General features: G+C 39.0%; 197 protein-coding genes, 1 tRNA gene, 3 pseudogenes and 1 riboswitch (2 of these 202 cut by a window edge). Of the genes and pseudogenes, 93 read left to right on the top strand and 108 right to left on the bottom strand.

The genetic code is table 11. The features are described from left to right. Positions 1–508, top strand: the 3' portion of a protein-coding gene (locus PL9214_RS13090; RefSeq protein ID WP_072719253.1) for a lysophospholipid acyltransferase family protein. The gene continues 350 nt to the left of window position 1, outside the view; 508 of the gene's 858 nt are visible here — the last part of the coding sequence; the start codon falls outside the window, past its left edge; its stop codon occupies positions 506–508. Positions 509–635: 127 nt separating this feature from the next. On the opposite strand, the gene PL9214_RS13095 is transcribed toward PL9214_RS13090, so the two are convergent. Together PL9214_RS13095 and PL9214_RS13100 are read right to left on the bottom strand one after the other, a co-directional pair. Next, entirely contained in the window at positions 636–878 is a 243-nt protein-coding gene (locus tag PL9214_RS13095) for a hypothetical protein (RefSeq protein WP_072719254.1), read from the bottom strand. 87 nt (positions 879–965) lie between these two features. After that, a complete protein-coding gene (locus tag PL9214_RS13100) occupies positions 966–1478 on the bottom strand; it encodes a DUF2887 domain-containing protein (protein ID WP_072719255.1) in 513 nt (170 codons plus the stop codon). 572 nt (positions 1479–2050) lie between these two features. On the opposite strand from PL9214_RS13100, the gene PL9214_RS31260 reads away from it, so the two are divergent. After that, a complete protein-coding gene (locus PL9214_RS31260) occupies positions 2051–2224 on the top strand; it encodes a hypothetical protein (protein ID WP_186440356.1) in 174 nt (57 codons plus the stop codon). A 101-nt stretch (positions 2225–2325) separates the two neighbouring features. Here PL9214_RS31260 and PL9214_RS13110 read toward each other — a convergent pair whose 3' ends face one another. Together PL9214_RS13110 and radA are read right to left on the bottom strand one after the other, a co-directional pair. Then, the gene (locus PL9214_RS13110; RefSeq protein WP_072719257.1) at positions 2326–4977 is read right to left on the bottom strand and encodes a sensor histidine kinase; all 2652 of its coding nucleotides are present in this window, start codon (positions 4975–4977) and stop codon (positions 2326–2328) included. Positions 4978–5319: 342 nt separating this feature from the next. Further along, the gene (gene radA, locus PL9214_RS13115; RefSeq protein WP_072719258.1) at positions 5320–6933 is read right to left on the bottom strand and encodes a DNA repair protein RadA; all 1614 of its coding nucleotides are present in this window, start codon (positions 6931–6933) and stop codon (positions 5320–5322) included. 424 nt (positions 6934–7357) lie between these two features. Here radA and rpaB point away from each other — a divergent pair, with 424 nt between their 5' ends. From rpaB to PL9214_RS13135, 4 genes are all read left to right on the top strand, one after another. After that, complete coding sequence (rpaB, locus tag PL9214_RS13120) at positions 7358–8089, top strand: response regulator transcription factor RpaB (RefSeq protein WP_072719259.1); 732 nt, start codon at positions 7358–7360, stop codon at positions 8087–8089. 151 nt (positions 8090–8240) lie between these two features. Continuing rightward, the gene (locus PL9214_RS13125) at positions 8241–8906 is read left to right on the top strand and encodes a cofactor assembly of complex C subunit B (RefSeq protein ID WP_072719260.1); all 666 of its coding nucleotides are present in this window, start codon (positions 8241–8243) and stop codon (positions 8904–8906) included. Positions 8907–9303: 397 nt separating this feature from the next. After that, the gene (locus PL9214_RS13130) at positions 9304–9717 is read left to right on the top strand and encodes a hypothetical protein (RefSeq protein ID WP_072719261.1); all 414 of its coding nucleotides are present in this window, start codon (positions 9304–9306) and stop codon (positions 9715–9717) included. Then, positions 9689–10024 carry a hypothetical protein gene (locus PL9214_RS13135; RefSeq protein ID WP_072719262.1) on the top strand — a complete coding sequence of 112 codons (336 nt, stop codon included), beginning with the start codon at positions 9689–9691 and terminating at the stop codon, positions 10022–10024. The genes PL9214_RS13130 and PL9214_RS13135 overlap by 29 nt, the downstream gene beginning before the upstream one ends. A gap of 63 nt (positions 10025–10087) precedes the next feature. Here the strand turns inward: PL9214_RS13135 and rfbB are convergent, their stop codons facing one another. Continuing rightward, complete coding sequence (rfbB, locus tag PL9214_RS13140) at positions 10088–11197, bottom strand: dTDP-glucose 4,6-dehydratase (protein ID WP_072719263.1); 1110 nt, start codon at positions 11195–11197, stop codon at positions 10088–10090. 145 nt (positions 11198–11342) lie between these two features. On the opposite strand from rfbB, the gene PL9214_RS13145 reads away from it, so the two are divergent. The 8 genes from PL9214_RS13145 (at position 11343) to PL9214_RS13180 (ending at position 20622) form a co-directional block, all read left to right on the top strand. After that, positions 11343–13037, top strand: a complete 1695-nt coding sequence (locus PL9214_RS13145; RefSeq protein WP_072719264.1) for a CapA family protein — start codon at positions 11343–11345, stop codon at positions 13035–13037. A 122-nt stretch (positions 13038–13159) separates the two neighbouring features. Beyond that, positions 13160–14626, top strand: coding sequence for a rhamnogalacturonan lyase family protein (locus PL9214_RS13150; protein ID WP_222425236.1), 1467 nt, complete (start codon positions 13160–13162; stop codon positions 14624–14626). Between the two features lie 75 nt (positions 14627–14701). Then, positions 14702–15130, top strand: coding sequence for a hypothetical protein (locus tag PL9214_RS13155; RefSeq protein ID WP_072719266.1), 429 nt, complete (start codon positions 14702–14704; stop codon positions 15128–15130). Between the two features lie 246 nt (positions 15131–15376). After that, positions 15377–15754 (top strand): 50S ribosomal protein L21, encoded by a 378-nt coding sequence (gene rplU / locus PL9214_RS13160; protein ID WP_072719267.1) that lies wholly within the window; start codon positions 15377–15379, stop codon positions 15752–15754. Between the two features lie 54 nt (positions 15755–15808). Next, complete coding sequence (rpmA, locus tag PL9214_RS13165) at positions 15809–16093, top strand: 50S ribosomal protein L27 (RefSeq protein WP_072719268.1); 285 nt, start codon at positions 15809–15811, stop codon at positions 16091–16093. Between the two features lie 508 nt (positions 16094–16601). Beyond that, positions 16602–17081: a GNAT family N-acetyltransferase gene (locus tag PL9214_RS13170; protein ID WP_072719269.1), complete on the top strand. Its 480-nt coding sequence runs from the start codon at positions 16602–16604 to the stop codon at positions 17079–17081. Positions 17082–17353: 272 nt separating this feature from the next. Continuing rightward, the gene (locus PL9214_RS13175; RefSeq protein WP_072719270.1) at positions 17354–18286 is read left to right on the top strand and encodes a class I SAM-dependent methyltransferase; all 933 of its coding nucleotides are present in this window, start codon (positions 17354–17356) and stop codon (positions 18284–18286) included. Between the two features lie 137 nt (positions 18287–18423). Further along, entirely contained in the window at positions 18424–20622 is a 2199-nt protein-coding gene (locus tag PL9214_RS13180) for an alkaline phosphatase D family protein (protein ID WP_072719271.1), read from the top strand. Here the strand turns inward: PL9214_RS13180 and PL9214_RS13185 are convergent. Continuing rightward, a complete protein-coding gene (locus tag PL9214_RS13185) occupies positions 20595–21647 on the bottom strand; it encodes a GGDEF domain-containing protein (protein WP_186440357.1) in 1053 nt (350 codons plus the stop codon). The two genes, PL9214_RS13180 and PL9214_RS13185, sit on opposite strands and share 28 nt — an antisense overlap. A gap of 631 nt (positions 21648–22278) precedes the next feature. Here PL9214_RS13185 and ltrA point away from each other — a divergent pair. Next, positions 22279–24018: pseudogene (ltrA, locus tag PL9214_RS13190) on the top strand (group II intron reverse transcriptase/maturase). Positions 24019–24516: 498 nt separating this feature from the next. Here the strand turns inward: ltrA and PL9214_RS13195 are convergent. Together PL9214_RS13195 and tnpA are read right to left on the bottom strand one after the other, a co-directional pair. After that, positions 24517–25596, bottom strand: a complete 1080-nt coding sequence (locus tag PL9214_RS13195) for a PIN/TRAM domain-containing protein (protein WP_072719273.1) — start codon at positions 25594–25596, stop codon at positions 24517–24519. A 282-nt stretch (positions 25597–25878) separates the two neighbouring features. Next, positions 25879–26277, bottom strand: coding sequence for an IS200/IS605 family transposase (gene tnpA / locus PL9214_RS13200; protein WP_072717176.1), 399 nt, complete (start codon positions 26275–26277; stop codon positions 25879–25881). 35 nt (positions 26278–26312) lie between these two features. Here tnpA and PL9214_RS13205 point away from each other — a divergent pair, with 35 nt between their 5' ends. The 3 genes from PL9214_RS13205 to PL9214_RS13215 all read left to right on the top strand — a co-directional run bounded on the left by PL9214_RS13205 (position 26313) and on the right by PL9214_RS13215 (position 30289). Then, entirely contained in the window at positions 26313–27539 is a 1227-nt protein-coding gene (locus PL9214_RS13205; protein ID WP_222425192.1) for an RNA-guided endonuclease InsQ/TnpB family protein, read from the top strand. 96 nt (positions 27540–27635) lie between these two features. Beyond that, positions 27636–28904: a radical SAM family heme chaperone HemW gene (gene hemW / locus PL9214_RS13210; RefSeq protein WP_072719274.1), complete on the top strand. Its 1269-nt coding sequence runs from the start codon at positions 27636–27638 to the stop codon at positions 28902–28904. A 62-nt stretch (positions 28905–28966) separates the two neighbouring features. Then, a complete protein-coding gene (locus tag PL9214_RS13215) occupies positions 28967–30289 on the top strand; it encodes an aromatic ring-hydroxylating dioxygenase subunit alpha (RefSeq protein ID WP_072719275.1) in 1323 nt (440 codons plus the stop codon). Positions 30290–30382: 93 nt separating this feature from the next. Here PL9214_RS13215 and purF read toward each other — a convergent pair whose 3' ends face one another. Further along, positions 30383–31864: an amidophosphoribosyltransferase gene (gene purF, locus PL9214_RS13220; protein ID WP_072719276.1), complete on the bottom strand. Its 1482-nt coding sequence runs from the start codon at positions 31862–31864 to the stop codon at positions 30383–30385. Between the two features lie 299 nt (positions 31865–32163). Beyond that, on the bottom strand, positions 32164–34509 hold the full coding sequence (purL, locus tag PL9214_RS13225) for a phosphoribosylformylglycinamidine synthase subunit PurL (protein ID WP_072719277.1): 2346 nt from the start codon (positions 34507–34509) through the stop codon (positions 32164–32166). Positions 34510–34850: 341 nt separating this feature from the next. Between purL and tadA the strand changes: the two genes are divergently transcribed. From tadA to PL9214_RS13245, 3 genes are all read left to right on the top strand, one after another. Next, positions 34851–35330: a tRNA adenosine(34) deaminase TadA gene (gene tadA / locus PL9214_RS13235; protein ID WP_072719278.1), complete on the top strand. Its 480-nt coding sequence runs from the start codon at positions 34851–34853 to the stop codon at positions 35328–35330. Positions 35331–35438: 108 nt separating this feature from the next. Further along, positions 35439–36149: a lysophospholipid acyltransferase family protein gene (locus PL9214_RS13240; RefSeq protein WP_072719279.1), complete on the top strand. Its 711-nt coding sequence runs from the start codon at positions 35439–35441 to the stop codon at positions 36147–36149. A 56-nt stretch (positions 36150–36205) separates the two neighbouring features. Then, on the top strand, positions 36206–36646 hold the full coding sequence (locus PL9214_RS13245) for a hypothetical protein (protein WP_072719280.1): 441 nt from the start codon (positions 36206–36208) through the stop codon (positions 36644–36646). Between the two features lie 87 nt (positions 36647–36733). On the opposite strand, the gene PL9214_RS13250 is transcribed toward PL9214_RS13245, so the two are convergent. Next, positions 36734–36928 (bottom strand): hypothetical protein, encoded by a 195-nt coding sequence (locus tag PL9214_RS13250; protein WP_072719281.1) that lies wholly within the window; start codon positions 36926–36928, stop codon positions 36734–36736. A 484-nt stretch (positions 36929–37412) separates the two neighbouring features. On the opposite strand from PL9214_RS13250, the gene PL9214_RS13255 reads away from it, so the two are divergent. Together PL9214_RS13255 and rne are read left to right on the top strand one after the other, a co-directional pair. Then, on the top strand, positions 37413–40073 hold the full coding sequence (locus PL9214_RS13255; RefSeq protein WP_072719282.1) for a TIGR03960 family B12-binding radical SAM protein: 2661 nt from the start codon (positions 37413–37415) through the stop codon (positions 40071–40073). A 1239-nt stretch (positions 40074–41312) separates the two neighbouring features. Beyond that, a complete protein-coding gene (gene rne, locus PL9214_RS13260) occupies positions 41313–43574 on the top strand; it encodes a ribonuclease E (RefSeq protein ID WP_072719283.1) in 2262 nt (753 codons plus the stop codon). Between the two features lie 129 nt (positions 43575–43703). Here the strand turns inward: rne and PL9214_RS13265 are convergent, their stop codons facing one another. The 10 genes from PL9214_RS13265 to PL9214_RS13310 form a co-directional block, all read right to left on the bottom strand. Then, entirely contained in the window at positions 43704–44192 is a 489-nt protein-coding gene (locus PL9214_RS13265; RefSeq protein WP_072719284.1) for a hypothetical protein, read from the bottom strand. A gap of 218 nt (positions 44193–44410) precedes the next feature. Further along, complete coding sequence (locus tag PL9214_RS13270; protein WP_072719285.1) at positions 44411–45256, bottom strand: M56 family metallopeptidase; 846 nt, start codon at positions 45254–45256, stop codon at positions 44411–44413. Continuing rightward, the gene (locus tag PL9214_RS13275; protein WP_072719286.1) at positions 45256–45678 is read right to left on the bottom strand and encodes a BlaI/MecI/CopY family transcriptional regulator; all 423 of its coding nucleotides are present in this window, start codon (positions 45676–45678) and stop codon (positions 45256–45258) included. Before PL9214_RS13275 ends, PL9214_RS13270 begins: the two co-directional genes overlap by 1 nt. A gap of 171 nt (positions 45679–45849) precedes the next feature. Further along, on the bottom strand, positions 45850–46188 hold the full coding sequence (petJ, locus tag PL9214_RS13280; protein ID WP_072719287.1) for a cytochrome c6 PetJ: 339 nt from the start codon (positions 46186–46188) through the stop codon (positions 45850–45852). Between the two features lie 168 nt (positions 46189–46356). After that, complete coding sequence (locus tag PL9214_RS13285; protein WP_072719288.1) at positions 46357–48240, bottom strand: hypothetical protein; 1884 nt, start codon at positions 48238–48240, stop codon at positions 46357–46359. Positions 48241–48258: 18 nt separating this feature from the next. Then, positions 48259–49221 carry a lysylphosphatidylglycerol synthase domain-containing protein gene (locus PL9214_RS13290; RefSeq protein ID WP_222425237.1) on the bottom strand — a complete coding sequence of 321 codons (963 nt, stop codon included), beginning with the start codon at positions 49219–49221 and terminating at the stop codon, positions 48259–48261. A 262-nt stretch (positions 49222–49483) separates the two neighbouring features. Next, positions 49484–49894, bottom strand: a complete 411-nt coding sequence (locus tag PL9214_RS13295; RefSeq protein ID WP_072719289.1) for a lysozyme inhibitor LprI family protein — start codon at positions 49892–49894, stop codon at positions 49484–49486. 74 nt (positions 49895–49968) lie between these two features. Next, positions 49969–51222 carry a rod shape-determining protein RodA gene (rodA, locus tag PL9214_RS13300; RefSeq protein ID WP_072719290.1) on the bottom strand — a complete coding sequence of 418 codons (1254 nt, stop codon included), beginning with the start codon at positions 51220–51222 and terminating at the stop codon, positions 49969–49971. A gap of 26 nt (positions 51223–51248) precedes the next feature. Continuing rightward, the gene (locus PL9214_RS13305; protein WP_072719291.1) at positions 51249–51599 is read right to left on the bottom strand and encodes a VOC family protein; all 351 of its coding nucleotides are present in this window, start codon (positions 51597–51599) and stop codon (positions 51249–51251) included. Between the two features lie 43 nt (positions 51600–51642). Then, entirely contained in the window at positions 51643–52584 is a 942-nt protein-coding gene (locus PL9214_RS13310; protein ID WP_072719292.1) for a tetratricopeptide repeat protein, read from the bottom strand. Between the two features lie 485 nt (positions 52585–53069). Here PL9214_RS13310 and patR point away from each other — a divergent pair, with 485 nt between their 5' ends. Further along, the gene (gene patR / locus PL9214_RS13315; protein ID WP_072719293.1) at positions 53070–54182 is read left to right on the top strand and encodes a heterocyst master regulator PatR; all 1113 of its coding nucleotides are present in this window, start codon (positions 53070–53072) and stop codon (positions 54180–54182) included. Between the two features lie 190 nt (positions 54183–54372). Here the strand turns inward: patR and PL9214_RS13320 are convergent, their stop codons facing one another. Further along, on the bottom strand, positions 54373–55749 hold the full coding sequence (locus tag PL9214_RS13320) for a helix-turn-helix domain-containing protein (protein ID WP_072719294.1): 1377 nt from the start codon (positions 55747–55749) through the stop codon (positions 54373–54375). Between the two features lie 298 nt (positions 55750–56047). On the opposite strand from PL9214_RS13320, the gene PL9214_RS13325 reads away from it, so the two are divergent. From PL9214_RS13325 to PL9214_RS13335, 3 genes are all read left to right on the top strand, one after another. Further along, a complete protein-coding gene (locus PL9214_RS13325; RefSeq protein WP_072719295.1) occupies positions 56048–56242 on the top strand; it encodes a hypothetical protein in 195 nt (64 codons plus the stop codon). 111 nt (positions 56243–56353) lie between these two features. After that, entirely contained in the window at positions 56354–57319 is a 966-nt protein-coding gene (locus tag PL9214_RS13330) for a hypothetical protein (protein ID WP_072719296.1), read from the top strand. 19 nt (positions 57320–57338) lie between these two features. Then, a complete protein-coding gene (locus PL9214_RS13335; protein WP_072719297.1) occupies positions 57339–58538 on the top strand; it encodes a zinc metalloprotease in 1200 nt (399 codons plus the stop codon). A 170-nt stretch (positions 58539–58708) separates the two neighbouring features. On the opposite strand, the gene PL9214_RS13340 is transcribed toward PL9214_RS13335, so the two are convergent. From PL9214_RS13340 to PL9214_RS13360, 5 genes are all read right to left on the bottom strand, one after another. Beyond that, a complete protein-coding gene (locus PL9214_RS13340; protein ID WP_072719298.1) occupies positions 58709–59818 on the bottom strand; it encodes a patatin-like phospholipase family protein in 1110 nt (369 codons plus the stop codon). Positions 59819–59903: 85 nt separating this feature from the next. Beyond that, the gene (locus tag PL9214_RS13345) at positions 59904–60197 is read right to left on the bottom strand and encodes a zinc ribbon domain-containing protein (protein ID WP_072719299.1); all 294 of its coding nucleotides are present in this window, start codon (positions 60195–60197) and stop codon (positions 59904–59906) included. A gap of 522 nt (positions 60198–60719) precedes the next feature. Next, positions 60720–61895 (bottom strand): homocysteine biosynthesis protein, encoded by a 1176-nt coding sequence (locus tag PL9214_RS13350; protein WP_072719300.1) that lies wholly within the window; start codon positions 61893–61895, stop codon positions 60720–60722. 60 nt (positions 61896–61955) lie between these two features. Further along, positions 61956–63002 (bottom strand): AI-2E family transporter, encoded by a 1047-nt coding sequence (locus PL9214_RS13355; RefSeq protein ID WP_072719301.1) that lies wholly within the window; start codon positions 63000–63002, stop codon positions 61956–61958. A gap of 162 nt (positions 63003–63164) precedes the next feature. Then, complete coding sequence (locus tag PL9214_RS13360) at positions 63165–63362, bottom strand: hypothetical protein (RefSeq protein WP_072719456.1); 198 nt, start codon at positions 63360–63362, stop codon at positions 63165–63167. Positions 63363–63543: 181 nt separating this feature from the next. Between PL9214_RS13360 and PL9214_RS13365 the strand changes: the two genes are divergently transcribed. The 3 genes from PL9214_RS13365 (at position 63544) to PL9214_RS13375 (ending at position 67851) form a co-directional block, all read left to right on the top strand. Continuing rightward, positions 63544–64866 (top strand): class I SAM-dependent methyltransferase, encoded by a 1323-nt coding sequence (locus PL9214_RS13365; protein WP_072719302.1) that lies wholly within the window; start codon positions 63544–63546, stop codon positions 64864–64866. 43 nt (positions 64867–64909) lie between these two features. After that, entirely contained in the window at positions 64910–65497 is a 588-nt protein-coding gene (locus tag PL9214_RS13370; RefSeq protein WP_437126715.1) for a type IV pilin-like G/H family protein, read from the top strand. Positions 65498–65610: 113 nt separating this feature from the next. Further along, entirely contained in the window at positions 65611–67851 is a 2241-nt protein-coding gene (locus PL9214_RS13375; protein WP_072719303.1) for an O-linked N-acetylglucosamine transferase, SPINDLY family protein, read from the top strand. Positions 67852–67984: 133 nt separating this feature from the next. On the opposite strand, the gene PL9214_RS13380 is transcribed toward PL9214_RS13375, so the two are convergent. The 3 genes from PL9214_RS13380 to PL9214_RS31265 are packed head-to-tail and all read right to left on the bottom strand — an operon-like array spanning position 67985 to position 75796. Then, positions 67985–70378, bottom strand: coding sequence for a glycosyltransferase family 4 protein (locus tag PL9214_RS13380; protein WP_072719304.1), 2394 nt, complete (start codon positions 70376–70378; stop codon positions 67985–67987). A 16-nt stretch (positions 70379–70394) separates the two neighbouring features. Beyond that, positions 70395–74546 (bottom strand): CmcI family methyltransferase, encoded by a 4152-nt coding sequence (locus PL9214_RS13385; protein WP_072719305.1) that lies wholly within the window; start codon positions 74544–74546, stop codon positions 70395–70397. A 47-nt stretch (positions 74547–74593) separates the two neighbouring features. After that, positions 74594–75796: an O-methyltransferase gene (locus PL9214_RS31265; protein ID WP_186440358.1), complete on the bottom strand. Its 1203-nt coding sequence runs from the start codon at positions 75794–75796 to the stop codon at positions 74594–74596. A 304-nt stretch (positions 75797–76100) separates the two neighbouring features. Here PL9214_RS31265 and PL9214_RS13395 point away from each other — a divergent pair, with 304 nt between their 5' ends. Then, positions 76101–79106: an O-linked N-acetylglucosamine transferase, SPINDLY family protein gene (locus tag PL9214_RS13395; protein WP_072719306.1), complete on the top strand. Its 3006-nt coding sequence runs from the start codon at positions 76101–76103 to the stop codon at positions 79104–79106. Here the strand turns inward: PL9214_RS13395 and PL9214_RS32705 are convergent. The 6 genes from PL9214_RS32705 to PL9214_RS13420 form a co-directional block, all read right to left on the bottom strand. Further along, positions 79076–79210 (bottom strand): hypothetical protein, encoded by a 135-nt coding sequence (locus PL9214_RS32705; RefSeq protein ID WP_281250330.1) that lies wholly within the window; start codon positions 79208–79210, stop codon positions 79076–79078. The two genes, PL9214_RS13395 and PL9214_RS32705, sit on opposite strands and share 31 nt — an antisense overlap. Positions 79211–79241: 31 nt before the next feature. Then, positions 79242–79667 carry a tetratricopeptide repeat protein gene (locus PL9214_RS13400; RefSeq protein WP_072719307.1) on the bottom strand — a complete coding sequence of 142 codons (426 nt, stop codon included), beginning with the start codon at positions 79665–79667 and terminating at the stop codon, positions 79242–79244. Between the two features lie 72 nt (positions 79668–79739). Then, positions 79740–80516: a Uma2 family endonuclease gene (locus PL9214_RS13405; RefSeq protein WP_072719308.1), complete on the bottom strand. Its 777-nt coding sequence runs from the start codon at positions 80514–80516 to the stop codon at positions 79740–79742. A gap of 99 nt (positions 80517–80615) precedes the next feature. Next, positions 80616–81695, bottom strand: a complete 1080-nt coding sequence (locus PL9214_RS13410; protein ID WP_072719309.1) for an acyl-CoA dehydrogenase family protein — start codon at positions 81693–81695, stop codon at positions 80616–80618. Positions 81696–82141: 446 nt separating this feature from the next. Further along, positions 82142–83260 carry an AbrB family transcriptional regulator gene (locus tag PL9214_RS13415; RefSeq protein WP_083580004.1) on the bottom strand — a complete coding sequence of 373 codons (1119 nt, stop codon included), beginning with the start codon at positions 83258–83260 and terminating at the stop codon, positions 82142–82144. Positions 83261–83294: 34 nt separating this feature from the next. Further along, entirely contained in the window at positions 83295–83756 is a 462-nt protein-coding gene (locus PL9214_RS13420) for a peroxiredoxin (protein WP_072719310.1), read from the bottom strand. Positions 83757–83910: 154 nt separating this feature from the next. Here PL9214_RS13420 and PL9214_RS13425 point away from each other — a divergent pair, with 154 nt between their 5' ends. Then, positions 83911–85473: a B12-binding domain-containing radical SAM protein gene (locus tag PL9214_RS13425; RefSeq protein WP_072719311.1), complete on the top strand. Its 1563-nt coding sequence runs from the start codon at positions 83911–83913 to the stop codon at positions 85471–85473. A gap of 291 nt (positions 85474–85764) precedes the next feature. Then, positions 85765–86511 (top strand): aquaporin Z, encoded by a 747-nt coding sequence (aqpZ, locus tag PL9214_RS13430; RefSeq protein ID WP_186440359.1) that lies wholly within the window; start codon positions 85765–85767, stop codon positions 86509–86511. 163 nt (positions 86512–86674) lie between these two features. Here aqpZ and PL9214_RS13435 read toward each other — a convergent pair whose 3' ends face one another. Beyond that, positions 86675–87373, bottom strand: a complete 699-nt coding sequence (locus PL9214_RS13435; RefSeq protein WP_072719313.1) for a phosphatase PAP2 family protein — start codon at positions 87371–87373, stop codon at positions 86675–86677. Positions 87374–87429: 56 nt separating this feature from the next. Here PL9214_RS13435 and PL9214_RS13440 point away from each other — a divergent pair, with 56 nt between their 5' ends. Beyond that, positions 87430–88338, top strand: a complete 909-nt coding sequence (locus PL9214_RS13440; protein WP_072719314.1) for a cation diffusion facilitator family transporter — start codon at positions 87430–87432, stop codon at positions 88336–88338. Between the two features lie 61 nt (positions 88339–88399). Here the strand turns inward: PL9214_RS13440 and prfC are convergent, their stop codons facing one another. Next, positions 88400–90037 carry a peptide chain release factor 3 gene (gene prfC / locus PL9214_RS13445; protein WP_072719315.1) on the bottom strand — a complete coding sequence of 546 codons (1638 nt, stop codon included), beginning with the start codon at positions 90035–90037 and terminating at the stop codon, positions 88400–88402. Positions 90038–90262: 225 nt separating this feature from the next. On the opposite strand from prfC, the gene PL9214_RS13450 reads away from it, so the two are divergent. Next, positions 90263–92956 carry a PAS domain-containing protein gene (locus tag PL9214_RS13450; RefSeq protein ID WP_072719316.1) on the top strand — a complete coding sequence of 898 codons (2694 nt, stop codon included), beginning with the start codon at positions 90263–90265 and terminating at the stop codon, positions 92954–92956. Positions 92957–93174: 218 nt separating this feature from the next. On the opposite strand, the gene PL9214_RS13455 is transcribed toward PL9214_RS13450, so the two are convergent. Together PL9214_RS13455 and PL9214_RS13460 are read right to left on the bottom strand one after the other, a co-directional pair. Further along, positions 93175–93909 (bottom strand): 4'-phosphopantetheinyl transferase family protein, encoded by a 735-nt coding sequence (locus PL9214_RS13455; RefSeq protein ID WP_072719317.1) that lies wholly within the window; start codon positions 93907–93909, stop codon positions 93175–93177. Next, entirely contained in the window at positions 93902–96271 is a 2370-nt protein-coding gene (locus PL9214_RS13460; RefSeq protein WP_072719318.1) for a response regulator, read from the bottom strand. The genes PL9214_RS13455 and PL9214_RS13460 overlap by 8 nt, the downstream gene beginning before the upstream one ends. A gap of 340 nt (positions 96272–96611) precedes the next feature. Between PL9214_RS13460 and PL9214_RS13465 the strand changes: the two genes are divergently transcribed. Together PL9214_RS13465 and PL9214_RS13470 are read left to right on the top strand one after the other, a co-directional pair. After that, positions 96612–96989, top strand: a complete 378-nt coding sequence (locus tag PL9214_RS13465; RefSeq protein ID WP_083580006.1) for a hypothetical protein — start codon at positions 96612–96614, stop codon at positions 96987–96989. A gap of 56 nt (positions 96990–97045) precedes the next feature. Beyond that, the gene (locus PL9214_RS13470) at positions 97046–97525 is read left to right on the top strand and encodes a hypothetical protein (protein WP_072719319.1); all 480 of its coding nucleotides are present in this window, start codon (positions 97046–97048) and stop codon (positions 97523–97525) included. 75 nt (positions 97526–97600) lie between these two features. Here PL9214_RS13470 and PL9214_RS13475 read toward each other — a convergent pair whose 3' ends face one another. Then, positions 97601–98359, bottom strand: coding sequence for a CorA family divalent cation transporter (locus PL9214_RS13475; RefSeq protein WP_072719461.1), 759 nt, complete (start codon positions 98357–98359; stop codon positions 97601–97603). Positions 98360–98543: 184 nt separating this feature from the next. Beyond that, positions 98544–99065 carry a hypothetical protein gene (locus PL9214_RS13480; protein ID WP_072719320.1) on the bottom strand — a complete coding sequence of 174 codons (522 nt, stop codon included), beginning with the start codon at positions 99063–99065 and terminating at the stop codon, positions 98544–98546. A gap of 358 nt (positions 99066–99423) precedes the next feature. Between PL9214_RS13480 and PL9214_RS13485 the strand changes: the two genes are divergently transcribed. After that, entirely contained in the window at positions 99424–99681 is a 258-nt protein-coding gene (locus PL9214_RS13485; protein ID WP_072719321.1) for a DUF8620 family protein, read from the top strand. 228 nt (positions 99682–99909) lie between these two features. Here PL9214_RS13485 and gatB read toward each other — a convergent pair whose 3' ends face one another. Then, complete coding sequence (gatB, locus tag PL9214_RS13490; RefSeq protein WP_072719322.1) at positions 99910–101394, bottom strand: Asp-tRNA(Asn)/Glu-tRNA(Gln) amidotransferase subunit GatB; 1485 nt, start codon at positions 101392–101394, stop codon at positions 99910–99912. 164 nt (positions 101395–101558) lie between these two features. On the opposite strand from gatB, the gene egtD reads away from it, so the two are divergent. Then, complete coding sequence (egtD, locus tag PL9214_RS13495; RefSeq protein ID WP_072719323.1) at positions 101559–102581, top strand: L-histidine N(alpha)-methyltransferase; 1023 nt, start codon at positions 101559–101561, stop codon at positions 102579–102581. A gap of 99 nt (positions 102582–102680) precedes the next feature. Here the strand turns inward: egtD and PL9214_RS13500 are convergent, their stop codons facing one another. From PL9214_RS13500 to PL9214_RS13510, 3 genes are all read right to left on the bottom strand, one after another. After that, on the bottom strand, positions 102681–103991 hold the full coding sequence (locus PL9214_RS13500) for an LCP family protein (protein ID WP_072719324.1): 1311 nt from the start codon (positions 103989–103991) through the stop codon (positions 102681–102683). A gap of 126 nt (positions 103992–104117) precedes the next feature. Continuing rightward, on the bottom strand, positions 104118–104801 hold the full coding sequence (locus PL9214_RS13505) for a HEAT repeat domain-containing protein (RefSeq protein WP_072719325.1): 684 nt from the start codon (positions 104799–104801) through the stop codon (positions 104118–104120). Between the two features lie 153 nt (positions 104802–104954). Next, positions 104955–105605, bottom strand: a complete 651-nt coding sequence (locus tag PL9214_RS13510; protein WP_186440360.1) for a methyltransferase domain-containing protein — start codon at positions 105603–105605, stop codon at positions 104955–104957. A gap of 131 nt (positions 105606–105736) precedes the next feature. Here PL9214_RS13510 and PL9214_RS13515 point away from each other — a divergent pair, with 131 nt between their 5' ends. Further along, positions 105737–108145 carry a CBS domain-containing protein gene (locus PL9214_RS13515; protein WP_072719326.1) on the top strand — a complete coding sequence of 803 codons (2409 nt, stop codon included), beginning with the start codon at positions 105737–105739 and terminating at the stop codon, positions 108143–108145. 39 nt (positions 108146–108184) lie between these two features. Here the strand turns inward: PL9214_RS13515 and PL9214_RS13520 are convergent, their stop codons facing one another. Then, positions 108185–108952 (bottom strand): class I SAM-dependent methyltransferase, encoded by a 768-nt coding sequence (locus PL9214_RS13520; RefSeq protein WP_072719327.1) that lies wholly within the window; start codon positions 108950–108952, stop codon positions 108185–108187. Between the two features lie 523 nt (positions 108953–109475). Here PL9214_RS13520 and PL9214_RS13525 point away from each other — a divergent pair. The 4 genes from PL9214_RS13525 to PL9214_RS13540 all read left to right on the top strand — a co-directional run bounded on the left by PL9214_RS13525 (position 109476) and on the right by PL9214_RS13540 (position 113268). Continuing rightward, positions 109476–109877, top strand: coding sequence for a 6-pyruvoyl trahydropterin synthase family protein (locus tag PL9214_RS13525; RefSeq protein ID WP_072719328.1), 402 nt, complete (start codon positions 109476–109478; stop codon positions 109875–109877). 79 nt (positions 109878–109956) lie between these two features. Next, positions 109957–110685, top strand: coding sequence for an HAD family hydrolase (locus tag PL9214_RS13530; RefSeq protein WP_072719463.1), 729 nt, complete (start codon positions 109957–109959; stop codon positions 110683–110685). Positions 110686–110737: 52 nt separating this feature from the next. Beyond that, a complete protein-coding gene (locus PL9214_RS13535; protein ID WP_072719329.1) occupies positions 110738–111745 on the top strand; it encodes a S66 peptidase family protein in 1008 nt (335 codons plus the stop codon). Between the two features lie 482 nt (positions 111746–112227). After that, the gene (locus PL9214_RS13540; RefSeq protein ID WP_072719330.1) at positions 112228–113268 is read left to right on the top strand and encodes a hypothetical protein; all 1041 of its coding nucleotides are present in this window, start codon (positions 112228–112230) and stop codon (positions 113266–113268) included. Positions 113269–113329: 61 nt separating this feature from the next. Here the strand turns inward: PL9214_RS13540 and PL9214_RS13545 are convergent, their stop codons facing one another. Continuing rightward, entirely contained in the window at positions 113330–114718 is a 1389-nt protein-coding gene (locus tag PL9214_RS13545; protein WP_072719331.1) for a hypothetical protein, read from the bottom strand. A 122-nt stretch (positions 114719–114840) separates the two neighbouring features. After that, the gene (gene pheA, locus PL9214_RS13550) at positions 114841–115683 is read right to left on the bottom strand and encodes a prephenate dehydratase (protein ID WP_072719332.1); all 843 of its coding nucleotides are present in this window, start codon (positions 115681–115683) and stop codon (positions 114841–114843) included. A gap of 327 nt (positions 115684–116010) precedes the next feature. On the opposite strand from pheA, the gene PL9214_RS13555 reads away from it, so the two are divergent. From PL9214_RS13555 to PL9214_RS13565, 3 genes are all read left to right on the top strand, one after another. Continuing rightward, on the top strand, positions 116011–116598 hold the full coding sequence (locus tag PL9214_RS13555) for a DUF1997 domain-containing protein (RefSeq protein WP_072719333.1): 588 nt from the start codon (positions 116011–116013) through the stop codon (positions 116596–116598). Between the two features lie 177 nt (positions 116599–116775). Beyond that, positions 116776–116988 carry a hypothetical protein gene (locus tag PL9214_RS13560; RefSeq protein WP_072719334.1) on the top strand — a complete coding sequence of 71 codons (213 nt, stop codon included), beginning with the start codon at positions 116776–116778 and terminating at the stop codon, positions 116986–116988. Positions 116989–117329: 341 nt separating this feature from the next. Further along, positions 117330–117845, top strand: a complete 516-nt coding sequence (locus PL9214_RS13565) for a hypothetical protein (RefSeq protein ID WP_245824244.1) — start codon at positions 117330–117332, stop codon at positions 117843–117845. A 17-nt stretch (positions 117846–117862) separates the two neighbouring features. On the opposite strand, the gene PL9214_RS13570 is transcribed toward PL9214_RS13565, so the two are convergent. Beyond that, positions 117863–118666, bottom strand: a complete 804-nt coding sequence (locus PL9214_RS13570; RefSeq protein WP_083580007.1) for a DUF928 domain-containing protein — start codon at positions 118664–118666, stop codon at positions 117863–117865. Between the two features lie 175 nt (positions 118667–118841). Here PL9214_RS13570 and PL9214_RS13575 point away from each other — a divergent pair, with 175 nt between their 5' ends. The 10 genes from PL9214_RS13575 to PL9214_RS13620 all read left to right on the top strand — a co-directional run bounded on the left by PL9214_RS13575 (position 118842) and on the right by PL9214_RS13620 (position 127895). Beyond that, positions 118842–119393: a PAS domain S-box protein gene (locus PL9214_RS13575; protein ID WP_072719336.1), complete on the top strand. Its 552-nt coding sequence runs from the start codon at positions 118842–118844 to the stop codon at positions 119391–119393. Positions 119394–119413: 20 nt separating this feature from the next. Continuing rightward, positions 119414–119656, top strand: coding sequence for an EAL domain-containing protein (locus PL9214_RS30085; RefSeq protein WP_245824250.1), 243 nt, complete (start codon positions 119414–119416; stop codon positions 119654–119656). 80 nt (positions 119657–119736) lie between these two features. Then, a complete protein-coding gene (locus PL9214_RS13585; RefSeq protein ID WP_072719338.1) occupies positions 119737–120261 on the top strand; it encodes a DUF937 domain-containing protein in 525 nt (174 codons plus the stop codon). A 54-nt stretch (positions 120262–120315) separates the two neighbouring features. Further along, positions 120316–120609, top strand: coding sequence for a TIGR03792 family protein (locus PL9214_RS13590; protein ID WP_072719339.1), 294 nt, complete (start codon positions 120316–120318; stop codon positions 120607–120609). A gap of 439 nt (positions 120610–121048) precedes the next feature. Beyond that, positions 121049–121951, top strand: coding sequence for a hypothetical protein (locus tag PL9214_RS13595; RefSeq protein ID WP_139295051.1), 903 nt, complete (start codon positions 121049–121051; stop codon positions 121949–121951). A 107-nt stretch (positions 121952–122058) separates the two neighbouring features. Then, positions 122059–122502, top strand: a complete 444-nt coding sequence (gene cynS / locus PL9214_RS13600) for a cyanase (RefSeq protein WP_072719341.1) — start codon at positions 122059–122061, stop codon at positions 122500–122502. Between the two features lie 78 nt (positions 122503–122580). Further along, positions 122581–122722: riboswitch (cobalamin riboswitch) on the top strand. A gap of 30 nt (positions 122723–122752) precedes the next feature. After that, complete coding sequence (locus tag PL9214_RS13605; protein WP_186440361.1) at positions 122753–123424, top strand: HupE/UreJ family protein; 672 nt, start codon at positions 122753–122755, stop codon at positions 123422–123424. A gap of 88 nt (positions 123425–123512) precedes the next feature. Continuing rightward, positions 123513–124550, top strand: a complete 1038-nt coding sequence (cobW, locus tag PL9214_RS13610; RefSeq protein WP_072719343.1) for a cobalamin biosynthesis protein CobW — start codon at positions 123513–123515, stop codon at positions 124548–124550. Between the two features lie 248 nt (positions 124551–124798). After that, positions 124799–126826, top strand: a complete 2028-nt coding sequence (dnaK, locus tag PL9214_RS13615) for a molecular chaperone DnaK (protein WP_072719344.1) — start codon at positions 124799–124801, stop codon at positions 126824–126826. Positions 126827–126902: 76 nt separating this feature from the next. Continuing rightward, positions 126903–127895 (top strand): DnaJ C-terminal domain-containing protein, encoded by a 993-nt coding sequence (locus PL9214_RS13620; protein ID WP_072719345.1) that lies wholly within the window; start codon positions 126903–126905, stop codon positions 127893–127895. Between the two features lie 62 nt (positions 127896–127957). Here PL9214_RS13620 and PL9214_RS13625 read toward each other — a convergent pair whose 3' ends face one another. The 10 genes from PL9214_RS13625 to PL9214_RS13670 all read right to left on the bottom strand — a co-directional run bounded on the left by PL9214_RS13625 (position 127958) and on the right by PL9214_RS13670 (position 142020). Continuing rightward, positions 127958–128701, bottom strand: coding sequence for a class I SAM-dependent methyltransferase (locus tag PL9214_RS13625; RefSeq protein ID WP_072719346.1), 744 nt, complete (start codon positions 128699–128701; stop codon positions 127958–127960). Positions 128702–128749: 48 nt separating this feature from the next. Beyond that, positions 128750–129871 carry an iron-containing redox enzyme family protein gene (locus PL9214_RS13630; RefSeq protein ID WP_072719347.1) on the bottom strand — a complete coding sequence of 374 codons (1122 nt, stop codon included), beginning with the start codon at positions 129869–129871 and terminating at the stop codon, positions 128750–128752. A 439-nt stretch (positions 129872–130310) separates the two neighbouring features. Then, the gene (locus tag PL9214_RS13635) at positions 130311–131633 is read right to left on the bottom strand and encodes a four-carbon acid sugar kinase family protein (RefSeq protein ID WP_072719348.1); all 1323 of its coding nucleotides are present in this window, start codon (positions 131631–131633) and stop codon (positions 130311–130313) included. Positions 131634–131900: 267 nt separating this feature from the next. Then, entirely contained in the window at positions 131901–132623 is a 723-nt protein-coding gene (locus tag PL9214_RS13640) for a hypothetical protein (protein WP_072719349.1), read from the bottom strand. Positions 132624–132757: 134 nt separating this feature from the next. Continuing rightward, complete coding sequence (locus PL9214_RS13645; RefSeq protein ID WP_072719350.1) at positions 132758–134329, bottom strand: MotA/TolQ/ExbB proton channel family protein; 1572 nt, start codon at positions 134327–134329, stop codon at positions 132758–132760. 62 nt (positions 134330–134391) lie between these two features. Beyond that, entirely contained in the window at positions 134392–137619 is a 3228-nt protein-coding gene (locus PL9214_RS13650) for a tubulin-like doman-containing protein (protein WP_139295052.1), read from the bottom strand. 21 nt (positions 137620–137640) lie between these two features. Next, positions 137641–138726 (bottom strand): vWA domain-containing protein, encoded by a 1086-nt coding sequence (locus tag PL9214_RS13655; RefSeq protein WP_245824245.1) that lies wholly within the window; start codon positions 138724–138726, stop codon positions 137641–137643. A 315-nt stretch (positions 138727–139041) separates the two neighbouring features. Then, the gene (locus PL9214_RS13660) at positions 139042–139734 is read right to left on the bottom strand and encodes a hypothetical protein (protein ID WP_072719353.1); all 693 of its coding nucleotides are present in this window, start codon (positions 139732–139734) and stop codon (positions 139042–139044) included. A 121-nt stretch (positions 139735–139855) separates the two neighbouring features. Beyond that, complete coding sequence (locus PL9214_RS13665; RefSeq protein ID WP_072719354.1) at positions 139856–140494, bottom strand: SLATT domain-containing protein; 639 nt, start codon at positions 140492–140494, stop codon at positions 139856–139858. A 122-nt stretch (positions 140495–140616) separates the two neighbouring features. Then, entirely contained in the window at positions 140617–142020 is a 1404-nt protein-coding gene (locus PL9214_RS13670) for a sensor histidine kinase (RefSeq protein WP_072719355.1), read from the bottom strand. 143 nt (positions 142021–142163) lie between these two features. Here PL9214_RS13670 and PL9214_RS13675 point away from each other — a divergent pair, with 143 nt between their 5' ends. Continuing rightward, positions 142164–142487 (top strand): DUF3155 domain-containing protein, encoded by a 324-nt coding sequence (locus tag PL9214_RS13675; RefSeq protein ID WP_072719356.1) that lies wholly within the window; start codon positions 142164–142166, stop codon positions 142485–142487. A 279-nt stretch (positions 142488–142766) separates the two neighbouring features. On the opposite strand, the gene PL9214_RS13680 is transcribed toward PL9214_RS13675, so the two are convergent. From PL9214_RS13680 to PL9214_RS13700, 5 genes are all read right to left on the bottom strand, one after another. After that, a complete protein-coding gene (locus PL9214_RS13680) occupies positions 142767–143300 on the bottom strand; it encodes a cofactor assembly of complex C subunit B (RefSeq protein WP_072719357.1) in 534 nt (177 codons plus the stop codon). 46 nt (positions 143301–143346) lie between these two features. Next, positions 143347–143700, bottom strand: coding sequence for a PadR family transcriptional regulator (locus PL9214_RS13685; protein WP_072719358.1), 354 nt, complete (start codon positions 143698–143700; stop codon positions 143347–143349). A 187-nt stretch (positions 143701–143887) separates the two neighbouring features. After that, entirely contained in the window at positions 143888–144994 is a 1107-nt protein-coding gene (locus PL9214_RS13690; RefSeq protein ID WP_083580021.1) for a leucine-rich repeat domain-containing protein, read from the bottom strand. A gap of 67 nt (positions 144995–145061) precedes the next feature. After that, entirely contained in the window at positions 145062–145739 is a 678-nt protein-coding gene (locus PL9214_RS13695) for an ATP-dependent Zn protease (protein WP_072719359.1), read from the bottom strand. Continuing rightward, positions 145739–146602 carry a M15 family metallopeptidase gene (locus PL9214_RS13700; protein WP_072719360.1) on the bottom strand — a complete coding sequence of 288 codons (864 nt, stop codon included), beginning with the start codon at positions 146600–146602 and terminating at the stop codon, positions 145739–145741. Before PL9214_RS13700 ends, PL9214_RS13695 begins: the two co-directional genes overlap by 1 nt. A 102-nt stretch (positions 146603–146704) precedes the next feature. Between PL9214_RS13700 and PL9214_RS13705 the strand changes: the two genes are divergently transcribed. From PL9214_RS13705 to PL9214_RS13715, 3 genes are all read left to right on the top strand, one after another. After that, the gene (locus PL9214_RS13705) at positions 146705–147646 is read left to right on the top strand and encodes an AEC family transporter (protein WP_072719466.1); all 942 of its coding nucleotides are present in this window, start codon (positions 146705–146707) and stop codon (positions 147644–147646) included. A 324-nt stretch (positions 147647–147970) separates the two neighbouring features. Then, positions 147971–149080 (top strand): DegT/DnrJ/EryC1/StrS family aminotransferase, encoded by a 1110-nt coding sequence (locus tag PL9214_RS13710; protein WP_083580010.1) that lies wholly within the window; start codon positions 147971–147973, stop codon positions 149078–149080. Then, entirely contained in the window at positions 149077–150024 is a 948-nt protein-coding gene (locus PL9214_RS13715; protein WP_072719361.1) for an NUDIX hydrolase, read from the top strand. Before PL9214_RS13710 ends, PL9214_RS13715 begins: the two co-directional genes overlap by 4 nt. On the opposite strand, the gene PL9214_RS13720 is transcribed toward PL9214_RS13715, so the two are convergent. Further along, entirely contained in the window at positions 150021–150287 is a 267-nt protein-coding gene (locus PL9214_RS13720) for an EamA family transporter (protein ID WP_072719362.1), read from the bottom strand. The genes PL9214_RS13715 and PL9214_RS13720 overlap by 4 nt on opposite strands. Positions 150288–150491: 204 nt before the next feature. Between PL9214_RS13720 and PL9214_RS13725 the strand changes: the two genes are divergently transcribed. Further along, positions 150492–151085, top strand: coding sequence for a hypothetical protein (locus tag PL9214_RS13725; RefSeq protein ID WP_083580011.1), 594 nt, complete (start codon positions 150492–150494; stop codon positions 151083–151085). Between the two features lie 46 nt (positions 151086–151131). Here PL9214_RS13725 and PL9214_RS13730 read toward each other — a convergent pair whose 3' ends face one another. Beyond that, complete coding sequence (locus tag PL9214_RS13730; RefSeq protein ID WP_072719363.1) at positions 151132–151881, bottom strand: class I SAM-dependent methyltransferase; 750 nt, start codon at positions 151879–151881, stop codon at positions 151132–151134. Between the two features lie 33 nt (positions 151882–151914). Next, positions 151915–153738: an ABC transporter ATP-binding protein gene (locus PL9214_RS13735; protein WP_072719364.1), complete on the bottom strand. Its 1824-nt coding sequence runs from the start codon at positions 153736–153738 to the stop codon at positions 151915–151917. Between the two features lie 105 nt (positions 153739–153843). On the opposite strand from PL9214_RS13735, the gene PL9214_RS13740 reads away from it, so the two are divergent. Then, a complete protein-coding gene (locus PL9214_RS13740; protein WP_139295053.1) occupies positions 153844–155067 on the top strand; it encodes an acyltransferase family protein in 1224 nt (407 codons plus the stop codon). A gap of 77 nt (positions 155068–155144) precedes the next feature. On the opposite strand, the gene PL9214_RS13745 is transcribed toward PL9214_RS13740, so the two are convergent. Further along, positions 155145–156356, bottom strand: a complete 1212-nt coding sequence (locus PL9214_RS13745; protein ID WP_072719366.1) for a glycosyltransferase family 4 protein — start codon at positions 156354–156356, stop codon at positions 155145–155147. A 295-nt stretch (positions 156357–156651) separates the two neighbouring features. Between PL9214_RS13745 and PL9214_RS13750 the strand changes: the two genes are divergently transcribed. After that, on the top strand, positions 156652–157302 hold the full coding sequence (locus PL9214_RS13750) for a sulfotransferase family protein (RefSeq protein WP_139295054.1): 651 nt from the start codon (positions 156652–156654) through the stop codon (positions 157300–157302). 17 nt (positions 157303–157319) lie between these two features. On the opposite strand, the gene PL9214_RS13755 is transcribed toward PL9214_RS13750, so the two are convergent. Further along, complete coding sequence (locus tag PL9214_RS13755; protein ID WP_072719368.1) at positions 157320–158648, bottom strand: folate/biopterin family MFS transporter; 1329 nt, start codon at positions 158646–158648, stop codon at positions 157320–157322. Between the two features lie 50 nt (positions 158649–158698). Continuing rightward, positions 158699–159115: an ester cyclase gene (locus PL9214_RS13760; protein ID WP_083580013.1), complete on the bottom strand. Its 417-nt coding sequence runs from the start codon at positions 159113–159115 to the stop codon at positions 158699–158701. Between the two features lie 217 nt (positions 159116–159332). Between PL9214_RS13760 and PL9214_RS13765 the strand changes: the two genes are divergently transcribed. Then, positions 159333–160940, top strand: coding sequence for a hypothetical protein (locus PL9214_RS13765; RefSeq protein ID WP_072719369.1), 1608 nt, complete (start codon positions 159333–159335; stop codon positions 160938–160940). A 65-nt stretch (positions 160941–161005) separates the two neighbouring features. After that, complete coding sequence (locus PL9214_RS13770) at positions 161006–161458, top strand: GtrA family protein (protein WP_072719370.1); 453 nt, start codon at positions 161006–161008, stop codon at positions 161456–161458. A gap of 58 nt (positions 161459–161516) precedes the next feature. Here PL9214_RS13770 and PL9214_RS13775 read toward each other — a convergent pair whose 3' ends face one another. Next, positions 161517–162674, bottom strand: coding sequence for a glycosyltransferase family 2 protein (locus PL9214_RS13775; protein WP_437126748.1), 1158 nt, complete (start codon positions 162672–162674; stop codon positions 161517–161519). Positions 162675–162808: 134 nt separating this feature from the next. On the opposite strand from PL9214_RS13775, the gene PL9214_RS13780 reads away from it, so the two are divergent. Then, entirely contained in the window at positions 162809–164581 is a 1773-nt protein-coding gene (locus tag PL9214_RS13780) for a hypothetical protein (RefSeq protein WP_072719371.1), read from the top strand. 42 nt (positions 164582–164623) lie between these two features. On the opposite strand, the gene PL9214_RS13785 is transcribed toward PL9214_RS13780, so the two are convergent. Then, positions 164624–165658 (bottom strand): aldo/keto reductase, encoded by a 1035-nt coding sequence (locus PL9214_RS13785; RefSeq protein WP_072719372.1) that lies wholly within the window; start codon positions 165656–165658, stop codon positions 164624–164626. Positions 165659–165690: 32 nt separating this feature from the next. After that, positions 165691–166380: a class I SAM-dependent methyltransferase gene (locus PL9214_RS13790; RefSeq protein ID WP_072719373.1), complete on the bottom strand. Its 690-nt coding sequence runs from the start codon at positions 166378–166380 to the stop codon at positions 165691–165693. A gap of 454 nt (positions 166381–166834) precedes the next feature. Here PL9214_RS13790 and PL9214_RS13795 point away from each other — a divergent pair, with 454 nt between their 5' ends. The 3 genes from PL9214_RS13795 to trxB all read left to right on the top strand — a co-directional run bounded on the left by PL9214_RS13795 (position 166835) and on the right by trxB (position 168895). Continuing rightward, positions 166835–167086, top strand: coding sequence for a type II toxin-antitoxin system RelN family antitoxin (locus tag PL9214_RS13795; RefSeq protein WP_437126716.1), 252 nt, complete (start codon positions 166835–166837; stop codon positions 167084–167086). Then, entirely contained in the window at positions 167076–167435 is a 360-nt protein-coding gene (locus PL9214_RS13800) for a type II toxin-antitoxin system RelE family toxin (protein WP_072719374.1), read from the top strand. Before PL9214_RS13795 ends, PL9214_RS13800 begins: the two co-directional genes overlap by 11 nt. 92 nt (positions 167436–167527) lie before the next feature. After that, positions 167528–168895: a thioredoxin-disulfide reductase gene (trxB, locus tag PL9214_RS13805; protein ID WP_072719375.1), complete on the top strand. Its 1368-nt coding sequence runs from the start codon at positions 167528–167530 to the stop codon at positions 168893–168895. Between the two features lie 112 nt (positions 168896–169007). Here trxB and PL9214_RS13810 read toward each other — a convergent pair whose 3' ends face one another. The 3 genes from PL9214_RS13810 to upp all read right to left on the bottom strand — a co-directional run bounded on the left by PL9214_RS13810 (position 169008) and on the right by upp (position 170493). Continuing rightward, on the bottom strand, positions 169008–169298 hold the full coding sequence (locus PL9214_RS13810) for a YggT family protein (protein ID WP_072719376.1): 291 nt from the start codon (positions 169296–169298) through the stop codon (positions 169008–169010). Between the two features lie 111 nt (positions 169299–169409). Beyond that, a complete protein-coding gene (locus PL9214_RS13815; protein WP_072719377.1) occupies positions 169410–169706 on the bottom strand; it encodes a ssl2009 family thylakoid membrane protein in 297 nt (98 codons plus the stop codon). A 115-nt stretch (positions 169707–169821) separates the two neighbouring features. After that, complete coding sequence (gene upp, locus PL9214_RS13820; protein WP_072719378.1) at positions 169822–170493, bottom strand: uracil phosphoribosyltransferase; 672 nt, start codon at positions 170491–170493, stop codon at positions 169822–169824. 112 nt (positions 170494–170605) lie between these two features. Here upp and cobQ point away from each other — a divergent pair, with 112 nt between their 5' ends. Together cobQ and PL9214_RS13830 are read left to right on the top strand one after the other, a co-directional pair. Then, positions 170606–172069: a cobyric acid synthase CobQ gene (gene cobQ, locus PL9214_RS13825; protein ID WP_072719379.1), complete on the top strand. Its 1464-nt coding sequence runs from the start codon at positions 170606–170608 to the stop codon at positions 172067–172069. A gap of 24 nt (positions 172070–172093) precedes the next feature. Continuing rightward, positions 172094–172327: a 2Fe-2S iron-sulfur cluster-binding protein gene (locus PL9214_RS13830; RefSeq protein ID WP_072719380.1), complete on the top strand. Its 234-nt coding sequence runs from the start codon at positions 172094–172096 to the stop codon at positions 172325–172327. Between the two features lie 177 nt (positions 172328–172504). On the opposite strand, the gene PL9214_RS13835 is transcribed toward PL9214_RS13830, so the two are convergent. The 3 genes from PL9214_RS13835 to murA form a co-directional block, all read right to left on the bottom strand. Then, a tRNA-Leu gene (locus PL9214_RS13835) sits at positions 172505–172586 on the bottom strand. Further along, complete coding sequence (locus tag PL9214_RS13840) at positions 172565–173443, bottom strand: M48 family metallopeptidase (protein ID WP_072719381.1); 879 nt, start codon at positions 173441–173443, stop codon at positions 172565–172567. The genes PL9214_RS13835 and PL9214_RS13840 overlap by 22 nt, the downstream gene beginning before the upstream one ends. Before the next feature lie 162 nt (positions 173444–173605). Beyond that, the gene (gene murA, locus PL9214_RS13845) at positions 173606–174979 is read right to left on the bottom strand and encodes a UDP-N-acetylglucosamine 1-carboxyvinyltransferase (protein ID WP_072719382.1); all 1374 of its coding nucleotides are present in this window, start codon (positions 174977–174979) and stop codon (positions 173606–173608) included. 427 nt (positions 174980–175406) lie between these two features. On the opposite strand from murA, the gene ald reads away from it, so the two are divergent. After that, positions 175407–176492: an alanine dehydrogenase gene (gene ald / locus PL9214_RS13850; RefSeq protein ID WP_072719383.1), complete on the top strand. Its 1086-nt coding sequence runs from the start codon at positions 175407–175409 to the stop codon at positions 176490–176492. Between the two features lie 46 nt (positions 176493–176538). On the opposite strand, the gene PL9214_RS13855 is transcribed toward ald, so the two are convergent. The 6 genes from PL9214_RS13855 to PL9214_RS13880 all read right to left on the bottom strand — a co-directional run bounded on the left by PL9214_RS13855 (position 176539) and on the right by PL9214_RS13880 (position 184548). Further along, positions 176539–177456, bottom strand: a complete 918-nt coding sequence (locus PL9214_RS13855; RefSeq protein WP_072719384.1) for an ATP adenylyltransferase family protein — start codon at positions 177454–177456, stop codon at positions 176539–176541. Between the two features lie 216 nt (positions 177457–177672). Beyond that, positions 177673–178353 carry a DUF928 domain-containing protein gene (locus PL9214_RS13860; RefSeq protein ID WP_072719385.1) on the bottom strand — a complete coding sequence of 227 codons (681 nt, stop codon included), beginning with the start codon at positions 178351–178353 and terminating at the stop codon, positions 177673–177675. A 49-nt stretch (positions 178354–178402) separates the two neighbouring features. Next, positions 178403–180874 carry a CHASE2 domain-containing protein gene (locus PL9214_RS13865; protein ID WP_072719472.1) on the bottom strand — a complete coding sequence of 824 codons (2472 nt, stop codon included), beginning with the start codon at positions 180872–180874 and terminating at the stop codon, positions 178403–178405. 16 nt (positions 180875–180890) lie between these two features. Further along, positions 180891–182261: a DUF1822 family protein gene (locus PL9214_RS13870; RefSeq protein WP_072719386.1), complete on the bottom strand. Its 1371-nt coding sequence runs from the start codon at positions 182259–182261 to the stop codon at positions 180891–180893. Between the two features lie 2 nt (positions 182262–182263). Then, positions 182264–183751: a hypothetical protein gene (locus tag PL9214_RS13875; protein ID WP_072719387.1), complete on the bottom strand. Its 1488-nt coding sequence runs from the start codon at positions 183749–183751 to the stop codon at positions 182264–182266. Between the two features lie 161 nt (positions 183752–183912). Then, positions 183913–184548 (bottom strand): DJ-1/PfpI family protein, encoded by a 636-nt coding sequence (locus PL9214_RS13880; protein WP_072719388.1) that lies wholly within the window; start codon positions 184546–184548, stop codon positions 183913–183915. 41 nt (positions 184549–184589) lie between these two features. Between PL9214_RS13880 and PL9214_RS13885 the strand changes: the two genes are divergently transcribed. Next, entirely contained in the window at positions 184590–184964 is a 375-nt protein-coding gene (locus tag PL9214_RS13885; protein ID WP_072719389.1) for a hypothetical protein, read from the top strand. Between the two features lie 159 nt (positions 184965–185123). On the opposite strand, the gene psaX is transcribed toward PL9214_RS13885, so the two are convergent. Together psaX and PL9214_RS13895 are read right to left on the bottom strand one after the other, a co-directional pair. Continuing rightward, positions 185124–185240, bottom strand: a complete 117-nt coding sequence (gene psaX, locus PL9214_RS13890) for a photosystem I protein PsaX (RefSeq protein ID WP_072719390.1) — start codon at positions 185238–185240, stop codon at positions 185124–185126. 235 nt (positions 185241–185475) lie between these two features. Further along, a pseudogene (locus PL9214_RS13895) lies at positions 185476–186255 on the bottom strand (lipoyl synthase); the annotation flags it as partial. Between the two features lie 632 nt (positions 186256–186887). Between PL9214_RS13895 and PL9214_RS13900 the strand changes: the two are divergent. Together PL9214_RS13900 and PL9214_RS13905 are read left to right on the top strand one after the other, a co-directional pair. Then, positions 186888–187466 carry a response regulator gene (locus PL9214_RS13900; protein WP_072719391.1) on the top strand — a complete coding sequence of 193 codons (579 nt, stop codon included), beginning with the start codon at positions 186888–186890 and terminating at the stop codon, positions 187464–187466. A 91-nt stretch (positions 187467–187557) separates the two neighbouring features. Continuing rightward, entirely contained in the window at positions 187558–188583 is a 1026-nt protein-coding gene (locus PL9214_RS13905; RefSeq protein WP_072719392.1) for a bifunctional heptose 7-phosphate kinase/heptose 1-phosphate adenyltransferase, read from the top strand. Between the two features lie 121 nt (positions 188584–188704). Here PL9214_RS13905 and PL9214_RS13910 read toward each other — a convergent pair whose 3' ends face one another. Beyond that, positions 188705–189640: a hypothetical protein gene (locus tag PL9214_RS13910; RefSeq protein WP_072719393.1), complete on the bottom strand. Its 936-nt coding sequence runs from the start codon at positions 189638–189640 to the stop codon at positions 188705–188707. A 104-nt stretch (positions 189641–189744) separates the two neighbouring features. Beyond that, on the bottom strand, positions 189745–190575 hold the full coding sequence (locus PL9214_RS13915) for a metal ABC transporter permease (protein ID WP_072719473.1): 831 nt from the start codon (positions 190573–190575) through the stop codon (positions 189745–189747). Between the two features lie 300 nt (positions 190576–190875). Between PL9214_RS13915 and PL9214_RS13920 the strand changes: the two genes are divergently transcribed. Next, entirely contained in the window at positions 190876–191451 is a 576-nt protein-coding gene (locus PL9214_RS13920) for a DUF4347 domain-containing protein (protein ID WP_072719394.1), read from the top strand. A 36-nt stretch (positions 191452–191487) separates the two neighbouring features. Here the strand turns inward: PL9214_RS13920 and hpnH are convergent, their stop codons facing one another. The 4 genes from hpnH to PL9214_RS13940 all read right to left on the bottom strand — a co-directional run bounded on the left by hpnH (position 191488) and on the right by PL9214_RS13940 (position 195101). After that, the gene (gene hpnH / locus PL9214_RS13925; RefSeq protein ID WP_072719395.1) at positions 191488–192498 is read right to left on the bottom strand and encodes an adenosyl-hopene transferase HpnH; all 1011 of its coding nucleotides are present in this window, start codon (positions 192496–192498) and stop codon (positions 191488–191490) included. A gap of 21 nt (positions 192499–192519) precedes the next feature. Then, entirely contained in the window at positions 192520–193494 is a 975-nt protein-coding gene (hpnA, locus tag PL9214_RS13930) for a hopanoid-associated sugar epimerase (RefSeq protein WP_186440362.1), read from the bottom strand. Between the two features lie 51 nt (positions 193495–193545). Further along, complete coding sequence (locus PL9214_RS13935; RefSeq protein WP_245824246.1) at positions 193546–194421, bottom strand: hypothetical protein; 876 nt, start codon at positions 194419–194421, stop codon at positions 193546–193548. Between the two features lie 77 nt (positions 194422–194498). Further along, positions 194499–195101: a DUF1517 domain-containing protein gene (locus PL9214_RS13940; protein WP_072719396.1), complete on the bottom strand. Its 603-nt coding sequence runs from the start codon at positions 195099–195101 to the stop codon at positions 194499–194501. A gap of 117 nt (positions 195102–195218) precedes the next feature. Here PL9214_RS13940 and PL9214_RS13945 point away from each other — a divergent pair, with 117 nt between their 5' ends. The 3 genes from PL9214_RS13945 to hetL all read left to right on the top strand — a co-directional run bounded on the left by PL9214_RS13945 (position 195219) and on the right by hetL (position 197951). After that, the gene (locus PL9214_RS13945) at positions 195219–196643 is read left to right on the top strand and encodes an MFS transporter (protein WP_072719397.1); all 1425 of its coding nucleotides are present in this window, start codon (positions 195219–195221) and stop codon (positions 196641–196643) included. A gap of 133 nt (positions 196644–196776) precedes the next feature. Beyond that, the gene (locus tag PL9214_RS13950) at positions 196777–197172 is read left to right on the top strand and encodes an ArsR/SmtB family transcription factor (protein ID WP_186440363.1); all 396 of its coding nucleotides are present in this window, start codon (positions 196777–196779) and stop codon (positions 197170–197172) included. 17 nt (positions 197173–197189) lie between these two features. After that, positions 197190–197951 carry a heterocyst differentiation pentapeptide repeat protein HetL gene (hetL, locus tag PL9214_RS13955; protein WP_245824247.1) on the top strand — a complete coding sequence of 254 codons (762 nt, stop codon included), beginning with the start codon at positions 197190–197192 and terminating at the stop codon, positions 197949–197951. A 159-nt stretch (positions 197952–198110) separates the two neighbouring features. Here the strand turns inward: hetL and acsF are convergent, their stop codons facing one another. Continuing rightward, complete coding sequence (acsF, locus tag PL9214_RS13960) at positions 198111–199187, bottom strand: magnesium-protoporphyrin IX monomethyl ester (oxidative) cyclase (RefSeq protein ID WP_072719399.1); 1077 nt, start codon at positions 199185–199187, stop codon at positions 198111–198113. Positions 199188–199415: 228 nt separating this feature from the next. Here acsF and PL9214_RS13965 point away from each other — a divergent pair, with 228 nt between their 5' ends. From PL9214_RS13965 to hemJ, 3 genes are all read left to right on the top strand, one after another. After that, positions 199416–200063 (top strand): biliverdin-producing heme oxygenase, encoded by a 648-nt coding sequence (locus PL9214_RS13965; protein WP_072719400.1) that lies wholly within the window; start codon positions 199416–199418, stop codon positions 200061–200063. A gap of 50 nt (positions 200064–200113) precedes the next feature. Next, positions 200114–201499: an oxygen-independent coproporphyrinogen III oxidase gene (gene hemN, locus PL9214_RS13970; RefSeq protein ID WP_072719401.1), complete on the top strand. Its 1386-nt coding sequence runs from the start codon at positions 200114–200116 to the stop codon at positions 201497–201499. Positions 201500–201568: 69 nt separating this feature from the next. Beyond that, positions 201569–202126, top strand: a complete 558-nt coding sequence (hemJ, locus tag PL9214_RS13975; protein ID WP_072719402.1) for a protoporphyrinogen oxidase HemJ — start codon at positions 201569–201571, stop codon at positions 202124–202126. Between the two features lie 156 nt (positions 202127–202282). On the opposite strand, the gene PL9214_RS13980 is transcribed toward hemJ, so the two are convergent. Beyond that, positions 202283–203641, bottom strand: coding sequence for a P-loop NTPase fold protein (locus PL9214_RS13980; RefSeq protein WP_072719403.1), 1359 nt, complete (start codon positions 203639–203641; stop codon positions 202283–202285). 124 nt (positions 203642–203765) lie between these two features. Continuing rightward, positions 203766–204815, bottom strand: a complete 1050-nt coding sequence (locus PL9214_RS13985) for a J domain-containing protein (protein ID WP_072719404.1) — start codon at positions 204813–204815, stop codon at positions 203766–203768. 93 nt (positions 204816–204908) lie between these two features. Between PL9214_RS13985 and polA the strand changes: the two genes are divergently transcribed. Continuing rightward, positions 204909–207794: a DNA polymerase I gene (gene polA / locus PL9214_RS13990; protein WP_222425238.1), complete on the top strand. Its 2886-nt coding sequence runs from the start codon at positions 204909–204911 to the stop codon at positions 207792–207794. A 24-nt stretch (positions 207795–207818) separates the two neighbouring features. Here polA and PL9214_RS13995 read toward each other — a convergent pair whose 3' ends face one another. The 4 genes from PL9214_RS13995 to PL9214_RS14010 form a co-directional block, all read right to left on the bottom strand. Continuing rightward, positions 207819–209360 carry a phospholipase D-like domain-containing protein gene (locus PL9214_RS13995; protein ID WP_072719406.1) on the bottom strand — a complete coding sequence of 514 codons (1542 nt, stop codon included), beginning with the start codon at positions 209358–209360 and terminating at the stop codon, positions 207819–207821. 10 nt (positions 209361–209370) lie between these two features. Continuing rightward, positions 209371–209733, bottom strand: a complete 363-nt coding sequence (gene mazF, locus PL9214_RS14000) for an endoribonuclease MazF (RefSeq protein WP_072719407.1) — start codon at positions 209731–209733, stop codon at positions 209371–209373. Between the two features lie 6 nt (positions 209734–209739). Continuing rightward, on the bottom strand, positions 209740–209949 hold the full coding sequence (locus tag PL9214_RS14005; protein WP_072719408.1) for a hypothetical protein: 210 nt from the start codon (positions 209947–209949) through the stop codon (positions 209740–209742). A gap of 82 nt (positions 209950–210031) precedes the next feature. After that, positions 210032–213484: a serine/threonine-protein kinase gene (locus PL9214_RS14010; protein WP_072719409.1), complete on the bottom strand. Its 3453-nt coding sequence runs from the start codon at positions 213482–213484 to the stop codon at positions 210032–210034. 144 nt (positions 213485–213628) lie between these two features. On the opposite strand from PL9214_RS14010, the gene PL9214_RS14015 reads away from it, so the two are divergent. The 5 genes from PL9214_RS14015 (at position 213629) to PL9214_RS14035 (ending at position 219475) form a co-directional block, all read left to right on the top strand. Further along, entirely contained in the window at positions 213629–214018 is a 390-nt protein-coding gene (locus PL9214_RS14015; RefSeq protein ID WP_072719410.1) for a hypothetical protein, read from the top strand. A gap of 103 nt (positions 214019–214121) precedes the next feature. Then, positions 214122–216512, top strand: coding sequence for a GH116 family glycosyl hydrolase (locus tag PL9214_RS14020; RefSeq protein ID WP_072719411.1), 2391 nt, complete (start codon positions 214122–214124; stop codon positions 216510–216512). 94 nt (positions 216513–216606) lie between these two features. Then, complete coding sequence (locus PL9214_RS14025; protein WP_072719412.1) at positions 216607–218403, top strand: ABC transporter ATP-binding protein; 1797 nt, start codon at positions 216607–216609, stop codon at positions 218401–218403. A 363-nt stretch (positions 218404–218766) separates the two neighbouring features. Further along, the gene (locus tag PL9214_RS14030) at positions 218767–218967 is read left to right on the top strand and encodes a hypothetical protein (protein ID WP_072719413.1); all 201 of its coding nucleotides are present in this window, start codon (positions 218767–218769) and stop codon (positions 218965–218967) included. 67 nt (positions 218968–219034) lie between these two features. Next, entirely contained in the window at positions 219035–219475 is a 441-nt protein-coding gene (locus tag PL9214_RS14035) for a hypothetical protein (RefSeq protein ID WP_306341363.1), read from the top strand. 26 nt (positions 219476–219501) lie between these two features. Here PL9214_RS14035 and PL9214_RS14040 read toward each other — a convergent pair whose 3' ends face one another. Beyond that, on the bottom strand, positions 219502–220059 hold the full coding sequence (locus tag PL9214_RS14040) for a cyclic nucleotide-binding domain-containing protein (RefSeq protein ID WP_072719414.1): 558 nt from the start codon (positions 220057–220059) through the stop codon (positions 219502–219504). A 124-nt stretch (positions 220060–220183) separates the two neighbouring features. Next, entirely contained in the window at positions 220184–220789 is a 606-nt protein-coding gene (locus tag PL9214_RS14045; RefSeq protein WP_072719415.1) for an alpha/beta fold hydrolase, read from the bottom strand. A 229-nt stretch (positions 220790–221018) separates the two neighbouring features. Between PL9214_RS14045 and PL9214_RS14050 the strand changes: the two are divergent. Continuing rightward, positions 221019–222486, top strand: a pseudogene (locus PL9214_RS14050) (BCD family MFS transporter). Between the two features lie 18 nt (positions 222487–222504). Here the strand turns inward: PL9214_RS14050 and PL9214_RS14055 are convergent. Next, entirely contained in the window at positions 222505–223248 is a 744-nt protein-coding gene (locus tag PL9214_RS14055) for an endonuclease/exonuclease/phosphatase family protein (protein WP_083580016.1), read from the bottom strand. 172 nt (positions 223249–223420) lie between these two features. Between PL9214_RS14055 and PL9214_RS14060 the strand changes: the two genes are divergently transcribed. Further along, the gene (locus PL9214_RS14060) at positions 223421–224068 is read left to right on the top strand and encodes a hypothetical protein (protein ID WP_072719417.1); all 648 of its coding nucleotides are present in this window, start codon (positions 223421–223423) and stop codon (positions 224066–224068) included. A gap of 25 nt (positions 224069–224093) precedes the next feature. Then, positions 224094–225200, top strand: a complete 1107-nt coding sequence (locus PL9214_RS14065) for a M23 family metallopeptidase (RefSeq protein WP_072719418.1) — start codon at positions 224094–224096, stop codon at positions 225198–225200. An 85-nt stretch (positions 225201–225285) separates the two neighbouring features. On the opposite strand, the gene PL9214_RS14070 is transcribed toward PL9214_RS14065, so the two are convergent. The 3 genes from PL9214_RS14070 to PL9214_RS14080 all read right to left on the bottom strand — a co-directional run bounded on the left by PL9214_RS14070 (position 225286) and on the right by PL9214_RS14080 (position 229325). Beyond that, positions 225286–226905 (bottom strand): YcjF family protein, encoded by a 1620-nt coding sequence (locus PL9214_RS14070; protein WP_072719419.1) that lies wholly within the window; start codon positions 226903–226905, stop codon positions 225286–225288. 119 nt (positions 226906–227024) lie between these two features. After that, entirely contained in the window at positions 227025–228092 is a 1068-nt protein-coding gene (locus tag PL9214_RS14075) for a GUN4 domain-containing protein (RefSeq protein ID WP_072719420.1), read from the bottom strand. 648 nt (positions 228093–228740) lie between these two features. Further along, the gene (locus PL9214_RS14080) at positions 228741–229325 is read right to left on the bottom strand and encodes a DUF1802 family protein (protein ID WP_072719421.1); all 585 of its coding nucleotides are present in this window, start codon (positions 229323–229325) and stop codon (positions 228741–228743) included. Between the two features lie 67 nt (positions 229326–229392). On the opposite strand from PL9214_RS14080, the gene PL9214_RS14085 reads away from it, so the two are divergent. Continuing rightward, positions 229393–230355, top strand: a complete 963-nt coding sequence (locus tag PL9214_RS14085; RefSeq protein WP_072719422.1) for an aldo/keto reductase — start codon at positions 229393–229395, stop codon at positions 230353–230355. 86 nt (positions 230356–230441) lie between these two features. Here PL9214_RS14085 and PL9214_RS14090 read toward each other — a convergent pair whose 3' ends face one another. Further along, positions 230442–230686: the end of a DUF6930 domain-containing protein gene (locus PL9214_RS14090; RefSeq protein ID WP_072719423.1), read on the bottom strand. 1399 nt of this gene lie beyond the right edge of the window; only the last 245 of its 1644 coding nucleotides appear in the window; its start codon lies beyond the right edge, outside the window — the gene reads right to left on this strand; the stop codon is at positions 230442–230444.

Raw genomic sequence — 230686 nt, forward strand, 5'->3', positions numbered from 1 at the left:
TGGAGCGGTGATGGCCCATCCTCGTATGGGAATGGCAGCTTTACGACAAAATGCTACGGTTTTAGTTTATCCCGGTGGCGGTGAGGATGTGTTTCGTCCCCATCACTTACGCAACAAAATTCATTTAGCAGGTCGCAAAGGATTTATTAAGTTAGCACTGCGGGAAAAAGCTCCCATTGTTCCTGTAGTTTCATCCGGTGCCCACGATACGTTAATTGTACTCACGGATATTTACGACTGGGTAAAACAACTGCACCAGTTAGGAATGCCTTGGTTATTGAATCTTGACCCAGAGGTATTTCCGATTTATTTGGGGTTGCCTTGGGGAGTTGGAATTGGGCCGTTACCGAATTTTCCTCTACCAGCAAAAATTAAAATTCACATTTGTCCAATGATTGAGTTTGAATGGAATGGACGGGAAGCAGCAAATGACCGCGAATATGTCGATATTTGTTATCAACGAGTGAAAACAGCCATGCAACAGGAACTTGACAATTTAGCTCTGTAGAGGGAGTCATTCAAACGAGGAGAGGGGCGACTGATTCAAAAAATCCATTTGTCTACAACCTTTATTCCAAAAAGTGGGGAATTAGAAACCCGGTTTCTTTGAGAAACCGGGTTTCTGGGTACACAGGTTAGTTGAGAGTATTGATAAATTGTAGAACTTGCTCAACATTAAGCTGGAGAATATTAGCAATTTTTTCCACAGAAAATCCTTCTTTTAACAACTGGGGAACAGTCTCTAATTTTGCTTCCAACTTTAACTCTTGAGCAAACCGAGTTTTTCTCAAATCATCTACACCAAACATAGCTTCTAACTCCTGACGACTCATTTGAGGTAACTTTGCTAAAACAATTGTTTCTAATAAGTTTAACAATTGTAGCCGCGAAACTTGAGCAAAAAATTAGACTTGAGGAATTAGAAACCGGGTGTCTGGAAGAAACCCAGTTTCGGGTGACATAGGTTAGTTGAGAGTATTGATAAATTGTCGGACTTGTTCGATATCCAATTGTAAAATATCAGCAATTTCCTCAACAGAAAAACCTTTTCCTAATAAACGAGGAATCGTTTGCAATTTACCTTTAATTTTCCCCCTTTGCTCCCCCTCTTCAATCAACTCTTGAGCAAACCGAGTTTTTCTTAAATCATCAACACCAAACATAGCTTCTAACTCCTGACGACTCATTTGAGGTAACTTTGCTAAAACAATCGTTTCTAATAAGTTTAACAATTGTAACCGCGAAGGTTCATCGGGAAATTGTTGTTTGACTTGTGCAATTAACCGAGTGACTCTCTCTAAGAGTTCTTTCTTCTTGGCGACAATTACTTGAATAATTTGTACCCCTAAAGGAGTGGTTTCACTGACTTCTATTTCATTCAAATAGATGCACTTGACCAAAGCAGAATCTAAAAACGGTTGAACTGATTCTCGTTGTCTAGCTGTGGGCTCAATGCTCCGACTCCTGAAAATAATCATAGCACGCCTTCTAATTCTAAAATAGAATCTCTAATAAAAGCACTCGCCCGCTTTAACAACTTTTTGAATGATCAATTAGATAAACTTTCCTTTGCGAAAGCGAAGGAGTATTTCAAGCCGGGATGGGGATGTGGGGAAGAGGAGAGATGAGGACAAGCCAGTAACCGTCAACCAACACCCCCTTTAATATTTCTTCACTAACAAATATTGCTGATTCTGCTTCTAGTCTTAAATTTTTATTAAGTTTTTGCCACAAGCCGTTAAAAGCAGCCTAAGAATAGATCAAGAGAAAAAAAATTTCGACGAATTAATCTAGCAATGGAGGAAGACTGGGTAAAATTCAAGGGTTTATCCTTGGGGATCAAGGGTTTCTGACTAAAGAGAGAGTGTAAAAATAGGATTAGGGTGTAAAAATTAATTTAGGAATTAATAAAAGAAACGAATCCATCTGTTTTTTCAAAATCAACAGACTATTCGCCGATTTCCCTATTATTACCACTCTTAAAAGATAGCAGAATAAAAATTGATTTTGACAAAAAATTATAAATGGGGTGAAACCCAAAGGATTAAAAATGGCTACTAAACAAACGGTTCGTTGTCCTAACTGCGGAACTTTAGCAGAACGGTCTTACACCCACAAAATCACCCAAACTCAATGTCATCGTTGCGACTATTTAATGATTACCTGTTCTGTGACGGGTAAAGTTGTGGAAGCTTATGCACCAGGACTTTCCCTTCGTTGTTAAAAAAGAAATCAGGTAGAAGAAGTGTGTAATCAGTTATCAGTTACCAGTCGTTAGACCTGCTTGGGACTTATTTCACTTCTCTGTTGTTCTTCCCTTGTTCTTTAAAAATCTGAATCAGAGGCAGTATCTTCTGAGGCTCCAGGCAAACAACGCAAGATTTTGGGGAGTTTCATCGTGAATGTGGAACCTTTACCCAACTCACTAATCACGGATAAATCCCCCCCCATCATTTGACATAATTTTTGAGTAATGGTTAACCCTAAACCTGTTCCACCATAACGGCGAGTGGTGCTTTCGTCAGCTTGAGTAAAGGGATTAAAAACCGTTACTAACTGTTTAGGGGTCATACCAATTCCGGTATCAATCACTTGAAAAACAATAACCGTTGAACAGGTTTTAGGGACATCGGGGAGAGAACAAGCTTCATTAATGCCTTCCTCATTTAAACTCAGTAATTCTGAGTCTAGGGTAGGATTTCCATTCAGATTAACCTGATCTATTGCTTCTTGAAAAACTTTTAAGGTGATTTGACCATTTTCTGTAAATTTGCACGCATTACTGAGGAGATTTAATAAGCATTGACGAACTTTCGTTAAGTCAGTGTGCATCAAATCTACATCTTCTGCCATGTCTAAAATAAACTTATTCAAATTCTTCGCCACCGAAGGTGCAACCGTGGTTTCCACTTCCCAAAGTAGTGTAGCGACTTTAAAGGTTTCTAAATGGAAATTCATGCGACCCGCTTCTATTTTAGAGAAATCTAAAATTTCACTAATTAATGTTAATAAATGTTGTCCCGCTACATAAATATTTTTTAAATCTCCGACTAATTCGTCTTGCTTTAACTCTTCAGCATCTTCAATTAACAATTCACTATAGCCTAAAATTGCATTCAGGGGAGTCCGAAGTTCATGACTCATATTCGCTAAAAATAAACTTTTAGCATGATTAGCCGCTTCGGCAGCTTCTTTTGCCGTTCTGAGAACCTCTGCCTGTTGACGTTCGGTAATATCATTCGCCATCATCAGTAAACAGGAAATTCCCTCTAAATCAATTAATTCAATCGAGACCAACCAATCTCGAACTCGTCCTGATTTTTGGCGAACTTTTAACTCAACATTACTAATCTGATTTTGACGTTGTAATTGTTTTTTCAGTTTGAGATGTTGTTGAGGATGAACCCACATCTTTAGTTCTTCGGGAGTGTGATGCAGAACATCTTCTCGATTCCAACCAATTTGACGTAAAAAACTATCATTAACATCTAAAAATAGCTCCTCAACCAGCGTCATAATACTAATCCCAATCGGACTCGCACTAAAAGTTTTTGAAAATCGTTCTTCGCTGGCTCTTAAAGCAATTTCTGCTTTTTTCCGATCAGTAATATCTTGAATTGTGCTCGTAATATGGCTTGAGGTAATCACCGCCTGTTCAAAAACAATCCGTTCCTCACCATTGATTAATTTCAAACGATAATCAATACAGTAAGGTTTTTGTTGAAATAAAGCTTGATCAATATAATGTTGTACAAATATTCGGTCTTGAGGATGGACAAATTCTAAAAATTGAGGAAAACTAGGTTTAACACCCTGGGGGGTTGTTCCTAACATCCGATAAAGTTCATCCGACCAAAATAATTCATAACTACTGATGGTCAAATCCCAATGACCTAACTTGGCAATGCGTTGAGCATTGGCTAAACTCGCTTCACTATTTCTCAAGCTAATTTCCGCTTGTTGGCGTTCTGTCACCGTTGCTGCTAACACTAAACCTGTAACGGCGATAACCAAAATAAAGGCCTGCAACGAAAAAATTTGAGGCGTATCCGTACCGCGACTAAAAAACGGCCCACTTTCACGCGCTACACCCCAAACTGCAAAACTGGCGGTAATAAAATGGCCGAGTGCCGTTCCCCGTTGACCAAATCGTAAAGATGCCCAAACAAAAAAAGGAAAGGGTAAATATTCCAAGGGAAAACTAATCGTTGCGGAGCGGGTGCGAGAACAAAATACAAACCAATTTAAGGCGAATAATAGTAATAACCAAATCCCCACCTCGACCTGGCGCATCCACAAAAATTGACGAGGAGACCGTTCAATCAAACGTAACCGTGTTGTTCCCAAAGGTAAACTTTGAGACAATGCGTTCAGGAAAGATGAAAATGGCGAAGCCGGAGTTTTGCAGCGATAGTAATACCGTTGAAATTCACTTCCCCAGGTTAATAGTACCGGAGTTACCACTAATACCCCCATGGCATTTCCCAACCATCCCGCCACCCAGGTTTCTCCAAAATCTTTCCACAACAACCAGCCATTTAAACAACCCACGAGCAGGGTAATTGTGGGATGAATCAAAGTAGCAATCACTCCGGCTAAAATCATTAATCCCAGAACATCTTTGAGACGTTTGAGTTCTGGGGAAAAGTCTAGCCGATGAAGTAAGTGAGTCGCTAAACACGCTTGTAATGTCGCTCCTACGCTGGAAAATACCACCACCATGAGCGGAATTTGTTCCGTTCCTAGAAGGGAAAAAAAGCAACCCAGGGTAATTGCGGGCCAATATCGATAACCACACAACAGAATAATCGCTTGGGCGACTCCTGCTGTCGGCAAAAATAAGGTTTGGGTAGGACTCAACATTAAATATTCAATGGTCAACTTCCCGATGAGCCAGTAGGCTATCGCCATCAAACCCACTGCACCGAGGTATCGGCCATTGGTGACCTTCGCACGTTCAAGGGATTTCATTAACATGGTCGTTGTGAGTAAGCTGATGTGGAGTGAGTAACCCTGAATTTCTAGTTTAGATTGCTTCTTGGGGAATTGCTTGAGTTTGATTTAGATTGCCTATGCTTTAAAAATAGATGGGAAAAAGCGAAAGAGCCGTTGACAATTTTGCTCTTAATTGCTGTATAAAACCAATACGAATTGTCCCTAAATCTACTGATTTTTTAACAAGGTTAGATCAGTCACGGATTAGGGTATCAATCAAACTCACCCTAAAAATGTCCCGGATGATTAATAGTTTAACAGATTCGATCCCGCAAATATCGCAACAGACAGTGAGGCTGGCAGCCAGATACCTAAGATTCAGGATCAGAATTCATCATTGAGGGTTGGGGGTTGAGCCGGAATAGAAGCGATAATCGCATCAATCACTTTACCCACCGGAAGAATTTGTAACCCTAAATCGGCAGGACTTTGACCTCTGGGGATAATTGCCCGTTTAAATCCCAATTTTGCCGCCTCCCGCAGTCGGAGTTCCAGTTGGGACACCGGACGCACCTGTCCCCCTAAACCGATTTCCCCGATTAAAATCGTTCGTGGATCAACCACCCGATCACGGAAACTCGCAACAATAGCAATGGCGATCCCCAAATCGGCTGCGGGTTCTTCCACTTTTAACCCCCCCACCGATGCTACATAGGCATCCAATTTAGACAACGGAATCCCCACCCGTTTTTCTAATACCGCTAAAATTTGTAATAAGCGGCTACTGTCTACCCCGGTTGTTGCTCGTCGAGCCGAACCGTAACTAGCGGGACTGACTAACGCTTGAATTTCCACCACAATGGGCCGAGTCCCTTCTAACGCCACCACCGTTGAAGTCCCCGGAGCAAATTCATCTCGATTTCCTAAGAATAATTCTGAGGGATTAGAAACTTCTTTTAACCCATGGGCGACCATTTCAAAGACTCCGATTTCATGGGTCGCTCCAAACCGATTTTTCATTGACCGTAATAACCGATGGGAGGCAAAGCGATCGCCCTCAAAATATAAGACCGTATCGACTAAATGTTCCAAAACCCTCGGCCCTGCAATACCTCCATCTTTGGTGACATGACCGACAATTAATAAGGTAATATTTTCCCGTTTTGCCACTTGCATTAAAGCTGACGTGCATTCCCGTACCTGAGCCACCGAACCGGGTGCAGAGGTCAGACTAGCGAAATAAATGGTTTGAATACTATCAATAACGGCTAACTGCGGTTTTAAAGATTCTAATTCTCTTAAAATAACTTCTAAATCCGTTTCAGGAAGCAAATATAAGTTGTCTTCGTGATGTTGGGGTGTCACAGATTCAGACTTCGGGGGTGGATTTTTTTGCCCATTTTCTGGGGAATTTGACTTTTTCTGTCGCCGACCTTTAAGCTGTTCACTAAAGGGATCAACTGTTGTAGCAGAAGGTTGGGAATTGCCGTTTTCTGGTTCAGGTGAGGGGTCTGTTTCCTCATCCACACCCACCCCTAAACGTTGCGATCGCAATTTTACTTGCTGTCCCGACTCTTCGGCTGAGACATAGAGTACCCGACTGCTGTGGGATAAACGATTTGCCACTTGTAACAACAGCGTAGACTTGCCAATTCCGGGTTCACCTCCGATTAAGACTAAAGAACCTGGAACAATACCCCCTCCCAAAACCCGATCTAATTCTCCATAACCTGATGGCATTCGGGATTGGGATTGATCGGAAATTTGGGATAATCGGAAGGAAGACCGAGGTTGTCCGGGTTTAGTCACTTCCGGTGAACCCTCTGGGTGTTCTGGGCTCAGGTTACTCCAACTAAAGCGTTGCAAAGAGGTCGGAGGGGGTTGTTCAACTTGTTCTTCCAAAGAATTCCACGCATGACAAGCAGAGCACCGACCAAAATATTGAGGAAATTCGGCTCCACATTCGTGACAAACATAAAGGGTGCGAGATTTCGGCATGGTTGAGAATCATCAAGTGAAATGCAAGAAAACCTGTATTTACCCCTAAAACACAACAACCCCAAATTAAAGCAACTTTAAAAAACTTTAAAGCTGATTCATCTTGACAAGAAAGATGATTAAACTTTTGTTACAGCTAGTGATCGATGTCCAAGGAATACGGGGGTATAATTCGGTATCTCAATGGGGGTTCCCTTAATGATAAGGTAAAAAAATCAATACATTTCTCAAACTAAACTTAACATAAGTTGAGATTCGCCTAGTACAGTCGCGCCAGCCACGAGTTCATACCGTAGGCTAAGGCCTTGCCCCAAGGCAATGGGTGTGGTTGTCTGCTAGAAATTCCTTAGATTCAGGGTTGCGAGTCTTACTGTTGTTCTATCTAAACTGTAACTTAATGCAACTAAGGGAGCGTTGAAATCCATTGGAAAATCATAAAGAAAAAATTTTGGTTGTTGATGATGAGGCCAGTATCCGTCGGATTTTGGAAACTCGCCTTTCCATGATTGGTTACGATGTCGTTACCGCCGCCGATGGAGAAGAAGCCTTAGAAACGTTCCGCAAAACTGACCCGGATTTAGTGGTCTTGGATGTGATGATGCCCAAATTAGATGGGTATGGAGTCTGCCAAGAGTTACGCAAGGAATCCGATATCCCGATTATTATGCTAACGGCCTTGGGAGATGTCGCAGATCGGATTACCGGGCTAGAGTTGGGGGCGGATGATTATGTGGTTAAACCGTTTTCCCCCAAGGAACTCGAAGCGCGAATTCGTTCAGTATTACGTCGCATTGACAAAAATGGCGCATCGGGAATTCCCAGTTCGGGTGTCATTCATGTTAGCAATATTAGAATTGATACCAACAAGCGACAGGTTTACAAGGGAGATGAACGCATCCGCTTAACGGGAATGGAATTTAGTTTATTAGAACTTTTAGTGAGTCGTTCTGGTGAACCCTTCTCTCGGTCTGAAATTTTACAAGAAGTCTGGGGATATACCCCAGAACGTCACGTTGATACCCGTGTCGTGGATGTTCATATTTCTCGTCTCCGGGCTAAGTTGGAAGATGATCCCAGTAATCCTGAATTAATCTTAACGGCCAGGGGAACCGGTTATTTGTTCCAACGCATTATTGAACCGGGGGAAGTCGGTTAGAGTCGGGGAAGCAGGGGGAGTTGGGGAAGCAGGGAGAAATGGTTGATAGTTCGCACTCCGCACTCCGCACTCGGTACTGTAACCATCAAACCCTTCTTCCTCACCCCTGCCAAAATCAACAATAATGTTTCAGCTTAATTCAGATGCAGTTATGGCGACATCAGATCGGAATCGGGTTTTACGATTATTACCGATATTTGCAGGCAGTTTAGGGGGGGTGCTACTCCTGATCAATCGGGTTCTAACCCCGGAATTATTGGACTCTCAAGCGCGTTCTGATGCCTTGGGGGTTATTTTAAGTGCCGTATTGATTTTAACGGGGTTATTGTGGCAACAAATTCAACCTCGATCTCCTGATGCGGTTGAATTAATCGGAGAACAGGGGTTTGAATTGAAACAAGATTTACCCGAATTTGTTAAAACGGAATTAGCTTGGGCTTCTCATCTATTATTAACAAATACTGTCACCCGTTCTGTTGTGGTTTATTATCAAGGTGAAGTCTTATTACGGCGAGGAGTATTAGGGAACAATCCTACCGTTAATCCAGGGCCGATTTTACAACGGGTTTTAGAGAAACAAAAACCTGTCTATTTAGTCAATTTAGCGTTATATCCGGGGCGAATTGAATTTGATTATTTACCCGAAAATACCCAGGGGGTCATTTGTCAACCCCTAGGGAATCAGGGAGTTTTAATTTTAGGAGCTAATGCACCTCGGAGTTATACCAAACAAGATGAAAATTGGGTGGAAGGAATTGGGGATAAGTTAGCGAATACCTTGTCCAATTTACTGAATGAAACGTCAACTTTGATCTAGGAATTTTAAAATGGCATACCCCGATACAATGACTGTCCGGGTATTTTATATAATATGATGAACAAATGGGTAGTGGCTCAGTTCAAACCTCATCCAGACATTTAAAGGAATTCTAATTTTCCAACTTGAATATGGACTTAGTTCTGGCTCAATTTAGAGAGTTTGGAAGACAACTGAGGCTGAAGTCAGTGGGCAAAATCCAAGAAAGTTGAGAAAATCTTAATTTTTTCCGATTAACAGATAACATTTTTTCCAGAGGGGAAGTTTACCCGTAAAATATTAGGTAGAGCAGGGAATCGGGAATACAAGGATTTCAAAGATGATGAAGTAGGATAGCACAATTGAATTCTCTGTTGATTTGCAAAACCGTTAAAATGTTGACTTTGGAGTCTAGGTCATGGAGATAATATTTGAGTCTACTGAAGAATTTGAAGAGGATTTAAAAACCTATAGTGAAGCAGAACAAACGCTGATTTTGCAACAGCTTCATGAATATTCTTCCTGTTTATTACAAGTTAAAGGGTATCGAGAAAGACGACTTCATCAATTTTATCAATTTGATTTACTAGGGGATTATGCCTCCTCTCTCTATTCTTTTATTGTTAATTATTACCTGCGAGTGATTTTAACAATTGATGATGATCCTTTATTCAATCGCACGATTATTACGTTATTTAGAGTGGTAGATAGTCAAGTTGTAGCGAAGGTCTATCAACAAGTTGGAGAATCTATTTATCAATCTTTCTTACAATCTACGGAATTTATTGAGGTTCAATCAAACAATGGTACAGTTGTCGCCGTCACTGGTTGATGAACGGGGAATTATTCGTAAAGCGTTAACCCTGCTTCCCCCCCAACTTCGAGGTCGATTTTTAGAAGTTTTAGCAGAATTACAGGATGAATCTTGTTATCGCTATCAACGATTTATCAAAACCAAACTAAAACGCATTAAAGGCACACAGATTCCTCTGTATTGCGCCCGAATTGATGAAGCTGAACGCTGGAAACTTTATCTTTACTATCAAGACGGTAAATTATATTTACAGGATATTATTTATCCCCTTCCTAAAGCCAATAAAGATAGTTTAGATATTATTGCTGAATTAAATGATTTTTAGAATTTATAGGAGGGAACAGGAAAACTGTTTTTCTTTCTGTTCCCTGTTCCCTGTTCCCTGTTTTTAAGACGGATAAACCTGTCGATAATAAGCTTGATATTCTTCAGATAATAAGGGTTCCCACCAATGGCGATGGGTTAAATACCAGCCGACAGTTTGACGTAAACCTTCTTCAACGGTAACTAATGGAGCCCAGCCTAATTCCGTTTTAATTTTAGTGGCATCAATCGCATATCGTCGATCATGTCCGGGTCTATCTTTAACAAAAGTAATTAATTGATTAGACGGTTTTATCGGTAAATGTACGGCTAATTCATCCATAATCCGACATAATATTTTAACTAAATCAATATTCTTAACTTCATTATTTCCCCCAATATTATAAGTTTCTCCCGGTCTGCCATGATGAATGACTGTATCTAAAGCCCGACAATGATCTAAAACATACAACCAATCTCGCACATTTTGACCATCGCCATAAACCGGAAGCGGTTTCCCTAATAAAGCGTTAATACACATTAACGGAATCAGTTTTTCAGGATAATGGTAGGGGCCGTAATTATTAGAACAATTGGTAATAACAGTAGGCATTCCGTAGGTATGATAATAAGCCCTGGCTAAATGATCACTTCCAGCTTTTGAAGCAGAATAGGGACTATTAGGAGCATAAGGAGTCTTTTCTGTAAACGCATGATCATGAGGGCCAAGACTACCATAAACTTCATCGGTTGAAACGTGCAGAAACCGATAATGGTCTGGTTGACCTTGGGCTAACCAATATTGACGAAAGGCTTCTAAAAGGGTAAACGTCCCAACGACATTGGTTTGCACAAACGCATCAGGGCCAAGAATTGACCGATCAACATGGGATTCTGCGGCAAAATGGGCAATAGTATTGATCTGTTCTTCTTGTAACAGACGATCAATTAAGGCGCGATCGCAAATATTCCCTTCAACAAACCGAAAATTCGGGTTATTTTCCAAACTCGCTAAATTCTTGCGATTTCCGGCATAGGTCAACGCATCCAAAACCACAACCCGGTCATTGGGATACGCACTAAACCAATGATGGACAAAGTTTGAACCGATAAAACCCGCCCCCCCTGTAATCATGATGCGATGGGGTGAACGAATACCTATATTATCGTAGCTATACTGAACAGCCAATGTCATATCCTCCCAAGATCTGCTGGATAAAAATCATGCTGAAGATTCCGTTTAAAGCCCTGATCCGATAAACTGTTGATCATTGTACTCGTTGAGATGGCTCTCTAAGGGAAATTGCGCCAGAAATTAAATTGGATGTGAGGACATTGGAGTGAGTGACCACAAGACTATCGCCCTGGCTAAAGCAGGGGATGCAACAGCAATTGCTATTTTAATCAATCAGGCGCTACAACCCAAAGGGGTAACGGCAAAAGCTACTCGTCAAGACCACCATCTCAGCGTGGTTTTGGAGTCTAGCCAAGTTCCCGATGCTCAAGCCTGTGTGCGGGTGGTTCATAACGGTTTGATGCGGTTAGATGCCGCCTGTATTGGGTCTGTGACGATTTCCGCATTCCGTCGAGGTCAGAAAAAAGTTGCTTGGACACAAACTCTGGTTCTGAGAGAGTTCGTCTCTAACCCTCAACCTTCCCCGGTCAGACCCCCAACTCCTCCGAAACCTCAACCTCAAAAAACGCCTCAACTCAAGGTATCCCTTCCTAAACTTTCAAGCCCTAAACTGCACATTTCGGTTCCTAAAGTTGTTTTCCCTAAACCTCAAATTTCAGTTTCTAAACCTTGGTTGATTGCGGGTTCTGTTAGTTTAATGGTTTTGCCATTATCAGGATTTCTCGTTAACCAAAATCATCAACAAATTACGGCTATTTTAACGGGAATTTCTCAACATATCTCTACCGATTTACCTAAAATCCCCTCTCTATCTTTAGCAGTAGAACCCGTTTCTACACCCTCACCCTTGCCAGTTCACAAAACTGCAACAATTAAAACTCTTAATCAAGTCTCGCAGTTAACCTTAACAACGCTGCAAAATCCGATTAATCCTGATTTACAACTGACCATTCGGGCTGTCGGAGATATTATCCCTGGAACGAATTATCCTTATAATAAATTATCTTCTAATAAAAAAGCTTTATTTGCAGATGTGAAACCGGAATTAAAAGGAGATATTGTTTTTGGTAATTTTGAAAGTACATTAACGAAATATCCTAATAGCGCGAAATCGATAGGTCGTGGGTTAGTTTTTGCTTTTCGCACTCCTCCTGAATATACGACTTTATTGAAGGATGCCGGATTTAATATTTTGAATGTTGCGAATAATCACTCGTTTGATTTTTTTGAAGCGGGTTTTAAAGATACCGTTCAGAATATTCAAAAAGCCAATATCAAGGCGGTGGGAGAAAAGGGAAAAATTGTTTATCATGAAGTCAAAGGGGTAAAAGTTGCCTTTATTGGATTTAGTAATTATGACGCTCATAATAATTTAAGTAATATTGAAGCGGGCAAAAAGTTAGTTAAACAAGCTCAGAAAAATGCTGATTTTGTCGTGATTTCTTTTCATGGTGGAGCGGAAGGAACAGGTGCGTTAAATGTTAAGAATAAAACGGAATATTTCTACGGAGAAAATCGCGGAAATTTAGTTTCATTTACTCATAATATGATAGATGCAGGGGCTGATTTAATCTTAGGACACGGCCCCCACGTTCCCAGAGCATTAGAATTGTATAAAGATAAATTAATTGCTTATTCTTTAGGAAATTTTATGGGATATCGAACCTTATCAACGGATGCAGAGTTAGGATATTCGTTAATTTTAGAAGCAAAAGTTAATCCTCAAGGAGATTTTATAAGCGGGAAAATTATCCCCGTTCAATTAGATTCTCAAGGAGTTCCTAATTTAGATAACCATTCTAAAAGTATTAAGTTAATTCGCAATCTCATTCAACAAGATTTCCCCAAAACCCCTTTAAAAATTGATGATGAAGGCAAGATTTCAATCAAAAAACCTTAAACCTTCGTCTTTTGACTTAGGATTATGCTAAATTAGTTCTTAAAATCTGTTTCTGTGCTGATGAAGTCAGCTTCAGTGCAATGACTAGGATAAGTCTTGAAAGTTCAATTGAGAGAGTAAACATGAACAAAATTTTGAGCTTATTCAGCTTAAGTCTAGTCCTAGCAAGTTTGAATTGGGGATGTGGGGAAGCATCCTCTTATCAACAAGAAAGCTTAAGCAATTCTAATCCAAATGTTAAAGTGATTCCCTTAGATTTTTCCATGAAACCTAAAGATCAAGGGGGACTGATTGCGGTTGATGTTAATAACAATAATCAAAAAGACTTTATTATTACCCAGTCTCGTTCAAATCTTCTGGGTCAGCAACAAGGTTTAATTCGGGTTTACGATCATTCCGGTCAAAAACTCTGGGAGAAATCTGCTAAGGTGCAACTCACCACACAAGCAGAAAGCGAAGGTTTACCGGGGTTACACGCACCTGGAGTTCAAGCTGCTGATGTGAACGGAGATGGCAAAATAGAAGTCTTGTTTCTGACGTCAGATAAGCGGTTACATATTGTTGAGGGTGCAACGGGACAAACAATTCGAGAAATTCAACTCACCTCTCCTGAAGGAACTGATCGGTGGGAACATTTAGTAATTGCGAATTTTCGCGGAAAAGGCGATCGCGATCTACTTCTACAAGCCACTGAAAATGCTGATTATCGGATGGGTCGTTATATTGCGGCTTATTCTATTGAAGATTTACTCAAACAAGATAATCCTCAACCTTTGTGGACAAGAAATGATTTTGTCGCCAATGCACACAATGGCGCACGGGTTGGAGATCTCGATGGAGATGGCTTAGATGAAGTGTTAGGGGGGACGCTAATTTCTCCAAAAGGCGATATCTTGTTTAGTCTTCCTCTTAAAGGTCATCTAGATTCTGTTTTGATTGCGGATGTTCGACCTGATATTCCTGGGTTGGAAGTTGTGGGTTTAGAAGAAGGGGGGGAAAAAAGAGAAAAGGCCCTGGGTTCCAACCGTCTTAAACGTGATCGTGTTTTTCTCTACAATAAAAAAGGACTGATTTGGGAAACAGATTATAAAAATTGGGAACCTCAAAATGCTGCGGTGGGAGACTTTGATCCCAGTCGTCCTGGATTGGAAATTTGGTGTCGGAGTCGTTTTAATACGGATCAAAAACCCTTTGTCTTTGATGCTAAAGGTCAACTCATTTCTAACTATGAATTCAGTAAGACTGCGCCTGAAGGTTGGACACAGAAAGGGGTTGAAGTGATTTTTCCGATTGATTGGACGGGGGAAGCTAAACAGTTAGCCGTCGCCAAGGAACGCCATGAACAGGGAGATGTGGCGATTTTCGATCCCCTTAACGGTGAATATCAAATTCAATTTCCTGAACAAACCTATCGCCTCTATGTTGCAGATGTTTCTAAGGATTGGCGAGAAGAATTAATCGTCTTGAGTACCAAGGAACTCCGCATTTATCATAACCCTGAACCGAACCCTAATCCGAAGCGTGCGTCCCTGTGGGAGCAAAATCGCTATCGTCGTAGCAAGATGACCTGGAATTATTACAGTCCCTAGATATTCCCTGGTTTTAACAAAAGCGATATACTAATGTAACAAATTGTAAAAAATCCTTCCTTTTTGGCATTGATTATGATCTCTGAACCCCTTGTCGTTTCCCCGATTTATATTGTTGTTGTAGCTTCAACGGTGTTAGCCGTCTTGTGGGGAATCATTTTTAAAGATATGTTGGAATATCAAGTGGCGGTGTGGAGAGAAAGCGCTCAACGCTCAACGTCTATTCCTTATAAAACCCCCAATTTAATTACTGCTTATTTGGGGATGACGTTATTTATCTCATTGTCTGTAAGTTCCAGTTTGGCGGTGTTTTTTCCCGTCTATTGGATTGCGGGATTGATGGGGTTAATCGTTGTGATTCCAACGGCTTTATTGATTTGGGTACAATTAGGTTCAATGTTGAATTTATTAGCCACAAAAGGTTATGAATCAATTGATATTGATACCCTATTTGTCGATAAATCTGCTGAAAAAGTACCGAATCCAACTGTTAGTAAAAGCTAAAGTTAATTAATTTTTTGTCTTTGTTGTTGACACTGGGTTGAAGCCCTGAAAAGCTGACTACGGGTTTGGACTTGACAGAATGAATACTCATCAACGATAATAAGAGATTGTGTCTAAACCTTGCTCGGAACAGGTGCAGACATGGCAAACGCTCGAAAAAGACACAAAGTTCATTAACCTGTTAAGGGTTGAACGTGCTTTCAGTGTTTTTGGGCTACCTGTACGGCAACCTTAACCCAAAATTCCATGAGTTACGCAATTATTGAAACAGGCGGTAAACAAATCAAAGTAGAACCCGGTCGGTTTTACGATATTGAACTATTAGCCGCCGAAGAAAATGAACAAATTACCATTGATAAAGTTCTGTTAGTCAATCATGACGGCGACGTTCAAATTGGTCAGCCTTTAGTGAGTGGGGCGACCGTTGAAGGAACTGTGATGCGCCATCTGCGGGGACGAAAAATTATTGTTTATAAAATGCGTCCGAAGAAGAAAACCCGCAAAAAACAAGGTCATCGCCAAGAAATTACTCGGTTGATGATTGACTCTATTTCTCTGAATGGGTCTGTCGTGGCGAAGCGGGAAGAACAACCCGCAGAATCTGGGACGATAACTGAAGAGTAACACCACATTGCGTCAGACTATCTAACATACTGATTATTTCATTGGGAGAATAAAATGGCTCATAAGAAAGGGACGGGTAGCACTCGTAACGGTCGTGACTCTAACGCCCAGCGCTTGGGTGTCAAGCGTTTTGGGGGTCAAGTGGTGCGCGCTGGTAATATTTTAGTTCGTCAACGGGGTTGCAAATTCCACCCAGGTAACAACGTGGGTATCGGTAGCGATGATACCTTATTTGCGAAAATTGATGGGGTTGTTTGTTTTGAACGCAAAGGTAAAACTCGCCAAAAAATTAGTGTTTACGCTGTTCCTCAAGCTGAACCCGCAGCAGTTGAAGCTTAATTAATTTTATCTCTTGCTAAAGCGGGCTAAAATAGCCCGTTTTTTGTTGAAAAAATTTAGCATTATTCAACTCCTGTAGGGTTTGTAAGTACAGCGCACGCACCCCTTTATTTAAGGATTAAAAACATGATAAATCAGGGAATTAGTTACTGAAATTACAGAATTTCTGAGAGTGTTCTAGGGAAAATCTCACCTTCTGGCTGCAAATGTCATTAAACGCTCATATTTGATCCTAAACTCTTGATTATTCTATCCCTATGTTATAGGATTTATTTCAAGAAAAACACTCAATATCAGTCCAGTTCCCATCTGGAAAAGAGGCGTATTTTTTTTAATCTTGTTAAATTCGCCACACACTCAATGAACTTTGATCTGTTCCATAGCACCTTGTTTCAGTGGATTAAACTGGATCTGCTTTAACGTGCTAATCTTGAGTTAAAATTTATCAGTTTCTTAACAGTTATCAGTGGTTATCGGTTGCTCAAAATCATTTGAAGGATTATTCTCTATGAAAGCCGTTTACCCGGATCACCATCATATCTTATTTAATGATTCTCGTACCAACATTGATTTAAACCAGCTTCAAGCTCTATTTCAACTCGCTGCATTTTGGGCAAAAGATCGAAGCCAAGAAGATTTAAAAATTGCCATTAGTAATAGTGAACCCGTTGTTACGGTATGGGATTATGAGCAAATGATTGGGTTTGCAAGGGCAACTTCTGATGGCATTTATCGCGCTAATATTTGGGATGTGGTGATTCATCCTGATTATCAAGGTAGTGGACTGGGACGAAAATTAGTCCAAACTGTATTAAGTCATCCCAAAATGTGTCGCGTTGAACGGGTTTATTTAATGACAACCTATCAACAAAAATTTTATGAACGTATTGGCTTTGAATATAATTCAAGTACCACAATGGTTTTGAATAATCAACTGTTAGAAATTAACCCTCAAAAATCTGAATTGACGACTATTTTTTCTTCATAATTAACCTAGAAACTCAGTTTATTAACCCATCTCTCCATCATTTTTTATCGTAGGGTATGTGACCTAAAAAAAAACTATGATCCCAGCAGTAAAGTTATGGGTCGTCACCTACCCTATTATCGTTTTTCGACGGTATTGCCAACAAAAACCTATTGATTTCACTGCCTCCCTCTAAGGGAGAAACCCGGTTTCTCGTTTCTCCTTCCGAGGTGACAAAAAACCCCCGTCGTGAAACACTAAAGAATATAAATGCAAATACTCAAATATTAATTATGACGGTCAGCACCACCTCCAAACCCGAATTGATGTCCCGCTTCGTCAACGGGATTTTAGCGGTTAAACCCCTCAGCAATTTTGCGAAACACCAAGCCCGACAAATGATGATTAAACGGGCTGAAAAAATGGGAGTTCCTTGGCGAAAACAGACGGAAACCTTACTCGCCCGGAATTGGGATGCAGAATTATCTCAAGTTGAAAACCCCAATCTGCAATATCCCGATTATTATGTTACGTCCTTCCACGCCTATGAGGAGGGAAATCTCAGTTGGCAAGCCGCCGTTGAAGTGGAAGTTGCAGCTTATGCGGTTCATGCTAAAATCTGGCCAGAAGCAGGAGTCCAGGGGGATGCCAAACTCCGACAAAGTTATCATGATATTTTAAAAGCTCAATTACCGACTCCTCCACAGGATATTTTGGATTTAGGATGCAGTGTGGGAATGAGTACATTAGCGCTGCAAGAAACGTTTCCTGATGCGAAGTTAACTGGTGTGGATTTATCGCCTTATTTTTTAGCAGTTGCCACCTACAATACCCAAAAACAATCGAATTGGAAATATCCTCCCCAATGGGTTCATGCACCTGCGGAGTCAACCAGTTTACCCAGTGCTTCTTTTGATTTAGTTTCTCTGTGTTTAATTTGTCACGAATTACCCCAAGCTCCCACCCGTGAAATTTTCCACGAAGCACGACGTTTATTACGTCCGAATGGTCATTTAGCCATTATGGATATGAATCCCCAATCAGAACAATTTAAGAAAATGCCGCCTTATGTTTTTACCTTGTTAAAAAGTACAGAACCTTATTTAGATGAATATTTCACCTTAGATATTGAACAAGCCATAATAGAAGCAGGATTTCAACGTCCTACGATTAATTTTAATAGCCCTCGTCACCGAACCATTATTGCTACTGCGAAATCGATTTAAATAGATTCCGCTTTAAAACTGTGGAACTATAGGATATTAAATTGAGTCCTATTAACCATAAATGAGCATTTTCGGATGTAGGGGCGAGGTCATCTCGCCCTTAAAGGTTATCAGGTTCATTTCATTGAATTACGTTTATGTTAGATGCTGCTGGTTTATTTAATGAATCCTTTTATTTAGCTCAAAATCCTGATGTTGCCGCCGCCGTCAAGAGTGGGGTAATTGCCAATGGATTTCAACACTTTATTGAGTCGGGTCAATTTCAAGTTCGCCAACCGAGTCCCCTCTATGATGAATCTTATTATTTAAGTACAAATCCTGATGTTGCCCAAGCCGTTAATAGTGGAGCATTTGCTAGTGGTTTTCAACATTATATTACCCTAGGGCAATTTGAAAATCGTAACCCCAGTTTTTTATTTAATACCTCTTATTATTTAAACGAAAATCCTGATGTTTCTCAAGCCGTTGCCCAAGGTAATATTACTGGAATTGAACATTTTATTGAATTCGGACAATTTGAAGATCGTAGCCCCACACCCCTCTATAATTCTAGCTATTATTTAGCTCAAAATCCTGATGCAGTGGCTGCTGTTGAACGAGATGAACTCACGGGAATTCAACATTATATTAATATTGGGGCTGCGGAAAATCGACGGTTTACCCCCTTTATTGACCCAGAGGGGTCTAGCTTACCCAACCGAGTAGCAACGGGGGATACAACTGCAACTTCAACGGTATTTTGGACACGCAGTTCTGCGACTGGGCCGATTACTTTAGAATATGCGACTAATCTAAGTTTTTTTAATCCTATTGGCGTTCTCAATACCACCGTTACAGATATTACTGAACCTGTTAAATTAGAAGTCAATAATTTAGTACCTAATACTCAATATTTTTATCGGTTTACGAATGCTCAAGGTGTCTCCTCGGTGGGGAGTTTTCGCACGCCAGCACCCCTCGATATCCAAACAGAATTAAGATTTGGAGCAACGGCAGACGGACAAGGAGAATTAATGCCTTATATGTCTGTCAATAACGTTCCCGAACGCAATTTAGACTTTTTTGTACAACTGGGAAATACTATTTCTGCGGATACCATCTCTCCCGATTTACCCGATGTCCAACAAGCAACAACACCCCTAGATTTTAGAACTAAATATAATGAAATTGTTTCCCCCCGTTTAGAGCTTAATCCTTGGGCGAATTTACAAGCTTCCACAACTTTATATGGAACTTGGAATGATCAAAATTTAATTCACAATTTTGCCGGAGGAGAAAATCCTGCCTTATCTCCTCAACAATTCTTTTTTGGAAATGAAGGACAATTTATTAACGATACCAATCAATTTAATATCGGTTTAGACGCTTGGAAAGACTATAATCCTGTGGGAAATCAAGTTTATGGAGAAACGGGAGACCCACGCACAGCTAATCAAGAAAAACTCTATCGATTTCAACCTTTTGGTCAGGATGGGGCTTTATTTGTATTAGATGCCCGTTCCTTTCGAGATGCACCTTTAACTCAAGTTCCTGACCCGGCTTTAGACAGTCAAATTAATCAATTTTTAGCGTCTTCTTTTGACCCCAACCGGACGTTATTAGGTAAAGTTCAGTTACAAGATTTAAAGACTAATTTATTAGATGCCCAAAACGCCGGAGTCACTTGGAAATTTATTTTTTCTCCGGTTCCGATGCAAAATTTAGGACTGTTTGATTCGGCTGACCGTTGGGAAGGCTATGCGGCTGAACGCACGGATTTATTACAATTTATTGATCAAAATAATATTCAGAATGTGGTGTTTGTATCAGGCGGTGCAGATGGAACCATTGTTAATGAGTTAACTTATCAATTAAGTTTTGATCAACCTCAAATTCAAACCGATGCGATTGAAATTACGGTGGGGCCTATAGGTCAACAATTGAATTTAGGGGAGGAGTTGATTCCCGCAACTTTTGGTTCAGAAATTATTAACTTGAGTTCAATTGATACGATTACTCAAGAGACAAAGGATTTTTATCAAACTTTAGAGACCACTTCTAGTAAAGATCAATTGGTTCAAACGATTCTCAATAATCAATTAAATCAATTAGGATATAATAATCCGATTGGTTTAGATGAAACTCAAGGAAAAGCTGAGTTAATGCAAGGGTCTTATTTTGCGGTGCATAATTTTGGCTGGACAGAATTTGTGGTAGATGAACAAACCCAACAGTTACAAGTCACAGTTTATGGAATTGAACCCTACACCGAAACTGATATTAAAACAAGTCCTGCTAATATTATTAATCGTCAGCCCGAGGTGATTAGTCAATTTGTTGTTAATTCCATCCCATAAACAATGATTAGATTTCGTCCTTTAGCTTTCGCTTCATAGAGGGCATCATCTGCCCTTTTAATTAACAAATCAATATTCGTGTTAGGACAAGGAATACAACTACTTATTCCTTGACTCAAGGTAACATAATGATGGGGTGAATCGGGGTGAATAATTTTCATTTGAGCGAGTTTTTCCTGAATTAATTTAGCGACAGTAAAGGCCCAAGATTGGTCTGTGTTGGGTAAAATCAGAGCAAATTCTTCTCCCCCATAACGAGCAACTAAATCTGCTGGACGTTGAGCAAATTTTTCTAAAATTTCAGCGACTTGCTTGAGACATTCATCCCCTTTTAAATGTCCATACTTATCGTTATACTTTTTAAAAAAATCTACATCGCATAAAATCAACGAAATGGGCAATTTTTCCCGTGCTAACCTTGCCCATTCAGCTAATAAATAGGTATCAAAATAACGACGATTTGCAACTTGAGTTAATCCATCAACAGTGGCAAGGCGGTGTAATTCTTGATTAACTTCTTCAAGTTTATGATAGAGTTGAGATTGTTGAATTGCCATGTTAACTTGGGCAGCTAAAGAAAGAATAATTTTAACTTCTGATTGTTGCCAACGAACTTCCCCAGAAGATAGAATAATAGGATGTTTGTAAGTGCCGACTGACGCTTGGGGAGATAAACTTTGGAGGTAAGTTTTTAAGGGTTGATGTTCGTCCGGGGGGATTAAGGAATAAATCATTTTTCCGATTAATTCTTGAAAAGATTGATTAAAATAACGACTAAAGGCTAAATTAACAAAGGTAATTGTTCCATCCGGGAGAAATCGACAAATTAATTCTGTTTGCGTTTCTACAATTTCTCGATATTTTTCTTGACTTCTGAGCCGGTTTTCTAACTGTTTGCAGTTTTGTTTTTCTTCGTACAGTTGTAATTTTAATTGTTGGTGCGAAACGTTCCTGTCAAAGTCTAGGGATAAACCCCAAACGTAAGCAGGGAGATAGGTGTAGACAATTGATAGAAGGGCATTCAAACCCAACAATAAATCCAATCAAAACCTGTCTTAACTTTGGAAATGTGACCCTAAAGGAAGGTCAATCTCGGAGTCAATGGTGCGGCTTTCCGAACAATAAAGTACGGTAGCCCATTCCAAAGAGATACGGCAATTCCCACAGTGTCAGACTGATTATCAAAACACTGAAGCTGGGAGTAAAGGGGAATCGGATATAAGTCAAATACCTAAGTAATTTCTCTAGCCAATTGCCCAAGAATAACGAAAGTGAACATCCGACTTGAACCGTCGTTATAATAAAGTAGCGAAATTGACTTGATTACGCTGCGTTCAAAAGAACAAAGGGAAAAGATGGAAGTTTCAACGATACTTCTATAAAAGGTAAGTATTTCAGTTCAACACTTACTAAGACTCCCAAAAGTACCTCGGCGGATAGGATGATTCTAAAGGCAATAAACCCATTTCCAAGGAACGTTAAAACCCCTCGTATACTCCTACAGAGGTCGAATACTGTTAGGTAGCCACAAATCTATGGCGGATGTTGTGAGGGTGAGAGATGGATTCTGAAGCTAATGCTTAAACGTAATGTTTAAGATATGCCCATGGAGTCCGGTTTAGTTGTTAGGTAAGGTTTTAATTAGCAGTTAAAACGGTGAAAACGAGTATAACCAAGACTACGACTGCATGGAATACTATCAATTGGGCGAAAGTTCAACGGGTAGTATTTAAGCTGCAAAAGAGAATTTACCAGGCATCATTATCGGGACAAAATGCAAAAGCTCGGAAGCTCCAAAAACTTCTAGTCAAGTCATATTACGCCAAACTCTTAGCAATTAGAAGGGTAACTCAAGATAATCAAGGCAAGAAGACATCCGGGATAGATGGGGTTAAATCCATCACACCCAAACAACGATTAGAACTTGCCCAAAACTTGAATAAATACCAAAAGGCAAAACCACTCCGAAGGAAATGGATACCCAAACCCAACGGTGAGGAAAGACCTCTAGGAATTCCAACTATAAACGACAGAGTAAGGCAAGCCTTGGTGAAATCTGCATTAGAGCCACAATGGGAAGCCAGATTTGAGGGTGAAAGCTACGGGTTTAGACCCGGACGCTCTGCCCATGACGCAATGTCACGAGTCTTCCATAGCATCAAACAAGGGGAATATTACATCCTAGATGCTGACATCTCAAAATGCTTCGACCAGATTAATCATGATTACCTACTGTCCAAAATTGATTGTCCATCAATAATAAAAGCCCAAATCAGACAATGGTTGAAAGCTGGAGTAATGGACAACGGCATATTTGAGGCAACCGAGGCAGGTACACCACAAGGAGGTGTTATCAGTCCTCTACTCGCTAACATCGCACTGGATGGAATGATTAGACTAATTGAACATAAATTTCCAAAAAAGAAATACCGTGTTCAAGCCCTAGTCATTAGATATGCCGATGATTTCATCGTGGTAAGTCCACAATTAGAAATTATTCAACAGTGCATGATTGAAATCGAAGAATGGTTAAAACCTATCGGATTAGAACTGAAACCAGCCAAAACCCGAATTTGCCACACATTAAGAGAAATCGAAATAAACGGCGAAAAGGTAAAACCAGGATTCGACTTTCTAGGCTGGAACTTCCGGCAATATCCAGTTGGTAAACACCATTCTAGTAAAACCGGAAGTCAAAAACCCAAATTATTAGGTTTTAAAACCTTAATCAAACCTAGTAAGAAATCAATCAAAGCTCACTCGGATAAGGTGAAGGAAGTAATTAAAACCCACAAAACTGCACCCCAACACGCATTAATCAAAAACCTAAACCCAGTCATAAGAGGATGGTGTAACTACCATTCCAAAGTTGTTTCCAAAGAAACATTCTCCTCATTAGACTATGTTACATGGCAAAGATTAAGAGCATGGACAGTCAGCCGATGCGGTAAAGCAAGTTACAAAAAACTGAAAAACTACTTCAGAAAAAACGAGAATAGGGCATGGAGTTTTGAAACCAAAGACGGGTATAAACTACTAACCCATGCAGAAATACCTATCACCCGCCATGTAACTGTAAGACCTGACGCATCACCTTATGATGGAAACTGGACTTACTGGAGTACAAGAAAAGGAACATCTTTTGATGTACCTAAAAGAGTAGCAACTTTGCTCAAAAAGCAAAAAGGTAAATGTAACTTCTGTGGACAATATTTTACCCCAGAAGATGTTGTAGAAATCGGGACACAATTCATCCTACATCTTTAGGCGGGAAAAACGAATATAAGAACCTGCAACTATTACATCGCCATTGTCACGATATCAAAACGGCAACTGATGGGTCTTACAACTCAATCATAAACCAGATGTTCTGATGATAACAGTCAACTAGACTAGGAGCCGTGTGCGGTGAAAGTCGCAAGCACGGTTCTGAATGGGAGGTGAGGGTTGTAAAGCCCTCATCGACCCCTAATAACTTGAATCTTTAGCTTTTGACACTGGCTTTCTGGGTGATAGGAACAATCTGTTAGTTCTTCTGCCATAAATCCTCCCTGGATTTTGTGAATTGATAGAGAAACTTCAAACAGTGCCAGTTTTTGAGAATAATTTGCCCCTGAAGAATATAACAATATTATCGCTCTTCTTTAAATAGTATTTTAAAGTAATACCGGGAATAGGGAATAGTCTTTATTTCTGCAATTTTTAGACAAAAGCAATTATAATTCGGCTTAGTGACTATTAATATTAACTGAATAAAACAGCCACTCCTAATAAATCTTCCTTGAAAAATAGCTGATCATCAGCTAAAAACCCAGCCTCCCTATCCCCACTGGGGTCTTATTCCTAAGATTTTTAAGAGAAACCAGGTTTTATTTTAGGGCTGAATTTGGTAATTTAAGCTAACACAGAATGTTCTGGACGAGCAAAAATCATTCGACCTGCGGAAGTTTGTAGAGAACTGGTCACAATGACGCGCACCTGATCTCCTACATATTCACTTCCATCTTCTACCACAACCATTGTGCCATCATCTAAATAGCCAATTCCCTGAGAAGGTTCTTTTCCTTCTTTTCTAATTTTTAACTCAATAATATCCCCTGGTAAATAGGAGGGACGAATGGCTTGAGCTAAATCATTAATATTCAGAACTGGAACTTGCTGTACCGTTGCTACTTTGGATAAATTGTAATCATTCGTTAACAGCGTGCCGTTAATTTCTTGAGCAAATCTCACTAATTTTGCATCCACTGTTTGAGGTTCTTCATAATCAGCCGGATGAATAGAAATTTGCTCAGGATAGTCTTCCCGCAGACGGTTGAGAATATCTAATCCTCGCCGTCCCCTGATTCGTTTTTGATCATTTGAAGCATCGGCTACTAATTGTAATTCCTGTAAAATAAACTGAGGAACTAAAATTTGACCTTCGATGAAACCCGTTGCTAACAAACTTTCAATCCGTCCATCAATAATACAGCTTGTATCAATGACTTTTGTATAGGCAGGTTTTAGGGTTCCTTCTGCCAATAACATTGATTCTAAACTATTGGGATTAATAATTCTGAAAAATGCTCGTCCGTGAGTATCTGCTAAATTAACCCCAGTAAATCCAAACATGACACTGCATAACACCGCTAACAAGGGTTTAATAAACCCAACTTCACGCGGAATAGGCAGTAAAAATAAAGGTGCTAACATTAAATTAGCCACTAATAATCCAATCACTAAACCAATCGCACGGGTGATTAAGACATCCAGTGGCATCTGACGAATTTGTTCTTCCAGACGGCGATAGGTGGTTTGCACCACTAAACCCATCACGCCTCCGATTAACGCGGTAAATGCACCTGTAACCGATCGCAGTCCTTCGATATTGGTGACTTGATCGAGTACAGGTTTCGGAAGCAGTTCAATGCCGTAGAAGCCCGTTCCAGCACCAGCTATTATGAATAAAATAATAATGATTGCATCTAGCATGATTTTAAGCCGATGGAAGTGGGTTGGAAATCCTGTTGAGGATATCCGCAGGTTTGCGTACTATTATATCTTCTGTCGGAAACCTGATCTGTATTCAAGTGTTAGGGAAAACCGACTGCATCTATCCATCCTCCCTTAAGTTTGGCATTAGAGATCACTCTAAACCCGCTTGTACCTATCCTCTCTACATCTTGATGGGTTCAAGGTTTACAATAACCGTATTCAAAGCCCACGTCTTTCAAGCGTGGGATGTAGAATACCCGCCTTTAGGCGGAGTGAAGGCTAGTGAGAGTTTTGGTTAGCAATATACTTTTTGATAGTTTCACTAGAAACAGAACCAGCCGTCCCACAATAATAGCTTCGACTCCACAAAGAAGGTAGTTTAAGTAAATGAGGAAATTCTTTTCTTAATATTCTTGATGATGCCCCTTTGATTCTGAACATAATTTGATGTGGAGCAATCAAAGGGTGACAACTAATAAATAAATGCACATGATCAGGCATTATCTCCAGAGCTAGGACATCACATTCTAGCTCTTTTGCTTTTTGGTAGATAATTTCCTCTAATCTTCTGCTCACTCCGTTAACCAACACCCTTTTCCTCCTTTTTGGGCAAAAGACAAAATGATAGTTGATCAGACTAACTGATGTGTTTTTTCTTCTATATTGATTTTCTGTCATTGTCGATACACACGATTCATCAACCTTATGTTATCATGGATGACATGACAAAAATAACTCGGACGATTAAATTGAAATTCGTGGATCTCAACCGTTGTAAAGCTCAGGTGTTTGAGCAAATGACGGCAGAAAACACACGGGTTGCCAACAAGCTGTTGTCATTGCCGATTAAAGAACGGCGTAAAATGACAACAGCTAAAATTATGTCCGAGTTAAAATCTGCCCTTGTTAACCAAGTAATCCGACATACCACATCACCCACAGGTCGTAAAACCAAACAATATAAAGTTCTTCCTGTGGAAGTTAACAACCAAAACTGGAAGTTAACCCTAAAAGGGAATACTTATTCAATTAGTTTTCCAACCCTTAAAGGTGAAAAAAGAATTCCCATTGAAGTTGCATCTCCCCATTGGCAACCTGTTTTAGACGGATTGTTAGAGGGAACAATTCAAGGGGGTTCTTTTAAATTAATTAAACATCGAAATAAGTGGTATGCCTATCTGTCAATTACTGAGGATGTTCCAGAAGTTAAGACGGAGAAAAGATTAGGATGTGACCGAGGACAGAATAATTTAGCGGTAGTTGCACCTAAACAGGGTTTTGGTAAGTTCTTTAATGGTCAAAGCGTTAAGCATCGGAGACGTTATTTTCAACAACGAAGAAAACAACTTCAAGAAGCTAAAAAGTTTCGAGCATTAAAGAAATGGGACAAAAAAGAACGACGATGGATGGATGCAATCAATCATACAATCAGCCGTCGAATTGTTCGTTTTGCCGAATACCATAATGCTGATGTTGTTATTGAGGATTTAGAAGGATGTCGAAGCACAATGAAACAGAGCCAAAAATCTCGTTCTGATTCCGGTGAATCTCGACATAATTGGTCTTATTATTCTTTGGAACAGAAACTTAATTATAAGTTGGCTCTTAAAGGATTGAAATTAATTAAAAGACCTGCGCCATACACTTCCAAATCCTGTTCAACCTGTGGTTTTATTGGTAAAAGAAATCGACATGATTTCAATTGCCCTAATGGTCACTACCATAACTCTGATTTGAATGCTGCGAAAAACCTAGCTCAATGGGACGGTTTTTCTTGTCAGTTAGACCTACAGAGAGATGCTTCTGTAATGGATTCATCCGGTTTAACTGATGGGGTGCTTGGCACACCCCTGAACTCGGTGAATACAGTCAAACAAGAGTATATTCAACTGTCTCTGCTTGACTGGACTAGATACGAGAATCCCACCCCTTTAGCGTAGCGCAGGGGTGGGAGTGTCAATGTTTCATACCCAATCAAACTCCTCATTTCTTTACAAACAATTTAGAATTGAAGATACAAATGTTGATAAAATTCCATGAATGCTAATCCTCTTGTTAACAAAATTCAGCCTCCGGTATCATTTCAAGATTTAGAACCGCCCAAATCTGCTTATTTACATATCCCTTTTTGTCGTCGCCGTTGTTTTTACTGTGATTTTGCTGTTGCGGTTGTGGGCGATCGCAAACACGGGGATAATTCTACAATGATTCAAGATTATGTCGATATTTTATGTCAAGAAATTGATCAAGAATCTGTAATTGTTCCAGCTTCTAACTTAAATACAATTTTCTTTGGAGGGGGAACTCCTTCATTATTATCTGTTCATCAGCTTCAGAGGATTTTAAACACCATTGATCAAAAATTGGGTATTGCTAAAAATGCAGAAATTTCAATGGAAGTTGATCCCGGAACCTTTGATCGCGAAAAATTACAGGGTTTTGTGAATCTAGGGATCAATCGGGTGAGTTTAGGGGTTCAAGCTTTTCAAGATAAATTGTTACAATTAGCAGGGCGATCGCATACCGTTGAGGAAGTTTTTTCCGCTATTAATATTATCCAAGAAGTAGGAATTCAAAACTGGAGTTTAGATTTAATTTCTGGTTTACCTGAACAAACGCTCAAAGATTGGGAATTTTCTTTACAGGAACTATTACAACTTAACCCTAATCATGTTTCAATTTATGATTTAATTGTTGAAGACAAAACCCCTTTTTCTCGCTATTATACTCCAGGTGAATCTCCTTTACCTTCTGAAGAAGCTACGACTCAAATGTATCGTTTAGCTCAACAATTATTAACACAAGCAGGATATGAACATTATGAAATTTCAAACTATGCCAAACCGGGTTTTCAATGTCAGCATAATTTAGTTTACTGGAAAAAACAATCCTATTATGGGTTTGGCATGGGTGCGGCGAGTTATCTTCAAGGTTATCGTTTAACAAGACCTCGAAAACGCCTAGAATATTATGCTTGGGTGAAAGGGGATCATTCTGATGATATGAGTGAATTTGTGAATACAACTCAAGAACAATTATTAGAAACCTTAATGTTAGGATTACGGTTATCAGAAGGCATTAATTTAAAAGCATTATCCCAACAATTTGGAACAGATACCCTACACAATATTATAACACTATTAATGCCTTTTTATCAAGAAGGTTTAGTTCAATTTTTAGATATTAATCAGAATTTAATTCAATCTAACTTTAATCAAGGGTTAATCCGATTAACTGACCCCGATGGTTTCTTAGTATCCAATCAAATTCTATCAACAGTATTCGCCGGACTCAGTGAACTGTAGCTTAAAGTTTCTCCCTTAAGCTGTTCCTTGCTATATTATTGAAAGTCTTTGGAGAAAAAGAGATGACAACACCCGAATTTAACTTTTTCCAACACTGGTATCCTCTAGTTCTTCTAGCCGATCTTGATCCTAAATATCCCAAACCAATCACCCTATTGGGAATGCGTTTAGTGATTTGGAAACCGAAAGATCAACAACATTATCAAGTCTTTTTAGATGAATGTCCCCATCGTTTAGCTCCCTTAAGTGAAGGCAGAATTGATGAAAAAACGGGAAATTTAATGTGTAGTTATCACGGTTGGGAATTTAATTCTCAAGGTGTTTGTACTCGCATCCCCCAAGCCGAAAACCCGGAATTAGTGAAAGATAAATTTTGTGTTCAAAGCTTTCCCACCCGTGAACAACAGGAAATTTTATGGGTTTGGACTGATCCATTATCTCCTGAGTTAGCTGCAAAAACTCCCTTAGCTTTATCCCCTCAAATTGATGCTAAAAAAGGATTTGTTTGGAGTTCTTTTTTTCGAGAATTAGACTATGATTGGCAAACGTTAGTCGAAAATTTAGTTGATCCAAGTCACGTTGCTTTTGCTCATCATGGATTACAAGGAAGACGAGAAAATGCTCAACCGATTACGTTTGAACTTCTGCAATCAACAATCCAGGCTATTGAAGCCACAATTTCTGTTGCAGGTCGTACAATTAAATTTTATCCCCCTTGTCATATAGAATATCAAATTGAATTTCCTAACAGTAAAAAAGTTGGAATTTTGGCATATTGTATTCCTGTTTTACCCGGAAAATCCCGATTAATTAGTTTCTTTCCTCAAAACTTTGCTAAAACTTTAGTTCAGCTTAAGCCTCGATGGTGGGATCATATTATGTTGCGGAATTTAGTCATGGATAGCGATATGATGCTACTCCATCAACAGGAACGCTTGTTACAACAAAATCACCCGAATCAAACCTGGAAAACCGCTTATAAAATGCCAACCAGTGCTGATCGTTTAATTATTGAATTCCGTAAATGGTTTGAAGAGTATTGTCACGGACAGTTACCTTGGAAACAAGTTCATATTCCGGTTCCTGAATATTCCCCTTTTAATGATAACCGTCGCCAAGTTCTGGATATTTATCACCAACATACCCAACATTGTAGTAGCTGTCGAAATGCTTTAAAAAATATTCAACGGGTGCAATTAGGGTTATTAATTTATTTTGTATTAACAGTTTCCATTGTCGCGTTAATGTCAGATTCTCTTCGGTCACAATGGGGAATTCCCTTAATAGTGATCGCCCTTTTAGGATTAGGAATTTATGGCGGGTTAAAATATTATTTAGAACCTAAATTTTATTTCGTTGATTATATTCACACCGATAAAAAGTAGGATGAATTTTTCCCCATCAAAACACCCTAAAAAACAACCCATCAAAACTCTATCTTGAATAGAATTCTGATGGGTGAAGCTCATCCGACGAGGTTAAACCGTTGCGGTTTTTTCTAATATTAATTTAGAGCGTTTGACTTTTTCAGGAATATCAATGGGATAATTCCCCGTAAAACACGCCGAACAGAAAGTATTAGGATCTTCCTGTGTCGCTGTTAACATTCCTTCCCAACTCAAATAAGCTAAAGTATCCACCTCAATTTGTTGGCGAATTTCCTCAATAGATTTCGTCGCCGCAATCAATTGTTCTTGACTATCGGTATCAATTCCATAGAAACAAGGATGGGTTACTGGAGGAGAAGAAATTCTCATGTGAACTTCCGTTGCACCCGCATCCCGTAGCGCCTTAACAATTTTGCGACTGGTTGTTCCTCGGACAATAGAATCATCCACAATGATCACCCGTTTACCTTCTAACACATCCCTTAACGGGTTTAACTTCATGCGAATTCCTGACTCCCGCATACTTTGGGTAGGTTGAATAAACGTCCGTCCCACATAACGATTTTTAATTAAACCTTCAGCAAAAGTAACGCCTGACTGTTGGGAAAATCCAATGGCGGCGGGAATTCCAGAGTCGGGAACGCCGATGACAATATCCGCATCTACAAAGGATTCTCTGGCTAAAATCCGACCAATTTCCATGCGATAACTATAGAGACTTTCGCCACACATCACACTATCAGGACGGGCAAAATAAATCATCTCAAACACACACAATTTCCGCGCAGGTTTCGGACTCCAGTGAAAGGATGCCATTCCTTCTTCGCTGATCCAAACCAGTTCCCCAGGTTCCACATCCCGCAGATATTCTGCCCCAATAATATCTAATCCGCAGGTTTCTGAAGCCAAAACATACCGTTTAGGATTGGTCGGTAACGTTCCAATCACTAAGGGTCGAATTCCATTGGGGTCACGCACTCCCATTAATCCTTTTGGAGTACCAATCACTAAACTATAAGCTCCTTGGCAGAGGTTAAAGGCACTTAACGCTCCTTCCAACCAATCTTTGCCATTATTGACTTCTGAGGCGATGGCTAAGGCAATCATTTCGCTATCCGTCGTGGTCAGAAAGTCAAATTCACGCTTGGTTAATTCCTCACGCAATTCCCCAGTATTGACTAAATTACCATTATGTGCTAATGCGAGGGAACCTAAACGAGTTGAGACGACCGCAGGTTGAGCATTCACCACCCGACTCGATCCAGTGGTGGAATAGCGGGTATGGCCCACCGCAATATAGCCAACGAGGTCGTTTAATAGGGTTTCATTGAAGACTTGGGACACTAAACCCATGTCTTTATGTAGATGTACCTTGTCGCCCTCAAAGGTGGCAATTCCGGCGGATTCTTGGCCTCGGTGTTGGAGCGCGTACAGACCAAAATAAGCCAGTTTTGCAACATCCTCACCCGGAGCATAAACCCCAAAAACGCCACAGGCTTCTTCTGGTTTATCGGGTTGTTCGTGATCAACCGGGTGGGCAGAGTGCGTATCAAGGGAATCGTTTGGAATCATGTTACGGTTTGGCTCCTGATTGGCAAAGTCAGATGGTGGGAACGGTATAACGCTACTGGATTATAGAGGTAGAATGACTAAAAAGTTAATATTCTCTTAATCTTGTCCCTCTTTACTGTAGCTTATTTGACACGGATCAGGGAATAAAATCAGTTATCAGTTATCAGTTATCAGTTATCAGCGTGTAGAACTCAGATTTTGATCATTGGTTAACATCTTGATGAGTCTGTACGGACGGACTCCCGCTATGCGAGTGAATCAACTGTCTATTTCTCGACTGATCACTGATCACTGATTATTCATAACCGTCGTTCAATAGCGTTTTCATAGGAAACCTGCATTTCTGCAACATTAACCTCTATTAAGCTCTGATCATCAGCCGTGAGAATTTGTAAAGATTCAGACACCGACCCCACAGAACCTAAAACCTGCCAGATGTCGTGTTCTGTTCCTAACTGTTGTTGCAGATAGGTTTCCCAAACCGATTGATTTTCAGGCTTAACAGAAACCAGAATCCGTCCCCCGCCTTCTGCGAACAAAATATTATCCCAACGCACAGAAGCGGTAGAACTTAAACTCAGCTTAACCATTGCGCCTTTTTGACTACTCATGCAGCATTCAGCTAACGCCACTGCTAACCCTCCTTCGGCACAATCATGGGCCGATTGAATCCAACCTTGACGAATGCCTTCCCGACAAGCTGCTTGTACCTTTTGTTCTAACTCAAAATCGACTCTGGGCGGTTTCCCTGCAATGGTTTGATGAACTACAGCCAGATATTCAGACGCTCCTAACGTAGGTAAGGTTTTGTCATCCCCCAAAAGATAGATTAAATCCCCTGAATTTTGCCAAGCTTGGCCACAAATTTTCGTTAAATCTGAAATCAATCCCACCATTCCCACCACGGGAGTCGGATAAATGGCTTCAGGATTTCCTTCTGCATCAAGGGTTTCATTGTAAAGCGATACATTTCCCCCCGTTACGGGAGTATTAAACGCTTTACAGCCATCGGAAATTCCCCGACAAGCTTCGGCTAACTGCCAATATCCGATGGGTTTTTCAGGGCTCCCAAAATTTAAGTTATCCGTCACCGCCACAGGTTCAGCCCCCACACAACTTAAATTCCGGGCGGCTTCGGCTACTGTTGCTTTTGCTCCTTCGTAGGGGTCAAGATACACATACCGAGAGTTACAGTCTACCGTTGCGGCTAATCCCTTATTAACTGACCCTTGGAAATTTGGAACAGGTTCCAACGGCCTTAACCGAATCACCGCCGCATCTCCACCGCCAGGAACTAAAACGGTATTATTTTGAACTTGATGATCATATTGACGATAAACCCAGCGTTTAGAGGCAATAGAAGGGGTATCTAATAACGTTAATAATACCTGATTCCACGATTGAAATTCGCCGTTAATTTCAAGTCCTAAAATTGTAGATTGAGGTAAAGATTCCGGTGTCCACTGCCATGCTTTTTGAGCATATTCTGGGGGTTCTGATAATATTTCTCGCGGATATAACGGCGTATTTTCTGCTAAAGCATCGGCTGGTATTTCCGCCGCAATTCCCCCTTTAAATAAAATTCTAACGATGGGTTCTGCAATGACTGTTCCTGCAACAACCGCTTGCAATCCCCAACGATGGAAAATCTCAATTAACTCCGGTTCTCGTCCTTTTTGAGCCACAAATAACATTCGTTCTTGAGATTCCGATAATAGATATTCATAGGGAACCATCCCCGTTTCTCGCACCGGAATTAAGTCTAAATCGAGTTCAATTCCGACCCCACCTTTTGCCGCCATTTCTGACGTTGAACAGGTAATTCCTGCGGCTCCCATATCTTGGGCTGCCACCACCGCCCCGGTTTTAAACGCTTCTAAACACGCTTCAACTAAAGACTTTTCTAAAAACGGATCTCCCACCTGTACTGCGGGGCGATCTTGTATTGATTCTTCGCTTAATTCAGCACTAGCAAAACTCGCGCCCCCCATGCCATCCCGCCCCGTTGTTGAACCTACATATAACACAGGATTTCCAATTCCTGAAGCTCCTGATTTAACGATTTCTGGGGTTTCCATTAACCCAATTGCCATCGCATTAACTAGGGGATTTCCATTATAAGCCGGATCAAAATAAACCTCTCCTCCAACAGTCGGAACCCCGAAACAATTCCCGTAATTAGAGATACCTGAAACAACGCCTTTAAAGATTTGTCGAGTTCGGGAATCTTCTAAGGAACCAAACCGTAAAGAATTTAATGCAGCAATAGGACGCGCCCCCATTGTAAAGATATCCCTTAATATTCCTCCGACTCCTGTGGCGGCACCTTGGAAGGGTTCAATGGCTGAAGGGTGATTATGGGATTCGATTTTAAAGGCAATATGGAGTCCATCTCCAAAGTCTACAACTCCGGCATTTTCCCCAGGGCCAACTAATATTCTCTCTCCCGTCGTGGGAAATTGTTTGAGGAGGGGACGGGAATTTTTATAACAACAGTGTTCACTCCACATCACGCCAAACATCCCCAATTCTGCTTGATTGGGGTGTCGTCCTAAGCGTCGGACTATTTCTTCATATTCTTCCGGTTTAATGCCTTCAGAGGCGATTTCTTCAGCAGAAAAGGGAGTATTGGTTTCGGTAGACATGGGTTAAGCGATCGCACTTTGCAGACAGCATTGTTTATTGTATAGCAAGGGAGAGGCAACAGGGAACAGGAAGGAAAACCTTCTGGGATAGCCCTACTTATTGTTTATTCTTACCGATAATATTTGTCCAAAGCTAATTAATATACTTCATCATGGCTACCAATATGTACAAATACAGCCTTTTCATCTTCGGTAAAGTAGAACAATACCCAATAATACCCTGGCATCATAATCTATAATAAAACTCCAAAATTCTTTAAGCTTGCCCGATAGTTTATGCGTTTTTAAACTCGGATCGTAAGGATTGACTGCAAACTGTTCCAATTTCCCATAATTGCCTCATGACCTTCCCCCAAATTAACAATTATTCCATCCATCAATATTGGATGAATCAAGCGTTAGAATTAGCGCAACAAGCAGGAGAAGCCGGAGAAGTGCCCGTTGGAGCTATTATTATTAATCATAATAATCAATTAATTGCCCAAGCTCAAAACCGCAAAGAACGAGACTTTGATCCGACGGCTCATGCAGAAATATTAGTGCTACGAGAAGCGGGAAAACAATTAAAAAATTGGCATCTCAATACTTGTACCCTCTATGTGACCCTAGAACCTTGTCCCATGTGTACCGGAGCCATTTTACAAGCTCGTTTAGGGTTACTGGTTTATGGCGCAGATGATCCTAAAACGGGTACTATCCGCACCGTTGCGAACCTTCCTGATAGTGCTTGTTCGTTTCATCGGTTATCGGTTTTAGGAGGAATATTAGAATCTTCCTGTCGTCAACAGTTACAAGCTTGGTTTGCTCAAAAACGCCATTGAAAAGCTTTGCTGAACAGACAATAGAAAAACTGTCCTGAACCCCATAGATAATCCCTTTTAAACTTTTTAATCTAAAGTTAAGAGGTTTATTTGATCCAGAAAACCATTATGCTCATCCTTGACTCTCATCAATCTTCTGCAAAAATGTCCATCCCGACAAAGGAAACACCCACTAATTCTGATGTTTCCCCCTGGTTAGCTTCCTTGGTTTACCCCTTGGGACGATATTTTGTTTTACCGTTCTATTTCAAATCCCTGGAAGTCATTGGCCAAGAACATCTTCCCAAACAAGGCCCTGTTATCTTAGCACCCACCCATCGTTCTCGTTGGGATGCTTTGATCGTTCCCTTTGCGACGGGTCGCCATGTCACCGGACGAGATTTACGATTTATGGTGACAGTGGATGAAATGAAAGGACTCCAAGGCTGGTTTATTCGTCATTTAGGAGGGTTTGCAGTGAATCAAAAACACCCGACTATTGCCACCCTCCGTTATGGGTTAGAATTACTCCACCAAGGAGAAATGTTAGTGATTTTTCCAGAAGGTAATATTTTTCAGGATCATCAAGTTCACCCGCTCAAACCGGGACTTGCTCGTTTAGCACTACAAGCGGAAACCAGCTATCACAATTTAGGGATTAAAATTGTACCGATGTCCTTACACTATGATCCGATTATCCCCCATCAAGGTGCTCGTGTTCAAGTTAGGATTGGTTCGCCCTTATCGGTTCTTGATTATTCTCAAGGTTCGATTAAGAAAAATGCTCAATCTCTGATGCAAGATTTAGAATTTGCTCTCCATCAAATTGATCAGCAATAACCGTTATAATCAAGATTAAGAGTCAGCCATATGTTGTTTGGATTAAATCAATACGAATGAACTCTAGCTTGAATTTCCAGCCCGGTCAGATTGTGGGATTAAATCATCTCAACCGTTGTTTATATGCAGAAGTCATTCAAGTTGTCGAATTTCGGGGAGTGTGTTGGGTACGCCCTTTGATGTTAATTGAAAGGTTAGCCGATCAAGATCAAGGTGATTATTTGGATGTTCCTAATACCCCAGAATCCTTTATTTTGTACAATTTGCAACAAAGCCCTGATTTAATTTGGCCGACTCAGTTATTTAGAGCCGCTTTAGATACGGAGGTGATTCCCTTCTTAGCTCAGTTAGACGCTCCAGATGTCAATTTTCCGGGAATAAAACCCGTTAATGCTCGTTCTGCTCACCAACAATTGCGAGAGTTTATTCGTCAGGTTTGGCAAGCTTATCCTGATGTTTTTCAGTCTGTTGATCATCCTGAAGTTGATGTTAAATGAACTGAAAAACACGTTTAGTAAGCACCGTCAACCTAATCGCTGAAAATATTTTATTTGGCTATATCAAAATTTTAAACCGTGAACTCATTAATGGCTAGAAATTAACCGAATACGACCTGCATCCATTTCTTCCATTAAGAGTTCTAAGGCTTCATAATCCACATCTGAAATATAACCGAGTCGGGTTAACTCAGTGTTAATCGCATTCTCAATTTCAGGGGTCAGACATTTGAAATAGAGTGCTTTTTCAACCAATTTACGAATCATATTCGTTGCTGACATGGCAGGTACAGAGAACTCAGATAGCTTTATTGTCTTATAAACTGTTATTTTGACTTGTGATCACATCCTTTGATTCTGCGTGATCCCTATCACTTAATTTTCAGGAACTTTATTGATAGTTATTCTGTCCCCAATCCATCCTTCTTAAGGAATATTTTTTAGTGTCATTGGATACATTTTACTTAAAATCTAGCTTCAAAAATTAATCGGTCTTTTGTTTCGGTAACAACTATTTTATGACACTTGAGGCTCGAAATTGCTGTATTAATTGTTACTCTTTTCTGTAAAAGAAAAACGGTACTCTAGCCTAGTCTTATTACCCAATCAGTCTGATCACAACTCCTACTGAAAACAATAACATCCTGATTTCGGTAACATTTATACTTTCTGGTCTAGGTTAACCCCTCAGTTTCTGCTACAATGAGCCAGTAGAATTATCGATTAAAACCTTAAAGATTGTCCTTTTATACAGGTGAGGTTGACTTTGGCAGTCGCAGTAGAACAACTGATTACACCGGAAATTCACCAACCTGCACGTTATTTGGGTCAGGAGTTAGGCGCGAAACGCAAACCTTGGGAGTCCGCCATTGTGCGTTGGTCGTTGACCTATCCTGAAGTTTATGAGGTGGGAGTCTCTAATTTGGGCCATGTTATTCTCTACAATATTTTAAACACTCAACCTCGGCAATTATGCGATCGCGCCTATCTCCCGGCACCGGACTTTGCTAAAAAATTACGCGACACCCAAACCCCTCTATTTGCTGTTGAGTCCCGTCGCTCTTTAATTGATTTTGATATCTTAGGATTTAGCCTCAGCTACGAATTAGGGGCAACCAATATCCTAGAAATGTTAGATTTGGCTGAAATTCCTTTAACCTGGAAAGAGCGACAAAATTATTCGGTTTGGGCTAATGAAAACGAAGCTACTCAACGCCATTATCCGTTAATTTTTGCGGGAGGACAAACGGCAACTTCTAACCCTGAACCCTACGCTGATTTTTTTGATTTTATTGCTTTAGGAGATGGCGAAGAATTATTACCCGAAATCGGATTAATTATTGAAGAAGGCAATAAAAATAACTTAAATCGAGAAGAAGTTTTATTAGATTTAGCGCAAATTCCAGGGGTCTATGTTCCCCAATTTTATCAGATGGCAGAAGATGGTTCTGTTCATCCCTTACGGGCTGATGTTCCAACTCAAATTTTAAGACGGGTTGCGGCACCAATGCCCGCTTATTCAATTAAATTTGTCCCCTATGTCCAAACAGTTCATGATCGATTAGTGATTGAAGTTCGACGGGGTTGTACAAGGGGATGTCGCTTTTGTCAACCCGGAATGTTAACCCGTCCGGCGCGAGATGTGGAACCGGAAGCGGTGATTCAAACCGTTGAAAAAGGCATGAAAGAAACGGGTTACAATGAATTTTCTTTATTATCTTTGAGTTGTTCCGATTATTTATCCTTACCCTCGGTGGGAATGGAAATTAAAAACCGCCTCAAAGATTACAATGTTAATTTAGCTTTACCGAGTCAACGGGTGGATCGCTTTGATGAAAATATTGCTAATATTATTGGGGGAACTCGACAAAGTGGGTTAACCTTTGCGCCTGAAGCCGGAACTCAACGGATGCGAGATATTATTAATAAAGGGTTAACTAATGAAGAATTATTAAAGGGAGTTAAAACCGCCTTTGAGCAAGGGTGGGATAAAATTAAACTCTATTTTATGATCGGTTTACCCGGAGAAACCGATGCCGATATATTAGGAATAGCCGAAACCGTTGCTTGGTTACAACGAGAATGTTCGGCTCAAGATCGCAGAAAATTAAGCTTTAATTTAACGATTTCTAACTTTACCCCCAAACCTCACACCCCGTTTCAATGGCATTCCGTTTCAACCACAGAATTTGAACGGAAACAAAAATTATTAAGGCATGAATTTCGCCGGATGAAAGGGGTGAAAGCGAATTTTACTGATGTTAGAATATCAGCAATGGAGGATTTTGTCGGTCGAGGCGATCGCCGTTTAGGATCAGTTGTTCGTAGAGCTTGGGAACTCGGCGCGGGAATGGACTCCTGGTGGGAAAGTTTAGATCGGGCGTTTGGTGCTTGGACACAAGCGATAGAAGAAGCGGGTTTAAGTTGGAAATATCGTCAAGTTGAAAGCGGAGAATGGAGTTTAATCCAATCTGTAGAAACCCATGAAAACCCCGTAGAGGCGCGCCATGGCGCGTCTCTACAGATGGATCAAACTTTATTAGATCAGCCGTTACCTTGGGATCATATTAATAGTGGGATTGAAAAAGATTGGTTAAAAGCAGATTTAAAACGGGCGTTAGAAGCGGCGACTGTTCCTGATTGTTCTTTTGAGAGTTGTTCCCATTGTGGCGTTTGTGGAACTGATTTTGGTCATAATATTGTCATAGAACCTCCAGCTATTCCTAAATTTTCTGGTGAATTTATTCCCAATTCTCAAAAAGTCCAACGGTTAAGAGTTTGGTTTGGCAAATTAGGGGATATGGCTTTAGTCGGTCATTTGGATTTATTAAAATTATTAGATCGGGCGGTTCGTCGTGCTTCCCTTCCCCTGGCTTTTACCGCCGGATATCGTCCTAGTCCGCGAATTTCTATTGCTTATGCCTTACCATTAGGGGCAACCAGTAGCGGAGAAATTGTTGATTTTGAATTAACAGAATTCATTGATTTAGAAGAATTTCGCCAAAAATTAGCCGAAGGTTTACCCGAAACAATACCCCTATATTCTATCCAAAATATTCCAGTCAATGCTCCTTCCTTAACGGATGTTGTTAAACAAGCAGAATATCATTTAACCGTCCAGTGGAAATCCGAAACTGGAAATTCACCCCTATGGTTAGAGTGGATAAATCGCGTTAAATCTACATCAGAAATTCTATGGGAAAAAACCACAAAATCAGGGAAAAAGAAATTAATCAATTTACGAGAACAGTTACAGGAACTGGATATTATTTCCCCCAAAGGGACAGTGCTGCGTTATGTCGGAACTTGTCTTAATGATGGGACACAACTGCGACCGGAACATATTATTGAGATGTTAGAACAAGTGACTCACCAAGAGTTTCAATTGTTGCACATCCACCGTCAGCAGCTTTTAACCCACGACTAACAAAGTTCTACGGACTGAGAAAATTTGCATTTTATCCAGTGTTATAATACAATTCGGTAAGCCAAGTTTTGTGGCGTAGAGGCGGGTTCGTCCAGATCTAGGCTACAAACCGACAATATTGCTAAACCCACCTGGATTCAGCTAGGGTTGTCAGAATCAAAAAATGCAGGCTGACGCTAAAATAAACTCAATCAAAAGTGTTCATTGAACAAAAGCTACTGCTATCTCTCAACGCTGAGGAAGAAGTAGACCGAAGGGTTATCGACTTACGCCAAAGTCACCTTGATGGCTGACGACAGTTGTATAAAACCCGATCCTCATTTAGAAAGGATGGGAAAACATTGGACAACTCTTTGTCAATTGATAATCAATAGATAGTCAAGAATCAAGGGTTTAGAAAGGTTGAGCTTTGAAACCCCAACCTACTTTTAGGAGTAGCGTACCTGTCCCTTGGGCGGTTGAGAAATCCAGAAACCTTAATGTTGCTGAAAGTTAGGGAAATCAGGAAGAAAGTAGCGGAGTCTCGTGTGGGAACATTCGCTTTCTTGAATAGAACTAGGGGGAAGGTTGTTCCAAGGTTAAGCCTGTAGAGAATCATCTTTGATGGGAATACCGACTGAGAAGGATCTTAATACAGGAAAAAATTGGGTCAATATCCAAAATTATCCTAGGGTTGCAGTAGCTCAAATTCAATTCATTTGATTTGCAATGTGGCATCTGTTTGTGCCAGTATTTGACAATAAAACTTTCTCTGGTATATGTCTTAAGACCAGAACAAAACAAACTTACCTGAAGGGCCTAGGTTTAAGTCCAGTTCAGTGAGGATTAGGGGATATTGTGTAGCTTAGACCGTGCGATCTAAGCTGTACGCTCTAAAAAACTTTTGAGAAGGCGGATACGGTGTGCTGAGTCTGTCAAGAGGGAAACCCCTGTCAAACCCAAGTATCGTTTTAGACAGAAAATGATGAAGGCTAACGGATAACAAATAACCTGCTTTCATTTCAGTTGCCCATAACGGTTTAAGGCTGACGGTTGATGGATTTTTGCGATGGGATTAGGTTAGGTATTAACTGTTATTTTTAAACAATCACTCACCTAATTTCCTCCGGCTTCCTGTCTTCAGTTTTTAGTCTTCCTAAAGGGCGACAATTCGCATTAATAGATTTACTAATCACGTCAATATTGCGAGGTACACGCAACGTAGGTGCCTTCAATATGACTCAGTTTTGAGGGAATTGAATGTCAAAACAAATTATTATCGCAGAACAACAACGCATCGCGGCGGTTTTTTCAGAAGATCAAATTCAAGAACTGGTTGTAGCGACCGGAAATCACCAAGTCAGTGATATTTATCTGGGTATCGTTGAAAATGTCCTACCAGGGATTGATGCAGCATTTGTCAATATTGGAGATCCTGAGCGCAATGGATTTATCCATGTTTCCGATTTAGGGCCATTACGATTAAAACGAACGTCTGGTTCCATCACCGAATTATTAACCCCCCAGCAAAAAGTGCTGGTACAGGTGATGAAGGAACCGACGGGAACTAAAGGCCCCCGGTTAACTGGAAATATTTCCTTACCCGGACGGTATTTAGTGTTAATGCCTTATGGCAGGGGGGTAAATTTATCTCGGCGCATTCGTTCAGAAACAGAACGCAACCGTTTAAGGGCTTTAGCAATTTTAATTAAACCCTCTGGAATGGGGTTATTGGTGCGGACAGAAGCCGAAGGCATGGCTGAAGATGCGATTTTAGAAGATTTAGAAAGTCTGCAAAAACAATGGGAAGTGATTCAACAAGAAGCTCAATCTTCCCGCCCTCCGGCTTTGTTAAATCGAGATAATGACTTTATTCAACGGGTGCTGCGAGATATGTACAGCACCGAAGTTAACCGAATTGTGGTGGATAACAGCCCGGCGGTTAAGCGGGTCAAACAACATTTGATGAATTGGAGCGTCGGAAAAGCACCTCAAGGGGTCTTAATTGATCACCACCGGGAACGAATTCCGATTTTAGAGTATTTCCGAGTTAATGCAGCCATTCGAGAAGCCTTAAGACCCAGAGTTGATTTACCATCAGGCGGTTATATTATCATTGAACCGACGGAAGCTTTAACGGTGATTGATGTTAACTCTGGCTCCTTTACCCGTTCGGCGACATCACGAGAAACCGTGTTATGGACAAATTGTGAAGCCGCCACGGAAATTGCCCGTCAATTGAGGTTACGCAATATTGCTGGGGTGATTATTGTGGACTTCATTGATATGGATTCCCGGCGAGATCAATTACAAGTCTTGGAACATTTTAATAAAGTTCTCAAAGCCGATAAAGCCCGACCCCAAATTGCTCAATTATCGGAATTAGGGTTAGTAGAATTAACCCGTAAACGCCAAGGCCAAAATATTTATGAGTTGTTTGGGCGAACCTGTGCCACCTGTGGCGGTTTAGGTCATACCGTTCATCTACCGGGAGAAATTGAACTCGAAATCGGAGAACCCCCCGCCGAACGAGTTGTCCTCACCAATAATCGGATTGTTCCGCCACCAGCCAGTAGTGAATCCCCAGAACGACCTAGTTTACGCACTCCGATTTCCCCCTATGAACCCACTTCTCGGGAAGAACCCGAAGTCGTTGAATTTGATGCGTCTAATAATTTCCAAGAGTTAGAACTGCTCAACCATCCCAGTTATCAAGATATTGGAACCAGTAACGCCCGTCGCCGCCGTCGTCGAATTCGGGATATGGATTCGTTAACGCGAGATGAAGAAACCCCCCGGACTTCCCTGCGGATGTCTCCTCCGGTTCAATATGGCGAGTCTCGTTCGGATATGGGGGGATTCAGTGAAGGGTTCTCCGCCCGAAGCGGATTCAGTGAACGCAGTCGTCCCACAAAATCCGAAATTATTAAACCGCCTGTGGAACCCCCGGAAGTTGTTTCGGTGGAAATGACCCCAGAAGAGCAGGAAATGTATGCGTTGATGGGGATTTCTCCCTTGATGCTCTCCCATCAACAGGTGAAAAACCCTCGTTCGGTGATTGTTACCGTTCGTTCCCCTGGGGAAGCCCCCGTGTCTCCCTCAACCCTCATCGATGAAGACTATGACGAACCCGACATTCCTGGGATTTCCATAGGGGTCACAGACCGGATTATTCCTGAACGGACGATTTCTGAACGGATTATTCCTGAACGGACGATTTCTGAACGGATTATCCCCGAACGGTCGATTTCTGAACGGATTATCCCCGAACGGTCGATTTCTGAGCGGATTATTCCCGAACGGACGATTTCTGAACGGATTATCCCCGAACGGTCGATTTCTGAGCGGATTATTCTGGAACGAGAAACACCAGAAGTTGAAGAACCGGAACCCACCCCAGAATTTTCTATTTTGGAAACCGATAATGAGGATTTCTCAGAAGAGTCTTCTGACTCAGACCATGAACCGGGTGAACCCATTATTCGTCGCCGTCGCCGTCGGTCTTCTGCGGTTACAGAGTAAGCTGTCCTTTTCCAACAAACTCAGCGTTGAAATCGCCTCTAAGGGTTAGAGGCTAGGGTGTGGGGGGAACAAAGTGAAGTAGAGAGTATCAATGATGTTATCCTCTCTTCCTGTGTCCCTACACCCCTCTTATTTTTGAACTTCGATAATTTCTGTATCTCCAATTTCTTGATCATGAACCATTAACATTTCATGACCATTTCCTGTTAAACCCACTCGAATTTCATGGCGTCCTGGTGGCAATTCGGGGAGATAATACCAATTTCCATAAATTCGGGTTACTTTTTTGCCATTAATATAAAGATGAGCGTGTCCTTCTTGATAGGAACTCATGGCTTGATTGACATTTTCAGGTGTTAATTTAAAATTCGTTAATTTTAACTCTAAATTCCATCCTTGACGGGCATCAGGATGGACAATTAAATCAACGGTTGGAATGGGTTGACCCGGAGGAATCGTCACGGTTTTATGATGACCAGAAGAGGAATGGTGCTGTTGTTCATCGGCTTGGACAGATAATAGACCCAATCCTGTAAAATGACTCAAAACCATTCCCAATAGTAGAGAAAATCCCAGCACAACGTTTTTGTCTTTTCTCAGATTAAATTGCCAGTTCATGAAATCAAGACCCTATATCAAGAAAGTGTTTTTCCTTTGTTCTGGTCTTGATTTCTCACCCTCATGTTATTCTTGTCAAAAGACAGTTTGTCAAACTTATAGGAAATTCAAAAATGTTAGCTAAAAATCCTTTATCGGGTAGCTAATCACTTTTTACTATCCTCTATTTTCTGTTCCCTGTTCCCTGTTCCCTGTTCCCTGTTCCCTCTTTCCTAAATTTAAGAATAATGAAAAGGAACTGTAATCCAAGGTAAACAAACCCAGAACAGTAACATCCACATCCACCATCCCCAGGTTAAAGTATCAGAATCTTCCGCTAAAATAGCATCGATTCGCTCTCCTAAACGACTACTCCGAATCGAACAACTAAACGATAAATTGCAATAAGTTGGAGATTTAAACGGAGCTTTGGCAAGATATAATAAAGATTCTGCTAACACTAACGGATCGACTTTTTGGGTTGCATAACGGTCAGCCCGCATTTCTCTTAATAACAGTAATTCTTGCCATAGATTCTCTGTATTGGGTAGCCAAACTGTGAAAGTTTTTAACCAACCTAAAATACAAAACCAAAAGGTATCTCGATAGTTTAAATGAGCTTGTTCATGGGCAATAACGGCTTCTAAATGGAGGTCATCTAAGGTTTCTAATAATCCTCGACTCACCACTAATTCCGGTTGCCAAAACCCAACTTGAGCACTGTAGGGAAAATCATCTTGTAAAATTCGGGCTGTTTTTCCCATCACCACCTGTTGAGACAGACAATCAATTCGGTGTTGAGACTGACACAATTGACTCAGTAACTGAACCCCTGTGAACAGTCCCCAAGCGACAAACCCCACAGCTAGTAAATAACTAAACCAACTCGCTTGGAGTCCTAACATTTCCCCTTTTGTCCCCATCGACAACACCGCCAACGCCGTCATCAACAATACTAACGGAGGACAAACAAATAAAAATAGAGATTTTTGCCAACGTTGATGCCAACTTCTTCCTTGAGGTAAAGGCATCACTCGTAAACCCAGCGCCACTAAGAGTGCTAATAAAATAATCATTAAGTGCATTATTGTTGTCCCTCCCGTTGACGACGAATGGCATCCAGACGTGAGGCAATGGCATCAATTTGTTCTAAACTTGCTGTATCCAAGCTATCGGCAAAAGAAGCCACTACATCAGGATTACCAATCGCTAAAAATCGATTTAAACGATCATAAGCCAAAATAGCCTGCGCTTGTTCACGGGTGACTAAAGATTGCCAATAAAAAGCACGTTCCTGTTTATTACAGGTTAACCAACCTTTATCGGTTAAACGGCGTAAAACTGTTGTGACTGAAGTATAAGCTAATTCTCGATTAGGGTCAGCTAAAATTCGTTCATGAACATCTTTAACCGTGGCAATACCCAAGTCCCAAACGATTTCTAGGATTTCCGTTTCTAATGGGCCGAGAGACAGTTGGCGAGGACGATAATCTGGCAAAGGGGCCATAAGGAATTAAGAGAAATACAACTAATTCGTTAGTTTAGTGGATGATTTGAACAGAAATCAAGGATTGGTGATGTTTCGACATGAAGATCTAATAAAGATACACCTCTCACCCTTTAATTGATCCAAGGGTTTGAGAGGTTTAAGGGTATTAAAATTTGGGATTAATTGATATTACTTTGGCCAACCTTGATCGGCTTGAGACAACACATAAGTCGCAACATCAGCAATTTGTTCTGGTTTTAAACGACCTTTGAAAGCTGGCATGGCATTTTTCCCGTTTGTAACTTGGGCTGTGATTGCCTCAATACTATACATTCCATATTTTTCGAGATCTGCTTTTTGTAAGGTATATTTAGCATTGACTAGATTTTTTCCACCAGCATGACAAGATGCACAATTTGCTGAAAATACTTTACCTCCATTTGCTACATCTCCAGCCAATGCACTAGGAACAACAATTAAAACAGCCACTGCAATCATTAACAAGGCTGAGATTAACTTCTTTTTCATCACTATTCTCCTCTGAGGAAATTAAATCAATCCTTCTATCGTGCAAAACAGATTTCTGGTTGTCAAAAGACAGGCTGTCAAACTTCCAATTTAAAACCGTTTACATCTAGGCTGTGTAAGCTGCATACTACGGCACAAATAAATATTAAAAATTATTAATCAAATCGCTTAATCTGGAGTCGGAGAAATCTGTTTCATGACTTCAATATTAGCTGGCTTAATACTTGATTTTGCTTCTAAATCTTTAACTTGATTGGATTTTAGTTTGTCTAGCCAATTCACTAAAATCGTTTCGACATCATCAATAATCTGTTCTTTATTTAATTCTATGCGTAACTGATCTACAAACTTTTGAGTTAATTGTTTTTGTAACTGCATAGCTATAAAATCAGGGGGTTTATTTTTACCTTCCTCCAGAGATTTTTTAGGGTTTTCTGAAATAGCGATCGCAATTTTTTGGGCTACATTATTAGCAACTTGTTGGGGAAGATGACGAACACCTGGAATTTTATTTAACCCTTTATAAATGGGGGATTTTTGGATGGATTGAGAAACTTGATAATGTACATAAGCTTCTAATTCAGGATGAATACTGGGTAAAACCTGAGTAATTGTAAGTTCAACAATCCGATTAGGAATTCCTGGGGGAACTTGTTGAGTCAGGTCTACAAAATCGAGGGCTTGATAGGAGGAAGCAGGATTACCGATTAAATTTTTAATCGCTCCTTTTTTCACAAAAGATTGAACTTGATTAACGCCTTGATTGACCAAAACTTGAATTAATTCTTGAGCAAAACTATAGATAAATTTTAATTTTAGATAATCAATAGTAGGCTGTAATCTAGGAAAATTAGCTCGATTCAAGTGATAAACGGCTGAAATAAACCGCAAGAACAATAATTTAGGAATTAATAAAAACAAATAATACCATAATTTTAAAATAGCTTCCCTTAATGTCAACTCCGGTTGACGACGACGAAGGGCATAGATCTCCATTAAAAATGTTAAAAAGAATAAGGTAATCCAAGGTAAATCAATCAACCAAAATCGGTTAACAAATTCACCATCTATTCCTAAATGTCGAAAATAAAATAACTGCATTAACTCTTGCATTTCAGCTTCAAAAAATTGAAGTTCAGTTTCCCATCCATATTGTTCTAAGTTTTCAAGGCTCCAAAAAGTGTTAAACGCTTGTTTAGCGGATCGATCTGACCAAATTAACTCTGGGGCTAAAAAATTTAAGAGTTTAATTTGATATAAAAATTTTAAGGTGGGTGTCAGTCGAGTTGTAAATTGGGGATCTCGACCATAAATATGATCAATAATTCGATATTTAATTTCCGTTAATTTCCCTAAATTAGGTTGTAATTGTAAGGGATAATTACGGTCAATCAGTTCTATGCTAATTTGACGAATTTCTTTCAATAAACTCTGAGATTTAGGGTGATTTAATCCGTTGTATTTTAAATTAACCTTTAATTCAGAAACTTTTCTTAAATAGTTTTGGCTAAGTCGATCCGGTTCAACCCCTTTAATCAGGTCATAGGTTAAACTAGGTTCATAAAAAATAATTAAAAATCGAATATTTTGATTAAAAAAAAGTAATTGCTTTTTCCAGGTTTTCTGATTAAAATAAACAGGACTCCAAAACAATTCTAAGGCTTGCTGAAAATTATTAGCCTTGACCTGATTTTGAAAACGTTTTTGAATTTCAGCTAAGGTTCCAGATGAATTAAGAACCGGAAAGGGAGGATTTTTAATGAATAGTTCTACACTGGATGTCTGAATCTGCTCTAAGGCTAGTTTAACTTGTTGAGATTCAATCCCAAATTGATTAATCGTTTTTTCAAGTTGATCAATTTGTTGTAAATATTGATTTTGAGGCGTATTTTCAGATTGTTGTTGATGTTGATCTATTTTTAAATAATATTCCCGAAATTTTATGTAGCTTAAATCAAAAATAACTAAACAGAAATTAGCAGTGACAACTAGAGCTAGAATTCGAGCCGTGAGTAGGGATAAACCACTGGATGGAGAAGATGACAATCGCATTATTAGAATCGCCTAGAATCAATAAAATGAACGCTGTTTTTTAATTTCATGAATTCCCAGTAATAAGGTCGCTACAATTAAAGGAAGAAGATAGTAAATTGCGCGATAAGCCAATAAAGCTCCTAAAACCTCTGCTGGATTTGCTTCTGCGGAAACCAAGGTGAGAACAACGGTTTCAAAGACACCTAAGCCCCCTGGAATACTACTAATCATACTAGCAGTCATTGCCAATAAATAGATACTAAAACAACTGAGATAGGAGGAAGTGCTCCCTGCTGGTAATAATAAATATAAAACACCACCCGCAGCCCCCCAATCGAATAATGCAAAAGCGATTAAGGCTAAGGAAAGGCTAACAGTTGGAAAATTTAATTCCCAGTCTCCCAGTTTCAAGGGTTGATGATTGAAACTACTCCATAATAAATAAAGACTAATAGTGAGGAGAAAGATCATTCCGATGGGACGAACAGAGACAAAAGGTAAATCTAAAATACTAGGAATTTGTAAAGGGGTGATTAGAAAAACAAACCCACAAACACCAAATAATCCCAACCAAAATGTTAAGTTAGCGAAAGCAATCACTTGAGCAATCACACCCGCAGGAACACGCCATCCTGAATAGATTCGATATCGAAGAGCACTGCCTGTTAATATGGATAATCCAATATTATTACTAATAGCATAACTAATAAATGCACCGTAGGCAATTTTGCTATAATGCAGGGGGAAACCGATATAACTAAATGCTAAAACATCATAACCTGTTGTCATTAAATAACTAATTAACATCAGGAAAATTGCACCTGATTGATGAGTTTTAGGAATATTCGATAAACTGCTTAAAACATCTTGAAGAGAATATCGTTCTAGCTTTTGACTAATGGCCCAGATGGAAAGAGCAAATAGAAGAAAGCCAAGAAGAGAAGGCCAAATCTTACGCAGTCGATTCATCTCTGAATTTAACCATGAACTGGTGGACATTGATTCTTAACCTCATGCTGGGGACAAGGGGACAAGGGGACGGGGGGACAAGGGGACAAGGGGACGGGGGGACAAGGGGACGGGAGAATGGGAGAGGGGGGGAGTAATAGTTAAGGGTTAATATGGCGATGCCTTTTGTAGATCAGGAGGTGAAATACCTAATACTAACGTTTCATACAGTTCGGTTTTTGGGTTGCCATTTTTGAATGCCCTAGAGATCAATAGATAGTTTTGCTCTAGGGAGGGAATGAAAACCAAAAGATTACTTAATTTGGGCTAAATAGTTTTGGAAGTCTTGAACCCGTTGCTGAGTTACTTTTGTTAAGCAAGTGGTTAGGAATAAAGATTCTGCCGAACCTCCTAAAACTTCACTAGATTCAAAACGGCAGGTTTTGTCTCGGAATGAAATCCAAGCTCGTTGAGCTTCAATTAAGCGTTGTTTTCGTTCAGGTGACAGTTGACCGATTAGGGTTTGGTAATTTTGATTGAGCTTTTTATCCGCTAATACATATTGATCGGATGCACACTTTTTCATTTCTAAATTTGTTCCATTCGGATTACACTGAATATTTTGAGCAATCACAATTGGGACTGTTGCCCAACTTGGATCGACACCAAACAAAAAATTCACCATTAAAAGCAATAGAAAAAAACCGGGTAATAATCGTCGCATATTTTTTTAATAAACTCTGATTTAAGGACAAAGAACATTAGATCTATTCAACAATCCCTTCCGGTTTAAATCCCTTAAAACTTAATACGCTGTCGGTGGTTGGCAACAGATTGGACAATGCCAATGGCAATCCAATTACTCAGTAAGGAAGACCGACCATAACTTAAAAACGGTAAGGGAATTCCAGTGACAGGTGCGATACCAATATTCATGCCAATATTAACAAACACCTGAAACAACAGCATACATAGCACTCCAATCGTAATTAAAGACCCGAAGGAATCTTTAGCCGTTTGAGCAATAATGACTAAACGTAAACAGACAAACCAAAATAGAGCTAATACAGCAATACAACCAATAAAACCCAATTCTTCCCCAACGGCTGAAAAAATAAAGTCTGTATGTTGTTCAGGAATAAAATTCAATTGAGTTTGAGTCCCTTGATACAGTCCCCGACCATACAATTGTCCTGCACCAATTGCAATTCGAGACTGAATTAAATGATAACCACTTCCTAACGGATCTTGCTCAGGATTTAAAAATCCAATCAGCCGCATTTTTTGATAGTCTTGCAGGACATTCCATAAAATATGGCTTAACTGTCCCGCTCCTAAATTCGCTAATAAAGCCAGAGGGCCTGTCAACCATCTCAAGGGAAGACTCCACCACCCCACAAAACCCATCAAGATCGCCCAAACAATTCCCACCGGGAGAGAAACATTAAATACAATGGCTGTAATCACTGGAGACACCAGCAAAATTAACCACCCCGGATGAATATTGCCCCAATACATCATGCCAACGGTAATCGCACCAAACACTAAGGAAGTTCCTAAGTTCGGTTCAATAAAAACCAATCCCCAAGGAACCGCAGCAATTCCTAAAATCCGAACCATATCCCCTAAATTTGGCGTTTTTAACTCTTGAAGTAAAGCCGCCAAGGTAATAATAATTCCGACTTTGGCAAATTCTGAGGGTTGGACATGAAACCCCGCAATATTAATCCAGCGTTGCGCTCCTAATGCCGTTGTTCCAATGATTTGTACCGCAATCAAAGACAAATTGGTAACGCCATAAATCACCCATCTCCACTTAATCAGACGTTCATAACGACATCGAGAAAAAATGAGAGCTAAGATTAAACCCACCCCTCCAGTTACCCAATGTTGCCACCAATCCGTTAACCCTTGGTTTAATTCCACACTGCGGATCATAATTCCCGCAAACAAGGTGAGAGCAATGCAACTCGCCATTAACAACCAATCGACTTCAGCCCAAGCATAAAATCGTGAACTCCGGCGACTTCCCACTCGGATTTTTTGAAACATAGTTTTTTAGTGCAACTTTTCTTAACTCATTTATTGGGTTCATACAGGTATTCAAAGCCATTTCCGTCAGGATCACGACCATAAAAAGAGGCTGTACCATCTCGATGTTCATGAATCGCCGTCACCGGAATTCCTTGGGCTTTTAACGCTTGATAGGCGCTTTCCATCTCACTGCGTTGATTAAACACAAAGCCAAAATGGGGGCCTGCTTGGTCATAACCAGGACTCAGTAATGCTAATCCATCTTCACCTGCTTTTAAATAAGCCCAGTCCGCATCCTTCCAAACCAGATCCATGCCTAAGTTTTGATAAAACTGAGCGGATGAGTCAATATCGTTGACACAAATAGCAACATGGCCTAAACGTTTCAGGTTCATCATGACAACAATTAACGTCTCTATAACTTTCTATTGTAGGGAATTAGTTACTAGATGCTGGAGCCGAGGGGCGGGGTTCAGGAACCTCCGTTGCGGGTGCTGATTCAGTTTGGGGTTGGGTTTCTAACGGTTTCGGCTCAGGGGGTTCACCCGACTTAGCAGGAGCCAGATTTCCTCCGGCTTGTTTTTGAATTTGATCTTTATAAACCGCCGGAGCTAAATCAACCGCTTTAGCAAATAAAGGTTCAGCTTCTTCGGTATTTCCTTGTTGTTTTAAAACCAATGCTTTTGCATAAACAGGGCGGAAATCTTGGTCGTTATTTTTAATCGCTTCATCGTAAATCGCTAGGGCTTCATCATAGCGTTTATCTTCAGCATAAACCTGCCCTAAAATTAATTGTACCGACATTTCATCAATCGTACCGGGTGCAGTTTGATTGACAGTCGCGGCAGATTTAAGCGTATCTTGTAATAATCCAATTGCCGCTTCAGGACGTTTTTGTTCTAAGAAAAGATTCACTAACCCTTGTAAGGCTTGAATATCTCCAGGTTGACTCGCTAAAATTGTGCGATAGGTTTGAGCCGCGCCTTCTTGATCTCCAGTATAGGCTTTAGCCTGTGCTAAAAGAACACTGTAACGTGTATCTTCAGGGTGTTTTTTTGACAGTTTCTCTAAAGGTTCAATCACATCTTTAATCTCCGCTTGCTTAAAGCGAATAAGCTCTAATTTAGCTTGCAATAAACCCTTCAAAGCCGTTTCATTATCTGGTTCTCGCTGCAATACTAACTCATAACCACGAGCTTGTGCTTGTAAATCGGATTGTTTACCCGTTGGAGTTGATTGCGTGGGTGTTGGAGCAGGTTGTCGTTTGGACTGATTGTTTTCCACAATCCCACTAATCAGTGGCCCCATAGAAAATCCCACAAAGGCGATTACAGCTAACACTAAAACTACACCAATAAACCCACGACGTTTATCTACCATGAAACTCAATCCTGAACTGATTAGGCCAACTTCCTTGTAGCTAATATCCTAACAGAAGCCAGAGACTCCCACTTAACTTTATTTTCTACAAACTCAGTCCTTCAGGCACAAAGCCTACGGATTTGTCCGATCAGCCTGTGGATTCAGTACAATAGGTAAGTTAACTCAAGATCAATTGTGATGGCAGCCTTCAAGCACTTAACTTGAGATGACAACATTTTCTGACAGGATAAACAATAGGCTACGGCTTTAGGGTAGGCACAAATCAACCTCGGTTGTTTGTTAACAACAACGATCTAGGTCAAAGTATCTTTACTGCTTCCTATTCCTCAAGAAGGGGTGCAAATGTTGAAATGTCCTGATAGTGTTGATCCGTGACTTAAGTTTAGTGTCAAACTTTTACCTTTCCTCAAATCATTAGGGAAGATAGGTTGGTTTGCCATGTCCTCGCTCCCATAAGGGATGTGTCTCCGCTAAGAGGTTTTATGAGTCCTTCTCCCAATCGCTCCTCTCAATCTAAACGTTCTTCCCGCTCAAGTCCAGTTAATGAGCCAGCCGTGAATATGTCTAAAGATATCCATTTGGATGCACCTCATGAGAGTGAACGTGTCATCCCCGAACCGTTAAAAGAAACACCACCAGAACCAGAAAGTGCTGATCCAACACCCCAAGAGGGTGCATTGGATCAGCCTGAAATGATGGAATCCGAAGAAGAAGCAGAGGAGGAATCTTCTGAATTTTCTGAATCTCCCGAATCTGTAGAGCGTCTCTGGCAACATCCAATTCCGCCCCCTAGCGAAGCTCGCCAGTATCGGGCTATTGGATTAGTTCATGGCCGATATATTGCTTCTGCGGATCAGTTTACCCAAGGAACTTTACTCACCAGTGAAGGAAAACTTCTGGATGCAGTGTTATTAGGTCGAGTCATGAGTTTAGTGAAAAAACATATTGACTTAGATCAAGATCATCTTTGGGTGGTATATCCTCGGACACGTCAACAAGAAGGAAATTTACACGTTCAAATTATGGGGGTTTGGGAACCTGAAACCCTCCGATCTGATGAATCTGAAATTTCCGATGAATCTTCACCCGAAATAAAAGATTCTGCATCGGTTTCTGAGGAATCAAAGTTAGTAGAATCTGGGAATAAAATTGAAGCCTTACCGGACGTTCAACAGGGCTATTTTTCCATTCGAGGTGAGGTTGTTTATCAATCTCAAGAAGTTGAGAAATATGTCATTGTTAAAATTCGCCAAGCTCCTCGTAAAGATAATGATAAACCCAAGTTTTTCAAACTCAAACTGATGGGAATTGCGGGAATGAGAGCCGTCGGTCATTTCTGGGATTTACACGTTCAGTTACAGGAAGATTATTTGGTCATCCAAGAAAGTCATGATATCGGCTTTCTTCCTACTAAAAAGCGCAAACCTCCCTTTCAAAAAGGTGGCCCCAGAAGACAACCGGGTCAGGGTTACTCTAATCCGGGTTCTCGTCCTCCTTATAAGCCTAAATTCCAATCGGATGCGCCTCCGCCTCCTCCCCGTCGAGAACCCCTTGCTAAACCGTTAAAACGGAAAGCTGCATCAGAAGAAAGTTAAAGCTATTAGCCGTTTTTTTAACAATTAATATTAATTGAAATTCCCCAGAGCTAAAAGCTAGGGGAGTTTCAATTAAACCAACAGAGCAGTGAAAATGTTGTTTCCAGGTTAAATATTCTGACTCAATATTATCCTAAGTTTAAGGGTATGGATACAGAGCAAGAAACTGATTACATCCTTCAAGATTTGCTCAATCTTGAGACCGCTTTTTCACATATTCTTTAATCACAGGTTGAAGGGTGAAGCCAAATGCTTCCCTGTCTATAGCTTTTTCAATTAAACCGCGTTTCCTCAAAGACTGTACGGCTTTCAAAAATTCTGAGTCCGACAAAAATTCTGCGGGTTTACTGCAAATATCTGCTGCTGTCTCTTGGTTAGCTAACCATACCATGACCAATTTTTCTGACTCTGATAACCTTTGATAATGTTCCTGTAATATTGTTTCTAAGTCTCCTAAAAACAGAGTAGAATAAGATAGAAATTGAGCAACGCTACCATTAAATAAATCGAGTATCGTTAAAGCAATAATGTTTAACCAGGAAGGGTTTCCGCCATAAAGATTAATCAGTTTTAACCATTGATCTTGATCATTTAATCCTCTCGCCTTCAAGAGTTGTTCTCCTGACTCTCCTAAACCTTGAAGTTCTAAACTTCGACAATGGGAGTTTTCAGCTTCTAAGGTAGCAATTTCTATGGGTTTTTCCCAACTCAGGAGTAGCAAGCAACTGTTATGTGACGATCGCCCAATTTGCTTTAATAATTTACCATAATTTTTGTATTCTGGGAAATAACTACCGACTAATTCCCCACTGGTTAATGTTTCTTGAAAATCATCAAGGATAATCAAACAACGATGCGATCGCAAAGAGTCAATAATTGATAATTGTTGAGTTTCTTGCTGTCGGAAAAGAAACTCAATTAAGTTAGTTTTTAGGGATTTTAGACTAGAAAATTGACTATGACTTCGCCAGATTACCCGATCAAAGTCCTCTTTTATGTGTTCAACCAGTTGGGTAGCGAGGGCTGTTTTACCAATACCAGATAATCCAAAAATAGTGATGATACGACTATTTTCCGTCAGTATCCATTGTTTCAAGGTGTTTAATTCTTGGGTGCGGTTGCAAAATATTTCGCATTCTGAGACTTCGGTTATATCGTGGTATTTTTCGGGTTCATTGTTGTCTGAGTTAACGGGGGAAGGTGATCGGTTTTTTGTGGTTTCTTGAGAATGCGGATTTTCTCCACAGACTGTAATGCTACTTCCAAAAGATTGACTCTGTACAACAAAATTACCCACTTGGGAATTAGAAATATTATACCGTTCCATCGTGGCGCGGAAGTTTGATTTATTAACTTTTTCGCCTAATTCTTTTGATATTATTTCCCATAAATTGCTTGCAACTCTCTTGACATTCGCTTCACTACAGTGATAGCGTTCAGCAATTTCTCCATATTTTTGATTATGCCAAACCCCTATTAACACAGCTTGTTGTAGACTATTTAAGTGTGTTCCTGTTTTGATAAACATCAACTCATCGGCCCACTTCAGGATTGTTTGAACATCCATAGGCGATACAAATATTATTTTGTCAGAAATCATACTACTTTTTTCATCCTTTTGCAACTTTTTTTAACTAAACTCTACTTTTTAAACCAATGACTACTCAAAAAGGTCTGTCAAAATCTATCCAAACTTAGACTTTTTATGACTTTACAAATTCCTGAGAATGCTTATTATGAAAAAGAGAGATAAAAATTAAATAAACTAGCTTTCAAGAGAGCTAGATTTGTAGTCCAATATGAAATGACTGCTTGATTTTCAAGGGTATATTCATAGAAATTCGTTTAATCTTAGGAGAAAAGTCATGAACCCAGACAAAACAGTTGAAAACATGGAACAGAAATTTAGCGCCCTCAGTGCTGAAGATTTGGAAAATTTGGAAGTTGAAGAACTTGAACAGCGTCTTGAGTTAGCAGCTATTGATTATACTGCAACTATTATCACCTTTGCGGCGATCAAAACCCCTGATTGTAGGACACTAGGCGTTTGGTTTTGTTAGGATATAAATCTAATTTCACCTGATAAATGCAGAATTCGTACAGGCTTTTACACTGTAAAATCTGCATTTATTTTTGTTCATTTTTGATATTTATTTATTCGATTTAAAATCATGAATAATTTTAACTTTACAGAGAATCATAATAACAACACAGATTTGATTGCGAAAGCAAACTTGCTACAAGCTCAAGAAACTATCGAAAATGTCGATAAAATTATTTGTGGTTTAGGTAACCAATGGCCTAATGATATAGAATTCCCAATAAACTTTGTTTTTTTAGAAAGATTTGGGCCTCTATTATTTTTAGATGTTTTTCCATCACTGACCCTAGAAACAATTCGCCCCATTATGGTTGCTGAAAAACTTTTAGGAACATCCTTGGTTATGTGTGATTGGATTACAGATCGTACAAACGATGCTTTTCTAGCCACTAAATACGGCTTGAGCATTCAAGCAATGCAGTTAGAAGGTTATCATATTTTATACTCTATTTTTCCTCCAAATTCAAAATTTTGGCAACGTTTTCGCAACTATTACCAAGAATATATGGATGCCTGCATTAAAGAACAAAAATTCGCTTCAGGCGAGTTACCCTTCTCTGAATATACCGAAGAATTAGCAATTGAAATCACGGCTAATAAATCAGCACCTATTAAAAGTAATATTGCTGCTTTAGTAGAATTGTCAGGGGATGAGAGTCTTTTTGAACCTTTGACTGCTGCTGTTAAACAGTATCTAATTGCTCGTCAAATCTGGGACGATATTCAAGACTGGAAAGAAGATTTACAGTTTGGTATTCCTTCTTTATTACTGTCGCGTATTATTCAGGAATGGCCGATTAAACCTGATGAAATTAACCTAAAAAACTTAACTAAAAAAATGTACTATGGCGGACATATAAACTATGTAATCGAAATCGCTTGTCAAAGTCTTGAACTCGCTAAAGAACTAACAAAAGATATTCCCGAACTGGCTTGGCGAAGTGTAGCAATTTCAGCTTTAGAGAGTAATTTTAAATCACTATCTCAGGATATCGAAAAAATCTGTAATAAAAATCTTGAATCATTGCAAAAGTAGACTATTCAAAACAACATAAATGCACAAAAAATATAGCTTGCAAGAACTTCAAAAAAGACTGGTGGTGGAAACATCAGAAAATCGACCTGTTTATTTATTATTAGTGGGTAATCCCCCCAAATATATCCGATTATCTGTTTTTGCCTATGAACTCCTCTACGAAAATAGCTTAGGTAAATCCTTTGAAGAAATTTCTGAAATAGTCCGGCAAAAAACAGGGAAAAATCTATCACCCTCTGAGGTAGAGGCAGCTTATCAAAAAGTCATCTCTGACCTGAGCGAAATCGAAGAAAATAAAAAAAACCAGCTTTCAGGTTTTTTACTGCGCCTGCCACTTATCCCCCAAAAAATTGTTAATAAGATTGCATCTTATCTTTCAGTTGCCTATTATCAACCCGTAGCGATTTTACTTTTAACTATTATTATTGTAGCTACAGGATTTGCCCCGCGAAATGATTTATTTTTAAGATTGGCAAAAGAAGACTTAATTTGGGGATACTTTTTCTTTTTCATTTCTCTGCTATTCCACGAGTTAGGTCATGCTAGTGCTTGCGTTTATTATGGGGCAGAACCTAGTAATATTGGTTTAACAATTTACTTCATATTTCCAGCCTTTTATAGCGATGTCACCGATGCTTGGAGATTGAAACGTTGGCAGCGCGTCATCATTGATTTTGGAGGAGTATTTTTTCAACTAATTGTTGGTGCAATTTATATAATTTTTTACAAATTTACGGAATGGGCTGCCCTTAAAATAGCTATTTTAGCGATCGCTTCCAGTTGTATTTTATATCTAAACCCAGTCTTTAAATTTGATGGTTACTGGGCTTTATCAGACGCTTTAGGTGTGACCAATCTCAGTCGAGAACCCGGACGCATTTTCCGTCACATATTTAGTCAAATCAACAACCCATCAAACAAGCGTTTACCCTGGTCTCCACTAATGATGTCTTTTCTGGCAATCTACACAGTTACTAGCTTTAGCATTATAGGATATTTTATCTGGCTAGTTTTCCCAATTTTATGGCGACAACTTCTGGGCTATCCTCTTGTAATAACTACCTTCATCGAGAAATTATTCACTTCCCCTAACCAACTGGGTTTTGAGCAAATTACATCTTTTCTGACTTCTACATTGATGGTCGGTATCCTCTTGTTAATAGGTTGGAAATTCATCCAATTTTTATTGACGGCTATGAGAAGATTATTGAAGAAATGACTGTACATCCCTCTTTTGTCACTAAGAGGAATTTGGAGAAAGTTACGTCATTTCAGGCTACGGAAAATCAAGGTTTTCCCTTAAAGTGACAAAAGAGAGGTACATCAAAAACCGGAAGGGTTAGTAGCAAACTTCTGAGAATTAGGGTAACTATAACCTTTCTTTTGATTTTAACGGGATTCATTATTCAAACCCATCTGTTTTAATCGAGTTTCAATAAACTTTTTCCCTTGTTTTTCCCCATCTTGAATCAAGCGATTAATCATTTCTGGAGAGCGATCTAATTTACTTTCATAATTCAATAGTTTGGCTAAATCTTCAGACATTTCAATCATCGGAATATGGTAATCTTGGTCAGGATCATCAGGAAAAGATTTAGGAATTTTCATCGGTTCTTTCACATCAATTTTAGCGAGAAATTCCTCGTTAAATGCCCCCCTTAAAAAGAGATTATTGAGATTTTCGATTTCACCAAGGCTTTGAAATAAAGAGAGGTTTCCCTCTAATTCATTACGACGATCAGCAATATCATCGGCCTCTGTGGGAATCTTATCCCTAGTTGTGGGATTGATTTTAATCACCCAAATTTCTTGGGGAAGATTAGCAATTCCCACAAAATTGCTTTTAATCAAAGAATCAATCGGTGGATTATCGGAAAAAAGTCCGTCCCAATAAGCCATTTCTTCAATAGAAACAGCCGGGAAAAGGTTCGGTATGCAAGCAGAAGCCAAGATATGTTCGAGTTTAATAGCTTCGCGATAGGAGTTGAATTTATGTAATCTCCCTGTGAGGATATTACAAGCGCCGATCAGTAAAATTGGGGGTTCGGGTTGCATACCCCAAGTCGCTAATTCTGAGAAATCAATATGAGATCCTAGTAATTCTTCAAAATCAGTAAATCGACGGCGTAAACCTTGGGTCGCAAAGGAAAACCAAGCTTTAACAATCGGTGAATAAGGACTTAAATTGTACTGAGGAATTTTCCCTTTGCTGACCCATTCCAGAGTTTTAATTGCAGAATCGTTGAAAAACTTTTCTTGAGCGGTTTGGGCTGTATTATCTTCCCAAAAGTCGATCAGTCGTTTCCAAACAATATCATCTCCTTTTTTCAGGGCGTACCAAATCAGAAATGCACAGATCGCGCCTCCAGAAGTTCCACTTAAGCTGACAATATTAAAATAATCCTGAATCTTGTTTTCAAATAGGGCTTTAAAGACACCCGCCGTGAAAGCGGTTTGGCTTCCTCCTCCCTGACAAGCGATCGCAATTTTAGGCTTCATATAGAATCTATTCTAAAGGTTTTCGGACTAATGGGTGCAAGGCTGGATCAGTTTAACACGATCAAAACAAGTATATCTTAATGAACTACGCACATCCGCTATCGCGCTCGATGTGCGTTTCTGACGCTTCAACTGAGAAACTTGCTTGAAGCTTCCGCACTCCTGTAGAGGTATTCTCATCTGCATCTGAAGAGGCACGTTCCATACCCCTTGCATAATTAAGCATCACCATTGCTGCGGCAACATCTCTATCACAATGAAACCCGCAATTAACACAATGATGTTCTCTTTCTGCTAATGTTTTCTTCTTCTGATGACCGCAATTTGGGCAAGTTTGTGAAGGTTTAACTTTTTGAGTGGGAACCTCAACTTGTCCCATCCCATAAACCTATTTGATCCTTGCTCAACCATTTCTTTAATTTCTACAAGATTAGCGATCGCAATTTAACAAAAACTTAACTTAAAATCTTGTTTAATGCTAAATTGCTTAAATTGTTAAACCTTAATTTAATTCATCTTTGGATTATTGTTAAGATATTCTAATCATTTTTCTCAAATTCTTTTGTTTTTTAAAAGATTGTCAGGAAATCTTGATACATTATTGAAAATTACTTGCAAATAGTTGACGGCAGCATGGGGGTTCTGGTATATTTAGAAAATACCGCTCAAGGGGTTATTGTGTCTATTTGCCAAAATAGAGGCTAGAACTACTATTCTTTCGTAAAATATCTGGATTTCCTGACTCAATTTCTGCCTTACGAGCTATCAATTTTGGGGGTAAATCCTTAAAGGACTAAGAGGGGTATTGACAAAGTTGCCAATTTATGCAATTAGACAGGAAGGGAAGAGGTGATTTTAAAATAACTGGGTGTTTCCGTCTCTAACTCTAATTAAGTCAGACTTAATCTAAACTAATTTGAGAACCCCAAATATTTTGAGGAAGAAATGATCGATCTAAGGGAATAGAAGCAACGGGTTCTGTGAGGGTAAAGGTTCCTGATTCAATCCATTTTTTTAACTCTTGGGCAATTTCACGAGAACGGGAAATACTCGCTACAGGTGCAGTTCTGACCATTTTTCCCTCAATAGAAATTTTGCCTTTTTTCAGTTGACTATAGGAAACTAAACCAAAGGTGGGACGAACCCGTCGAGGGATGGCAAAATCCACTACGGGTGCAACAATATCTTGATCAGAAACTGCACAACGAGCAATCACATCTTCATTCAAAACGGGTAAAGGAATCCCCACACCTAACATTAATGAAGGGCCATAATTTTTAAAATAGCAACCCCTAACCCAATAAGGATTCATTTGTTTTGCATCTCCAATTAACGCTAACGTTGCAGCAGGGCCGATGGGGGTGCGATTGTCTAGGCGTTTTTGCAGGGGAAAATGTTGGGTTCCTTCCCAAGTAATATAGCCAATTCCGCCTCCTAAAAAAATCCGAGTCCCAATTCCAATTACTTGTAAATCAGGATCATTAATTAAGGGAGAAATTGCACCCGGATTAGAATAAACTGCATTTCCTAAATAGGGTTGGAGGGGGCCTAAATAAGTATAAAGGGGGCGATCGCCACCATTAACTCCGACAATAAAATTTTGATAGAGATTGCGAGGATTGAATAAATAAAATTGGTTAATGGTATCACGGGTAATTGTAGTTTCAAAAGAACTCCGGGGATAACAATCAGAAACCACTCCTGATGCTCTGAGATGCACCGATTTTCCCGCAATTAAATCTTCAATCACATGACCCCCCCCTTGTTCATTGCCCTCTTCCCCATCTTCCATCATTTGACTCGCGCCCAGATATAAATCAACGGAACCAAATCCACTATAGGCAAGAACCCCATTTAACCAACAGGTTTTAATATTAATCGGGGGATCGGTATGACCTAAATTAATCACCGCCCCAGAGGCTTCCATCGGTTCAAAAGTTCCTGTGGTAATGACATCAACTTCTTGAGCAATTTGGGGAATAGTATCGGGGGTGACTTTGGCTTTCAATTCCTCCACAGTCCAAACAACAGCACGATTCTGAAGAATTTTATCGTTAATTTCAGCAATAGTTTTCATTAAATTTTGACACCCCTTTAATTCTATTGTTTATGTTTCGTCGTTTTCAATTGTCGGAAATTATTGTTTCCAGTGATCCAGAATATCTCGAATTAGGATTTCTTGCACTAAAACTTGTCCCACAACCGTTAACGGTAAGGCTAAAAGTAAACCCAGAAAGCCAAAAAAGGTAAGAAAAAAGCCTTGGGAGAGTAACGTAATTGCAGGTAAGAGGGAAACTTGTTGCGCCATAAGATAGGGCATTAAAAAATTGCTTTCCGCTTGTTGAATCAGAAAATATAAAATAAAAACAAACCCGGCTTTCCAAGGATCTTCTAATAAAGCAATCGCCATCGGAGGAATCACACTCAAAGTCGGCCCAATATTGGGAATTAAGTTGAGCAATCCTGCTAATATGGCATTGGCAAAGGCTAACGGAACTTGTAAGACTAAAAGCCCTGCTAAACTACAAACCGCCACAACACTCATATCAATTAAAGCTCCAACAACCCATAGTCCTAACGCTATTTCACATTGATCTAAAATCCCATTCAGGCGTTGACGGTAAAAGGAAGGGATGAGTTGAATAAATGCTCTGCGATAAGCTACAGGATCAGCTAATAGCATGATTGTTAAAACTAGAATTAATAAAAAGCCGAGAAGTCCTCCTAATGTATTTCCCACGAAAGCCCCAACGCCTCCTATTAAAGGATTTCCGATGCGTTGTAACTGTTGAATCAGGGCATTAATTTGTAAATCGACTTGAAATAAATTTTGCCAAAATTCCCCTGGAAGTTGGGTTTCTAGGTAATTAATCCAAAGATTTAGCCGTTGTAATCCTCGTTCTAACCCTCTAGGAACCCGTGTAGCGAGTTCTTGTAATTGGTCAAATAAAGGCGGAACAACTAACAAGAATATCGTTATAAACCCTAAAATTAGTAAACTAATTGAGAAGAATACCGCCCAAGAGCGTTTAATTCCAAAGCGTTGTATCCATCGAGCTAATTTATTCAGGGCGGTTGCTAAAACAATCGCAGCAAAAACAAGTAATAAAGCTTGTCGAACTTGCCAAAGGATATAGATGGCACAGAGAATTGCGCTAAAACCGAACCATTGCCCTAGTGTCACAGGATAAACACCGATGAGATGAAATTCTGATCTATTATGATCGATTTAAGTCTTAAGAATATCAATTATCTGTTAAAATTAAGCGATCGCTCATTCTGAAGGGAACAGTCAGTAAATTTTCAATCCGTTTCCCGACGTTCCCTTTTGCGATTCTTTACCCTTCTATTCCGGTTGTTGAGAATGTTGTCTCATCCGCCAACTAAATAAAACGGCTAGAATAACCGAAGGTAAGCAAACCGCAATAGCTGCAAGAATTGAGGATTCAGGAATCGAAAGCAAGGGGCCAACGAATTTGATCACAACCGATAGTCCCAGGGACAAAAGTAGAACTTTGAGTAGAAATGTTATTTTGTTATCCATACAGGGCATTTTATAAAGGGTGAGGGTGCGATGGCGTAGCCGCCGCCTGTCGGCATCGCAACTAGGCAGAAACCCGGTTTCTCAACAAAAAATCTGGATAGAATTACTAAAATCTGGGTGAGAAACTCGGTGTCTTGGGTTTTGTGCGATCGCCAATTCATAGTTTACTTGAGAAATACCAATGCAAAACCAAGATCCAAAATTATTAGAAAAAATTCGTCAACAGTTTGACTCAGCCCCCTATCCTAGAATTCCCTTAGAACACTCCCCTAAAACCGATTATGAGTTGCTATTTATCCACAATTTAGTCACGCCTTATTATTTAAAATATCAGAAAGTTATTAATACAGAAGGAAAAGTTATTTTAGATGCAGGCTGTGGAAGCGGATATAAATCCTTAATGTTAGCAGAAGCCAATCCAGGGGCTAAAATTGTAGGGATTGATATTTCTGAACAATCTATTGAACTGGCTCGTCAACGTTTAAAATTTCATGGGTTTGATAATACAGAATTTTATGTTTTACCGATAGAAAACTTACCAGAAATTGGGTATGAGTTTGATTATATTAATGCAGATGAGGTGCTTTATCTATGCCCAAATTTATTCAATGCAATGCAAGGGATCAAACAAGTTTTAAAACCCCAAGGTATTATTCGGGCTAATGTACATAGTTTATATCAAAGGGTCGGTTATTTTAGGGCGCAATCTCTGTTTAAACTCATGGGAGTCATGGATGAAACTTCTCAAGAATTGAAGGTTGAGATCGCTAGAGAAACAATAGAATCCATCAAAGATGAAGTGGTACTCAAGACACAAACTTGGAATAGTCCAGATTATAAAAATGACGAATGGTTGCTGGTTAATTATTTACTTCAAGGGGATAAAGGCTATACAATCCCAGAGGTTTTTGCGGTTTTGAAGGCAACTGATTTACAATTGATCAGTATGGTAAAATGGCGACAATGGCAGTTACTAGATTTATTTAAAGATCCTGATAACTTACCTGCGTTTCTAGCCTTGAGTTTATCCGAAATTTCTATCGAGGAACAGCTACATTTATTTGAGTTAATTAACCCCGTGCATCGGTTATTAGATTTTTGGTGTGGTCATTGTGAGCAAGAATTGATTCTCCCGGTGTCTGAATGGGCTGAAGTTGATTGGCAAACGGCACGGGTTGATTTACATCCTCAACTCAGAACGACTCAAGCTAAAGCAGACTTAATTGAATGTATTCAGACCCATAGACCTTATGAAATTAGCCAATATGTGAAGTTACCCACTCGCATACCCATCACCCTTGAGAGTAGTCGGGCAGCCTGTTTACTGCCGTTATGGGATGGAAAACAGACGGTGATCTCCCTGGCAGAACGGTGGCAACAAATCTATCCTCTTGATCCCATTACCCTAGAACCCATTACTGTCCAGAGGGCACTGCAACAGATCAAAGAAGTCCTCATCACCCTGGATGCCTTTCTGTATGTGCTTCTGGAGCATTCCGGGTGAAATAAAAAAAATTTTTGTAGGGGTGATATGAAAGGTTGAGAAAGTGGGTAAGTTAGAACTACCAGATAAAAAGTTAAACATCCCCCCAAGAGGAGAAAAACCTATGAAGACCGAATTTAAAGCGAAATTCCTGCAATACGTTGCTAATAGAAAAAAAGAAGAAGGTTTCACCTTAATTGAATTGTTAGTTGTTATTATCATTATCGGTATTCTGGCTGCGATCGCTCTGCCTTCCTTCCTCAACCAAGCTAACAAAGCCAAACAGTCTGAAGGAAAACAATATCTTTCTTCCATTAACAAAGGTCAACAAGCTTACTACGCTGAAAATACACAGTTTGGAGCAACCATTTCAGAATTAGGGATTGGTTTAAAAACCCAAACCTCTAACTTTGTCTATGACAATGGAGTTGCTACTGGTGGTACTGGAGCATCATCCTCAGCTTCCCCTGCTTCCTCTGCAATGAAAGCTTATGCGGCAGGTGTCGGCTTAAGTGGAACAGGCGAAGCAAAAACAACCTCTACTGTTCTCTGTGAAGAAGTTGTAGCTGCAAACTGGCAGGATCCTGTTAGTATTGGATTCTCTACTACTGGGCCAATTTGTGGAACCAACCAAAGTGCAGTAACGAAATAATAGCTTAAGTCTAACCAGTCTTTCTGGTTCAGAATATGAATCATTGAGAGCGGGTAGTATGGAAAATACTGCCCGCTTTCATGCAATAAATTTGCACAAATTATTTGAGTTCTATGAAATCTAATCTTAGTCTAAGTGTTTATTCTGATTGGGAACAAAAAGCCAAGCAGTATTGGGAAGAAAAAAACTATACCCAATCGGCAAAATTGTATGAAGCTGCGATTGAAAGAGAACCTGATGTTAAATCTCTATACTGGTATCTAGGCTTAATGTTATTATTGCAAGGACAAGAAGTGGAAGCTCAAACCACTTGGTTCTTGGCAATGACCGAAGGTGAACCGGATCAAGTTGAGCAGTGGACGCAAGAATTAATCCAAGTTTTAGAAACTGAAGCTGAACGACAAAGAATTACCCTCGGAGACTGTACAACAGCCTGGATTATTCGCCAGCATATTCGAGAAATTAATCCCACAGATATTAATAATCTTTTACATTTAGTGGGCTTATCAACCTTACTGAACACTTATTCCGATGAGGTGCTAGTTGAATTCGGAATTTTAGAGTTATTTCAATCTAATGTTATTGTTCCAGAAGACGTTAATAATGACTTATTACTTGAAGTTTTAAATAATGTTTTAGACCAAGCTCCTCAACAGCCTTTATCTTATGAATTAGTAGAAACCACTGTTCCTTATCTGTCTGATATTCAGTCCTATATGGGAGTCTTAGTTCCCGTTATCTATCAATTAGCGTATTCTCGAAGTCAACATCCTTTAGCAATTAAATTCACTGAACAAGGCTTAAAATTCGATCCCAAGCATCCTGAATTATGGCGATGTTTATCGACGTTGTATCAAGATATCGGGGAATATGCAAAGGGGATAGAAGTTGCAAAACATTGTTATTCTGTAATGGATAATTTTCCTGATCAAGTCTATGCAACTTTTTTATTGCTTCGGGGGTTAATGAGTGCTGGTGGACGCTGGACAGAATTCTGCACAACGATAGAAAATTATCAGTTGATGCTCAATCGTTTATTGGAAGAAAAGCCAACCTTAGCTTATGATTTGGCTGTGCGCTCTTTTTCAACAACATTTTTCTTTCCCTATTATCAAGATCAACCCCGCGAAAACTACTCGCTGCGTCGTCAGGTTTCTGAATTTATCCAGTCTAATATAGAAACTCAAAATACAGAAACAGTCAAGTATTGTCGGGGTTGGAAATCTCGTTCAAAAACAAATATTTTAGCTGAAAAACGCTTAAATATTGGTTATGTTTCCCACTGTTTAAGAAATCATTCGGTCGGTTGGTTAGCGAGGGGTTTATTTCAACATCATGACCATGATAAGTTTAAAATTCATAGTTATTTATTCGCAGCACAAAAGAATCATAATGAGGTACAAGATTGGTACGTTAGTAAAAGTGATAAAGCCCATGGATTAGGGTTAGATGGAAAAGAAGTGGCTAAAGTTATTTATGATGACGAGATTGATATTTTAGTAGATCTCGACAGTTTAACCTTGACATCAACCTGTGAAACCTTAGCTCTTAAACCAGCACCCATACAAGTTACTTGGTTAGGTTGGGATGCTTCATCGGTTCCCAGTGTCGATTATTTTATGGCTGACCCTTACGTTTTACCTGAAGATGCTCAAGACTATTATCAGGAAACAATTTGGCGTTTACCTAATACTTATTTAGCAGTAGATGGGTTTGAAATCGCAATTCCTAGCCTGCGACGGGACGAATTAGGGGTTTCTAATGATGCCATTCTGTATTTTACGGCTCAACGAGGCTATAAATATAACCCTGATACGGCTAAATTACAGCTTCAAATTTTGAAAGCTGTTCCTAATAGTTATTTTTTGATTAAAGGGATGGCTGATCAAGAATCTTTGAAAACTTTTTATGCTGAAATTGCTGAATCTGTTGGGGTCGATTGCGATCGCTTAAAATTATTACCTTTATCCCCAACAGAAGCGAGTCATCGAGCTAATTTAGCGATCGCAGATGTAGTTCTTGATACCTATCCCTATAATGGTGCTACAACCACGATGGAAACCCTGTGGATGGGTGTTCCAATGGTGACAAAGGTTGGGCAACAATTCGCCGCCCGTAATAGTTATACGATGATGATTAATGCCGGAATTACAGAAGGTATTGCTTGGACAGATGAAGAATATGTGGAATGGGGAATTAAGCTAGGAACTGATGAAAATTTACGGCAACAAGTTACTTGGAAATTAAGAAAAAATAGACAAACTGCCCCGTTATGGAATGCGGAACAATTTACCCGTGAGATGGAGAATGCTTATCAACAAATGTGGCAGAGATATATTGAGGGTAAGAATTAAAAATTAAGCCCTTCAAGTTAGCTAGCCATGGTCAAGGATTCTCCCTTGCTTATTGGTAGTGGGGGTATCCGTAGAACTGAGCATTCAATTTCAGATCACAAACTAAGTGAGTAAAATTTTAAATTCTATCTTTTTATAAATCATAAACAGGAATTTTTTCTCCATTAAAATTAGCGATCGCATTTTGATCTTCATGTAATAGAATCATGCGGGCAGTCAAACGAGATCCTAGAGCCTGACTTTGCTGATCAGTTAATTGTCCTGTGAGGAGAATTTCTAATCCGACAGTGACATCCAATTCAGTTTCCATGAAGAAATTCATGACCATGCTAGATAAAATTACATTAGCATCTTCATCCAAAATATTCTGATTATTCAGATATAACGTTATTTCGTTTTGATTGGGTAGAGTTGCCAGGGTTTGGAAGAGATGAGCTAACTCTAAATAAAGAGTTTCTTCCGGTTGTTTCCAATCAGGAAAAACAATATAATTTTTTTCTCTAAGTTTCCACAATTCCCAACCCCCATTTTCCAGCTTCAGACCTCGCCAATCTAGCAACTCTTCTAATGGAAACTGGGGAATTTGATCAGCATGAACTGCTTCAATTGCGGTGGAGTTTTCCAGGTCTAAACAAATTCGACCTTGGACAATTGAAAGTAAATTTGACCACTGGGGTTGAGTTAACTGACCCAGGAGAGAAACATCTGGCCCCTCTTCCACATCTAATTCATCTTCTATCAGAAGATTCATCATCATACTCGATAACGTTAAATCTGCATCTTCATCGCCCATTCCTTGATGATCAATCAATAGTTTAATTTGACGTTTATCAAGATGATTAATCAGAGTTTTGATGATAGCACTTAACTGGGAATACAGTTGTTCTTCTTCTTGAGTCCAGTCAAGAAATACGATCAGATTAATGTCCTTTAATCCCAGATGACTAATATCCCCTTCTAATAAAGGTTGTAAACGCTCATAAAGTTGTTGTGCTTTGACAAAATCCGGCACAAACTGTAACACTCTTGTTACCGCTTGTTCAGCCAAAACAATATCCTGTAATTGTTCTGCTGATTCGGCTAAATACCAAAAAACACGCCAATGATTACAGCCTAAATTAATAGCATTTTGAAACTCAAAAATGGCTTGAGGAATTCTTTGCTGATGACGTAAAACCAACGCCAACCATAACCTTAAATAGCCATCATTGATGTAATGATCTCGATACTGACAAATGCTTCCTTCTCCTAATCCCAATAACATCGATGAAGCGGCAATTTGTTCTTCGGCTGCTAGAATTAAATCAATATTTTCTGCGGTTAAACTAACCAGAAAAGGTTCGGCTGTATGACCCAACGCTTTAATAAAGGTTTGCGCTCCCACAAACTTTTCAGGGAGTTCTAAAACATCCAGTAAAGATAGCGGTTGATCTAATAAGCTCGATCCCATCGGAATGCCCCATTGACGTTCCCGCTTGGGTAATTGCATTAATTTTTCATAAATAGGATTCAATTGTTTAGCCGCATTTTCGGCACCAAAAAGCTGTTTAGCATATTCTTTAGCATTTTGCCCAAGTCGTATTCTTTCTTGAGGATGATGATAAAGATATTCAATGGCTTGGGTGTATTCTAATTGACTTTTAACGACTAATCCAGTATAATTATTAATAACTAATCGTTTAATTCCACCATGAGGAAAAACAACAGGGGGGATTCCAGCACACATGACTTCTTGTAAATTTAACTCTGCGGCGGCATAGGTATCTTTACAAAGCGGATAACCATAAATATCTAAGGTTTCAATCACGGATGCAATATCTTCAACGAAGCCTCGGAAATCAAATTTTTCAGACGCATTAATTTTTTCAGCTTGTTGTTTTAAATAATCTTCTACACCTCCACCACAAACCACAAAACGCACATCGGGAAGATTCACCGCAGCACTCATGGCGACATAATCTTGGTGCATTTTACTAAAGCTAACACTGCCAATATAACCGACATTAAAATTTTGATGGGGTTTAGGCTGAATATTAGCAACACGCTCAAAATCTGCCGCATCATAAACCATACCAATTTTTTCAATTCTCACGGCATCAGGGAGAGATTGAAAGACCGGAAGCTCATAGGAGTAAGGATTACAAGGAATAGCAAAATCAGCGTAATCTACTAATTCCTTAGTAATCACTTGAGGGGGATATTCTCCAGCAACATGAAACCAAATTAAGAGCCGAGTTTCGGGAAGTGGCGATCGCAAAAATTCAAACAGTTTGGGGTTATTCCAATAATGAACTTGAACAATATCAACGGTTTTAATAGCCTCAAAGATGTCCGTTTGATCCAAAGTATTAATAAATTTCATTCCCGATTGTTCAGCCAGTTCTAAAGCCATCCAATCAGGGGGTTTAAGGGAGACTAAATAATGTTCAAATTGACCTAATCTTGATGAATATTTGGAGGTAGCTATCATGCCGCGAGCAGCACCACCCAAACACAACCAATCAATAATATGTAGAACCTTAATCATGACTTTAATCCTTCAATTAGTTAATGGGTTTACGATAGACTCGAATGGTGGAAAATACCCCTGGAATAATCGGGAGATAGGCTTGAGTTTGGGTGGGATCTGTGGGATATAAAAGGGGAATATCGATTAGTTCACAACGATAGGTGTCTTCCATAAGTTCCTGACACGCTTGACGAATCCCCGGTTCATTTCCGCCATGATGAGATAAGATTGCACTACGATTCTCATCATTAAGGGCAGGTAAGTAATCATGGAACATCATAATTCCACCGGGTTTTAACAAGGGATAATAGTTAATAATATCTTGTTTGACTCCTTCATAACTGTGATCTCCATCGACAAAAATGAAGGGAGGGAAATTGCTATCTTGTTCAAATTTCAGTTGCAGTTGAATCACGGCATCATGGGAAAACTGTTGCAGATGGGTAACATTTTGTTTAACTTCTTGAAGAACCAGTTTTAACTGAGGATGTAACCCTGGATCGATGGCAAATCCTTGTAAATTAGAGGTGAGTCGGTTTAAGGCTTTACAAGTTAGAAATAGAGAACTTCCTGCAAATGATCCAATTTCAATAAAACGCAAGGGTTGAGAAAATTCGGGTAACAATTTTCGGAGAACATAATAGAGTTGAAATCGTTCATTTTTCGACATTTGGCTTTGAATCCCATAAACAACTGGATCATCTTGATTAAAGTCGTTTAGTAGGTTGGGTTCAATAATGGGATTAAGAGGAAATTGATCAGGGGTTGTCAACCAAACTCCTGTATAATCAATCGGATTCAAATTGAATTTAAGGTGATTTTTTTCTTCAAATTCATGTAAAGCTTTTTTACAGCCTTCCCAATGACCATAATTATCAACTTGGATAAACCCATCATTAACCACGCGGTCAAAAAGCTGTTCTAAAATGACTTTTGTAGATTCATACCAATCACCATCCATGTGCAAGAGTGCAATTACCCCAACTGAATTTCTGAATTGAGGTAAGGTGTCTTGGAAATATCCTTTAACTGTACGAACAACATCAGAAACACCCAATTTTGCACAGAGATTTAAAACACTAGATTCCGGTGCCGCACAACTTCCTTGTGTCAAACCGAGGGACTCTGCTGATACACCTTGATATCGATCAAATTCAGAGGGTTTAGGTAAACCTTGAAAGGAATCAAAAGCATATAGTAATCGAGGTTGTTTACTATATCTTGTAAGGACAGCCGCTAGTAATGCAGTTGAACCCCCTTTTTCTACACCACACTCCACAAAATTACCCGGAATATTATCAATACAAACCTTTTTCGCTAAGGAAAACAGTGAATATAATCGTTCTTCGCTCAGTCCGGTATAAGGAGAAACAATCTGTAATAATTCTTGAAATTCTGGATAATCTGGTGGAAGGGATTGAGATTTAATATTGGTAGATTTACTTTTGATAGATTGAGGAATTGATGCGCGAATTTTTGCTAGAGTCTGCTTTTTCAAAAAGCCATTTGTTGCCCAAGTTAAGTTATATCCAAAAAAGTCACAATATTCTCCATCAATTTCATAGTCTTGGGGATGTTCTGATAAAAAGGACTTTAAAGCTTGATGGGGGCCACTATTATAAGAAGCATCTTGAACAATATCAGAAATAATGCCATCCTCAACAATAATATATTCTCCTTGATCCAGATAAGCATGGAAGAAATCTAACACTGCTTTACTGGTTGTAAATGAATGATCTGCATCCTCAATCACTAATAAAGGGCGGGGTAGGGATTGAATGAATTTAGGGGATAACGTTTCCGCTAAATTACTTCCATCGCCTTCTAAAAAGGTAACGCGAGGATGGGAAACTTGAGTCACTTTGACAATATCAATGGAATAAACATGACCTTCAATTCCAAAGTTATTCATTAAATCTCCAAACCATAAGGCACTTCCTCCGCTTTTAGAACCAATTTCAATAATAGTCTGAGGTTTAATTTTCCAGAGCAATACCGGATAAATCGAATAATCAAAGGGATTTTTTTGTAACGGAACTCCTTTGTAAGAAAAGTTATGTAAAGCATTTTGAATCGACATCATTAATTCATAAGGCAAAGCGGTATTCCAGGGTCGTTCATGGGTGGGAATTTTTGCTTTTTCAGGTCGAATCAAGGCTTGAGTTAAAGATTGAACTTGAGCTTGAGCTTCAGGGTGATTGGGGTTATTTTCTAGTTCCTGTTTAGCTGCTGCTAGTGCTTCTTCATATCGACCGACTGCACTTAAACAAACGGCTCGAATATAGTGCATTTCTGGGATAAATATTCCGGCTTCTTTGTTTTTTTCAGCACAACGTAAAGCAGCCACTTTTTGACCTTGATTGAATAAAGAAATAGCTTTTTCAATCTGAGCTTTAATTTTTTGTTTTGCTTCAGTGGATAACTGTTCTAACAGCCGTTGACCTTGGGAGTGATTAGGGTTCAAATTCAATAATGCTTTGAGGGAATCAAGAGACTCAAATAATTGACCTAGACGAGCTTCAGCAATCGCTTTAGCGTAATAAACCCCTGATTGCTCTGGAGCAATTTCCAGTACCTCTTTAAAGAGATTGAGAGCTTCTAAATTTTCATTTTTATTGAGAGATTCAATTCCTTGGGATAAACGTTCTATCCCCTCTGAATTTAGTTTTTCTTGAGTCGGAGATACAGTAGAACTAAACATAATTGCCTCAGTCCAATGATCAGCTTGACGGTTACGCATTACAACAGTTGGATGTTGCAGGGGAAAACTAATGGGTTGTGTGGGTAAATTAGCCAGTTGAGATTCCCCTTTCGTATGGGTTGCATCGGCTCTAAAACCAATATTTGAAACTAGATTAACGTGAGGAAGAATCGTTAAGCCTTGATTCGCCCAACAAGCAAATGTCCAAGCATAATCCCAAGTATTAAATCCTTCATAGGCATCTTGAAAGATTCTTGACCAATAGGCGATCACTTCAGGATTTTCTAGGATCTGTTGTAACCTCCCTGTGTCTCTAATTGACGGCCATAATTTCATTTCTAAATCATACAATTTCCAAGCTCTGCGCCAAGTTGCCCAGCCCCAAATATGATTGTACCGAGAAAAGTAGTAACTAGCCCCTGGATGATTGTGTCCAAATTGAAAATTATTACCTGAGATTGCCATAATTAGTTCATCATGGCGATATCGTTCTAATAATTCTTCACAAAATCGGAAAAATGTCACATCGGGTAAACAATCATCTTCAAGAATAATGGCTTCTTCAACAGTATTAAAAACCCAATTTAAGCCACTGGAAACTCGATGACGACAGCCTAAGTTAATATCAGAATAGTGGGTTAAAACTTCACAATCCCAATCCACTTGATTAATAATTGCTCTGGTGGCTGCACATTTTTGAAATTCACCGTTTACATTCCGTCGCGGGCCATCAGCAATGACCAGGAGTTTTTCGGGTTTCACCTGACGAATTGCATTAAACACTTGCTGCGTTGTGTCCGGTCTGTTGAAAATCATTAAACAAACCGGAGTTGTTAATTGGGGTTTTTGATCAAGTTCAGATAAATTTTTAAGCGGATAACTTACCCCAGGTTTTCTAGCTTCTGCATAAATAGATTCATGCTTTCTCGTTTCTAAATCTAAACCGGGTTCAAACTCCCTGAGCTTAACATTTTCAAAACCAACATTAGCAATAATTATGGGTAAGTTTTCGTTATCAAACAGATAACGATGATGACCATCCATATAAGCGATATAATTAATAAAATCTATTTTAGAATGATAGTGATAGGCAGGGGTATAAAGACAATACTTTTCAGGATCGAATTGATCGGGTTTCTCATAAGATTCTATATAAATTCTGGCATCGGGGACAGCTATTTTAAAAATACCTCCGGGTTTTAAAACGCGATAGCATTCTGAAAGCAAGTTCAGCATCGGATCAGGAAACGAAAAGTGTTCTAATAGATGAGAGGAGTAAATTTCTTCTACGCAGTTATCAGGAAAGGGTAGAGGTTTTGACAAATCCATACATAAATCACTATTGGGATCTAAATCCATTGTGAGCCACCCTTCCATTCTCTTCTGGGAAGAACCTAACTCAATTTTGATGGGTTTTCCCCTTTCTAAAATCAACTGAATTAAATGTTGATTTTTGATGGCAATCTGTGATAAAAAGTCATTCATTTTTTAATCCTCTTTATAAGTTTTAAACACAATCTCACTATCATCATTTAATTATCTTGAGTAGGAGAGGGTTTGGGATTCATGACTTGAAAACATCCTTTTCCTAAAATAGATTGTTTCTGGCTGGGAACTCCCTGGCTTTCTAAAATATCAAATTTCCTAAAAAACAAAGAGGTACAATTTTTATAAGTGTAGCTAGAAATAATCCCCCAGAAATCCAGACGTTTATAACCTTCATTGGCTAATTTTTGAACAGAGGAGTCATAATTGTAATCATCGGTATTATCAAAGATAATTAAGCCCCTTTCTTTAATGTGATTTAAACTTATTTCCAAACACCGATTTCGATTAGCTCCATCAACAATAATAACATCAAAGTAATCCGATGGAAAGGAAGAAATCATTTCTGCATATTCTTGTTCATCTTCTCGTAAAAAAATTTGAACATTTTTAGGCATTTTAGCCTTGATTTCTTCAAACCAATTGGCATCATTTTCAATAGAAATAACTTCTGAAACTCGTTGTGACCACCATAAGGTTGAGTTACCTGCTCCAAATTCAAAGACTTTAAAATCAGGCTTAACTTTATCTTCTAAAAATTCAATCGCTGGATAGGTATACCAGGGAAGGGGTTGATTATCTTGAGTTACAGGTTTTCTTTGATATAGTGAATTCAACCATCCTGATGTCAGAAAATAATTAATTCCCGGAGGAAGATTAGCCGCAACTTCATACCAATTTAAAGATAGAATTAAACTATGAGCTACTGGAATTGAATACCCTTTTTCTACTAAGTCAGGATAATCTGACAATAGCTGTTTTCCTAATTCAGCAGATTCAACAAATCTTTGAGCGTTAAAACATTGTTGGGTGAGTTGTAATTTAAAGTTTTTTTGTTGTTCATTAATTGTCGATAGAAATTCATATTTTTCTAAATCAGTTACTTGCTCTAAGGTGACAATCGGAATAATATCTGACCATTCATTGAGTTGGCTTTTGTTGACGTTATTACCTAATATCTTATAATTTATTTTTAAAATGGAGTTAAACCATTCTTCAAAATTTTGGGAACTAACTAAACTAATATTAAGAGCATCTTCTAATTGTTCATTTCCCTCGATCATCAAGTTCATCATTACACCTGATACATACAGGTCTGCTTCTTGACCAGGAAACTGATCATAGTCGATAAAAATAGATAAATTGCTTCTGTCAGGATGGTTGAGAAAGGCTTTGATTATTGTTGTCAATTCTAACAAAAGCTCAGGCTCTGGTGATGCCCAGTTGAACAGAACCAAAAAATTCATAGACTCGGAGCCTTCTAGGGGATTATGGTTTTAGTATACCCTGTGGGTTTCAGAAAATGATCATTTTTGCTGTATTAATTTTTTGTAAGATATTATAGTTTAGATTAGTCAGTGTTTAAATCGCTTGTATAATATTTGACTAGCTGATGATTTAACGAAATTAATCTGTTAAAATAGATCTGAAGTACAATTGATTTATTTTTTCATAGTTTAATCGTTAACCTATATCTTGACCAGATAATAAATCATGAAAATTATAAACTTTTTAGATCTTTATTCCTCAATAGAAGAATCCCATGATTTAGTTAATAACTGGTCACTCTTATTTCCTGAGCTACAGTTTATTTTAAAACTGGGAGATCCTGAAAACAATATTTATCTTCCTCTATTGTTAAACTTAGCAGTTCGCAATTTAGAAAATCAGGAAATTTATTGCCAAATCGGGGTAAATTATGTTAGTAGTTTAATGGGTGCGTTACTGAATAATCCTGACTCTATAGCTTATGTGGTCGATTCCTTCTATGAAAAAGATGAATCCCAAAGTTATGAATCTAGCGTTGAAATTTTAGATGCTTTAAATTTTAGTAATCAAGTATTTTTATGTGATCAAGAACCAGAAGAATTTTTATTAGAACTAAGAGAAGTTGAATTTGAGAATCAAATCGGTGTTTGTTTCTACGATTGGAAAACTGATTATCGTTCTGTTCTGAATAGCTTATTATTGATTAATTCTTTTTTATCTGATCAAGCATTAATTATTGTTAATGATGCAAATCATGCCAGTGTTCAGCAAGCTATATGGGATTTTATCGCAGCAACACCTGAATGTCAAGTTGAACTAGAACTATTACCTCAGACTGATGAACCACTCCTGTTTGAAGATAGGATTTTTATTATCAGTCGGGATATCAACAGAACTTTTAACTATCAAACAGTGGCTTTGCTAAACCATCGCCAACCTCAAGTCATTCAAAGAATTTCTCAGTTACATCAATTCGACAAATTATTAAATAAAATTTATCAGGAAGCTGTCGATTTTCATCAAAACGAAAAATTTAATGAAGCCGAAAACAAATATCAAGAATTTATTGATTTTAATCCAAATCATCTGGAAGCGTGGATGAATTTAGGAAAGTTATATTATCAAATCGAAAATTATCAAGCATCTCTGCACGCTAGTTACAAGTTAATAGCACTGACTCCTCAAAGGTTTGACGGATATTATCAATTAGGTCAATGCTTTGAAAAATTGAATCAAGTTGAACAAGCGATCGCAGCCTACGAAAAAACAATCGCATTAAAACCTGATTATCTTGATGCCTATAATAACTTAGGAAATCTCTTAACGCAACAAGGGCAATTTGCAGAAGCAGAAACAGTTTATCGTCAAGCAATAAAGATTAACCCTAATCATTTTGGTAGTTACTTGAATTTAGGCAATTTATTTTTATTGCAAAATCAATTTCAATTCGCTAAAGCAACCTATCAAAAAGGTTTAAGGATTATTCCAGATCAGCCTGATATTCTGCATAACTTAGCTCTAACGGATGAAATAGAAAAAAATCCGATTCCTTATTATCGTAGTTTTGGCGATCGCTTGTATGAATTAGGCAATTATGAAGGAGCGATCACAGAATATCAAAAAATCCTCAATTTGCAAGCGGGAGATGTTGATCTTTATGAAAAACTCAATCACTGTTACTGGCAACTCAACCAACCGAATGATGCCATAGATATCTTGAAAATAGGAACAAAAATTTATCCTGATTTTGCCCCCCTTCATTTTACATTAATTATGAATCTTCTTTATCAAGGAAGAACAGAAGAAGCCGTTAAACAAGCGGAACTAGCATCAGAATACTTACCCAAAGATTATACCTTTACGTTGCTTAAACATTTAATTGTTCCGATGTTGTATCACTCCGTTGAGGAAATCAATAATTATCGTGAACGATTTAATCAAGGATTACAAAATTTAATTGCAACGACCGATTTAAATGATCCTGAAACCTTAGAACAATCGTTTTTAGGAATGGGACGATTTACCAATTTTTATTTAGGGTATCAAGCGAGAAATGTGGTTGAAGAACAACGCATTTATGGTCATTTTCTTTATCAAATAATGTCGAAGAAATATCCCCAGTGGGTTCAAACGCTAACTCTCCCTCCTGTAGAAGATAAAATAAGAGTTGGATATGTTTCCAGTTATTTACATTGTTATAGTGGTTCACTCTGGTTAATCGGTTGGTTGCGCTATGCGAATCGTGATCAGTTTGAAATTTACGCTTATTATACGGGGAATTCTCCTGATCCTGTTACGGAAAAATTTAGACAATATAGTCATAAATTTTATCATATTCCTAATAATTTAGAAGCGGTTGCTGAACAAATTATTAAGGATCAACTGCATATTTTAGTCTATCCCGAAATTGGCATGAACCCCCCAACAATGGAACTTGCAGCATTGCGTTTAGCACCTATTCAATGCACAGCTTGGGGTCATCCCGTCACATCAGGACTTCCAACCATTGATTATTTCCTATCGAGTCAATTAATGGAACCGGAAAACGCACAGAAACATTATTCAGAAGCCTTAATTTTATTACCGAATATTGGGGTTGCTTATCCGAAACCTCAAGATATTCCACCGTTAGTTAAAACTCGATTAGACTATAATTTACCCGAAGATACGGTGATTTATTTATGTTGTCAAGCTCCCTTTAAATATCTTCCCCAATATGATTATATTTTACCGGAAATTGCGATCAAGGTTCCGAACGCTAAGTTTTTATTTTTCCGAGGAACATTACTCAATGATCGCTTAAATCAAGCTTTTTCTAACTATGGCTTAAATTATCAGGATTATTGTTTACATCGAAAAGTTGACGAACGCTTTGATTATTTAATGTTAAACCAACTTTCGGATGTGTTTTTAGATACCTTTACTTGGTCGGGAGGAAATACCTCTTTAGAAGCGATCGCTTGTTATTTACCTATTGTCACTTGTCCTGGGGAATTTATGCGAGGTCGTCATGCAGATAGTTTCCTAAAAATGATGGGTTTAACAGAAACTATTGCAAAAAATGAAGCAGAATATATTGAAATTGCGGTCAAATTAGGGTTAGATTCTATATGGCGTGAAACAATTTCTCAACAGATGGGTGAACGCCAAAATCTTCTATTTGATGATCAAGTTTGTGTGACTGCGCTAGAGGAATTTTATCAAGCTGTCACTAAAGCTAGACTTTCATAAAAAATTGGTGTTCTTTCTGAATTTCGTTGAATTTCATTATGGACTTGAGCGATTGTTAATTCCAACTGTCCTAAACGTTCTAACTCAATTTCAATATGCGTCACCCGTTCCTGCACTTGACTGGCTGAACTGGAGTTATTTTTGATTTCCCTGTTTTAATTGAGTTAATAACTGTTGATAATCTTGTCGATCAGGATTTAATTTTATTAAATTATTTAAGGGTTCAATTGCTCCTTGAATGTTATTTTGTTCTAGTCTAACCTTCACTAAACCTTCTAAAGCAGTCGGGTTATTGGGTTCCCGTTTTAATACCGTTTCATAACCTTTTTCTTGCTTTTGTAATAAAGCACTTGCAGATTGTTCTTCTGTAGGTTGAGTGGGTTGAGGTTCGCGTTCAAAAACACCTTTAAAAACTTTGCCTAATCCAAAGATACTGGTTCCAAAAAAAGACACCATTGATAGCACAAGCACAATTTTTTGTATCTTCTTAGAGCGTTCCATTCGGCGCATACGCTCTGTCCCATATTGCCTTTCTAAGGATTCCTTCTCGACGGGATTCATGGCTAATACCTTCCTCAGATTCTTGATTAGTTGGCTTGAATAGCACCTATTTTGAGAATACCCTGTTTGTTCTCAAAAGTGATCAGAACTAGATTCGGGTAATTCGCCAAACTGTTGACGGTAAAGGTTTAGCAACGTTTCTAACTCTTGGGAACGCTGTTGAGCTTCTTCGGCTTGACGTTGAGCTTCTTCGGCTTGACGTTGAGCTTCTTCGGCTTTTTGTGCAGATAATTCATCAACTGTGGGTAGAATTTCACCCTCTGAAGTAGCCCATCTTAGCCAGACCGTTTCGACGGTTTTATAACTTCCTGACCATCGCACTAATGATAAGCCTAATTGTTGACTGACTAATCGATTAAATTGATCAGGAAAAATCGGTTCATAACTGCCATTAATTAACGTAAATCCTGCCCAATCATCAGGATTAAAGGGATCATACCAAAAATATTCAGGAACCCGAACTTGATTTTGATAGATGAGTTTTTTGTTTGTTTTATCTTCTGGGGCGGTACTTTGTGATAATAATTCAATAATCACATCGGGGGCTTTTCCTTCTTCCCAAACCACCCAACTTTTTCGTTCTTTTTTGGGAACGCCTAATACGGCAAAAAAATCAGGACCTTTGAAGTCTTGGTTTCGCACTTGAGCTAAACTAAAATAGAGAAACATATTCCCCCCAACATAACCATCTTCTCGTTGTTCTAACCAAGGAATTAACTGATCAATCAGCAAATCCATTTGCAGTTTATGGCGTTGAGTTTCCATCGGGACTCCATCGTCACAAGGTAGTTCATCTTGCGTGGGCGGTAATATTAACCCAAAGGGGATTGTTTCTTGTGGTGGTGACATAGCTCTCAATTAATCTATTGATTAATGATTTTAGAGACATTATATCATAGCAATCTACCATAATGGTAAATGGAGTAACCATTCAAGTTACAACACAGATTATAAAACCCTACAATTCTTGATTTTTTCTAGGGTGGCTTTCATTAATTCTGTTGTTTGACCGGATACGTTAAAAACTAACGCTTCTCGATAAATTCTTTGGGCGAAATGGCTGTTTAAATTAGCAGCACCACTGGAGACTGTTATCGCAGCGTGGGCGCAACGCACGGCTAATTCTATCGCCCAAGCGCGGAGTTTATATTTTTCTGAGGGATTAAGTGTTTGAGGATGATTGTGAGCCGAAAATATTTGAGAGCGACATTGATTGAGTTCTTGGTTTAAAGAATTAAAGGCATCTTGAATAACGGAAAAATTTGTTTTTTGAAAGGCTGTTTCTACAATATCTAATCCGGCTCTTGCACAGCCTAATGCTAAAAAACTAGCTTGTAGAACTTTGGCTTTATCATTCTCTTGCATCCAGCCAACGGGATGAATAGAAACGACTTTTTCTGTTGGTAAAAACCATTGGGTAAAGGTGGCTGTTACGGTATTAGTGGAAGTCATGCCGCAAAGGGATAGGGGAGGACTTAATGCTATCGTACTTTCTCCTATTTTTTGTTCGCAAAAGGGGACTAACCCCCAAACAGATTGACCATCAGGTAATATTGCAGCAACTACAAATTCTTCAAAAATTTCCCATCCTGTTATCCAAGGAACAAAACCATTAAGTTGGTATCCCCCCGTTACAGGAATAGCAATAATTGAGGGATTTCCTAACCGTCTTAAGTGGGAGAATCCTACACCAATTTTAACAGTTCCATAGCTCATTTTGGGTAAATAATCTGCTTGTAATTGAGCATTAGAGCTTTGAATTAACATCCCAGCAACACTTTGATGTTGAGTTTGCAAAAAAGCTAAGGCACCTGAATAACGGGCGATTAATTCTTGAAATTTAAAAAAGGTTTCTGCATCGAGTTGTCGTCCTCCCCAACCCTGGGGAATTCTTAATCCTAAAACCCCTAATTCTCCTAATCCGTTAAAGGCTTCATGAAGGGATTTTGAACAGCGATCAATTTGATTCGCATGGGGGTAAATCTTTTGTTTTAAATAGGATTCTGTTTGTTGTAGCAGTTCAGACACAATATATTGAGTTTAGGGTAAAATTATAACGGTTTTCAATCTAGTGAACAGTTCGAGGTGGAAACCGGGTTTTTGGGAAAAAGCCCATACCTTGTTTTTCAATGCACAAATTTTGCTTTTTGTCAATCCCCCTGTTTCTCAGGCGATCATTTTTGTTTGTCCAAAATTCGAGCATCGCAGGGTAGGAATTGGCAGCGAAACTCAAAAGATTTTACGAAAGAATCATGGTTTCAGACTTAATTTTGGGCTATAGACACAATAAACCCTTGGAGGGTGTTTTTCACACTATACCAGAACCGCGATCATCTCGTCAACTTTTTGAGAAATATTTTTAATAAAATATCAGGATTCCCTGACAATCTTTTAAAAAACAAAAGTATTTTTAGAAACCTATTAGATAAAGTTAACATAAAAACCCAAAACCCGGTTTTTTCCAGGGAGTGAAGTTAGATAAGCTTTGAATTTTTAATTAATAGATTTCCAAACCAAGGACTAATTAATAAGATCAATAACATTCGGGTCATTTGCATCGCTAATACAATTCCAGAGTCTCCCCCCAGTTGAATTACGGTTGCAATCATAGCTGTAATTCCTCCCGGTGTGGAACCTAATATAGCAGTCATGGTATCGACTTGGGTGATTTCATGGAAGATATAACCCGCGCCTAAACAAAATAAAATTAATAGTAGAACTAAAATGATTTCAATTAAAACAGCTTTCCAAAGTGTTTTAGCATTGTTCCAGTCAAACTTTAACCCTATAGAAAACCCCACAAACAATAGCCCAATGGTAAAGATTAAAGGGGGCATTTGAATACAATAGGGCAGTATCCAAAATAGAATTAAGCTGACCAAAAAAGGCCCAAAAAACAACGAAGAGGGGAGGCGAAATTTCTCTCCTAAAACAATCCCTAATCCACCACAACTCGCTAACAGAAAAAAGTTTAAAAGGGGAGGTAATACGGATATATTGGGAGTTGAGATAGACAAAACAGAATGAACAGTCCCATCCCCTGCAAACCAGTAACCCACAATGGTGGGAACAATAACAGCTACTAATAAAATTCGTAGATATTGTAACAGGGCAACGGCGATCGCATCGGCTCCCATTGCCTCACTCATAGCAATTAAACTGTAACTCGCCCCAGGAACACAACTGAGGAACCCCGTCGCCCGATCAAGATTACCCCAACGCCCTAATAAATAGCCATTTAAGACACTCATTCCCCCAGTGATCACAATACAGATTATCAGGGGAAAAGCGTAAGTTTTCATTAACCCTAGGGTATGCAAGGAAAACCCTGTAGCCGTAGCGATCGCAACAATAGCCTGACCTACGATAAAAAATATCGGGGGTAGGGGCTGGGGTTTTCCTCGAAACACGGCATAAAGAATGCCCGCCACCATCGGGCCAATCAGCCATCCCACAGGAAAGTGCAACCCGTTGAATAAATAGCCGACCCCCACAGCCAGCATCAACTGAGGTAAAAGTTGGACAAGTTGGGACAAAGTTCGAGAGAATTCTTGCCTCAAGTGTGTCAGGGTATTTTGATAGTCTATATTCATCGACGAGAACCGATCACTCGGATTAGGATTTAGGCTAAGAAACCGCAATAGTCTTGAGAGTGGTTAAGGCTTCGTCAACGTGACGCTGAAACTCTAGCATCGAATCAAACAGATGTCGCACCACACCGTCTTTATCAATAATGTATGTCACACGACCGGGGAGAATCCACAGTGCGGCTGGAACACCATAGAGTTGACGAACTTTATTTCCAGTATCACTCAACAAAATAAACGGAAGATTGTATTTTTTGACAAACTGTTGATGAGATTGGGTACTATCGGAACTAATCCCAATCACTTCTGCACCCGCATCTTTAAAGACTTGATAGCTATCTCGAAAGCCACAGGCTTCCGCCGTACAGCCCGGAGTATCATCTTTGGGATAAAAGTAGAGGACAACGGATTTTTTTCCTTGGAAGTCCTTAAGGCTAACTGATTCGCCCGTTTGCGAAGTCAAGGTGAAATCAGGAGCCATATCTCCGACTTTAACGGCCATAGTGGTGATAACCCTGTATGATTTGATGAAATGTTAACGTTTGTTATGATAGCGCGGAGAGACTAACTCGGCTACCCAAGGAGGATTTTTCAGGGAGAATTTAACAAATTGAGATTCTACGTTAACATTTTAACTCACAATTACCCTTTTTTCCATGAAAACATTATTGATTTATCCTGAATTTCCTCCTACTTTTTGGTCGTATGAAAAAATTCTGGAATTAGTTAATCGCAAAGTCTTATTACCTCCTTTAGGATTAATTACAGTGGCGGCAATTTTGCCTCAAACTTGGGAATTTAAACTGGTTGATCGCAATATTACCTCTGTGAGTGAAGCGGATTGGGATTGGGCAGAATTAGTCATTCTTTCAGGAATGATTGTTCAAAAATCCGATTTTATCGCTCAAATTCAAGAAGCGAAAAGACGAGGAAAATTAGTGGCTGTTGGTGGCCCCTACCCCACGTCTGTTCCCCATGAAATTGAAACCGCCGGAGCAGATTTTCTGATTTTAGATGAAGGGGAAATCACCCTTCCGATGTTTGTTGAAGCGATTGAACGGGGGGAAACATCCGGGGTATTTCGTACCCCAGAAAAACCCAGTGTCACCTTAACGCCTATTCCCCGTTACGACTTATTAGAATTGGATGCTTATGATTCCATGTCGGTACAGTTTTCACGGGGATGTCCGTTTCAATGTGAATTTTGTGACATTATTGTGCTTTATGGTCGCAAACCCCGCACCAAAACCCCTGAACAATTATTAAAAGAATTAGATTATCTCTATGAACTGGGATGGCGACGAGGGGTGTTCATGGTGGATGATAATTTTATTGGCAATAAACGCAATGTCAAATTATTGTTAAAAGCCTTAAAAATTTGGCAAGCCGAACATCAATATCCCTTCCGGTTTAATACAGAAGCTTCCGTAGACTTAGCGGATGATGCTGAATTAATGGATTTGATGGTAGAGTGTAATTTTGATGCGGTATTTTTAGGCATTGAAACCCCCGATACCAGTAGCTTAGAACTGACTAAAAAATATCAAAATAACCGCAGTCCCTTATTAGAAGCCGTTGATAAAATTATCCGGGCTGGTTTACGTCCGATGGCGGGATTTATTCTAGGGTTTGATGGCGAAAAACCCGGTGCTGGTTCTCGAATTATTGACTTTGTGGAACAAGCTGCCATTCCAACGGCTTTATTTAGTATGTTACAAGCCTTACCGAATACGGCACTATGGACTCGTTTAGAAAAAGAAGGACGGTTAATTAATCCCAAAAAGTTTGATATTAACCAAACCACTTTAATTAACTTTATTCCCACTCGTCCCGTTGAAGAAATTGCTGAAGAATATATTGAAACCTTTTGGCAACTTTATGATCCTGAACGGTATTTAGAACGCACCTATCGCTGTTTCTTAAAGTTAGGCGCACCTAAATGTCATCCTCCGGGTAAAATACCGAGTTTTATTGATTTAAAAGCCTTAGCCACTGTGATTTGGCGACAAGGATTTAAACGCAAAACCCGTTGGAAATTTTGGCAATATTTGTTCAGTATTATCAAACATAATCCCGCCGTTTGGGATCATTATTTAACCTTATGCGCCCATAATGAGCATTTCTTAGAATATCGGCAAATTGTCAAAACCGAAATTGAACAACAGTTAGCTGAATATAAAGCTCAAAAAGCTCAACTGCAAACTCAAGTTCCAGCTTAGGAGATTCGGTAAAATTTAGCTCTAATTTTATTGGGGGTGTGTAAGCTAGACTTATACTCCCCTTCAAACTTGAAAAATTTATTGGAGATAAAACAGGTAATAATAACCGCTTTTTTGGAAGAATAAGAATTTTTTCATATTTTCTTTAAAATTTATTTATTGTTTTATTAATTTTTTCTGATTTTGCTACATATAGCACCAAAATATTTCAATCTTATGGTAGGTTTCAGGGGAAAGTTATCTGCCAAAAGGCAGATCTTTTAACTAGGTTGTATTCTAAGAGGTTTAATAATGCCGATCACTAAGCGATGTCTTGCCGAGTTTATCGGAACATTTTGGCTCGTTTTTGGAGGGTGTGGATCTGCTGTTTTTGCGGCTCAATTTCCAGACGTAACTAATCCGCTTGGTATTGGATTTACCGGGGTTGCCTTTGCGTTTGGTTTAACCGTTTTAACGATGGCCTATGCCATTGGTCATATTTCCGGTTGCCATCTCAACCCTGCGGTTTCCTTCGGATTATGGGCGGGTAAACGCTTCTCTGGAGGGCAAGAGTTAGCCTTTTATATTGGCTCTCAAGTTGCGGGTGCAATTGTAGCCTCTTTAGTGCTTTATCTAATCGTGAGTGGCAAAGCGGGATTTGATGCAGCAGCCTTTAAGAGTGGCTCTAACCCCTTTGCAACCAATGGATATGGAGACCATTCTCCCGGCGGTTACGGGTTATTTTCAGCCCTATTGCATGAATTTGTGTTGACATTTATGTTCTTGATGGTGATTATGGGATCAACCGATCGCCGCGCCCCTCAAGGCTTTGCCCCCATTGCTATTGGTTTAGGATTAACCTTAATTCACTTAATCGGAATTCCCGTCACCAATGTATCTGTAAATCCAGCCCGTAGCACCGGCCCTGCATTGTTTATTGGCGGTTGGGCAATCCAACAATTATGGTTATTTTGGGTCGCACCTATTTTAGGGGGAATAGCAGCAGCTTTAACCTATAACAGTTTATTTGGTGAATCACCATCTAACCCCGATGTTTAAGGAATAAAAATTTATACTTTTTCTCGTTTTGTGCCAAAAAAAAGATCAAGTATCTCCTTCTAGGAGCGAGTATGGCATGATGGGTATTAACAATCTCATTAATGCAGTATTCGCTCTTAGCAGATCGTTAGAAAAACCCAAAATTTTCGCTAAAATTCCTGGCTCAAGATGAATTTTTGCGAGGGGAGGGAAATTTGAGCAGCAATCTTACTCCAATTGCCCATGCAATAGAAGCTGCCCAACCTGCCAGAATATCGCTAGGATAATGAACTCCTAAATATAAGCGTGTCCAGCCAATTGCCAAGACAAATCCCCCTCCAACGGCTAAAACGAACCAGCACCAGCGACTCCCCCAAGTCAAGACCACTAGAGCCACAACCAGAGTCATACTTGACATGGCATGACCACTGGGAAAGCCATAATCCAATTCGGGAGCCGGAGAGTCCCAAAGGTGAGGACGTACTCGGTGCAGCAGAACTTTTGTTGTTCGATTGATAATAATACTTCCGAGCAAAGTAATTACTAAATAGGTTAATTGATGCCAGCGACGGTGAAACAGTAGCGTTAACACAATAACAGTCGCAACGGGAAAGACCCCCCAAAAAACACCCAACCTAGTCAAGGTTGAAGCGAACCTATCGAGTTGAGGGTTTGCTGTTGAGTGAATCGCTAGAAGCGTGGGTACATCCCACGAAAAGCCCCCTTCGTTTTCCCAAACTTCCTCAGCTAATTCTCCAAAGATTTGTAACGGAAAAAAGACTCCAACCAACAAAATTAATAAAGCAACCCGATGAGCAATCAGCGAACGCTTCAAAATCAGGAAAAATGACCGGATATAATTCCAAAAACCGCCATCAAACATGACTGAATCCCTTAAACAATTGAGAGCACTCGCCTGTCATATCAGAAAAATTTACTATGAACAATAATAAATCTGCCCGTTTCTACACGTTTCTGTCCATTGGAGCAGCACTCCTAACCATCGCCCTGAAAACGGGAGCTTACTTACTCACGGGTTCTGTTGGCTTATTATCGGATGCGGCAGAATCCTGTGTGAATTTAGTCGCCGCTATTATTGCAACCTGGGCTGTTACTTATGCAGCCAAACCACCCGATGAAAAACATACCTTCGGACATTACAAAGCCGAATATTTTTCCAGTGGAGTTGAAGGTGCATTAATTCTAGTCGCCGCAGGTAGTATTGCCTTCGCAGCTTGGCAACGCTTGCTTCATCCTCAACCCTTGGAGCAATTGGGAATTGGACTCGGATTATCTCTGGTCGCGGCTGCCATCAATGGTGGATTAGCTTTGGTGATGTTGAGAGCGAGTAAGCGATTACGTTCAATTACATTGCGCGCGGATGCTCATCACCTGCTTACCGATGTCTGGACTTCCGTAGGGGTTGTATTGGGATTAATTCTAGTCCCCATTACTCAATGGTTGATTCTTGATCCGATTATTGCTTTTATCGTTGCTGCTAATATCGTTTGGGCGGGTTTCAGGTTACTACACGAGACGGGTTTGGGACTGCTCGACACCGCAATGCCTGTAGCAGAACGTCGCCTGATCACAGATATTTTAGCGGGTTACGATGCTCAAGGTGTTCAGTTCCACGCCCTGAGAACACGGGTAGCAGGTTCCCGTCGTTTTGTCTCCCTTCATGTGTTAGTACCGGGTGCTTGGACAGTTCAACAGGGACATAATATTTGTGAAGAGATTGAACTGGCCATTGGACGCTCGTTGCCGGGAACTTATGTTTTCACTCACTTAGAACCGTTGGAAGACCCCATTTCATGGCAAGACCAACAACTAGAGCGAGACCTATAACTTAACATCCCCGTAAGAGCGATAGGTATGGGTCATTACCTATCGCTTGTTGATTTAACCTTTATTCCTCCTCACCCGATGAAGAATTTTGAACGGAAACAACCGGAGCAATAGAACTGAGTTTTAACTCAGGATGATCCCCTTCCGCTTGACGACAATTCCAGTCATTTTTAAACAGTAAAACTGGACGATTCCAACTATCTTTAACTACGGCTGCATTAAAAATCCGTCCGACTTGATTTAAAGCATCCCAACCCCCTGTTACCCAACGAGCCACACTATAAGGTAAGGGATCTAATAAAGTTTCAGCACCGTATTCATTTTGTAATCGAAACTGAACCACTTCAAATTGCAGTTGACCCACAGCGGCTAAAATCGGGTCACGTTTAGATTCATCGGCGGAAAACATAATTTGTACCGCCCCTTCTTCTCGCAATTCCGAAACCCCTTTATGGAATTGTTTAAACTTAGAAGGATTCGGATTTTTTAAATAGGCAAATAATTCCGGGCTGAAACAGGGAATTCCTTCATATTCTAATTTTTTGCCCATATAAATCGTATCCCCAATGGCAAAAACCCCTGGATTATTTAATCCAATTACATCTCCCGGATAAGCAATTTCAATCGATTGTCGTTCTTGAGCAAATAATTTTTGGGGACGAGAAAGACGGATCACTTTTCCCGTGCGAGCATGATTAACCGTCATATCTTTTTCAAATTTTCCGGTACAAACGCGCACAAAAGCCACTCGATCTCGATGCTTGGCATCCATATTCGCTTGGAGTTTAAACACAAAGCCTGTAAACTCATGATATTCCGGTGGCATATCCCCCAAGGTACTGAGGTGAGAACCGGGTTTTAAGGCATAGTCTAAGAAGGAATCTAAGAATAATTTAACCCCAAAATTAGTCATGGCACTTCCGAAGAAAACCGGGGTCATTTTTCCCGAATGAATTTCATCAAAATTCAATTCTGAACCGACTTCTTCGAGAAGTTCTAACTCTTCTTTCAACTGATAATATAGATCCTGATCTAAGAATTCCTCAATCCGGGGATCACCTAAATCTAAAACCGTATCTAACGCTTCTCGACTTCCGTGAGCACTGCGTTCAAATAAATGAATTTGTTTTTTACGCCGATCATACACCCCTTTAAAGCGATCACCCATGCCAATTGGCCAATTTACCGGATAGGTTTTTAACCCTAATTCTTTTTCGATTTCATCCAGTAATTCTAAGGGTTCTCGACCCGGACGATCCATTTTATTAATAAATGTAAAAATAGGCAGACTTCGCATTTTACAAACTTCAAAAAGTTTGCGAGTTTGCGGTTCTAATCCCTTCGCCGCATCTTCTAACATCACGGCATTATCGGCGGCTGCTAAAGTCCGATAGGTATCTTCACTAAAATCTTGGTGTCCGGGTGTATCTAGCAGATTAATCTGACAATTGTTATACTCGAACTGCAAAACTGTTGAGGTAATCGAAATTCCCCGTTGTTGCTCCATTGCCATCCAGTCTGATGTTGCATGACGTTGAGCCTTCCGTACTTTAACAGCACCTGCTTCATGGATTGCACCTCCGTAGAGGAGTAATTTTTCAGTCAGGGTCGTTTTTCCAGCATCAGGGTGAGAAATAATCGCAAAGTTACGACGTCGCTCAACCTCCGCTTGAATTTCAGTTTGGATTTCTGTAGTCATACTAAAGCCTAAATCGGGGTTTTGTATCAAACTTATAATTATAGAGGCTAAAGGGGATTTTTGCTCTGTGCAGTATAATTCCCCTGTACTGTTGAGGTTATTATCAATTATTAAGGGTCGTTTTCTTTGAGGTCATTATCGATATTTTATTCTGCCTTTCTCCTTAAATAAATTTTTTAAACCGTCATGAACTTGACCTGGATAATTTCACAAAAACTGGTTGCAATGGCTTCATGGATGCCTCATGGTTCCTGCTACCTTTGGCAATCTCAATTAATGGGGCTTCATCTTGTTTCAGATTTGTTGATTGCGTTGGCTTATTTTTCCATCCCAATTTCATTAATTTATTTTGTTCGCCAGCGTCAAGATTTACCCTACCCTCAAGTTTTTATCCTATTTAGTGCCTTTATTTTTGCCTGTGGACTCAACCATTTAATGGCGATTTTTACCCTTTGGTATCCTCTATATTGGTTATCAGGAGGATTGAAGGCAATCACGGCTTTAATTTCAATTTTTACATCTTGTACAATTATTCCTTTAGTTCCCAAATTATTACAACTTCGCACGCCTAAAGAGCTTGAAGCCATCAACCAAGCGTTAACAACAACCCAACAGCGTTATCAATCTTTAATGCAAGCTTGTCCAGTGGGTTTGTTTGAAACGGATGTAACGGGACACTGTTTATATGTGAATGAATATGGATGTCGAATTACGGGACAGCAACCTTCAGATGCGTTAAATAGAGGTTGGGTTGATAGCATTTATGTTGATGATCGAGAACGGTTAATTCAAGAATGGTCAAATGCGATTCAAAATCAACGCCCTTTTTCTTCAGAATATCGTTTAAACTCATTAGATCAAAGTGGGGTTTGGGTCTTAGGTCAAGCGGTTCCCATCAAAGATCCATCGGGAAAAGTAACGGGATATATTGGTACACTGACTGATATTAATGATCGCAAAAAAGTAGAGGAAGCACTAGAACAATCCCAACAAATGTTAAAGTTAATTATGAATACGATCCCGCAACGGATTTTTTGGAAAGATCGAAATTCAGTTTATCAAGGGTGCAATTTACAGGTCGCTTTAGATGCGGGGTTTAATTCTCCTCAAGACTTAATTGGAAAAACGGATTATGATTTACCTTGGACTTTAGCTGAAGTTGAATATTATCGAAAAATTGATCAAGAAGTCATGGCAGCTAATGCCCCCCGTTATCGGATTATCGAAACTTTATTGAATGCCAATGGCGAACAATGTTGGATAGAAACTAATAAAATTCCTCTGCATGATCCAGAGGGTAATGTGGTGGGAATTTTAGGAACTTATGAAGATATTACAGAACGAAAAGTTGCGGAAGAATTATTAGCACAATCGGAAGTTCGGTTCCGACAATTGGCTCAACAGGAAAAATTAATTAATCATTTAGCTAACCAAATTCGTAATTCTTTAGATTTGAAAACAATTTTAGAAACAACCGTTTTACAAGTTTGGGAGTTAATGAAGGTCGAACACTGCTATTTTTGTTGGTATCGTCGGGAAGAAATGAATTTTAATTCTGTTTATTCTAATCCGTCTAAACCCTATTTTACTCCGGCTTATTGGGAAATTGTAACGGAAGCTAAAGATCCGGCTTTTGCCCATATTGTTGGTCGCTATTCTTTAGAAGAAGTTGGGGCTTGGTCACAGCAATATTTGGATTTAAACATAGGACGAATTAATCATGTTGTTAATCTTCCTGATTCTCAAGAAAAATCCTGTTTACTTCAGTTTGGATTTGTGTCTGTTCTGTCTCTTCCTATTCAAACCCAAATGGGAGAAATTGGGGTTTTAGTCTGTGCTAATCATCAGGAACCTCGATGCTGGACTGATTCTGAAGTGGAATTATTACAGGCTGTAACGGCGCAAGTGGCGATCGCAATTAATCAAGCCCAACTTTATAGCCAAACCCGTGAAGCAGCCGCGTTAGCAAAAGCTCAAACCTTAGAATTAGAAACAACTTTAAAGAAATTACAACAAACTCAAGCCCATTTAATTCAAACAGAAAAGATGTCTTCTTTAGGTCAGTTGGTGGCGGGTGTCGCCCATGAAATTAATAATCCGATTAATTTTATTTACGGAAATGTGGATTATGCCACCCAATACATGGAGGATTTATTAAGTTTAATTGAACTTTATCAACAGCATCATTCTGAACCTGTTCCTGCTATTCAAGAGGTGACGGAAACGGTTGATTTAGATTTTTTAAAACGGGATTTACCCAAACTCTTAAGTTCGATGAAAGCAGGGGCGAGTCGCATTCAACAAATTGTTTTATCCTTACGCAATTTTTCTCGTTTAGATGAATCTTCTGTGAAAAAGGTGAATTTGCATGAAGGTTTAGAAAATACATTATTAATTCTCCAAAATCGCTTATCAGAAGCAGGGGGAAAAGAAATGATTCAGGTGATAAAAAATTATGGTGATTTACCCTTAGTTGAATGTTATGCAGGTCAAATTAATCAAGTTTTTATGAATTTACTAACGAATGCGATTGATGCGGTTCATGAGCGCAGACTAGAACGGGATGAGGCTCTTTTTTCTCAATCTTCTCAGGAGGAGATCCCTTGTAATTCCTTAAATTCTTGGCAACCTAGGATTACTATTACCACTGAAATCCTTCAAAATGAACAGGTTATTATCCGTATTATTGATAATGGGATGGGAATGACGGAAGCGGTTCAAAATAAATTATTTGATCCCTTCTTTACAACAAAACCTGTCGGGAAAGGGACGGGTTTAGGATTAGCTATTAGCTATCAAATTGTTGTGGAAAGACATCACGGTCAATTAAAGTGTTCGTCTCAAGTTAGAGAAGGCTCAGAGTTTATGATTGAGATTCCGATTCAACAATACAAAAATTTTACGCTTGATCAAAATTAATTCCTTTATAGGGAACAGGGAACAGGGAGTTACGAATTACGAATTACGAATTACGAATGGGGAATAGGGAATAGGGAATAGGGAACAGAGATAATACTTCTGGCTGTTTTATGTTAGTTGTAAATGATTAAAACCTAATTTTTGATTGCTATATCTCCTTGTAATATTAACATAGCTCAAATCAATTGTAATCAACCTTTTGCTATCATATGATTAAGTCATTCTTCATCTATCCAATGCCAAAATTTAAACTGATAATTTATTCCCTCAATGGCTAAAGTTGCTCTATAGTTTTCTGCGGTTTGAATTGTTTTTAATGTCCAATTTTGGGCAAGTTCTGAATTTTGGGAAATCTTTAAAATTTGTAAGACTGAACTTAAAGGCGTTTTAATTTCAATATCTTGTAACCCCACTAAGCCTTCTCCCGTTGCTTTTAAATAAGCTTCTTTGCACGTCCAGAGTTGAAAAAATCCAGCATATTGTTCTTCTAACCGTAAACAATTTAACCATTGATATTCGGAATCACAAAAAAAACGTTTAGCCAAAGAAAGGATTTCAATTTTACGAATATATTCAATATCTACACCGATATTTTTTTCCAAGGCGATCGCATAAATAGCTTTTCCATAAGAATGAGATAAATTAAAGTGTAGGGGTAAGGGATTTTGATCTAAACAAGGTTTTCCTTTGGAACTATACTTAAATTTAATCTCTGCTGGTGACAAAGTTAAATACTGACTTAAAATCATTCTTAGAGTTCCCCGTGCGATGATAAATGCTTGTTGATCTTTTTCAAACTTAAAGCGTTCAGCCCGTTTTTTTTCATCAGCAGAAAGAATCGTTTGGTAAAATTGAAGAGATGAAAGCGATCGCTTCAGGTTTGTTTGCCAAACATGAATACTTTGGGAAGATAACTGAAAATTTGATGAAGTTGCCAATAAATGATTATCCATTACGATGATGAACCTGTTGATATAATTGTTGTAATGTTTGTCCCTGGGTAGGAAATTCTGTAATTTTTACCTCACAAACGACCTGAAATCGTTGTCCTTCCAAAGTGGTAAACACCTGCTGTCGGAGAGAAATCAAGACATCAGATAGGTGTTCCTGAGCTTCTGCTTGAGTTAACCCCGGCATTCCAACAACAAATTCCCCATTTCCCCAATATCCAATTGTTTCAACTCCAACTGTAGTCATTCCTTGAAATAAACGCCCCCACCGTTGCAAAACTTGATAGCCAATCAAATGCCCATATTCAAGATTAATATCATGTAGTTGACTAAAACTTAATACTCCCAAAGAAAACGGTTGTTCTAATTGTTGACACTTCTGGATTTGTTGTTGTAATTCTTGGCTAGACTGGAGATAATTTGCTAACCCTGTAATCGGATCTTTTGTAGATAATGTTTGTAATAATCGAGTCCGTTCTAAACGGTTAGTAATGCGAGTTAATAGTTCTGGCCCCATGACGGGTTTGCTGACATAATCATCCGCCCCCGCCGCAAATACCTGTTGAATGGTTTTACTATCACAATGGGCCGTGAGAAATACAATCGGTAATCCTTGCCAATGGGGATCAGCCCGAACCGTTTGGCAAAGTTCGATCCCACTGACGGGGGACATTTCCACATCTAAAATTAATAAATCCGGTGAGACAGATTTCAAAACCTCCCAAAACCGCAGGGGGTCGCTGAGTCCCGTCATTCTTATCCTCCAAGGCTCTAAAACGGGACGCAAGGTGGCTAAAAATAAGGGGTCGTCATCGACAACCAAAACATTGACTTTGGAGTGCGGAGAGGCTTGTAAGAGTTGGCTGGTGGCTTCCCAAATTTGGGTTGGGGTCACAGGTTTAATGAAGATTCTGCGACCCCCTGCACGAGCTACTGTGACTCGATCCATTAAACCTTCTGTGGAGGTTAGGACTAAGACGGGAATGGGAGGAGTGCGTTTGGCTAAATCTATGATCAGTTGGGATCGGTCTTCGGTTTTAATATCGGGATAGTCATTGAAAACAACAACCTCTGGAGTATTGAGGTTTAACCAAGTTTTTGCTTCTGCTAAGGTGGGGATTTGTTGCCAAGCTAACCCCATAGAATCTGCTAAAGATTGCAGAGCTTTTCCGAATTCGGGATCGGAATCAATTAATAACAGGCGAGGGGAAATCTCGGAAACTGAATATTCAGGTAAGGAACTCACATTGGGGGAAAGATTTATTTCCAAATTTGGGGGGGTTGAGGTCGGGAAAGGCAGAGGAGATTGATCGGTTTCAGACATTGAGTGAGGAAGTAACTGTTCTAATTCGTGAATATAGGAGTGTAACAGTTGGATTTGCTCAAAGGTTAGGGCCTGATCTCCTTCTAAATTCTGTTCAATTTTTTTAGCAATTTCTGTCCCTTGTTCTAGGTCAAACATGGCTAGAACTCCGGCTAATTTATGGGCGGCTTGTTCGGCGGCGTTACGCAGGGAAGGAAGCAGAGTGTTTGTGGTTAAGGCGATCGCTAAATGTTGTAAAATCGCTAACCGTTCTATTAATAAATCTTGATATTGATTCCAGAGTTTTTCTTTAGCTTGGTTAAACTGTTGTTCTAGGGAAATTTCGATTGTGGGCTGAGGAGAATCAGCAGAAACAGAGGGCGTTGTTTGGAGTTTTGCACTGAGACGATAACCCAACCCATAAACATTTTCAATCCACTCCGCCGCACCAACGGCTTTTAATTTTTGTCTCAGTCCTTTAATATGAGCTTTAACGCTTTCTTCTTGGGGTGGATCATCAAAACTCCACAAATATTCAATCAGTTCAGCCCGACTAAAAACCCGTGCGGGGTTTCGCATTAATAATTCTAATAAACTATATTCTTTGGGGGTCAAGGTAATGGGTTGATGGGCATAATGAACTTGACAAGTTACCGGATTTAGTTGTAAATTTCCAATTTCTAAGATGGAAGAATGGGAAACTTCACCTCGTCGTAATAATGCCCGAACTCTCGCTTGAAATTCTGCAATATCAATCGGTTTAATCAAATAATCATCAGCACCCGCATCTAAACCTCGGATGCGCTCGCTTGTTCCGTCTTTAGCGGTTATTAATAAAATCGGGATGGTACTGCCTTGATAACGTAATTTTTGACACAGCGTAATACCGTCTAATTTAGGTAATCCTACATCAATGACAATTAAGTTATAAGTGGTACTTTGAGCATATTCCCACCCCATTTGACCATCTTCAGCTTGATCGACAATATAACGCTGGTTGGTTAAAGATTGTACCAACATTGATGCAAAAATTGGATCATCTTCGATCAACAAAATTTTCATGGTGAGTTTAATCTTTCCCTTGAAATGCGATACCTTCCCGACTTTTTCCCGATCCTACCTTAACTTTAGATTTGAGAATTCCTTCTGACTCCAACTCAAACGGTTTTTCTCGGTTTATTCTCCAGTGTAACGTACCTGTAGATAGGCGTTATCTTGGGTTCTACATTGAGAAGAAGCAAGGAAATTAATTCCTCACTTCTTCTCGATTTATATCTTATCTTAACGGGATCTTCCTCTAGTCTCCAATTATTCTCTCTTGATTTTGATAAATTGCCGATCATTAAACCTTGACTAGACTGGAATTTCCCAGTTTTGAACAGATGCTGAGGCGCAATTAGAAATGTTCCAGATTCCTTTACCCTCAACCTTACCCATCAGTCGATTATTTACAGCCTTCTTAGTTCTTCCCCTCGTGATGTTTCATAGTCAGCGCGCGATCGCTGATAAGTCGGATTTTGTGATTGCCAATAACAGTAGTAAAATGGTAACAGAACTCTATCTGTCTGATTCGAGCCTTGATAATTGGGAATACGACATTTTGCAAACCGATGTGTTACCAACAGGGCAAAGTGTTCAAGTTTTATTCTCTGATCCAAACTCGGCTCGGTGTTTTTACGATATTCGTGCTGTATTTGCTGATGGGCAAATCTTGGAAGACTACCAGATTAATGTTTGTAGGAATAATCTTTACACCTTTGTTGATCCTACTCAAACCTGAGATTAATTGTTTTAGATTTGAGTCATTAATGTTAACTCATTGTTTCAAAAATCCCTATGATTCATCACCTTTCTATTCCAGCTAAAAATCCCCGTCAAGTCGCTGAAGTTCTAGCCCAGATTTCTCAAGGAAAATTTGCTCCTTTTCCCCCCCACCCCGGTAGTTATTTTGTGTTAATGTTAGATGAATATGGAACCGCCATTGAGGTCTATCCCTTCGGCACAGAATTAACACCGGGAACCGGATATCAAGATGTTCTATTTACCCATAATGCTTGGGGTTCTAACTATAGTGCAACCCATCTGGCTCTTTCTGTTCCCATTACTCAAGAGGAAATTGAAGCTATTGCAGCAGAAAACGAATGGCGAGCGGTTCGCTGTAATCGAGAAAATGCGTTTGATGTGATAGAATTTTGGGTAGAAAATCAATTTTTAATTGAACTTTTACCTCCAGAATTTGCCCAGAAATATTTATCCTTTATGCAACCCCATCAAATTGAGCAATTTCTAGCGGCTGCTACTGTTTCGACACCTTGAATCAGTTATCAGTTATCAGTTATCAGTTATCAGTTATCAGTTATCAGTTCAGGAGTTAACAATACAATAGTATTGCTATTCTTTTAACCCTTGTTTTAAATCCATTGCTAATTTATTAAAGCTTAATTGGGAAAAGGTTCCTGTAAAAACCCATTGTCTAACAACTAACCCTAACCAAATTCCGGCTAAAAAAATCAGCCAAAACATTAGGGGAGATTGAAATTCCAAGCCGCTTTTTAAGTTCATCCCAAATACACAGGAAATAGCCGTAAGCGGAAAGAAAATTGCAGCTAAAGTATTGAGCCGATTTCCAGCTTTAGCAGCGGCTTCTGTTTCAGTTGCGATTTTAAAATCCAGGGCATTTTTTGTGTTAATATAAAGAATATCTAACGTGCGTTCAATTTCATAAGCCCAATCTCTTAAATCCAGAATATCTCGATCTTGAGGAATTGCTTCTCTGGCTGTTTGTAACGTGGCGTGTAAGTTTTCTGTCGCTAACTGTAGGGGGGTAATAGCCTCTAAAAGGTTAAAATAATCCTCTGCGGTTTTAGCAATATTATAAAATTGATTTAAGTCTTCTTCGGCTGAATGATACTCTTTCAAATGATTGGTTAATTGTTGAAACGCTACACCCCCTTTACTGCATTCCCAACGACCATCGGGTCTACGCCAAAATAATACCCCTTCTCGATGGCGCTCGCCCGGTTTGGGAACTTTATGTAATACTAATAACAGATTCTCATCGGCTATCATCGCCCGTTGTTTACCAAAACTTTTTTGACCAAAGCGATCGCGAAGTGTTGCGGGAAGATTCCAAGTTGAGGGTAATTTCATAAGAGAGGAGGGAACAGGGAACAGGGAACAGGGAACAGAAAAGAAGAGTTTACTTTTTAAGTTTGCTGTATTAGTTTTTGTCAATCACCGTATTTACAGAACTGCTTAATTTAAGGGTTATCTATTGACAGTTCAGGGTTAACAGCAAATTGTAAACTGTCAACAGATAATAGCCTCCTAAAACCTATTTTTTATCTTTTTTTCCGGGAGCATTTTCGGGTTTAGCTTCAGCATCAGAAGACTTTAAAGCTTCATCTAAAATCGCTCTGGCTTCTTCGGCTTTTGCTCTAGCTTCTCGATATCGCAGATTAGAAACCGCGAAATTTTTTAACACCTTAAACCCATCTTTTAATTCGGTTACTTCTTCTACTGTTACAGGTTGATCTGTAAACAAAATATCAATGGCTTCTCGTACTTTTAAGGCTTCTTCCCGTGAGTCCATTACTTTCAATTTCAACGAAGCCAAATTACTCAAAATCTGCACAGCTTCAGAAATGGCATCTTCTTCTTCAACGGGGGTATCATCGGGTTCTTTGACTTCGATAAACTGTTGAGGACTAAAGCCTTCATCTAATTCCGTTGGCAGTTTACCTGCATCCATCAATTCCATCAGTTTGTCCATCGCTTTCTCACGCGCTTGGGATGAATCTTTACCTCGGACGGTGAGAACGATTTCTGGACTTTGAGCAAGGGTGTAGCGAACCATATTGACACAGACTGCCTATGATAACTCTTGACTTCTATTGTAGCAAAGGTTCGGTTCAGATTAGGTTAAGCTTGTCTACAAATTGTGAATTAATATTTGCAAAAAGAACCCTTTGATGCTTAAAATATACAAGACAATAGGGAACAGGGAACAGGGAACAGGGAACAGCAAATAGAGAATAGGCAATAGGCACTCTTGCAATAGGCACTCTTGCAATAGACACTCTTGCAATAGGCAATAGGGAAATTTAGATTTTACGGTTTAGGGTTGATGATTAATCTGGGCTTTAAGCGTTAGGAGCGACTGATAAAGGTTTAAGATTAAATGAGTTAATCTAATTTTGAGTTGAGTTGGGACGATGAAAGAACAATTGATCAAATGGTTAAATCGAATTTTAGTGGCGGATGTCTTTTTAGTATTATTCAGTTTTTTTTGGCTAGTAATTGCGGTTTTAGGACATTCTTTTAAAGTAAATCTAGGCTTAGATTTATGGTACAAACTCTGGGAACCTGTGTTTACTCCCGCCATTGGAATTTTAATGGGCGGGGCGATTCTCAGTTGGGCTATTAGTAAAGTTAACCAATTATTTTTTAGCCCCAAATCTGATGAATTCTGAAGAATAGGTTGGGTTTAGCAATTGTGAAACCCAACCCTTTAAACAATTTCTGATTTCTTGAAGATTAAGGAATAATCAAGAAAATTCCCCAAGCGAGAAAAGACAAAATCAACAAAAAACTAACTCGCCAGTACAATCGCTCCCGTTCGTATTTTTGCATGGCTTAAAATCTCCTTAAAATCTAAGAAGAGTTGGGTTAAAGTTAATCACCCAACCTTCAGACGTTTCTTATTTTTTTAACTTTTCCCCTAAGAGTTGATTCGTGAGTTTAGGATCAGCTTTTCCTGACGTTTTCTTCATAATTTGACCCACAAAAAACCCTTGAAGTTTAGTTTTTCCCGCATGATATTGTTCGAGTTCTTTGGGATTTTCGGCTAAAACTTGATCGATAATTTCTTCTAAAGCTTTAGGATCGGATAATTGAATTAATCCTTTCGCTTCCACTAAAGCTTTAGGAGAACCTCCTTTTGCCAATAATTCCGGTAAAATATCTTTAGCAATTTTACCACTAATCGTTCCGGCTTCAATTAAGGCAATTAACTCCGCTAATTCTTGGGGTTTGAGGGCAATTTCAGTGATACTGCATTTTTCGTTTTTTAGATAGGCGGTAATATCCCCCATAATCCAGTTTACCGCTTGTTTAATATTAGCACCTGCGGCAATAGTTGCTTCAAAATATTCAGAAACCGGACGATCATCCGTTAAAACACGAGTATCATAGGGGGATAATCCTAATTCTGTTTCATAGCGATGACGTTTGGCGGCTGGGAGTTCAGGTAATTGCGATTGCCAAGTTTTTAATTGTTCAACAGACACTTCAATCGGGGGAAGATCGGGTTCAGGAAAATAGCGATAATCGCTTGATCCTTCCTTCGTTCTCATACTAATAGTTCGTTGACTTCCTTCTTCCCATAAGCGAGTTTCTTGAATAATTTTTTCTCCCGCTTCTATGGCTGCAATTTGCCGTTCTATTTCATGATCAATCGCCCGTTGAATGGCACTAAAAGAGTTCATATTTTTAATTTCAACTTTCGTTCCAAACTCTTTTTGACCCACGGGACGCACGGAAATATTCACATCACAGCGCAGGGAACCTTCCTGCATATTGCCATCACTCACGCCTAAATACCGCATAATTCGACGCAATTCTTGGGCGTATTCAGCCGCTTCTTGTCCAGAACGAATATCCGGTTCAGACACAATTTCAACTAAAGCAATTCCCGCCCGATTATAATCAACCATAGAATAGGTTGAACCGGAAAGGCGATCGCTTCCACCATGAACTAATTTCCCCGCATCTTCCTCCATGTGTAAGCGAGTAATGCCGATAATTTTGCGTCTTGAACTGCCATCTTCCTCAACAATTTCAATTTCTAATTGACCCTTTGCGGCAATCGGTAAATCATATTGAGAAATTTGATAATTTTTAGGCAAATCAGGATAAAAATATTGTTTGCGATCAAATTTACTGTAAGCAGCAATTTCACAATTAAGGGCTAACCCAGCTTTTACGGCATATTCTAAGACTTTTTCATTTAACACCGGGAGGACACCGGGTAATCCCATACAAATGGGATCAATATTCATATTGGGATCAGCCCCAAATTTCGTGGAAGAATTGGAGAAAATCTTAGTTTCCGTACTCAGTTGACAATGGGTTTCTAACCCAATAATCGCTTCATACTTCGTTGTAACAGGTGCAGTAGCGGTCATAGACATTCATCAGACTTTTGTTAACAGCTATTCCCTATTGTATATTTTTTTTGTTGCTCTGAGTCTGTCAGACGATGGATAATGGCTTAATTTTATCTAAAAATAGGTTTTAATCAACAAAACAGGGTAAAATCTTATTCTTAAGCTGAGTTTTATCTTTTATAATGCCAATTTCAAATTCTTCCTTCGTATCATCAGAGGAGTACATCCGAGTTAACCCTCGCTTAACAATTGAAACTTTTCGGGAAAAATGCCCGGTTACGGCTGGAGAGGACGTGATCAAAGGGCTAACTCAAACTCCCAAAACCTTACCGCCTAAATATTTTTATGATGATCAGGGATCATTATTGTTTGAGAAAATTTGTGAGTTACCTGAATATTATTTAACCCGCACAGAAACTAAAATTTTACAAGATTATGCCTCGGAAATTGCCCATTTAACAGGCCCTTGTGAAGTTGTAGAATTAGGAAGTGGGAGTTCTACAAAAACTCGAATTCTATTAGACGCTTATCAAGAGTTAGGTCATCCCTTACATTATTTACCCATTGATATTAGTGGGGGAATTTTAGAACAAAGTGCCTATTCTCTCCTGGAAGATTATCCCACGCTGCATATTCATGGGATTGTTAGTACCTATGAAACAGCCTTGAAGCATCTCAATTCTTCTCCTTTACCATCACGAATGATCGGTTTTATTGGGAGTACATTAGGCAATTTAAAACCCGAAGAATGCCATGTTTTTTTTGCCCATGTTGTTGAAGCGTTGCAGCCCGGAGATTATTTTTTATTAGGGGTAGATTTACATAAATCTAAGTCGATTTTAGAACCTGCTTATGATGATAGTCAAGGGGTGACGGCTGCTTTTAACTTAAATATGTTGCGACATTTAAACCGTTTGTTTGAAGGAAATTTTAAGATTGAGCAATTTGAACATTTAGCCTTTTACAATGACACGAAGCATCAAATTGAAATGCACTTAAAAAGTTTGCGATCGCAAATCGTTGAACTTAAAACCCTGAATTTAACCCTTGAATTTGCAGAAGGGGAAACGATTCATACGGAAATTTCTCGTAAATTTCAATTTGAACAAATTCAAGAGGAATTACAAACCCTAGGATTAGTTTCATTAAAGAATTGGACAGATGAAAATCAATATTTGGGTTTAATCTTGTATCAATTGCAATAGACAGTTATCAGTTATCAGTTGTCAGTTGTCAGTTGTCAGTTATCAGTTGTCAGTTATCAGTTAATAATTATTGACTAAAGTTTGAAAATAAGTTGCTGATCACTTGTTTTTTATCCAATCTTCGCCGACTCGAATGGTTAAATCTGAACCCAATTCTCCTGTGGCAGAGGCTTTAATTTCTCCTAAGCCAAGGGCTTTTTGCATCAATTTTGCCGCGCCTAAGTCTCCGCCTTGAACAATAATTTGGGTTTGCAATTGTGGGGTTGATTCAATAGGGGCTAAATAAACTTGATTAAATCCTTGATTGGATAAAAAGTTAAGCATTTTTTCAGCCCCAGTAGAATGACCAGAGGCATTTTGAACCGCAATTTTTAAATCTTTGGATAAACGGTCATAAGCAGACGGTTCATAGGAACTTTTTAAGGTGTATCCTGTTGAATCTAAACGGAAATATTGATACATTACCCGATCGCGTCCCTGTTCATCCAGGAACCAATAACTACTATTAGAATCTTCCTGAGAACTAGAACGACCGGGTAACATCACCATTTTAAAATTCTGGGGTTCCAGATTCAAACCAAAATTAACTAAGGTTAAAATTTCTTCAAAACTCAAATTAGTATCAATATATTTTTGCATAATCCGAATAATTTCAGGAACACGCGGTAAAACCGTCGGATCTTTGAGTCGAACTAAAATTGCTTCCATTAACGCTTGTTGACGCTGAACACGACCTAAATCTCCATAACCATCACCCCGAAAGCGCACAAATTGATCCGCTTGTTCTCCATTAATAGTTTGCCAACCGGGTGCTAAATCAATTTTTAATTGCTGAGTTTTATCTTGATAGGACATCGGTTGAGGAATATAAACTTCTACTCCTCCTAAAAAATCCACTAATTCTCGAAATGCACCGCTACTTACACGAACATAACGGTTAACTTCAACTTTGTTTAACGTATTTTGAATTACCTGTTGTGCTAATTGAGCACCCCCCCAATAATTCGCCTCATTAATTTTTCCAGTTCCATAACCTGGAATTTCAACTTGAGTATCACGGGGAATAGATAATAAACTCACGGATTTATCTTGGGGTTCAAAACCTACTAATAACACCGTATCACTCCGACCTTTAAAAACATCGGGGGATGCTGAATCTTGATTAAGATTGCCATCAATTCCCAACACCAAAATATTAACCGAACGAGATAAATTATATTTAAACCGATGTCGCCATAGCCCATCTAAAATATTTAATTCGGGTTCATTAAAATCAAATTTTTCAGGAGCGAGTAAAGCTGTCATTGCGCCTAAAATAGCTGAAATACTAGCCAGCAATAAGACTATAAAACTAAAAAATATTAATTGGAGAATTTTGGGTTTTTGACGGTAAGGGAACGGAGAAGTCATAAGCTGATTTAAGGATAGCTTTTCAGGGAAATATAAAAACTGAAAATCTATCGTCTAATAGTCAGGTTCATTTGTCAAGATAATTCAATTATCCTCGGTGTTCTCCGTTCCCCTGTGATCAAATTCTTAAGATTTTAATTCGGCTTCTTGTAGCCGTTCTAAGGAAATTTTGGCAGCTTCAGCCACTTGCAGATGACTATCTTTGACTAAATAGTTCAACGCCGAAAGACTTTTGGGTGTCACCAAATGACCTAATGCTTCAGCTAATCGTTGCCGAACTAACCAATCTTCAGCTTGAGCAAAGCGCAGAATATGATCAACAGATTCAACATCTTTAATTTCTCCGATCGCCGCGATCGCCGCTTGATGTAAAATCACTTCATTACTATTTAATGCGGCTAATAAAACATCACGGGCGCGAATATCTTTCAGGTTGCCTAAAGAAACTGCCGCACTAAATCGAACCAGCCAATCTGTATCTTCATAAAAAGCTCTAACTAAAGGTTCAAATGCTCGAATATCTTCTAAATAACCCAAAGCCCCTGCGGCATCAGCCCTGACTCCATAATCGGGATCAGTTTCTAATAGATTCACCAACAGGGGATAGCATTCGGCTGTGGGTTTAATTCCCAGGGCAAAAACCGCCATTGACCGGACTTGTAAACTGGGATCATTAAGAACTTTTTTAATCAAAGGAACAGCATCTTCTGGGGGAACTCCCCGCAAAGAAACTAACGCCAATAAGCGATCGCGTAAGTTGTCGCTCTCTAACTGATTTGAAATATTTTCTAAGTTCAACGGTTGACTCATTCGTAAATCAGGTTCAATTTAATCTTTATTTATTATAATAAGGCAGACTAAAATTTGCAGAACACAAAGTCCCCTAAAGGTAACTGGATTCTGAATTCCTCTATCAAGGGGAGTTAGACAGATCAACTTTAGCCTAAAACCCCTAAATTTCTCTTATTTTTTTTTGACCCTAAACTGTCCCCAATGTTCTTCACCTTGACGCTTAGAGGTTGAGTTTGTCACGGGATGGAGATCAAGAATATGAAATTTATCTTGAAAATATGCTTGAATTTCCCCAGGTGTAATCCCAAACGGTGGCCCTCCAGGACGGGAATGGGTAAAAAACAACCCCAACAATTGCCCCTTGGGTTTCAGAATAGACTCAACTAACTGGGCATAATTTCCTCGTTTTTCGGGGGGAATGGCACAAAAACAAGTATGTTCAACGACATAATCAAATTGTCCTGAAAACTCTTCCGATAATTCAAAAATATCCCGTTGTAAGAATATTGCTGAGGTGGGTAAATCTTGTCCTGAACCTTTTAAAAGAGACGGTTGAGCTATCAACTTCTGTTGCCAGTTTAAGGCTTCTTCAATTGCAGAAGTCGCGAAATCAATCCCAACAACATCAAATCCATAACTGGCAAACAACAGCGCCTCATAACCCCTTCCACAGCCTAAAACCGCAGTTTTTCCCGGTGGTAGGGTGTGAGAAGATTGCAAAAAATCAACAAAGGGGGGTGCTGGTTCTCCTAAGTCCCATCCTGGGGTTCCCTGTTGATAGTGTTCTTCCCAAAAATTGGGTTCATTAACTGATAAAATCATAACTATTTATTGTGAAATTGTGTTAAACTCATTAGCGATGAGTCTCCGATAAATGCTGAGTGAGTTTGTGTTGACATTTCAAGATTAAAAACCTCGTGTCTTTTGCCACGAACTTTTTTTAGAGTATCACTATGGAATTTTATCAGTCTGTGCGGTATTCATCAGCCTTAGAACAAGCCATTGATCGAAATCCATTTATCGTTACGCCCGAAACTTCTTTAGCCGATGTGATCAAGGTATTGGGACTCTCTCAAAATCATTGTCTGTTAAACCCTAGCCATTCTTCAGTAGAAGATTCTAGGGCAAGTTGTGTGTTAGTGATTCATCAAGATCCAGAAGAATTTGTTCATGTTCTTCCTGATGAACACCCTCAATTTTCCTCTCTTTTAGGGATTGTAACAGAACGAGATATTGTTCAGTTAATTGCGGCGGGAATTTTAGATAATTTAAAGGAAGCACCGCTTCATAAAATTCGTGTCGCTGAAATTATGTCTCCGGTTACAGTTAGTTTAACTGAATCCGATGATCAAGATATTTTTACCGCTTTATCCTTATTTCGACAACATCAAATTCTCCATTTACCGGTTTTAGATAGTCGAGGGCAGTTAGTGGGAGTGATTACCCCAGAACGAATTCGTCGGGTTTTACAACCGTCTAATATTTTAAGATTGCGAAGAGTCGGAGATGAAATGTTAACCCAAGTTGTGACGGCTCCGGTAACAACATCTGTATTAAGTTTAGCTCAAATGATGGCGGCACATCAAGCCAGTTGTGTTGTCATTTTTCAATCGGGAACTCGAAAAAAATTAACTCCCGTTGGATTAGTTACAGAACAAGATATTGTGGAGGCACAATTTTTAGAATTAGATTTAACCTTAACACCTGCAACAACGGTAATGGGAACTTTATCCTTTTCTTTAAAACCCAATGATTCTTTATGGCTGGCTCATCAAGAAATGCAAAAGCAACAGGCACAATGGTTAGTCGTTTGTGGAGATGAAGGAGAATTATTAGGAATTATTACACAAGTTAGTTTATTAAGAATGCTTGATCCGACGGAAATGTATCGGGTTGTTAAACAATTACAGCAATCAGTTAATCAACTGCAAACGGAAAAATTAGAACTGTTAAAAAGTCGCAATGCGGAACTGGAAAAACAAGTTCAAGAACGCACCTCTAAAATTCATGAACAGTTACAACGGGAAAGACTGTTAGCTAAAATTTCCATGAGAATTCATCAATCCTTAAATTTAGATGAAATTCTCAATGCAACAGTGGCGGAAGTTCGACAATTTTTACAAGCTGATCGGGTGTTTATTTATCATATTGAATCCGACCAAACCGGAAAATTAGTGGCTGAATCCGTTGCTATTGGATGTAAATCCCTGGCTAATGATCAGCTTTTTAAAGAATCAGTTAAATGTTACTTAACGGTCTTTGAATATGATAATATTTATGCCGTTTCTGATATTCAAAAATCTTCCTTAAGTCCTGAAGAAATTAATCAATTAAATCAACAGGAAGTGACGGCTTATCTCGTGGTTCCTATTTTACAAGATGGGCAACTGTGGGGAATTATTACAGCCCATCAGTGTTCAGGTTCTCGCCATTGGCAACCCTCAGAAACCCTATTATTACAACAGCTTGCCACTCAATTAGCGATCGCCATTCAACAAGCTCAATTATATCAACAAGTTCAAGCGTTAAATACTGATTTAGAACGTCAAGTTCAAGATCGAACCGCCGAACTCCAGCAAAAAGTTCAAGAATTGCAACAGTTAAATATTCTCAAGGATGATTTTTTGAGTACCGTTTCTCATGAACTGCGGACTCCTTTAGCGAATATGAAAATGGCGATTCATATGTTAAAAATTGCCCCCAATTCTGAGCGAGGTCAAAAGTATTTGGAGATCCTAGGATCTGAATGTCTGCGAGAAACAAATTTAATTAATGATTTATTGGATTTACAACGGTTGGAATCCTCCTCTACCCCCATTGCTCTCGAAAGTTTAGATTTATTGGAATGGTTGCCCAATATTATAAATCCTTTTTATTCCCGCACTCAAGAACGCCAGCAGTTGCTCACTGTATCTTATTATCCCCATTTACAACCCATTAGAACAAATGCCAATAGTTTAGAGCGGATTTTGGCAGAACTGTTAAATAATGCCTGTAAATATAGTCCAAATGGGGGAGAAATTTTTCTAGAAATTCATTATCGTTCTTTATCAAATTGGTTGGAATTAATATCAACCCCTAAAACCAAACGCAAAGGTAAAAAACAAGATAAACCTCTCCCTTCTCCCTCAATTTCCGACTCCTTACAAATTGTCATTCGTAACCCAGCAGAAATTCCGGCTAAAGAACTTCCTCGCATTTTTGAGAAGTTTTATCGGGTTCCCAATGCAGACCCCTGGAAGCAAGGAGGAACCGGGTTAGGATTAGCATTAGTCCAAAAATTAGTTGAACAATTAGGCGGAACAATTCAAGTTGAAAGTGACCAAACTTTAACAACTTTTATCATTGAGTTTCCCTGTTAAGTTCAGTTCTTATTGAGCGAGTTGGGACAAGTTACACAATCATTTTTCAGCAATAACAAGCATCTCAAAATCTTCAGTTGTTAATCTGTCATGTCTGGAAAATGCCCCCAACTTAGCGCTATAAATATCTATGCTGCTGTAACCCAGAGATTTCAGGAGCCAGGTAATTTCACTCGGCACATAATACCTTTCATTACAGGCAAGAGATTTCTTGTTTCCCAGGTCATCTTCAAATTCCGTTATGTTATGATCCCGGAAGGTCATCAAGTCAAAACTATTGCTTTTGCAGGTAGAATTTCCGGCTTCTGTTGTTGATTCATAGAATTGCTCAACCGAATGATATAAGGGGAACAATCCATTTAAAGTTGTGAATATAAGTTTAGCATTCGTCTTTAATGATTGGGTGACATTTTTCAGGATTTCAAAGTTCATTTCATCAGTTTCCATGAGGGAAAATCCTCCCTCGCAAAGCATGATCGCGGCATCAAATTCATGATTAAATGGCAAATTTCTGGCATCCTGCTGCTGAAAATCAATCATCAAATTTTCAATTTTTGCTTTATCCTTTGCCCTTTTAAGCTGAGATTCGGATAAATCAATTCCCGTAACAGAATATCCCCGCTTGGTCAGTTCAATTGTATGTCTTCCTGTCCCGCAACCTACGTCTAATATGTTTAAGGATTTATTAAATCCTAATTCTTTTTCTATGAAATCACATTCACCCATTGTCCCTTTTGTAAAATTCTCAGAATCATATTTTTCTCCGTAATTCTCGAACAGGGATTCGTACCATTGTTTTTGAGTCATATTATTTAAAATCTGATTGCTTTGGAGTCAATAAACCTTATAGCAGATTGGTTTTTAATTACAATCCCCTGAGAGGGGATAAGGTGAATGAAATCGCGGCTCAAGCTGCCTCAGAGTGTGGTATTCCTCGATTAATGTTAAGTCGTCCAGCTTGGAAAACAGTTTCACTCATGCAGGAAAAAGTAAACTAGCAAAAGACTCAGCCTAATTTCAATGTCAAGGTTCTGGCTAATCACCCTATACGGGATGTTATACAGAAAAATTCTGCCTAATCACCCAAATGGCGTGTTAGCCCGACATTATAGCACTACGCACAAGGAAAAAGTAAAAAGGATAAAGGAAAAGTTGCCTGCTTATGGTTTTTAGCGTTTAACAAAGTTAATTGATGTTGAGTATTCGGACTCAATTAGGGATCGTAAAGAGTGAACTTATCTGTTTAATTTATGTTTCAAAGTTCTTGAATGGATGGAAAGTTCACGGTGGCGTCAAAATAAGATCAGATGTTGAGTTGAAGCCCGTACCTATGCCGAAATGGAAATTAACAACAGAATTTACCTTTGATAGCGCCCATTATATTAAAGATTATGATGGCCCCTGTGGACGAATGCACGGTCATAGTTATCGTGTGCAAGTGGAAGCAACATCTAACCAACTCCATTCCTCGGAATATTGCCCCCATCCCGTGATGGTCGCAGATTTTAGAAGTTTACGATGGGCAAAAAAAGATGTTACCAAAGGAGGGTTAGATCATGGGGTGTTAAATGAAATTTTACCCCCGGAATATGAAACAACAGCCGAAATGATTGCCAAATATATTTATGATGTCACCAAAAAACGAGTCCCTGAAGGAGTCCGATTAAAAGTTAGGGTTTCAGAAACCTCTAATTCTTGGGTTGAGTATGAAGATGATGAATCAGAAAGTTAAAGGTTAATTCAACGGATGAGTGGTAGAATTAATTCAATCTAAATCTACCCCTTCCTCAACAGTTTTTTTTCTGATCATCATGAACTATTTAGCTTTAGCAACGGATTTTGATGGAACCTTAGCGACCGATGGAATGGTGGAGGAGTCTACTTTAAATGCTTTAGAACGGTGGCAACAGTCAGGGCGAAAGTTAATTCTGATTACGGGCAGACAACTCGATAATTTAATTGCTCATATTCCGGTTATTAATGTGTTTGATTGGGTGATTGCAGAAAATGGTGCTGTATTATATCAACCCCCTACAAAGCTCGAAAAATTATTGGCAGAACGCCCGTCTGAAGACTTTATAAGCCTCTTACGCGATCGCATTGACCAAAAACAACAATCTTTAAAAAATCAAGCGGTTCCAGAGGAATTTTCTCAGATTGCTCAAGCTCAATTATTTGAAGCGTTGGGGGTGGGTCGAGTGATTATTGCCACTTGGGAACCCTATTTAGAAATTACCCAGAAAACGATTCAAGAGTTAGGCGTTAATCTCCAAATTATTTGCAATAAAGGAGCAGTGATGGTATTACCCGAAGGCATTAATAAAGCCTTTGGATTAAACGCTCTTTCCCAATTAATCAACCTCCCTCTACAACAAATTGTAGGTGTTGGGGATGCAGAAAACGATTGTGACTTTTTAGAACAATGTGGTTATTCCGTAGCTGTTGCTAATGCCTTACCCCAAGTCAAAGAAAAAGTTAATTGGGTCACAAAAAACAGCCGAGGAGCAGGGGTAATAGAATTAATTAATCACCTTCTATAACTGATGATGCGGATACTTGATAACTGATAACTGACAACTGATAACTGATTACATGAATCGTCGTGATTTTTTAGCAGGATTAACCTTAACGGGAATTGCGACTCAGTTGCCCGTTTTAGCTCAGTCTGCATCTGTTTCTGGGTTACTCAAACCTTCCCGTTTAAAGCCAGGAGATACAGTGGGGTTAGTGACTCCAGCCAGCCCGATTTTAAAGGAGCATTTAAAGTGGATTCAACTACAATTAGGACAACAGGAATTAACCGTTAAAGTTGCCCCTCATGTTCTGAGTGAATACGGCTATTTAGCAGGAACCGATCAACAACGGGCAGCCGATATTAATCAAATGTTCGCTGACCCAACGGTTAAGGCGATTATTGCCACAGGAGGCGGTTGGGGAAGTAGCCGAATTTTATCTTTATTAGATTATGATTTAATTCGCCAACATCCTAAAATTTTTCTCGGTTATAGTGATATTACAGCCTTATTATTAGGATTATATAGCCAAACGGGATTAGTCACCTTTCATGGATTATTAGGCACTTCATTATGGACTCCTTATTCCGTCAATTGGTTAGAAAAACTTTTATTTGATGCCCAAAATATTACCTTTCAAAATCCTGCCAATATTCGAGTTGAAACCCTTTATCCAGGTCAAGCCCAAGGACGGTTAGTGGGAGGCAATTTATCAGTTTTATCAACTTTAGTGGGTTCCGAGTATTTACCCAGTTGGCAGGGCAAAATCTTATTTGTGGAAGATGTAGGTGAGGATATATACCGAATTGATCGAATGTTAACCCATTTAAAATTAGCTGGAATTTTAGATCAAATTTCGGGATTTATTTTTAGTCAATGTACATCCTGCACCCCGGGGGAGGGAAATGAACCCTCGTTAACCTTATGGCAAGTCTTAACGGATTTAATTCAACCCTTAGAGATTCCCGCCTGGTATGGTTCGATGATGGGTCATATTCGAGATCAATTTACGGTTCCTTTAGGAATAGAGGTAGAAATTGATACTAAACAAGGCACAATTGCAATGCTAGAAAATGCTGTGACTTAAGAATAATATTCCTGTTTTAATGTATTCAGTTTTACGAAAATTAGGAGAACACAGACAACCCAGGAAACTGAGTGTCTGCGTTACTTCCGATGATCACGGGCAATATATCACTCTGATATTGATTGTTCCCTCTTTTTGATTATTTGTTCCCTCTTTTTGATTATTTGTTCCCTCTTTTGGAGGGAAGCCTTTACAATTCCTATAAAAAACTAAATTTATATTAAATTTTGGTTAAAATTAAATCATACTATTATTGATTTTTGTATCCCAAACTACAAGTATTGTAAGAAAAAGTTTACACAGTTAAAAATTTCCAAAAAGTATAGAATGTCTTTAGAAAAATTACCTAAAATTATCAATTAATTCGACTAGACTTGAAGCAGACTGTAGAATTTTAGGAACAAACGGTTTTCTGAATTCTACTTTTGCCGATATATTGCTAAATCCTCCAATGAACCTGACTACCAAGGACGCAAACTTTTATGATGTTCTCCCAATCTCCAGAACAACTGAACCCTCTATCTAATTCCCTAGATAGAACTGAAATGACATTGACGGCTGTTCGATGGGCGCAGAAATATTATGCAAAAGCTGCTGCTCATAGCCATCGCAGTTCAACTCATCTTTTTTTAGACGATCAGGAAGTTGATGTTACTGAATTTGATGAGGATCGTTCTCGCATCGTGGCAGAGCTCATGAAAAACTTGAGCCTTTTAGGAACATTAGCATGGAATAAAGTTGGAGCCATTTTAGGGATTGACTGGAATCGCTATCCGGTCAATAAACTAGAATTAAAACAGGCAGCTACCCTGATTCAAGATGTATCTAAACTGTATCATCAAGCCTTGGAAGTTTTTGCTCAATATGAATACCCCTTCCGCCTATCGGTATCCCTAGGGCGAGAGACGATCAAACTGCGTCGTAAATACTCTCAAGCAGAACCCTTGATGTTAGTTTTACTCCAATTGCAGTTTCATTATATGGGGCGAATGTTGTTGGAGTGGATGTCGATGAAGGAAAGAACGGTTTTCTTTCTCTACTTTAAAACGTTAGAGGATTATTTATATTCTCCGTTAGGGGAAGTGAATGATTTAGCCGCCCAACATCAACCAGATTCTCCCGCTTTAATTGCGGTTCAACAGTTACTTTCCATCTTCACAACCGTTGCTCATCATACTTATCATAAAGTGTATGATTTGAATCTAGGGTATCGCAGTATTAGCGGGGATCTGAAAAATCATCTCCTTCAATACTCTGCTACTCGCGATATTGAGTTATTCCAAATTTATTTATGCTGGTGCGTCTTACAGAATAGTTTATACCCAATCCAACAGGAATTATTTCCCATGTGTGTAATTTTATATCCTAGACTCCATATTAGTTGGAAGTTAATTCAGGATATGTTGAGTGAGCTATCCGAGGAATTAGAAAAACGTTTGCTTCCTCAAAATTTCGCCGTCTTTTGTCCCTATCTTCAGGTATTAGCAGAAATCTTTTCTGATCGAGTAGTGCAACCGATCTAATCCAAGAAACCCGGTTTCTCAGCCAGAGATAATAGCAAGAAACCCGGTTTCTGAGTAACCGTTAAGATTTCCCTGGCCCTAACTTATACCAATGTTGTACCGCTAACCAAATTCCTGATAATAATCCCGCTAGACTTAACGTTATCCCACTATAGGGAACTAATAAACCAAAAATCGGTAATATAGCCCCAGAAATGGTACAAATCATTGTCACCCAAGCGGCTTGACGGTTTTTTCCGAGTCCCCAAACTGCAAAAAGTAATAAGGGAGATATCAACATCCACGCCAGTTTCGCATCAATGAAGCGACTGCTATAGGTTAAAGTTAATAAACAGGCAAAAAACAAGCCTGCAATGATCATAATATCTCGCAAGGTTAAGGGTAAAGAGAGATACAGTAAAATAATCCACCATAAAAATATTCCTGGTGCTAATAATAATAATCGTGGGATCACGCCTGTATTCCGAACTGGGGAAGTTGCCGTAAAGACCCCTAATGGATTTTTAACAGAAATATTGCCTTCATAAACCCAAGAAAGTTGTCGATTTTCTCCTGCTTCTTTTGTAACAGTTGGGACTGCGCCTGCAAATTCAGCATTCGCAAACTGGGCTAAAACATTTAACTGAAAATTCGATAATAATTGATCCCCCGGTTGATAAACCCATCGGGGAGCGCCTTGAGCTTGATAGCTAACTTTAAAATTTGTGGTTTCTCCCGGTGCTAATTTAAACGGAAATCCATAATCTCCAGGGTTGACTTGAACTAAGGGTTTGCCATTTTGTTCAACTTGAAAATCCTGTAATAATAAATAACCATAGGGAGGCGGAACTTCAAAGAAAAATTCTGAGATGCCTTTGAGTTGATTTTTAACTTCATAGTTTCCCACGAAATCCACACTATAAATCCATTGTTTGGTATCGGGACTGGTCGTTTGATTGATTTTAACCTCAATTTTTGATCCCGCTAAGGTCATCCAACGAGATACAATACGGGTACTTTTAACTTCAATGGTTTTACCCTCAACATATCGATAATCGGTGAAGGGTTCTTCAATGTCATAGCGAATGCGAGGTGCGGTTTGTTCTAAACGTTCTCCCGCAACGGTAGTGGCAATTTGAGTAATCTGTTGTTGTTCCCAATTATGATAACGATTGGCTAAGGTAGAACAGAGAAAAAATCCACTGGTGATCACCAGAACAATTAAAATAAAATGGGGTAACATTTGCAGCCATTTCACATATTGTTCTAAGGCGGTTCTCAGAAGAGGAACTGAAATCCCCTCCCCTCGTTTCTTGACTGACCAATTCATCAAAGATAAAATCACACCCATTGCTGTTAAAAAAATGGCAAAGTGGGTTAATCCTTTCATTATTCCTGATGCCAATTCAATTAATTCATTCGGATGGGTCAAATCAGGAATACTGGGAATGCTACTCAAAAAAATATCCATAGAACCTTAAAAACTCAGTAGGGTGTCAGTAGGGTGGCGGAGAACAGGGGGAAATTTTTTCTCCCCTCAACCTGGATTCTCACCCATCCTACAAGAGAAATTGACCCGTTTCCGAATCGAGATTAATTCAGGTTTAATAGGGTATAACTTCCAAAAATTTTGAGGGTTTCTGTGAAGGATCTTAATTCTGCTAAAGCGGATTGTACGGATTGCTCATGGCTATCCGCTTCTAAATCCATAAAAAATAGATAATCTCCTAGGGAACGCTTACTAGGACGGGATTCTATTCGGCTTAAATTAATACCTCGTTCCGCAAAAATAGTTAAGGGTTTAGCTAATGCACCCGGAACATTCGCCGGAACACTAAAGCCTAAAGACGTATATTTTCCCGGCCCTGAAGGTTGTAAACTGACGACCCAAAAACGGGTACAATTATCGGAATAATCGTTAATAGGATGGGCAAGAACGGGAAGTTGATATAATTCTGCTGCTCGTAAAGACGCGATCGCAGCGACATGAGTTTCATCCCTGACCAATTGTAAGGCTTCTGTTGTTGAATTTTTAGCAATTAATGGCACATCGGGGAGGGATTTTTCTAACCATCCTTGACACTGGGCTAAGGCTTGGGGATGGGAATAAACCACTTGAATTTGCTCAAAGTTTTGGGCTTGGGAAATCAACGCATGGGCGATGGGAAGAATTAAGGCTTGTTGAATTTGTAGGGAACCAATTTGCCATAATGTATCCAACGTCATACTAACACTGCCTTCAATGGAATTCTCCACCGGAACAACCCCAATCTGGGCATCTCCTTTGGCAACTGTCCATAGGGTTTGACTAATACTCGAACAGGGACATAACATCACTTCTTCCCCGGTATTTTGGGTCAAAGATTGGGCATAAGCTAAGGCGGCGGCTTCCGCATAAGTCCCCGATGGGCCAAGATGGGCAATGGAAACGGTCATAATTTCACTTCCGTAGATATAAATTAATCGCCAAGGATGGAATTAACCCCCAAGATAGAAATTGTTTTGAGGGTTCCTCCACTTCAGTTACATTTTGCTAGATTACGTTACAATTATTTACATTAATCTCATCAATGTTACCCTTATCATGAAAAGATTACGGATTTTAGGGATTTCACCGATTTCATGAGGTTTACCGATTTCATGGCTTTCGTGAATCATCAGCGACCCGGTTTGATCCTGACTTGCGATGGATGAAAATTGTTTGAAAATTTCTTAAATTTTATTAAGATAAATTTCAAAATTTGTAGACTTTAATAATTTTTTATGTATACCCACTTTCAAGCTTCTCAAACTGTTGAAATGGCTGTACCCAAGCCCAATTTGATTCACCATTATCTACGTCAACCGAAACGTTTGGTGAAGGCGTTAGTTGATCCGACTCGTTTGGATCACTTGGGAGAGGAGATTTACCGCTTAAAAATGCGTCCTTTGCAGTTCATGATGTTCAGTTTACAACCGACGGTAGACTTGAAAGTCTGGATACAGTCCGATGGAATTCTTAACTTAAAATCCGTTGGCTGTGAAATTCGAGGAATTGAGTATATTAATCAACGGTTTTCCCTGAATTTAGTGGGGAAACTCTATCCAGTTCAATTACAAGGAATTACCCATTTAAAAGGTCAAGCGGATTTAGAAGTAAAAGTTGAACTTCCTCCCCCTTTATGGTTAACGCCCCAACCTATTTTAGAAACAACCGGAAATGGATTATTAAAAAGCGTGCTGATGACGGTTAGGCACCGATTAGTTCATAATTTATTATCGGATTATTCCCATTGGTCTGAAGAACAATTAGGAGTTGGGGGACGCCAACCTCAGTCTAACAATGCGGTATCGAGTATGGAGTGGCTGTAGCGTTAAGTTGTGAGAGATCACATTCCTAAGATGATGTAGATCACAATTAACCTTTGTTCCTCATCACCCTATTGTTTCCGTAGAAATCAGTACAGTAAAGGTATCAGGATCACCCCAGGTTTTGTGGAAATCCCTGATACTAAATATTGTGATGGCTTTTACCAGGAGAATATTGCAATGACTTGTATTCGTGATGTTGTTCAAGAAGTGATGTCTACCGGCTATCTTAGCCTTCATACCGAAAACAAATTAAGACAAATGCTACAAACTACCCATTATGGTACAGATGATATTAATGCCTTTGCCAATTTGCAGTTAGCAGCAATGTCAGGGAAGGTTAAGCAGGAGTCGCGGGAATTATATCAATTGGCGATTATGCAACAGTTTTAAACTTAAACTTGCGGATAGGAAGCACCGAAGAACTCATTTTTAAACTTTTATTATTTTCCTGGAATATTATTATCATTTTTTTATTAAGATTAATTAATTTTTCTATATTTTTAAATTTATAGGTAATTATTTTTGATCATATAGCAATCCCAAATAGATTGTAATAATTTAAAAGAGAACAGTCGGTTATGACTCTTGTTATAAGGTTTAGTCTTGTCAAACCCCTTATCTTCTGACCGGGCTAGTTGTGATCCATATCACTTTTGAGATGTTAATTCAGTCAAACGCCATCGTGCGTATTCTCACGGAGATGACGATAAGAGCATCACGGGGAAACCCTAGTGGTATCACTGACAGTTGGGGATAATACCGCGATTATTAACAATACAAATCAGGATAGTCCCTTAGAGAGAAACACAAGAATGATCGTGGTTGTCAAATCTAGTCAAACCTTTGTGAGCGCGACGGGTTCACTCAAACCCATTCCCTTATCCACTAAATTTGGTGAGATTGAGTTGGAACAACTTTGTAGAATTGCTCAACAAAATCAATGGAAAACCGAAGATCTCGAACATCGAATTGCTCAAGCTCGGTTGATGGTGGATGCGAATTGGGCGACTCCCAAGGATTATGCTCTTTTAGAGTTAGATAAACGCGGGAAATTACATCTGGTGGATGGGGTAGAGTATTGGATGGTGGAATTAGATCAAAACCGTGCGGCTGGAGTTTACTTAAATCCAGATGCTTATACTCTCGATGTCATGATTGTCAATGTAGAATGGTTCGCACCCATTCATCGGGAGACAGTAACTACTCTTCAACGATTAATCGAGTTAACAGAATCTCCTTATCCTTAAATATTCAAAGTCAGGGTTTAATGATTTTGGGGTTGAGTTGGCATCGAATTAATTTCAACGTTAATCCAAGGAACTCCAATTAACCTTTCTAGTCCGTTCGCTTTTAAAAGATTGTCCCAAGTAGCTGTTAAAGTCGCATCATTAGGATTTTGATGACGTAATTCATCTAATAAAATCAGGGCATCATATTCTAATCCCAGGGATTGATACAGTTTAAAACGATCATAAGCGGTCATCTGTTGTAGAAGTTTTGTTTGTATTTCTCGATTAGTGGAAAGCCGTTGGATTTTTCCTTTAATCATAGTGCTTCCACTAAAATCTCCTGTCGTGTCACAAGTGATTTGAAAAGACCAAGAATAAGGATTACCCGTTTCTACAAATAACTCAGCAACGGATTTGGGTAAACTGATACGCAATAAACCAGATTGAGCTTCTAAATTCAATTTCCCTTCATAGATTGTGTTTTTATTTTGATCTGTAATGATGAATTCTCCTAGGAAGGGTGATTGTTCAGGAACAGATAAAATCTGATCGGATTTCAAAGGGGGAATATAAAATAAAAAAGTAGGAGTATCTGCTAAGGTCGTTGGTGTCCCCTGTTTGGGTTTAATGGCAATTAATGGAATATCAAAACAATATCCTCGCGTGATATTCGGTTCTGTGGCAGGTTTGTCGGTATCGGGTGGGGGTGTTACATCTTCACTGACTTGAATGGGAGAGGTTTGAGGTTGTGGAGATTGTTGGAATATAGAAAAGTTAAAACCTAGCCCCGTGGCTAAGGTCATACTGAGGAAAGCGAAATGGAATGGATGACGTGACATTTATGTTTTTCCTCGTCTATAAAATACGTTAACCTGACCTGTAATCTCCTAATTATTGCATCAGTGTAGCATTCAGATTCATTCTAGTTTTCTGCTAGCTCATTGGAATGACTCAGGAAATATTCAGGGAGACTCGGTTAAACTATAAACAACCTCTTTAGGCATAGTTTTTTATATGAAATTCTGGAAAAAATTACTGATTGATCCATGCTATCAAATTACTTTAATTTATGCAATAACGGGTGGTCTTTGGATTGCTTTTTCTGATCATCTATTAGCCCTATTAGCCCATTATCCCTATTCTATTACGGTTTTTCAAACGATTAAAGGCTGGTTTTTTATCTTAATTACCAGTCTCCTCCTCTATTATTTAATTCGTCAAGAAACCCAGCGTTTGCAACTTTCCGAAAAACGGTATCGAGATTTATTTTTGAATCATCCTCAACCTATTGGGGTTTATGATCTAAAAACGTTAAAATTTTTGGCTGTTAATGAAGCTGCGATCGCTCATTATGGTTATTCAGAATCAGAATTTCTGAAGATGACAATTTTAGATCTGTGTTCTCCTGAAGAGTCTGAATCGTTTAAACTTTTGATGACATCAAATGCTAAAAGTAGTGATCAAAAAAATCTATCTAAACATCGCAAGAAAGATGGAATGTTAATTGATGTTGAAATTCTTTCTCATCAATTACAGATGATTTTGGAACCGGATATTCTTCTTTAAGTTATTTACAGAATTTACCCATTGATACCCTAAAAATTGATAGGAGTTTTGTCAAAAATTTAGAATCTCCAGGGAAAGATTTGGAAATCACAAAAACCATTGTTAATTTAGCCAAATGCCTGAATTTAGATATTATTGCTGAAGGGATAGAAACCCCAGTTCAAAAAGAAATTTTACAATCCTTGGGTTGCGAAGCCGGACAAGGATATTGGTTTTCACCGCCCTTAAATTGGACAGGAATAACAAATTTTTTATCGATTTAATTTAAGCAGTTGACGAAAGATCAGTTAAAATAGAGTTAAACTTCAAGATAGTTTATTTGTATTAGGACTTTAGGAACACTATGGGACTATTCGATCAAATTATAACGGCTCTCAATGATCCAAACCAAGCCGGAAACAGCACTCAGATGAGTAATATTCTCAATACGGCTCAACAGCTTGGGAACCAATTAGGTATTTCTCCTCAAACCAGTCAAATGGTGATGTCAATGGTGGGGAGTTCTGTTCGGTCTTCTTTACAAGAAAAACGAACCCAACTTGGAAATGAGGCGACTCAAAATATCGTCAATGAATTTGGAGGAACAACACCGAGTACCCAGGCGGTTCAAATGTTATTTTCTCCCACTCAGCAACAACAATTAATTCAAACTATTTCTCAACATACGGGTGTTAGTTCCCAAACCCTTCAATCCCTTTTACCAGTGGTTGTTCCTTTAGTTTTAAACCTTCTAAAAACCGGAACAAATCAACAACAACCTCAAGGAGGTTCTAATCAAGTTTTGAATAGTTTTTTAGATGCAGATGGCGATGGAGATGTTGATGTTGCGGATGCGATGCGTTTAGCAGGACAATATTTTCAAAGTTAAAGGAAATAGGGAGAAGGAGAGGGAATACCAAATCGGAAATTAGCACCAAAAATTATGGTTATTGAGTGGTTAAAATTTCAAGTTCCCCCTGAAAAATGGGAAGCCTTTATTCAACGGGATGAAGAAGTTTGGACAGCCGGACTTCAAGAGTTTCCTGGGTTTTTAGGAAAAGAAATTTGGGTTAATGCTGAACAACAGGAAATTGTTTTAGTGATTCGTTGGGAGTCTCAGACCCAATGGGATGCTGTTCCCGAATCTAAAATCCAACAACTCGACGAAGCAATGGGCGAATTACAAATGCCTATTGTAGAAAGTCGAGCTTATCAAATGTCGAAATTGATTCCCTAAAAATCCGTTAAATTATTGATGATAATTTGTGAATTAAAGCCAGAATAAAATTCACACTTAGAAACCCAACCCCAATCACTAAAATCACAAAAGTTGTAAGACTCAATATTGAGCGCAACCTATCGGATTTTAAGGGTTCATTAGGTTTCATGGTCATTCATCTCCTAGGAATTATCGTTTTTTGAGTCTTTTGTTACCCTTTTACAAACCCCATTTTCTAGGGATGAGGATTGAAAACAAGAGTTAAAGGTGTTAAAATCCAGACCAGTCAAGACAATCACGGCAGAAGTTAAACTGATTCTGTCCGACCCCAACATCTTAACAGTTAAGCACTCAGGAAGCGAGTATCACTTAGTAAATTTTGCGTGCGTTGATCGATTAATTTCTGTATTCTGGAGTTAGCCACTCTGTCCTACTCTAGCCAGTAAAATAGATTATTATGTTTCCTCCAGCCTCTTCTGCCCATCCTTCTCGACCCCATGCTATAACTCCTAGCGCTATGCCAATGCCTAACTCTATCTTTCCTAGAACGGTTTTTTCAACGTTGAAACAACGGCATTGGTTAGAGTGGTTAGAGTATCTCTCCCTAGCAAGTTCAGCCATCGGTTCTGGAGTTGTTGCCCTTTCCGGTCAAGCCTTTTATGGCGTTGCCCCCTTAACCTTAGCAGTTTCATTAAATGTTGCTAACCGCTATCGTTTAGAACAACAAACCCATCAAAGTCAAATGGAAATTGTACAGGTTCAAAATTCCGTTGAAAAATTAGAAAAAAATACGGTTAAAGTGGTTATGGGGTTGAGACAACAACTCCTCAATGAAATTGAATCCCTCCAGCAAAAATTAGAAGAATATCCGAACACAGACGCTTTAGAATCGGTTTATCGAGCTAAACAAGTTGCCGCTTTAGGACAGTCAGTAACATCCATGCAGGAACATATTGCTGGAGCTTTAGAAGAAGTTCGGGAGCAGTTTCGTCAAGAATTACACAATTTTTCCTCAACAGAATTTGTCCATTTAGAATCGTTACAAGAAAATTTGAAACAATTACAGGATATTACCTACGAATTAAGAAATAATGCTGTAACTCAACAGGATTTTCAAGGCCGATTTGTAGAAATTCAAGATGTCATTCATCAATTACAACAAGAAAAATCTGTACAACCTTCTTCCTCGGTAGATTTATCCCAAATTCAAACGAGATTAGATGCACTAACCCAAGAACATAAAGAGGTGATTAAACCCCATCTGAGACGTTTATTGTCCGTTGTTAAACAATTACAAACCACTCAGACTCGACCCTTGCCCGTTCCTCCTAAACCCCTGCCCAAACATCCCACCCAATAAGGATAACCTACCTTTTCTAAAAATCAAAAACTTTTGTTAATATTGACCCAAACTATTTTATAATCTGAGATGATTCTACACGCTATAAATTCTACGAGGAAGATTACATGGCTGTTTCAGAAATCACTGAAAAATTGTTAGCCGCAAAAAAACATAAAGGAGTCACATTTTCTGATTTAGAACAACTATTGGGACGCGATGAAGTTTGGATTGCTGCTGTTATCTATCGGCAAGCTAGTGCTTCTTATGAAGAAGCCAAAAAACTGATTGAAGCGTTAGGTTTAAGTTCAGAATATATTGAAGCCTTGACTGATTATCCAGTAAAAGGATCACTGGAGCCTGTGATTCCAACTGATCCCTTAATTTATCGATTTTATGAAATTATGCAAGTCTATGGAATGCCCCTCAAAAGTGTCATTCATGAAAAATTTGGAGATGGTATTATGAGCGCTATTGATTTTACCTTAGATGTGGATAAAATTGAAGATCCAAATGGTGATCGGGTTAAAGTCACGATGAATGGAAAATTCTTACCGTATAAAAAATGGTAATTTTTTGAATGGATCTCTGAGATTTCTCCTAGTTAAATACTGGGAGAAATTTTTGACTAAAATGTAATCCTATGATACAGTCAAGGATCTGAGTCGGTTCTAGCGGGGAACAGTCGCTAGAAGTAAGGGGAAAGTTTGGCGCAAATCCAACACTGTCCCGCAACTGTGATGAGAGTCTTGATCTCTAAGTCAGAATACCCACCGAAATCAGATTATTCTTTCACACATCTGCGCGGTACAGATGATGTTTATGATGTTCAAATCATTTCAGCGTTTTTGTCAGGATTTCTCGCTACAAAATAATAATCGAGTCTTTTTTTTAGGCATCAGTTTATTATTACTGTTGATGGCGCAACCTGCCACAGCCCATCATGCCTTTGGCGGTCGAATTCCGAAGAATTTTTTTGAAGGATTTTTATCAGGACTCGCTCATCCCATCATTGGAATTGATCACTTTGCCTTTATTCTTTCCATTGGTTTAATTGCAGCTAGTATTGTGGGTGGAATTTGGATAATTGTCGGGTTTCTAGGGGCTGCTATGTTAGGGACAGCAATCCATTTAATGAGTTTTAATTTGCCGGTTCCTGAAGTGGCGATCGCCCTATCGGTGATTACCATTGGCATTTTATTAGTGCTGAAAAAACAATTACCCCTAGCCGTATTAATCAGTTTAGCAAGCGTAGCGGGTTTATTTCATGGCTATGCCTATGGAGAATCAATTATGGGGGCAGGAATGATGCCTTTAATCTCCTATTTGGCAGGATTTACTTTGATTCAATTGGGAATAGCGGGAGCGACGATGAAACTCGCTCAATCCTTCCAACAAACCTTAGAAACTAGCAAATATTCCCTGATCAAATATTCAGGTTTTGCTGTTGTAGCGATTGGGGTAATTGCTTTATCTAGTGCAATTACAGGCTAATTTCCCTTAAGTATATTTCAGTTTTACTGCTGTAGAGATGTTAAATTAAACGTCTCTACTTTTTACCTTTAATCTTTAACTCAATCTTATGTCTGCCAAAATTCCTGTTACCGTCATTACTGGATTTTTAGGAAGTGGAAAAACCACCACCATTCGTCATTTATTACAAAATAATCAAGGTCGTCGCATAGCCGTTTTAGTGAATGAATTTGGAGAAGTCGGTATTGATGGAGAATTGATCCGTTCTTGTCAAGTTTGCGATGATGAAACCCCAGAAGTCAACTTAGTAGAACTCACCAATGGTTGTTTATGTTGTACCGTGCAGGAAGAGTTTTTTCCCGCTATGCAAGAACTTCTAAAACGACGAGATAAAATCGATCATATTGTGATTGAAACCTCTGGGTTAGCATTACCAAAACCCTTAGTTCAAGCCTTCCGATGGCCGGAAATTCGCACGGGTGCAACAGTTGATGGTGTTATAACCGTAGTAGACTGTGAAGCCATTGCTAAGGGGACGTTAGTGGGGGATATTGAAGCAGTTGAAGCCCAACGTCAAGCTGATCCTAATTTAGATCATGAAACCCCTATTGAAGAATTATTTGAAGATCAACTCGCCTGTGCGGATTTAATTTTATTAACAAAAACCGATCATGTTGATGCCGAAACTCAACAGAAAGTTGAAACCTGGTTAAAACAAGAATTGCGTGAGGGCGTTAAAATTGTTTCTTGTCAACAGGGAAATATTCATCCTGATGTGATTTTAGGGTTTAATTCAGCCGTTGAGGATAATTTAGAAGCCCGTCCCAGTCATCATGACACTGAAGAAGAACACGAACATGATGATAATATTAATTCAGTTCCTGTGATTTTAACCCAAGACTTTGAACCTCAAGACTTAATTGAACGGTTAAAAACAATAGTTAAACAACAGGAAATTTACCGGATTAAAGGGTTTGTTTCGGTTCCCCATAAACCGATGCGGTTAGTTTTACAAGGAGTTGGCGATCGCATTGAAACCTTTTATGATCGTCTCTGGAAACCAACAGAATCTCGTCAAACCCAATTAGTATTTATTGGGGAAAATTTACAAGCTTCTGAAATTAAAAATGCCGTTTTAGGGAATTAAAACCTATTTTTAGGGTTGATAGGGGCGGGTTAAAGTTAACTTTTGATCCTCAAAAATCATTGATTAACACCTGCCCTAATTTTGTGCCAAAATTTGTAAATCATTAGGATCGGTAGTCTTCAAGATTAAGAATAGCCCCAAACTTAAATTATAGGTCAGGGAACCAGTAGACGTTACACTGCGTTACAACACGATAGAATATAAGGTGATCTAGCCAGAAACCATATTGACAAGGAGATAACCAACGCATGGGCAAAGTAGTCGGCATTGACTTGGGGACAACGAACTCTGTGGTTGCGGTCATGGAGGGCGGTAAACCCGTTGTGATTGCTAACTCTGAAGGGATGCGAACCACCCCCTCCGTCGTTGGGTTTACCAAGGAAGGAGAACGCATCGTGGGACAGATGGCTAGACGTCAGGCGGTTTTGAACCCCCAAAACACCTTTTATGGGGTCAAACGGCTGATGGGTTGTCGCTATTCTGACCTGTCTCCCGCCTCCAAACGGGTTCCCTACACGATGCGACGGGATGAAACGGATAATATTAGAATCAAATGTCCCAGAGTTAATAAAGATTTTGCGCCGGAAGAAATTTCGGCAATGATATTAAAAAAATTAGTTGAAGAAGCGACTCGGTATTTAGGAGAAGAAATTACCGGGGCTGTGATTACGGTTCCTGCCTATTTTAATGATTCTCAAAGACAAGCCACTAGAGATGCCGGACGCATTGCCGGATTAGAGGTTAAACGCATTTTAAATGAACCGACTGCGGCTTCTTTAGCTTATGGTTTAGAACGCAGAGATTATGGCACAATTTTAGTGTTTGATTTGGGGGGCGGAACCTTTGATGTCTCGGTTTTAGAGGTGGGAGAAGGGGTATTTGAAGTCAAGTCTACCAGTGGAGATACGCAACTGGGAGGAACGGATTTTGATCAGAAAATTGTCGATTGGTTAGCAGAACAATTTCTATCAGAAGAAGGAGTAGATTTAAGACGCGATCGCCAATCGTTACAACGGTTAACAGAAGCGGCTGAAAAAGCAAAAATTGAGCTTTCTGGCGTTGGAGTTACGGATATTAATTTACCCTTTATTGCTGCTACAGAAGACGGCCCAAAACATTTAGAAACCCGCTTAACCAGAGGAGAATTTGAGGGATTATGTGGGGATTTAATTCAACGGTTACGTCGTCCGGTGAAACAAGCGTTAGCGGATGCGGGATTAACTTCTAATGATATTGATGATGTGATTTTAGTCGGCGGTTCTACTCGAATGCCAATGGTGCAACAATTAGTTAGAACGTTAATTGATTTAGAACCGAATCAAGGGGTGAATCCTGATGAAGTAGTGGCGGTTGGTGCGGCAATTCAAGCGGGAATTTTAGCCGGAGATGTACGAGATGTATTATTATTAGATGTTACTCCCTTATCGTTAGGATTAGAAACCATTGGGGGAGTCATGAAAAAATTAATTCCCCGTAATACAACTATTCCAGTGCGTCGTTCTGATATTTTTTCAACTTCAGAAAATAACCAAACTTTGGTAGAAGTTCATATCTTACAAGGAGAACGGGAATTAGCCGTTGATAATAAATCTTTAGGTCGGTTTAAGTTAACTGGAATTCCGCCCGCACCGCGAGGAGTTCCACAAATTCAAGTCGCTCTTGATATTGATGCGAATGGTATTTTACAAGTTACCGCCTTAGATAAAACCACCGGACGAGAACAAAGTGTTGTAATTCAAGGTGCTTCTACCTTATCTCAAGATGAAGTTAATCGCATGATTCGAGATGCGGAAAAATATGCAGAAGTTGACCGTTTACAACGAGAACGAGTCGAAAAACGCAACCGCGCCCAAGCTTTAACCTATCAAGCCGAACGACAATTAAGAGAAGTTGCTTTAGATTATGGAATGCAATTTGCTCAACGTCAACGGTCAAGAATTGAAACCTTAATTCGCTCTTTAAGAGATAGTTTAGAACGAGATGATGACCGAGGAATTGATCAAATTAGTGTGGATTTACAAGATGCTTTATATGAGTTAAGTCGGGAAGTTTCTGTGTTTGCAACAGAGGATGATGAGGATGATTTATTTGGTTCAATTCGTCGAACCTTTTCCGGTGAAAAACGTCGAGTTGATCCCTATGAACCTCCGACTCGCAGTTATTCTCGATATGAACCCCGCACCAGCAGTGGCGGTAGTTTAGGTGGAGGTGTATCTCGGACTCGTCGCTATTCTCCCAGTGATAATTGGGATGATGATGATGATGATTGGCTGTAACCTTAGAAACCCGGTTTCTTTTAGAAACCGGGTTTCTGACCACTTAATTATGAACTCGTTAACCTAAATTTAACCTATGCAAAATTTTCGGAATTATTATCAAATTTTAGGGGTTTCGCGCGAAGCATCTGTTGATGAAATTAAGAAAGTGTATCGCAGACTAGCCAGACAATATCACCCGGACTTAAATCCTGGGGATAAGGAAGCAGAAGAAAAATTTAAAGATATTGGAGAAGCTTATAATATTTTATCTGATCCTGAAAAACGATTAGAATATGATAATTATAGTCAATTTTGGAAACAAAAAGGGTTTCAAGATTGGCAAAAAAATGCGTTTTCAGGAATTAAAAACTGGGGAAGTCGTCGGACAATTTCTCAAACTGAAGATGTAGATTATGGAGATTATTCTGATTTTGATACCTTCATTGATCAATTATTAGGACGGCGGCGGGAAGTGCGAACCGTTGACCCGAAAAACTCCCCTCAAATGACCTCCACTGACCCCTATGATTCTCCTCGAACAAAAGCAGTTTATAAACCCACTCCCCGCGAAACAAAACGGGATATTGAGGCGCGATTAACCTTACCGTTAGAAAAAGCTTATACCGGAGGAACAGAACGCATCCGTTTAGAAGATGGACGGTCTTTAGAAGTGGATTTACCCCCAGGAATGGTGAAGGGTCAACAAATCCGTTTGAGAAATCAAGGAATTAATGGGGGAGACTTATTTTTAAAAATTAATATTACTCCCCATCCCTTTTTTAGAATAGAAAAATCAGAAATTTATTGTCAAATTCCTGTCACTCCCACAGAAGCAGTATTAGGGGGAGAAATTGATGTTCCTACGTTAGATGGTTTGGTTAAAATGCGTTTACCTGCGGGGGTGGTATCGGGTCAACGGTTACGATTAGCCAATAAAGGTTATCCGAACATTGAAGGAGAACGGGGCGATCAATTAATTGAAATTCAAGTGGTTATTCCTAAAAATATTACTCCTGAAGAACGAGAATTATATGAAAAATTACGTCAAATTGAAACCTTTAAACCCCGTCAAAATTTAAAAATATAACCCGTAGGGTGCGATAGCTGGCGGGGTTATCATCTCGTGAGGCATTCTACTCCTGTCTGGTGTTATAACGCGGTCATAACCTTCAACAATTCTGCTGATAAATCAACATTTAAAGGATCTTCTTTTTTAAACAGAACCCCGGCTAAAAAGTAGATATTTTCAGAATAAAAGGCTTTCTGTTTTTTCTGAAGGTTTTCAATGGTTTGTTTAACTTTTGGTTCGCAACTATAGTAACCAAACTTTAACGGTGAAATCATAAAATCAACCACTTGATAACCCTGTGCTTGAGCATACTCAATAGTTTCTACCGGATTAGAATAAGCTGCAATCATTAATAAAACATTCTTACAACCCACTGTAAACAGCTTCTTTGTAATCGTAGCTCCATCAATTCCTCCATACAAAGCAGGCATATATAAATCATTATCAGGTGCCGGAAGATAAGGAGGATTTGCAATTAAATAACTCGCGGAACCAGGGGAAGCACTAAAAAAACATTCATTATGAATAATATACTTGTTTCTAAGCTGATATTGCTCAATAGTAGACCGAGCTAATTTACAAGCATCACTGTTTAATTCATAGCCATGAATACAGCCTTTAAATCGAGTTTTAAGTAAACAATTAATGACAGGACTTCCTTCACCCGTCCCAAATTCAATAATTGAGTCAAAGGGTGTACATTGATTTAATACCATTTTCTCAATACATTGAGAGTAAAATTGAGATTCTTCAGGACAGAAGAATACTTGATCAGGAGAATAAGATTCTGTAACTTGATTAGAAGGTAATAATCCGCTTTGCATGATGAATATTTAGAGATAAATGTTAATTGGAAATTGTTGAAAATTGAATTAGGAATTGCTAACCGATTTTTCTGCTTGTTTAACCGCTTTAATCACGGCATCCCCAGCCCGATCGCCCATCCATTTTTCTTGGTCATAACCGAGTAGAATTTGCCAAGCATCATTCGGATATCGATCCACTAACGGTAATGCCACTTTGTCTAACATCCAGCGACCATGACGTTCATCTTCGCGGATATGTAATGCCCAATACCCCATTGCCGTATCTGAAAGTTTGAGTCGTTCTGCGGCTAATTTATAATCGGTATAAATGGCAGGGCCAGCAATTTCAAAATAAGTTAAGCCCCCGTTATAACGTAAGAAATAACGCTTGCATTCTGTTAGGAGAAAATTATGATTAATTGAGGCTAAAACTTCCCAAGGAACAATGTTAAAATAAGCTTCTGGCTCCGTCTCTAACCCCAATTCTGCCATCATTTGAGCAAAAAAGGTTGAATGTTTTCGATTGAGACGACCATTGCCATATTCTTCGAGTAATACTAAGATTAATGTGGCTTGAACTTCGTTACTCGCACCGCCCAAAATCCGCGACATTCGACTGGCTTCTACTAATCCATCTAAAGAAGCGATCGCTAATAAATGTTTATACCCTTCCAGGGTCATTTCGTGCCGCAAATAATATTTATTTTCACTAATTGCTGGATTGAGATCAACCTCGCTCCGTTCATTTAACGCTTGCTTAATATCTTGTTGTTTGTATTCTTCCAAATCAAATTGGGCATTTTCCCAAGTTTGCCAAACTTCCTCAATGCGATCGCGCACCCAGTTTAAATAATAAGACCGTTCGTTGCTATAGTGCTTTAAATCATCATACCAAAACAAATTCAGCCGATTAATTCGATAAAGAATGCGTTGTAAAAATAAATGGGCTAAATCAATCTCATTATTGTTAACTTTTTCGGTATAAGCCCTTAATAAAGCGGTATTGAGTGTGACTTCAAAAGGTTGTACTAATTCTGGCTTAATACTGATTTTTTGATCGAGATTTTCTAAATTTAGCAGTTGAATAAAGTGTTCTTCTGCCTCAATAAAATTAACGGATTGAGAAAGTGAAGGCAGATGGGTTGATATCCCTTTAATCACTTGATCGGGACTCAAAGTTGCTGTCATACGATAATTCCTAAATTCGAGATTATTTCCTAACGATTAATTCTGACCTGAGCCAAGTATTAAGATTTGTTTCGTTAGCTCATCTCACTATAATCAAGTTTCAGTTCTTCCATGTTCTATCTATAGATAGAACATCAAGGAATAGCCTAAAAATAAACGATTTCAGCAAGATATTTGATGAATTTTTAAGATTTAAAGATGTATCAATCTCTTTCTAAAGATAGTTGAATTAATCGACTTTATCCGCTATTTTAAGCTGAATTGATCGAGAAAGATTCAGTTTCGTTGCTAAAATTTTTATGTCGGAATTCTGGGACTGGCTTGGATTTTTAAGAAGAAAAAACCATAGGCTTGTTAGTAGGGGTTTATGATTATTGGTAGATTAATTAAGTTTAATTAGGGAGTGGTGCGTGCGCGGAGCTTACGCACCCTACGGTTGTTAGGTTGGGGGTTGGGTTAAACGTCGATAAACCGTTGCTAAACCATCGGAGTCTCCCACATTTCCAGGGAATAAAACAACGGGTAAATTGGGGTATAAAGGATGGTTAGAAGAGGTTTTCACCATTGAACAACCTGCTAACACTTGACCGAGTAACCGTGCTGTTTTTAACGCTAATCCTTTACTTAAAACATCATTAGAAGTAATCCCACCTTTACTAATTAAAAATCCAATATCTTTCGGTAAACCTCGAACAATATCCATGAGTAAATCAGAGACTTTAATTCCAAAGGCTAACCGAGTTTCTACCGTGTCAAATTGTAATTCTTGACGACTGGTATAAATGACTGGGGTTTGACCCGCTTCATGAATAGCCTTGATTTGGTCTAAAATTTGCTGTAAGAGTTCCTGTCTTTGAGTCTCACTTTCTTCTAATAAATGGGAAACATCCACTTCAATCCCCACAACTCCAGGTTCTTGTAATAATCGTTCTAATTGTTGAGTTGATTTTTTAACATGAGAACCCATAATCACTACACCCGGTTTTCCATTTCGGGTATATTTTGCCATTTCTTCTGCGGGAATGGGTTGATTTCCCAATGCAGCTAAAGACGTTAAAATACTCGCCGCGCTGCGGAATAAAAAGCGTTTTCCTTGACTAGCGGCGGTAATAATATCCGAGGCGAATTGATCAAAATCGGCTTGAGTTTCACCATCGACAACCACACATTGATTGTCTGTTAAACGCATTAACCGAGGTAAGGTTCCTACCCGAATATCGGATAAAGAAAATCGTTCTACTTTTTCCGATGGAATCAAACCTTTGGTTTTTTCGGTGACATAATCGGGTAAATAACTATGTTGATAAGCAAAGACCGAATCCTTAGCAAATTCCGTTAAATGAACGGGGGTTTCTACACCATCAACGATTAAATAATGAATACTATTGCGGGTAATTCTTCCCCCTTCAAAAAACGCAGGAACTAGAAAATGAGCATCAAAGGGGCCAAGTTCCTCGGCGATAACATCGGTTTCGACAGGATAGTGACCCCGGAGAGTTGAATCAGAACGACTCACCACCATAAAATCCGTAATGGATTCGGCGGCGAGGGCTAATTTTAAATTTTGGGTGACTTCACGGGTAACAGAAGCGGCTTGTTCGGGTGTTAAAGCTCTAGTATTGGTGAGAATAAAGGAAATCGGAGATTGGTCAGCCAGTCCAATTCGCAGAGTATCCACATCCCACTGAGTCAGCAATAAGCAACTATGAACGGTTTGAGAACCTGTGGGGTCATCATCGAGAACAATAATTTTAGGTCGCATTGGAGTTCCCATCAAAATTGTGTTGAGGTTATTGGAGGATTTTTTGGATATTAAGAAAAGCCTACCATTGTTGACATCCTCTCCGCCGTGAACGGACAGAGATTCCATCTATTTAAGTTACAAAAATTGACAACTGCTTAAATTTTGGCGGGTTGACGCTTCTTTGGGTGCTGCTATCTTGAGATAGTCTTACGTTTCCTCCACGTCCGTTTAGAGTCTCCGTGCATCCCGCCGGCGACAGTTCCAGATTACTTTGGTATCACCCTATTAATATTGTTCAACTCCTGGGGGAGTAAAGCGAATTTCGATACGTCTTCTTGTTTCATCAGAAGCACGATTTTGCGACGCATATTGTCCTGAAGGTAAAAATAATTGTGCGGCTGAATAAGCTCTAAATTTTAACCCCTTTAAACGACCTTGTTCTTGAATAGCTTGGAGTTTTTTAACAACTGCTAAAGAGCGCATTAATCCTAAATCAGCATTGGAACCGGGTTTGAGATTTTTAACAGGTTGGTTCCCCTGTGCAACTTGTTCTAAGATTTGATCTAAATTACTAGCAGGATTAAAGGTTTCTTGACCATCAGTATGTCCAATTACATCCACTACATAACCTTGATAAACTTTAGAAAATTCCTCTAATTTTTCCACCACATTCCCTTCAATAAAAATTCGCAACCCTTCCGGTAAATCTGCCTTACCTGTCTCAAATTTTAAAGATCGCCCCTGTGCATCTCGATCAGAATCTTTAATCACAATGACTGGTGGAGCTTTTAATCGTTCAATTTCGTTTTTTAATGAACCAACTGTTAATTCTAAGCCTTTAATTTTCTGATCTTTTTCTTTTGAATTAGAAGTTAATAACGATGATTTAACAATGGCTAACAATAAAAACAAGCTCATAATTAAAAAAGCATTAGACATTAAATCTGTAAATGCTTGCCAGACATTCAAATCTTCCGATGAATTTTTAATTTGAGTCGGACGACGCATAATTTTAAACCTTTAATAATAATAATTACAAAACTTACCAACTTGTACCCAAGAAACCGGGTAACTAATATGAAAACCTGAACTCAGGATCAATCTCCTGATCTAGCCGAGAATCTCCAGCATCAGTCCTAAATTTATTTACTTTCCCAAAATTTTGGTTTATTTTTCTTAATTCCCGGATTACCGCTTTGTTCTTTTAAGAGTTTAAGTACCTGAGATAAATCAGATTTCATCTCAATAATATACTTAATATTAGGTTTAATTGCTGCTTCTAATTTATCCGCTAAGACTTGTGAATAGGACTGACTACTATTTGTTTGTTCTTTAATGAGCTTATTCATCATTTTACTTAAAGATTCTAGTTCAAAATTCACTGTATTTGTATAACTATTAAGGGTTTTAACTAAGGTTTCTAATTGTTTATGAATACCTTCTAAATGATCGGATTTATCAATAAGTTTGTTTTGGATATTCTCTAACGTTTGAGAACTTAACTCCAAGCTTTTTCCTCCTTGTTGCAGTTGAGGAATAATTTCAACTAGGGATTGTTGATTAATTTGATTTAACTCTAAAACTTGTAAGGAACTTTGATTAAGTTCACTTAATTTTGTTTCCGTTTTTAATAACTGCTCTGTAAAGATCTGAAGTTGATTTAATATTGTTTCCAAAGATTTAACCGTTTGAAATAAACCGAATGCTGAGTCAGAAAAATTCTTTTGATTCTCTCCAAAATCAGTAGCGATTATTGATAATTGTTTAGGAAATTCACTTTGTTCAAAACCTTGAGCAACTTGTTCTAATTTATCAGCCGTTGTGTTACTCACTTGTACCGCATTTGTAAAACTTTCTGTGGCGGTTTGAAACTCTCTAGCTCCCCTTTCTAACGTTCCTGTAGCATTGGATAATTGACTATAGACTTTTAGAGCTAATTCACTCGCTTCTACATTCGCTTTTGTAATTTGATGAATATTATCTCTCATGGCAGATTCCACCGCATCTCTAACAGTAATACCAAATCGATCTAAAAAATCTTTAAATTCACTCGACATTCCTTTAACAACTTTATCCAACCGAGTTTGACCATTTAAGGATGAATAATAAATATTATCGAGGTAATGTTCTAAAGAAACCGTTAAACGATATTTCGCTAGACTCGTATTCCATAAAAAGTTTAAAACAGTTAATAATGCACTACACAATAACCCAGCTAAACTGGTAATAAAAGCGATCGCCATTCCTTCTAGGGGTTGTTTTAATTCCTCTACTAACTGACTAACATCCGTTGCTTGACTTTGACTAATAGTTTGACTCAAAGAACCCAAATTGACCGTAATTCCAATAAAGGTTCCAATTAATCCAAAAGCCAGGAGTAAATTCGGAATAATTCGACACCAATATTCAATTTGTTCGCAGGATTTCCCTAAAACCTTTTCTTGGCTGTAGGCTTGATCAATCAAAGCCGCCGTGTTCACTTGTTCTAAATTTTGGCTGGATTCTGCAAAACTCTGTTCTAAAACTTGTACAATCGCAGGCGGGAGTTCAAGCTCCCGTTTATTGATAATCTGATAAATTTTATTCGCTTGAGTGGTTAAATGTTGATAAAGATTCCAGCGATAATAGAGGGTAATGATCGAGGGAATAAACACAAATATCCCGATCAAAATGATTAACAAAGGCGGTAAAGGAGGAAAAGAAGGAAACAACATAAAATATCCTCAAGATTGAACATGAGCTTAGATTCAAATCAATGTAACTAAATTAAAATGAGTTAACAACCATATTTCCGTAGAATTTCTTCTTTCTCAAATTCATATCCTTTTTGAGTAATGAACCCCTGATCTAATTTTTGTTTTAGCTGCCTTAATTTTGCCTCTAAACTGTCATCACTTTGGTTAAAATCTCTGGAATTTTCTCCACGCTTTACTAAAGCGGCAGAATCGTCATTAACCGATGTTGGTAAACTTCCAGTCTTAGTTAGACTTTCCTGAATTTTTCGACGAAAACGATTAATAACTCCTTCATGTCCTAAATTATTAATTGTACCCGGAGTCCCCACAACCGTTGATTTATAAAGATAATTAGGATTAGATTCAGGTAAATTATCCACATAATCCACAAATTGCTGTAATCTGGGTAAATATTGACTTTTCCAGAGATCAGGATTTTGACGAATCTGATTAATTTCCTCCTCTAATAACTCGTTTAACGTTTTCGTCATTTCTCGGTGATTCGCTAGTTCTTCTAACGCTTGATTCCAAATTGGGTTCAGTTCTGCTGTATAATAATAGTCTCGTAAATTATCGTAATATTGAAACTCTAAGCCTTGATTTTTAGGATTTTTAACAATTAACTGAAATGCTAAACAAGGATAGAAAACATCTTCCAATTCTTCCATGAGTCTAGCATCTGGGGGGATAATATCAGTAAAGGGGATCTGATAATCAGAATGACAAGTTGAGCCATCTTTATTTTGTTCTCGGATATAATGATTTCTGATTTCTTCTAAACCATTAATCAACCGTAAAGGAAACCCACCATATTCCCGAACAATTAAAATTTGATCTTCAGCTTGAGTCGGTTTTAAAGCCGTTGGGTCGATTCCCAAATCACGAGTCAGAGTCATTTTAAACTGATTTACTTCTACCTCATCGGTATCTTTAAATCCAATAAATTCTTTTCGTTTATCCGAAAGATTAGAAAAATAAGGATCACTCACATTTAAACGTAATAAAGGTTCTGCCTGCTCAATAATTTGTCCTAAACGGGTAGGACGAATTGACCCAGAATATTTTTGAATAAAACGCTTAATCACAGATTTAACAATTTGGTTACTCCGAGAACCAAATTCACCATCTATTTTTTGATCAATTTCTGTTTTCAGTTGCTCTCCAGTGGTACGATTAATTAAATAGCAGATCGATTCTCCTACCCCAGATGCCTCTGTAATATCTTTACTCACTAACACCAATGCAGAGCGAAACTCTAAATCAGGTAATAAGGTTTGATAACATTCTTCAATATCTTCTTGAGCAAAAATAGCTTCTCCACTCATTTCATTAAAATTAGAATTTATCAGATCATTTTGTTCTTTCTCATAATTCGTTTTTAAATTTTCGATCATCCGGCTAAAGGTGGCAACTTCAGTCGAACAATCTCTAACATACTTTTGCAAATCATTGACGATTTTTAATGTTTCTTGAGTTACTGCTAATTTGAAATTATGCTGAATTAACTGCATAATACTTTGAACAACGTTTCTCGCTAATCTCTGAATATCGGCATTTTTACGATTCAGTATGGGGAGTTCAATTCTTTGCTCTATCTCATCCATGTTCTGTTCTAAATCTCGCAATTTTTTCTCTAAGTCTTCATTTTTTTTCATTCCTTCCCCTTGACTAATTTCTTCCTCTAACTGACGTTGATAGGTGTTTAATTCTGTTTGCATCGCCTCTAACCAATCACGAACACTTTTAGTCGAAAATTTGGGATTGCTAGGGGTCATTAATTCCTCAATAAATTCATTAATATGATTTTTCAATTGTTGAGCGATGAGCGGTTGTACCTGCATTAACCGAGTTAACCAAATTCCTCTTGTTGTTTCCGTTTCTCCCGGCAGAACTTTTCTGAACTGTTCTCGTAATTCTCGTAATAAGTTGTTTTTTAAACTGAGCCGATCTTCACTATTTCTACACTCATTAATTTTTTGAATTAATTTCTCTCTGAATTTAGTTAAGGTCGTAGAAAAGTTTTTGCTCCCTTCTTGAACGCCTCCAGCAAGTCGTTCTTTAAACCCATCCCGTTGGATTAAATCGCTATACCAATTATATTTAATCAAAAATTGTTCAATAATTAATTGAGGATCGGGACTTTGACCTTCTCCATTTAACCAAAAATTAACCAATTTTAAACTAATTCGATTTAAGGCAATTTTTACGATAATTTCACGAGGAAAATAAATCGCAGCCAAGCCAAAGGTTAAATATCCTTGAGTATTAGGACGGGGATGATTATCCGATTGAATTAAATGGTTTAGTAAATTATCCCGCATTCCTTTAGCAACAGGGGCTAATTCTCCGATAAAATCTAACGCGATTTTATGGGCAATTACATTACATAATTTTTGTTGTTCTAAGATTGTATATTCACCGTTCGTTTCATTAGAAATTAAATAAGTATAATCAAATGGGGCGCGAGGTTCCTGAACAATTACCAAATTTTGCATATCATAACAAGCTTCAAATCGAGTCCCCGCACTGCTATAATAATTGAGTTCTTTTAAGGCTGCATAAGTATTAGCATTCATATAGGACGCATTGCTGTATAACTGTGGACTTACCACTAAATATCCGAGTAATTGCGTGCCTTTATCTCCATAGGATTTCCTTAAACTATAAGCAACATCTAAAAACATTCCGCTTCCTGTACCGCCACAGAGGGAACCAATCACAAAAATATTTAATCCGGGTTCAAGTTTTAATCTGGCTTTCAGTAAGGTTGCTTCATGACCCATTGTCCGTTTTGCTGCGGTTTCAATGACAGTTTTGATCTTTTGATAATTATGAAAAAACGCTAATCTTCCCACAGGTCGAATTCCTTTTGCTCCTTCTTCAACGGCTCTAATATTACGAAGTAATTGAGGCGGAAACCAGCGAGAAATATGATCAAACGGCCCAGAACGATTGGATTTAGAACGCTGTTCTACACCTCGCACAAAATTGGTTACTTCTGCGGAAGTTAAAATGGCATTTACTTTTTCAGAATCTCGAAAACTTAAATCAACACCCCGATAGGTATTACCTGTTTTTAAACTGGCGGACTGAGTGGCAGTTTTATCTGTGTCAATATGAACAAAACTAACAATTGGTAGTTCTGTTAAATCTCCATATTTTTCTACAATTAACCGCCGAATTCGCATTAAAACATCTCGTCCTGTTCCTCCTAATCCGATACAAATTGTGCGTTGAACTCCTTGCAGTTGATAATCATTAGCTTGCATGATAAATCCCTTTTGGTTAGTTTATTTTTGAATTTTAATGGTTAATCTGTAGTTTTTGGGAGGTTTAGGATTAGGGCAATTAAAATTTATCCTACTTCTGGTTATTTGGATTTTTTGATCGACAATTTTGTCTTGATATTCAATCCGGCTATTGTTCGTCGGTTCTAAATAAAGTTTTTCTCCTTTTCTGACTAAATAAGCCCGAACTTCTGCTCCAGGTAAATCAATGGTATCCTGACAACCAGATTCATATTCACCAATGGCAATTCTTTGATGATTACCGAGAGAGCAGGTTTGATCTGCTACCTGATCATCATCATCAAAATTAACCATCAGTTTCCATTTTTTATTCAAACGATAAATTTTAATTCCCATCCCGACACTAGCAAGAATTAAAATTCCTAAAATTAATCCGGGTAGCCATAACTGTTTCCATAAATAAGGAGAAACTAAACAAGTTTCTTTCTGTCCGGGGGTAGGAGTACAGAACTCTTGAACATTCGGAGGAATATCAACAATTGTTAGGTTATATTGTCGCTGTTCTTGAGTTTTAATCGGAAGCGATCGCTGATTTAAAGGTAATTGATTTAACCACTCTTGGCGCTGTTGTGTTTCTGGAGAAGTTGCTATTCGGAAAGGACTGTCTGCTGGGGTTTCCGTCCATTCTTCAGAGGTAGCAGGGGATTTTGTAAATAACGGTGCATCGGTAATCCAAACAATCGATTGCGGTTTAATCGGTTGATTCTGGGTTAAACGACATTGATTGAGATCTGCTAAACCCTGATAAATCGTTAACTCAGCTTTTTGAATATCGGTATTTTGTAATCTCAGGTCAGGCTGAAAGGTAATTAATTGTAAAATCTTTTCTACATCGGCTTTCCCTTTAAACTGAATTGCAGTTTCTAAAGTTAAAGGGTTGATCTCAGGTGTTGAAGGGTTAGTTTTTGTAGCAAAAGGCACAACATAAACGGTGTCTCCTGATTTTAAGCTATCTTCAACAATTTGACGTAAACGCAAATGACCTTCATCATTCAAACCGACGCTTTCCGTTAGGTCAATCGCCAGTACCACATCCCGTCCGCCATGTAGACGAGTGACTGATTCCAAACCGATTTTCTGGAAAGGCGTCAACGGTTGACCTGGTGCGACTGGGGTACAAATCTCACTCAAGATAGTTTACTTAGAAACTTATACAGTTCCTTATCATATCGTAAAACCAGGTTATCCAGAAGGGGTTGGGGTGAAACTTTTTTTACCCGTTTATTGGACAAGGGTTGACAATAAGTCGCCAGAATAGTGATTAATATAAGCTATTCAGTCTCTAATGGTGATGGGGAAATTGCCAATTCCTTGTAGTTGGAGCGTCCCCGCTCCCTAGAATATACACTTTAAATGTAATAGCAGCTTAGATTGATTTTTTTCCTATTCCTTGTTTCTGATTGTCTGTTGCTTGCGATTAGGGGAAATCTGTTGTTCCTGAAGTTGTTTTAATTGTTGATGAACGTCTGAAGCAATTTCAAAGGCTTGATACAGGAGTCTTCCTTGTTCTGTTGTGGGTTTTTCTGTTTGTAAGACCGTTAAGGCGGTGAAATTTGGATCAAAAAGTTCGGAATATTGCTGAATAAATTTTTGATGTTTTTTCAAGGTTCGTTCTATTTTTAATCCTTTAATTAATTCTGTTCTAATTAAGTTTAAAGCTGCAATAATAGCTTCTCGATTGTTTAATTTTCCAGGGGGATGGGCTATTGCATCGAGTTGATCATAAATTTTTAAGGCTTTAACAATGGCGTTATAACGCTCCACTTGATGACACAGTTTAACGAATTGGGGACGGGTTAAGGTATTCCACAGTTTTACACTATCCTCAAGAATTAATAGTCCCCCAATGGTTAAATAAATTATGATTAAAATTAAAGAGAGTTCTGGAAAAATTAAACTCCAAATCCAATAACTCATTAATAATAATAAAAAGATAAAAAAGGTTTTTAAACCTTCCCCTAATAATTTTTTAACGGTAGCTGGTCGGTAGAGTAACTTCTGATTAATACCACTCCAATGTTTGATTTCCCCTGGTGTAATTTCTAATCCTTCTAAATCAGATTGTGTGTTACCCATTGAAGATCTCCATCCCGTAGAAGTAGCTTTGGGTTGGTTTTAGGTGCTGATTCAAAACTGAACTCAAACCTGCCTCTACAGAAATTAAAAGGTGTTTAAGGGGATAAAATTTATTCTCCTTTCAAGAGGGCGCATCGGCAATATATTTGTCATACCCTCCAGCTTTCTTGATCTCATCAGGAATCAGTTTTTGGATGTCATTTTCGGTGCGGAGGGCTTTTTGATACGCCCATTCAGGACAAGCCGGAAGGGATTTTTTACTTTCACTATACACAGAATTTATCTGAACTAAATCATTCAGTTCTTCCTCGATGGGTCGGGGTTCTAAACGACATTTGAGTAAAAATGAATCATATTGATCGGCCATTTGTTCATAAACCCTGGAGGCGACTAAATGGGTATTCGCTTTACCATTGGGATCTAAAAAGGTTAATAACGGTGCAAGAATAGCGACTAAAACGGGAATAATCACCGCCACTAATTGATAATTTCCGCCTAAACTGGAGATGGCTTGCACACCAGCAACAGCCGCTAAAACGGTGCTGGGAATGCCAATATAAAGATGAGTTCTTGTCCAGCGAATGGAAACATAAATATGAGCTTGGCTTAAAACCCGACAGACGGTTTTGCGATCAAAAGCACGATAAATGATATCTTCCTGGGCAACATAAGAAAGTGGTTTACCTGAATTTTCTTCTAAAGGAACAGAGGAACTCACGGGGTTATTAATCAGATTATCAGGGTTACTGGATGCACTCATAGGCTTTAAACCGGGTACAATAAAGGTGTAAAAAATGAATCTTCAGACCAGTTTGTTGGGACTCCTAAGCTTAATATTGGCTTGGGGATGGAGACAACATCAGTTGAGAAAAAATAATTCTATCAACTTCTGTTCAATTCTTGATCAGGAGTAACACCCTTTAACCAAACGATAAATGTAGTTCCTCTAGGAATATTCCCCCGAGAAAGCATCTCCTTGGAGACCCAAACCGAATTAACAGGAGAGAACACTTCAATCTTTCCCTGCATTTGTTCGACTAAGGTTTTTGCGATCGCTAACCCTAACCCTGTCCCCGGAATTTCTGAACTTTCTTGGACACCCCGATAGTGACGTTCAAATAAATGGGTTAAATCTTCTGGGGGAATACCAGGGCCAGTATCACTAATGCCAATTCCCACTTGCAGGGGTTGGGATTTCCGTTTTGTAGTGAATCGAACTCGAAGACAAACTTTTCCCCCGGATGGCGTATATTTTAAGGCATTATCGAGCAGATTACTCAAGACTTCTCGTAAAGCTTTACGATTCCCTAGGATAACGGGTAATTGGGGGGGAAGGTCAACAAGACATTGAAGTTGTCGTTCTTCAGCGATAGCTTGGGTTGATAAAATTAACGGTTGCAAGACCTCGGACAATTCTAGGGGTTCGAGTTCATCCCAGGCGGGTAACAAGGTTAACACCGAGGGCGGAAAAGTCGCTTCTTCCCCAGGAGGAGTGGAAACCAAGACAGAATCAACGGTTAGGGGTAAGCTCAAATCAGGTTCTGTGTAGTCTAAAGTTTGATCAGCTTGTTGTAACAACTCTTGAATGCGATCGCTCTCTCGTAGAATACTATTGGCAATCGGATAATTTTTATCGTCCGGTAACAACCGCTTTAATAATAATTTTCCAAAGGTACGCACCGCCGTGAGGGGACTTTTGAGTTGATGAAAGATATTATGAAGGGCATCGGCTTGTTGCGCCTGTAGGTGTTGTTGTCGGCTTAATTGTTGTTGGAACCATTGGGAGCGTTGATCTAAAATACAACCCAGGGCTAAGGTATGGGCAATTCCTTGCAATTGGCCATATTCCTCTGGGTTCCAGGAACGATCATTGCGTCCCGTTACTAAAAAGCCTAAGACCACCTCTTCTTGAATTAAAGGTAACACCGTTTGACTGCGTTGTTGCCAACTTTCCTCTTCTTCTAGGGGTTGCTCTCCCTGTGCTTCGGCTTCTATAAAATCATTGATATCCACCGCAGGTAACAAAATCCAGGTTTTGGTAATTTCTTCTGTTGTTAACAAACGAGGTAGAGTTGAAGTTAACAGGGTCGGAAAGCGCATCAAACCCGGAATATCCAAATCTTCCAGGGAGGTTTCAGGATAAGTGGCGATCGGAATTAATTTCTGATGTTCCTCATCCACCCAAGCCTCAGCCAAATACACCACACTCAAGGACGCACCTAAACTCGCCGTCAATGACAATTGCGTGCGACAGAGTTGGACAAATTCAGAACTAGCTGTAAGCATAGGAGGAGGAGCCGGGGGATCAGTGTACTGATTTTGTATCAATCTATTAAAACATCTTGAAATTTTGAACTAAAACAGATATACTTCTTTCGGATTTTGTAGCTATATTTACAACCCGCCTGCTTAAAAAGGAGGTCAACAAGTTGGCTAGAAGACGTAAGCGTAAAAGCCGTCGTAGACAAGAAGGACGAAGAATTTTAGAATGTGTGCCTCAATATAGCATTTCCAGTGGCGAAGATAAACCCGTAACAGCGGCTCGCAAGTTTATCCATGCCGAGGGAATTATTCCCCCTGCTGTGCTTCTTGTCAAACGCAATGAGCATACAACAGATCGGTATTTCTGGGCTGAAAAGGGTCTGTTTGGCGCTCAGTATGTTGAAGAAAATCATTTTTTATTCCCCAGTTTAAAGCAGCTTGTGGAAAAAGCAACACCCCTATCTTCTGCTTCCGCCATCAAAAGCGTTTGAAGTTTAGATCCTGTGTTGAATATTCTTAATGCTTAAAGTAAAGGGTTTTCTAAATGCGGAACTTTTCTGGCGTCCTGAAACCGAGTGATAGCTATCATCAACATGAGCTTCTTCCTTAACTCAGATTAAGCCAGCACGACAGAAAAACCGGATAGGTCTGGTGGTGAACCGTCAATGGAGGCAATCTATCTCTGGGGGTTTAGTCGGTTAAAAGGTTGTTGAATTTCTTTTAACCCAACTAGCCCAGGAGTCCCTGCTTCTAGCAAGGATCAGATGAAATTATTCGCAAGGTTTGAGGTGCAGTGCTTGTTTGAGCGTTGCCAGTTCGTCTCGGTGAGCGGTTACAGTAATTAAACTTTGAGTTTGGTTTCCCTGACCGAGAACAGCATCCAGCTTAAGAGAGACTTTTTCTGGCCGCTTGGCACCTTTCCAATAAAACCACCCCGCCAGGGGCGAAAGCAACACCAGTCCCCAAAACAGTTCGCCAAGGTTGGGAATAGCCATCGATAGAACTAATCCTAAACATAACAGCCCAACGGCCGTTAATAGGGTTAAGAAGATGGCTAGAAACCAACTGGGACGAACTAACCCCTCAAAGGTGATTTGATTGTCTTCCCGATTTAATTTCGTCACACGATAAGCTCGTGCTGCGAAATACTGTTGAATTTGCGTAAGCAAAGAGTCTGCTTCTTGTTCAGCCATTAGCTTTTCCTGCTGTGTTCGATCTTTGGTCGAAGCCCGCACAAAGAAGAATAAGCCAATCGCCAGTAACAAGGTCAACACAAACGTGGAAGGAATTACGGGAATCATCATAGATTAAATTAGTCTAGTTTTAAACGGTCACTCGTCGATGTGTAGTTTACACAAATTTATCTCGACGAGTTGTATATTCATGCCAAAGTCGGGCTAACTCTTGCGCCTGGGTTTTGTATTCAGGTATGATTTGGTACATCCTACGAGGGCGACCTCTACCTTCTACCTTCTGCCAATATCCCGTAATCGTTCCTTGTTTTTCTAGGAACTTCAAGGCACTATAGAGAACCGTATCCGATAATCGATAAGCAGAATACTCTTGTTCTAGTCGTTCAATGAGTTCGGTTCCATAGGAGTCCCCTCGCAGAAAGACAGATAAGATGTAGCAAACCGCCAGTTCTTTATTGAGATAGATAGGCGGGGGTTCTTGGAAAAATTGATAGATCTCTTCAAAGGTCATAAGATTCTCCCGCTTACTCTGAAGCATGATTGATTCACCTAAATTTTAGATAAGGATGAAAATTTTTGACTTCTAGCCTGACTCTATTTATATAATTTATCGCGCCGTGATTCGGGATTTAGTCAATGTGGTCACTATTTTTAGGGATATTGGAGAAAATCAATCACGGTTATTCCCTATAGGTTAACTAAAAACGACAGGTTAAGGTGGTTTTAACGGGACAGGCTCGTTCTGTCAAGGGATTCCCTCTAAGGTCTAATCCGGTTAGGTTGGTCAAGCTTTGCAATGGACGACTATCGGAAACTTTAGTATTATACAAATCTAACGTGATTAATTGAGTTAACGATTGCAAGGGTGCAAGATTTGAAACCGAGGTATTAAACAAGCTGAGGATTTTGAGGTTGGTCAATGCTTGTAAGGGGGTTAAATCGGAAATGGGATTATTTCCAATGTAAAGTTCGGTTAGATTGGTCAGGGTTGCTAAAGGACGCAGATCGGAAATTTGATTATCAAATAAAGTTAATTGGTTGAGATCGGTTAAAGAAGCCAGGGGCGTTAAATCTGCAATTTGATTGTTAAAAAGTAGCAGTTGTTTTAGATGAGTTAAAGAGCTAAGGGGAGTTAAATCAGCAATTTGATTATCATAAAGGGCTAAATAGCTGAGTTTCGTTAAGGGGTGTAGCGGTGTAATATCAGAAATTTGGTTTCCCTGTAAGGATAATTTTTTTAAGGTTACTAAAGATTGCAACGGCGTAATATCTTGAATTTGATTATCAAATAATACTAAACTTTTTAATCGGGTCAAATTTTTAAGCGAGGTTAAATCCGTAATTTTATTCGTATCTAAAATTAAGGTTTCTAGCGCTATTAAGGAAGAAAGAGGGGTCAAATCATGAATTTGATTGACATCTAGTGCTAAGACTTTTAAATTTTTGAGATTAGCCAATGGCGTTAAATCAGAGATTTGATTTCCACTTAAATACAAAAATTGTAGTTGAGAAAAAGAACTTAAGAGGCTTAAATCTTTGATTTGATACCCACTCAAATTTAATTGAATCAGTTGAGATAGAATTTTATTTGCTATTTTACAGTCTTTGGTTTGAGAAATTTCTAATAATAAATCTAGTGTTTTTTGTGTTTCTAAGTTTAAATTATTTTGATTTAAACAAATCGTTTCAAAATTATTTAAAGGTTGTACAGCATTCTCTGAAGCTAAAGCAGGATTTAGGGGTAATAAAAATATTAAAAAATTGAGTGCTATTTTATAGGGATTTATGTTAATAAATTTTATCATGATTTTAATAAAATTTTTGTTTTCAAAAAAACACAATAAAATCAACACTTTATCTTAGAGTTAAACCTTAATCCTCAACCTTAATAATTTGATAACACTCTTCAACAGAAGCCCGATTTTTCATGGCTTCTACCAAGCGATAATAGGTCGTTTCGTGATTTTGAATTAAGGTTTTAGCTTGTAAAATAGCCCAACGTTCTTTAACTTTGGCTTCACTCATCGGACGGTTTAACTGAGTCCAAATTGCGGTAATTTTTTCTCGGTCTTCCTGTCCTCCCTCCGCCTTTTGAAATACTAACGTTTCTGCGGCGATTCCCGCCATCCAAACCGTACAATAACGATCTAAAACCCGTGATGAAAGTTGACCTTGCTGCAATTGTTCCCATAACCGTTGATCAGCAAACTGCACCCCGCCTTGAGCCTTTAATCCCTGTTTGAAAGCTTCCCAACCATTTAACGCATATCCCTGAATGGGAATTTCCATCAAATAGGCGACTAAAAAATGTCCGGCTTCATGGTGTAAAATTCGTTCCCGAGTGGAAGCCGAAGTTCCCGCTAACCAATCTACTAATAAATTAGCACCTTGACCTTGAAATTGAAAAACATCTAATGTCGCAACCCCTAATAAAAAACAAGTTACACTCGCCGGAATAAAAGGCGAAATATTGAAAACCGGACTCAATAACGCCGATAGGGTTATGCAGAAAACACTAATTGCAATCAAGTTTAAACTGGTCGTTCTCATCAGCTTTTCTTCAGCTTTCTGGCTTTATAAAACGTTTCCAAACTCTGGCGATCTCCGACAAACCGCCAATGCCAAGGTTCATAACTCACCCCTTGGGGATTATCTTTAGGAAAGGATAACTCAAAACTATAAAAAGCGGCATTATCTTTTAACCATTGAAAAGCTTGAGTTTGTTCAAAACTGACATTTAAGTTCGTTGAGGGCATATTTCCATCGCCAATATCAATGGCATAACCCGTATGATGTTCACTATATCCCGGAGGCGCGCTTACCTCTGCGCGTTTGGTTGCGACTTGTCCCCGTTGCGCTTTGACTTCAAAAAAGATTCCTTCCTGTTCTTTAACCGTGCGAAAACTGGAAATCGGAACTAAACTCACCCCACTGGCTAAAGCCGCTTGCTCCATTTGCTGATAAGCTTGGGCGGCTGCTTTGCGTAACCGATGACTCCCATCGGGGGTAATACTTTCTAACTCTGCGGCGGGAGCTTCTTCGTAGGGGAGATGGCCCAATAAATTGTCCGGTAAGCTTGGGGAGGCTGTTGGGGACGCGGCGGCGCTTGGAGTTGCTGAAGCAGTGGGAGTAGGTGAAGGGGAAGAAGCCGTAGAACTCTTGGGTTCTGGGGTGGGTTCTAACAGAGGAATATAAGCTTTAGGAGAGAGAATTCCAAATTGATAATTAATGGCTAAAGCCGTACAGAATGCAACGACGGCTAACCCCAACATTTTCCAGAAGAGTCCGGGTCTGGGGGACGGTCGGGAGGAAGCCACGGTCACAACGGGGAGATCTCGTATCGCCTCTGGAATCTCTTCTGTTGATCCATCCACGACAGTTTCGGCTTGTTTAGGCAGACTAGAATTCTTCAACGGCTTCACTCCTGCACATCCATTAAAGGCTGAATTTTATAATACTTCATGTTGACGGCTAACCGTCAACCGTTCATGCTCAACAGTCAACACCTAATCTTTATGTCTCATTCTGTAACTCAACTTCTAACACTTTATGAATGGCTAATAGGTGGCGTTTTAATCGGATGGATTTTAGGTCGGAAATTACCCGCTATTGTTCCCTATTATTTAGGAAAAATTTTATATTGGGCAATTGTTCCGATCGCAATTATGGCATTTTTAAGAAAAGCGGATTTATCCGGTTCGATTTGGATTGCTCCCTTAGTGGCTTGGGCTGCTATTTTCCTCGGTGCTGGATTAGCTTGGATGGGGTTACATTGGCAAAGCCGTATTCCTAAATTCAATATTTTACCCCAATCTTTACCTGCTCAAGGCAGTTTTTTATTAGCTTCAATGGTGGGGAATACGGGATATATTGGTTTTCCGGTTAGTTTAGCCTTAGTCGGCCCCCAATATTTCGGTTGGGCGGTGTTTTATGATGGACTAGGAACGGTCATTGGCGCCTATGGATTAGGCGTGGCTTTAGCGGCAAGATTTGGAATGGGAAAACAAGACCCTTGGCAATTAGTTGCAGTATCATTAACGAACCCGGCTTTAATTAGTATGGTGATCGGTTTAATGGTACGAAATATTCCGGTAGCTGATCCGATTGAACAGGGATTAAAGGGAATTGCTTGGGGTAGTGTTGCGTTAACATTAGTCTTGATGGGAATGCGTTTAAGTCAGCTTCATTCTTGGCGCTATTTTCAAACTGCCTCTGTAAGTTTAGGAATTAAAATGTTAATTGTACCTTTGGCATTAGGCTATGGATTAATGCTATTGGGATTAACCGGATCTCCTTTATTAGTTTTAGTGCTTCAAATGGCAACTCCTCCCGCTTTTGCAACCTTAGTTTTAGCTGAAGCCTTTAATTTAGATCGGGAATTAGCGGTTACAAATTTAGCGATGGGTTCTACACTCTTATTATTAACCTTACCTCTGTGGTTATTTTTATTTGGTTAATAAAATTTAGAATGGGGGTTTCTTACTGGGCTTTGGTCTGTCCCCAATACTCGATATAAGAAGTAAAATTTAATCTAAAGTTCTGGAAGCACTAAGCTGAAAAAGCCTATGGAGTGAGAGGATAACGTCACTGGATCATCTGAAGTACGGGAGAACCTCTTTTGTAGTATTTTACTTTTACCTATTTCCTATCGAAATTGGGTTAAAGTAAAGTAATTTAAACTTTAACGAGAGTTTAACTTTTGTGGTATAAAGGCTAAGTAAGGTTAAAATCCCGTGCGTTCCTAACTAGGAATACCCATTTTCATATTTTGAATTGAGATCATGTCGAAACCCAAAATTATTCAAATTGAACCCTGGATTGATGAAAGTGAACTGGTGCAACTTAAACGAGTGATTGAATCGACTTATCTGACCGAGCATAAAATTACCCAAGAATTTGAAGAAGGGATTAAAAGTTTAACGGGAGCAAAATATGCGATCGCTACATCCAATGGAACCACCGCGTTATATTGTGGATTAAAAGCATTAGGGATTGGTTTTGGGGACGAAGTTTTGGTTCCTGATTTAACCTTTGTTGCGTCTTCTAATGCCATTATTATGACCGGAGCAACACCGATATTTTGTGATATTGAAAAAGATAACTTGGGTATAGATATTAGAGAAGCTGAAGCGTTAATAACTGAACGAACAAAAGCCATTATGCCTGTTCATTTATATGGACAAAGTGCAGACATGGAAAAAATTATTGAGTTTGCTACTCGTCACCATTTAAAAGTTATTGAAGATGCCGCTCAATCGATTGGGGTACAGTTTAAAGGGGAGCATATTGGGCTTCGGGGAGATGTGAGTGCCATTTCTTTTTATGGGAATAAAACCATTACCTGTGGTGAAGGCGGCATTATTTTAACCAATAGTGATATTATTGCTCAATCCTGTCGTCGTCTTAAAAATCACGGTCGAGATCATCGGGGAACCTTTGTACATGAACATATTGGGTTTAACTTTTCGATTACGGAAATGCAATCTGCAATTGGAGTTGCTCAGTTACAAAAATTACCTGCCATTATTCAACGCAAACAAGAGATTTATGATCGCTATGTAGCCGGACTAAAAGATATTCCTGAACTGCAAATTATGCCAATTGATTCGCGTTGCGAACCTGTTCATTGGTTTACCTCCTGTTATACCAATCAACGGGCTGAATTAGCCGATTATTTAGCGGAAAATGGCATTCAAACGCGGCGATTTTTCTGTCCATTACATTTACAACCTTGTTATCAAAATCAAGAATGGATGAATCCTGAGCGAAATTATCCTATTAGTGCCCAAGCTTATGAACGGGGCATTTCTTTACCTTCATCTTATGGATTGAAACCGGAAGAACAAAATTATGTGATTGAAAAGATCCGTGAATTTTATTCGGGATCATGAAGGATTATCTTCAATCTTTAGAGGCGGTTATTAATCAATTAACTGGGATTTCTCAAGGGGAAAAACTCGCTCAAGCCTTGATCAAGGATGACAGTTTGATTGATTGGGTAACACCGCAACAAGTCGAAAATATTACTCAAATTCAGGTAACAGCAGGTTATGGCCCGCAAAATTTAGAGGGAGAACTGATTGATACGGATTTTGACACCTATTTAAAAACGGTAATTCAGCCTCAAATTAGCAACGGGATCATCACTGATGGTACTAATCCTAACGACTATGATGATCGTAAAATTCGCTGGTCAGGAGGTGAGATTGCGGGTTATTGGAAACGAGAAGAAGAACGGCTAATCTTAGAGGTGGGGCCAACGACTTATCCCCGTTATCATCAAGATTGTTCTCGGTCTAAACTAGAAGCGTTAAAATTAATGTTGAAGGGGTTACAAATTTATCAAGATCCCTTTGTTTATTTTGCTAGGGCTTTAGCGGTTACTGTGATTCCCATTACCGCCCAAGGTACGGTTTATATTGGGGAACGTGTTGGCAATATTGATCGTCCTGGGTTCCTTAATTTTGTAGCAGGTTTGGCGACATTTAACGAACAAATTGAGCAGATTAATTTTTATCAAGATGCTCAACGAGAATTAAAAGAAGAAGCCAGGATTGATTTGCCATTAGATAAAAGTAATACTCGTTTAATTGGGATGGCGGGAAATCCATTTACCAGCGAAACCGATTTAGTTTTTGCTGTGAATACGGGGATAGATGAAAATCATTTTAAATCTCAGGGTTGGGAAGAACATTTAAGCTTTGTTCGTTTAAGTAATAAAACTGAGGCGGAAAATTTACTCTATGAGGGAATTTTACCCGGACAAAACGATAAAAAAGAAATAATTTATGCGTCTCGTTTCGCTTTGAAATATCTGATTGATGATCATTTTTAACTTTTCTCAGCCCCTTGACCCGTTTTAGCAATATAAATTCCCAGGAGAATCAGGATAAAAGCTAGACAGTTAACGATTCCTAAATGTTCAGCAAAGATTATCCAAGCTAAAATCGCGGTAATCACAGGTTCTAAGAGCAAAAATACAGTCACAAATCCAAAAGATAGGCAAAATAAAGCAATAAATAATAAAATTAAATTCAGGGGTTTGGTTAGAACATTAGGCAGCTTTTGTTCTAGTAATATTATTTTGCTGGTGGTCATCAAAGTAGAGTTTGAGGAAAGGAGAAAATGGGCATAATCTGGGTTAATAACGTCTAGGACTGCTGAGATCACGATTCTGTCATGATTTATTAAGATTAACTCCGATCAGCAGAAAATAACCGAGTTTACGTTTTTTTCATTATATGCTAAAATTCTATTCTTAGCAATCCAACCATTAAACCATAGGGACTTAAAGATAAGACAATGACATCTATTGAATTTCTCTCACCCATCTTCTCCGTTGCTAACTTACCCCTTTTAAGCCAATTAGATGCTTTACCTTCTATCTCGTCTAACTGGCTATTTCTCGTGGTTGTAGTCGTTCTGGTTTTACTGGTTTATTTTTTAAATAAAAATCAAGTAAAAGCCGTTCAAAATATCTCTGAACAAGCTCTACAAATTCAAAGTAAAGTTATCGATCAGGTTCAAGACCAGACTACAGAAATGGCTGCTGTGGCTCAAGAAAAAATCAATCTAATTCTTGAGGAATATCAAAAATTTCTCCCTTATGCAGAACAATTGGGATTGAAAGTAGATAGTTTTAGTATTGAAGCTGGAGTTTTGCCACAAATTAAAACTTCTTTGCGAGGATCGATTGATAACATCAAAAATGAGATGATTGAAAAGATTAAGTTAGAAAACAGCAATAATAAATTGTTGGTTGCTGTTCTCAACGCTATTTTATTAGCGAAGAAATGTAATGATAAGCTGGAAAGCGTTTATATTTCGATTTTTAAAGATATCATTATTGATATCAAATTAGGGCTGCCTCCTGCTATTTCCGTTCGGTTTCAATAGGGCTAATCCGTTAACTCTCCCTGAGATAACACTCACCATCTAGGTTTTAGGGAGAGTTAGTAATCCTGATCTTGTTTGTTGTCGCCAACAGTAAGATTGATACTCCAAAGGGAAGAGATACCCGATTAATTAAATGACGCTCAAACCCAAATAATAACGTTAATATTTTATTAATCAATAGGGGAGGTAAAGCTTGTTCATTCCCGCCTTTATTCAATAAATTTTGCAGCCGTCCGACTCCAGCAATTAAAGGAAATAAGATAAAATTAAAATAATTAACAGTATTAATTTTATATCCGGCAGAACTGACAATGAAACGTAAATTTTCTAACGTGTATCTGCGTTTATGATGAAGCAATTCATCTCGTTTAGTCCACAGCCAAGGAAAGGCTGGAACTGTAATTAATAAATAGCCAGAGGGTTTAAGTTTTGTCGATAAGGCTTGTAAAGAAGCTTGATCTTCTTGCAAATGTTCCAAAACATCTAACAACACGATGAGATCAAACTTTTGATCAGGAAAGGGAAGATGATTCGGTAAACAACCGGGTTCAATTTTTCCGATTTGAAGGGTACTGGCAAAAGTTCGGGCATCCTCATCTAATTCCATCCCATAAACTTGTCCATAACGACTGAGTAACGCTAAATTGCCGCCCGTCCCACACCCCGCTTCAAAAATTTCGGCATCTTTCGGTAAATTTAATCTTTTCAGCACTTGTTCAATAATAGAGCGACGGGCTACAAACCACCAATGTTTGTCTTCGACCTCCATCATTTCTTGATACATTTGAGATTCCATTTCTACATCCCCCATTGAGGTTAAAACTTGTACTTATTGTACTAATACTTGTTGCTCAACTTTGCTATTAGAATCTTCGGGTGTTTCTGGCAGAAAACCATTAGATTGTAAAGCATAGAGGACGCGATAATGGCTATTAGAATTAGCTAATAAAGTTTCTTGGCTTCCTTCCTCAATAATCTTACCCTGAGAAAAAACTAAAATACGGTCAACGGCTTGGATCGTAGAAAGTCTATGGGCAATAATAATTGTTGTGCGCCCCGCCATCAGATTATTAAGTGCTTTTTGAATCAGAATTTCGGAAACAGAATCTAAACTACTGGTGGCTTCATCCAGAATCAGAATAGGGGAATTGATCAAAATGGCGCGAGCGATCGCAATTCGTTGGTGCTCACCCCCGGAAAGTTTAGTTCCCCGCTCACCCACTTGGGTTTCATAACCCTCCGGTAGGCCCATAATAAAGTCATGAGCATAAGCTTGGCGGGCGGCTTGTTCAATTTCATCTTGTGTCGCATCCGGTTTACCATAACCAATATTTTCCGCAATCGAGCGATGGAATAGAATGGGCTCTTGGGGCACAACGGCGATCGCAGACCGTAAACTTTGCTTGGTTATATTTTGAATATTCTGACCATCAATGGTGATCTGACCATTTTCGATATCGTAGAGGCGCTGAAGTAATTTCATAAAGGTACTTTTGCCACTTCCTGAATGTCCCACCAAAGCCACTTTTTCACCCCCAGCAATGGTGACAGACAAATTTTCATAGATGGGTGTGGTTTGATTTTTATACCGAAATGTCACCTGATCAAACGCAATTGATCCGTCCTTAATTTCTAACGCAACGGCTTCTGGACTGTCTACAATTTGGGCATCGACTTCATCCAAATTGATCAATCCTTGAAGATCAATCATGGATTTTTGTAGCAAGCGAAGATCATTTCCAACGGTGGTCATTTGACCTTGCGCCATCTGAAAACTGGTGAGAATAGTAATCACATCCCCAGGGGTGCGAATGCCTTTAAACCATAACCAAATGGAAAGACCAATAATGACCACTTCCATCACCCAAAGTAAAAGATTTTGGGCTGAAAAAGCCGTTTCAATTCGCCACCACACTCGTTGACTTTTATCTCGCCAGGTTTCTGCTATTTCTTCAAATTTTTGGCTTTCATAATCTTCGGTAGCAAAAAACTTAACCACACTGTTACAGATAACAACATCCGATAAACTACCATTGAGATCCGTATCTATTTGATTAAATTCTTCAAAACCTTGAGCTAAATAATGAGTTGATAAATTATAAGTGACCAACAAGAATAATCCGAAACCTACAAATCCAGTTACTCCAATCCAAAAACCATTAATAAAAAAAATAACAATTAAAGAAACCATCATCAAGAGGCTGGGATAAACTGACATCGATAAGGTATTACTTAACTGGTCAAATCCCCAAATTCCTCGGTTAATATTTCTAATCACACTCCCAGAAAAATTATCAATATGCCATTCTGTACTGAAATGTTGGACTTTATCAAAAGATTCAGTGATAATTTTCTTCATCACTTGTGTCGCCGTATTACTTAGCACCGCAGCCGCACCAATTCGGCAAAGATAAGAAGTAAGTTTAGCTGCACCTAGATACGCACAAATAAAGACGGGTACTGTCCATGTCTCTATGGAATAACTAAAACTATTAACTAACTTCCCCGTCAAAACCGGAACTAACGCTTGTAAAATTGTCTGAACTGTCATCAAAAACAGCAACAATAAAATAGCATAGCGATATTCAGAACAGTAACGCCAAATAAACTTTAAAGTTAAGACAAAACTAGATTTTAAAGGTTGATTTTCCATTGGCTTTTCAAGATTGCTTACTGTTTTACAGTAACCTTAATATATCATATTATAGATGATAGCATCAAGATTAAACCAGACAAAATTCTCTCAGGATCAGTCAATATGGGAATATTAAGGTTGTATTTAGCGTTATGCGTTGTAGCTGCTCATGTATCATTGGATATTAATCCTAATGGTTTAGAAAATCAATCCCATCTTGTATTTCCGTGGGTTATGCTTGATGGTGCTGAAGCCGTAGAAATATTTTTTATGATTTCGGGTTTTTATATGGCAATGATTTTACCTAAATATTCTAATGTAGTCGAATTTTATTGGAGCAGATTTTTGCGGATTTTTATTCCCTATTGGTTAATTGGTAGCCTGATTATAACCGTTAGTTTAATATTCGGTATTGTGTGGGGAGAATGGTTAGAATTAGAGCCATTTGTCAATTTTTCCTTTTCAGACAATAGTATAGTTAATGTATTATTAATAAGTTTTGCAACTTTTTCTAATTTAATCATTTTATTTCAGAACTGGTTTATTGTTTTAAACTATGATTTACCTTCATCATTCGGTATTAGTCCTAATATTTTCGAGACTCAGTATCCTCTGGTTGAATATTTACTTGACCCTGTTGCCTGGTCAATGGCTATTGAATTAATATTTTATTTTTTAGCTCCACGCATCGTAAAATTCAGTAACAAAAAACTATTTCTATATTTGTTATTCTCTTTAACAATCCGTATTCTTTTCTATCAATACATGGGATTTAACAATTGGCTTCATCATTTTTTTCTGTTTGCATTTTCATTGTTTGCCCTAGGAATTTTTAGCTTTAGGTTGTATTCAAGCTGGTTAATTAAATTAAAAAATTTTCTACCTGAAAACTTACAAATTAGCAATCAATATTACATTCTATATTTTGGGTTCGTTTGGTTTATTCTTTGGCTGATAAACTTAGGGATCTTGCAAATCGGAAAACTGACTAATATGAATTATGCTTATTTGATTTCTCATTTAGGTTGGATGATAATCATTCCTCTATTATTTCATTTAACTCTTAACAATTCAATAGACAGATATATTGGAAATCTCTCCTATCCTATTTATTTGACCCATACAATATCAATTTATATTGGGCTAATAATAGTATCTCATTTTAAAATATCGATTCTTTGGTTAGGAACAATTAGTATATTACTGAGTCTTTTAGCTTCAGTTATTATCATTCATGTTTTAATTAATCCCTTAGAAAAGCACAGGTATACATTAGCGAATATCCTATCTCAGAAAAAGCAAAGCGTGAGCCTTTATTTATTGAGTCTTTTTACGGTTAAGTATTGAGTGGATATAGCAATCTTATTTAAGTTGTATCCAAAATTAGGATAAAATTTAGCAAAGTAGTTACAAATCCCACGGTTTTACCAATGTTCTTCCCGTTGAAGTTCCTTCCAAAAATAGATCGGTTTGATTTGATGTAAAATTGGTAAGGCTGTCCTTAAAGCTGCTAGTTTTTCACCGTGATCGTATAGACAGAAGGCAAAATAAAATAAAGCATAATTCCTAGCAATGCTTCGTTGTACAACAGCATCCTGTTGTAAATTCAGGTAGGGAGGAATATTATTTTTAGAAGAGATTGACGACTTAATTTGTGAGGGTTGAGCCGTTTTTTGATAGAGATCAAAATAAATTTTAGCTAAGTCTTTATAAGTATCTTTCCAAGTCCAATATTGGCGGATTTCTTGAAGTAAAGCTTGGGCTCTCTCTTGGGCAATATGAGGATTTTCCATATTATCCATGATCGCTTCTGCTATTTCTTGACTCTCGAATCCAGACAACAGTTTACCAAAGCCCGGTTTGGTTAAAAGTTCTGGAGCAATACCGACGGGAGTAGAGATAACAGGAATTCCGCAAGCCCCCGCTTCCAGAAGGGTTAACGGCCCTCCTTCGATGCGTGAGGTGATCAAATAAAGATCGAGTTGATGATAGTATTTCGGCACATCTTCTCGCGGTACACTAACTTTATAGGTGACGGGACAACCCAGATCTCTTAACACGGGGACTAAATTTTTCCATCCATAACCCATAATTAAAAAACTGGGTTTGTATCCCGACTCAACCATAATTTTTGCCGCTTCTAACAAGAGTCTACTGCCTTTGCGATCGCTTCGACTATTCGGGCGTTGAGTTCCGAAAAAACCAATTACAAAATGATCACGCGGCTTTTGATTGAGAATCGGAAAAAATACGTTTGTATCTACTCCATTCAATAAAAGACTGGTGGTTGTTTTTCCTGATGTGATCTGTTGTACCTCTGATTCTAAAAATCTAGCAACATAAAATAAGTGGCTAACTAACTCTAAATGTTGGGGTATTTCTTTAAAGTTCCAATGGTGATAGCTACTAATAATGGGGCGAATATTAGCAGCTTTTTTAATCTGTTCATAGGAGAAGGATTGAACATCCAGAACAAAATGAACCAAGTCCACACATTCTAACATTTCAGGACAGGTATCCATCATTTCGATATATTGATTCATATAAACCCATAAAACTTCAATGCCTTGAGGTTCTACAACCTTAATGGCTTCTACTGCTAATATTTCCAAACTACTATAAGGCAAGTTAATCACGAAAAGGATTCTCATAAATCTGTCTTTATTCAATAAATTTAGGCAAAATTTATCTTAGCGGTTTTTTATCAAAAGTCAAGGTATGGGTCATTTTATAGAGAATCGAATTATATCCCAAAAGATGAAATACCTGCTCATTTTCTGGGATCCCTCTCAAATGATCAATAAGAGTTACAATACTTTGGTATAATTGACTGACCAATAACAGCAAGAAAAGCGTATTGAGAAACGGAGTGACGACAGTTTACGCCCGTTGATTTAGATTCTTGCATCCAGAGAAAAAGGATTTATGGGAATGGAATCAAAGTTGATTGTGGCTTCGGGAATGATGAGATCAGGAAGCACTTGGTTATATAACGCGACTCGCCTTGTGCTTTCTAGTTCGCCTACCATTAAAAATAATTTAACTTGTGGATGGTCAGGAGATTGGAAGTATAAAAAAATCCCAGAGAAAGAATATACACTGATCAAAATCCATGATTTTGTTCAATCCATTGCCGATCAAGCTACATTAATCGTATATTCCTATCGAGATATTCGAGATGCAATGGCGAGTAATTGGAGAGCATTTGGAGATTCCCCGACGGTTGAATTTGCGGATTATCTGATCCAAATGCACGAACAATGGATTAATGTGGCAGATTTAGTTGTCCCTTACCACAGAATTTTGACTGGCAAGAATAGTATTATTGAAGAATTAGCTCAACTTTGCGCGGTGGGTTCTGTGAATGCGTCGGCTATTGTTGATGAAATTGATAATTTATCTTACGAAAGTGAAGGAGATAGAGATGAGGTTCACCACAAAACTAACCTCTTTCATAGTAATCATATTACCGATGGCAGGAATGGTTATTGGGTGAATTATTTAGATCCAGATTTAGTTCAACAAATCGAGATGAAATATCGAGATTGGTTTGAAAAATACGGTTATGCTGCTTCAGAATAAAATTATCAATTACCTAGTCAAGATTCCTGTTGAGAATTTTGGTTAGGCAACCATCCCAATAAAGGCAGGGGAAGCAAAGTAGAAAGATTAGCAATAACGACCAAAATCCAGAGGTTTTCAAAATTTAGATTGCTAATTCCTAACCAGTGGGTGAGGAGTGCTCCCAACTCATAGGCAATCATTCCCGATAAGCCGAAGGCGGACAACAAAAAAGCAAACAGAGTAGCCTCAATTCCCGGCGGACAGAGACGAGCAGACATCACAAACACAGGCATAAAGGCAATCTGACCCATCACCGTTAGCACAGCACTATCGCCCAAACTAAACCAGTGATCATTAATGCCTATTGCTCGGTTAGCATGGGTGACCAGGATCAAAGTCGTCATCCCCAGTAGGGAGGAAAGCACAATACTCCAACCCAAGATTTTACGAAAGGAAACGGCTTTGAGATAGCGTTGATAAATGCCAATCCCAAGCAAGGTTGCAAGGCTGGTTACCAATCGCACACGCCCCAGAAATTCCGGGCTAAAGCCTAACTCATTGGTGGTGAAATAGAAAAAGGCAGATTCCGTGTTGGGCGTTGCTTGCCAGATACAAATAAACAGGGTAGGAAGCAAGATGTATTTTTGGCGCAGGGTATTCCAAAGCAAGGTTACTTTTTGGTGGATGTTGCTAGGGTCAGTTCGATGGGGTTTGAGGTCTGATACGGATTTTTCCGCAATCAAACCCGCAACCCCCGACACGATTAAGGGAAAGAAAGCCGTAATCCCAAAAACCGTCTGGCTGGTAAAATTCTCCAGCAACCAACCACTTAAATAGGCCGTCAATAATCCTCCGATTCCTGAAACCGTCCACATCAACGATTGCATAGAGCCCGACTGGATTAAGGATTCTTTGCGGGCACGTTCTACGACAATGGAATCGATAATCACATCACTCATGGCGACCGACACAGAGGTTAAGAGGATGGCTAGGGTGGCTGTCCAGGTATCATGAACAACGGTGGCTAAGGCAATCCAGGCGAAGGTTCCTAATAATCCTGATACGATCAAATAAGGACGACGATGATACCCGGCAATGGGAAGACCATCGGAGAGAAATCCAAACAACGGTTTAACAATCCAGGGGACAGCAGCAATTCCCATCAAAGCGGCCATTTGAGATGGACTCAACCCTAAATTGTCTTTTAGAAAAAAGTTGACAGCTAACTGTGCTAATCCTAATATCCCCTGGATAAAATAGACGGTGAGAATGGCAAATAATTCTGGTGTCGGTTCATGGTTAAAGAGGAGATATTTCTTCAGCTTCGGTTTCTGGGAATTTAACCAAGACGCGGTTAGGGTCATGAATTAAGTTGTCTATAAATATCAACCTTGTTTATTTTTAAGTCAGGTGATTATTGCTTTTGATTGGCTGCTGCTGTTATCTGATTAATAATCTCTGAAAGGGGCCAATATCCCCAAGATTCTGTGATCTTTTGATTTTCAATTTTAAAAATTTCTAACGCTTCAAATTCGACTTTTGCACCACCCGGAGGCAGATTGGCAAACTCACCCAAGTGTGTCCCGCTAAAGCGACCTCGAAACACAACTTGATTATTTTCTTCTATCAAATCATTAATAATCACCTGAAGATCGGGAAAGCTTTTATGAGTCAGCTTTAAGATCCCGATCACTTGCTCTAAACTCTTGACTTGGGGTAATCCATGATCGACATAGTGGGGAGAAAAGTAGCGATATACCGCTTCATAATCTTTATTATTATAGATTTCAAAAAAACCAGCAATAATTTCCTTATTGGTCAGCGTATCCATAGAATTTTAGTTTAACCTGAATCAATCCTACACAAAGGTTAATACAGGATCAAGTTGTCGTCAAGCATTGATAAAAATCAAATTTTAGAGTATTTTATCTACTTAACTTTTAAGGTTAATTTAAGATTCCAGTGCAATATTCCTGATCACAGTTGACGTGTATCTAGCAGTCCGTGTAGGATTTATGAGCAACATGAGTGTTAACCACTGATGGATTATGGACTCAAGCTTAAAACAAACAAAATTCTTTCAAGATCGATTAATTATCTCTACGATTATCCTATCAGGATTATTTTGTCTTGTCCTTTTAGTCTATCATTTTCTGCTCGATAACTTTGCTGCACCCGGTCAATACCCATCATCAATTCCTGAGTGGAATGCAGATCGTTTAATGATGGCATTTTTTTGGAAATATAAATTCAATTTGTATTATCCAAAAGATCCTGTAGGGCCACTGATTAGTGATATGTATGGGCCATTACTGGCTTTAGCGTATTTACCCGCAAGCCTAGTTAATTCTCCTACAGTTGCTCTGGTTTTAGGTAAATTAATGTCTTTAGTTTATTTTTTTACCCCCGTAATTTGGGTATATGGCGGTGAAACTTGGAAAAACAAAAAAGGATTTTATTTATCGATACTGGCTTTAATTGCTTTTATCTTTTTTACAACTCAAATTAGAACCTTATCCTATGATGCGTTTAGAATTTGTGCTGATTGTCCCGCTTTAGGGTTTTCAGCCTTAGCTTGCGTCATCCTTTACAAAGAAAAAAACAAGCCTGAAATCCCCTTAAAAAAATTATTAATTAGTTCAATTCTAGCCGTTTTAGCGGTATTGACAAAACAAATTGCCGCCCCTATTTTGATTTCTTTACCTGTCTATCTATTTTTAGCCTATGATTTTAAGGTTTTCAAGCGGTATTTAGCTTGTTTAGCTCTGAGTGGAGTCGTCATTTCATCTGTCTTGTTAATAGCATTTAATCCCCAAGCTTTATTGTTTAATCTGATTACAATTCCAGGGAATCAACCTTGGTTTGATGGAAATAATCAAACGATTACGCTGTTTTGGGATAAATTATTAATGCTGTTATCCGCAGCCCAGCAATTAGCCGGATATTGTCTTTTACAAGGGATGATAGTCGGGTTTTGGATTTTAGGGACTCTCCCCAATGACATTCAGAAAATAAAAACTTGGATTCAAGAAAATCCTTGGCTTTTATTTGTGATTGTTAGCTTATTTTTTATTCCTACATCCTTATTAGGAAGAGTCAAAGCTGGAGGAGATGCCAATGGAATGTACACTGTTTACTTTTTAACCTTGGTTGCTAACTTAGTCTTATTGGAACAAGCCACAAATTTATCTACAAAATCCGGTCAAGAGTTTTTACAAAAAATCAGCCAAACCGGGTTATTATCTTTAGTAATAATCTTGACAATCTATAATATTAATCTGCCTATTCCTTATATTTATAAAACCTTCCCTAGTTTTTTCAATAATGTGCATCAAGTGGTCTATGAATATTCTAAAAAAAATCCGGGTCAAGTTTATTTTCCTTGGCATCCCTTTTCAGTTCTGATGGCAGAGCATCAATTATATCATATTGATTCTGGCCCTTTTGATCGCTATTTAGCTGGAGTTCCCATTAGTAAAGAGGAGTTTATGGCTTACCTCCCAGAGAATTTTACCCAAATTGCTATCCCCGCTTGGGCAGATTTAAGAGGGGAATTTGGCAAATTTTATCTTCATTATTTACCCGATTTTACTCGAAGAATTGAAGTACCAGAGTTATCCGGTTTTGTGGTTTATACGACAGAACAAAATTCTTAAACTATACGAGGAAAAAACGCCGATTAGTTCAATGCTCAGATTAACATTAAAATTTTGGAATCCTAATGGCAAAAAAATTTTTTAAATTTATAATTGGGGGAGGTTTAACAACCTGTTTTAATATCCTCTTAATTTTTCTGCTAATTGATAGGTGGGGCTGGAATACTCCTGTGCTTCATAATTTAGCCAATGTAATTTCTATTGAACTCTCGGTTTTATTTAGTTTTTTTCTGTATCGTCTTTGGATATGGACAGAGGGAAACTGGGAATTCAAAGAAATTTTCTTGAAGCAACTTCCTCTGTTTCATTTAGCAGCCGGAAGTGTGGTTATTGCTCGAATTGTGTTTTTATTTCCCCTCTTAGACTATGGTAGTATTGATCCTAAAATTAATACATTAGCTGGAGGTTTATTTGGTGCAGTCCTCAACTATATTATGAATGATTTTTGGGTATTTAAAGGGGACAAGAATAATCAACAAGCAGAATTATTTGATTCTGAAGAAAGGGGGATTTCCTGAGAACTACAAGAGACTTTTAATCTTCGATAAAACCATCCTACAGAAATGTAGCATCTGATTACATCGCCTTTTTATGTTCGACATTGAGAGAGTTTAGGGTAAAACCATGAGAGTCTTGGATTAAATACAAGGGACGTTGTTTAACTTCCTCATAAACTCTTCCCAAATATTCTCCTATTATTCCTAATCCCATTAACTGGATACCGCCTAAAAATAGAACAACCACCATTAAGGAGATATAACCGGGTACTGTAATTCCCTGAATCATTGTCAAAACAATTAAATAGGCCGCATACAAGAACGCCACAAACGATAAAATAAACCCAATATAAGTCCAAATATTCAGGGGAATTACACTAAAAGAGGTAATACCATCTAAGGCAAAATTCCAGAGTTTCCAGTAATTCCATTTGGTTTGTCCTTGATAACGGGGTTGTCGGTCATAGAGAACAGAACAGTGTTTGAAACCCACCCAAGCAAATAAACCTTTCATAAAGCGAGTGCGTTCAGGCATCTTTTTTAAGGCTTCTACAACTCGGCGGTCTAATAAGCGAAAATCCCCTACATTCGCCGGAATATCCACCGGGCTTAACTGAGCAATGGTATAATAAAATCCTTTGGCTGTTAAGCGTTTTAGCCAGCTATCATCAATGCGAAATTGACGCTTGGCATCAACAATATCATAGCCTTCGCGCCACTTACTCACCAGTTGTTCAATCAGTTCTGGAGGGTCTTGAAGATCAGCATCAATGGGGATAACAGCTTTTCCTTGTGCGTGTTCAAGTCCTGCGGTTAAGGCAATTTCTTTGCCAAAATTCCGCGATAAACTCACAATTTTGATAGCTGGATTTCGGGAGCGATTATCGATTAAACATTTAAGGGTATGGTCACTACTGCCATCATCAATACAGATAATTTCGTAGGTCATGTTTAACTGATTCAAAACCGAAGAGAGCCGCTCAAATAAGTGATCAAGATTCGGTTCTTCATTGTGACAAGGAATAACAATAGACAATTCAAGATCATCTAACTGGGATTCCATTGAAGATTGAAGCAACTCTTCAGTTTCATGGGGTGATAGGATTGTTGGCTCCGCTATTAATTTTTCATCAACAGTAAGTACCATTTTATGATCTCCTGGAGAAATTTCAGAGGGAAGACTAAGGGTTACTTGAGATTCTGTTGTCACAGTAGCGATTACTTCAATCGTGATCATCACATTCGTTCAAAATTAGGTTACACTTTTTAGGTACTTTGATTTTATCAAGCATATCATAGGACTTACACATTGACAAAAAAACTCGAATCTGATAATGATTAACAATATTAAACATAAACACTTTAAAAATAATGGGTAATCTATCTAGGATTTTTAATAATCAAGGGTTAAAAACTTTTTTTATCCTAGCTATTATTACGTTTATAGCTCACTTTTGGAACTATAAAAATCTTGGTTTATATGAAGATGATTATTTTTTGATCGCTCAACCGATGTCCATGGATATCACCGAATTTGGTGATTTCATGAAATGGCATATCCTAAATTTTAATGTTACAGAAGGTCGTCCGCTTCTTTATTTAATCGAGTTTTCTGTTGGATTTTTGGGACAGTTAATCGGTGATTTTCAATTTCTTTATTTGATCAATTATTTAGTTATTTTAATTAATAATATTTTGTGCTATATCTTTCTAAAGTCTCTTTGGAATAAACCGATTTTTATCATCACTGGAACTCTAGCTTTTACTTTGTTTCCAGCCGATACAAATCATGCTTATTTAACCCATATTTCTCTTTATTCATCTTTAACCTTTTTATTACTAGCTTTTATCTGCTATTTTAACAACCAAAAAATATTATCCTATCTCCTGATTTTTTCCACTCTATTCTCTTATGAAACAGTGTTTCCACTTTTTCTGACTGCGCCATTGTTTAAAAATCAGTGGAATAAAAGTTTGCTCAAGGAAATTCTGAGAAATACATTAATTTTATCTACTATGTTAGTTCTAGTGTTTGTGGCGCGCAAGCTCACGGGTGAAGCTAGAATTAATCAGCTAGATTTTTTGACCTTAATTTTGACTCCCCTGCGTCAAATGGTGATTGGGCCTTTTGTAAGTTTGAGTCTGTTGATTTATCGTCCTGCTCAAACCTTGTTCAACATCAAAGACGAATTATTGATTTTTGTACCTTTATCATTTTTGGGCTTTATTTTACTATTATCAGGTTTAAATCAGGAACCGGATCAGGATACGTCTAATGATAATTCTATTTTGGTTTCACCTGTTAAAAACTTAACAATTTTGGGATTAACGCTGTTAATGTTATCCTATCCTTTATTTTTTACTCGTGCGGCGACTGAAATTAATGGACGAGGTTCGCGAGTTCACATGACAGCATCCATCGGTATTTCTATTCTGGTGGGTTTATTGTGTTATCTCATCCTTAATCGAGCCCAGAACCATAATTTTACCAAAACTCTAGCTAATGCAAGTTTAGCTGTATTTTTCTCTTTATTAGTCGGATTCGGTTTAACGGTACAGCAGGAAAATCGAATTAGTTGGGAATATCAACGAGCATTTTGGACAGACGTGATTCACCTTTGTCCTGATATTACCCCAGATACTATTATTTTAGTGGATGCTCCTCTGAATACAGGCAAACATTTACACTCCTTTATTCAGTGGGGTGTTCCGATGACCTTGAGACAAATTTATCAATTTCCTAAAAGTTGGGAACGTCTGGAGGAATTGCCAAAAACTGATGATCAACCCAGATGGTACTATTGGCGAAAATATACGTTGTATCCCAAAGTATATCGGTTAAATCCTAACTGGCAAGAGCAATTAGTTCATAACGGTAAATTGGATTTTAGTCCCACTAACAAAGCCTTTGAGTATTTCCTCCAATGGGAACCCCCCCGTCTGATTGATAGCCGTAATATTATTTTATTACAAGAACATAACCATCAATTGTTCCGTAGAAGTGAACCTTTAAGGATGGGTGATCAAGTGTTGGAATTTAAACCCGTTTCTCAACCTACCCTTCAATCCTTTGAACCCGGAGCGCTGTATTATGACTTAATTAAACCCGACAATCAGGTTTCAATCGATTATTTCCACTCTTAAACCAACCTGAGTTTGACCGAGTGCAATTACCTTGGGAATTTTCTAAGCCGCTGGGTTCGGATAACGCCGATGAATGGCATCAATTTCTGTCAGAATAGTTTCATCTAATTCAACGGTAACACTAGCCAAGTTCTCTTGCAATTGTTCTATTTTTGTCGCTCCAACAATTGTACTGGTCACAAACCAGCGAGACCGAACATAAGCTAATGCAAGTTGTGCGGGTGTGATTCCGTTTTGTTGGGCTAAATCAGCATAACTTTGTGCTGCTGCGGCTATATTATTCTGATCATAACGGGAATACATTCCTCCAAATAAGTCCAAACGTGAATCTTTAGGAATTCCTGAAAGATATTTACCCGTTAAGAAACCAAACGCTAAGGGATTATACGCTAATAATCCCACCTGATTAAACCGACAAGCTTCCGCCAGATGAATGTGAAAAATCCGATTCATCAAGCTAAACCCGTTTTGAATCGAAACAATTTTCGGTAAATTCAATTGTCGAGCTATATGACAAAATTCACAAACCCCCCAAGGCGTTTCATTACTGACCCCTAAATAACGAATTTTACCCGCTTGAATTAAATCCGCAAATACTTCTAACTGTTCGGTGATCGGTATAGTTTCCCGTTCCCGTTTTGGATCATAATCCCCATCACCAAACAAAGGAACATAGCGATCAGGCCAATGAATTTGATATAAGTCAATATAGTCCGTTTGTAACCGTCTTAAGCTCGATTCTACGGCTTCTGTTACATTCGCAGAGTCAATCCGATTTTGACCGTTTCTAATCCAAGTTAGCGGTGTTACTCCCGCTACTTTAGTGGCAATGATTAACGAGTCACGGCGCTGATGGATTAACCATTCTCCAATATATTCCTCGGTTATTCCCAGTTTTTCGGCTTTATTGGGAAAAGGATACGTTTCGGAAGTGTCAATAAAATTAACTCCCTGAGAAACTGCATAATCTAAAAGTTTTTCAGCTTCTTCACGGGTATTTTGTTGCCCATAGGTCATCGTTCCCAGACAGATTTCAGAGACCTGTAGGTCACTATCTCCTAATTTGTTGTACTTCATTTTCGTTGATTCGAGTTTCTTGGATTATACTGTTATTTGAGAACTCGATAGGGTCGTTCGGCTGTCCAATGGCGATCAGAAGATTGATAAATTCTCATATTTTCTAAACCCGCAGACTCGCTCAAATTAATGATTTCATCTAAGGTATAAGCTGCTTGTAAGGAGTCTCGAAATAATTTTTTCTGATGATCGTTACAATCTCCAGCATATTGTTCAACTAAATTATTGAGTTCCGTTTCACTACAGGGACGAGTTAAATCCCTCAGAAATATTCCCCCCTGGGGTTTTAATACACGCTGAAGTTCTTGAAAAAATAGCAGAGGATCTGACAAATGGTGAACAATACTATTAGAAATAATCATATCAAATTGATCATCGGGATAGGGTAACTGTTTGGCATCCACTTGCTCTAATTTAATTTGTTCCTGTAACCCCGCTTCCTCAATATTTTGATTGCCAATAAACAGCATATTGGCTGATAAATCAATTCCGGTAATTTGCCATTGCGATGCGTTATCCACGCCGCTGCGCGATCGCTGTTTTGCAATTATAATTGGAATCCGTGCTGTCCCCGTTCCTGCATCTAAAATTAATCCGGTTTCTGGCCCTAATTCGATGGCTAATTCGGCAAATTCTTGATTAACTTGGGTAAAATCCATGGCATCATATTCCCTGGCTTCTTCCCAAGTATCCATGACTTCTACTTCTGGGATACGTTCCATAACGGTAATTCCGATTAAGGTTAGTTCAGAAGTATTGTAGAAGTTCCGAACGCTAGAAAAGCAATGCACATTATTACTCTTTTGTCAATATCCCCAATTGTTCCCCCATCCGTTGTCTAAAAAACTCGTGCATCCCTACGGCTAAATTCTGTCAGGGTTTCACCACTTTTTACGAGATTATCGGGGTTTGAGTATAGGGTTTTGAGGTTAAGTTATAATTCCCCAGATTTTCATTTTTTGATTATAGCCCAAACCCCCTAATTCCGTCAACTAATTGCAACCTGTTTGCAATAACCTCTTGACAAAAATCCGGTTTTTTTCTCCAATTCTTTTGAAATTTAAAATCAACTCTCATAACCTATAGCTTTTCCTTATTAAAACTCGTTCTTGACACCAAACCTGGAGTAATACTTTAAAAAAGCTTATGATTAAAAAATGTTTGAGTAAACTATCAATGATTATGAAAGCAATTGAAACGACAGCGACTATTAATGAAAGTGGGCAACTAACACTTGATCAATCATTAGGAACCACTAAACCACAGCGTGTTCGGGTTATTGTTTTAATTCCTGAAGATGACGAAGTTGATCCCAATGAAACGCCGACTGAAATTCTGATAGAAGGGATTCGTCAAGGTTTATACGAAGCATTAACGGGACAGACTATTCCGCTCTCAGAAATGTGGGAAGGTATTGATGCTGAGTGAACCACCACCCATCCAAATCGCGCTTACTCCCCGCTTCAAAAGGGATCTTCGAGAACTTGCTAAACGCTATCGTTCAATTCGTACCGATCTTCAACCGTTAATCGAACAACTTCAAGCAGGTGAAATTCCTGGTGATAGAATTGCAGGTATTAAATATACCGTTTTTAAAGTTCGTCTTAAAAATAGTAATATCCAAAAAGGAAAAAGTGGGGGCTATCGAGTTATTTATTATCTGAAAACAAATCAAGCCATCATTCTTGCTACAATTTATTCCAAATCTGACGACTCAGATATTAGTCATAAAATCATTGAAGAGGTGATCACTCAATATGAGAACGAAATTGGTTAATTCAATGGGAATCTGTGGCTCCCTCGCCATCTTAGGACAAAAACTGCTATAATTGATTTAAACGAAGTCGTTATGAGTTTGAAATAAGAAGAATGACAAACCCAACCGTTGAAAATCTTGTAATTATTGGTTCTGGGCCTGCTGGTTATACAGCAGCAATTTATGCTGGACGGGCGAACTTGAAACCCGTTGTCTTTGAAGGCTATCAACTGGGGGGAGTTCCGGGGGGTCAGTTAATGACCACCACAGAAGTTGAGAACTTTCCCGGTTTTCCCGAAGGCATTACCGGGCCGGAACTCATGGATAGGATGAAAGCCCAAGCCCAACGGTGGGGGGCGGAACTCTTTACCGAGGATGTGATTTCCGTTGATTTGAGTCAACGTCCCTTTACCGTTAAATCAGAGGAGAGGGAACTCAAAACCCATGCCATTGTGATTGCGACGGGGGCGACGGCGAAACGCCTACATCTTCCCCATGAAGACCAATTTTGGAATGCAGGAATTTCCGCCTGTGCGATTTGTGATGGGGCGAGTCCGATTTTCAAAGGAGTCGAATTAGCGGTTATCGGGGGAGGAGATACCGCCGCCGAGGAAGCCGTTTATTTAACCAAATACGCCACCCACGTTCATTTATTAGTCAGACGCCATGAACTGCGGGCGAGTAAAGCCATGCAGCAACGGGTTCTGACTCATCCTAAAATTACGATACATTGGAATACCGAAGCGGTGGATGTTTATGGCAATGATAAATTAGGTGGGATTAAAATTAAGAATAACCAAACCGGAGAACAACAGGATTTACCCGTACAGGGGTTATTTTATGCCATTGGTCATACTCCCAATACCCAAATTTTCCAAGGACAATTAGACCTAGATGAAGTGGGATATATTGTCACGAAACATGGCACTCCTGAAACCAGCGTTGAAGGGGTTTATGCCGTTGGGGATGTTCAAGATCATGAGTTTCGTCAAGCCATTACAGCCGCCGGAAGTGGGTGTATGGGAGCGATGTTAGCAGAACGGTGGTTATCCATTCATGGGTTAGCGCAGGAAGTTCAACAAACAGAAACTTCTGAACTGGAAGCGGAAACTCCAACTTCAACCCAACCTCAAATTACCACTTCTGAAAATTTCGATATCCAAAATACCCGCCATACGGGGGGTTATGCCTTGCGGAAACTTTACCATGATAGCGATCGCTTAATTATGGTAAAATATGCCTCACCCACCTGCGGGCCATGCCATGCCCTTAAACCCATTTTAGATAAAGTGGTTGGTGAATTTGAGGGTAAAATTCACTATGTCGAAATTGACATTGAAGAAGATCCAGAAATTGCCCAAAGTGCAGGGGTGGTTGGCACTCCAACGGTGCAGATGTTCAAAAATAAAGATTTAATTCAAGATCTCAAAGGCGTGAAACCCAAGAGCTTATATCGGGAATTAATTCAGAATAATTTGTAAGACTCAAAACCCGGTTTCTCAAGTAACATTCGTAGTAAGTCCTTTAGGACTCTTAACTCAACTGCGGAAAAGAAAGAAAGCCCTTCAGGGCTTACTACGTTTGGAGTTGGAATTAAAATGCCATTTGCTGCATACTGCCTAATAAAGCAATAATAATTTGAGAGCCAAATTGGAGAGCAAAAATAGCAATAATGGCTGAAAAATCAATTCCTCCTAAAGGTGGAATAAAGGAACGGAAAAGATTGAGATAGGGGTCAGTTAACTGACTTAAAATTGAGAAGGGGGGATCAAACCAGTTAATGGTCGGAAACCAGCTTAATAAAATCCTAATAAATAGGATTAACATATAAATGTTCAGGAACTGTGCCAGGGTGTTAGCGAGTAAGCTGAAAGGAAGTGCCATAAAATTTATTTGATGTTTAACTCAATTTGACAAAATTTGAGATAAAGTTATGACCCTTAGTGTATCACATTTAAGAAAAGGGGTGAAAATCAAACGGGATAGCCCCATCGATTAATCATAAGTTTCTGAGCTACTATTGCCATTGACATTGCCTAACTGTTGACGAACATCATCAATGGCTTGATTGAGTTGAGCAATTTTATCCTCCAAACTCAAACGGGCGGTTTCGATATTTTCTCCCGCCAATTTAGCAGACTTCCCCGACTTTCCCGGTATTTCTGGCAAGGGTTCACCGCTTTCGGAATTGGTGATGCGAGAAGCGAGTACCACCCCTAATACCCCGCCCACAAACCCTCCTAGGGTTGCACCGAGGAAGAAGCCACTACCAAAACCATCTCGATTACCCATAATTTAACCACTTTGTCACAATAGCTTGATTTTATAGTAGGGAACAGGCAACAGGGAACAGGCAACAGCCAGGAAAAAAGGGAGACACGCTTACTGTTGCGACAACAACCGCGATCTATTCGGTGGGGAGACGGTCGAATGTGCCAAACGTTCGATCTCCTGCATCTCCCAAACCGGGTACAATAAAGCCCTGTTCATTGACTTCAGGATCAATAATAGCGGTATAGATTTGCAAACTGGGATAAGCTTGACTTAATTTTTGTAACGCTGGGGGGGCGGCGACAATGGAAATAACCCGAATCAATGCGGGTTCAAGATGACGCTGGGTGAGTTCTTCCATCACGGCCATGATTGTTCCCCCCGTTGCTAACATCGGTTCACTAATAATCACCCGCGTTTGAGGATCAAATTGGGCGGGTAATTTATTTAAATAGCAACTGGCTTCTAAGGTGTCTTCGTTGCGTACCATGCCAATATGATAAACCGAAGATAAAGGCACAACGCTTTGAATTCCTTCCATTAACGCTAAACCAGCGCGTAAAATAGGAATCACAATCAGGGGAACTTCAGGATTAACAAAGGTGGCACTACATTCGGTTAAGGGGGTTTGTACCGTTGTTTCCAGGGTTGGTAACCAGTCTCTGGCGGCTTCGTAGGTCAACCAACGTCCTAACTCCGTCATCGCCGTGCGAAATAAAGCCGGAGGAGTGGCCTGATCACGAGCAACTCCTAACCAATGTTTAATTAAAGGATGGGGGGGGACATAAATACGCAGTTGATTAGCCATAACAAAATCGTTAGAAAGTCTCCACTATCATCCCACACCATTGCCAGAGATGGGTTGACGGTTTTTAACCTTGAGCGATTAAAATATTAGTCTCTGTCTTCAGTGATCATTTATGAAAGCAATCATGATTGTGGGAACTACTTCCCATGCTGGAAAATCCATGATGGTCACGGCCATTTGTCGAATTTTACATCGTCGCGGTGTGCGGGTTGCTCCCTTTAAAGGGCAAAATATGGCTCTGAATTCCTATGTTTCTCCGGCCGGATCAGAAATGGGTTATGCTCAAGCGGTGCAAGCCTGGGCGGCGGGAGTGACTCCTTCTGTTTCTATGAATCCTATTTTATTAAAACCTCAAGGAAATATGACCTCTCAGGTAATTTTAAAAGGCAAACCTGTGGGAGTTGTACAAGCGAGTGATTATTATGAACACTATTTTGATCGGGGTTGGCAAACGATTACTGAATGTTTAGACTATTTAACCCAGGAATTTGATATTTTAGTTTGTGAAGGTGCTGGCAGTCCCGCCGAAATTAATCTCAAACATCGAGATTTAACGAATATGCGGGTGGCCAAATATTTGAATGCCAAAACGTTATTAGTGGTTGATATTGATCGCGGGGGGGCCTTTGCTCATGTTGTGGGAACTTTGCAATTGTTAGACTCCGATGAACGGGCATTAATTAAAGGAATTATTATTAATAAATTTAGAGGACAGCGATCGCTATTAGAATCGGGGATAAAATGGTTAGAGGAGTATACGGGAATTCCGGTTGTTGCGGTTATTCCTTGGATTGATCATCCCTTCCCCGCAGAAGATTCTTTAAGTTTATTAGATCGTCGTCCGAGTTCCTCCCAAGCGGAATTAACCATTGCCGTTATCCGATTTCCTCGCATTGCTAATTTTACAGATTTTGATCCCCTAGATGCTGAAACCAGCGTTAAAATTAAGTATGTGATGCCTTCTGACACTTTAGGACATCCCGATGCCGTCATTCTTCCAGGGTCTAAAACGACTATCTCTGACTTGCAAGTCTTAAAACAATCGGGAATGGCAAATCAAATTAAAAATTATGTTGAGGCGGGGGGTCAGGTCATGGGAATTTGTGGCGGTTATCAAATGTTAGGAAAAATTGTGTCAGATCCCTATGGTTTAGAAGGACAACAGGGGGATTATGAAGGTTTAGGATTATTACCGACTAAAACCGTTATGTCCACTCAAAAAACCTCCCGTCAACGGTTGGTTTCATCCCATTATCCCCAAGAAGGTTTACCTGTTGAAGGATATGAAATTCATCAAGGACGAACTCAATTGTTAGATTCTAACGATATTTCTCCTTTATTTAATGACCCGAATTTAGGATTTGTTAATCAGCAAAAATCGATTTGGGGTCATTATTTACATGGGGTTTTTGATAATGGCCCTTGGCGACGAACCTGGTTAAATCATCTACGAAAACCCAGAGGGTTAAATGCTTTACCCACTGGAATTGCTAATTATCGAGAACAGCGAGAATTGTTATTAGATTTATTAGCAGATACAGTAGATTCCTATTTAGATTTGAGATCGGTTTTATAGAAGTCAACCTCAACAACAGTCAACATGAAAATCCATTTCTTACCCGATAAAGTTACCGTTGAAGCCCAACCTGGAGAACCTTTATTAGCCGTCGCCGAACGCGCCGGAGTTGTAATTCCCACTGGATGTTTAATGGGGTCTTGTCATGCTTGTGAAGTGGAACTAGACGAAGATAATTTTATCTGTGCTTGCATTTCTTCCGTTCCCTCTGGAAAAGCGGAAATCACCATTAATATTTATAGTGATCCTACTTGGTAAATGTTATAGCGCTACTTGAAGAGGGAAAAGTAAGAAGTGAAAGGGTTTCAGGTTTCACTCAATACTCCCATGCGTAGCACTATATAGCCAGAAATTTTGATAACAGAACAACCCGATGAATAAAAATCAAGGGCTTGCGCCCTGGGATTTTCAGCCCAGCTTTTTAAAGCTGATTAATGGGCGGAGAGAGACTCGAACTCTCACGACCGAAGCCGCCGCATTTTGAGTGCGGTGCGTCTACCAATTCCGCCACCCGCCCTTGTTTGGGTTAGCTTCACTATTATAAACCATAAAGTTTCGTTTTAGCAAGTCCTGATAATTAGGACTACTCGACCAACGATCAATTTCTCTGGCTCGCAAGACCGGAAGGGGATGGGTTAACTGGGCAGTTTGAGCTTGCTGAAGGAGTTCTCCCAATTCTGTGCGACTAATTTGATCATACGTCCGGGCTTGGGCAACAAAGGCATCTAAATTCAGTTGCGAAGCTAAACTGGGAGAACCCCCCGACAGTTTCATCAACACCGACATTACGACTCTCGGATCTTGAGTTGCTAATAGGGCTGCGCGATCGCAAGTAAACTCAGCACAACGCAACCATTCCATTAACTGCGCTTGTAACCCCTGAGCCAAAATTGTTCCCCAAGGAGACAATTGATTCGCCGCTAAGACCACTAAATTCGCTAAGGTTAAATATACCCCATGTTCGCATTTTAAATGTCCTAACTCATGGGCAATTACCGCTTGAATTTCTTCCGAGGTTAATAACTCAATTAACGACGTATGAATGACAATAAACGGTTGTTTTCCCCGCATCGCAAAAGTATAAGCATTGGGAACCGGATGTTGGCGAATATAAAGTTGAGGCGGTTCTAAATCTAAAGTTTTGCAAGCCTCTAATAATAATTGATGAAGATCAGGTAATTGTTGATCACTAACTAAAATACTAGACGCAATATTTTCTAAATAAAAAAACTGTTCCCCGACACCGCCTAAAATTTGCCGGACTAATAAATCTAAACCGGGCAATTGTTTCAAAGCATTGGTCGCTTGTAAATCCAACGGATGACGGAAATGATCGGCTCGGAGTCCTATTAAAGGGGTCGTTGAAAACGTCATAGCTACATACAGATTAAAGTCAAACTATAACAAATCTAACGTCTGCCTGATCAAAATTGGGTGGGTTGTGAGTTGTAATTAACCCTAAAACGCACCCTAAACAACTCACAACAAACACTCCATTTTTGAGGTTAAGCGACTGTCTGCTAACAGATCAGTTGCTTATTCCTTTTCTATTAGCGCATGATCAATACGCTGGAGTTTGGCTCCTAATTGTCGGAGTTTAGCTTCCAATTGTTCATAACCCCGATCCAAATGTTTTAACTCCTGAATGGTGGTTTCTCCCTCCGCCGCTAAAGCCGCTAGGACTAAAGCCGCAGAAGCGCGTAAGTCGGTTGCTGTTACAGGTGCGCCCGATAAAAACGGAACTCCTCGAACTAAGGCAGTCGTTCCCTTAACCCGAATATCTGCACCCATGCGGCTCAGTTCAGGAACATGACCAAACCGATTTTCAAACACCGTTTCGCTGATCAAGCTATTGCCTTCACACAGCGTTAACAGAGCCATAAAGGGGGCTTGCATATCCGTAGGAAATCCCGGATAGGGTAGGGTTTCAATGTCCGTTGCCGTTAAATTCTCCACCGGGAGAATGCGTAAATGGTTTGACCCTTCCATCTGGATTTTGACCCCAATGGCTTTGAGTTTAGCCAGTACCGGAGTCAAATGTTCTGGAATAATGGGAGATAAACTAATTTCAGAGCGGGTGATGGCTCCTGCTATTAAAAAAGTTCCGGCTTCTATTCGATCAGGAATAATCGAATAATCGGCTGAATGCAGACTAGGAACCCCAGAAATCACAATGGTTTTAGTTCCAGCCCCCTGAATTTTTGCTCCCATCGCACAACAGAAGTTGGCTAAATCGATGACTTCCGGTTCTTGGGCGGCATTTTCGAGAATGGTTTCTCCCTCGGCGAGGGTTGCTGCCATCATCAAAGTTTCCGTTGCTCCCACACTGGGATAATCCAGATAAATACGAGCACCTTTGAGTCGGGGGTTATATCCCTTAACATGAGCATGAACAATGCCATGATCAATATGAACTTCAGCCCCTAAAGCTTGCAGTCCCCGAACATGAAGATCTACAGGTCTAGCTCCAATGGCACAACCTCCTGGTAAGGGAACTCTGGCTACCCCTAAACGAGCGAGTATTGGCCCAATGGCAAAGAAACTAGCCCGGAGTTGGCTGACGAGTTCATAGGGAGCTTGTGACTCTGATAATTGACCCGCTTTAATATCGAGAACATCACCCTGACGGTCGATTTTAACCCCCAGCGCCGTGAGAATTTCACTCATGCGGTTGACATCAACCAAGGAGGGAACGTTACGAAGCCGACAATCTTCAGAACACAGCAATGCACCGGCCATTAAAACTAAAGCGGAATTTTTAGCCCCGCTAATCGAAACATGACCTTGTAGGGGTTGATTCCCCCAAATTTTTAGAATGGACTGGTTAGGATTGGACGCAGTAGCGAGATTTGATGAGCGTATAGCGAGTGTAATGGGCTTATCCTCCAAAAATGGGTTGTACGTTAACATTCGTTAATTTTTTGTTCTGATTCTACCGAAAAGATTCCAGATGTCTAGGGGTAAACAGTCATTAATTGGTAATCTATGACCCGGAATCACTCTGAGGGAGGGGTTTTATCGGAATATTAATCTTGGAATACCCAACTTAGAAATCATCAAGGATATTTAAAGATTGGGTTGTAAGTCCCCCCCTGAATTTTATACTCAGATTAGAAACTCCCAGCAAAATTTTCTGTATCAACTGATTGATCAGTTCCTCAACGATAGCCAAGCGGTTATATTACAAAACCCTTGATCCCCAGAGCGGAGTTCATGAGCATAACAGATCAAAAGCAATTTCTAATGTAGGGTGGGAAACATTCACTTTATGATCCTCTAAATTAGAATACAACGGTTGAAAGATAGCGCACGTCAGACGAAGGAGAAATAATTGATTATGCAAATTGGGATTCCGAAAGAAATTAAAGATCAGGAATTTCGGGTGGGATTGAGTCCCGGTAGTGTGCGAGTGTGCTGTGAACGAGGTCATCAAGTTTTTGTGGAAATGGGTGCAGGGAATGGCGCTGGGTTTACCGATGAGGATTATACACGAGCCGGAGCCATAATTGTTGAATCTCCGGCTGATGCTTGGTGTCGGGAACTGGTGGTGAAAGTCAAAGAACCCTTACCCCCGGAATATGAGTTAATCCAGAAAGAACAACTCTTATTTACTTATTTACATTTAGCCGCAGATCGGGAACTAACCGAACAGTTAATTCATAAGGGTGTCCATGCCATCGCCTATGAAACCGTAGAACTTCCTGATGGTCGCTTGCCTTTACTAACTCCAATGAGTATTATCGCGGGACGGTTATCGATTCAGTTTGGGGCTCGTTTTTTAGAACGACAACAGGGAGGACGGGGGGTTTTATTAGGGGGAATTCCTGGGGTAAAAGCTGCCACTGTTGTGATTTTAGGGGGAGGTGTGGTTGGCACAGAAGCGGCTAGAATTGCCCTAGGGATGGGGGCTAAAGTGCAAATTTTAGATGTGAATGTGGAGCGATTAGCTTATTTAGAAACGGTGTTTGGATCGAGTGTGGAATTACTCTACAGTCATTTATCCCAAATTGAAGAAAGTGTTCCCCAAGCAGATTTATTAATTGGTGCGGTTTTAATCTTAGGAAAACGCGCCCCTAAATTAGTTTCTCGTGAGTTAGTTGCTCAAATGCGCCCCGGTTCTGTCATTGTGGATGTGGCAGTAGATCAAGGAGGGTGTATTGAAACCTTACGGCCTACGTCCCATAGCCATCCGACTTATATTGAAGAAAAGGTGGTACATTATGGCGTTCCTAATATGCCCGGTGCTGTGCCTTGGACAGCGACCCAAGCCTTGAATAATAGTACCTTACCTTATGTTCTTCAGTTAGCGGATCGGGGACTCAAAGCATTAGAATTGAACCCGGTTTTAGCCAAAGGTTTAAATGTGGAAAATCACCATTTAGTCCATCCGGCTGTTCGGGAAGTTTTTCCTGATTTAGTTTAAAGGAACAGCTTAACTGGGAATAGGGAATAGGGAATAAAAATTTGGATTAACGGGAAATTCCGACTTGTTTTAAAACTGTTAGGGGGTGATAGGATTTCAGCCATTGTAGTTGTTGGGAATTTCTGACTAATAATCCTCCCGCAAACCCTAAAGAATTAATTGAAATACCCTCAAACTCTTCTTGAGATCGAGGAACAATCATCATCCAATTTCGGGTGGCTAATAAATTATAAGCTCCTGATTGAAAGGGATGATCGTCAACGGATAAACCCACGGCTGATAATAATGCAAAATACAATTCTAGGGTAAAAATTGAGGCTTCTGATGGGGTATGAATCCAATTGGGATTAAAAGAGGCGATCGCATGAACAAATGGAAATTCGAGAATGATGCCAATAGAATTTTTAAATTGTACAGAAGTGATCGCGGGTTCAATGGGAAGATTTAAGCCATCGGGAACTAAGGGGAAAGGAACTAATTGTAAATGTTTATGCCGTTGACTTGCTCCCGCTAATTTACCCCCATTATAAAACATTAATCCATCAATTTCTGCTAAACCCATCCACATAGCTGCAAAATCGGCTTGAGTCAGCCAGGTTTCTTGTTCTTCAAATTCGCGGGTTACAATTAATAAATGATGCTCAACTACATTAAATTTATTCAGTAAACATAAATGAGTTTTCGATAAATCAGCAACAAATAAATCTTTTTCATAAGGAAGAAAAGGGTTAAACTCTTTCCCGGATTTCTCTATTTTTTTTTGCTGTTTCTTCGCTTGTTCCTTACGCGCTAAGTTAGCTAAAATTCTGACTAAAAAGCGAATATCCCCCTCTTCAATAAAATCATAATCTGTTGCAATTGATTGAAGAGCACCACAGTTGAGAGCATATTCAGTTTGAGTAATAATCCGTTGCCATAATGTACCTGTTGGCAAGACTGAGGTTGCTGCTGTCTCTGTTGTCATTTTAATCTAAATTGGAATTGAGGTCTTCTTCCTATCTTAAATTAATTCAGCACTTTATTATCAATAGGGAAAAGGGAACAGAGGGGATAGGAAAAAGTGATTAGCCACCCTAGCAAGTATTTGTAGTCAACATTGAAGGATGGAATCTCACCCCCTTCTTCCTATGAGTCGGGGGTTGAAGCAGAGATCAAACCCATCTAAAATTCCAATTTTGAGTTACCCACAAGAACGGGACACTTTAGTTTTTAATAACTCATCTAAACTGGGGTCTTGAATCTGAAGTGAGGAAGATTCCATCAGAGCATCTGACCATAACTGATGTTCCACAAAATATTGAATCCGAGCTAAAGTAATTGCTTCTGCGGTTGCTTTTTGTTGATGCAGTTGCGTTTCTAATTGTTCTAAATCCTGCTGAATTTTCTGGTGTTGATGGGTTTCTATGACTTTAAAAGTTAAAGAGTCACGGGGAAAATCACTGATATCAGGATTAGAGATATCATAAAGTGATAATTGATAGGTTTCTCCGGGTTGAAGTGGTTCTCCCGTATAGGAAATACTTTGCTTAGAATCCGAAATATTTTGACTCCAAATTAAAGTCTCATTGTCATCAGAATGCAGTTCTACATATTTAATATCCCCTCGCCAAATAAAGGTAGGTTTGTCACTCCAAATTTCACTATCAACCTGATTATTATTAGGTTGGGTTAGAGGAACAATTGTACAAATTTCATTTCCCCGTGAACCCCCAGGAGAATAGACAGGCGGTTCATGATTAGTCGTTGAAGAATCCTGATTAGCAAGCTGATACAATTCTTCCCAAGCAGGGGAAATCTTTTTAAATTCTGAAGGATGAAACGTGGGTTCACTCAAGGCGGGAGAGATAACCGAAAATCCCATTATGCTTACCAAGGTTGTGCATCTCCAAAGAGAACGCACAAAGTTGAACTTAGCCATAAAATTTCCTTTCCACAAATGTCAGAAAAATATACATCCAAAACATCAAGGCTGGTAACACCCAAGGAAGCAAAAGTTCGCCTGTAATATAAACCTGTACACTCACTAATCCATATATTCCTGTTAATCCCACAAACACCAGGATATACTTTATTTTTTGAGGACGAACTGTTGCTAAGGATAAGGTCGCTCCTTTTCCGAATAAAGCGGCAATTAAAATCAGCAAAAGGTCAGGAATGGGAATCACAAATCGTTGCTGAATAAAGTGATGAGTCATGTAAGCATGAACTTCACCTCCCGGTAAGACTTGGCGATAATTGCGTGGTGTTTCCTGAGAATACCAATAATTTAATGCCATAGGTAAAGGAAAATTATCTTGACCTTCTGTTGCAATTCCGGCTTCACCATATCCCCCTGGTGCAATTAGAACGACAAAGGGAGTAGAAAGTTTCAAGGTAGACTCTGGAGACTCAAATAATTGCCAAGCGGGAAGACTTTGATAAACTTGTTTTGGGGGAATTGAAAAATCAATCAGGGGATGAAACCACCATTGCTTTAATAAATATGCCCAATTTGTGATCGGTTGTAAACGTGCTTTTGATGAAAATAACCTTTGATAATCTGTTCCGGTATTATCAATTAAATAGGCTTTTAAATGGGATAGCCAATCAACGGATGAGTCCAGTTGAGGGGCAGGGGTAGATTCTCGTTCTTGAAAGTTTAATTGATACGCTAAAGCCAATAAATAAGCGAAGGGTAAAGGTTGTTGTCGAGAGTCAGGAAGAGGCAGTAAGGTGGTATAGAGGGGAGGATAACCTAATATTCTTAAATCGCCTTGTAAGCTCCAATTAGGACTCGCTAATTCGGGTAAGGTTTCAAACCATCCTCCGGTGGGATTTTTACTCGTTCCAAATATTAACCAAGTTTGATGATTTTGAACTGCATTTTGTAAAGATTGGGATAAGATGGGATCGTTTTGAGGTTGATGACGATCTAATAAATAATCAATGCCAATTACTTGCATATTGAGTTTAATTAAATGATTAATAATCTCAGCTAAATAACTTCGATCCATCGGTCTTGGATTAGAAATTTTAGCTTTTAGAATAGATTTTTCATCAATTAAAATTAGTAGAATTGGGGGAGAGGATTGAGTTGGAATTTGATGAGTTAAATTTCGATAAATTGCTTGAATCAAAATTCGTCGTTCTAATAAAAAATTTTGAATAGGCGTTTGCCAAGCGATAACGCATAAGGTTGTTAGGGCAAGGAGTTCTTTTTTTGTGGGGAACCATCGTTTTAATCGTTGTTTCCAACTGAAGGCTTGTAATTTAAACGGAGGAGCTTTGGGATGGCGGAATAAGGAAGGAATTAAATAGGCACTGGGATAAGTTAAATGTTTTTCTAATTTGAGGAATTGACAAGCGGATAATAAGGCATCATGGACATCATAATATTCCGTTAAGCTCCGAATAAACCGTAATAAAAATTCTTGAGCCACTTGATTATGGATAGGTTCTCGCATAATCGCCACTTGATTTAATCCTAAATCAATCAAGGTATTCGCTAAACTTAAACCATTACAAGAATTAAATAAGGCAAATTGTAAGCCTCGTTGTTTTGCAACAGTTAAGGGTTGAATCAGTTCGGATAAGGACAACGAAACTGAGGGCGCAATCCCTAATTCTCCTCCGGTTAATTCCGTTTCATTACTATGACCAGCAAATAGTAAAATATCCCAACCTTTTTGATCTTGAATAGCTTTAACGACTGCAAGTTTAACCTCCATTACAGTTTGTTGAGGTTGCCAACCGACAAACTGAATTTCTGCAATTGGAGCGAGCGCTCGCACCGCTTCTTTATCAGCTTGAAAATTTAACCCCGTTTCATCTCCTAAAATCACTAATACCCTAACTTTATTGCGGGTTGGTCGATGTTCGGGAGTCGTTGTAACCTGACGAATATTAATTGGTTGACGAACAATTCTAATTTTTCCAGTCGCCGCAAATTCTGTACCAATTTCCCACGCTTCCCAAGGAAGTCGAGCCACATCTATCGGGTCAGTGGTGAGAAACACATCAATATCTAATCCAACGCCACGCGGTAAAGTTTCTAAATTCTGCTTTGATGTCGCTTTAGCCAGAGTTGCTCGAATTTCATATAATTCTTCATGTCTTAACCAGCGATGAAATTCATATAATAATTTTGCTTCTGCTTGAACTAATTTAGCGTGCCAATCTGTTTGGCTTTGGGTAAGTTTTCCGGTCGCTTCCACTCGACCTCGCAGTGCTTTCTGATAAAAACTCAAATAAATATATTGCCACTCTTGATACAGTTGAGTTAATCGTTCAGGATAGGGAAGCGTGACTCCCAAATTTTGCCCTTCCCCCCAAGATAATTGAAATAAGCAAACCTGCTCAACTCGTTGAACTTTGAGATAAAAAGGGGAAACAATGGCATTCATATTTAGGTTTTGAATCTTAATTGAAACTAAATTCAAAAGGCGGTAATGTTTCTGTTATATCTTCCCTTAAACTCACCGTCACCACAAATTTTTCTTGACAGGTTCCGACCACACGAGTAAATAAATAAGAACACTGATCTTCGCGATTTGAATCTTGTTCAACTAAAATTCCGGTGGCGTCACTGACTCGTAATTTCACACCCACTGGTAAATCCGTTCCTGTAGTTAAACCTAATATTAATAATAGCGTCCATTCGGGTTCAATTTCCCATTCTAACGGCCAAGTTAAAGCATATAACCGCAGAGAACGTCCTCCTAAACCTAAATCTCGATAAGCACCTTTGGCTTGGGGAGAAATTTCGACCCCATTTTCTTGGAGTTGTTTGACTAAACTGGAAATTTCAGTTCCGTCACGCAAGGCGGTTTCTGGAGAAAAATCTGGAATAAAAACCCAGGATAAAGCTGTTGATATTATGTCTAATTCCTGGTTAAACCATCCCGCTAAATTTAGCGTCGGTTGTGTTAATAAATTGAATAAATCTGTTAAATAAGCAATAGGATTTTTATGGAATTGAGAAATCGGTTGTGCCGATAAAATGGCTTGGTTTTGTACTTCATAAATCCATCGCAGTAATTCAGGATAACTGAAAATAATCTTTCCCTGTTCCCAAGTTAAAATTTGCCACAATTCATGAAAACTACCAGGTTCTGAGGATTGCAGTTGAGAAAGTTTGCTAATTAATTCTTCTCGAATTTGAGATAATAGTATTGCAGGATTCTGAATTTCCGGTAAAGGAATTGCAGAAACTTCTAAACAGCGTACAAATAATAAAAATTGATCGGGTTCTGTGTTAAACCAAGATAAGGGGACAGAATATGTCCAATCTGCTTTGGGTTCTAAATCAATCTGTGTTTTATGGGCTTGAAAATCTGAATAGGAAATAAACCCATAAATTGAAGTTGTTTCTAATTCTTCTTGAACCTCAATTAAAATATAATAATGAGCCCTATATTCCGGTAATTCAAATATAGCCCTAGGTAAAATAATAGTATCCGTCCTAGAATTTCCCAAGGCGACTAAGCAGATTTTAAATTGATTGACGGCTAAGTTACAAACGGCTTCAATAAAATAAGCTAATTCAGGTTTTTCTAAAGAAGGATGATCTAAATTGAAGACAAGTTCTGATGAACGCTGTTCTAACCAATTTTGAAACCCAAAGAAGGCTAGAGAATTGAGATAGGTTTGCCATTGTTTTCGATCATCGAGAATAGAACGACAATAATCTAAGGATTGATTAATTTGTTCAGAAGATAAGGGTAAGGCTTCAGGGTTAAGCGGTTCAAACTCAAACAAAACCTCTGATTCATCTAGGAAAGAAGTAAACATTATTAATAGCTCCGTCGGGAATTTTTAGATAATAAAGAAATCATGGAATGAATCAATTCTGGACTTTTTTCTCTTAAATCTAAATAGTAGCAAACGCCTTTAAAAAAGGGACTATTTAGGGGACGATTTTGAGCAATATAGGAATCAGATTCAGCTTGTTTAAACAAGGTTTCCAATTCTCCATCTAAGGCTAATTCAATTTGTTTTTCCCACTGTTCTAACTCTTGGGAAAGATGCTCAGGTTTGGCATACTCTAAAATGCGATCGCGTAACTGAAATAATAAGTGATGTCTGACATCAGCGCGAAAGGCTTTAAGCTTTAATAAACGAGTTACTTGATACTGAGCTTTTAATCCTAATGTAGCTGCAATTTCGCTCATAGATTGACCCTGACAATGAAACAGATAAAGGGCGGTTAAAAATTGTTCCGCTTTTTCTCCGTCTCGCTTTTGGCAAGTTGTTAACCAGGTTTCTAAAACTTGAGCAATACTGCTATGTAAACACATCAAAAACTGTTTTTCATACCAGTTTAAAAACTCCTGTTTTTTGATTTGTTCCTCATCGTTTTCTAGGGGTTCAGGGCTAGGAATTTGTTCAATGATGGAATCAGAATCATCAACAAAAATTAAGGATTGGTTGGGTAACTTTCCTCCTCGAATATAGGTGCGATATTGGCGTAATAGAGTCGCTAGATTTTGTAATTTCAGGGCGACGGCTTTAGGAGAAATCCTCTGTTGAATTAAGGTTTCTAACCGTTGAGCAATTTGTTGATATTGTTGAGCCGTTGGCGGTTGACAGCGTTTTCTAGCTCCGGCTTGACGTTGTTGTAAACGTTGGCTACGGTAAACGCTATGGTAGCAAGCTAAAAGCTGTAATCGTTGTTCAACTTCCAGGGACGTTAATTGATAAAACTGGGTTAAAATTTTTTCCAGTTGTTGAGGATGGGTATCATTTAAAATTGCCCAATCACTCACGAGATACACCCCATGCTCTAGTAAAAACTTATTGATTTCACTATTAAATTTAACTCGTCGGTTTGTCCAAGTTGCTAAACTACTTTGCTGGGGATCAAAGGTTTGTAAAATTTCCCGTGCAAAGGATTGATAAGAAGTTTTTGTTTGTCCTAAATGGCGCTGACGATTAATTCCTTCTTCATCCAAAACAAAGGGGAATAAGTCTTGGCTTCTAAAACCATGATAGGTTCCAAATTGTTGAGCTAACTGAAGACAAACCTGTTCAATTTCCCAAGAAATAAAGCATAAAAGACAACATTCTGCATTTTGGCTATTGATATTATTCCCTTGAGAATTGCCATCACGAAGCCATTGTACTAATTGCTTCTGAATGGGTACATCGGGAACATCCGCCTCTGCGAGGAATTCTGGAAAAGCCCTCTCAAAAAAGGCTTTGGCTGCTGCTATTTCCGACCGTTTTTGTCGGCCAGAACTTTCGAGTTTAACCAGTGTCCAATACTTTGATGCTTTACTCATGGATTAGGAACAGAGGAAGTCGGTGTCTTGTTGAATTCGGCTTATAAATCCCAAGCCACCAACAACTCCAACGAGTGATTTAGGACAGAGGGGCAAGGTGATCTCACCCCTCAAGTTTACCTATCTCTGAAGTGATTCAACTTATGCAAGCTCAAACAGAATTAGAGCCCCAAAGAATTTGATATTTTAGGCGTTGGGGTGATTTTAGCTTTGGGTTTCCAATCATATTCCATGTATTGAGCCGTTTTTAAAGCTTTGTCATCCCCTAAAAGTTTAGCAATAACATAAAGAGACACATCAATTCCCGCCGAAATTCCGGCCGCTGTGATAATTTTGCCATTATCAACATATCGTTGATTGTCTACAATAGTAGTCTGGGGAGCAAGCGCTCTTAATTGCTCTAAGGCTAGATGATGAGTAGTCGCAACTAACCCATCTAATAAACCAACTTTAGCTAACAGTAAAGCCCCCGTACAGACCGATACAATTAAATCAGCATAATGTCCTTTAGATTGAATCCAAGCTAAAATTTGAAGTTGATTCATCGCAGCCTTTGTGCCAATTCCACCCGGTATAAAAATTACATCAGGGACGGGACTATCTAATAAGGTGAAATCAGGATTAATACTTAAGCCATTATGGGATTGAAGAGAATTTAAGGTTTCTGCCACTAGATAAACATTAAAGGGTTTATCTTCGTTAATTTCTGAGGCAATAGAAAATACCTCATAGGGGCCAGCAAAATCCAGAATTTCAACGTCATTAAACATTAAAATAGCAATATTTTTTTGAGTCATTAGTTCAGTAATCCTAAACAAAAAGGATAAGGGGTTAAAATATGGTAAAAAAGCGTTTTGGGTTTCAGAATCTTATTCTGGCTATTACAATCATTTTAGGGGTTACGCTGGGTTGGAATAGTTTGACCTTAGCACAAGGTTCAGCCACTCAGCTTGAATATCGCATGAGTCGATTAGAAGCACAAGTGTCTCAACTGGCAGGACAGATTAATAGTTTGCGATATCAAAGCTCAGGAACAACAGTAATTCAGGTTGAACCAGATGCAACCAGTCCTCCGCCTCAACCGGAAAATCGTTTCCTTTCGGGTGATCCGATGTTTGATCGGTTAGCCACCTTAGTCATAGAAACAAAACAAGATGTGCAACAACTTCAAAAACAAATCGCGGATTTAAAAGCGCGAATAGACACCCAATAATTAACGGTTAAACGGGTCGAGGAGATGTGACTGTAGCGGAATGTCAAATATCCTGAAATCATAGTGCTGCTCGATGATCTGAGAAGTTAAAATTTATTCTCCTCATCTTAGAAGATTGATCAAGAGCAGCACAATCTTTAAAAGTGGATGATGTTAAAACTATACAATGATGCCGAAATAGTAAGCGGCAACTAAAAAGTTAATCCCTAACAGAAGCAGTGCCCAAAACACACGAAAGGTATAAGGGCCACCGGATTTTTGAGTTTTGCTAGTCATAGGTTTGGTTCCTAAAATACGTTGATTTTATTAAATCACAGAAGCAGACGGTTTCAACGAATCAAAGATCGGGCGTCGAAAAGCAGGAATTAATACTCAAACCTCAGTCCCGATTGTGATCTATTCACTAACTTATTTCGTTTTACATGATCCCCGCTTCTATTAAAAGTTATAACAGGAGTCTGGAGACAGAGGTGAACCATTAATCATCCCCCCATCTCCCTTTCCCCCCATNTTGACCGAGGGTAATGCGATCGCATCCCGCCCCGCGTAAATCTGTTAAAGTTTCAATAATTTCTGCTTCCGTTTCCCCGTGCCCTAACATTAAACCGGATTTTGTAGGAATTCGAGGATCAAGCTGTTTCACAATTCTTAATACATCGAGCGATCGCTCATATTTTGCGCCCCGTCTGACAGGCGCTTGTAACCGTTGGACAGTTTCGACATTATGGTTATAACAGGCAGGTTGAGCTTTAACTACAGTGGCAATGCGTTGATATTGAAGGGCTTGGGGATTCCCCCCACCTTGCCCGCCCCAAAAGTCAGCCGTTAGAACTTCAATCTGAGTCTCTGGGGTGAGATGTCGGATGGCATCCATGGTCGCGACAAACCAGCCTGACCCCGCATCGGCTAAATCATCTCGCGCCACAGAGGTTAAAACCACATACCGTAACCCTAAAATTTGTACCGCTTCCGCTACCTTTTGGGGTTCTTCTGGATCAAGGGACATGGGTGCATGACCCTTATCCACCTGACAAAAAGCGCAGGAACGGGTACAAGTTGGCCCCATTAACAAAAATGTTGCGGTTTTCTGAGCATAACATTCCCCTCGATTTGGACAACGACCTTCTTCACAAATGGTGTGAATTTGACGCTGTTTGATAATTCGTTGTACCGCAGAGAGTTCACTCGCTTTACCCAGGGGACGGCGTAACCAATAAGGGAGCGGTTCAACAAAATTTTGAGACCGATTACGATAAGATTGTTCAGCAGAGGAATGGGGAGATGGGGACATACTTTTACAGATGAGGATAAAACATTTAACTCAAAAGTTTCCCGGCAAGAGTCAGGCTTTAGGCCGAATCTCTTCAGACTACTGGGGTCAAACCAGACCAAAGCCAGGTTATTTTACCCAGAAATGGGCTTGAAAGCCCGGTGCTTCTAGGACGGCTTTTTGAGGATTTATGATAAAATTGAAAAGTCTCAACAACAGCACCCTACCTAACATTTTTGGAGTTAGACTCTATGCTAACAGTATAAAAAAGAAGCGTACATTAAAGACGCTGAGGGTGGGTTGAAAAAAATGGGCAGCGATTCCCAAGGGACAAAAGCCAAAAAACTAAAGAAGTAGCTAAACCTGAAAAGTTAAAGCTTTTCCAATTAAGGCAACTCAAAACGTAACTTGGGTGTAAGATAACGCCCTGGTTCAATATTCGAGTAAGTCTCTGGAGATATAGCCTTGGGAATATCAACTAAGTTAGGCTTGTTCTGATGTTCTGTAGAACAATGAAACGGTTTAAGTAGTGCTCGTGAGAGCCTAGTTGATTGTAAGGTTTGTCTGGGAAAGAGAAACCCTGAACAGCAATATTTTAGAATCTCCGTCTTGAAGTGCGGAGAAAACCTTAAGCATCATTATGGGAGTCAGTCGTGGCAGGCCGGAAAATACTGGTAATTGACGATAGCAAAGTCATTCGGGTGCGAGTTCGAGAAATGTTACCCCCTGGTAACTTTGAGGTATTAGAAGCCAAAGATGGCAAAGAAGGTCTCGAATTTGTTCAGAGAGAACATCCTAATTTGATTATGTTGGATTTCCTCCTGCCTAAGTTAAGTGGCTGGGATGTTTTTAGGCAGATTCAAGCCGATGAAACCTTACGGCGAATTCCGCTTGTGCTGATGTCAGGGCGGAAGGAAGAAGTAACTGAAAAAATTTCAGAACCGTTTCAATATTTTGAGTTTATTGAAAAGCCGTTTGAAAAGAAACAACTGCTTGATGCCATTAAATCCGCGTTTCAGAAAGCGAATTTACCCCGTCAACCGTTACCTAAGTCTGGGCCTGAGACTTCTCCCGTTCCTGACTCTGTTCCTACACCTGCTTCTGCTGCAAGTGGAGACGCAGCAGACATGGCAGCGATGAAGGCGGAAATGGCGAAGATGAAGGCAGAAATAGAGGCTCTGAAAAAACAAGTGTTACAAATCAAAACCTTTATTCAGAAGAAACTGAAATAGGCTGTTGACTGTTGACTGTTGACTGTTGGCTTGTTAATAGACAATAGACAACGGACAACGGACAACGGATAACAGATAACGGATAACGAACATGATATTGGATGCTTCATTTTTAGCAGAGTTAAATGCCTCGATGGATTCGTTATGTGAACGAATGGATCGATTTTCTCAGGTGAAGGTTCTGGTGGTGGGGGATTTAACGTTAGATGAATTTCTCACAGGTCAGGTAGAACGGTTATCGCGGGAAGCTCCGGTGTTAATTTTGCGTCATGAAAATACTCGCCAAATTCCTGGGGGAGGGGCAAATGCTGTTTACAATTTGGCAAAATTAGGAGCATCGGTAAAAGTTGCCGGGTTTGTGGGAAAAGATGATCAAGGCATCGCTTTGTGTCGAATTTTTGAGCAGGCAGGAATTGATATTAGGGGAATTTTAATTGATCCTGACCGTCCAACGGTAACAAAAACTCGCATTTCCGGTCATGCCCGTCAATCCGTTACGCAACAAATTGTTAGGGTAGATCGTAAATCTGATGAGTTACCCGATTTAGAATTACAGTTAAAATTAGCAGAATATATTCGGGAAAATATTGATACCGTTGATGCGGTGGTTTGTTCAGATTATGGGGATGGAGTTTTAACCCAAACGATCATTGAAGCGGCATTAAAAGCTCCTCTCACTATTGTAGATACTCAAAAAGATTTACATCGGTTTGCCGGGGCAACGTTATTTACTCCTAATCTTCCTGAAGCGGAAAAAGCCGTCGGATATTCTATTATAAATTCACAAACGTTACAACAAGCAGGACAAGATTTATTAACGTTAACTCAAGCCCAGGCGATGTTAATTACGCGGGGGGAAGAAGGCATGAGTTTATTTGAAAAAGGGCAACTTTTGCAGATTCCAGCCTTTAATCGCACCGATGTTTTTGATGTGACGGGTGCAGGGGATACGGTTGTTGCTGCATTAACGTTAGGTTTATGTACAGGTTCGTCCTTGTGGGAAGCTTCGGTTTTAGGAAATTTAGCCGCTAGTTTAGTCGTGCGTCAATTTGGTACGGCAACAACAACTATTGAGGAAATGAAAGAAGCTTTGCGATCGCTTTTAAACTTAGAATAAGAGGGAACAGGGAATAGGGGGACAAGGGGACAAGGGGATGAGGGGATGAGGGGATGAGGGGATGAGGGGATGAGGGGATGAGGGGATGAGGGGATGNCCCATCCCCCTGTCCCCCTGTCCCCTACTCCCCACACCCCACTATCCCTTGTCCCCCAGTGGCGCAGACTTGTTCTGCCATTCCCAGGGCGACGGCATCAAATACAGGTGCGGCCCATTGTCGTCCCGCTTCAATAGACCCGGCTCGTTGAATAATTTCTGCGGCTTGAGCGACTTCAATAATGGCAATTTTAGGATTATATTCGGCGGCTCGTTCAATCATGGGATGCCATGCTAAGGAATGACCCTCACGGTTATTTTGACCTCCCCGCACTCTTGGCCCAATATTGACTAAACGTTGTTGTTGATAAAAGGGTGCTAAACGGTTTTGAATGCGATATTCCCACCACAAATCACGGGGATGAAGTCCCGTTACTAACATTTGCGCTCCTGGATGAGGGTTAGCTGCATTAGGAATATTAGCATCGGCACTTAAAACCACCGTTTGTACAGAAGAATTTCCCTTATGAACTCCCGCAATAAAATGTTCTAAAGCTTGAAATCCATCAATCGTTTCTCCATACATAGAAATGGTCGGAGTTAATACATAAAACTCTAACGCTTCTAAGCGTCGTTTCATTTCTTCAACGGTGATAGAATTCCACACTCGACCGACAGAAACACCATTCACACTTGCCCCAGATTGTAGTCCATTCCGGGTATATTGCATCGGTAAAATAGCAATGGGTTTATTGGTATTAATCCGAATCGGAGCAACATCGGCATGAGTCCAATTTTCCCCCGTATAATTGTAGCGAACTCGATAAATCCCTTGTCCGGCTTCATATTGATATGACCGACCATCTTCTAAAATAGCAACGGTTTCTGTGGGGTTGGAATTTCGACATTGAACAATAGAAGTTGGGGAGTTTGTTGGACAGGAGTTTAGAGTTTGGGCTGTAACCGGGTAGGAAAAACCTAATATTAGGGAGGTTAGACTGAGTGCAATCTGGGTTTTCATGGAGAATTGACACGTTAATTGAGAAAGCTGTTAAAGCTTCAACAAAGAACTGTAGCATAAATCAGGAAAACTGAACAAACCCCAAAATTTTTTTTGGCAAAGTGTCAAACCTCAACAACTTGTTTAATGAAAGTTTTGAAGCTTAAAGTCAGTAAATAAGCGAAACCTGCGACTAAAATAATGGTTGCACCCGATGTTAAGTTAAAAAAGTAAGAAATTCCTAAACCGAGGGTGGTGAAAATCATTCCTAAACTACTGGATAATACCATCATTTGTTTTAAATCCTTCACAAATTGTCCTGAAATCGCAGCCGGAATAGTTAACAGGGCAATCACCAAAATTAAACCGACCACTTTCATCACCATGACAACGGTTAAGGCAATGGCAACAATTAACATTAAATACAGTTGATCAACGGGTACATTTCGAGTTTCGGCAAAAACAGGGTCAAAGGAAATGGCAACTAACTCTTTATAAAAGAGGATGACCATAACTCCAATTAGAATATCTAATCCCAGCATTAGAATTAAATCGGATTGAGGAACAGTAAGAATACTGCCAAATAAATAACTCATCAAATCAACTTTATAACCGGGCGTTAAATCAATTAAAATAATGCCAATTGCCATTCCAATCGCCCACATCACCCCAATAATGGTATCGGCTCTTTGTTGAGTTTTTCGATAGACTAACCCCATTCCTAATGCAGAAAAAACAGAAAATGCGATCGCTCCAAAAACAGGATTAAATTGAAAAAAATAACCCATGCCAATACCCCCGTATGCTGCGTGAGCAATTCCGCCACTGATAAATACAATTCGATTGACAACAATAAATGTTCCCATCATGCCACAAGCGATACTCACTAAGAGTCCGGCTATTAAGGCATTTCGCATAAATTCAAATTGAAATAATTTAATTAATTCTGTTATCATTTTTTGTTCTTGATCAGAATTCAATCGTTTTATTCTATAATTTTTTAGGGTGTTTTTTATTTTCTATTTCTAATTTTCTATTTTTTATCTCCTCTTTTAATCACTAATTTACCATAATCAGTCCTGAATCCAAGGGGGTCTACAGATACCTGAAAAGCAGGATTTTTCAAAAAAGAGGGTGTTATATGAAGCCAGATTAGCCTTGTGTAAAGATTAGGTAAAAGTGCTTGCATCAGGCAATTAGATGAAATAATCTAAACACTAAGGATTTGCATTAATTGACACCCTAATGTTGCTGCTATGTTCAGATTACCAGACTCTAACCTTAACTCCCGTTTAGCCTTTTTCCCGGTCGGATCTGCTGAAACAACATCCTCAGAGATTGCTTTTTTTGCTGCCGATGTTCCCAATTTACCTATCCTCCTCAATGGTTTAATGCCGGGGGTTGAAGCGATTATTCTTGAGGCAAATGGCACAGAATTGCAACAAATCGCTGATATCCTGAAAACAAAGCAATATCGCGCAGTCCATATTTTTTCTCACGGTAAAGCGGGAGAAATGGGATTAGGGAAAACAACCCTCACCCAAGATAACATCTATAATGATGCCTCAATTATTCGAGAATGGAAACAAGGTCTAACTCCCCGGTCTGAGATTTTATTGTATGGATCTAATATTGCCAAGTCTTCTAATGTTTTGATTACGATACTATCGGAACTTACAGAAGCTAATATTACCGTCTCAAACAATTTTAATACAAATTCGTCTTTAGAGGGAGATTTGGGCTTAAAAGTCCATACTGAAAGCATCAAACCCCCCCTGGCAATCCAACTGTTTGCGTTTCAATCCCCCCTTTTACCATTATCAATTGCCTAAAAAAACAGGCTACTGATAAAATTGTGGCTAAATTTATTAAAATAAAGCCCCAATAGAACGCCCCATATTTTCCAGTTTCATCGCTTCTATTGCTGCGGTTGGTTCATAACCACAGTGAACCATACAATCTGCACATTTGGGATTTCCACTCGATTTTCCGTATTTTGTCCAGTCGGTTTTTTCCAATAATTCTTGATAACTGGAATAATACCCTTCATTTAATAAATAACAGGGTTTTTGCCATCCTAAAACACTGTAACTTGGGCTTCCCCAAGGGGTACAATCATAATCTTCTTCTCCGATCAGAAAATCGAGGAATAAGGGATTATGATTAAAATTCCATTTCTTTTTCCCTAATTTATAGGGAGATAAAATTTCACGAAATAAGGCTTTGGTTTGTTCTCGTTTGAGGAAATGGTCTTGATCCGGTGCCCATTCATAACTATAACCGGGAGAAATCATCATTCCATCCACACCCAAAGTTTCCAGAAAATCAAAGAATTTCTGCATTTCCTGGGGGTTAGTTCCTTCAAATACCGTTGTATTGGTTGTGACTCTAAATCCTTTTGATTTTGCGGTTTTAATCGCTTGAACTGCAATATCAAACACGCCTTCTCGGTCTACACATTGATCATGATGTTCTTTTAATCCATCTAAATGCACACTAAAGGTTAAATAGGGAGAGGGTTTAAATTTATCTAAACTTTTTTCCAATAAAATTCCATTGGTACACAAATAAATAAATTTTTTGCGGGCGACTAACCCAGCTACAATTTCATCAATTTGCGGATGTAATAAAGGTTCACCCCCAGGGATAGAGACCACAGGAGCACCACATTCTTCAACGGCTTTAAAACAATCTTCCGGCGTTAAATTTTGCTTGAGAATTTCTTTCGGATGTTGAATCTTTCCGCACCCAGAACAAGCTAAATTACACCGAAATAACGGTTCTAACATTAACACCAGGGGAAATTTTTTCCGCCCCATTAACCGTTGCATGAATAAATATTTACCAACGGCGATCGCTTGTTCAATTTGAATAGCCATTTTTCTCCTCTCACCTGAAACTTATTGTGATAACATAAACCAATTAACGGCATCTTTCAAGGCAGTTTTAATCGAAGATTGAGGTAAACCCAATTCTTGAACCGCTTTTGAGGCATTATAATACATCGATTGTCGGGACATTCTCACGCCATCTAAGGGGATAGAAGGGGTTTTCCCTAGCCGTGATAAAATCATTTCATCGACCCAGGCAACGCTTAAGGGAAGCCAAATCGGGATAGTTTTTTGAGGGGCGGGTAAACCTGTAATTTCTGATAATAAGTCTAAAAATTCTTTTAAGGTTAAATTTTGATGACCTAAAATATAACGTTCTCCCGTTTTTCCTTTTTCTAAAGCGAGAAAATGACCTTGGGCGACATCTCGGACATCAATAAAATTTAATCCGGTATTCACATAGGCGGGCATTTTTCGGTTCAGGAAGCGTAATATTAACTCCCCTGTGGGTGTAGGTTTAATATCCCAAGGCCCAATAGGGGTACTGGGATTAACAATCACAATATCTTGACCTAATTTTACCGCATGATGGGCTTCTTGTTCTGCCCAATATTTAGATTTTTTATAATATCCGACTAAATTCTCAACGGGACTTTGATAGGTTTCATCCACCACAACGCCGGGTTTTACCCCAATAGCAGCAACGGAACTGGTATAAATCGTGCGTTCAATTCCCACTTGTCTGGCGGCGGCTAAAATATTACGAGTTCCGAAAATATTATAGCGTTCTAATAAGGATTTATCCTTCTGCCATAAAGAATAATGGGCAGCACAATGGAATAAAACTTGACAGCCTTTTAAAGATTGAGATAAATTAGAATTTGTTAAATTTCCTTCAACAATTTCAACATCTAAATTCTTTAAGTTTTCTAAATTACTATTAGGACGAACTAACGCTCGAACCGCATAGTTATTGTTTAATAATAGTCGAACTAAATTCGCTCCAATAAATCCCGTCCCACCGGTTACAAAAGCTTTGATCATGAGGGTTGCTTTGAGAAAAAAAGAAGGAGGCGTGAACGCCTCACAACGATTTTAACGACGTCTTCTAGCCCCAGAGGAAGAACGACTGCGGGAACCACTGCCAAAACTAGGTTTGCGTTGTTGGGTTGAGCCTTTATTGGGGGACTGACGTAAATCTGTTGCGCCAACACCCGAACCCGTTGAACGGCTGGAATTGGGGGAAGTCCGACGATTTACGGAGGAATTCGGACTGGAGTTGCGGATATTTCCGGTGGTGCGTAAGGTTGTACGATTTTTCACCGCCGCTGGGGGACTATTATAACGAGTCCGATAGTCGTTCACCGCTTGGTTATAGCTAGAACCATACCCTCCATATCCGATTAAAGGGCCTCCCGATACATACACCGGAGGGACATAATAACGGGGGGCAAATAATGTATTAGCGATGGCACTTCCAGCAAAAGAGGCGGCAAAAGGTGTCCAGAAACTCGATTCTTGGCGGACAACAATGGTTTGGGGTTGACCTGTGGCGGGGTCAGGCTGGGTTTCAGTGACGTTATGAACGTATTCAATCCGAAAATCGGGCGTTAAATAAAAAACGGGTTGACCGTTATTAATATCTAAGTTGCTTTTTTCTCCGGCTTTGATTTGTTCATCCGTTAACTGTGCCATCTGTAAATTGGAGGTTTGATAGGTGGCAGATTTACCCGCAGGAGTATTCAATAACATCAGGGTATAGGTTCCATCCACATCATTATATTGAGCTTGTTGAACGGGATATTTACCCTCTTTAACTTGATTGGTTGGAGCCGATACAACCGGAGTTGATTGTTGAACCCTAGATGAAGTTGTTGAAGACCCACAGGCAACTGTTGTCCAACAAAAGGTGAGTGAAATGAACAGAATTAAAAGCTTTTTCCACATAAACCAATTAACTTTTGTGAACATTGACTTGCTCCAACATTAAACCAAAAATCGGTTGAGTTAGATAAACTTGTTGAAAGCAGGAAAACCGATGCTATTCCTTAAAGCGGAATCAGTTCCGGGAAATTCTGCAATAATTGATCATTGGTTAACTCATCTCCTAAACGAGCCGGAGAAAAATGAATTTGAATTCCTCTGAGTCTGCCTTGATAGTGAAGATTAATTAATGCTTTTAACCCTCGATTCATCGCCTCCATACTCGCTAAATCTGTTTCTAAATCGGGAACTTCTCCTTCACTAACTATTGTAATCATTACCACTAAATTGTGGGTGATGGGTAAGGACAGAGGTTGATTTTCATACATCGGTTGAGATAAGTCAGGTTCGCTCAAATACCGTTGGCCAGAGTCGGTGAACAGTTCGTTAAAGTAATCTGCGGCTTCTCCTTCGTTCCAAACTACATCCCCTTCATTCGATCCTGACTGCCAATAGGTATCATACTGAAGTAGACTTTGGCAAACTTGGACTAATGCTTCTCCGGCCACCTCCAAGTCTCCCTCGGCTTCAATGACGTTTCTGGCGGCTTGGTTGAGTACCCCTAATAGTGGCGCCACCTCATCACCGCCTAAATGCAGAAACAAACGACTGACCACAAACCGGGTTTTTCCTATCATGCGATTAAAGCGATCGCCTAAAGGAGCCATAATTGGATCACTCCCAAATCATTATTACTATTTAATTAGCATATCGTTTTAGGCTATCCTGTTGTCAGCCATCCGTTCTTGATTTTAGGGTGGTAATGTTCTCTGATATTAATTCTTATGAACTCAACGCCTTCTGCAACGGTTTCTCCTCCAGAAAAGCTCAGTTTATCTACAAAATTAGCCTTTGGTGCGGGAGATTTAGGCCCTGCAATTACGGCAAATATTTCTGTATTTTTTGTTTTGGTTTTTCTGACTAATGTTGCGGGTTTACCTGCGGGATTAGCTGGAAGTGTGTTAATGGTAGGAAAAATTTGGGATGCTATTAATGATCCCATTGTAGGGGTTTTAAGCGATCGCACGGTTCATCCTTGGGGAAGACGTTATCCTTGGATGGTTTTTGGTGCAATTCCCTTTGGAATTTTATTTTTTTTACAGTGGATCGTTCCTAGTAATAATAACTCGGTTTTGTTTTGGTATTATGTGATTATTGGGATTTTATTTAATACGGCTTATACTGCTGTTAATTTACCTTATACCGCTTTAACCCCTGAATTAACCAAGGACTATAACGAACGAACCAGTTTAAATAGTTTTCGCTTCGCGTTTTCGATTGGGGGTAGTATTTTTTCTTTAATTTTAGCACAAATTATTTTTGGCTTTTTTCCCAATGCCCCTTATCAACGCTATTTAATTTTAGGAGCGGTTTGTGGTTTTTTATCTGTTCTCCCACTTTTTTGGTGTTTTTTAGGAACCCGTAAACAAGTTTTCTCTCGACAAGTTGGAGAAACGATTGAGGATAATTCCGAAAGTCTTCCTATTGCTGAACAAATTAAAGTTGCTCTCAGTAATCGACCTTTTTTATTAGTGATTGGAATTTATCTCTGTTCCTGGTTAGGCGTTCAATTGACGGCTTCTATTTTGCCTTATTTTGTCGTCAATTGGATGAAACTTCCTGAAACCACTTTTCCCCAGGTTGCCATTGCTGTTCAAGGAACGGCTTTAGTAATGTTATTTGTTTGGAATTTAGTGAGTCAACGCTATGGAAAAAAAGCCGTTTATTTTATGGGGATGGGATTATGGATTGTTACTCAAGCAGGTTTATTTTTCCTGCAACCGGGACAAACTACGTTAATGTATATTCTAGCAATTTTAGCCGGATGTGGTGTGGCAACAGCCTATTTAGTTCCTTGGTCAATGATTCCTGATGTGATTGATTTAGATGAATTAAATACCGGACAAAGACGAGAAGGGGTTTTTTATTCGTTTATGGTGTTATTGCAAAAAATTGGATTAGCCATTGGGTTATTTTTAGTCGGACAAGCCTTAGATTTTGCCGGATTTATTTCCAGTATTCCGGGTCAAATTCCCCCCATTCAACCAGACTCTGCTCTGTTAGCCATTCGCTTTGCTATTGGCCCGTTACCGACAATTATCTTAATTATTGGGATGATTTTTACTTTTTTATATCCGATTACAAAAGAAGTTCACGCCGATATTTTACTCCAACTCAGCGAAAGAAAACGCAACGAAACTCTGGATTAAAATTGCGTAGGAATATGTACTTAAAATCTCTATCTCATCCCTGAGATTGAAAGGAGATTTTTGTTTTCCATTTATTGGATAATGTGGTAATATAGTAAACAAATAATATTAATACCGCCATTGAGTTCCCACAATGACAAATTCCACTTTAAAATCCATGCAACCGACTTCAAGCTGCGACTATTTACAATTATCTCCCGCCGCCTTAGCGTTGATGGCAGACTTTTTTAAAGTGTTATCGGAAGTCAGTCGTTTACAAATTGTTTGTTGTTTAAAATCCGGGGCTAAAAATGTGACCCAAATTATTGAAGCAACGGGATTAGGACAGGCGAATGTTTCTAAACATTTAAAAGTTTTAGCTCAAGCTGGAATTGTTACCCGGACTCAACAAGGCGTGAGCGTTTATTATGAAATTACCAATCCCTTTTTATTTGAAGTGTGCGATTTAGTCTGTGAATCTTTAGTGGCTCAAATGCATCAGCAAAATCAACAGTTAGAACAACTACGGGCTTTGAAAACTGCTGTTTAGTTGTTCTTTTATCCCTCATGGTACTTGATATTATTATGAATGTCGATGAATTTCTCCGAAGATATGCAGCGGCGGAACGTAATTTTCCTGAGATTGACTTATCTTCTGTTGATTTACAAGAAGCCAATTTAGTGAACTTAAACCTCACCAGAGCTAACTTAAGTTATTCGGATTTACGAGAAGCGAGATTAGGAAAAGCTAACCTGTCTAAAGCCAATCTTGTCCAGGCTAACTTAAGTGAAACTATTCTCTGGGGGGCTGATTTAACTGAAGCCAATTTATATCAAGCTCAGTTACGAGAAGCCGATTTAACTGGGGCGAAACTTTTTAAGGCATCCTTAAAACAAGCCCAACTCATGAAAGCGTGTTTATCGGGATGTGATTTAAGAAATGTCAATCTTTTCCAAGCAATTCTTTTTGAAGCTAATTTTCGCCCCAATCATAATCAACAAACGGATTTAAGTTATGCGATTTTAGCGGAAGCCGATTTAAGTTATGCCAATTTTAGTGGGGCGATTTTACATCAAGCTAACTTGGAAAAAGCCAAGCTCTGTCACTCTATTTTTGGGGTTTCGGGTTTAGGGCTTTTAAGCTCTGAACAAAGTTATCATACCAACCTCAGCGAAGTCAATTTAAAAGGGGCTGATTTAAGTTATGCGGATTTAAGTGGGGCTAATCTATGCAATGCTGATTTGCGAGGTGCTGATTTAACTCGCACCATTTTAACGGATGCTAATCTCAATGGGGTGATTATGCCAGATGGTAGTATTCATGATTAAGGATTCTGTAGAAACGGGGCTTTGAACAAGATAAAATTGATGAAAAAACCCAGTTTCTCTCGGAATTAATATTTAGTTTAGGAGTGTAGTTCCATAGGATTATCCTTAATCTTCTACACCCCAAACCTGCTCTAAATCCCAGGTTTTGAGAATCGCAACTTAATGCACTTCTCCCCGTAATGCTTCAGCATCAATGGGTTTGGTAATATAAATTCTGAATAAATTCCATAACGTTGAACAGTTAGAGGGTAATTTTAATAAGAATTTAACCCATTTCGGTTTGTTGCTGGCATCAATTTTTTGGTTGTTGGCATTGTTCTCGGAACATTTTTCGAGGCGGCGGAAAAAGTCGGGATGTTCTGTATCTAAAACCTCTGGAAATGCTCTTAACGAAGTTTCATTGGTTTTGCGAACAACATGACGATTATATTCCTTTGCATCTAATCCCAAGGTATCATAAAAGTCTGCCCGTTCATCAACCGTTAAGGTATGGGTAGCAAAGACCGTTAACAGGAAAAATCTAGCCCATAATCTTCCTTGCCAACTTTGCCACATTTGCGGTTGAGAACGCAATAAAACCTTAAAGAAATCTCCATGTCGGTTTTCATCCTGACACCAACTTTCAAAATAACGGAATAAGGGATAATATTGATGTTCGGGATGGGCTTCTAAATGGCGGAACACTGTAATATAACGCCAATATCCAATTTTTTCCGATAAATAAACCGCGTAAATAATCCACTCCGGTTTAAAGAAGGTATAAGTCCGGTGTTTGGTTAAATACCCTAAATCCAAAGATAAATTAAAATCCGACATGGCTTTATTAATAAATCCCGCATGACGCGCTTCATCTCTAGCCAATAAAGTAAAGGCTTCAGATAACAAGGGATTTCGAGTTTTGAGTTGACGAGATAACTCTTTAAATAATAAAAATCCAGAAAATTCCGAAGTACAAGACCGTTCTAAAAAGTCCACAAATGCCAAGCGTGTTCTCTCATCAATTTGTTCCCAACTTTGTTCAAATTCTTCATCCCGAACAAAATGATGACGGTTATAGTCCGACCGTAACTCCTCTAAAACTGCTGAAAATTCCTCCTCATAGGCCGATAAGTCTAGGTTCGCCATCGCGTCAAAGTCTGTGGTGTAGAAGCGAGGCGTCAGCAATGTCTCTTGAACCGGATTTTTAATACCGGGGCGCAGTTCTTGAGTTCCGGGGTTTTGGACAGTATTCACCATCGCTGCGAGTCCTTAAATATTACTGATTAGTTATTAAACTATATGACTCCGGTTTTGTCTAGTACCCGTTGTCATTTTTTTTGCCTGTAAAGAATTGTAAAGAATATATAACCAATCAGTGATATAGTGATATGCTCATTCGAGTGGTGAAGACAAAACCTTGTTTTCCTCTGTTGGGAATGGGTTAAGTCTTCAGAGAAGTTTCATCTTAAATTCATTGATAAAACCATGACAAACTTAGCTGAAAAACTCAAACTCGGAACCCAACAATCTCATAGCAATGCGGAACATACCGGATTTATGAAAAACTTTTTATCAGGGGGTGTCAGTCGAGATTCTTTTTGCCAACTGTTAAGTAATTTATACTTTGTTTATAGTCAATTAGAATCGGAATTGCAATGCCATCAAACCCATCCGATTATTAGCAAAATTTATTGTCCAGAACTGAATCGCAAAGCCAATTTAGAAAAAGACTTAACCTTTTATTATGGAGAACATTGGCCGGATAATATCACCCCTTCTCCAGCCGCACAAGCTTATGTTTCCCGACTGCGTGAACTTTCTGCCACCGAACCCGTTTTATTAATTGCTCATGCTTATACTCGCTACATGGGTGATTTATCTGGGGGGCAAAGCTTAAAGAAAATTGCCCAATCCATCTTTCATTTAGAAGAACATCAAGGTATTTGTTTCTATGAATTTGATGAAATTCCTGATGTGAATGAATTTAAAAATCAATATCGTCAAAAATTAAATGAATTAATCCTGAGTGAAGACCTGCAAGATGAAATTGTTGCAGAAGCCAATAATGCCTTTACCCTCAATATTGCCATGTTGAAAGATTTAGGAGAAACCCAAACTCCAGTCACCGTTTAATTCAATTTTTCTATTATCTGCAATTACAACTGATTTAGGAGATTCTATCAATGGTTTTTTCGGTAGCGAATGTGGCGTTTGATTTTGATTTAATTCAAAAATATGATAATGCGGTTCCTCGTTATACCAGCTATCCCCCAGCAACGGAATTAAAAGATGGATTTACTTCCTTAGATTGGGAATTTGCCATTACTGAATCCAATCAACGTCAATCGCCCTTATCGCTCTATTTTCATATTCCCTTCTGCCAAAGTGCCTGTTATTTCTGCGGCTGTAATGTGATTGTTTCTAATAATAAAGATGCAGCTAGAAGCTATATCGATTATTTATCCAGAGAAATTGATTTTACCTCCCAGTTTATTGATACTCGTCGCCCGGTCACACAACTACACTGGGGCGGAGGTACACCCAATTACTTATCCTTAGAACAGGTTGATTCCTTATGGGCAACCATTAATAAACAGTTCACTTTTGCAGATAAAGCCGAAATCTCCATTGAAATTAATCCTCGATATGTGGATAGAAATTATATCTTTTTCTTGAAAGAAATGGGGTTTAATCGGATTAGTTTTGGGATTCAAGATTTTAATCCTGAAGTTCAAGAAGCCGTCAATCGAGTTCAACCCGAAGCTCTGCTCTTTAATGTTATGGACTGGATTAAAGAAGCCGGGTTTGAAAGTGTGAATGTAGACTTAATTTATGGTTTACCTTATCAAACAGTACATACCTTCAAAGAAACGATTCAAAAAACCCTTGCTCTCGATCCAGATCGCATTGCAATTTTTAACTTTGCTTATGTTCCCTGGATGAAACCTGTACAGAAAAATATTCCCCAAGCGGCCTTACCCCAACCCCATGAAAAGTTAGAAATTTGGCAAATGTCTATCCAAGAATTAACCGATAAAGGCTATGTTTTTATTGGCATGGATCACTTTGCTAAACCCAATGATGAATTAGCGATCGCTCAACAAAATTCAGCCTTAAAACGGAATTTCCAAGGCTATACAACTCAACCAGAAGCCGAACTCTATGGATTTGGGTTAACTTCCATTAGTATGTTAGAAGATACCTATGCTCAAAACCATAAGCGATTAAAAGAGTATTATCAAGCCATTGATCAAGGAATTTTACCCGTTAGCAAAGGGTTTAAATTAAGCCGAGATGACGTTCTGAGACGAGATGTAATTATGCAAATTATGTCTAATTTCTACTTAGATAAATCTCAAATCGAATCTAAATATCACCTCGATTTTGATACCTACTTTGCCGAAGAATTAATCGAGATGCGCCCCTTAATTGCGGATGGGTTAGTTCAATCCAATTATGATTCAATTGTGGTGACAAACTTAGGCAGACTCTTGGTCAGAAATATTGCCTTTTTATTTGATACCCATACTCCCGCCCAACAGCAACAAAGATTATCCAGGGCGATTTAATTGCCAGATTGTCCAGAATCCGGTAAGGTGGGTTATGCCCACCTTTATTTTTAGGTTGTCATTGGATCTATGACTTATTTTTGGTTTAAATCCTTTCATATCATCGGAATGGTTGTCTGGTTTGCGGGTTTATTTTACCTGGTGAGATTATTTGTTTATCATGCTGAAGCGGAAGAAAAACCGGAGCCCGCCCGCAGCATTTTAAAAGAACAATATGAATTGATGGAAAAACGCCTTTATGGAATTATTACAACCCCTGGAATGGTGGTGACGGTGGTAATGGCGATCGCACTTTTAATTACAGAGCCCAGTCTTTTAAAAGATATGTGGTTGCATCTAAAGTTAGGATTAGTTGCCGTTTTAGTCGCCTATCATTTTTATTGTGGTCGAATCATGCGACAATTAGCCACTCATAAAATTATGTTCACCAGTCAACAATTCCGCAGTTTAAATGAAGTTCCAACTGTACTTTTATTAGTGATTGTGTTGTTAGCTGTCTTCAAAAATAGTTTACCCCTGAACACCGCAGTCGCTGTCACTGGCAGTTTTATTTTAGGGATGATTATTTTCTTTCAACTCTATGCTATACATCGACAAAAAAACAGTCAGCAAGCTATGAGTCAGTAAGGGAATATTAACAGACTATTGAACAGGGAACAGGGAACAGGGAACAGGGAACAGTAATGGGTAGCGTTATAACAGGAAATTCAATTTTAACCTCATCAAAAAAAAGCTGGGCTTTACCCAGCTAAAATCTGTTAAATCTGTTTAAGTTTAATGTCTCTAAATGCCTAATCCAAACTCCTTAGCTTCCGTCAATATCGGGTTAATATCATACCAAAAATGTTGAGCATGATTATATTCAAAAACCCATAAACTTCTGATTAGGGTTTGATATTCAATTTGACCACTCAACTTTTTAGTCGCTGCTACTTGGCGTAACATTTGCCATTCTTCAGCTTCAATGGCTAAGGTTAATTGATGACGACGTTGTAGAATTACCTCTTCTAAGGATTCTCTTGTTAAAGGGGGATCTTCTTTTTGTAAACAGCTATATAACAAAATTAATAAACTCCGAACATGACCGCCACTAATGGTACAAAGACGATCTAAGGTTTCAGGACTATCAAAAATTGTATCAATTAAAGCTGGATAATCTTTCGCAGCCAGACCTGGAAATGCTCTTGCCATTACCATTTGTCTTAACAATTCAATTCCCTCTTGACAAGGTGCGCCATCTTCAAATTTTACCGTCACCATCGGTAAGGTTTTTGGGTCATTCCCAAAACGATTCATCAGTTGTCCTAAATCATTAGAAAAAATCAAACCTAAAGGAATGGTATAAACTACATGACAATTGAGTTTATTGAGTTGTTCACCGCGATCAATAAATAAATATTCGGGTTGAAATCTTCCCGTACTATTGGGGCTATAACTAATCCGATCTAAATTATCAATAATCACCACTAAACCTTGTTTTCCCATCTGTTTTAATTGTTGGATGGAAGGTTCCAATAATTCTTTATTGATAGCCTCTAAAATATTATTGGTTCGGGGTTCTAAATATTGACGTAATAAAGACCGTAAATCTCGACTATCTTTCGTCTTAGCCGTAATATTTCCAATCCCTGTAGAGAGGGAAAATTCTCCTTCTGTGTTAGCAGCCAATGTTCCCAGACCGGGGACGTTAATATCTGCTTTTAAGTCAATTTCTGTATTTAAAACATTAATGACTCCACTTAATAAACTTTTAAATCCTTTCGGTTGTAATTTAATTTTCAAGCTTTCAATACTTTCACTCACTTGACGAGCGATCGCTAATAAAATATCGGTAATATCCACATCCCCCATATCTAAATCTTTACTCGATTCAAAATAAACGACATGGAATCCTTCTTTTTGGAGTTGAGCTTTCAACCTCAATAATTCCGTTGATTTCCCTGAACCTACTGGCCCGGTAAACAGTTGGCAGGTGGGGCGATCAGGGGATAACCGCGTAATTGTTCGTGCAATTTGTTCCATGCACTTACCGCCTCGTGCTGGAGAAAAATCAATATAATATTTTTGATCTTCTGGACGTTCAACATCGAGGGTTTCAGCCGGATTAGAAGCTTTAAAAAAGCGAGATAAATCAAGTTCCATTGTTTTCCCTGAGTGATACAGTTAACAGACAATTTTAAATTCCCGATCATCCTTCTTCAAGGAGGGGACTTTTCTCTTTCTTTCGGAAGATATCCTCCCAATTCCGTACTAAGATTCACTTGAGTTAGTGGGCTAACCACCAGCCAAAACTCAAGCCCAGACCGGAGGTAATCGCTAAAATTAAAAAGGTGTAAAATCCATTGTAGGACGCAAGTAATTTTTCTCCGGCAACCATTTGCGCCACCGTCCCTGCAACCACAGCGATCGCACCCCAAGCCGCAATAATCACCTCTGGCTGCATTCGTTGGATCACCCGCATCATCGCTTGTTTCCCGGCGCCGATCCAAGCTCCGATCCATCCTCCTAAGACTAATCCCAATAAACTTCCGGTTCCCAGTTTCGCCCTAGACCGAAAAATCGCATCTAAAATAATTCCTAACATTAATCCCATTATGGAGCCAAAACCCCCACCCACCAAAGAACTTAACCAGTCTCCCTTTTTCGTTCCGGCGATTAACCCAGCAATTGCCGCAATTCCCATGATTGTCAAGAGCCCAATTACCCCTTTAGCAGGGCTTTCTGAGCCTGCCATCGCCCCTAATCCCAAGCCCACGCCTCCCCAGACTAGGGCGGTAATCATCCCCCCAGCTTCGTTTCCTAACACCCATCCGGCGATCGCTCCGGCAAAGATTAAGGCCATTAACCAAGGTTGACCGGACTCAGAATCTTCACTCGCCGCGATCGTAACCATGAGCCAACCCACGCTGAGAAAGACCCAAACCCAGGAAGGAATCTTCAATGTGGTTAAAATCCAGGCAATGATGGCATAGCTGAGAAAGACCCCGGTTAACCAACCCATTGGTAGAGGTGGGGAAGTTGGGGGCACTTCGACAGGCTTAGTGACCACAGGGGGAGTTGGGGGTACTTCGACAGGCTCAGTAACCACAGGGGGAGTTGGGAGGGTAGGGTAGGGGCTACTTAAATCTGTTTTTAAGGTTTCGTAGGCGTGGCTAATTTCTTTAAATTTGGCTTCCGCTTCCGCTTGTAAGATAGAATTCTGGGGATAGCGATCGGGATGCCAAATCAACGCCTGATGGCGATAGGCTTGTCTGACCTCCTCTAAGGACGCCCCCGGTTCTAGGTTTAAAATTTTGTAGTATTTTTCGATCTCCACGTTTGAAATCTGTTGATCTTCTTTTATTTTCACCTACAGAGGCAGAAGGCAGATCGTTAGAATAAAGATTGTATTGCGCTTGGATTAAAAACGGTGTTGGAACATCCCCTATTACTTTTGGTTGATGGTCATTCGTTGGCATTTCGTTCCTATTTTGCCTTTGGGAAAAGTCGCCAAGGAGGGTTACGCACGTCAACGGGTATTCCGACCAGTGTTTGTTTTGGGTTTTTGAAGTCATTATTAGACGTTATGGCAAGTCAAAAGCCGGATTATTTAGCGATCGCTTTTGATTTAGGAGTTCCTACGTTTCGTCATGAAGCGGATGAAAATTACAAAGCGGATCGCTCTGAAACGCCTCAAGATTTTATTGAAGATGTGCAGAATTTACAAGCGTTATTACAAGCGTTTGATTTAAGCATTGTTACGGCTCCGGGTTATGAAGCGGATGATGTTTTAGGAACCTTAGCCAACCGGGGAAGCCGGGAAGGATATCGAGTTAAAGTTTTATCGGGAGATCAGGATTTATTTCAATTAATTGATCTTGAAAAACAGATTAGTATTTTACATTTAGAACCGGGCAAAGGTAGTGTTCCTACAGAGTTTTTAGCTCAACAAGTTTATGATAAATTACAGATTTATCCTCATCAGGTGATTGATTATAAGGCATTATGTGGCGATAAATCCGATAATATTCCAGGGGTGAAAGGCATTGGGAAAACTACGGCTGTTAAATTATTAGGAGAATATGGTTCCTTAGAAAATATCTATGCTCATCTTGAGGATATTAAAGGCGCAACTCGCCAAAAATTAGAGGAAGGAAAAGCCGATGCGGATCATTCTCAAACCTTAGCGCGAATTATTCAGGATGTACCTTTAGAGGTTGGTTTAGAAAATTTTAAATTACAAGGGTTTGATGTCGCTAAAATTCAACCTATTTTAGAGAAATTAGCCTTTCAAACATTTTTAGGAAAAATCAATCAAATTCAACAGCAATTTAAAGGAATAATTCAAACAGAAGTTACAGAAAATCCGGTTACTGTTGGGGACGATATCGATTTTTGGACACCGGAAGAAACCACAGCTTACCAAGAGCAAAAACGGTTAAATAGTCCTGTGTCTAACATTAAAGTGCGTTTAATTCAAACTTCAGACGCTTTAGAAGAGTTAGTTGATATTTTAAAACAGCATACTGATGTTAACTATCCCGTTGCTTGGGATACGGAAACCACCTCTTTAGAATTCCTAAAAGCGGAATTAGTTGGAATAGGATGTTGTTGGGGAACAGAAGCAACCGATGTGGCTTATATTCCGTTAAATCATACTCAAGGAACAAATTTAGATAAAGTCCAAACGTTAGATCTTTTACGTCCGATTTTAGAAAGTGATCGCTATCCTAAAACGTTTCAAAATGCTAAATATGATCGGTCAATTTTTAGATCTCAGGGCATTAATTTACAAGGTGTTGTCTTTGATCCAATGTTAGCCGATTATATTTTAAACCCGGAAGCTAATCATAATTTAATTGATTTAAGTCTCAGACATTTAGGATCTGAATTAATCGCTCCTAGTTATGATGAATTAGTTCCTAAAGGGAAAACTATTGCAGATATTAATATTAATCAAGTCGCTGAATATTGCGGAATGCAGGTTTATGTCACTTTTCAATTAGTAGAAAGCATCAAAGCCAAATTGATAGATAAGCCTCATCTGATGAAACTTCTAACCGATGTTGAACAACCTTTAGAAGTTGTTTTAGCCGATATGGAATATTGGGGAGTAAATCTCGATATTGAATATTTGCAAACTTTGGCAGAGCAACTCGATAAACAGTTAGAAATTATTGAAAATCAAGCTTATGAACTAGCTGGAGAAAAATTTAATTTAGGTTCTCCTAAACAACTTAGCCAACTGTTATTTGAAAAATTAGAATTAAATACCAAAAAAACGCGCCAAACAAAAACAGGCTATTCAACGGATGTCAATGTTTTAGAAAAATTACAAGGAGATCATCCTATTATTGATGTTATATTAGAATATCGAACTTTAGCGAAACTGAAGTCAACTTATGTGGATGCGTTACCCACAATGGTTGATGCTAAACAACGCATTCATACCAGTTTTAACCAAACCGTTACCGCAACAGGACGGTTATCTTCTTCTAATCCTAATTTACAGAATATTCCGATTAAAACTGAATTTTCTCGAAAAATTAGAAAAGCCTTTACAACGGAACCCAACTGGTTATTAGTATCAGCCGACTATTCCCAAATTGAACTCAGAATTTTAGCTCATTTAAGTCAAGAACCTATTTTATTAGACGCTTATCAAAATAATCAAGATGTTCATACCGTGACCGCTAAATTATTATTTGAAAAAGACACCGTAACATCCGATGAACGACGGTTAGGGAAAACCATTAATTTTGGTGTAATCTATGGAATGGGAGCCCAACGATTTGCACGGGAAGCAAAGGTGAGTAGTGCAGAAGGTAAGCAATTTATTGAACGATTTAACCAACGCTATTCCCAGGTTTTTGCTTATTTAGAAACGGTTAAAAGACAAGCAATTGCTCAAGGGTATGTCGAAACTATATTAGCAAGAAGACGGTATTTTGATTTTCAAGGAAGCAGCTTAAACAATTTAAAAGGAGTTGATATTAATTCCATTGATTTAAGCCAATTAGGAAAAAAAATGGGTCAAAATGATGCCCAACTATTAAGAGCCGCTGCTAACGCTCCTATTCAAGGTTCCAGTGCTGATATTATTAAAATGGCAATGGTACAAGTGCATCAACTATTAACTCAATATCAATCTCGATTAGTATTACAAGTTCATGATGAATTAGTCTTTGAAATTCCTGAGACGGAATGGGAAGAACTTCAACCCAAAATTAAAACTATTATGGAACAAGTGCTTCCTTTAAGTGTTCCTTTAGTTGTAGATATTCACGCTGGACAAAATTGGATGGAAGCGAAATAATGATTTTCTATAAAGCAGCCTAGATCAAGTAGATTTTGTATTAATTATTCGAGATCTATAGCTATCAAAAAGTTCATCAATTTTTTGGGGGTCAGATACAAGTGTTCCCCGTTCATCTCGAAAGGTGCGATCGCGATCGCCCTTAAAAGAAAGCCAATTAAAACTTGTTGTAACAGCAAATTTTCCATCAGATATGAGGATTTTTGCGTGGGTATCTCCAAGACGTTTAAGGATAAAATTACCTTGGTACTGATTTGCTAATTTTTCAAGATTTTTCTCAGCTTGAATATCAGATTTTGAATTTTTATCATCGTTTTCTCCTAAACCGTACCCAATCAAAACTTGTACTCCCCGTTTGAGAAGATTTTCAAACTGTTGAATAAACTTTTTATCCACAGAACTTGCTCGAATCCAAGGAGAGATAATCATTAAACGTTTTTGACTCTCTTTAAGTGCTTGTTCGAGGATAGGACGGTGTTCGTACATTTCTAGCCATCGCATCGGAACTGAAGCTAGAATAGAATCAAGTTGAGCTTGAAGTTCTTTTATTTGCTGTTGTGCTTCTTGAAGCTTTTGATCAAGAATGAGTTTTTCCTGATCATCTTCAGTTTGTTCAAGAGTATTTTGAGTTGTTTGTATTTTTTCTTCTATTTGAGCTTGAGCAGCAAAAACTTTTTCCTTAATCGCTTCAATTTCTTGTAAAGGAGCTTGAGCAACAAATTCATATCCTAAAACTGCTTCAGCTAACTTTCGGGGTGCGCTCTCTTTTAGGTTTTCTAATATCTGAAGTTTTTTGATTCCATTAGTACGATCAAAAATTTCTTCATGATCATTAGAAATAACATCATCAATCGCAAAAGATACCTGAATATTATCACTATCTTTTGCCTTATAAATCAGCATCAAAGCGGGTTGAAAAAATATCGACCTGCGCTCAATAGCTTTCAAGGCTAAAAGGTCTCGCTCTTGCTTAACTCTGGCTTTGCTGGCTCCGTCAATCTGGCGAATAATTTTGTCTACATCTTTGAGTTTAAGATCGGAAATTTCTGGTGACTTTTTTGGAAAGGGATCAATTTCTATAATGTCTTGATTACGCAAGTCTTTTTGCTTAAGTAAACGTGACTCTAACTTTCCGTACCAACGAGGATACCGTAAAAGTCCATCAAAATTGATATCAAATGTTCGCTCTTCTGGAACAATAATTTTAGCCTCGCGGAGTGTTCCTTCACCTTTTTTCGTCAACTTCCAAACCTGTATCTGAGAGCCATCAGGAGCTATGAGGTCTATATCCTCACTCATCCTTAAATTGATCATTGCATCCCTGACAATAGGCAATTCAATGCCAAGAAATCCAGCAATATCCGTTTCAGAGGATAAACCAGCATTAATCGATTTCAAGACATATTCTTCTATTGGTGGAATTGGTTTATGCAGTTGAGTTAGAGCTTGAACAGTAATTTTATAAACAGGTAAACCGACTTGTTTACAACTCACTAAATCGAAGCCTGTACGATTATTGTAGCGACGCAGTTCTTCTGGAGAAAAATCGAGATTTTCTAACTTCATATTTATTTAACTAAATCTCTATTTCGGGTAATAGGTTCATTAATTTAGCAACTACTTCAATTAGGACTTCTGGAGGCATTTTACAAGCAAACTCTGCTTGCCTTGCTTGCCAATCAAAGGATTTAATTTGATCGGCTAAAACAACTCCTGATACTGCCAATCCTTCTGGAATTGCTACTTCAAAAGGATAACCTTTTACTCGGCTAGTAATTGGACAGACTAAAGCTAGTCCAACTCGGCGATTATATGTTGTTTTTGAGATAACAATAGCTGGACGACGACCTGCCTGTTCCCTCCCTAATTGCGGAATAAAGTCAATCCAAATGATATCACCTTGACGGGGAATATACAACTGAGGATTATCAGAATTCATATATTATTATAACCCAATTTCACTATGAATGCTATCAGGTTTGATTGCTTCTAATAATTGCTTCAATTGACTCTCTCTTTGAATTAAACAAGGTAATTTAGCAGCAATAATTTCAATTGCTAAATATTCTATTGATTCTTCTTTTATTTCGGCTAGCAAAGAGAGTTGCTCAAAAAGCGTTTCCGAAATTTCTAATGTTATTTTGTGGTCTTTCATTGAACACCTGCTTATTTCGTAATCTACCAGTTGTAAAATGAGTAATATACAGACTATTTACCCGATAAAGGCTATACAGGAATTATAACCCAGGCTCAGTTAAATCGCAATTTTCACGGTGACATTCAATATACTCTAAAACTCGGTGTAATGGATTCTCCTGTGAAGTTCGACAGAAATGGTGATCTCCCACAATTACTAAACCCACTTTACCTCTGGATAAAGCCACATTTAATCGTTCTGCATCACGCAGAAAACCCACTTTACCTTGTTTGTTAGAACGAGTTACAGAATACACGGCAATATCAGCTTCACGTCCTTGGAACGCATCTACTGTATTACACTCAACTGTTAATGCTTGCCAATTGTTTAATTCTGAATTAAGCCTACGATTAAGTAATTTTAGCTGTGCTGCATACCCGGTTAAAACAGCCACACTATATTTTTTTTCAGCTTTTACTGCTGTCTGATTTAGCTGTTTGAGAAACTCAACAATGACGTTTACTTCACAGGGATTGTTAAAGCTAGAATTTACAGACTGTTCATGAGAATTTTTAAGTTTACTTGTTGTTAACCAAGTAACGGTTTTTGGTAATATTTTAGCCAGGTCTTTATCGATATCTGTCCTGGCACTTTTGAGTTGACCTTCATAAAAGCATTCACTAACTAAATTGCCAATTGGTGCAACCATCCGATGTTGAATCGTTAACATCTTGCGACACCCATCTGGGAGTGTTCTAAGCAGTCGATCAAATAGAGTTTCTCGAATATCATCTTGAGTCAGTTCGTATTCGTCTAAAAAGTCAGAATTTCTGCTAACTTCATCTTTAAAGGGTGGCAGTTGTTTAGGGTCACCAACCAATATCCAGCGATGAGATCGCGCCATTGGGACTAATACTTCTGTCGCCGTAGCTTTTGAAGCTTCATCAACAATACACAGGTCAAATTCTATGTCTTGAATCTCTCTAGGAATTCCGATACAAGTCCCAGCTATTACTTGCGATCGCTTAATTAAAGGTATATTGAATTTGTCATTTCGACCAAACTGCTCAAACCATTCTGTTTGAATTTTTAGCAAGTTTTGTAGCATTTTTGAATCTGAATTATTTTGATCAATGAGTTGATTAATCTGTTCTTGTATCTCCTCAACCGATAATCTCAAAAGTTGATTGATACTACTTCTAGTTAATTCTTTTAACCGCTTGGCTTTTTCTTTCTGTTGCTGTCGCGCTTCTTTTAACTGCTGACGTAGAATGTTAATTTCCACTTCAATACTTTGACATTCCTCTAGCTTATCTTTGGGAATATGAGTTTCTAACAATGAATCTGGATTTTCTATGTCGTAATTTATTGCTAGAATTTCATCTAAATCCTGTTTCCAGGCATTAACTTCTTCCCTGAAAGTTTCAATTTTTATTCCCAGATTTCTCATTTCTTGAAATAGTGTGGCTATTTCACTGTTATGCCCAGAAATACCTCGTTGTGCTGACCAATTATCAATAAATTCCTGTCCTTTAGCGATCGCCGACTCTCTCCATTGTTCCATTTGTTCTTCCAGTAACAGAGAATGAACATTTTCTGATACCCTTTCATGGTTGCCAATTCGCAACAATTTCAAGTTAGGATCTTTCACTTTAATTCGTTCTAATGCGTTATCTAGTGCAACATGAGTTTGTGAACTCAGCAAAATTCTAGTCTCAGGTTTTTGATTAAGAATTTGCAGAACAACTTCTGTAATAAATGTTGTTTTTCCTGTCCCTGGTGGCCCTTGAACAATTAGAAAATCTTCTGTAGAAAGTGCAGCTTTGACAACTTGTTCCTGTGATTCATTCAGAGATTGAATAAACTGCACATCCACTTCTAAATCAGGAATACGAACTTCTTGGGGATTGACAAGTAATTGGCGAATATCTGAACGGACTCCCCTATCAAATCTAATTGCATCTAGGGCATTTTTTTGTCGATTTAGGGAAACCTCAGCAGCACGAGTATCAAAACGTAATTCTCCAGATTGTGGGAGTCTTTCTGATTCTCCATATTTAATATAAAGAGTCAATTTGTCACCGATAACTTGCTCAACATCTCCCTCCAAGATGATCGATTCTTTGGCATTTTTCACATAGCGTGGTTGTCCACCTAGATCATCTTCTGGAAGTTCTGATAATTCAAAGGTAACGCGATTTCCATGATGAGTAAAGTCTTTGTATTTAATCGGTTTCTCTCTATTTTTTTCCCAATCACCCTTCGCTCTAAGAATATCCCACCAAACTTGAAATATTCGTTGCTTTTCTTTCTCATCTTCCTGTTCTTTTAAGTTATCTTCATGCTCTATAACTGCATCCTCTAAATCCCGAATTACATCTTCTGCTTCATATAAATTCCGTGGCTTTCCAAATCTGAACTCGTAGGGAAGAATCCAAGAACGTTCTCGACGTTGTTCTAATTGCCAGTAAGAAGTAGACCAAGCATTCAAAATAACTAGGTGCTGTCGTTGGTTTTGATCTATCTTTATATGATATCGATAGGAAATACCATAAATTTCGTAGTGATCTTCACGGGACGCAGCATCGTTGGTGTCGTCCTTAAATTTAAAGGGACGAATGCCACAACCAGATTCATTATTGATATCTTCAAGGATAAGATTCTTGATCTCAACTTCTGAAGAAATCTTCAATTCATTCCTAAGTCGTTCTAAGCACCTTGGTGTAAGCTCAATAAAGCAAGGACGTTTTTTAATTTCTCCTGTTTTTGTCTTTCTTTGAATAGCATTAATTTCAGCTAACAATACATCTGCATTATGCTGACGCTCTGCGGGGTCTAAGGAAACAGCACGCTCGATTACTTCTACGATTTCAGAGGGTGCATTAAACGCTTTTAGAGCGGTGGAAATATTATTATGTTCTGTTAGTTCAATATTAGTTAAACACTTCAAAACCAATACACCAAAACTGAAAACATCGCGGGTGTAAGTATAGGAACCATCATCAAATTCTGGCGGCGTGAATGTACGCGATACAAAGTCTTTGAGTGTAATATTGGGTTCCAAATATCTTTTAAGCTTAGATATGCCAAAGTCAGCAAGTTTGAGTTTACCGTCAATTCCTACTAAAATATTGCTAGGTTTAATATCCCGGTGTATAATTCCGCGATTATGGGAAAATGCTAAAGCTTCCAATGTGGGTAAGGCTATTGCTTTCCAGAATGAATCCCAATCTTCCGGGGGAGATTCTTTTAAAAGTGTTGTTAAATCTTTCTCCATCCACTCCAGAACCAGAAAATAATTCCCCGTAGTTTCATCCTTTCCAGAATCAAGGAGTTCCACAATTCTAGGGTGTTTTAACTCTTGGAGAGCTAGGGTTTCACGTCTGAAGGATTCGGCTAGAAAATCTGCTTCAATTTGTCCATTTTTGAATTCTTTTACCGCAACTAGCCGTTCTTCTTGGTTGTAGTCTCTTGCGCGGTAGACATCTGCCATTCCACCTGATCGTGGGTTGGGGGATAGAGCATAGCGATCGTTGATGAAGCGAGGTGGCATAACTTAGCTATCAATAGAAGACATTTGTTTATTTATAACACAAATTACATTTTTAAGTCATCAAGCCTTTCTACTGTTAATCATCCGAAATCCTCAAGGATGCGGTGGTAGATTTAGAGTAATCCCTGAATCAATCAGTTGAAAATGAAACGATCTCAAAAACCTTGGCAAATTGCTTGTTTTCTCTATTTTTTGTTGTTATTATTAATTGTAATTACAGCAGATCTAGGAAATTTACCCTATAGTTTATTAGAACAAATTCCCTATTATGATGTCTATGGACACTTTATTTTATATGGAATTGCCTCTTTTTTAACTCATTTAGCCTGGGGAGGAAAAAAGATTATCATTTATCCCCTATTTTTTCCCCTAGGGCCATTTGTTTTTGCCCTAGTCACTATCGCAGAAGAAATGATGCAAACTCTTTTTCCCAGTCGTACCTTTAGTTTACTCGATTTAAGCTCAAGTTTAATTGGGATTATTCTATTTTATTATTTAGCAGAATTATGGATTTTTTATCATAAAAAAAACTGAGGGAATAAAATTACCCTTGCTTATTTAACTCAATTATGAGAAAATTCAAAACATCCCAAACGGGGAATTGAGTTTTGTTAAAATAGCATAATCCCTTAACCGCATGACCCATTCTAGCCCTATTAACAATATTCCTGAGTCTACTTGGAGTCGTCCCATTGGTTTAGGGTGGGAAAAACCTTATACCGTTCGCTACGCCAGTAATTTAGATGATGGCCCTTGGCACGGAATGCCGTTAGGGGGGTTGGGTGCAGGTTGCATTGGACGGTCTTCACGGGGAGATTTTAACCTTTGGCATTTGGACGGGGGAGAACATATTTTTAGAAATCTTCCCGCTTGTCAATTTAGTATTTTTGAAGAAATCAACGGTCAAAAAAAAGCTTACGCTTTATCAACAGAACCGCCAGAAGATGGGAGTTTAGCGGCGTGGAATTGGTATCCTAATCCTAAAAATTATCCTGAACAAACAGGAACCTATCATGCGTTATATCCTCGCAGTTGGTTTGTTTATGAAAATGTATTTTCAGCACAATTAACTTGTGAACAATTTTCTCCAGTTTGGGCAAAAAATTATCAAGAAAGTAGTTATCCTATTGCAATTTTTGAATGGATAGCTCACAACCCAACGGATGAACCGATTACCTTAAGTATATTATTAACGTGGGAAAATACGATTGGATGGTTTACCAATAGTTTAGCGAGTCCTGAAGTCAAAGTCAGAGATGATGGCAGTCCGGTTTATGAATATCAACCCCGATGGGGAAATAGTGCCGGAAGTGTTAATCGATTAGTTGAAGATTTTCATCGTATTGGCTGTTTAATGACTCGTCTAAGTACCCATGAAGAGGTGCGGGAAGGGGAAGGACAAATGGCAATTGCCACCATTATAAATCCTGCGGTTGAAGTGTATTATCAAACCCGTTGGAACCCGACTGGAACTGGACAAGATATTTGGGAATATTTTGCTGAAGATGGCACATTATTAGATCAAGAAAGTGAACATCCGGCCAAAGAAGATGAACGACTTGCAGTTGCTTTAGCAGTTAAATTTACAATTCGACCGGGAAAAACTCGCAAAATTCCATTTTATTTAGCCTGGGATTTACCTATTACTGAATTTGCATCAGGAATTAATTATTATCGTCGTTATACTGATTTTTTTGGTCGGAATGGTCACAATGCTTGGTCAATGATTCGCACAGCGATGAAGCATTCTGATACTTGGCGAGAACAGATTGAACTGTGGCAAAACCCAATTTTACAACGTCAAGATTTACCCAATTGGTTTAAAATGGCACTCTTTAATGAGCTATATTTACTCACGGATGGAGGTGCACTTTGGACTGCGGCAGATGAACGTGATCCAGTCGGTCAATTTGCCGTTTTAGAATGTTTAGATTATCGCTGGTATGAAAGTTTAGATGTGCGATTATATGGGTCATTTTCTTTATTAATGTTATGGCCAGAGTTAGAAAAATCAATATTAATCGCCTATTCCCGTGCGATTTCTCAAGGCGATAATACTCCGCGAATTATTGGTTATAATCAAGCCTCTGCGATTCGGAAAGCTGTCGGTGCAACCCCCCATGATTTAGGAGCACCGAATGAACATCCTTGGGAAAAAACCAATTACACCAGTTATCAAGATTGTAACCTCTGGAAGGATTTACCTTGTGATTTTATTTTGCAAGTTTATCGAGATTTTCGATTAACGGGGGGAACAGATTACGAGTTCTTAAAAGATTGTTGGTCAGCAATGGTTGAAACCCTCAATTATCTGAAAACCTTTGATTTAGATCAAGATTCAATTCCTGAAAATAGTGGCGCACCCGACCAAACCTTTGATGATTGGAGATTACAGGGAATTAGTGCCTATTGCGGGGGGTTATGGTTAGCGGCATTAGAGGCAATGATTGCGATGGGTAAGGTATTAGAAAAGGAAACTGTTACCCCGTCTCCTCAAAGCGTTCTTCCGACCTATCAAACTTGGTTAGAAACGGCTAAACCTTTGTATCAAAAAACCCTTTGGAATGGTCAATATTATCGTTTGGATAGTGGTAGTGGTTCTGATGTAGTCATGGCGGATCAATTATGTGGTCAATTTTATGCTAGATTATTAGAATTACCTGATATTGTTCCTACTGATTGTACAATTTCGGCTTTAAAAACCGTTTATGATTCCTGCTTTAAAAAGTTTCATAATGGACAATTTGGTGCAGCTAATGGTGTTAGACCGAGTGGAGAAGCGGTTAATCCTCAAGATACTCACCCCTTAGAAGTTTGGACAGGAATTAATTTTGGGTTGGCGGCGTTTTTCATGCAAATGGGAATGAAAGCGGAAGCGTTAGAATTAACGGAAGTTGTGGTTAAACAAATCTATGAAAATGGTCTACAATTTCGGACTTCCGAAGCCATTACAGCCGTTGGCACATTTCGCGCCAGTCATTATTTAAGAGCGATGGCAATTTGGGCAATTTATTATCAATACTTGTAACCCCAAAGACACGAAGACACGAACCAGGATAATTCAAGTGAAGTCTTTTCCTCCCTGTTCCCTGTTCCCTGCTCCCTGTTCCCTGCTCTAAAATATGGTAGGTTATAAAAGACGTTTTGATGCTCACAACTTGAAACAAAAACAACCTTCTAGCTATCAGGAATTAATTCCTTATATTCGCACCCAAGGACAAACCATTGCTAAAGCATTAGTTTGTACCCTTGCCTTTACCGTATTCTGGCCGTTATTAGCGTGGTTAGCGGGGCAAATGGCGGGGTATATTGGGGCTGGAAATGTCTCCGCCATTTCTCAATTAGCCGGAGTGGCGGCGGTGGTTTTTCTAGTGCGGGGAACGGTACAATATGGTCAAGATACCTTGATGGCAAAAGCTGCCTTAACGATTTCTTTGGAATTAAGAAAACAAGTTTATCGTCATTTACAACGGCTGAATATTGGCTATTTTGAAACCGCTAAAACCGGGGATCTCGCCTATCGCCTCACGGAAGATATTGACCGCATTGGCGAAGTAATTAATAAATTTTTCCATCAATTTGTTCCCTGTATTTTGCAGTTAATTGTAGTTTTGGGATATATGATTTATCTCAACTGGCAATTAACCCTCGCTACGTTAATTATTGCCCCGTTTATGGCAGTATTAATTGGTTGGTTTGGCGAAAAATTATTAACCTTTACTCGCCATAGCCAAAACCGAGTTTCTAATTTAGCAGCGTTATTAACAGAAGTGTTTGGAGGAATTCGGTTAGTCCAAGCGTTTGCGGCGGAAGAATATGAAATTAATCGCTTTAGTTTAGAAGCCGAACAAAATCGCAAAGCCAAATATTTAGCCGAACAAGTTAAGGCGTTACAATTTGTGGTGGTTGGCTTTTTAGAAGCCATGAGTGTAATTTTATTATTCTTTTTAGGAGGATGGCAAATCTCCCAAGGGAATTTAACGGGAAGTGGGTTTATTAGTTATATTGCGGCGGTGGCGTTATTAATAGATCCCATCTCTTTAACTACGAGTAATTATAGTGATTTTAAACAAGGTCAAGCTTCTTGCGATCGCATTTTTGAACTGTTAGCCGTGCAGCCAACGGTTCTTGAAAAACCTAATGCTTTTATTTTACCCCATGTGACCGGGAAAGTCGAATATTATAACGTTAATTTTACTTATCCTAAAACGGATTTTTCTCAAAGTCAAGATCACAATAAACCGGTTTTACAGAATCTCAATTTATGTGTTAAACCGGGGGAAATGGTGGCTTTAGTGGGGCCGTCGGGGGCTGGAAAAACAACATTAGTGAGTTTATTACCCCGATTTTATGATCGCCAGTCAGGAACTATTAAAATTGATGATATTGATATTCAAGATGTCACCTTAAAAAGTCTCCGGCGACAAATTGGGATTGTTCCCCAAGATATTACCTTATTTTCAGGAACCATTGCTCAAAATATTGCCTTTGGTCAAGCTTATTATGAATTAAAAGATATCGAAGAAGCTGCAAAAATTGCCAATGCTGATTCGTTTATTATGCAGTTTCCGAATGGCTATCAAACGATTGTTGGAGAACGAGGAGTAAATTTATCCGGGGGACAACGACAACGAATTGCCATTGCTAGGGCTGTTTTATTAAATCCCAGAATCTTAATTTTAGATGAAGCCACATCAGCCTTAGATTCAGAATCAGAAGCCTTAGTTCAAGAAGCTTTAGAACGATTAATGCAGAATCGAACCGTTTTTATTATTGCTCATCGTTTGGCAACGGTTAGACGTGCTACTCGAATTTTAGTCTTAGAACAAGGTCAAATTGTGGAATCAGGAACCCATCAAGAGCTATTAGAAAAAGGTGAACGTTATGCTTTATTTTATGCTCAACAATTTGATTCATAAACTAAACCTTTAAACTGCAATCCTTGAGATTAAAACAAGTTTTTAACCTCTTGTTAACCCCTAATCCCCTATTTTTATCTGTTTTGAGCAAAAATTCTATCTTGAGATAGAGGATAAATTACCAAATATTTTTCAATCTAGTGATATCCTTTCCAATCTTTCCGCCTAGGACAGTTAAATTTTCTGTCCTTTGTTATCTTATTAGGGAAACCAGGGTTTTATCGATTAAGTTTCAGGAGTCAATCTTTAACAAAAAGTTTCAAGTTGTGGTTTTTTCAAAAGAGCCAGCTTTTAAACTGTCCATGTTGAGTTGTCAAACCTGTTGATCTCAGCTAACTTAAATTCAAGTCAATTATTTTAATTATGCTGCAAGAACGCCCGATAATTTCCCCTTTATATCGCCAATCTCAACAAAGACGGCAGCGCCTTGAAAAAATAGAACAAATATTAATTGACATTCATCAACGCTTAAATACCATGACTGATGAGAACCGCAAGCTCATAGAAACCCTAGAATTTAATTCTCGAATTGATTGGATTCAAAAAAAGTTAGGTCAATTATGAGTTCGTTAAAAATTTCTTCTGCTATAAGTGAAAGCTGTTCTAAAATTGACCCATGAGGACAGTCCTCATGCAACAGCAGATAGGGGTTAAAAAGCAGGAGGCCGAAATGGGATTAAACCCTTCGCCAGATGATTCAACGTTTAATGCTCAAGTGCAAAAATTGCATCGACTCACCGTTTACACCCGATGGTTAGTCATTGGAATTTTGTGGATTACCGTAGCGCCTTTAAGTATGTGGGCGTTGCGCGGAGAAATTGCCCTTTGGCAAAACCATTTTACTTGGTCGGCGGTTCGTTATGGTTTAGCTTATAATCGTTTTGCCGCTTTGGGGTTGGGGTTGTGTATAGGTCTGACAACAGCAACGTTAGTCTGGCATAGTCGCAACATTTTATTCGGGGTTTCTCCCGCCTATCAACACCGTTTAGAACAGCAAGTCTTTAAAATTCTGAAACAGGGGCCAACTCATCCCTTTTGGAAGTGGATTAGTTCAACCCAGGATGACCCCTAGTTGCTACTCTCAAAATAGTTGATGTTTTATTCTCTAGCTCGAAGATTTTGAACTAACCAATTAAATTTAGCTTGAGCTAAAACTAAAAATTCTTTGGTCTGTTCACTAAATTCTTCAGGTTCTAGTACATCTATTTCATATTCTGTCAGATCATCATAACCTAAACGTCGAATTGTGCCTCGCATCCGACTGGCTAAACATAGGGATAAACCATGATAAAATCGGGCAGCAAATTTAGAATCATGGTGAAGTTTGCTATTGAGATCAAAACGAGAAATAGCTAAAACTTGAGTGGTTTCTAAGGCTTTAACCGTTGCTAAAGGTGGGCGACTATCGATAAAAGAAATTTCTCCAACGACTTCCCCTGTCGTAATTTGGGCTAATTCTCGATCTTCTTTCGATCCTATCACCACCGTTAACAATCCACTCAATACAAAATAAAGGGCATTAATGGGGCGTCCTTCATAAATTAACCGTTCGCCTGGGGGCAGTTTTTCTATTTTTGCTTTATTGATAATCCAGCTTAGATCATCATCGCTGAGTCCGCCTAAAAGAAAAAGTGCTTTTTCTGTTTTGTGAGTCATCTTTTAATCATCATCCTAGGAGTAATTAAGAAAAAAATGTTGAATTTAACCTTGAGGATATAATTTTATCCGATTGCAAAAAATAGGAAAATAATAAACTCTAAAAAAACGGATAAATAAAATGTTATGAATGAGAGTTTATACGGTTCACAAATTCCATGAGATGTTCATGAAACTTAGGAGTTGCTTTCATGTAACAAGCATGACCGGCTTGTTCTAAAATTACAATTTGTACATTGGGCATGAATTGTTGAAGTAACTTTGCGTGATCCAATGGAACAATTCTATCATTACTTCCCCAGATGGCTAAGGTTGGCAGTGAAATTCTTTGCAAATGTTCTACCATCTGAGGGATACCCACGGGAGCAACAGCGACAAATCCTCCTAAGCGGTCTGAATGTTGAGCGATAAAGGGTAAGCTATAATTCCCACTCATCGAAGGAGAGACTAACACGCACCCTGATAAGTTCAGATGATCAATGAGCTCTAATAAAAGCTCAACTCGATTTCCGCTAAAGGATTGAGATTTGCCATATCCAGGGAGATCCACAGCAATAGCATGATATTGGTTTTGACCCATCAATTCTAGGGTTCCAATCTCTTGCCAAGTCTTCGCTTTAAAGCTGGCTCCATGAAGGAATAAAACCGATGGATTTTGAGAGTTTCCTACTTCTAAGAAATGAATTTTTGCTTCTTTAATTTGGATAAAATTTGATAAAACTTTAGTCATTTTTTATCACAAATAGTTTGAATTTGGTTTAACTTGAAATTCAGTAGCTCTTCTATTATAATCAGAAAATGCAACTCAGCCTAAATTTTAATAAAATTGTTAAAAATGAGTTGTTTTTCCTTCTTGCTGTCTTAACTCACGACCCATGAAAATCGGTGATTCCTCAGAGCAATCCTCAACCTCTAATCCCCTAGAGGGTAAACCCTTGCCCCCCATTCCTCTATTTACCATGTTTCGGTTAGGTTTGTATCAAATGGGGTTAGGAATTATGTCTTTACTAACCCTGGGTGTGATTAACCGAATTATGATTGATGAGTTAAAAGTTCCGGCGTTAATTGCAGCAGGGGCGATCGCAATGCACCAATTTGTTGCTCCTGCTAGGGTGTGGTTTGGTCAGATGTCCGATACCAAACCGTTATGGGGATATCATCGCAGTAGCTATGTATGGATTGGGTTAATTTTATTTACCAGTGCTTCATTTTTAGCGATACAAGTGGTTTGGCAATTAGGGGCTAGTATTCAAGCCAATGGATTTAATGGAATCGCTTATTTATGGGCTGGTTTATTAGCGTTTATTTTTGCCGGATATGGTTTAGCATTAAGTGCGAGTTCCACTCCCTTTACTGCCCTTTTATTTGATGTTTCCGATGAAGATAATCGCTCTAAATTAATTAGTATTGTTTGGTCAATGTTAATGGTGGGAATTGTCATTGGAGCCATTATCAGTTCTAAAATTCTTCATCGTCCTGAACTGTGTGGGGCTGCGATTTTGACCGAGAACCCCATAGCAACAACCACAAATTTACCTGAATTACAAGCCTCTGTTACTCCGTTATTTATCATTGTACCGTTAATGGTGATCGGATTATCCGTGATTGCAACCATCGGTATTGAACGTCGGTTTTCTCGTTACCAATTTCGCTCTACTGTTGTGGAACGTGAAGATCAAATTACTTTAAATCGCGCCCTCAAAATTTTAACCGCTAGTCCCCAAACGGGATTATTTTTTACCTTTTTGTTGGTGATGACGATTAGCTTATTTATGCAGGATGCGGTTTTAGAGCCCTATGGGGGTGAAGTTTTTGGAATGTGTGTGTCTGAAACTACAAAATTAAATGCGTTTTTTGGAACAGGAACCTTAATAGGCATTGCTTCAACGGGATTTTTAATGGTTCCTCGTCTCGGTAAAAAAAATACAGTTAAAATTGGTTGTGTCGGAGTTTCAATTTGTTTAATATTCTTCATTATAGCAGGGTTTACCGCTAACCCTGTCTTTTTAAAAGGGTCATTATTAGGCTTTGGTTTATGTTCAGGAATTCTAACGGCGGGAGCGATTAATTTAATGTTAGATTTAACCTTAGCTGAAACAGCCGGAACTTTTATTGGAGCTTGGGGTTTAGCTCAAGCAATGGCGCGAGGATTAGCAACGGTTTTAGGGGGTGCGGTTTTAGATTTAGGACGGGCGATCTTTCAGGTTCCTGTTTNCGCGAGGATTAGCAACGGTTTTAGGGGGTGCGGTTTTAGATTTAGGACGGGCGATCTTTCAGGTTCCTGTTTTAGCTTATGGAACGGTTTTTACAGTTCAAGCCATCGGAATGATGCTGGCAATTATCTTATTAAATCGGGTAAATGTGCGAGAATTTAGCGAAAATACAAAACGAGCGATCGCTAATGTATTAGAACAGGAATTAGATTAGTAATGTTGTTTACTTACGTTATGCTTGCAATTCCACATCAACAAAAACGCCGTTATGATCGCTCATGGTTACATTGCTATCGGAAATATTTTCCCAAAAGCCAACTTGGCAATAGGGTTGCAATTCATAACTGACACAGATGTGGTCAATATTATGTCGTTCTTTGGGCTTAACTTCATCAGTTAAACAAACGAGATTGTTACGTTTTAGCTCCTGCGTTAATAAAGTAATTCCTTTTTGAGTTCCATACCAACGTGAACCATCTCTGGCTTGATTGAAATCTCCGACAGTTATGAGTTTGCAATCAGAGTTGGTTTTCACCAGATGCTCCCAATCATTTCCATGTTGTTCAATTGATCGGTAATGTTCTTCCCAGTTTTTTGATTTTCCATCTATTCCGCGATCACCGTGCCAGGTAATAATTGTCCCATAAATTAACAGGTTGTAACCTTGTAAATTGACTTTGATACAGACAGCTAGAATGGGATCAAATGTTGTGAGCATTTCAGTAGGAGCCTGTATTCTTGACCAGATTGTGGTGTAAGCATTTTGCTCCAATCTTTTATCTTGATATTCAATTGATGAGAACTTGAAGTAGCCCTGTTTTGATAAATCAACAGCAAGATTATTGGTTTCCGTCAAGATCCAAACATCAGCATTTATAGTTTGAATTTGATCTAATACTGCTGGTGTCTTTTTCCAGCTTTTTGGTTTTGGATGCTCCAAATTCCAAGTAACGATCCTGAGTCTTTGGGTCATCATATAGCAATCCTATTTGAAAATATAATTAACGATAAAAGGCAAGTATAAATCTTGACAACCGTAGTTTTTCGGGTCAAACAGGATTCCAAAAGGAACAATACAGCAATTCTATCGACTTTAGGTTATATAAGGATGAATCCAAATCTCAAGAACAAATAAGGATGTTGTGTTTATGTTCAGTTCTCAATTTTCGCGTTCAGGATTGTCAATTTTCCTAGCATTCGGTTTAACAACGGCGGTGGCTATACCTTTACTGCCCGGAATTCCAGCCACGGCTCAATCCTTTCCCAATACCTTACAACGGGATAGAATCTTAGCAGGAACTGTAATTTCAGTAGAGTATCCAGAAGCTGAAAAAATTGTGGTGATGCCGAATGAAACCGTTCCTTTAACGATGACGGTAGCACAAAATGTTGTGACCAGCCAAGGACGGGTCTGGATTCCCGCAGGTGCTGAAATTGTCGGACAATTAAAACCCGCTTCCGGGGGATCTCAATTTGTGGCTAATGAAGTTATTATTAGTGCCAGCCAAAGGTTCCGTTTAGATGCTAATTCTCAAGTTGTGACTCGCACTGAAACCATTCGCAAAGGAGCTTCAGCCCGGTCTATTCTAGGGGGAGCAGCTATTGGAGCAGCCGCAGCGACGGCGATTAGTGCCGTTGTGGGGGATAATGCGATCGCTACTGAAGAAGTGTTAGGCGGTGCGGGACTCGGTGCCATTACCGGAGTATTCGTTGGACGTCGGAAAGTTGATGTTGTGGTGGTTCGTCCCAGTGAAGACCTGAATTTAACCTTACAATCGGATATTCTTTTCCGGTAAATTATAAATTCAATCCTAGAAATTAATGAGGATATCAAACGCTAAAAAATACGGGGTCGCATTCTTCCTGACTTTGGGGTTAATGGTCTTAGTCAGTTGTTGGAGTCCGAATGTCACACAAACGGCTGAGTCTTCTCTGCAACACGCTCAGACCCTGGCGGAAGGGATGACCCAACAACTGATTACCCAAACGCCTCAAACCCCCCGTTTTGGTCAACCCATTGATTGCCAACTGGGTGAAGATTGCTTTATTTTGTTATACCCAGATCGAGATCCTAGTCCCAATGCCGTTGATTTTGGCTGTGGACGGCAAACCTATGATGGTCATCAAGGCACGGATTTTGCCATACCAGACGAACAAGCCATGGCCAGAGGGGTTCCGGTGGTGGCGTCGGCGGCGGGGACGGTGTTACGAGTCCGGGATGGGGTGGTTGACAAACGCATTGCACAGGAAGCGGATAAAACCGCCGTAGAAGGCACAGAATGTGGCAATGGGGTTGTTATTGACCATCGCTCTGTGCCCAATGGTGCGGGGTGGGAAACTCAATATTGTCATTTGCGACAGGGAAGCCTGCGGGTTAAACCGGGGGATACCGTTGAGAAAGGGACAATTTTAGGATCAGTTGGCGCTTCTGGGTTAGCATCCTTTCCCCATGTTCATCTCACCATTCGTTATAACGGGGAAGTGATTGATCCCTTTGTGGGGCCAGGAGCAACGGCGGGATGTAACGTCAGTCGTAACCCCATTTGGGAACAATCTTTAGCTTATATTCCAACGGGGTTAATTCGGGCTGGATTTTCGACCCAACCTCCGACAATGGATGAATTATGGCAGGGTAAATTTAACGAAACTATTTTACCCCAAGATAGTCCAGCATTGTTATTTTGGGTACAGGTTTATGGGGTATTAACAGGAGATAAAATGATTTTTAATCTTTATGATTCCCAGGGAATAAAAGTTGTTAATAATGAAAGTTTTGTGAATGAATCGAGTAAAACTTGGATTGGTTATGTGGGGAAAAAAAATAATCCTCAATCCCCTTTAACCCCCGGAACTTGGAAGGCTGAATATCAATTAATCAGAGGCGATCGCACTTTAGTTAAAGTTCAACGACAACTGCAATTGGAATAGGGAATTACGAATTATGAATTTGAACTTGGGAAAGGCGGATTTAGGGGGATCTGCAAATCGACTATTATCGAGAATTTTCGGCGGATTACCAATCAGGACGATCAACCGTATTTCCCTCATCCCAATCTTCTATATAACGCTTTAATAAAGGTTCTGGATTCACTTCCATCTCCAATTCTTCCTCTTCTGCTTCTGGCGTTAAATTCAGGGGTTCAATAATTTTAGCAAAGGCATCTTGAACAAATTGTTTTACAAATTCATCCCGGCGAGTTAACTGAAATTGTCGTTGTACTACTTCGGTCATTCCTCCATCTCCCCAATCTTGATCATGACGGAAATATTCAATAAAACTTTTACCAGCAATCCGCGTTAAATAAGCGGCACTCACCGCTTGAATAGCACGTCCGACTACCAAGGTTGCAATATTTAATTGTAACGCCGTTGAGACTAACTGAATCACTCCTTTCACCACTCCTAAACTGCCTAAAGTTTTGGCTAAAGATAATGCTAATTCTCGACCCCGATCTATATTTAATTCACAGCCATATATTTTACCAATTTCTATCACCATTTGGGTATTGACTGCTGCTGTTGCAATTAAATCAATTACAGGTAAAGGCGTTACAGCAATGACTCCTGCACCAATCCATTGAAATCGCTCCACAATTTTTTCAGCTTCCCGTTTTCTTTGGCTATCAATTAATCGTCGTGCTTCTTCTCCTAATCGCTGAGATTGTAGTAAAATATTATCAGCAATTAATTCTTCTCCTTCTGCTCTTAAAATCATTGCCATTCGTCGAATTAAGGGCATAATATCTGGTTCTGGTTGTATCATTTCTTCCGTTTCTAATTGAATTGATTGCGGATTTGCAGCTACAGCAATAACATCACTGGGATCTAAAAACGTCTTGACTCGCTCTCGAAGTTTAGCTAAAATCAGGGTTTTATCGCTTTCAGGATATAAATCAGTTTTATTTAAAAGAATCAGCGATCGCTTGCCAATTTCAACTAATGCTTGTAAGGAATGATATTCTGATTGTCTTAAATCATTATCCACAACAAAGATTAATAAATTAGCATCCGTTGCTAACGAACGTGCTAATGTTCCTCGTTCAGAACCCCCCATTCCCGCTTCTAAAATTCCAGGGGTATCTGTAATTAAAATTTCCCGTTCAATTTCTTCTAATTGTAAATGATAGGTTTCTCCAACTTCTGTGGTTCCCATGGGTGCGTTAACTTTTCCCACCATTCGACCCATTAAAGCATTCACTAAAGAAGTTTTTCCCGCCGAACCTGTTCCAAATACGACCACTTGAATATTCCCTTTCGCTAATTCGGAAGCGATATCTTGAGAACGACTTAATAACGCTTGTTTGGCAACTTCATCTTGAATTTGAGTCACCTGTTGTCTTAACGATTTAAGAGATTCTTCCGCCGCTTCGGTTTTATCTAAAGGAATTTTTAAAGGTCGCCGTTTTTTGGTAGATTTTCCTGATTTTTGGAATAATCGAGTATAATAAAAAAAGGCAAAAATAGCCAATCCTAATAATACAATTAATAATAAGAGCAGCAAATTGGCTAAAATCGGATTCGCTGACCAAATTACCTGAGTATAAAGAGCCGATAGGGAACTAATCAGCCAAATCATTAACCCTAAAATCAAGCAAATCCCAAAAATTAACAGTAAATAGCGAGAAATAGGCATACTGCGATCACTTTAACCTCAAATGAACTAATTTTATAGATGCCTTTCTATAGTAACTAACTCAGGAGATAAATTCATCCCCCCTAAGTTCCCCTACCTCCTCACATTCTGAGATTAATCTAAAGTTTACAAGTATCAACTCGTGCAAAAAATAAAGTTCTTGCTTTAATTTCTTGAGAAGACAAGGGAAGCGCATTGGGAGAAAAAAGCTGATAATTGGATTCCATTTTCATTCCTTTCTCAAGTTGATTTAGACGAGGAAGATGGCCTTCTGGTGCTTCTAAAGAAAAAGTTAATTCATTATAATTTTTCCATTTCTCCTTGCCATTTTTTCCCGATTCAATCCATCGAACTAAATCCGTAAAATGAATATAAGCATTGGGATCATATCGGTTTAAAGCATCCTCCTTTAATTGATTTTCGGTTTCCACGAAAATTCGCTTTTGAACACTAAATCCAAATAACCCTCCTGAGTATTTTTTCCATAACTGATCAATCGTTCTTAAATAGGAACAAGACATTTTTTGAATAGCATCTTCATCCAAATAACCAACACTTTCTCGATTCGTAATTTTCAGTAAAACCTGATTTGTTTTTTGATCGGCGGCTTTCCACTTTTTCTGCTCTAGGAGTTTTTCTAACTCTTGAATATATTTAGGTTTCCTCACACAATTTTGTTCTTCATTGAGTAGATTAATTTCAATTTGTGCTAATTGATTTTCAGGAGTGACAACTTCAATAGACCCAAACCCATCACTAATAATTTGATTGATTCGCTGTTTAAATAAATTAAATTCTGTATCTTGAGCAGAATTTTGTTGACCAATCACCTCAACAGGAGGTAAAACTTGTACACGATCTCCTTCAGAAATAGCAGATTCACAAATAGAATTTGGCAAAACATGAATGATTAATGTATTGGGATTTACACTAATATTAAGCTTTTCAATATATCCTCTATATTGTTTGTTTTGTTCTGATATATCATTAGATAACCCCAATAATTGTTGATAGAAATTCAGGATATTAGGATCAGCATTCAGATGGCTTAATAAATCAATCTGAGTCAAAGTTCCATAAACCGTGATCAGTGATCCAGTAAAAAATCCGATAATAAAAGTAGGAAATTGATCTATTACTTTTCCAACCCAGGTATCGGTTCTGGAAGGCGATCGAGAATTTTTCATGTTAAACGGGGGTAGATGCGATATCCATTACCGTCAGGAATAAAAGCCAAACAACTGAAATTCAAAAAAAGGATAATAAACCGATGAAATTTTGGGGAAATTACAAAACCTAAATTTTGTAGAAGCTCAAATCTAAAAGAGATAATGCTTCCAAAAATTTACAGTCTGATTTCCTGATCTGATAGTTTTAGATGAGATTGGTTTAAAAATCGTTTTCTTACACTTATTTGGCTGTCTTAGGTTTGATTTCCTGAATTGTCTCACCTCCTTACACCCAATGAGTAGCAGTTCTGCAATCAAGATAGCCTTGAAAAACTGACCCTGCTAGGAGTCAATTCTAGCATCATATCCTCGAAAATAAACGGTTTTATAGCTATATAAACTCATCAATTTCACGATTAAAAGTTGTTAAAATTACAAAGATTGATCCTTTGATTCTTATTCTTCAACAGTATGAATAATCTGAAATAACCATGAGGATTATCCTCAACCCAAATCTGATTTTTGATCAGAGTTTTTTATTTGCGGTATGTTTTTATACAGAGGGTTTGATTGGGGAATTCTATCGATTGAATATGAATCTTTAATGTTTTTCAGAAATTATGTCTTTAAAACCTTATTAATCTGGATTTAGGGCTAAAGCCCTCACTACGAAGCTTGAAGAATTTGAGCAATCATTGATACTTTTTGGTCGTAGTCTTTTTGAGTTAAAACAGGAACTTTATTGTCTAATGAAATCGGTTGCTGTAAATCAATCCAAGAACGACATCCGCCATAACTAGGATGATAAGGAATTTCATGAACTTGAGAAAGTTTATAGGTTCTCAATAATAGAATATAAAGAGGCTGTTGAGGTTTAAATTGGATGCGATCGCGCACAAAGGTTTCATTCCAAATATGAAACTTGATTAATGAATGAATCAAAGACTCATCTTGAGAATTATTCCATGATAAAATATGAGTAATTTCTGCAAAACTACTAATTTTAACGGTTTCAGGATGCCAACCCGAAGAAACAGATTTTACAAGATGAGCATATTCAGGTTTTAATAAAGTGGGTTTTTGATGTTCAAAGGTGGGATAGAGCAGAATTTTGTTCTGATCAACCTTGAATTTCCCGTTGTGTTCCCGAATTCCTCCTTTTCTCAATAACATAATTGTTTCACCTTGTTCTAAGGCTTGAATGGTAATATTCCATTCTTTAAGAGCATGATTTGTTACAGTTTTCATCATTATAATTATAGATGCTGATTTTCTATTATATTATATATAATAATAACCTGAAACTAGGAAACTCAATATGGAAAAACGAACTCTAGGTCAATCTGATATTCTAATTACTCCCCTTTTAATCGGAACTTGGCAAGCCGGAAAACGAATGTGGGTAGGAATTGAAGATGCAGAAACCATTAAAGCAATTCGTGCTGGTTTTGAGGCGGGAATTACAACCATTGATACAGCAGAAGTCTATGGAGAAGGGCACTCGGAACAAATTGTAGCCCAAGCTTTATCTGATGTCCGAGATCAAGTCGTTTATGCAAGTAAAGTATTTGCTAATCATTTGAAATATGATCAAGTGATTGCAGCTTGTGAACAATCTTTAAAAAATCTGAATACCGATTATATTGATTTATATCAAATACACTGGCCATCAGGCTCTTTCAATTCAGAAATAGTCCCGATTGAAGAAACAATGAAAGCCTTAAATCACTTAAAAGAACAAGGAAAAATTCGAGGGATTGGGGTTTCTAATTTTTCCCGAACACAATTGGAAGAAGCCAGCCAATATGGAAGAATTGAAAGTTTACAGCCACCCTATTCTTTATTCTGGCGAAAGGTCGAACAAGATGCCATGTCTTATTGTATTGAACAGAAGATTTCAATTTTAGCTTATTCTCCCCTAGCTCAAGGATTATTAACGGGAAAATTCGGCCCCAATCATCAATTTGCGGAAGGAGATCATCGATCTAAAAATAAATTATTTGCGAATAAAGACCATTATCAACGGGTACAAAATGCCTTAGAACAATTGCGACCCATTGCAGAACGTTATCAATGTACATTAGGGCAATTAGCGATCGCTTGGTTAATTTCCCAACCCCAAACTCATGCAATTGTCGGGTTTAGAAATGCAGAACAAGCTGAACAAAATACTCATGCTGGTACTATTAAAATCACCCCCGAAGATTTAGCAAAAATCGACAAAATTGGGCGGACTGTTACAGATCATTTAGATGATAATCCGGTGATGTGGGATTTTTAGAAACAGGAATTAATAGGAAAATATTGATTTTCCTAACTCTTAATCCATCAATTCCCCCCTTTTTTAGGGGGGTTTGGGAGATATTTTTAAAACGGGGCTGGAATTAATTGTAATGGCCCTAAACCTAACTCTTGAGAAGGAATAGAACGAACTTCTAACAATGCCATCATATCTTTAAATTGAGGTTGACCCCGTGAAGCTCCGGTTAATCCCATCGCAATAATTAAACCACACCAACCTTTGGTTTTTTTACACCGTTGTTCCCATTTTTTGCGCGCTTCTTGATGAACGGGATCATCTTCGATAAACTCTCCAAATAAATGTAAATCTC

This window comes from Planktothrix tepida PCC 9214, from assembly GCF_900009145.1.
Classification (GTDB): domain Bacteria; phylum Cyanobacteriota; class Cyanobacteriia; order Cyanobacteriales; family Microcoleaceae; genus Planktothrix; species Planktothrix tepida.

What these genes read in the sequence shown, in the direction of transcription:
- PL9214_RS13325 (WP_072719295.1), top strand. Translation starts at nt 56,048, where the DNA reads ATGAACCCAGACAAAACAGTTGAAAACATGGAACAGAAATTTAGCGCC.
- mazF (WP_072719407.1), bottom strand. Translation starts at nt 209,733, where the DNA reads ATGAATTCTGATAATCCTCAGTTGTATATTCCCCGTCAAGGTGATATC.
- PL9214_RS13640 (WP_072719349.1), bottom strand. Translation starts at nt 132,623, where the DNA reads ATGCGTCGTCCGACTCAAATTAAAAATTCATCGGAAGATTTGAATGTC.
- PL9214_RS13880 (WP_072719388.1), bottom strand. Translation starts at nt 184,548, where the DNA reads ATGACTCAAAAAAATATTGCTATTTTAATGTTTAATGACGTTGAAATT.
- PL9214_RS13865 (WP_072719472.1), bottom strand. Translation starts at nt 180,874, where the DNA reads ATGAATGCCATTGTTTCCCCTTTTTATCTCAAAGTTCAACGAGTTGAG.
- PL9214_RS13170 (WP_072719269.1), top strand. Translation starts at nt 16,602, where the DNA reads ATGAAAGCCGTTTACCCGGATCACCATCATATCTTATTTAATGATTCT.
- PL9214_RS13910 (WP_072719393.1), bottom strand. Translation starts at nt 189,640, where the DNA reads ATGAAAACCCAGATTGCACTCAGTCTAACCTCCCTAATATTAGGTTTT.
- PL9214_RS13310 (WP_072719292.1), bottom strand. Translation starts at nt 52,584, where the DNA reads ATGGTAGATAAACGTCGTGGGTTTATTGGTGTAGTTTTAGTGTTAGCT.
- PL9214_RS14015 (WP_072719410.1), top strand. Translation starts at nt 213,629, where the DNA reads ATGAAACGATCTCAAAAACCTTGGCAAATTGCTTGTTTTCTCTATTTT.
- PL9214_RS14075 (WP_072719420.1), bottom strand. Translation starts at nt 228,092, where the DNA reads ATGAAAAATTCTCGATCGCCTTCCAGAACCGATACCTGGGTTGGAAAA.
- PL9214_RS13620 (WP_072719345.1), top strand. Translation starts at nt 126,903, where the DNA reads ATGCAAAATTTTCGGAATTATTATCAAATTTTAGGGGTTTCGCGCGAA.
- PL9214_RS13215 (WP_072719275.1), top strand. Translation starts at nt 28,967, where the DNA reads ATGACAACACCCGAATTTAACTTTTTCCAACACTGGTATCCTCTAGTT.
- cobQ (WP_072719379.1), top strand. Translation starts at nt 170,606, where the DNA reads ATGAAAGCAATCATGATTGTGGGAACTACTTCCCATGCTGGAAAATCC.
- PL9214_RS13420 (WP_072719310.1), bottom strand. Translation starts at nt 83,756, where the DNA reads ATGGCCGTTAAAGTCGGAGATATGGCTCCTGATTTCACCTTGACTTCG.
- PL9214_RS13350 (WP_072719300.1), bottom strand. Translation starts at nt 61,895, where the DNA reads ATGAAAACTATTGCTGAAATTAACGATAAAATTCTTCAGAATCGTGCT.
- PL9214_RS13515 (WP_072719326.1), top strand. Translation starts at nt 105,737, where the DNA reads ATGGAATTTTATCAGTCTGTGCGGTATTCATCAGCCTTAGAACAAGCC.
- PL9214_RS13270 (WP_072719285.1), bottom strand. Translation starts at nt 45,256, where the DNA reads ATGCACTTAATGATTATTTTATTAGCACTCTTAGTGGCGCTGGGTTTA.
- PL9214_RS13725 (WP_083580011.1), top strand. Translation starts at nt 150,492, where the DNA reads ATGACATCTATTGAATTTCTCTCACCCATCTTCTCCGTTGCTAACTTA.
- PL9214_RS13180 (WP_072719271.1), top strand. Translation starts at nt 18,424, where the DNA reads ATGTTAGATGCTGCTGGTTTATTTAATGAATCCTTTTATTTAGCTCAA.
- purL (WP_072719277.1), bottom strand. Translation starts at nt 34,509, where the DNA reads ATGTCTACCGAAACCAATACTCCCTTTTCTGCTGAAGAAATCGCCTCT.
- PL9214_RS13245 (WP_072719280.1), top strand. Translation starts at nt 36,206, where the DNA reads ATGAACTCTAGCTTGAATTTCCAGCCCGGTCAGATTGTGGGATTAAAT.
- PL9214_RS13770 (WP_072719370.1), top strand. Translation starts at nt 161,006, where the DNA reads ATGGCAAAAAAATTTTTTAAATTTATAATTGGGGGAGGTTTAACAACC.
- cobW (WP_072719343.1), top strand. Translation starts at nt 123,513, where the DNA reads ATGTCTGCCAAAATTCCTGTTACCGTCATTACTGGATTTTTAGGAAGT.
- PL9214_RS13915 (WP_072719473.1), bottom strand. Translation starts at nt 190,575, where the DNA reads ATGATAACAGAATTAATTAAATTATTTCAATTTGAATTTATGCGAAAT.
- PL9214_RS13945 (WP_072719397.1), top strand. Translation starts at nt 195,219, where the DNA reads ATGAACTCAACGCCTTCTGCAACGGTTTCTCCTCCAGAAAAGCTCAGT.
- PL9214_RS13665 (WP_072719354.1), bottom strand. Translation starts at nt 140,494, where the DNA reads ATGAGTGCATCCAGTAACCCTGATAATCTGATTAATAACCCCGTGAGT.
- PL9214_RS13525 (WP_072719328.1), top strand. Translation starts at nt 109,476, where the DNA reads ATGCCGAAATGGAAATTAACAACAGAATTTACCTTTGATAGCGCCCAT.
- PL9214_RS13875 (WP_072719387.1), bottom strand. Translation starts at nt 183,751, where the DNA reads ATGAGTAAAGCATCAAAGTATTGGACACTGGTTAAACTCGAAAGTTCT.
- acsF (WP_072719399.1), bottom strand. Translation starts at nt 199,187, where the DNA reads ATGGTGAATACTGTCCAAAACCCCGGAACTCAAGAACTGCGCCCCGGT.
- PL9214_RS13605 (WP_186440361.1), top strand. Translation starts at nt 122,753, where the DNA reads ATGATGTTCAAATCATTTCAGCGTTTTTGTCAGGATTTCTCGCTACAA.
- petJ (WP_072719287.1), bottom strand. Translation starts at nt 46,188, where the DNA reads ATGAAAAAGAAGTTAATCTCAGCCTTGTTAATGATTGCAGTGGCTGTT.
- tadA (WP_072719278.1), top strand. Translation starts at nt 34,851, where the DNA reads ATGACCTTCCCCCAAATTAACAATTATTCCATCCATCAATATTGGATG.
- PL9214_RS13885 (WP_072719389.1), top strand. Translation starts at nt 184,590, where the DNA reads ATGGTAAAAAAGCGTTTTGGGTTTCAGAATCTTATTCTGGCTATTACA.
- PL9214_RS13800 (WP_072719374.1), top strand. Translation starts at nt 167,076, where the DNA reads ATGCTGAGTGAACCACCACCCATCCAAATCGCGCTTACTCCCCGCTTC.
- PL9214_RS13690 (WP_083580021.1), bottom strand. Translation starts at nt 144,994, where the DNA reads ATGATAAAATTTATTAACATAAATCCCTATAAAATAGCACTCAATTTT.
- PL9214_RS13590 (WP_072719339.1), top strand. Translation starts at nt 120,316, where the DNA reads ATGGTTATTGAGTGGTTAAAATTTCAAGTTCCCCCTGAAAAATGGGAA.
- PL9214_RS13705 (WP_072719466.1), top strand. Translation starts at nt 146,705, where the DNA reads ATGTCTCATTCTGTAACTCAACTTCTAACACTTTATGAATGGCTAATA.
- PL9214_RS13155 (WP_072719266.1), top strand. Translation starts at nt 14,702, where the DNA reads ATGATCTCTGAACCCCTTGTCGTTTCCCCGATTTATATTGTTGTTGTA.
- PL9214_RS13585 (WP_072719338.1), top strand. Translation starts at nt 119,737, where the DNA reads ATGGGACTATTCGATCAAATTATAACGGCTCTCAATGATCCAAACCAA.
- PL9214_RS13385 (WP_072719305.1), bottom strand. Translation starts at nt 74,546, where the DNA reads ATGAATGACTTTTTATCACAGATTGCCATCAAAAATCAACATTTAATT.
- PL9214_RS13510 (WP_186440360.1), bottom strand. Translation starts at nt 105,605, where the DNA reads ATGATTTTATCAGTTAATGAACCCAATTTTTGGGAAGAACACTATCAA.
- PL9214_RS13175 (WP_072719270.1), top strand. Translation starts at nt 17,354, where the DNA reads ATGACGGTCAGCACCACCTCCAAACCCGAATTGATGTCCCGCTTCGTC.
- PL9214_RS14025 (WP_072719412.1), top strand. Translation starts at nt 216,607, where the DNA reads ATGGTAGGTTATAAAAGACGTTTTGATGCTCACAACTTGAAACAAAAA.
- PL9214_RS13940 (WP_072719396.1), bottom strand. Translation starts at nt 195,101, where the DNA reads ATGGCTCCTTTAGGCGATCGCTTTAATCGCATGATAGGAAAAACCCGG.
- PL9214_RS13710 (WP_083580010.1), top strand. Translation starts at nt 147,971, where the DNA reads ATGTCGAAACCCAAAATTATTCAAATTGAACCCTGGATTGATGAAAGT.
- ald (WP_072719383.1), top strand. Translation starts at nt 175,407, where the DNA reads ATGCAAATTGGGATTCCGAAAGAAATTAAAGATCAGGAATTTCGGGTG.
- PL9214_RS13730 (WP_072719363.1), bottom strand. Translation starts at nt 151,881, where the DNA reads ATGGAATCTCAAATGTATCAAGAAATGATGGAGGTCGAAGACAAACAT.
- PL9214_RS13265 (WP_072719284.1), bottom strand. Translation starts at nt 44,192, where the DNA reads ATGAACTGGCAATTTAATCTGAGAAAAGACAAAAACGTTGTGCTGGGA.
- radA (WP_072719258.1), bottom strand. Translation starts at nt 6,933, where the DNA reads ATGCCGAAATCTCGCACCCTTTATGTTTGTCACGAATGTGGAGCCGAA.
- PL9214_RS13425 (WP_072719311.1), top strand. Translation starts at nt 83,911, where the DNA reads ATGAAAACATTATTGATTTATCCTGAATTTCCTCCTACTTTTTGGTCG.
- PL9214_RS13935 (WP_245824246.1), bottom strand. Translation starts at nt 194,421, where the DNA reads ATGTTCACAAAAGTTAATTGGTTTATGTGGAAAAAGCTTTTAATTCTG.
- PL9214_RS13920 (WP_072719394.1), top strand. Translation starts at nt 190,876, where the DNA reads ATGTTCAGATTACCAGACTCTAACCTTAACTCCCGTTTAGCCTTTTTC.
- PL9214_RS13755 (WP_072719368.1), bottom strand. Translation starts at nt 158,648, where the DNA reads ATGACCCTAACCGCGTCTTGGTTAAATTCCCAGAAACCGAAGCTGAAG.
- PL9214_RS13530 (WP_072719463.1), top strand. Translation starts at nt 109,957, where the DNA reads ATGAACTATTTAGCTTTAGCAACGGATTTTGATGGAACCTTAGCGACC.
- PL9214_RS13995 (WP_072719406.1), bottom strand. Translation starts at nt 209,360, where the DNA reads ATGAAGTTAGAAAATCTCGATTTTTCTCCAGAAGAACTGCGTCGCTAC.
- rodA (WP_072719290.1), bottom strand. Translation starts at nt 51,222, where the DNA reads ATGTTTCAAAAAATCCGAGTGGGAAGTCGCCGGAGTTCACGATTTTAT.
- PL9214_RS13575 (WP_072719336.1), top strand. Translation starts at nt 118,842, where the DNA reads ATGAAATTCTGGAAAAAATTACTGATTGATCCATGCTATCAAATTACT.
- psaX (WP_072719390.1), bottom strand. Translation starts at nt 185,240, where the DNA reads ATGACTAGCAAAACTCAAAAATCCGGTGGCCCTTATACCTTTCGTGTG.
- PL9214_RS13205 (WP_222425192.1), top strand. Translation starts at nt 26,313, where the DNA reads ATGGATGACATGACAAAAATAACTCGGACGATTAAATTGAAATTCGTG.
- PL9214_RS13830 (WP_072719380.1), top strand. Translation starts at nt 172,094, where the DNA reads ATGAAAATCCATTTCTTACCCGATAAAGTTACCGTTGAAGCCCAACCT.
- PL9214_RS13330 (WP_072719296.1), top strand. Translation starts at nt 56,354, where the DNA reads ATGAATAATTTTAACTTTACAGAGAATCATAATAACAACACAGATTTG.
- PL9214_RS13905 (WP_072719392.1), top strand. Translation starts at nt 187,558, where the DNA reads ATGATATTGGATGCTTCATTTTTAGCAGAGTTAAATGCCTCGATGGAT.
- PL9214_RS13340 (WP_072719298.1), bottom strand. Translation starts at nt 59,818, where the DNA reads ATGAAGCCTAAAATTGCGATCGCTTGTCAGGGAGGAGGAAGCCAAACC.
- PL9214_RS13440 (WP_072719314.1), top strand. Translation starts at nt 87,430, where the DNA reads ATGAACAATAATAAATCTGCCCGTTTCTACACGTTTCTGTCCATTGGA.
- rfbB (WP_072719263.1), bottom strand. Translation starts at nt 11,197, where the DNA reads ATGACATTGGCTGTTCAGTATAGCTACGATAATATAGGTATTCGTTCA.
- PL9214_RS13110 (WP_072719257.1), bottom strand. Translation starts at nt 4,977, where the DNA reads ATGTTAATGAAATCCCTTGAACGTGCGAAGGTCACCAATGGCCGATAC.
- PL9214_RS13290 (WP_222425237.1), bottom strand. Translation starts at nt 49,221, where the DNA reads ATGTCCACCAGTTCATGGTTAAATTCAGAGATGAATCGACTGCGTAAG.
- patR (WP_072719293.1), top strand. Translation starts at nt 53,070, where the DNA reads ATGAGTCCTTCTCCCAATCGCTCCTCTCAATCTAAACGTTCTTCCCGC.
- PL9214_RS14070 (WP_072719419.1), bottom strand. Translation starts at nt 226,905, where the DNA reads ATGCCTATTTCTCGCTATTTACTGTTAATTTTTGGGATTTGCTTGATT.
- PL9214_RS13450 (WP_072719316.1), top strand. Translation starts at nt 90,263, where the DNA reads ATGGCTTCATGGATGCCTCATGGTTCCTGCTACCTTTGGCAATCTCAA.
- PL9214_RS13840 (WP_072719381.1), bottom strand. Translation starts at nt 173,443, where the DNA reads ATGACGTTTTCAACGACCCCTTTAATAGGACTCCGAGCCGATCATTTC.
- PL9214_RS13505 (WP_072719325.1), bottom strand. Translation starts at nt 104,801, where the DNA reads ATGAGTCAACCGTTGAACTTAGAAAATATTTCAAATCAGTTAGAGAGC.
- PL9214_RS13815 (WP_072719377.1), bottom strand. Translation starts at nt 169,706, where the DNA reads ATGGGTAATCGAGATGGTTTTGGTAGTGGCTTCTTCCTCGGTGCAACC.
- PL9214_RS13635 (WP_072719348.1), bottom strand. Translation starts at nt 131,633, where the DNA reads ATGCGACCTAAAATTATTGTTCTCGATGATGACCCCACAGGTTCTCAA.
- PL9214_RS14055 (WP_083580016.1), bottom strand. Translation starts at nt 223,248, where the DNA reads ATGATGACCCAAAGACTCAGGATCGTTACTTGGAATTTGGAGCATCCA.
- hpnA (WP_186440362.1), bottom strand. Translation starts at nt 193,494, where the DNA reads ATGATCAAAGCTTTTGTAACCGGTGGGACGGGATTTATTGGAGCGAAT.
- PL9214_RS13485 (WP_072719321.1), top strand. Translation starts at nt 99,424, where the DNA reads ATGAAAGAACAATTGATCAAATGGTTAAATCGAATTTTAGTGGCGGAT.
- PL9214_RS13855 (WP_072719384.1), bottom strand. Translation starts at nt 177,456, where the DNA reads ATGACAACAGAGACAGCAGCAACCTCAGTCTTGCCAACAGGTACATTA.
- PL9214_RS14035 (WP_306341363.1), top strand. Translation starts at nt 219,035, where the DNA reads ATGCAACAGCAGATAGGGGTTAAAAAGCAGGAGGCCGAAATGGGATTA.
- PL9214_RS13100 (WP_072719255.1), bottom strand. Translation starts at nt 1,478, where the DNA reads ATGATTATTTTCAGGAGTCGGAGCATTGAGCCCACAGCTAGACAACGA.
- PL9214_RS13790 (WP_072719373.1), bottom strand. Translation starts at nt 166,380, where the DNA reads ATGGAACGTATCCCAGAAGTAGAAGTCATGGATACTTGGGAAGAAGCC.
- PL9214_RS13680 (WP_072719357.1), bottom strand. Translation starts at nt 143,300, where the DNA reads ATGATGATTCCCGTAATTCCTTCCACGTTTGTGTTGACCTTGTTACTG.
- tnpA (WP_072717176.1), bottom strand. Translation starts at nt 26,277, where the DNA reads ATGACAGAAAATCAATATAGAAGAAAAAACACATCAGTTAGTCTGATC.
- PL9214_RS13335 (WP_072719297.1), top strand. Translation starts at nt 57,339, where the DNA reads ATGCACAAAAAATATAGCTTGCAAGAACTTCAAAAAAGACTGGTGGTG.
- pheA (WP_072719332.1), bottom strand. Translation starts at nt 115,683, where the DNA reads ATGACCGTTTCCATTGCCCATCTTGGCCCATCGGGGACTTATGCGGAA.
- PL9214_RS13860 (WP_072719385.1), bottom strand. Translation starts at nt 178,353, where the DNA reads ATGGGATTTTCGGTTATCTCTCCCGCCTTGAGTGAACCCACGTTTCAT.
- PL9214_RS13625 (WP_072719346.1), bottom strand. Translation starts at nt 128,701, where the DNA reads ATGCAAAGCGGATTATTACCTTCTAATCAAGTTACAGAATCTTATTCT.
- PL9214_RS13130 (WP_072719261.1), top strand. Translation starts at nt 9,304, where the DNA reads ATGGAGATAATATTTGAGTCTACTGAAGAATTTGAAGAGGATTTAAAA.
- PL9214_RS13950 (WP_186440363.1), top strand. Translation starts at nt 196,777, where the DNA reads ATGACAAATTCCACTTTAAAATCCATGCAACCGACTTCAAGCTGCGAC.
- murA (WP_072719382.1), bottom strand. Translation starts at nt 174,979, where the DNA reads ATGTTAACGTACAACCCATTTTTGGAGGATAAGCCCATTACACTCGCT.
- PL9214_RS13125 (WP_072719260.1), top strand. Translation starts at nt 8,241, where the DNA reads ATGGCGACATCAGATCGGAATCGGGTTTTACGATTATTACCGATATTT.
- PL9214_RS14020 (WP_072719411.1), top strand. Translation starts at nt 214,122, where the DNA reads ATGACCCATTCTAGCCCTATTAACAATATTCCTGAGTCTACTTGGAGT.
- PL9214_RS13150 (WP_222425236.1), top strand. Translation starts at nt 13,160, where the DNA reads ATGAACAAAATTTTGAGCTTATTCAGCTTAAGTCTAGTCCTAGCAAGT.
- rplU (WP_072719267.1), top strand. Translation starts at nt 15,377, where the DNA reads ATGAGTTACGCAATTATTGAAACAGGCGGTAAACAAATCAAAGTAGAA.
- PL9214_RS13195 (WP_072719273.1), bottom strand. Translation starts at nt 25,596, where the DNA reads ATGCTAGATGCAATCATTATTATTTTATTCATAATAGCTGGTGCTGGA.
- PL9214_RS13735 (WP_072719364.1), bottom strand. Translation starts at nt 153,738, where the DNA reads ATGGAAAATCAACCTTTAAAATCTAGTTTTGTCTTAACTTTAAAGTTT.
- PL9214_RS13375 (WP_072719303.1), top strand. Translation starts at nt 65,611, where the DNA reads ATGAAATCTAATCTTAGTCTAAGTGTTTATTCTGATTGGGAACAAAAA.
- PL9214_RS13480 (WP_072719320.1), bottom strand. Translation starts at nt 99,065, where the DNA reads ATGGTTCGCTACACCCTTGCTCAAAGTCCAGAAATCGTTCTCACCGTC.
- PL9214_RS13650 (WP_139295052.1), bottom strand. Translation starts at nt 137,619, where the DNA reads ATGCAAGCTAATGATTATCAACTGCAAGGAGTTCAACGCACAATTTGT.
- PL9214_RS13395 (WP_072719306.1), top strand. Translation starts at nt 76,101, where the DNA reads ATGAAAATTATAAACTTTTTAGATCTTTATTCCTCAATAGAAGAATCC.
- PL9214_RS13475 (WP_072719461.1), bottom strand. Translation starts at nt 98,359, where the DNA reads ATGAAATTACCCTCAACTTGGAATCTTCCCGCAACACTTCGCGATCGC.
- PL9214_RS14080 (WP_072719421.1), bottom strand. Translation starts at nt 229,325, where the DNA reads ATGATGAAAACTGTAACAAATCATGCTCTTAAAGAATGGAATATTACC.
- PL9214_RS13795 (WP_437126716.1), top strand. Translation starts at nt 166,835, where the DNA reads ATGATTATGAAAGCAATTGAAACGACAGCGACTATTAATGAAAGTGGG.
- PL9214_RS13630 (WP_072719347.1), bottom strand. Translation starts at nt 129,871, where the DNA reads ATGACAGCAACTTTGAGTCCCGATCAAGTGATTAAAGGGATATCAACC.
- PL9214_RS13720 (WP_072719362.1), bottom strand. Translation starts at nt 150,287, where the DNA reads ATGACCACCAGCAAAATAATATTACTAGAACAAAAGCTGCCTAATGTT.
- PL9214_RS13380 (WP_072719304.1), bottom strand. Translation starts at nt 70,378, where the DNA reads ATGATTAAGGTTCTACATATTATTGATTGGTTGTGTTTGGGTGGTGCT.
- dnaK (WP_072719344.1), top strand. Translation starts at nt 124,799, where the DNA reads ATGGGCAAAGTAGTCGGCATTGACTTGGGGACAACGAACTCTGTGGTT.
- PL9214_RS13570 (WP_083580007.1), bottom strand. Translation starts at nt 118,666, where the DNA reads ATGTCACGTCATCCATTCCATTTCGCTTTCCTCAGTATGACCTTAGCC.
- PL9214_RS13645 (WP_072719350.1), bottom strand. Translation starts at nt 134,329, where the DNA reads ATGTTGTTTCCTTCTTTTCCTCCTTTACCGCCTTTGTTAATCATTTTG.
- cynS (WP_072719341.1), top strand. Translation starts at nt 122,059, where the DNA reads ATGGCTGTTTCAGAAATCACTGAAAAATTGTTAGCCGCAAAAAAACAT.
- hemJ (WP_072719402.1), top strand. Translation starts at nt 201,569, where the DNA reads ATGACTTATTTTTGGTTTAAATCCTTTCATATCATCGGAATGGTTGTC.
- rpmA (WP_072719268.1), top strand. Translation starts at nt 15,809, where the DNA reads ATGGCTCATAAGAAAGGGACGGGTAGCACTCGTAACGGTCGTGACTCT.
- PL9214_RS13740 (WP_139295053.1), top strand. Translation starts at nt 153,844, where the DNA reads ATGGGAATATTAAGGTTGTATTTAGCGTTATGCGTTGTAGCTGCTCAT.
- PL9214_RS14030 (WP_072719413.1), top strand. Translation starts at nt 218,767, where the DNA reads ATGCTGCAAGAACGCCCGATAATTTCCCCTTTATATCGCCAATCTCAA.
- PL9214_RS13780 (WP_072719371.1), top strand. Translation starts at nt 162,809, where the DNA reads ATGGGTAATCTATCTAGGATTTTTAATAATCAAGGGTTAAAAACTTTT.
- PL9214_RS13250 (WP_072719281.1), bottom strand. Translation starts at nt 36,928, where the DNA reads ATGTCAGCAACGAATATGATTCGTAAATTGGTTGAAAAAGCACTCTAT.
- hemW (WP_072719274.1), top strand. Translation starts at nt 27,636, where the DNA reads ATGAATGCTAATCCTCTTGTTAACAAAATTCAGCCTCCGGTATCATTT.
- aqpZ (WP_186440359.1), top strand. Translation starts at nt 85,765, where the DNA reads ATGCCGATCACTAAGCGATGTCTTGCCGAGTTTATCGGAACATTTTGG.
- PL9214_RS13470 (WP_072719319.1), top strand. Translation starts at nt 97,046, where the DNA reads ATGATTCATCACCTTTCTATTCCAGCTAAAAATCCCCGTCAAGTCGCT.
- PL9214_RS13670 (WP_072719355.1), bottom strand. Translation starts at nt 142,020, where the DNA reads ATGCTTACAGCTAGTTCTGAATTTGTCCAACTCTGTCGCACGCAATTG.
- PL9214_RS14045 (WP_072719415.1), bottom strand. Translation starts at nt 220,789, where the DNA reads ATGACTAAAGTTTTATCAAATTTTATCCAAATTAAAGAAGCAAAAATT.
- PL9214_RS13365 (WP_072719302.1), top strand. Translation starts at nt 63,544, where the DNA reads ATGCAAAACCAAGATCCAAAATTATTAGAAAAAATTCGTCAACAGTTT.
- PL9214_RS13685 (WP_072719358.1), bottom strand. Translation starts at nt 143,700, where the DNA reads ATGACCTTTGAAGAGATCTATCAATTTTTCCAAGAACCCCCGCCTATC.
- PL9214_RS13965 (WP_072719400.1), top strand. Translation starts at nt 199,416, where the DNA reads ATGACAAACTTAGCTGAAAAACTCAAACTCGGAACCCAACAATCTCAT.
- PL9214_RS13870 (WP_072719386.1), bottom strand. Translation starts at nt 182,261, where the DNA reads ATGTTTACTTCTTTCCTAGATGAATCAGAGGTTTTGTTTGAGTTTGAA.
- PL9214_RS13500 (WP_072719324.1), bottom strand. Translation starts at nt 103,991, where the DNA reads ATGACTTCTCCGTTCCCTTACCGTCAAAAACCCAAAATTCTCCAATTA.
- PL9214_RS13560 (WP_072719334.1), top strand. Translation starts at nt 116,776, where the DNA reads ATGACTTGTATTCGTGATGTTGTTCAAGAAGTGATGTCTACCGGCTAT.
- egtD (WP_072719323.1), top strand. Translation starts at nt 101,559, where the DNA reads ATGCCAATTTCAAATTCTTCCTTCGTATCATCAGAGGAGTACATCCGA.
- PL9214_RS13295 (WP_072719289.1), bottom strand. Translation starts at nt 49,894, where the DNA reads ATGCGACGATTATTACCCGGTTTTTTTCTATTGCTTTTAATGGTGAAT.
- PL9214_RS14040 (WP_072719414.1), bottom strand. Translation starts at nt 220,059, where the DNA reads ATGACTCACAAAACAGAAAAAGCACTTTTTCTTTTAGGCGGACTCAGC.
- PL9214_RS13535 (WP_072719329.1), top strand. Translation starts at nt 110,738, where the DNA reads ATGAATCGTCGTGATTTTTTAGCAGGATTAACCTTAACGGGAATTGCG.
- PL9214_RS13765 (WP_072719369.1), top strand. Translation starts at nt 159,333, where the DNA reads ATGGACTCAAGCTTAAAACAAACAAAATTCTTTCAAGATCGATTAATT.
- PL9214_RS31260 (WP_186440356.1), top strand. Translation starts at nt 2,051, where the DNA reads ATGGCTACTAAACAAACGGTTCGTTGTCCTAACTGCGGAACTTTAGCA.
- PL9214_RS13415 (WP_083580004.1), bottom strand. Translation starts at nt 83,260, where the DNA reads ATGAATATAGACTATCAAAATACCCTGACACACTTGAGGCAAGAATTC.
- PL9214_RS13345 (WP_072719299.1), bottom strand. Translation starts at nt 60,197, where the DNA reads ATGGGACAAGTTGAGGTTCCCACTCAAAAAGTTAAACCTTCACAAACT.
- PL9214_RS13775 (WP_437126748.1), bottom strand. Translation starts at nt 162,674, where the DNA reads ATGATCACGATTGAAGTAATCGCTACTGTGACAACAGAATCTCAAGTA.
- PL9214_RS14005 (WP_072719408.1), bottom strand. Translation starts at nt 209,949, where the DNA reads ATGAAAGACCACAAAATAACATTAGAAATTTCGGAAACGCTTTTTGAG.
- PL9214_RS14085 (WP_072719422.1), top strand. Translation starts at nt 229,393, where the DNA reads ATGGAAAAACGAACTCTAGGTCAATCTGATATTCTAATTACTCCCCTT.
- PL9214_RS13695 (WP_072719359.1), bottom strand. Translation starts at nt 145,739, where the DNA reads ATGAGAACGACCAGTTTAAACTTGATTGCAATTAGTGTTTTCTGCATA.
- PL9214_RS13320 (WP_072719294.1), bottom strand. Translation starts at nt 55,749, where the DNA reads ATGGATGTTCAAACAATCCTGAAGTGGGCCGATGAGTTGATGTTTATC.
- PL9214_RS13660 (WP_072719353.1), bottom strand. Translation starts at nt 139,734, where the DNA reads ATGGGTAACACACAATCTGATTTAGAAGGATTAGAAATTACACCAGGG.
- PL9214_RS13460 (WP_072719318.1), bottom strand. Translation starts at nt 96,271, where the DNA reads ATGAAAATTTTGTTGATCGAAGATGATCCAATTTTTGCATCAATGTTG.
- PL9214_RS13540 (WP_072719330.1), top strand. Translation starts at nt 112,228, where the DNA reads ATGATGTTCTCCCAATCTCCAGAACAACTGAACCCTCTATCTAATTCC.
- PL9214_RS13435 (WP_072719313.1), bottom strand. Translation starts at nt 87,373, where the DNA reads ATGTTTGATGGCGGTTTTTGGAATTATATCCGGTCATTTTTCCTGATT.
- PL9214_RS13715 (WP_072719361.1), top strand. Translation starts at nt 149,077, where the DNA reads ATGAAGGATTATCTTCAATCTTTAGAGGCGGTTATTAATCAATTAACT.
- PL9214_RS13555 (WP_072719333.1), top strand. Translation starts at nt 116,011, where the DNA reads ATGTATACCCACTTTCAAGCTTCTCAAACTGTTGAAATGGCTGTACCC.
- upp (WP_072719378.1), bottom strand. Translation starts at nt 170,493, where the DNA reads ATGGCTAATCAACTGCGTATTTATGTCCCCCCCCATCCTTTAATTAAA.
- PL9214_RS13980 (WP_072719403.1), bottom strand. Translation starts at nt 203,641, where the DNA reads ATGGAACTTGATTTATCTCGCTTTTTTAAAGCTTCTAATCCGGCTGAA.
- PL9214_RS13785 (WP_072719372.1), bottom strand. Translation starts at nt 165,658, where the DNA reads ATGAAGTACAACAAATTAGGAGATAGTGACCTACAGGTCTCTGAAATC.
- trxB (WP_072719375.1), top strand. Translation starts at nt 167,528, where the DNA reads ATGACAAACCCAACCGTTGAAAATCTTGTAATTATTGGTTCTGGGCCT.
- PL9214_RS13465 (WP_083580006.1), top strand. Translation starts at nt 96,612, where the DNA reads ATGTTCCAGATTCCTTTACCCTCAACCTTACCCATCAGTCGATTATTT.
- rne (WP_072719283.1), top strand. Translation starts at nt 41,313, where the DNA reads ATGTCAAAACAAATTATTATCGCAGAACAACAACGCATCGCGGCGGTT.
- PL9214_RS13455 (WP_072719317.1), bottom strand. Translation starts at nt 93,909, where the DNA reads ATGGATAATCATTTATTGGCAACTTCATCAAATTTTCAGTTATCTTCC.
- PL9214_RS13810 (WP_072719376.1), bottom strand. Translation starts at nt 169,298, where the DNA reads ATGGCACTTCCTTTCAGCTTACTCGCTAACACCCTGGCACAGTTCCTG.
- PL9214_RS14060 (WP_072719417.1), top strand. Translation starts at nt 223,421, where the DNA reads ATGTTCAGTTCTCAATTTTCGCGTTCAGGATTGTCAATTTTCCTAGCA.
- PL9214_RS13275 (WP_072719286.1), bottom strand. Translation starts at nt 45,678, where the DNA reads ATGGCCCCTTTGCCAGATTATCGTCCTCGCCAACTGTCTCTCGGCCCA.
- PL9214_RS13305 (WP_072719291.1), bottom strand. Translation starts at nt 51,599, where the DNA reads ATGAACCTGAAACGTTTAGGCCATGTTGCTATTTGTGTCAACGATATT.
- PL9214_RS13240 (WP_072719279.1), top strand. Translation starts at nt 35,439, where the DNA reads ATGCTCATCCTTGACTCTCATCAATCTTCTGCAAAAATGTCCATCCCG.
- PL9214_RS14010 (WP_072719409.1), bottom strand. Translation starts at nt 213,484, where the DNA reads ATGCCACCTCGCTTCATCAACGATCGCTATGCTCTATCCCCCAACCCA.
- PL9214_RS13400 (WP_072719307.1), bottom strand. Translation starts at nt 79,667, where the DNA reads ATGAATCCCGTCGAGAAGGAATCCTTAGAAAGGCAATATGGGACAGAG.
- gatB (WP_072719322.1), bottom strand. Translation starts at nt 101,394, where the DNA reads ATGACCGCTACTGCACCTGTTACAACGAAGTATGAAGCGATTATTGGG.
- PL9214_RS13405 (WP_072719308.1), bottom strand. Translation starts at nt 80,516, where the DNA reads ATGTCACCACCACAAGAAACAATCCCCTTTGGGTTAATATTACCGCCC.
- PL9214_RS13595 (WP_139295051.1), top strand. Translation starts at nt 121,049, where the DNA reads ATGTTTCCTCCAGCCTCTTCTGCCCATCCTTCTCGACCCCATGCTATA.
- purF (WP_072719276.1), bottom strand. Translation starts at nt 31,864, where the DNA reads ATGATTCCAAACGATTCCCTTGATACGCACTCTGCCCACCCGGTTGAT.
- hetL (WP_245824247.1), top strand. Translation starts at nt 197,190, where the DNA reads ATGGTACTTGATATTATTATGAATGTCGATGAATTTCTCCGAAGATAT.
- PL9214_RS13760 (WP_083580013.1), bottom strand. Translation starts at nt 159,115, where the DNA reads ATGGATACGCTGACCAATAAGGAAATTATTGCTGGTTTTTTTGAAATC.
- PL9214_RS13135 (WP_072719262.1), top strand. Translation starts at nt 9,689, where the DNA reads ATGGTACAGTTGTCGCCGTCACTGGTTGATGAACGGGGAATTATTCGT.
- PL9214_RS13285 (WP_072719288.1), bottom strand. Translation starts at nt 48,240, where the DNA reads ATGCGATTGTCATCTTCTCCATCCAGTGGTTTATCCCTACTCACGGCT.
- hpnH (WP_072719395.1), bottom strand. Translation starts at nt 192,498, where the DNA reads ATGGCTATTCAAATTGAACAAGCGATCGCCGTTGGTAAATATTTATTC.
- prfC (WP_072719315.1), bottom strand. Translation starts at nt 90,037, where the DNA reads ATGACTACAGAAATCCAAACTGAAATTCAAGCGGAGGTTGAGCGACGT.
- PL9214_RS14065 (WP_072719418.1), top strand. Translation starts at nt 224,094, where the DNA reads ATGAGGATATCAAACGCTAAAAAATACGGGGTCGCATTCTTCCTGACT.
- PL9214_RS13520 (WP_072719327.1), bottom strand. Translation starts at nt 108,952, where the DNA reads ATGACTCAAAAACAATGGTACGAATCCCTGTTCGAGAATTACGGAGAA.
- PL9214_RS13360 (WP_072719456.1), bottom strand. Translation starts at nt 63,362, where the DNA reads ATGGATAACAAAATAACATTTCTACTCAAAGTTCTACTTTTGTCCCTG.
- hemN (WP_072719401.1), top strand. Translation starts at nt 200,114, where the DNA reads ATGGTTTTTTCGGTAGCGAATGTGGCGTTTGATTTTGATTTAATTCAA.
- PL9214_RS13545 (WP_072719331.1), bottom strand. Translation starts at nt 114,718, where the DNA reads ATGGATATTTTTTTGAGTAGCATTCCCAGTATTCCTGATTTGACCCAT.
- PL9214_RS13750 (WP_139295054.1), top strand. Translation starts at nt 156,652, where the DNA reads ATGGAATCAAAGTTGATTGTGGCTTCGGGAATGATGAGATCAGGAAGC.